This window comes from Acinetobacter sp. BY419, assembly GCF_019038395.1.
GTDB lineage: Bacteria > Pseudomonadota > Gammaproteobacteria > Pseudomonadales > Moraxellaceae > Acinetobacter.
In genome coordinates, this window is sequence record NZ_JAGFXZ010000001.1 from 1 (window position 1) to 172,237 (window position 172,237).

Annotated in this window: 151 protein-coding genes, 7 tRNA genes, 2 rRNA genes, 4 pseudogenes and 1 riboswitch; of the genes and pseudogenes, 68 read left to right on the forward strand and 96 right to left on the reverse strand. The window is 44.6% G+C overall.

Annotated elements, in window-relative coordinates:
- The 3 genes and pseudogenes from KUG37_RS00005 to KUG37_RS00015 all read left to right on the forward strand — a co-directional run.
- Positions 1 to 111: pseudogene (locus KUG37_RS00005) on the forward strand (IS982 family transposase); the annotation flags it as partial.
- 12 nt (positions 112 to 123) lie between these two features.
- Positions 124 to 324 (forward strand): annotated as a pseudogene (locus tag KUG37_RS00010) (hypothetical protein); the annotation flags it as partial.
- 120 nt (positions 325 to 444) lie between these two features.
- On the forward strand, positions 445 to 747 hold the full coding sequence (locus KUG37_RS00015) for a DUF3817 domain-containing protein (protein ID WP_216937206.1): 303 nt from the start codon (positions 445 to 447) through the stop codon (positions 745 to 747).
- A 172-nt stretch (positions 748 to 919) separates the two neighbouring features.
- Here KUG37_RS00015 and KUG37_RS00020 read toward each other — a convergent pair whose 3' ends face one another.
- The 4 genes from KUG37_RS00020 to KUG37_RS00035 all read right to left on the reverse strand — a co-directional run bounded on the left by KUG37_RS00020 (position 920) and on the right by KUG37_RS00035 (position 5,732).
- The gene (locus tag KUG37_RS00020; RefSeq protein ID WP_216937210.1) at positions 920 to 2,149 is read right to left on the reverse strand and encodes an MFS transporter; all 1,230 of its coding nucleotides are present in this window, start codon (positions 2,147 to 2,149) and stop codon (positions 920 to 922) included.
- A gap of 93 nt (positions 2,150 to 2,242) precedes the next feature.
- Positions 2,243 to 3,724, reverse strand: coding sequence for an AbiH family protein (locus KUG37_RS00025; protein WP_216940051.1), 1,482 nt, complete (start codon positions 3,722 to 3,724; stop codon positions 2,243 to 2,245).
- Positions 3,725 to 3,804: 80 nt separating this feature from the next.
- Positions 3,805 to 4,182 carry a hypothetical protein gene (locus tag KUG37_RS00030; protein WP_216937203.1) on the reverse strand — a complete coding sequence of 126 codons (378 nt, stop codon included), beginning with the start codon at positions 4,180 to 4,182 and terminating at the stop codon, positions 3,805 to 3,807.
- Between the two features lie 140 nt (positions 4,183 to 4,322).
- A complete protein-coding gene (locus tag KUG37_RS00035; RefSeq protein ID WP_216940053.1) occupies positions 4,323 to 5,732 on the reverse strand; it encodes an FAD-binding oxidoreductase in 1,410 nt (469 codons plus the stop codon).
- Between the two features lie 354 nt (positions 5,733 to 6,086).
- Between KUG37_RS00035 and serA the strand changes: the two genes are divergently transcribed.
- A complete protein-coding gene (serA, locus tag KUG37_RS00040; protein ID WP_216937199.1) occupies positions 6,087 to 7,319 on the forward strand; it encodes a phosphoglycerate dehydrogenase in 1,233 nt (410 codons plus the stop codon).
- Between the two features lie 125 nt (positions 7,320 to 7,444).
- Positions 7,445 to 8,311, forward strand: a complete 867-nt coding sequence (locus tag KUG37_RS00045) for an EamA family transporter (protein WP_216937197.1) — start codon at positions 7,445 to 7,447, stop codon at positions 8,309 to 8,311.
- Between the two features lie 55 nt (positions 8,312 to 8,366).
- Here the strand turns inward: KUG37_RS00045 and KUG37_RS00050 are convergent, their stop codons facing one another.
- Complete coding sequence (locus KUG37_RS00050) at positions 8,367 to 9,506, reverse strand: hypothetical protein (RefSeq protein WP_216940054.1); 1,140 nt, start codon at positions 9,504 to 9,506, stop codon at positions 8,367 to 8,369.
- Between the two features lie 309 nt (positions 9,507 to 9,815).
- Here KUG37_RS00050 and KUG37_RS00055 point away from each other — a divergent pair, with 309 nt between their 5' ends.
- A complete protein-coding gene (locus KUG37_RS00055) occupies positions 9,816 to 10,694 on the forward strand; it encodes a DMT family transporter (protein WP_216940055.1) in 879 nt (292 codons plus the stop codon).
- Between the two features lie 138 nt (positions 10,695 to 10,832).
- Here KUG37_RS00055 and KUG37_RS00060 read toward each other — a convergent pair whose 3' ends face one another.
- The 3 genes from KUG37_RS00060 to truB form a co-directional block, all read right to left on the reverse strand.
- Positions 10,833 to 11,300: a hemerythrin domain-containing protein gene (locus KUG37_RS00060; RefSeq protein ID WP_216937191.1), complete on the reverse strand. Its 468-nt coding sequence runs from the start codon at positions 11,298 to 11,300 to the stop codon at positions 10,833 to 10,835.
- Between the two features lie 129 nt (positions 11,301 to 11,429).
- Positions 11,430 to 12,200 carry a TSUP family transporter gene (locus tag KUG37_RS00065; RefSeq protein WP_216937189.1) on the reverse strand — a complete coding sequence of 257 codons (771 nt, stop codon included), beginning with the start codon at positions 12,198 to 12,200 and terminating at the stop codon, positions 11,430 to 11,432.
- Between the two features lie 12 nt (positions 12,201 to 12,212).
- Positions 12,213 to 13,118, reverse strand: coding sequence for a tRNA pseudouridine(55) synthase TruB (truB, locus tag KUG37_RS00070; RefSeq protein WP_216937187.1), 906 nt, complete (start codon positions 13,116 to 13,118; stop codon positions 12,213 to 12,215).
- A 186-nt stretch (positions 13,119 to 13,304) separates the two neighbouring features.
- Here truB and KUG37_RS00075 point away from each other — a divergent pair, with 186 nt between their 5' ends.
- The 3 genes from KUG37_RS00075 (at position 13,305) to KUG37_RS00085 (ending at position 16,977) form a co-directional block, all read left to right on the forward strand.
- Positions 13,305 to 14,333, forward strand: a complete 1,029-nt coding sequence (locus KUG37_RS00075) for a lipase secretion chaperone (protein WP_216940056.1) — start codon at positions 13,305 to 13,307, stop codon at positions 14,331 to 14,333.
- A gap of 390 nt (positions 14,334 to 14,723) precedes the next feature.
- Positions 14,724 to 15,734 carry a triacylglycerol lipase gene (locus tag KUG37_RS00080; protein ID WP_216940057.1) on the forward strand — a complete coding sequence of 337 codons (1,011 nt, stop codon included), beginning with the start codon at positions 14,724 to 14,726 and terminating at the stop codon, positions 15,732 to 15,734.
- 274 nt (positions 15,735 to 16,008) lie between these two features.
- On the forward strand, positions 16,009 to 16,977 hold the full coding sequence (locus tag KUG37_RS00085) for a triacylglycerol lipase (RefSeq protein ID WP_216937180.1): 969 nt from the start codon (positions 16,009 to 16,011) through the stop codon (positions 16,975 to 16,977).
- A gap of 510 nt (positions 16,978 to 17,487) precedes the next feature.
- On the opposite strand, the gene rplS is transcribed toward KUG37_RS00085, so the two are convergent.
- The 12 genes from rplS to ispH all read right to left on the reverse strand — a co-directional run bounded on the left by rplS (position 17,488) and on the right by ispH (position 28,633).
- A complete protein-coding gene (gene rplS / locus KUG37_RS00090) occupies positions 17,488 to 17,862 on the reverse strand; it encodes a 50S ribosomal protein L19 (RefSeq protein WP_216937178.1) in 375 nt (124 codons plus the stop codon).
- A 185-nt stretch (positions 17,863 to 18,047) separates the two neighbouring features.
- On the reverse strand, positions 18,048 to 18,782 hold the full coding sequence (trmD, locus tag KUG37_RS00095) for a tRNA (guanosine(37)-N1)-methyltransferase TrmD (protein WP_216937176.1): 735 nt from the start codon (positions 18,780 to 18,782) through the stop codon (positions 18,048 to 18,050).
- Between the two features lie 28 nt (positions 18,783 to 18,810).
- Entirely contained in the window at positions 18,811 to 19,359 is a 549-nt protein-coding gene (gene rimM, locus KUG37_RS00100) for a ribosome maturation factor RimM (RefSeq protein WP_216937174.1), read from the reverse strand.
- A gap of 27 nt (positions 19,360 to 19,386) precedes the next feature.
- Entirely contained in the window at positions 19,387 to 19,644 is a 258-nt protein-coding gene (gene rpsP, locus KUG37_RS00105) for a 30S ribosomal protein S16 (RefSeq protein ID WP_034587736.1), read from the reverse strand.
- A 139-nt stretch (positions 19,645 to 19,783) separates the two neighbouring features.
- The gene (locus KUG37_RS00110; protein WP_216937172.1) at positions 19,784 to 20,272 is read right to left on the reverse strand and encodes a type IV pilin protein; all 489 of its coding nucleotides are present in this window, start codon (positions 20,270 to 20,272) and stop codon (positions 19,784 to 19,786) included.
- Positions 20,266 to 20,727, reverse strand: coding sequence for a type IV pilin protein (locus KUG37_RS00115; RefSeq protein ID WP_216937170.1), 462 nt, complete (start codon positions 20,725 to 20,727; stop codon positions 20,266 to 20,268). Before KUG37_RS00115 ends, KUG37_RS00110 begins: the two co-directional genes overlap by 7 nt.
- Positions 20,728 to 20,736: 9 nt before the next feature.
- Positions 20,737 to 24,735 carry a pilus assembly protein PilY gene (locus KUG37_RS00120; protein ID WP_216940058.1) on the reverse strand — a complete coding sequence of 1,333 codons (3,999 nt, stop codon included), beginning with the start codon at positions 24,733 to 24,735 and terminating at the stop codon, positions 20,737 to 20,739.
- A 17-nt stretch (positions 24,736 to 24,752) separates the two neighbouring features.
- On the reverse strand, positions 24,753 to 25,514 hold the full coding sequence (locus KUG37_RS00125; protein ID WP_216937144.1) for a pilus assembly protein PilX: 762 nt from the start codon (positions 25,512 to 25,514) through the stop codon (positions 24,753 to 24,755).
- Positions 25,511 to 26,524, reverse strand: a complete 1,014-nt coding sequence (locus tag KUG37_RS00130) for a PilW family protein (protein ID WP_216937143.1) — start codon at positions 26,522 to 26,524, stop codon at positions 25,511 to 25,513. The genes KUG37_RS00125 and KUG37_RS00130 overlap by 4 nt, the downstream gene beginning before the upstream one ends.
- 2 nt (positions 26,525 to 26,526) lie before the next feature.
- A complete protein-coding gene (pilV, locus tag KUG37_RS00135; RefSeq protein WP_216937142.1) occupies positions 26,527 to 27,033 on the reverse strand; it encodes a type IV pilus modification protein PilV in 507 nt (168 codons plus the stop codon).
- Positions 27,033 to 27,521, reverse strand: coding sequence for a GspH/FimT family pseudopilin (locus KUG37_RS00140; RefSeq protein ID WP_216937141.1), 489 nt, complete (start codon positions 27,519 to 27,521; stop codon positions 27,033 to 27,035). The genes pilV and KUG37_RS00140 overlap by 1 nt, the downstream gene beginning before the upstream one ends.
- 161 nt (positions 27,522 to 27,682) lie before the next feature.
- Positions 27,683 to 28,633, reverse strand: coding sequence for a 4-hydroxy-3-methylbut-2-enyl diphosphate reductase (ispH, locus tag KUG37_RS00145; protein WP_216937140.1), 951 nt, complete (start codon positions 28,631 to 28,633; stop codon positions 27,683 to 27,685).
- A 133-nt stretch (positions 28,634 to 28,766) separates the two neighbouring features.
- On the opposite strand from ispH, the gene gmk reads away from it, so the two are divergent.
- The 6 genes from gmk (at position 28,767) to bfr (ending at position 33,629) form a co-directional block, all read left to right on the forward strand.
- Complete coding sequence (gene gmk / locus KUG37_RS00150; RefSeq protein ID WP_216937139.1) at positions 28,767 to 29,390, forward strand: guanylate kinase; 624 nt, start codon at positions 28,767 to 28,769, stop codon at positions 29,388 to 29,390.
- Between the two features lie 76 nt (positions 29,391 to 29,466).
- Positions 29,467 to 29,748, forward strand: coding sequence for a DNA-directed RNA polymerase subunit omega (gene rpoZ / locus KUG37_RS00155; RefSeq protein WP_004650579.1), 282 nt, complete (start codon positions 29,467 to 29,469; stop codon positions 29,746 to 29,748).
- A 217-nt stretch (positions 29,749 to 29,965) separates the two neighbouring features.
- Complete coding sequence (locus KUG37_RS00160; RefSeq protein ID WP_216937138.1) at positions 29,966 to 32,071, forward strand: bifunctional (p)ppGpp synthetase/guanosine-3',5'-bis(diphosphate) 3'-pyrophosphohydrolase; 2,106 nt, start codon at positions 29,966 to 29,968, stop codon at positions 32,069 to 32,071.
- Between the two features lie 74 nt (positions 32,072 to 32,145).
- Positions 32,146 to 32,529, forward strand: coding sequence for a RidA family protein (locus tag KUG37_RS00165; protein WP_004281184.1), 384 nt, complete (start codon positions 32,146 to 32,148; stop codon positions 32,527 to 32,529).
- Between the two features lie 221 nt (positions 32,530 to 32,750).
- Positions 32,751 to 32,945: a bacterioferritin-associated ferredoxin gene (locus tag KUG37_RS00170; protein WP_064094586.1), complete on the forward strand. Its 195-nt coding sequence runs from the start codon at positions 32,751 to 32,753 to the stop codon at positions 32,943 to 32,945.
- A 219-nt stretch (positions 32,946 to 33,164) separates the two neighbouring features.
- Complete coding sequence (gene bfr, locus KUG37_RS00175; RefSeq protein WP_216937137.1) at positions 33,165 to 33,629, forward strand: bacterioferritin; 465 nt, start codon at positions 33,165 to 33,167, stop codon at positions 33,627 to 33,629.
- A 369-nt stretch (positions 33,630 to 33,998) separates the two neighbouring features.
- Here bfr and KUG37_RS00180 read toward each other — a convergent pair whose 3' ends face one another.
- Positions 33,999 to 35,633 carry a PglL family O-oligosaccharyltransferase gene (locus tag KUG37_RS00180; RefSeq protein WP_216937136.1) on the reverse strand — a complete coding sequence of 545 codons (1,635 nt, stop codon included), beginning with the start codon at positions 35,631 to 35,633 and terminating at the stop codon, positions 33,999 to 34,001.
- A 215-nt stretch (positions 35,634 to 35,848) separates the two neighbouring features.
- Here KUG37_RS00180 and KUG37_RS00185 point away from each other — a divergent pair, with 215 nt between their 5' ends.
- Complete coding sequence (locus KUG37_RS00185) at positions 35,849 to 36,181, forward strand: pilin (RefSeq protein ID WP_216937135.1); 333 nt, start codon at positions 35,849 to 35,851, stop codon at positions 36,179 to 36,181.
- A 452-nt stretch (positions 36,182 to 36,633) separates the two neighbouring features.
- Here KUG37_RS00185 and KUG37_RS00190 read toward each other — a convergent pair.
- The 16 genes and pseudogenes from KUG37_RS00190 to KUG37_RS00265 all read right to left on the reverse strand — a co-directional run.
- Positions 36,634 to 36,843: pseudogene (locus KUG37_RS00190) on the reverse strand (IS5/IS1182 family transposase); the annotation flags it as partial.
- 212 nt (positions 36,844 to 37,055) lie between these two features.
- The gene (locus KUG37_RS00195) at positions 37,056 to 37,667 is read right to left on the reverse strand and encodes an isoprenylcysteine carboxylmethyltransferase family protein (protein ID WP_216937134.1); all 612 of its coding nucleotides are present in this window, start codon (positions 37,665 to 37,667) and stop codon (positions 37,056 to 37,058) included.
- A gap of 55 nt (positions 37,668 to 37,722) precedes the next feature.
- Entirely contained in the window at positions 37,723 to 38,187 is a 465-nt protein-coding gene (locus KUG37_RS00200; protein WP_216937133.1) for a pilin, read from the reverse strand.
- A 210-nt stretch (positions 38,188 to 38,397) separates the two neighbouring features.
- On the reverse strand, positions 38,398 to 38,958 hold the full coding sequence (locus tag KUG37_RS00205; RefSeq protein ID WP_216937132.1) for a TPM domain-containing protein: 561 nt from the start codon (positions 38,956 to 38,958) through the stop codon (positions 38,398 to 38,400).
- A complete protein-coding gene (locus tag KUG37_RS00210) occupies positions 38,952 to 40,007 on the reverse strand; it encodes a YgcG family protein (RefSeq protein WP_216937131.1) in 1,056 nt (351 codons plus the stop codon). Before KUG37_RS00210 ends, KUG37_RS00205 begins: the two co-directional genes overlap by 7 nt.
- Before the next feature lie 30 nt (positions 40,008 to 40,037).
- Entirely contained in the window at positions 40,038 to 40,628 is a 591-nt protein-coding gene (locus tag KUG37_RS00215; RefSeq protein WP_216937130.1) for a LemA family protein, read from the reverse strand.
- 185 nt (positions 40,629 to 40,813) lie between these two features.
- Positions 40,814 to 42,235: an FAD-dependent oxidoreductase gene (locus KUG37_RS00220; RefSeq protein WP_216937129.1), complete on the reverse strand. Its 1,422-nt coding sequence runs from the start codon at positions 42,233 to 42,235 to the stop codon at positions 40,814 to 40,816.
- 75 nt (positions 42,236 to 42,310) lie between these two features.
- Positions 42,311 to 46,786, reverse strand: coding sequence for a glutamate synthase large subunit (gltB, locus tag KUG37_RS00225; protein ID WP_216940060.1), 4,476 nt, complete (start codon positions 46,784 to 46,786; stop codon positions 42,311 to 42,313).
- 448 nt (positions 46,787 to 47,234) lie between these two features.
- A complete protein-coding gene (locus tag KUG37_RS00230) occupies positions 47,235 to 48,107 on the reverse strand; it encodes a hypothetical protein (protein ID WP_216940062.1) in 873 nt (290 codons plus the stop codon).
- 9 nt (positions 48,108 to 48,116) lie between these two features.
- Positions 48,117 to 49,196: a 3-dehydroquinate synthase gene (aroB, locus tag KUG37_RS00235; RefSeq protein WP_216938117.1), complete on the reverse strand. Its 1,080-nt coding sequence runs from the start codon at positions 49,194 to 49,196 to the stop codon at positions 48,117 to 48,119.
- 28 nt (positions 49,197 to 49,224) lie between these two features.
- Positions 49,225 to 49,761 carry a shikimate kinase AroK gene (aroK, locus tag KUG37_RS00240; RefSeq protein WP_216938115.1) on the reverse strand — a complete coding sequence of 179 codons (537 nt, stop codon included), beginning with the start codon at positions 49,759 to 49,761 and terminating at the stop codon, positions 49,225 to 49,227.
- 36 nt (positions 49,762 to 49,797) lie between these two features.
- Entirely contained in the window at positions 49,798 to 51,963 is a 2,166-nt protein-coding gene (pilQ, locus tag KUG37_RS00245; RefSeq protein WP_216940064.1) for a type IV pilus secretin PilQ family protein, read from the reverse strand.
- An 18-nt stretch (positions 51,964 to 51,981) separates the two neighbouring features.
- The gene (locus tag KUG37_RS00250; RefSeq protein WP_216938111.1) at positions 51,982 to 52,509 is read right to left on the reverse strand and encodes a pilus assembly protein PilP; all 528 of its coding nucleotides are present in this window, start codon (positions 52,507 to 52,509) and stop codon (positions 51,982 to 51,984) included.
- On the reverse strand, positions 52,509 to 53,231 hold the full coding sequence (locus KUG37_RS00255) for a type 4a pilus biogenesis protein PilO (protein ID WP_216938109.1): 723 nt from the start codon (positions 53,229 to 53,231) through the stop codon (positions 52,509 to 52,511). The genes KUG37_RS00250 and KUG37_RS00255 overlap by 1 nt, the downstream gene beginning before the upstream one ends.
- Positions 53,228 to 53,866, reverse strand: a complete 639-nt coding sequence (locus KUG37_RS00260) for a PilN domain-containing protein (RefSeq protein WP_216938106.1) — start codon at positions 53,864 to 53,866, stop codon at positions 53,228 to 53,230. Before KUG37_RS00260 ends, KUG37_RS00255 begins: the two co-directional genes overlap by 4 nt.
- Positions 53,866 to 54,924 (reverse strand): pilus assembly protein PilM, encoded by a 1,059-nt coding sequence (locus KUG37_RS00265; protein WP_216940066.1) that lies wholly within the window; start codon positions 54,922 to 54,924, stop codon positions 53,866 to 53,868. The genes KUG37_RS00260 and KUG37_RS00265 overlap by 1 nt, the downstream gene beginning before the upstream one ends.
- 168 nt (positions 54,925 to 55,092) lie before the next feature.
- Between KUG37_RS00265 and ponA the strand changes: the two genes are divergently transcribed.
- Positions 55,093 to 57,618, forward strand: coding sequence for a penicillin-binding protein PBP1a (ponA, locus tag KUG37_RS00270; RefSeq protein ID WP_216940067.1), 2,526 nt, complete (start codon positions 55,093 to 55,095; stop codon positions 57,616 to 57,618).
- Between the two features lie 51 nt (positions 57,619 to 57,669).
- Here ponA and KUG37_RS00275 read toward each other — a convergent pair whose 3' ends face one another.
- The 9 genes from KUG37_RS00275 to KUG37_RS00315 all read right to left on the reverse strand — a co-directional run bounded on the left by KUG37_RS00275 (position 57,670) and on the right by KUG37_RS00315 (position 68,110).
- Positions 57,670 to 58,473, reverse strand: a complete 804-nt coding sequence (locus tag KUG37_RS00275) for a putative RNA methyltransferase (RefSeq protein WP_216936691.1) — start codon at positions 58,471 to 58,473, stop codon at positions 57,670 to 57,672.
- Between the two features lie 55 nt (positions 58,474 to 58,528).
- Positions 58,529 to 59,647: a phospho-N-acetylmuramoyl-pentapeptide-transferase gene (gene mraY, locus KUG37_RS00280; protein WP_216936690.1), complete on the reverse strand. Its 1,119-nt coding sequence runs from the start codon at positions 59,645 to 59,647 to the stop codon at positions 58,529 to 58,531.
- On the reverse strand, positions 59,648 to 61,051 hold the full coding sequence (gene murF, locus KUG37_RS00285) for a UDP-N-acetylmuramoyl-tripeptide--D-alanyl-D-alanine ligase (protein WP_216936689.1): 1,404 nt from the start codon (positions 61,049 to 61,051) through the stop codon (positions 59,648 to 59,650). It lies immediately after the preceding gene.
- A gap of 8 nt (positions 61,052 to 61,059) precedes the next feature.
- The gene (locus tag KUG37_RS00290) at positions 61,060 to 62,556 is read right to left on the reverse strand and encodes a UDP-N-acetylmuramoyl-L-alanyl-D-glutamate--2,6-diaminopimelate ligase (RefSeq protein ID WP_216936688.1); all 1,497 of its coding nucleotides are present in this window, start codon (positions 62,554 to 62,556) and stop codon (positions 61,060 to 61,062) included.
- A gap of 11 nt (positions 62,557 to 62,567) precedes the next feature.
- Positions 62,568 to 64,391, reverse strand: a complete 1,824-nt coding sequence (gene ftsI / locus KUG37_RS00295) for a penicillin-binding protein 2 (RefSeq protein WP_216936687.1) — start codon at positions 64,389 to 64,391, stop codon at positions 62,568 to 62,570.
- 15 nt (positions 64,392 to 64,406) lie between these two features.
- A complete protein-coding gene (ftsL, locus tag KUG37_RS00300; protein WP_216936686.1) occupies positions 64,407 to 64,739 on the reverse strand; it encodes a cell division protein FtsL in 333 nt (110 codons plus the stop codon).
- Between the two features lie 10 nt (positions 64,740 to 64,749).
- A complete protein-coding gene (rsmH, locus tag KUG37_RS00305; RefSeq protein ID WP_216936685.1) occupies positions 64,750 to 65,661 on the reverse strand; it encodes a 16S rRNA (cytosine(1402)-N(4))-methyltransferase RsmH in 912 nt (303 codons plus the stop codon).
- Positions 65,662 to 65,844: 183 nt separating this feature from the next.
- Entirely contained in the window at positions 65,845 to 66,864 is a 1,020-nt protein-coding gene (locus tag KUG37_RS00310) for a sulfate ABC transporter substrate-binding protein (RefSeq protein WP_216940068.1), read from the reverse strand.
- 244 nt (positions 66,865 to 67,108) lie between these two features.
- Entirely contained in the window at positions 67,109 to 68,110 is a 1,002-nt protein-coding gene (locus KUG37_RS00315) for a sulfate ABC transporter substrate-binding protein (protein ID WP_216936683.1), read from the reverse strand.
- Between the two features lie 395 nt (positions 68,111 to 68,505).
- Here KUG37_RS00315 and KUG37_RS00320 point away from each other — a divergent pair, with 395 nt between their 5' ends.
- From KUG37_RS00320 to KUG37_RS00340, 5 genes are all read left to right on the forward strand, one after another.
- Entirely contained in the window at positions 68,506 to 68,808 is a 303-nt protein-coding gene (locus KUG37_RS00320; protein WP_216936682.1) for a hypothetical protein, read from the forward strand.
- 127 nt (positions 68,809 to 68,935) lie between these two features.
- Positions 68,936 to 70,444, forward strand: a complete 1,509-nt coding sequence (gene gltX / locus KUG37_RS00325) for a glutamate--tRNA ligase (protein WP_216936681.1) — start codon at positions 68,936 to 68,938, stop codon at positions 70,442 to 70,444.
- Positions 70,445 to 70,501: 57 nt separating this feature from the next.
- Positions 70,502 to 70,577: transfer RNA gene (locus KUG37_RS00330), tRNA-Ala, on the forward strand.
- Between the two features lie 38 nt (positions 70,578 to 70,615).
- A tRNA-Glu gene (locus tag KUG37_RS00335) sits at positions 70,616 to 70,691 on the forward strand.
- A gap of 157 nt (positions 70,692 to 70,848) precedes the next feature.
- Positions 70,849 to 71,190 carry a hypothetical protein gene (locus KUG37_RS00340; RefSeq protein WP_216936680.1) on the forward strand — a complete coding sequence of 114 codons (342 nt, stop codon included), beginning with the start codon at positions 70,849 to 70,851 and terminating at the stop codon, positions 71,188 to 71,190.
- 73 nt (positions 71,191 to 71,263) lie between these two features.
- Here the strand turns inward: KUG37_RS00340 and ettA are convergent, their stop codons facing one another.
- A complete protein-coding gene (gene ettA / locus KUG37_RS00345; protein WP_216936679.1) occupies positions 71,264 to 72,925 on the reverse strand; it encodes an energy-dependent translational throttle protein EttA in 1,662 nt (553 codons plus the stop codon).
- A 309-nt stretch (positions 72,926 to 73,234) separates the two neighbouring features.
- Between ettA and KUG37_RS00350 the strand changes: the two genes are divergently transcribed.
- The 11 genes and pseudogenes from KUG37_RS00350 to KUG37_RS00400 all read left to right on the forward strand — a co-directional run bounded on the left by KUG37_RS00350 (position 73,235) and on the right by KUG37_RS00400 (position 86,251).
- Entirely contained in the window at positions 73,235 to 74,512 is a 1,278-nt protein-coding gene (locus tag KUG37_RS00350) for an O-acetylhomoserine aminocarboxypropyltransferase/cysteine synthase family protein (protein WP_216936678.1), read from the forward strand.
- Between the two features lie 295 nt (positions 74,513 to 74,807).
- Positions 74,808 to 75,695 (forward strand): SDR family NAD(P)-dependent oxidoreductase, encoded by an 888-nt coding sequence (locus tag KUG37_RS00355; protein WP_216936677.1) that lies wholly within the window; start codon positions 74,808 to 74,810, stop codon positions 75,693 to 75,695.
- 226 nt (positions 75,696 to 75,921) lie between these two features.
- A complete protein-coding gene (hisIE, locus tag KUG37_RS00360; protein WP_216936676.1) occupies positions 75,922 to 76,704 on the forward strand; it encodes a bifunctional phosphoribosyl-AMP cyclohydrolase/phosphoribosyl-ATP diphosphatase HisIE in 783 nt (260 codons plus the stop codon).
- A gap of 15 nt (positions 76,705 to 76,719) precedes the next feature.
- Positions 76,720 to 78,222 (forward strand): UvrD-helicase domain-containing protein, encoded by a 1,503-nt coding sequence (locus KUG37_RS00365; RefSeq protein ID WP_216936675.1) that lies wholly within the window; start codon positions 76,720 to 76,722, stop codon positions 78,220 to 78,222.
- A 41-nt stretch (positions 78,223 to 78,263) separates the two neighbouring features.
- A pseudogene (locus tag KUG37_RS00370) lies at positions 78,264 to 79,648 on the forward strand (ATP-binding protein).
- A gap of 382 nt (positions 79,649 to 80,030) precedes the next feature.
- Positions 80,031 to 82,868: a monovalent cation/H+ antiporter subunit A gene (locus KUG37_RS00375; RefSeq protein WP_216936673.1), complete on the forward strand. Its 2,838-nt coding sequence runs from the start codon at positions 80,031 to 80,033 to the stop codon at positions 82,866 to 82,868.
- A 4-nt stretch (positions 82,869 to 82,872) separates the two neighbouring features.
- Positions 82,873 to 83,238 carry a Na+/H+ antiporter subunit C gene (locus KUG37_RS00380; protein WP_180077616.1) on the forward strand — a complete coding sequence of 122 codons (366 nt, stop codon included), beginning with the start codon at positions 82,873 to 82,875 and terminating at the stop codon, positions 83,236 to 83,238.
- Positions 83,238 to 85,046, forward strand: coding sequence for a monovalent cation/H+ antiporter subunit D (locus KUG37_RS00385; protein ID WP_216936672.1), 1,809 nt, complete (start codon positions 83,238 to 83,240; stop codon positions 85,044 to 85,046). The genes KUG37_RS00380 and KUG37_RS00385 overlap by 1 nt, the downstream gene beginning before the upstream one ends.
- Complete coding sequence (locus KUG37_RS00390) at positions 85,046 to 85,564, forward strand: Na+/H+ antiporter subunit E (protein ID WP_216936671.1); 519 nt, start codon at positions 85,046 to 85,048, stop codon at positions 85,562 to 85,564. The genes KUG37_RS00385 and KUG37_RS00390 overlap by 1 nt, the downstream gene beginning before the upstream one ends.
- Complete coding sequence (locus KUG37_RS00395) at positions 85,561 to 85,836, forward strand: K+/H+ antiporter subunit F (RefSeq protein ID WP_216936670.1); 276 nt, start codon at positions 85,561 to 85,563, stop codon at positions 85,834 to 85,836. Before KUG37_RS00390 ends, KUG37_RS00395 begins: the two co-directional genes overlap by 4 nt.
- Positions 85,837 to 85,846: 10 nt before the next feature.
- Entirely contained in the window at positions 85,847 to 86,251 is a 405-nt protein-coding gene (locus KUG37_RS00400) for a Na+/H+ antiporter subunit G (protein WP_064094625.1), read from the forward strand.
- A 102-nt stretch (positions 86,252 to 86,353) separates the two neighbouring features.
- On the opposite strand, the gene KUG37_RS00405 is transcribed toward KUG37_RS00400, so the two are convergent.
- From KUG37_RS00405 to tpiA, 11 genes are all read right to left on the reverse strand, one after another.
- Positions 86,354 to 86,758 (reverse strand): ribosome-binding factor A, encoded by a 405-nt coding sequence (locus KUG37_RS00405; RefSeq protein ID WP_064102366.1) that lies wholly within the window; start codon positions 86,756 to 86,758, stop codon positions 86,354 to 86,356.
- On the reverse strand, positions 86,758 to 89,466 hold the full coding sequence (gene infB, locus KUG37_RS00410) for a translation initiation factor IF-2 (protein WP_216936669.1): 2,709 nt from the start codon (positions 89,464 to 89,466) through the stop codon (positions 86,758 to 86,760). The genes KUG37_RS00405 and infB overlap by 1 nt, the downstream gene beginning before the upstream one ends.
- 10 nt (positions 89,467 to 89,476) lie before the next feature.
- On the reverse strand, positions 89,477 to 90,961 hold the full coding sequence (gene nusA, locus KUG37_RS00415; protein ID WP_216936668.1) for a transcription termination factor NusA: 1,485 nt from the start codon (positions 90,959 to 90,961) through the stop codon (positions 89,477 to 89,479).
- A gap of 35 nt (positions 90,962 to 90,996) precedes the next feature.
- On the reverse strand, positions 90,997 to 91,527 hold the full coding sequence (rimP, locus tag KUG37_RS00420; protein ID WP_216936667.1) for a ribosome maturation factor RimP: 531 nt from the start codon (positions 91,525 to 91,527) through the stop codon (positions 90,997 to 90,999).
- A 224-nt stretch (positions 91,528 to 91,751) separates the two neighbouring features.
- Positions 91,752 to 91,828, reverse strand: a tRNA-Met gene (locus KUG37_RS00425).
- Between the two features lie 88 nt (positions 91,829 to 91,916).
- Positions 91,917 to 91,993: transfer RNA gene (locus KUG37_RS00430), tRNA-Met, on the reverse strand.
- Between the two features lie 66 nt (positions 91,994 to 92,059).
- A tRNA-Met gene (locus KUG37_RS00435) sits at positions 92,060 to 92,136 on the reverse strand.
- A 79-nt stretch (positions 92,137 to 92,215) separates the two neighbouring features.
- Positions 92,216 to 92,292, reverse strand: a tRNA-Met gene (locus KUG37_RS00440).
- A 54-nt stretch (positions 92,293 to 92,346) separates the two neighbouring features.
- A tRNA-Leu gene (locus KUG37_RS00445) sits at positions 92,347 to 92,431 on the reverse strand.
- A gap of 53 nt (positions 92,432 to 92,484) precedes the next feature.
- Positions 92,485 to 92,814: a preprotein translocase subunit SecG gene (gene secG, locus KUG37_RS00450; RefSeq protein WP_216936779.1), complete on the reverse strand. Its 330-nt coding sequence runs from the start codon at positions 92,812 to 92,814 to the stop codon at positions 92,485 to 92,487.
- Between the two features lie 13 nt (positions 92,815 to 92,827).
- Positions 92,828 to 93,619: a triose-phosphate isomerase gene (tpiA, locus tag KUG37_RS00455; protein WP_216936778.1), complete on the reverse strand. Its 792-nt coding sequence runs from the start codon at positions 93,617 to 93,619 to the stop codon at positions 92,828 to 92,830.
- 277 nt (positions 93,620 to 93,896) lie between these two features.
- Between tpiA and pilB the strand changes: the two genes are divergently transcribed.
- Genes pilB through coaE form a run of 4 tightly spaced genes read left to right on the forward strand, consistent with a single transcriptional unit; the run spans position 93,897 to position 98,329 of the window.
- Positions 93,897 to 95,606: a type IV-A pilus assembly ATPase PilB gene (gene pilB / locus KUG37_RS00460; RefSeq protein ID WP_216936777.1), complete on the forward strand. Its 1,710-nt coding sequence runs from the start codon at positions 93,897 to 93,899 to the stop codon at positions 95,604 to 95,606.
- A gap of 32 nt (positions 95,607 to 95,638) precedes the next feature.
- Positions 95,639 to 96,868, forward strand: a complete 1,230-nt coding sequence (locus KUG37_RS00465; protein WP_216936776.1) for a type II secretion system F family protein — start codon at positions 95,639 to 95,641, stop codon at positions 96,866 to 96,868.
- Positions 96,868 to 97,728, forward strand: a complete 861-nt coding sequence (locus KUG37_RS14800; RefSeq protein WP_216936775.1) for an A24 family peptidase — start codon at positions 96,868 to 96,870, stop codon at positions 97,726 to 97,728. Before KUG37_RS00465 ends, KUG37_RS14800 begins: the two co-directional genes overlap by 1 nt.
- Before the next feature lies 1 nt (position 97,729).
- Complete coding sequence (coaE, locus tag KUG37_RS00475; protein ID WP_216936774.1) at positions 97,730 to 98,329, forward strand: dephospho-CoA kinase; 600 nt, start codon at positions 97,730 to 97,732, stop codon at positions 98,327 to 98,329.
- A gap of 17 nt (positions 98,330 to 98,346) precedes the next feature.
- On the opposite strand, the gene KUG37_RS00480 is transcribed toward coaE, so the two are convergent.
- From KUG37_RS00480 to KUG37_RS00490, 3 genes are all read right to left on the reverse strand, one after another.
- Complete coding sequence (locus KUG37_RS00480) at positions 98,347 to 99,276, reverse strand: DMT family transporter (protein WP_216936773.1); 930 nt, start codon at positions 99,274 to 99,276, stop codon at positions 98,347 to 98,349.
- Positions 99,277 to 99,279: 3 nt separating this feature from the next.
- The gene (rlmB, locus tag KUG37_RS00485) at positions 99,280 to 100,029 is read right to left on the reverse strand and encodes a 23S rRNA (guanosine(2251)-2'-O)-methyltransferase RlmB (protein WP_216936772.1); all 750 of its coding nucleotides are present in this window, start codon (positions 100,027 to 100,029) and stop codon (positions 99,280 to 99,282) included.
- A 137-nt stretch (positions 100,030 to 100,166) separates the two neighbouring features.
- The gene (locus KUG37_RS00490; protein WP_100357769.1) at positions 100,167 to 100,490 is read right to left on the reverse strand and encodes a pyrimidine/purine nucleoside phosphorylase; all 324 of its coding nucleotides are present in this window, start codon (positions 100,488 to 100,490) and stop codon (positions 100,167 to 100,169) included.
- Between the two features lie 442 nt (positions 100,491 to 100,932).
- Between KUG37_RS00490 and recN the strand changes: the two genes are divergently transcribed.
- From recN to ruvX, 3 genes are all read left to right on the forward strand, one after another.
- Positions 100,933 to 102,594: a DNA repair protein RecN gene (gene recN, locus KUG37_RS00495; RefSeq protein WP_216940069.1), complete on the forward strand. Its 1,662-nt coding sequence runs from the start codon at positions 100,933 to 100,935 to the stop codon at positions 102,592 to 102,594.
- A gap of 114 nt (positions 102,595 to 102,708) precedes the next feature.
- Entirely contained in the window at positions 102,709 to 103,263 is a 555-nt protein-coding gene (locus tag KUG37_RS00500) for a YqgE/AlgH family protein (RefSeq protein WP_216936770.1), read from the forward strand.
- Positions 103,256 to 103,699 (forward strand): Holliday junction resolvase RuvX, encoded by a 444-nt coding sequence (ruvX, locus tag KUG37_RS00505; protein ID WP_216936769.1) that lies wholly within the window; start codon positions 103,256 to 103,258, stop codon positions 103,697 to 103,699. Before KUG37_RS00500 ends, ruvX begins: the two co-directional genes overlap by 8 nt.
- A gap of 67 nt (positions 103,700 to 103,766) precedes the next feature.
- On the opposite strand, the gene KUG37_RS00510 is transcribed toward ruvX, so the two are convergent.
- Positions 103,767 to 104,387 (reverse strand): alpha-ketoglutarate-dependent dioxygenase AlkB, encoded by a 621-nt coding sequence (locus tag KUG37_RS00510; protein ID WP_216936768.1) that lies wholly within the window; start codon positions 104,385 to 104,387, stop codon positions 103,767 to 103,769.
- 150 nt (positions 104,388 to 104,537) lie between these two features.
- On the opposite strand from KUG37_RS00510, the gene KUG37_RS00515 reads away from it, so the two are divergent.
- Positions 104,538 to 106,340 (forward strand): ABC transporter ATP-binding protein, encoded by a 1,803-nt coding sequence (locus KUG37_RS00515; RefSeq protein ID WP_216936767.1) that lies wholly within the window; start codon positions 104,538 to 104,540, stop codon positions 106,338 to 106,340.
- 60 nt (positions 106,341 to 106,400) lie between these two features.
- On the opposite strand, the gene phoU is transcribed toward KUG37_RS00515, so the two are convergent.
- Positions 106,401 to 107,120, reverse strand: a complete 720-nt coding sequence (phoU, locus tag KUG37_RS00520; protein ID WP_216936766.1) for a phosphate signaling complex protein PhoU — start codon at positions 107,118 to 107,120, stop codon at positions 106,401 to 106,403.
- A gap of 90 nt (positions 107,121 to 107,210) precedes the next feature.
- A complete protein-coding gene (locus KUG37_RS00525; RefSeq protein WP_216936765.1) occupies positions 107,211 to 108,557 on the reverse strand; it encodes a TolC family outer membrane protein in 1,347 nt (448 codons plus the stop codon).
- Between the two features lie 291 nt (positions 108,558 to 108,848).
- Between KUG37_RS00525 and KUG37_RS00530 the strand changes: the two genes are divergently transcribed.
- The 7 genes from KUG37_RS00530 to KUG37_RS00560 all read left to right on the forward strand — a co-directional run bounded on the left by KUG37_RS00530 (position 108,849) and on the right by KUG37_RS00560 (position 115,603).
- Positions 108,849 to 109,880 carry a hypothetical protein gene (locus tag KUG37_RS00530; RefSeq protein ID WP_216936764.1) on the forward strand — a complete coding sequence of 344 codons (1,032 nt, stop codon included), beginning with the start codon at positions 108,849 to 108,851 and terminating at the stop codon, positions 109,878 to 109,880.
- A gap of 107 nt (positions 109,881 to 109,987) precedes the next feature.
- Positions 109,988 to 110,120: riboswitch (TPP riboswitch) on the forward strand.
- Between the two features lie 88 nt (positions 110,121 to 110,208).
- The gene (thiC, locus tag KUG37_RS00535) at positions 110,209 to 112,104 is read left to right on the forward strand and encodes a phosphomethylpyrimidine synthase ThiC (protein WP_216936763.1); all 1,896 of its coding nucleotides are present in this window, start codon (positions 110,209 to 110,211) and stop codon (positions 112,102 to 112,104) included.
- 77 nt (positions 112,105 to 112,181) lie between these two features.
- Positions 112,182 to 112,817 (forward strand): NUDIX domain-containing protein, encoded by a 636-nt coding sequence (locus tag KUG37_RS00540; RefSeq protein WP_216940070.1) that lies wholly within the window; start codon positions 112,182 to 112,184, stop codon positions 112,815 to 112,817.
- On the forward strand, positions 112,814 to 113,626 hold the full coding sequence (locus KUG37_RS00545; RefSeq protein WP_216936761.1) for a metallophosphoesterase: 813 nt from the start codon (positions 112,814 to 112,816) through the stop codon (positions 113,624 to 113,626). Before KUG37_RS00540 ends, KUG37_RS00545 begins: the two co-directional genes overlap by 4 nt.
- Before the next feature lie 209 nt (positions 113,627 to 113,835).
- Positions 113,836 to 114,363 carry an RNA polymerase-binding protein DksA gene (gene dksA / locus KUG37_RS00550; RefSeq protein WP_216936760.1) on the forward strand — a complete coding sequence of 176 codons (528 nt, stop codon included), beginning with the start codon at positions 113,836 to 113,838 and terminating at the stop codon, positions 114,361 to 114,363.
- 2 nt (positions 114,364 to 114,365) lie between these two features.
- Positions 114,366 to 115,286, forward strand: a complete 921-nt coding sequence (gene gluQRS / locus KUG37_RS00555; protein WP_254202546.1) for a tRNA glutamyl-Q(34) synthetase GluQRS — start codon at positions 114,366 to 114,368, stop codon at positions 115,284 to 115,286.
- Positions 115,287 to 115,342: 56 nt separating this feature from the next.
- Entirely contained in the window at positions 115,343 to 115,603 is a 261-nt protein-coding gene (locus tag KUG37_RS00560; protein ID WP_216940071.1) for a zinc ribbon domain-containing protein, read from the forward strand.
- Here KUG37_RS00560 and ftsW read toward each other — a convergent pair.
- From ftsW to KUG37_RS00585, 5 genes are all read right to left on the reverse strand, one after another.
- Positions 115,592 to 116,788: a putative lipid II flippase FtsW gene (gene ftsW / locus KUG37_RS00565; RefSeq protein ID WP_216936757.1), complete on the reverse strand. Its 1,197-nt coding sequence runs from the start codon at positions 116,786 to 116,788 to the stop codon at positions 115,592 to 115,594. The two genes, KUG37_RS00560 and ftsW, sit on opposite strands and share 12 nt — an antisense overlap.
- A 20-nt stretch (positions 116,789 to 116,808) precedes the next feature.
- Complete coding sequence (gene murD / locus KUG37_RS00570; RefSeq protein WP_216940073.1) at positions 116,809 to 118,155, reverse strand: UDP-N-acetylmuramoyl-L-alanine--D-glutamate ligase; 1,347 nt, start codon at positions 118,153 to 118,155, stop codon at positions 116,809 to 116,811.
- A 161-nt stretch (positions 118,156 to 118,316) separates the two neighbouring features.
- Positions 118,317 to 118,568, reverse strand: a complete 252-nt coding sequence (locus tag KUG37_RS00575) for a DUF6587 family protein (protein WP_216936755.1) — start codon at positions 118,566 to 118,568, stop codon at positions 118,317 to 118,319.
- 56 nt (positions 118,569 to 118,624) lie between these two features.
- The gene (locus tag KUG37_RS00580) at positions 118,625 to 120,481 is read right to left on the reverse strand and encodes a ferrous iron transporter B (protein WP_216936754.1); all 1,857 of its coding nucleotides are present in this window, start codon (positions 120,479 to 120,481) and stop codon (positions 118,625 to 118,627) included.
- Entirely contained in the window at positions 120,478 to 120,738 is a 261-nt protein-coding gene (locus KUG37_RS00585; protein WP_216936753.1) for a FeoA family protein, read from the reverse strand. The genes KUG37_RS00580 and KUG37_RS00585 overlap by 4 nt, the downstream gene beginning before the upstream one ends.
- A gap of 175 nt (positions 120,739 to 120,913) precedes the next feature.
- Here KUG37_RS00585 and xerD point away from each other — a divergent pair, with 175 nt between their 5' ends.
- The 4 genes from xerD (at position 120,914) to thrC (ending at position 125,372) form a co-directional block, all read left to right on the forward strand.
- Positions 120,914 to 121,831 (forward strand): site-specific tyrosine recombinase XerD, encoded by a 918-nt coding sequence (gene xerD / locus KUG37_RS00590; RefSeq protein ID WP_216936752.1) that lies wholly within the window; start codon positions 120,914 to 120,916, stop codon positions 121,829 to 121,831.
- A 99-nt stretch (positions 121,832 to 121,930) separates the two neighbouring features.
- The gene (locus tag KUG37_RS00595) at positions 121,931 to 122,743 is read left to right on the forward strand and encodes a DsbC family protein (RefSeq protein ID WP_216936751.1); all 813 of its coding nucleotides are present in this window, start codon (positions 121,931 to 121,933) and stop codon (positions 122,741 to 122,743) included.
- Positions 122,744 to 122,870: 127 nt separating this feature from the next.
- Positions 122,871 to 124,175, forward strand: coding sequence for a homoserine dehydrogenase (locus KUG37_RS00600; RefSeq protein WP_216936750.1), 1,305 nt, complete (start codon positions 122,871 to 122,873; stop codon positions 124,173 to 124,175).
- A gap of 57 nt (positions 124,176 to 124,232) precedes the next feature.
- Positions 124,233 to 125,372: a threonine synthase gene (gene thrC / locus KUG37_RS00605; protein ID WP_216940075.1), complete on the forward strand. Its 1,140-nt coding sequence runs from the start codon at positions 124,233 to 124,235 to the stop codon at positions 125,370 to 125,372.
- A 56-nt stretch (positions 125,373 to 125,428) separates the two neighbouring features.
- On the opposite strand, the gene KUG37_RS00610 is transcribed toward thrC, so the two are convergent.
- Positions 125,429 to 126,490 carry a serine hydrolase gene (locus KUG37_RS00610; protein WP_216940078.1) on the reverse strand — a complete coding sequence of 354 codons (1,062 nt, stop codon included), beginning with the start codon at positions 126,488 to 126,490 and terminating at the stop codon, positions 125,429 to 125,431.
- A 218-nt stretch (positions 126,491 to 126,708) separates the two neighbouring features.
- Here KUG37_RS00610 and KUG37_RS00615 point away from each other — a divergent pair, with 218 nt between their 5' ends.
- From KUG37_RS00615 to KUG37_RS00625, 3 genes are read left to right on the forward strand one after another with little or no spacing between them, the layout of a single operon-like run.
- The gene (locus KUG37_RS00615) at positions 126,709 to 127,344 is read left to right on the forward strand and encodes a response regulator (RefSeq protein WP_005108454.1); all 636 of its coding nucleotides are present in this window, start codon (positions 126,709 to 126,711) and stop codon (positions 127,342 to 127,344) included.
- Positions 127,345 to 127,366: 22 nt separating this feature from the next.
- Positions 127,367 to 128,932 (forward strand): PAS domain-containing sensor histidine kinase, encoded by a 1,566-nt coding sequence (locus tag KUG37_RS00620; RefSeq protein WP_216936070.1) that lies wholly within the window; start codon positions 127,367 to 127,369, stop codon positions 128,930 to 128,932.
- A gap of 15 nt (positions 128,933 to 128,947) precedes the next feature.
- Complete coding sequence (locus KUG37_RS00625) at positions 128,948 to 130,372, forward strand: sigma-54 dependent transcriptional regulator (RefSeq protein ID WP_216936073.1); 1,425 nt, start codon at positions 128,948 to 128,950, stop codon at positions 130,370 to 130,372.
- Here the strand turns inward: KUG37_RS00625 and KUG37_RS00630 are convergent, their stop codons facing one another.
- From KUG37_RS00630 to lptF, 4 genes are all read right to left on the reverse strand, one after another.
- Entirely contained in the window at positions 130,373 to 131,545 is a 1,173-nt protein-coding gene (locus KUG37_RS00630) for a S41 family peptidase (protein ID WP_216936075.1), read from the reverse strand.
- Between the two features lie 42 nt (positions 131,546 to 131,587).
- Positions 131,588 to 133,135 (reverse strand): 2,3-bisphosphoglycerate-independent phosphoglycerate mutase, encoded by a 1,548-nt coding sequence (gpmI, locus tag KUG37_RS00635; RefSeq protein ID WP_216936077.1) that lies wholly within the window; start codon positions 133,133 to 133,135, stop codon positions 131,588 to 131,590.
- Between the two features lie 123 nt (positions 133,136 to 133,258).
- Entirely contained in the window at positions 133,259 to 134,326 is a 1,068-nt protein-coding gene (gene lptG, locus KUG37_RS00640) for an LPS export ABC transporter permease LptG (protein ID WP_216936079.1), read from the reverse strand.
- Positions 134,327 to 134,328: 2 nt separating this feature from the next.
- Entirely contained in the window at positions 134,329 to 135,429 is a 1,101-nt protein-coding gene (lptF, locus tag KUG37_RS00645) for an LPS export ABC transporter permease LptF (RefSeq protein ID WP_216936082.1), read from the reverse strand.
- Positions 135,430 to 135,586: 157 nt separating this feature from the next.
- On the opposite strand from lptF, the gene KUG37_RS00650 reads away from it, so the two are divergent.
- The 3 genes from KUG37_RS00650 to KUG37_RS00660 are packed head-to-tail and all read left to right on the forward strand — an operon-like array spanning position 135,587 to position 138,091.
- The gene (locus KUG37_RS00650; RefSeq protein WP_216940081.1) at positions 135,587 to 137,035 is read left to right on the forward strand and encodes a leucyl aminopeptidase; all 1,449 of its coding nucleotides are present in this window, start codon (positions 135,587 to 135,589) and stop codon (positions 137,033 to 137,035) included.
- The gene (locus KUG37_RS00655; RefSeq protein WP_216936086.1) at positions 137,028 to 137,435 is read left to right on the forward strand and encodes a DNA polymerase III subunit chi; all 408 of its coding nucleotides are present in this window, start codon (positions 137,028 to 137,030) and stop codon (positions 137,433 to 137,435) included. Before KUG37_RS00650 ends, KUG37_RS00655 begins: the two co-directional genes overlap by 8 nt.
- Before the next feature lie 26 nt (positions 137,436 to 137,461).
- Positions 137,462 to 138,091, forward strand: a complete 630-nt coding sequence (locus tag KUG37_RS00660) for a hypothetical protein (protein ID WP_216936088.1) — start codon at positions 137,462 to 137,464, stop codon at positions 138,089 to 138,091.
- Positions 138,092 to 138,146: 55 nt separating this feature from the next.
- On the opposite strand, the gene KUG37_RS00665 is transcribed toward KUG37_RS00660, so the two are convergent.
- From KUG37_RS00665 to glnK, 7 genes are all read right to left on the reverse strand, one after another.
- A complete protein-coding gene (locus KUG37_RS00665) occupies positions 138,147 to 138,692 on the reverse strand; it encodes a VTT domain-containing protein (protein ID WP_216936089.1) in 546 nt (181 codons plus the stop codon).
- A 109-nt stretch (positions 138,693 to 138,801) separates the two neighbouring features.
- Positions 138,802 to 139,461, reverse strand: a complete 660-nt coding sequence (locus tag KUG37_RS00670; RefSeq protein WP_216936092.1) for a riboflavin synthase — start codon at positions 139,459 to 139,461, stop codon at positions 138,802 to 138,804.
- 22 nt (positions 139,462 to 139,483) lie between these two features.
- Positions 139,484 to 140,776 (reverse strand): DNA adenine methylase, encoded by a 1,293-nt coding sequence (locus tag KUG37_RS00675; RefSeq protein WP_216936094.1) that lies wholly within the window; start codon positions 140,774 to 140,776, stop codon positions 139,484 to 139,486.
- Complete coding sequence (gene ribD / locus KUG37_RS00680; RefSeq protein WP_216936096.1) at positions 140,773 to 141,861, reverse strand: bifunctional diaminohydroxyphosphoribosylaminopyrimidine deaminase/5-amino-6-(5-phosphoribosylamino)uracil reductase RibD; 1,089 nt, start codon at positions 141,859 to 141,861, stop codon at positions 140,773 to 140,775. The genes KUG37_RS00675 and ribD overlap by 4 nt, the downstream gene beginning before the upstream one ends.
- 8 nt (positions 141,862 to 141,869) lie before the next feature.
- Positions 141,870 to 142,328 carry a transcriptional regulator NrdR gene (gene nrdR, locus KUG37_RS00685; RefSeq protein WP_216936098.1) on the reverse strand — a complete coding sequence of 153 codons (459 nt, stop codon included), beginning with the start codon at positions 142,326 to 142,328 and terminating at the stop codon, positions 141,870 to 141,872.
- Between the two features lie 139 nt (positions 142,329 to 142,467).
- On the reverse strand, positions 142,468 to 143,886 hold the full coding sequence (locus tag KUG37_RS00690; protein ID WP_216940084.1) for an ammonium transporter: 1,419 nt from the start codon (positions 143,884 to 143,886) through the stop codon (positions 142,468 to 142,470).
- Between the two features lie 59 nt (positions 143,887 to 143,945).
- Entirely contained in the window at positions 143,946 to 144,284 is a 339-nt protein-coding gene (gene glnK / locus KUG37_RS00695; protein WP_005094485.1) for a P-II family nitrogen regulator, read from the reverse strand.
- Between the two features lie 277 nt (positions 144,285 to 144,561).
- On the opposite strand from glnK, the gene KUG37_RS00700 reads away from it, so the two are divergent.
- Together KUG37_RS00700 and KUG37_RS00705 are read left to right on the forward strand one after the other, a co-directional pair.
- A complete protein-coding gene (locus KUG37_RS00700; RefSeq protein WP_216936103.1) occupies positions 144,562 to 144,789 on the forward strand; it encodes an accessory factor UbiK family protein in 228 nt (75 codons plus the stop codon).
- A 66-nt stretch (positions 144,790 to 144,855) separates the two neighbouring features.
- Positions 144,856 to 146,346 carry a YifB family Mg chelatase-like AAA ATPase gene (locus tag KUG37_RS00705; protein WP_216936105.1) on the forward strand — a complete coding sequence of 497 codons (1,491 nt, stop codon included), beginning with the start codon at positions 144,856 to 144,858 and terminating at the stop codon, positions 146,344 to 146,346.
- 45 nt (positions 146,347 to 146,391) lie between these two features.
- On the opposite strand, the gene KUG37_RS00710 is transcribed toward KUG37_RS00705, so the two are convergent.
- Positions 146,392 to 147,120 carry a TorF family putative porin gene (locus KUG37_RS00710; RefSeq protein ID WP_216936107.1) on the reverse strand — a complete coding sequence of 243 codons (729 nt, stop codon included), beginning with the start codon at positions 147,118 to 147,120 and terminating at the stop codon, positions 146,392 to 146,394.
- Between the two features lie 599 nt (positions 147,121 to 147,719).
- Here KUG37_RS00710 and KUG37_RS00715 point away from each other — a divergent pair.
- Positions 147,720 to 149,036: an OprD family outer membrane porin gene (locus tag KUG37_RS00715; protein WP_216936108.1), complete on the forward strand. Its 1,317-nt coding sequence runs from the start codon at positions 147,720 to 147,722 to the stop codon at positions 149,034 to 149,036.
- Between the two features lie 94 nt (positions 149,037 to 149,130).
- On the opposite strand, the gene ppa is transcribed toward KUG37_RS00715, so the two are convergent.
- Together ppa and KUG37_RS00725 are read right to left on the reverse strand one after the other, a co-directional pair.
- Positions 149,131 to 149,667, reverse strand: a complete 537-nt coding sequence (ppa, locus tag KUG37_RS00720; protein WP_216936110.1) for an inorganic diphosphatase — start codon at positions 149,665 to 149,667, stop codon at positions 149,131 to 149,133.
- 119 nt (positions 149,668 to 149,786) lie between these two features.
- Positions 149,787 to 150,185, reverse strand: a complete 399-nt coding sequence (locus tag KUG37_RS00725; RefSeq protein WP_216936112.1) for an MAPEG family protein — start codon at positions 150,183 to 150,185, stop codon at positions 149,787 to 149,789.
- 99 nt (positions 150,186 to 150,284) lie between these two features.
- Between KUG37_RS00725 and KUG37_RS00730 the strand changes: the two genes are divergently transcribed.
- Positions 150,285 to 150,665, forward strand: a complete 381-nt coding sequence (locus tag KUG37_RS00730) for a hypothetical protein (protein WP_216936114.1) — start codon at positions 150,285 to 150,287, stop codon at positions 150,663 to 150,665.
- A 49-nt stretch (positions 150,666 to 150,714) separates the two neighbouring features.
- On the opposite strand, the gene KUG37_RS00735 is transcribed toward KUG37_RS00730, so the two are convergent.
- From KUG37_RS00735 to KUG37_RS00760, 6 genes are all read right to left on the reverse strand, one after another.
- Positions 150,715 to 152,391: an AMP-binding protein gene (locus KUG37_RS00735; protein ID WP_216936116.1), complete on the reverse strand. Its 1,677-nt coding sequence runs from the start codon at positions 152,389 to 152,391 to the stop codon at positions 150,715 to 150,717.
- Positions 152,392 to 152,542: 151 nt separating this feature from the next.
- Entirely contained in the window at positions 152,543 to 154,762 is a 2,220-nt protein-coding gene (parC, locus tag KUG37_RS00740; protein WP_216936118.1) for a DNA topoisomerase IV subunit A, read from the reverse strand.
- A gap of 165 nt (positions 154,763 to 154,927) precedes the next feature.
- Entirely contained in the window at positions 154,928 to 156,247 is a 1,320-nt protein-coding gene (locus KUG37_RS00745) for an MFS transporter (RefSeq protein ID WP_216936120.1), read from the reverse strand.
- A gap of 129 nt (positions 156,248 to 156,376) precedes the next feature.
- Positions 156,377 to 157,021, reverse strand: coding sequence for a trimeric intracellular cation channel family protein (locus KUG37_RS00750; protein WP_216936122.1), 645 nt, complete (start codon positions 157,019 to 157,021; stop codon positions 156,377 to 156,379).
- Positions 157,022 to 157,082: 61 nt separating this feature from the next.
- A complete protein-coding gene (locus tag KUG37_RS00755; RefSeq protein ID WP_216936125.1) occupies positions 157,083 to 157,547 on the reverse strand; it encodes a YchJ family protein in 465 nt (154 codons plus the stop codon).
- Between the two features lie 73 nt (positions 157,548 to 157,620).
- The gene (locus tag KUG37_RS00760) at positions 157,621 to 159,198 is read right to left on the reverse strand and encodes a TerC family protein (RefSeq protein ID WP_216936128.1); all 1,578 of its coding nucleotides are present in this window, start codon (positions 159,196 to 159,198) and stop codon (positions 157,621 to 157,623) included.
- A gap of 334 nt (positions 159,199 to 159,532) precedes the next feature.
- Here KUG37_RS00760 and KUG37_RS00765 point away from each other — a divergent pair, with 334 nt between their 5' ends.
- Positions 159,533 to 160,153 (forward strand): TIGR00730 family Rossman fold protein, encoded by a 621-nt coding sequence (locus KUG37_RS00765; RefSeq protein ID WP_216936130.1) that lies wholly within the window; start codon positions 159,533 to 159,535, stop codon positions 160,151 to 160,153.
- Between the two features lie 62 nt (positions 160,154 to 160,215).
- Here the strand turns inward: KUG37_RS00765 and KUG37_RS00770 are convergent, their stop codons facing one another.
- Positions 160,216 to 161,190 carry a hypothetical protein gene (locus KUG37_RS00770; RefSeq protein ID WP_216936132.1) on the reverse strand — a complete coding sequence of 325 codons (975 nt, stop codon included), beginning with the start codon at positions 161,188 to 161,190 and terminating at the stop codon, positions 160,216 to 160,218.
- 336 nt (positions 161,191 to 161,526) lie between these two features.
- On the opposite strand from KUG37_RS00770, the gene mdtD reads away from it, so the two are divergent.
- The 5 genes from mdtD to KUG37_RS00795 all read left to right on the forward strand — a co-directional run bounded on the left by mdtD (position 161,527) and on the right by KUG37_RS00795 (position 166,851).
- Positions 161,527 to 162,918 carry a multidrug transporter subunit MdtD gene (gene mdtD / locus KUG37_RS00775; RefSeq protein WP_216936135.1) on the forward strand — a complete coding sequence of 464 codons (1,392 nt, stop codon included), beginning with the start codon at positions 161,527 to 161,529 and terminating at the stop codon, positions 162,916 to 162,918.
- A 63-nt stretch (positions 162,919 to 162,981) separates the two neighbouring features.
- Positions 162,982 to 163,755 carry a GH25 family lysozyme gene (locus KUG37_RS00780; RefSeq protein WP_216936137.1) on the forward strand — a complete coding sequence of 258 codons (774 nt, stop codon included), beginning with the start codon at positions 162,982 to 162,984 and terminating at the stop codon, positions 163,753 to 163,755.
- A 161-nt stretch (positions 163,756 to 163,916) separates the two neighbouring features.
- The gene (gene dinB / locus KUG37_RS00785) at positions 163,917 to 164,972 is read left to right on the forward strand and encodes a DNA polymerase IV (protein WP_216936139.1); all 1,056 of its coding nucleotides are present in this window, start codon (positions 163,917 to 163,919) and stop codon (positions 164,970 to 164,972) included.
- Between the two features lie 222 nt (positions 164,973 to 165,194).
- The gene (gene shiA / locus KUG37_RS00790; RefSeq protein ID WP_216936149.1) at positions 165,195 to 166,490 is read left to right on the forward strand and encodes a shikimate transporter; all 1,296 of its coding nucleotides are present in this window, start codon (positions 165,195 to 165,197) and stop codon (positions 166,488 to 166,490) included.
- A gap of 4 nt (positions 166,491 to 166,494) precedes the next feature.
- Positions 166,495 to 166,851 (forward strand): RidA family protein, encoded by a 357-nt coding sequence (locus KUG37_RS00795; RefSeq protein WP_216940085.1) that lies wholly within the window; start codon positions 166,495 to 166,497, stop codon positions 166,849 to 166,851.
- Between the two features lie 59 nt (positions 166,852 to 166,910).
- Here KUG37_RS00795 and KUG37_RS00800 read toward each other — a convergent pair whose 3' ends face one another.
- The 5 genes from KUG37_RS00800 to KUG37_RS00820 all read right to left on the reverse strand — a co-directional run.
- Entirely contained in the window at positions 166,911 to 167,459 is a 549-nt protein-coding gene (locus KUG37_RS00800; RefSeq protein WP_216936142.1) for a hypothetical protein, read from the reverse strand.
- A gap of 399 nt (positions 167,460 to 167,858) precedes the next feature.
- A complete protein-coding gene (locus KUG37_RS00805; protein ID WP_216940087.1) occupies positions 167,859 to 170,270 on the reverse strand; it encodes a YgiQ family radical SAM protein in 2,412 nt (803 codons plus the stop codon).
- A gap of 225 nt (positions 170,271 to 170,495) precedes the next feature.
- The gene (locus tag KUG37_RS00810) at positions 170,496 to 171,689 is read right to left on the reverse strand and encodes an MFS transporter (RefSeq protein WP_216936147.1); all 1,194 of its coding nucleotides are present in this window, start codon (positions 171,687 to 171,689) and stop codon (positions 170,496 to 170,498) included.
- Positions 171,690 to 171,831: 142 nt separating this feature from the next.
- A 5S ribosomal RNA gene (gene rrf / locus KUG37_RS00815) occupies positions 171,832 to 171,946 on the reverse strand.
- A gap of 197 nt (positions 171,947 to 172,143) precedes the next feature.
- Positions 172,144 to 172,237 (reverse strand): 23S ribosomal RNA (locus KUG37_RS00820); the annotation flags it as partial.

The following is a 172,237-nucleotide window of genomic DNA, read 5'->3' on the forward strand; positions in this document are numbered from 1 at the left end:
AAAGCACGTAGTCTTCATGGATTTCTCAGCGGAATTTATGCTTCGCTATGTGCATATCAATTAACCCATCGAAATAAGCCAAAAATTCAAATTATGAAATCATCGGCTTAAGCAGGATTCAGGTTAAGTAAGGTAATGTTGCAACAACAGCCCTTAGATGAACGAAGTATCCAGCAGAAACGGAATGAAATCCAGCGTTTAAGTACCCAGGAAAATCTGTCTGCACATCTGCTTTTGGTGTTGAAACAGATCAGTTTATTGCTGGAAACCTTACCGGAATTATTAAAATTACGACATGAATTATTAGGTGCCGAGATTAAATAACCAACTGCTTTACTTGGTTATAAGCCATTAAAAGTATTGAATATATTTAAATTTTAAAGATTCAATATTTAAATAATATTAGGTACACTCAGGATTAATTTAGCTAAATCAGTATGCATCATGAACATCAAAACTTTACGTCTGGTCGGTTTGTTTGAAGGGATTTCATTTCTGCTACTTTTATTTATCGCGATGCCAGTGAAATATATGATGGATAATCCGATTTTAGTGAAATATGTCGGTATGGGGCATGGCGTACTCTTTATATTGTTTTTAGTGGTGTTATTCGCAGTGTGTGAAAAACAGAAATGGTCACTGAGCATGTTTATCATGGGCTTGATCGCTTCAATCCTGCCATTTGGTCCGTTTATATTTGACCTGAAATTGAAAAAACTAGAGCAGCCAGTAGCTGAAGAGGCTTGATTAATCCCTCTCTCTAACTCTCTCCCCATAGGGAGAGAGGACTTTCAATATCTATCTATTCTTCATTATTAATTCTAAAACTATTAAATTTAATGAAAATTCCCTCTCCTTTTAGGAGAGGGTCAGGGAGAGCTAAAGTTTTTTTGTTAGAAAACATTCTTTAAGTAAAAAATTAAAACTCCCCTCTCGCTTTCCGCTCTGAAATAATCTGCTTTAAGCTTAGGTGCGGCAAAGTAAACCACGAAGCAATCAAGATGAAGGATGCGAGGCAATAGGCCCAAATATCATAGGCTTCATAAGCTATTCGTACTGCTTCAATTACCACAAAAAAGCTCAGCATCAGGATAATCGAAACCGTCGCAGCCACCGTGCCTTTAGACACTTCGGAAGACATCAGTGCAAAACGATACAGTACCGAGAAACTAAGCCCTTCCCCCAGACTGATACAGGTGGTGCCGATAATCAGGCAATGCACAAAATAATCCGGAATAAATAAGCCGAACATTAATAAGCCGGTACCAAATAGCATCATCGGTACGCCCAAGAGTACCGTTTTCCCTAAGGGCATTTTATCGATAATTTTAAGCAGAATCAGATTACCTGCAATCAAGCCACCCAGTACTGGAAATTGTGCCAGACCATATTGCACACTGCTAAAGCCAAACTGCTCCACCAGAATCACAGGTGACAAAGCAATCCACAGCATCAGAGGTAAACTGACCAAAGGCAATGCAATGGTCATAATCACAAAGCGTTTATTCTTTAAGACCTGTTTAAAGTCATCCAGAATATAGCTAACGGGTCTTTTTGGAATACTGATCTTGGTATTCGGCATTTTGGCGTTGAGACCAAACCAGCTTAGAAATGACAGAAATGCAATCCCGATAAAGCCCCATTGCCAAGAGATATGATCAATCATAAAAGCGCCCAATACCGGCCCGAGCAAGGGTGCCAGTAAGGAGACATTGGCCATGAGTGCCATGACTTTGATGGCATCTCGTTCTTCAAAGCTTTCCTGAATAGCCGCATAACCAACGGCGGTAATAAAGGACAAGCCAAAACCCTGCAAGAAGCGTACAAACAAGAAGCTTTCGATATTGGGTGTCAATAAAATAGCCAGACAGCAAATTGTAAAAAATGCCACGCCCCCGAGCAGAACTTTTCGACGCCCTAGACGATCAGACAATGGCCCTAAGATCGCAGCGACAAATGCTCCTCCCAACAGAAAAAAGGACATGGAAGAGGGTGCCCATGAACTGCTTACGCCAAAGTCGCGGGTAATCGCCAGCATGGCCGGCTGAATCAGGTCATTACAGATATAGACGGAAAATTCAAACAGGACCAATGCCAGCGGAAACATTAGTGTGGCACGGGTCAGTTTTTGGGTTTGGGTGTTTTGCATGGGAGTTTTTATTGTCATTCTGCCCGTTTTAACAGACTGAACTTTGTCTAAAATAGAAAGAAGGAATTTTAGCAGATTTAATTCTGAATAGTTTTAGGATACGTCCTCTAACTCTGCTCTTTCTTCAGTCTGAAACTTTATTTCAGGATTTTGTTTAAATTGAAGCCATTTGTTTTTCATCCAATGTTCTACTTTTTCTTTGCCCAAAATTGCTAAAAGATTATTAAGTAAAGAAAATTTGGCCAATCTATCAAAATAGTAGACTGTTACTCTTACATTTCGATCTATCTCATCATTTAGGCTAAATAAATCAATGATGTAATCTTTGTCTGAAACATCTAATGAATGACCCCAAATATTAAAATTTAAATCTAACTTCATTATCTTTAAAAAATGCTCTTCTCGTTCTTGTTCAATTTGATTGTTTGGATAATTATGACTTTTATGTTTTTTGTATTTTTCTAAAGTCTCTTTCAACTTTCTTTTATATCCATCTAAAAATAAATAATGAGTATCTTTAAATAATTTTTGATGATATTTGGTGAAACCGTACGCTTTTAGCTTTTTAAGCGATTCATCTTCTAACTGTGAGATCCCTAAAACTATATTTTGAAACTCTCCATGACTCCCATGTAAGTAATCAACGTCAACCGAATCATAGATACGTTGATATGTATTAGTATAGTTAAATGAATAAATTTTATCTGGATTAGTCCAGTCATTTGAGGAAATTTGAATATTGTTATTCGAATTAATTTTATTAACTATCAAGTCTAAATATAAATTAAATATTTTTATAAATTCTTCTAATTTTTTTACTAAATTACTTATTAAGATATCACTGTTGAATTTCTTATAACCCAATAAAAATTGGATATTTTCACCTTTTATATAGAATCGAAAATCTCCAATATCTGAATCATTAACCTTATGTATATTTGTATAGGTACGTCCATATTCATCATTATCTGTTTCATCAATAAAGTAGCCAGACTCTAAGATTCCTAATTTTTCTAGAATATTACAGTTTTCTCTGGTCAAAAAAATTTGCCATTCATTACTGTCTCCAGAGAAATAAACTTCAGTAGAAAAACCTGCAGCTTTTTCTATTTTTTCTTCTATATTCTCAATAAATCTTGCAACTACTCTCAATGCCTCATCAATTTTATTTTCAAAATCAATCCAAGTTCTTACTTCTTTTACATGATCTTTAAAAAACTCATACCAACAATTTAATGCCAATCTATATTGCAGCTGAATAACATCTTTTTTACTTAAATTAATATTTTCTGTTAAATAAAATTCCTTTGTTTTAGCGATAAAATCTGGATCTCTATTGCCAGCAAAAAGCTGTTCAAAGCTCATAAATTTTTTATCTGTCTCAGCTTCGACTTTTTTATCAAAAGTTTGCTCAAGTAACCGTATCCATTCTTGAATTTTCTTTTCATGTAAGTTCTTTGGTAGACCGCCCGTATCCTTGGTCTCGATTGCATTCATCACATCCATAAAATGATCATACTTTGTCGGTAAATAATGCGATAAATCAAATCCATTTCCCACAATCAAAATATTCATTATTCTTATCCCCCAAAAGCAAAAAAAGCGCATCCTCTAGATACGCTTTTAACCAAAATCTGTCTAAAGATCAAATACTATTATGGGCAGACAGCTTTCTGGAAAGTCTTGGTATTTGCTCCACGCATACAGCGATATGACTTTTCAGTCTCTTGTATTTTCCATTTCTTATCTTCTTTTTTGAAATGATAAATGGTCTGAACTGATCTAACCGAATCATCCATCAAACCTGTTTCAGTCACTTTTACCTGCCCAACGGTCGGCGACTCTACATTATTAAAAAACTGACGAATCTCAACTGTTGCCAGCTCATTACGCAAATCAGGCCTCATCTTAAGAACCTGATCCAAAGGTGTATCTGAAGAAGACTGCACTTTTGCAATCACCTGCTGGGTGGTCGTACAACCCGACATCATCATACCCAGACCTAAAACTGTAACTGCCAATATCCGTAACATATTGCTTAACCCAGATTATCTTTATTATACCGATTCATCATGCCGGGCTTTGCAGCTGAATGCTATTTAGACTCTGTAACCTCATTTACACAGCAATAAAAAAGCGCACCTTTCGATGCGCTTTTATAAATTCAACCAGATTAAAGATCGAATAATTTACCCGGGTTCATGATGCCGTTTGGATCGAACACTTTTTTCAGGGCTTTCATATACTCGATTTCTTCAGCTGAACGCGTATATTCAAGGTATGGCTTTTTGGTCATACCCACACCATGTTCTGCAGAAATTGAACCATCATATTTTTTCACGGTGTCAAATACGTACTTGTTCACCACCTGACATTTTGCGAAGAATTCATCTTTGCTTAAGTCCGCTGGTTTCAGGACGTTCAAGTGCAGGTTACCGTCACCGATATGACCAAACCAGCAGATTTCGAAGTCAGGGTAATTATCTGACACAATTGCATCAATTTCTTTAATAAATGCAGGTACATGAGTGATCAGTACCGAGATGTCATTTTTGTATGGAATAAATGGCGCGATTGACTCAGAAATATCTTCACGTAAACGCCATAAGCTTTCGACCTGATCCAGGCTCTGGCTCATTACGCCGTCCAGGACCCAACCCTGCTCCATGCAGTGCTCAAAAATTCCCATCGCCTTGTCCATAATCGGCTCAAACGGCGCTTCAAATTCAAGCAAGACATAGAATGGACATTCCGTTTCAAATGGACGCTGTACATGACCATTGGCCAATACTTTTTGCATTGCCAGTTCACCAAAGAACTCGAATGCAGTTAAATCAATTTTCGCCTGGAATGCATGCAGCACTGGCATGACTGCATCAAAATCAGTTACACCCAGTACCATCACTTGCAGGTCTTGCGGTTGACGTTCCAGCTTGATTTCAGCTTCAGTGACCAGACCCAGTGTACCCTCACCACCAATGAACAGGTGTTGAAGCGCATAACCGGTTGCATTCTTGATCATGCCCTTGTTCAGGCGCAGAACATCACCTTTACCTGTCACTACAGTCAGGCCAAGTACCCAGTTACGGGTCATGCCGTATTTGATTACTTTAATACCGCCGGCATTGGTACCGATGTTTCCGCCAATCTGACTTGAGCCTGCAGAAGCAAAGTCAACCGGATAATACATACCCTGCTGTTCTGCGTAGTTCTGAAGCTGTTCAGTCACCACACCCGCTTGAACACGCACCATACGGTCTGCCGGGAAGAATTCCAGAATCTGGTTCATCTTGTCCATGCTGACTACGATTTCGCCATTGGCTGCAACCGCACCTGCAGAAAGACCAGTACGACCGCCGGATGGCGTTACTGCAACATTGAACTGATTGGCAAGCTTCACAATCGCTTGAACCTGTTCAGTGGTGGATGGGAAAACGATGACCGATGGGCTTGGATCAAAGTGCTTAGTATGATCGCGACCCCAATTCTGGAGGCTGTCCGTATCAGTTTTAATACGGTTTTCACCCACAATTGCAGTCAATTGGGTCAATAACTCAGGGGTTAAAGCGACTGGAGCATTCATCGTTTGCAGACCTAGCATGATTTAAACAAGAGAGACTTCGCTGGTTTATTTGCATATTTTTTAGGCATAAAAACCTGTACACAAATCAGGCGAAACATGATGATTAAAGCACCAAAATTGGGAGCTTAAACAGCATGGCGCAATATTATAAGCTATTTTTAGGGGATTCCTTTAAAAAATGACAATTTTGATAATACACCTTTTAAAATGAATATTTAAATCAACCATATCTATCATTTTCACCACTATCACTTGCAAAAATAGCTGATATTGCCGTCATCAAGGAAATGTATAAGTGCGCTTTTCCTGTGCTATTATACCGCGACTAAATTTGGCCTTTGTAGCGGAGCCGTAATGAGCCAACATCTATCTCTACCTAAAGATAAAATCCGTTTTCTATTGTTAGAAGGCGTTCACCAGAACGCAATAGACACATTGAATGCAGCTGGATATACCAACATCGACTATCGTAAAACAGCGCTCGAAGGCGAAGCACTGAAAGAAGCGATTAAAGATGCGCACTTCGTCGGTATTCGTTCCCGTACTCAATTGACTGAAGAAGTATTTGAAGCTGCGAACAAACTGATTGCAGTAGGTTGTTTCTGTATCGGTACCAATCAGGTCAATCTTGATGCTGCAATGCGTCGCGGTATTCCTGTATTTAATGCACCGTATTCAAATACACGTTCGGTCGCTGAGCTGGTATTGGCAGAAACTATTCTTCTTCTGCGCCGTGTACCTGAAAAATCAACAGATACACATGCAGGTGGCTGGAACAAATCGGCTGTCGGTTCATTCGAAACACGTGGTAAAACTTTAGGTATCGTAGGTTACGGTTCAATCGGTTCACAACTTTCTGTACTGGCTGAAAGCCTAGGCATGAAAGTAACCTACTATGATGCAGTGACAAAACTACCTTTAGGTAATGCACGTCAAGTCGGCTCTATGGGCGAATTACTTGCCAATGCAGATGTGGTTACTCTACACGTTCCGGATCTGCCATCTACCCGTAATTTCTTTGGCAAAGAACAGTTTGCGCAAATGAAAGAAGGTTCAATCTTCCTGAATGCGGCACGTGGTACATGTGTCGTGATTGAAGACCTAGCAGATGCGATCAAGTCTGGTCACATTGCTGGTGCTGCGGTAGACGTATTCCCGAAAGAGCCTAAAGCCAATGGTGAAGAATTCGTTTCTCCACTGCGTAACCTTCCAAACGTGATCCTGACTCCGCACGTGGGTGGTTCGACCATGGAAGCACAAGCCAACATCGGTCTGGAAGTGGCTGAGAAATTCGTGGCTTATTCAGATAAAGGTATGACCTTATCTGCAGTGAACTTCCCGGAAATTGCATTGCCATTGACTGAAGGTAAACACCGTTTACTGCACATTCATAAAAACATGCCGGGTGTTCTTTCCAAGATCAACAACCTGTTTGCTGAACAAGGCATCAACATCTCTGGTCAATCCCTGATGACTAAAGGTGATGTTGGTTACCTGGTCATGGATGTAGACGCTGCTGCATCTCATGAAGCACTTGATATGCTGTCTAAGGTTGAAGGTACAATCCGCGCACGTGTATTGTTCTAATTCAAGATTTTAAAAAAAAACCACAGCTTTGGGCTGTGGTTTTTTGTTTTTAAGGTTTTTACTTTTAAACCTTTTCCAGCTTATGCTGCTCTTTCGCTATTCGAGACCTCGAAACCTATTTAGTCATGCTGAATTTTAAAATTGCACCCAGCGTGCAAGCACCACTGCTTCTGTTGATCGCGATGATCAGTATTCAAAGCAGTGGCTCCTTTGCCAAATATCTGTTCGGTCAGTTTCCAATTCTGACCGTTTCAGCCATGCGTCTGCTTTTAGGTGCCATCATTTTGGCGCTGATTTTTAAAATTTGGCAAATCCATTTTAGAGAGGTGAAATGGTCGGCAATTATCAGTTATGGTCTTGCCCTGGCAGGTATGAACCTGCTGTTTTATCTGTCGATTAATCGCCTGCCACTCGGCATCGCGGTCTCTTTTGAATTCATTGGTCCTTTAAGTGTGGCGCTGTTTTATGCCCGGCAAAAGTTCGACTTTGTCTGGGTCGGACTGGCCATTTTAGGACTAACCTTGCTGTTTCCCTTTGATCAGGCCGCACAGCCGCTGGATCCGGTCGGAATTCTATTTGCCTTGGGTGCGGGTGCCTGCTGGGCGCTATACATTGTCGCTGGACAAAAGCCTTCCGGGGTTTCCGGCAATTATACCGTGTGTCTGGGCATGTTTGTCGGCATGCTGGTTCTGATGCCGATTGCGCTCTTTGCAGGAATGCCAGCACATACTTTTGAGCCGATGAGTTTGCTATATTTTGTGGCTTTGGCTGTGCTGGCCAGCGCCCTGCCTTTTACCTTGGAAATGATTGCCCTGCGAAATTTAACCGCCTTGAGTTTCGGTACTTTGATGAGTCTGGAACCCGCAGTCGCAGCACTCTCGGGTTTCGTATTTCTGGGTGAAACTTTATTGTGGACACAATGGCTGGCGCTGGCCACCATTATCAGTGCCTCAATTGGCTGTACTGTGACGACACAAAGACAAAAAACTTGAATTTAAATAAAGGCGCTATAGCGCCTTTATTTAACATAGCTTTATTAACATCATTTTAACGTGGTGTTGCGTCTTTAATTGCCGTATTTAATACAGTCGCAGCTGTTACATTATAGCCATCGCATGTATAAGCAAGCTGGTCATACGCGTATTCTGTCCATTTGATCATTAAAAGACTGGCATCTTCTGCCTTTAATTTGTCCAAGGCAACTTTTCTTGATTGGGCAACATAATCGTCATGATCAATATGTTCACCATGTTCCGAGAATGCACTGTCATAAATTCCACCCTGATATTCGATCGCGCCGAAATACTTGTAATATTGCATAGCAGCATCTTTATATTCGGCCTTTTTATATTTTAAGCCAGCCATGGTGCCCTCTATAATAGCTTCTGCCATTTCCTGGACAGAGCTTTGTGCCTGCCATTCAGCCAGTGTGGTATAGCGAGTTTTTTCTCTCGGATTAAATTCAATATATTCTTCTTCAGGATGTTCCGCCAGAAGACGGAAACATTTAGATCCATTCGGGAATTTGCGCGCCTTCTGCAAATCAATAAAATTGGTTGCAAATTCATTATAATATTTGCGGTCAGCAGCTGTGGTGTTGTCACTATTAAAGAGCACGCGGGTCGCAGTATCTTCATACATTTTTACCCCGGCAATATTGGTACGTTCAGTTAATGCTTTGCCTGACAGGTCGTACCACGCTATATGCCGATGATTGCTGATGTTGTTCTCAGGTATGGTCACAGGACGGCTCTTATATTGAGTTGTCGTATTTTCCAGTACTTTTTCCATCTTATAGCCGAATGATGTACGGGTCCGATCTGCAGGAAATACCCCTTTGGTTGTAACATAATTTGGGAAAACCATGTCCGTTTCAATATCATATTCGGTATCAACGGCACTGTTATCATCTGCATATAATATGCCGTCAGTAATTTTATTTTTATGACTGGCTAATAGAAGTTTTTTCGACTCCATTTCTGATGCATCAGTATTCGGCAAGTTGAACTGATAGTTGTAGAATTCCGAAACTGTGTCTGATGCTCCATCACCCGGGGTTCCAGGATTGCTCGGATTGGTCGGAGCCGGTTGACTAGGGACTGGTGTATTATTATCAGAATTATCAGAGCCACCACATGCTGCAAGCATACAGCCCAAAATGGCGCAAGAAAGTATTCTTAATTTCATTATTATCTACCTTATTATTTTCATTGTTATTTTAATGCTGCCCCGAATTGGGATCTAAGATATTTTAATAAATATGGAAATAAGATCAAATTAAAAATTGATTAATTTGTAACCGCACCCATGTAATTTTAATTTTGAATTTAAAATTTTCAGGTGTTTTAACGAGCCAAATACTTGACTTCATTGACTCAGGCTTGAAGTTCACCTTGCTAAAATATTCCCCTGCCTTACTCAGCAAAAATGAATCAATTTGCTATAATTTCATTGCCCCTATTTCTTATTTTCACCCGCGCTGGGTAGAAGCTTTCCATGCCAAACGCCCAACTCCTTGCCGTATTCTTCATGGTCTTGTCCATGAGTTCCTACCAGATCAGTGCATCTTTTGCCAAACAGCTGTTTAGTGTACTGGATCCCATCAGCGTGACCATTTTAAGGCTCTGTTTTGCTGCAACCATTGTCTGTGTCATGTTCCGCTCCTGGAAAATTATTTCACGTTTGCCTTTTTTAAAATGGCGGGATTTACTCTGCTACAGCGCCGCTTTAGGTGTCATGAATATTTTATTCTATCTGTCCCTTGGCCGTTTACCGCAGGGAATTGCAGTCGGTCTGGAATTTATTGGTCCTTTGGGGCTAGCCCTGCTGTCGATTAAACATCGCAGTGATTATATCTGGGTATTAATGGCCATTTTGGGTATCGTGCTGATGGTGCCATGGGGACAGGCCAATAGCAGTAATTTCGACCTGTTGGGCGCAGCCTGTGCCTTAGGTGCAGGTTTATGCTGGGCATTGTATATTTTCTTTGGTCAACGTGTGGTTCAGCAGAATATCGGAATGCATGCGCTGACCATTGCCATCAGTATCTCGGCTTTGTGTCTGCTGCCGATTGGTCTCTACAACAACGCGCCCGCATTGATTGAGACGCAACATTGGGGTAAAGCCGTTGTCATTGCGGTTCTGGCCACAGCGATTCCCTACGCACTGGACTTAAAAGCCTTGCAGCACTTAAACAAGACCAGCTATGGCACCTTGTCCAGCTTGTCGCCCGCCTTGGCTGCACTGACCGGTTTTCTGTTATTGGGCGAGAAAATTAGCTTACTGCAAGCTGTTGCTCTGGTTTGTATCATGCTGGCATCTGTCGGTGTAACAGTACGTGCCGCACGTCAAGGATCGGCAGAGCGGAATGCATAAAGCCTGAATTAAAATCTGAGCAACTGCCTAAATGTTTTCGCTTTCTCCCTTAAGGAGAAATATATTGAAGAATGAAGCAGGATAAAAAAAGATGGCATTATAGCCATCTTTTTCATTTATTCGATTTGAATTTAAAGTTTAGCTTTGTACCAGCATATCTTTTTTCATCTCTTTATAACGCTGATATTCATCCTTGTACTGCACTGCTAAAGCGGTCTTTTGCTCTTCTCCCAGAATTTTACCTGCCTGCTGGAAGAAACCATGTTCCTCTTCTTTTAAGTGGTGATGCACTTTTTCGGAAAGCTTTTTGGCAATCGCAATCCAGCCCGGATTACTCAATTCGGTTGCAGTCAGCTCTTCAATCATCTCGTCCATTTCATGATGTTCGGCCAAGGCATGACGGGTAATATTCAAGCCCGAATCCGTCATCATCAAGGGAATATAGAAGTAGCGGTCTTCCGCAGCTTCATGGGCAAATAATTCATTCTTGAGTTGTTTGAACAGCTCACGGCGTTCTGCTGTGTCCCCGGAAGTCTGTAATAGTTTTTCTGCAAGGTCACGCTGAATTTCATGACTCTCTCTTAAGGCTTCAAAAATGGTGGTCATTCCGATATTTCTCCAATTGTTTTATTTCTCATATCATTGATTCTAGGAGATTTTCAGAGCCAGTTCAGACGCAGTTTATACAGTGATTTGTATAAGAAAGTTTAATATCGAGAATGGTTTACATTGGGTTTAGGCCAATATAAACATCTGGTATGCCATCCGACAAATCAGCAGACTGACCAGAATCAGGAATAAAAGCCGGATAAAACCACTACCATATTTAAATGCCAAACGGACTCCGACCAAGGAACCACAGATATTGGCCACCGCCATCATCGCCCCCACCATAAACAGCACATTGCCGCTGGGAATAAAAAAGCTTAACGCTGCCAGATTGGTCGTGAAATTGGCAATTTTCGATAAAGCCGATGCATGCAGAAAGTCGACGCTTAAATAGCGAATAAAAAAGAAAATAAAGAAACTACCGGTACCCGGCCCAAAGATACCATCATAAAAGCCTATCGCCAGACTACCCAAAGCAGCCAGAATCAGCATTTTCCGACTCAGTTTTTGTTCGGTATGTACCTGGCCGAACTGTTTTTTCATCAAGGTATAGATTGCAATCACGATCAGCATGAGCAGCACAAAAGGCTTGAGAATCTCGACCGGAATCAGGCTAACGCTGGCCGCTCCAATAAAAGAGCTCATAAAACTGCAAGCTGCAATTACACCTAGAAGCAGCCAGGGCAGTTTCACCTGACGCAGATAGGAAAATGCCGCAGATCCGGTACCGAAAATGGAAGCAAGTTTATTGGTGCCAAAGACCGTTGCAGGCTGTAAATGCGGCAGGCTGCCCATAATCGCCGGAATCTGGATCAGACCACCACCGCCTACGGCAGCATCAATTGCACCTGCAAAAAATGCAAAGACAATGAGACTGATGATGATCTCGATCTCCATATCTTATCTGTCCTAGAGATTCAACACGCGTTTTGGTACCAGACGTTTGCGATCGGTAATTTCAGCCAGCCCCAGACATTTCTCACCATCAAAGACCAGCACCTGTTCAGCTGCTTCATGTTCGATATTACTTTCCATGCCGCGACTGAAATATTCCGCACGTCCTTCAGGCACCTGCACCTGCGGGAAATGCTGTACCGGAGCATAAGCTGGCAACAACAAGGCATCACGCTCTGCTTCGCTCAGGCTTTCCAGATATTCAATGGTATAACTCGGAATCAAATCAAAATGACCGGTTTTGATACGGTGCAAATAAGTCAGATGGCCATAGGTTCCCAGTGCTTTGGCGATATCTTCACCCAAAACCCGGATATAGGTGCCTTTAGAACAGGTAATATCCAGGGTAATACTGTTTTCAGTAAAGGATAAAAGCTCAATTGCTAAAATAGTAATCGGGCGCGCTTCACGCTCAATTTCGATGCCTTTACGTGCCAGCTCGTATAAAGGACGGCCTTCTTTTTTCAGTGCCGAATACATCGGTGGTACTTGCTGGATATCACCAACAAATTGGGTTAGTGTTTCTTGAATCAAGGCTTCCGAGAGTTCTGGAACCGCTTTTCCCAGTAATACCTCGCCTTCTACATCGCCAGTGGTGGTGCTATGCCCGAGGAATACAATGGTCTGATAACGCTTGACCGAATCCAATAAATAATGCGAAAACTTGGTTGCCTCTCCCAGGCACACCGGCAATAAACCGGAGGCCAGAGGATCCAGCGCACCGGTATGGCCGGCTTTTTGTGCACGATACAACCAGCGGACTCTTTGCAATGCAGCATTGGAACTGATGCCCAGAGGTTTGTTCAAAAGGAAGACACCGCTGAGATGACGACGCTGAATTTTAGGAGATGATGCTTTCATGGCAAAAAATCAGACATTTTATAAATTGGCGCCATGGTAAAACCCTGCGAGATGATTTACAACTTTTCTATAGTATCTGATGATTTTTATGGCATATTGAGCCGGCTTGAACCTCTAAAAGCTCGATCATCTAAAAGCTTTAATATCTAAAAATAATGAAATAACGATAAAATAGGTGCATAGGATATGCAGAAATACAAAATATGGATCATTCTGGCTGTGCTGGTGCTGTGTATCATCACACTGATCTTATGGCTGTCTCCAAAAGAAAATACCCAAGCGGATACTGGCACAAAAGCCTCTTTCACTGAAAGTAATGCAGAGCAAACCGCCTTTAGGGTCAATGGTCCTGCCAATGCATCCTTCCCCAGTGCCAGCCAGCAAGATACCGAAATCAATTGTCAGATGCAGCTAGATGCCAGCAACCGTCTGATCGTGAATGAACAGACCCGCAACTGTTTTGAATATTTTATTACCCAGTTCGGTGAAAAAAATCTGCAGCAAATCCAGCAGGATTTCAAAGCCTATATTCGCCAGACTCATAAAGAACCGGCACTCACCCAAATTCTGGATTTATGGGATCGTTATATCCAGTATCGTCAAGGTCTGGGCCAGCTCACAACACCAACCGGGCTTGATCAGGAAGATCCTGCCTATTACCGGAGCATCTACACCAGTACCCAAAACTTACGCAAGCAATTCTTTTCCAGTTATGAAATTGAAGGCTTGTTTGGTACAGAAGATGCCTATCATGAATATACTCTGGACCGGATGAGCGTGCTGGCAGACAAAAGCCTGACTGAGACTGAAAAAGCCCAAAAACTCAAAGCGCTATTTCAGCAACTGCCGCAAGACTGGCAGGAAAATCTGGAGCAGCTGAATAAACTGGAAGATCTGCGCAAACTCACCGCAGATATTAAGGCCCGTGGCGGTTCTAGCGATGAAATCCGCCAGATGCGGATAAATCTGGTTGGCCCTGAAGCAACACAACGACTGGAAAAACTGGACGTACAACGTAGCGACTGGAAAAACCGGGTGACTGGCTATCTGGCCGAACGGGATCAGGTGGCACAATCCGGCATGTCTGTCACCGCCAAGCAGCAAGCCATTGCCCAGCTTCGAAGCAAGCATTTCAATACTCCGCAAGAACAGCTGCGGGTAGAAACCTTTGAACAGGTCCATGATCAGGGGGCCAAGCTCCCCTTCGCGGATTAAGCCCAAAAGCCATCACCTGTTGATGGCTTTTTTATGACTCCAAGATTCACGACTTAATAGTTGTTCTTAAAACGACTCCTTAGAGTTGTTTCCAAATATTTCTTATTTACACAAAATAACCTGCATGAGTCTTTTGTATTTCAGATAGTTGTGATTTAAATACATATGTAGATAAAACATATACTTACAATGTAAAAACCTCCTGTCCTGCATGTCCTGAAATGACATGGTCTAAATGCCTTGAAATGAAAAAAATACCCTTCTTAAAAAGAAAAATTGCTCAGCCACTGAAGGCCGAAACTGTATTTTCATCGTCTGATTTTGTGGCTTACAGCACTTTACACAAAGCAATGATTGCTTGAATAACGATAAAATTAAAAAGGGACAGTTATGCGTACTTTTAGCAAGACAGCACAGTTTATGACTGTAGCGTTAGCAACAACTCTAGGATTAAGCTTTTCTACACAGACTCAGGCAGCAGCAAGTGCAACACAAGTCATCGAAAAAACCAGGTCCGACTATGCCAAGACTCAATACCCGATCTTGATGGTGCATGGCTGGCTAGGCTGGTCACGCATTGGGACCGATAGCATCGGGCTGGATTACTGGTATCAGATTCTGCCGGATATGGCACGTAACGGCTCAACTGTCTTTGCTGCGCAATTGTCTCCGGCCAATACCACGGCGCATCGCGGTGAGCAACTGATCCAGCAGGTTGAAGATGTTCTGGCAATTACCGGCAAGTCCAAACTGAATTTGATTGGTCATTCTCATGGTGGGCCGACGGTACTGTATGTCGCAGCGACCCAACCGCAGTATATCGCCTCTATTACCGGCGTTGCAGGAACTTACCACGGTTCTAAAGTCGCAGATGATATCCAAAATAATAGTCTGACCCGTACCGCTTTCAATATTTTAGGTGATTATATTATTGGGCCATTGATTGCACTGGGTCAGTTTAAGCCTGAACTGGAAATTGATTTTGATGCTTCCATGAAATCCCTGAGCCAGACCGGTTCAAAAACTTTTAATGCCACAGTAGCACAGCAGGTGGTGAAAGATGGTGTATTGGCTTCCACAGAAAACTGCAATAAAAACTTAAAACAGAAAGATAGCAAAGGCATTCATTATTATTCCTGGACGGGTGTAGCCCAAGCCACCAACGCACTGGATATTGATACGATTCTGATGCAGCTCGGTCCTTTGTCTTATGGCAATAAAGACAATGATGGCATGGTGTCACGTTGTAGTGCTTTCATGGGCAAGGTCATTAATGACCAGTACAAACTCAATCATACGGATATGGCCAATATGATGTTTGGTCTGAAGGGTATGTTTGCCCCAGATCCGGTCGCCCTCTACCGCCAGCATGCCAACCGACTCAAATTACAGGGCTTATAACGCAAGACGCCTGTATTTCAGCTGAAATATAGGCTTTTTTTGATTCTTTTTTATTTGACCTGTCAGTGAGCTGGAAGCTGCAATAAAAACAACAATTTATCCCTTGAGCTTTTTGCTGCGAGTTGCTCTATTGGCTGGCCCTTATCTTTTTAATCATGAACCATCGTTTTTGACTACAAAAGCTTAGAAAACCGAGTTCCTGCTGCATAAGGGGACTTTGCGGAACCGGATGAGGATCTATCCGGTTAAAACAACAAAAAGTGAGGAAAATATAATGAAATTCGGAGCATTAATCACCGGTCTGCTGCTGGCAGGTACATGCCTTAGCACTCAGGCATCCACCCAAGCCAGTCAGGTTACAGCGAAAGCCAGTTCACAATATGCCAAGACCCAATATCCAATTGTATTTGCACATGGTATGGCAGGTTTTATCCGGATCGGTACCGACCAGTTTGGACTGGATTACTGGTATCAGATTTTACCGGATCTGGCGCGTAATGGCGGCAATGTCTGGGCAACACGCGTTTCGCCTTTCAACTCGTCCGAAATCCGTGGTGAACAGCTTTTACAGCAAGTGAAAGAAATTCAGGCGATTACAGGTGCAGCTAAAGTTAATCTGATTGGTCATTCACATGGCGGTCCTACCATTCGTTATGTCGCAGGAGTAGCGCCTACACTGGTCGCCTCTCTGACTTCAGTGGGCGCACCCCATAAAGGTTCTCCGGTTGCAGACCTGATTCTTCAGGCAGAAGGCACACCGATACAGGGCCCTTTAGTGGGGGGCATCAATCTGGTATCTAAAGCCATCACCTGGGCACAAGGTCTGAATCCGAACAGTTTCCCGCATGATTCTCTGGCAGGTGGTAGCAGCCTGACACTGGCGGGATCTGCTAAATTTAACCAGAAATATCCGCTGGGTATGCCGACCACCGCCTGTGGTGAAGGTAAGGCTAAAGACGGCGGTGTTCATCATTATTCATTTACCGGTGTGGGCATAGTCACCAATATTCTCGATCCTGATTCTGCCCTCAAAGTTACCAGTCTGCTGATTAATGGCGGCAAGGACAATGATGGTCTGGTCTCTCGCTGTAGTGCCAAATTCGGTAAAACCATTCGTGATAACTACAACTGGAACCATCTGGATGAAGTCAATATGGTCCTAGGCCTGAAAAATATCTTTGCGCCTGATCCGGTCGATGTTTATCGTCAGCATGCCAATCGATTGAAGCTGCAAGGCTTATAAAGCTATACAAGCCTCTATTCATCCAGAGGCTTTTTCTATCTTATTTTTCTTAAAATTTACTTGTTAATCATGCCCAAACTGTATATAAAATATACATAAAATCTAAAAAAAGAACTGTGAAATAAAATAAATGCAGATACGTTCTATAGAAATCAAAAACAAATTTAAAAGAACCTGCCCCTGCTGCAAACGAAAAGTCATTAATCCTTTTCAATTTAAAAAATATGAGCCTTATTATTGCCCCTCCTGTGATCGACATATTATCGCAAATGTATGGATCAGTATTTTACTGGCTATCACACAATGTTTTATTTGCATTCAACTTTTTAATACAGGATTCCAGTCTTGGGGATATTTTGTATTATTCCTGATGTTTATTCATAAAATTTTCTTGGATATTTTGGATGCTATGATCTTGCCTTTGCAGGAACATTTCGAATAAAGCTAAATAAAAGCAGGCACAAAAAATGCGCCCAAAGGCGCATTTTTTCACTCGTATAAAACTTAAAATTAAGCTTTAGTTTTACGAGCTGGTAATTTTTCACGAATACGTGCAGCTTTACCAGACAATTCACGTAGGTAGTAAAGTTTAGCACGACGAACGTCACCACGACGTTTCACTTCGATACCAGCAACGATTGGAGAATGAGTTTGGAATACACGCTCAACGCCAATGCCGCTAGAAATTTTACGTACTGTGAACGCAGAGTTCAGACCACGGTTTTTCTTAGCAATTACAACGCCTTCAAACGCCTGTAAACGTTCACGGTCGCCTTCTTTTACTTTAACTTGAACAATAACTGTATCACCTGGTGCAAAAGCAGGGATGTCTTGTTTCAATTGTGCGTTTTCAATTACTTGAACTAAAGGATGCTTACCGCTCATGGGGTATCTCCAATATGTGCGAGTCAGAAGAGGTCTGATCATCGCTGGGTATAGAGGCTAAAGCGCATACACCCGATTATCTTTCCCTTTAGGGTTGACCATCTCAACCATAAAGAGCCTATTAAAGAATACTTAAATAATTTTAAGTACTGGCTTGAAGACAGAAATAATTACTCATCCATGCCTTACAAATCTTTTAGCCATTTTTTCTGCTGCTTGGTCAGTTCGACTTTTTCCACCAACTCTGGGCGGCGTTCAAGTGTACGCTGATATCGCTGCAAAAACCGCCATTTTTCAATATTGGCATGATGCCCGGATTTTAAAATCTCAGGTACGTCCAATCCTTCAAAATGATCTGGCTTGGTATATTGTGGGCAATCTAGAAGACCATCCACAAATGAGTCTTGCACGTGTGACTGTTCATCAGACATGGCACCCGGAAGTCTCCGGATAATACTGTCTAATAAAACCATCGCAGGCAGTTCACCACCCGATAACACGTAATCCCCAATTGACCATTCCTGATCAACATATTGCTGGATCAAACGTTCATCGACACCTTCATAACGTCCGCACAGTACAATGATTCCATCATATTTGACAAAGTCCTGTACTGCAGTTTCATTTAAGGTCTTTCCTTGTGGTGACATATACACCACAGGAACCTGAACAGCACCTGCTTGCGTTGCAAGCTCTTTGGCATGCTGGATTGCTTTTGCCAGAGGCTCAGCCATCATCACCATACCCGGACCACCACCGAATGGACGTTCATCCACGCGTTTATAGTTGCCCGTCGCATAATCGCGAGGGTTGATGCAATGAATCTGCATCAATTCACGTTTTGCTGCGCGCCCGCTAATCCCATAGGCTGTAATCGCTTCAAACATTTCAGGAAAAAGCGTAATGACTGCAAAAAACATCGCAGACTCCCTTATTTCCGAAAAATTCTTAGTAGTCTACGCCCCAATTGACATAGATACGACCAGCTTCAAGATCAACGCGTTGCACCACATCTTTATGCCATGGAATCATGCGCTCTTCAGCATCAACGCTGTCTGGTGTTGCGTGAACCACCATCACATCGTTAGCACCTGTCTCAAACATTTCATGGATTTTACCGAGATTAACTTCTTGTTCAGCATCATCCAAACCTAACACTGTTAGACCTTTTAAATCCGACCAATAAAACTCGTCCATTCCTGCTTTCGGAATTTGCGTTTTAGAAATCCAAACATTGGTGCCAACCAAGCTATCCGCTCCAGTGCGATCAACCACACCTTTCAGCGAAACAACCAAGCCTTTACCATGTGGCTTCCAGCGTTTTACATCGACAATTTGCCATCCGTCCTTGGTCTCAATGTACCAAGGCAGATAGTCAAATATGTTGCTCATGGGTTCTGTATTGGAATAGACCCAGAGCCACCCATTTAATCCATATGCTGAACGCAACTGTCCAATCTGAATACGATCTTCGGGAACATTCTGTGTTGGTGTCATGGGCTAACTACTACCTAATTCTTAAAATTATGCAGCAGCTGCAGCTTTCTTAGCTTGAGCAGCTAAAGAAGCAACACGTTCAGAAGGTTGAGCACCTTGTGCTACCCAGTGAGCAAAACGGTCAGCATCTAAACGAAGTTTTTCTGCTTTACCTTGAGCTGTAGGGTTGAAGAAACCAATACGTTCGATGAAACGACCGTCACGCGCATTGCGGCTATCAGTTACAACAACTTGATAGAACGGACGTTTTTTAGCACCACCGCGTGCAAGACGAATTACAACCATGATAGAACCTTATAGTTTTTACGGATTATCCCTGCACCGACCACCGGCACATTTCAAACCCCTTTCATAGAGGGCAACATTTTACGCGAAGTTTACCCTGAATGAAAGATTAAAAAGTGGGTTGGCTATAATTTTGAATTTAGCGACCGTCCCAGTTGGAGGTGGCTGATGGTATACATGCTGTACCAGAATCATCTGTACCTTTAGTCCAGCAGCGTTCGCCTTTAAAATTCAAACTAATATGCCCATCACGATATTGCATTGAAGTCGAAATTGGCGTTGCGATCAAGACCCATCTTTCAGAACCTAAAGGTGTCGTATCTTTTACAATACCATCTGTGTCAATCCATTTTACAGCCACTGTATAAAGAGGAGTTTCTTGCTCAGGATAGGCTGCTTTAATCCCAAAATCATTTGCAACCGCACCTTTTACCTTAAAGTTTGCAATCTTATAACGCTGTATGTGGGAAGCGATCTGCTGCATACTTGCTTGCATCTCAGTTCTTTTTGTTTTACGCACATGTTCTTGATAGGAAGGATAGGCAATTCCAGCCAGAATACCAATAATAGCAACAACAATCATTAGCTCAATCAACGTAAAACCTGTCTGTCGATTTTTAATCACCATTCTTCACCTCCTGTGCCACAACTGCTGTATGTAATATTTGCCTTTGTTTTATTCTTACATTTCAGACCGGTGCTTGTTTGCAAAAAGGATACATTTGTTCCATCTGAATGAAGTGCTTTGATTACCCATTGCTGCCCAGCAGCCTTATACTCACTACCATTCATATCGTCTAGTTTAAGAGTAGTATCAGTTCCATCTTTGATTTCAATAGTATAATTTCTTATAGTTTGTGGCGTTAAATTAAACCCCTGATAACTGAAATTCCTAGATTTCCACTTGGACAATTCACTAGCTAATCTTTGCAACTCTTGCTGAACTTGAGATGCCTGTGCACGCCGAACATAATTCTGATAACTAGGAATAGCAATTGCAGCAAAAATTGCCACAATTACCACTACTACCATAAGTTCTATTAGGGTAAAACCTCGTTCAGCGAATTTATTCGTTTTATTCATAAACTCACCTTAATGAAATTTCTGGTACCAGCGCTGAGGAATTAAGCACATTTGCGTTTCTTCGCTTGCACCACCTGCTCCTGTAACTGTAATGGTCATACGCCCACCAGTTGAAATACAGTAATTTGAAGCACTTGTTGGGTGTTCATCACCTGAGCCCCCACCAGCTCCCCCGCCAGAACCACCACCGGTCCCACTGCCTTTTTTATTGTCATTGCCGACAGTAATGGTGTGAATACCTGCACCAATAAATGAACGTCCTAATCCTGTAGGATCAGTACTCTTACATTGACCATAAGGCAAGCAGAAAGTTGTCATCAAACTTGCACCTTTTACGCCTGCACCACAGTCACCAGATAGACCATCTTTACTTGCATCAAATGTTGAAACAAATAATTTATTATTTAAAGCAACTGGGGTTCCAAAAACTTTTTCCGTCTGCTTGGTATAATCATCGCAATCACCATGTCCTGTTAGACAGTTAGTGAATTCATAGTACCAACCCTCAGAACTAGCAGGTGCTTTAATCCTGTTATCATTCTTACGATCATCATCGGTAAGCTTAGCTAATTCTGGAACTTCAATATCTTTAGTTTTCCAGGATGTCGCACCGAATAAATTTTTGCGGGATACATCTTTATCATAAATATTATAAATTGCATCATATTCATAACTACTATTTGCAAATAATGGTTTACTACGGTTACCACTGCCTTGAGAAATTAGTCCAAAAATATTGCCATTATCACTATAGAGTGAAAAAGCTGGCATATCATAAAAACGAGGGCTTTTGCCTCCACTCGCATGACCATCAAATAGACGAACTGGGGCTTTTACAACCTTACCAATTGTAGATTGTGTATTATCAAAATCCACACGGAAAATTTGCCCACCGAGATCACCAAAATAGATATGATCTATAAGATCATCGCCATTACGATCTACACTGCGAATTTCACTCACTACACTATATTGCATTTCTGCATGGTGAGTACCAACTACACCACTGGTTGTCGTATTTGCACTCGACGTTGCATTAACACTGCCCCACCACAATAAATCTCCTGCTTTGGTCGTGCCTATATCTTCAGCTGCAAACATATATACACCCGCACCAATTTTGTTAGTTTGGTTATATGCTGGATTTTCATATTCCATATCATAACCACCACCAACAAACATTACGCGTGTACGCTTTCCAGCCCAAGTCACGAAGCCAATAGTTGGTTTGGACCAGCTTTGTCCCATACAACCCAAGGGGTTCGAATTACTACAACTTCCAGATGGATCTATATGAAACTTAAGTTTAGGATTATTGATATTCTGAAGGTTCAACGCATAGTAACTTTTGCCCCCCATACGCAAACCACCATACACATCCTGTACTCCCTTTTGACTACCTTTACCGGTTCCAACAGTTAGATTTCCTGAATCATCAATAACATACTCAGTATATGCAGTCCAAGGTCCATCTATACCATAAAACAGATTATTCATCCCACCATTAGTTGCTTCAGGTACATCAAGAGCCTTTCTTTGTTTTTCTAGCATCTCATTTGGTATAAATGTAAATACTTCTTCACCTCCACCAGCTTTACCAGACTCTCCAGCTTTCACCACATGCAACATACCTTGTGTTGTACCAAACAAGATGTAGTCTTCGCGATCTGTTGAATCCATTCTCTTGTCTGTTGTATTGAAAGCAAGTTTGCCTTTATTTGTTAACATAAGTGGATATGAATGCATCACCGCACCAGTTTGACGAAATTCTGGCTCTAAAATCAAAGCATTCAGATTGGTTGGCGGATTTGCTGCATCAATGTTATATCCTAATGATCGTATTAAATATCCTCTATACTGGTCATACTTGTACACATTATCAGTCAAATCAGTAGGCTTAACTTGTCTTAAATCACCACTAGAAATTCCAGAAAATATAGAATCTCCATCAGAGCCAGAAGAATATTTACGATCAGTAAAAACTTTACGCTTTATCGTTCCAGTACCTGGATTATTTAATGGATCTGTTCTTAGAGCCAATTTAGACCAGAATCCACCACGTAAAGCAAATTTAGTACTTCCTAGAGTGTTCTCATCCATGTCAGCATTATCTGATGTTATCGACTCAGCCCAATAATCAAAATTATCAATAATTTTTCCATCATCATCGACAATCTTACTTCCATTCTTGCCTTTTAATACCCCATTTTCATCTACTAAATATTTCTTTAAGTTACCTGCCCATAATTGGAATGTTTTATCTGGCGTTGGCTGAAATTGTTGATAATAAGCATCATCCTGTAGCACAGCCGGATTTAATGCATCCTTAGGAATGGTTGGCGAACCCGTGGTAACTGAAGGAATTTCTGTGGTTAAATCATTAATAAAGTGATTGACACTATCTACAACATCTTTCGAACTTGAACCTGAATACCAGCCACCACCTCCACGAATTCCCCATTCCGCAGCTCTTTTAGTTGCTGTATTGATAGAACCCAATGCAGCTAAATTTTGTTCACGTGTTTTATTGCGATCAAATGATTGGATATCATTAAAGGAATTACCAAAACCTACAACTGCGGTTTTAATTTGAACTGTACTTGGATTATCTGTTAATAAACGATTACTAAACTTTAAAACGCAGTCAGTTCCAGTTGCACTCTCAGTACAACTGAAATTTGAATCGTTTAGTGCATTTCGCATCGCTTTTCGTTCACTGGACTGACCACTTGGTTCACCATCCGTCAGCACATAAATCCCTTGTCCACTACACTGTTTTTCTTCGGGAGTTTGACTCAGAGATGAGGGCATCTCGTATTTAGTAGCATTACTAACTTTAGCTGAACTTATTGAGTAGTTAAAACCATTTTCAAGTGAGCTATCACGAACAATTGGTCCTGTATAGACATAACAAGTACCTGTTTTATTAGAGGTACTGCCTGTAGAACTACCTTTAACTCCTACTGTACATGAGGATGCTGTATATTTAGTTAAATCAATAGGTAAGAAGTCAAAATCTCGTGCTGCTGTATTAGTGTGACTTGTTGAAGGCCAGTAATTACATACACCATTTGTATCCCAGCTCATACATTGAGTATATTTCAGACCTCCATCATTATAAGTAAAGAAGACCTGCTTGCCAGTAGCTCCACTATACAACTCGGCATCATTAAATGTTTTAGTACCCATCATGTATGCAGCAGCTTCAGCATAAGCATTTGCTGTTGGAGTACCACCACGAGCATATAATTTGGTCGCTACAGCCTCTAGTAACCAGGCACGCTGTTTTTTTGTTATTCCATTAATTTTGACATCTTCATCTAAACGCCGTGCTGGCACCAATATATATCCATTACTACCTGTACCATTAAAAGAGTAGGCTGACAAGCCAATAATTTTATCATCTGAGATTGCCTGAATCTGATTTCCCTCATTGCCTGTTAGCAAATCAAACATAGCATCTTTGACTCGAGTAATTCGGTCTGGATATTCACGAATATACCCTTCAAAATAATAGGTATAACTACCAGATGATTCCATAAGTAGACTACTAGTCAACTCTGAAGGCTTGGAATTTAAAGTACTACCCCAAGAACAATTAGATCTGTTTTCAGCATTATTATTACATTTTTGCCATCGGTTATGAGCGCCCGATCCAGAGTTTCTCCAAGAACGATATTTATAGGTTTTTGTTTCCGCAACTGTACAGAAATATCTTGTGTAACTTGGTGTTGTATTAGAAGCTCTAGTATCAGAGCTATACACACTTGCACCTGTGGGAATATCACAAGCGCTAGCATCACCAATTAATTGCGGCGCCCCCATACTTCCGGAAATATCAAATAACATCATCAAGGTAACAGTACCTGAACGTGCCTGCTGATAAATTTCGATATCACTAGCCTGTGTCGTCGTACTTGCCACCATCATAGTAGATAGTGCAGCAATACTGGCAGTAAGTAATTTACGACGACAAGAAATCTGAGTTTTATTTTGTATCGCTTTCATCTTTTCCTACTCCCGTATTACACAAAGTCTTGAGCAATCACATATTCAGTGACTGTCGATTCAAAAGGCACATTGAGTTCAGACAAACACTGAGTCACACTTTTATCAGCACCCGTCGCTGGAGTTACACTACTTGGAATCACCACTTCATTCATATGAGATTCAAAACATTCATCAATTTTCGATTTTTCTGCTGTGGCCAAAGCAGGCATGATTGAAACTGAAAAAACTTTAACTGGCTTACTACGTTGTAATTTGACAGTACTGTCATCTGTTCCTAAAATTTGCCCATAAAATGGATCTTTTTCTGCTTCTGTTGAATATTTAACCGCAACTTGAGTCATGACAGCCTTCCGACCACTCGTGAAAAAATTTGTTCCGCTTTCATTTGTTTTGCAATAACCATCTTTACCCAAGCTCTCATTTTTAGGCTTTGTATCAGGTGCATTCCATTCAATAATGCTTGCACGAGTAATCTCAAAAAAATCTGCTTTGTCAGCACCACGAAAACAGAACACCAACTCTTTATCTTTATTCAAAGCACCATCAATATATCCAAACATTCCACTACTACTTAATGCTTGAATAATATTATTTTCTTTTTCCACATTAAAAAATGCAGCATCTCCATTCTGGAGCATTAATTGAGCGGTCTGGCTATTGGTGGCAATATTTAAAGTCACCATACTTTGACGAATTGCCAAGGTTCCGATGACCGTAATAGCAACAAGTAGAATAAGAACAACGATTAATGTTGCCCCTCGCTGACTTCTCTTCATTGTCCTCTCTCCCCAAAAGTATTACGCAGTGCAACTGTTTGAGAGACCACCTGACGGACATATTTATTGGTTGTATTGGTTGGCACTTTCACTCTTACTTTTTTATCAAGTACTTGGAATTCCTGATCATCTTTGATCATTGATTCATTTCCCACACCTTGCGCAGAACGAACCACGGCCCCTAATTGAACAGACAATATACGTGGTCGGGGAGCAGCGAGTGTCATATAGTCATCAATAGAAATATATCTAAGCTTTTCACCATTCTGAATTCCAAGCATGACGTGAAAATAATCGACCCGCTTCATAATAATTTCACCATTATTACCAAAAGATTCGATCTTATCTGGCAACGGAGTACCCGATTCACTGTACCACCCGGCATCACACGCCAAGGCCAAAGCAGTATTAGGTTCCTTGCTATCTTTATTTGAATCTTCTCTTAGAAAATAACGCTGCACAATTATGCGCAATGGAGTTTCAACTGCTCCTGTCATTACTGGAAACTTGATTTCTTCTCCTTCACAGTCAAAACCTCCAACCCAATTACTACCCACTCTTGTATATCGAGGCTTATACTGAATGACCAGCTGATCACTACTTTCACCTTGCACATTCGATAAACCTGTAGTTCCACTCGATAATAAGTTTGTTGCTACTGTTGTTCCTATTAAACTTTCAGGCAAATTACTATGGATAATGTTCGGTGTAACCGTTGTATCCTTAAAACCATTAGCACTAGAAGTGAGTACAATCCCACCATGGATTGTTCGATCATTGATTTCAGAATTTCGGCTATTCAGGTTTGCATGTCTGATATCCTGTGTGATGTATCCCAATCCAAAGTTCGCATCATCTTGAATATTTGCAAATCCTTGTTGTAATGCACTGCTTTTCTGTCCTGTCATAAACAACATAATCGCTGCAGCCATGATAATCAGTCCCAGTGCCAGTGATATCATTAACTCAATCAGGGTAAAACCCGTCTGTTTATATGGATTTGATGGCATGATTAATACACCTCCATAATCAAACAGGTTGATGACGGATCATAAACTGTCCCAGTCGTACAATTTCCTGCATCTTTTTGACCATCTGTTGCTGCTGTATTACCCCAAGCAACATAGATACATTTACGATCATCACTATTACCTTGGCACTCTAACAAGTTGACGGTCATTCCTACCGAGTTAGCATGCTGCACGACCTGTGCCACGTCATAACCTGCCATCTCTTCTGTCGAACACTCTTCTTCTGAACAATTTTTACTATATTCAGCCTGAGCCTCCGCATCTGCTATTTCATCCACATAATCATCCAAAGCACCACGATTCACCCTGATTCTTTCAGCAAAATCTCGTGATAGATTAACTGCCTGAAGTCGATAGCTCCCTTCAGAAGTCGCTTCAACTGCCCTATACTGCAAAGCAATAAATCCCAACACACCCAATGCAAGAATAAAAAGAGCTACTAAAATTTCTATCATTCCAACCCCTAATTGGTGCTTTGTATGTTGCATTAGCAATCCCCCTCGCTAATTAGTTGGAGTGTACCCATTTTTGTTATTGTTATTATTTTTGATTTATCACCACCTGCTTTATCGCAGATTACAATCGTTGTATCTGAACTTGCTCCTTTTACCTTGCCCGTCATTTCAAATGTAATTGAGGTTTCAGTTCCCGACAGTATCGACTTTCCAGCCGGCCCCCAAAGATGTAATAAACTACTATCCCTTTGCTTCTTTAATGTGCTGTCAGCTGCAATTTCCTTAGCGCGCTCAATAAATTTTTCTTTATCTTCCACAATTTCAAGTTTTACATCTTGACGCACTAAAACTGCTTGTGATCGTGCTTCTTTAATTAAGCCTGCTAAATCATGTGTACTCTTGGACAAGTTTTGCCGGCTCACAAGATCCCCAAAAGAAGGAGCAGCCATTCCAGCAATAATCGCTAGCACCGCAATCGTTACCATCAGCTCAATTAAGGTAAACCCCTGAATTTTACGCATACTCCCCTCCCCTAAGTCTAAGATTGACCCACATAAACTATTACTTATTAAAATTACAAAAACTACACACAATAGATAAAAGGTATAAAAAAACAGATAATTGCCAAAAACCAATTATCTGTCAATTCTTAAAAAATTCAGAATGTTAAGTATTTAACACTTTAGGCTTGTGTTACTGAAATACGTAACTCTTTAGGCAGACTAAATGTAATATTCTCTTCACGCCCATCCAACTCTTTAGGTGCCTGAGCACCCCAGTCTTGTAAACGCTGGATCACCTGTTTAATTAAAATTTCCGGTGCAGATGCTCCTGCTGTTACTCCAATCTGGGCATTTTCTGCAAACCATTCCTGCTTAAGCTCATCGGCATTATCAACCAGGTAAGCCGCCTTACCCATACGTTCCGCCAGCTCACGCAAACGATTTGAATTAGAGGAATTTGGTGAACCGACAACAAGCACGACATCACAACGCTCGGCTAAGTCACGTACTGCATCCTGGCGGTTCTGAGTGGCATAGCAAATATCATCTTTACGCGGTCCCTGAATCAACGGGAATTTTTGACGTAAAGCATCAATCACTTTGGCTGTGTCATCAATCGATAGGGTCGTTTGCGTGACAAAAGCCACTTTTTCAGGATGATGCACAGTTAAGGCAGCAACATCTTCTTCATCTTCAACCAGATAAATTTTACCGCCATTTTTCTTATCATATTGCCCCATGGTGCCTTCGACTTCAGGGTGACCTTCATGGCCAATCAGAATGGCTTCTACTCCTTCGCGTGCATATTTCGTCACTTCAATATGTACTTTAGTGACCAACGGGCAAGTCGCGTCAAAGACTTTTAAACCACGGCGTTCAGCTTCAATTTGCACTGCTTTAGAAACCCCATGTGCGCTAAATATCACAATATTGTCATCTGGCACTTCATCGAGTTCATCCACAAAAATTGCACCGCGCTGGCGTAGGTCATCCACCACAAATTTGTTATGCACCACTTCATGCCGTACATAAATCGGTGGGTTAAAGCATTCTAGGGCACGATTCACGATTGCAATGGCACGATCTACACCAGCACAAAAACCACGCGGGTTGGCTAAAACAATTTCCATAGAATCCTCAATACTCGCACCATTTTTAGCGGTTCAATTGAAATAAATGTAAACAATCGACTAACAACTATTTAGTTTAAAGCCGGTCTACTCTAAAATAGAGAAGATATTTTATCATATCAGGAAAAATATCATGTCGGGTCTCTTGTTTGTCGTTTCTGCAGCGTCTGGAACAGGCAAAACATCCCTTGTTAAAGCCCTACTTGAGCGTGTCAACAATCTTCACGTTTCTGTGTCACATACCACACGCGGTCAACGACCTGGCGAACTCGATGGCGTGCACTATCATTTCTCCAATAAAGACGATTTTCTAAATCTGGTCAATGAAGGTGGTTTTATTGAATATGCAGAAGTATTTGGTAATTACTACGGTACTGCACAAGCCACAGTGAAAGAACAATTGGCCAAAGGTCATGATGTACTGCTGGAGATTGACTGGCAGGGCGCGCAGCAGGTCCGTCGACTTTTTCCTGAATCCAAACAAATTTTTATCTTGCCACCAAGCCAGTTTGATCTACGTGAGCGCCTGTCAAACCGTGGTACGGATGCAGTCGATGTGATTGAACATCGTCTGAGCTGTGCAGTAGAAGATATGCAGCAATATAGCAATTTTGACTATATCATTATCAATGATGACTTTAATAAGGCGCTGCATGACCTGGAAGCAGTGATTATCGCCAATCGTCTGGTTTTGACCCAACAGGCTAACCGACATGAAAAGCTCATTCAGCAACTGATCACCCCGACTGAGCAGTGATTAAAACTTGAGTCTATAGGCAAAGCCTTTTATACTGTGCAGTCTGTTAAAATTTATTATTCAAACGAGAATTCTTATGGCACGCGTCACCGTTGAAGATTGTTTAGACCATGTGGACAACCGCTTTGAGCTTGTACTAGTGGCAAGCAAACGCGCGCGTCAATTGGCACGTCAAGGCATTGAACCAACTGTAGAATGGGACAATGACAAGCCGACTGTTGTTGCTTTACGTGAAATCGCTGCGGGTCATGTATCAAAAGATATTTTGAAACAACGTGATCAAGACTATCAAACATCGAGTCTGGACCTTGCACTTTCTGCGAACAATCTAAACTTAGACGGTTTTTCTTTCCAATAAGAGATCGTCACTCAAAAAAGCCTAGTTATAAACTAGGCTTTTTTTGTTATGTGACTTTTATATTTATGCCAGAACGGTTATAACATAAGGGTTAGCTATGCAAACTACTAGAGATTTTCTACTTTTTATAGTAAAAAATTAACCAGCTGGGTAATTTGCATTTCATTAGAGCTTTCACGGTTTTATTCGTAAGAAATTCAGTTTTTAAAGGTGTTTTATGCCAGGCCCACAGGTCAGTCAAGCCAAGCAACAGTTAAAAATCATTATCGATGCGTATTTAAGTAAAGACGATGTCGAACGTGTGCTTGCGGCCTGTGATTATGCAGATATCGCGCATGACGGTATTATTCGTAAAAGTGGCGAACCCTACATTCTGCATCCGATTGCGGTGAGTTGTATTCTGGCGCATATGCGTCTGGATACTGAAACATTAATGGCTGCCCTGCTGCATGACGTGATTGAAGACACCGAGTTCACTAAGGATGATATTAGCGAGACTTTTGGCTTTACTGTGGCGGAGCTGGTCGATGGTGTCACCAAACTGAGTCATTCCAGCGATAAAGAATATAATAAAGCGGCCTCTTTCCGAAAAATTCTGCAAGCCACCTTACAGGATCCACGTGTCATTATTGTGAAACTGGCCGACCGCTATCACAACATGACTACTTTGGAAGCGCTGCGTCCGGACAAACGTGCCCGTATCGCCCGTGAAACCTTTGAAATTTTTGTTCCGATGGCACGTATTGTCGGCATGAATGAAATGGCCGACAACCTGGAGCATTTGTGCTATCAGAATCTTGATCTGGATATGTACAACAACGTTCAGACTGCGCTACAGGAAACCAAACCGAAACGCTGTGAGTATCAGGCCAAATGGGAAAAGAACCTGACCGAACTGCTGCAGAAAAATGCCATTCAAGGCCGCATTAAAAAGAAAAATAACAATATTGAGTTACTCCGTCACTTTGTTAAAAATGACATTGATCTGCAAGAACTGACCCATAGCCATGCTTTTGAAATTATTTTACAAAGTATTGCCGATTGTGACCGTCTGGCAGAGATTCTGACCCAAAGCTTTAAGATTCAAAGCTATGAAGATCATATCCGTCGCCCATTACCCGGCGGTAACCAGTCCTTGATGATGCGCCTGAAAGGCGAAAAGACCACATTGTCTTTAACCATTCAAACCGAATTAATGCGTAAAGCAGCGCGTTTTGGCGTAGTGCTCGGTGAAAATGCCCCGCAAGCTTGCCGTTCTGCCATTCAGGCGTCGATGCAGAATCTGAACGTATTGGTCGATGGTGAATGTGCCAAAACTACATTTAGTGAATTACTGGACTATCTGCATCAGGAAAAAATCTGGGTTTATACCCCACATGGGCATCTGCATGAATTACCGCAAGGTGCGACGGCGGTTGATTTTGCTTATGCTGCGAGCCTGTTCTTAGGTAACCATGCAATTGGGGCAAAAATTAACGGTGAAAGCAAACCACTTTCAACGCCGTTATCGAGTGGTCAGGTGGTCGAAATCATTACCGATGTACTGGCAACACCGAACCCCGACTGGCTCAGTTTTATCAATACCCAGAAAGCCCGCCGTGCGATTCAGAATATCTTGCGCGACCAGGATCTGGATGAACAGCGTCTGGTAGGCCAACAGGCACTCAACCGCGCCTTAAAACTGTTTCATCGCTCGATTCGGGATCTGACCGAAGCGGACTGGAAAAATCTGCTGGAATGGCGTCACATCCCCAGTAAAGAGCAACTCTTTGAACAGATTGCAGTCGGTGATTTATTGCCGCAACTGGTGGCCAATCATTTATTTGCCCAGGACCAGCATCAGAATGTTGCCAGTTCGGGCCGTCTGATTCAGGGCACTGAAGGTGTGGATGTTAAATATGCACATTGCTGCAATCCGGTACTTGGCGATCCGATTCAAGGGCATTTGACCCGCCGCGGCCTGATTGTGCACCGTTCACGCTGTCATAACCTGCTAAATGAACAGCACCAGCATCCTGAAAATATCATGCCATTGCAATGGACTGCCGATGATCTGGAGGATATCAGCTTTACCGCCTATCTCTGCATTGACCTAGCAATGGATGATGAGCAGATCTCTGACCTGATTTATCAATGTCGTAAAGCACATTCTGGCGTAGAAATGGTTCGCTCTCAAGATAACCAGACCTATGTCAATATCGTAGTCCATAACCGCAAACAGATTGCGCAGATTATCCGTGACCTGCGCATGTATTTTGGCTTTCCCCGAATTACCCGTCTGGCACAACCCGTCATTTTGAGCGAAGCGTCTAAAGCGAGTTAATCATTTAAAACGATAATGCTTTTGTCAGCCTAAATGATCGAATATGATGTATGTTGATGATAAAGGAGAAATTAATGTCCCGCCAAGTAATCCATACTGAAAATGCCCCTGCTGCGATTGGCACCTATTCGCAAGCCATTTTAGTCGGTGATACCCTCTATCTATCTGGTCAAATTGGCTTGGATCCTTATAGTATGGAACTGGTTGAAGGCATTGAGGCACAGATTCGACGTGTATTCGACAACTTGAAAGCAGTTTGCGAAGCGGCGGGTGGTTCTTTGGCAGACATTGCCAAACTGAATATCTTCCTGACAGATTTATCGCACTTCCAGCTGGTGAATCAAATTATGGGCGAATATTTTGCCCAGCCTTATCCGGCACGTGCAGCCTTAGGTGTTGCGAGCCTGCCGAAAGGTGCTCTGGTTGAGATGGATGGCATTGTCATTATTAATCAATGATTTATATCATTAACTAAGCACCCAGATTTAAAAAAAACAGTTCTAACTTACTCACTCATCTTGCGCGGAAACCCGAGCATCACTTGGGTTTCCGCTTAATTGTTATTCTTTTATCTAAATCACCAATCATCATAAAAAATATTTCAAATGATTTTTATTGACAAATGATAACAATTATCAATAATATTACTTATCTTATTTAATCACTGTGGTTGTGTCCTATGTACGTTTGTTTATGCCGTGGCATTACAGATCAAGACATTAAAGATGCTATTGCAAATGGCGCTGAAAGTTATCGTGATGTGCGCGATATGCTGGACTTGGGTACATGCTGTGGCCGCTGTGCACCAGAAGCCCGTATGATCATCAGTGATGAAGTATCACAAATTGCAGCACGCTTGGGAGTCGCCGCCTAAACTATAAAGATAATCATAAATCAATGATCTTCGATCATTCCTCCTCCCCCGCCTCTGACTCTGGCGGGTTTTTATTGCCGTTGATCCAAGTCTGGATCGATTCGATTGCGATTTTCATTTGCTGTTCCATAAATTACTCGCCATTGTCCCCTGACTTGTTTACTATCAGGGTTAAAGTGCTTTCTTAGAAAGATAAACAGGTTTAAATGGAGTGATGTGATGAAAGGCAATCGTGATGTGATTAATCAGCTCAATCAGGTGTTGTATCACCACCTAACCGCGATTAACCAGTATTTCTTGCATTCGCGCATGTTTAATGACTGGGGCATCGAGAAACTGGGCTCGGCAGAATATAAAGAATCGATCGTTCAGATGAAGCATGCCGATAAAATTATTGAACGTATTTTATTCTTGGAAGGTCTGCCAAATTTGCAGAATCTGGGCAAACTCTATATTGGTCAGCACACCCAGGAAGTACTGCATTGTGATGTGCGTAAAGTCAAAGAAAATATCGAAGCTATCCAGAAAGCAGTGGCACTGGCTGAAACTGAAATGGATTATGTGACCCGCGGTCTGGTTCAGGAAATCCTGGAAAAAGAAGAAAATTATCTGGACTGGACCACAACGCAAATTGATCTGATTGAAAGTGTGGGTATTGAAAACTATATTCAGAGTCAGCTCTAATATTCGATTCAAAATAAAAAAGCCAGCATCTGCTGTAATTCTGATTAGTTAAAGAATTTAGAAATAGACTCTTTAACTTTTTAGTAGTTCACGACGGAGTCTTAACGGTTTAAATCAAATATTTGCAAATCATTTGTTACTTTGGTTTCGCCCAAAGTAACCAAAGGCATTTGTCATCCGCAAAACTCGTCAGCCACCATCCACTAGTAAATTTGTCGCAGAAACAATCATTTTTTAATGCAGTCCTGCCTCAAACAGTTGCGGATGACTTTTCCACCTATCAAATATAATCCTGAATTTAAAAAAGAAAATGCCAGTCAAATGCTTAACTGAATAGCATTACAGCATTTGCTGGCTTTTTCTTTATGCTTAATGTGGCATATCCTGAATCACCTCTTCATAGCTCAATTCAGTTTTCTGAATCGTATTGAGACGCTCAAGTTGATAATGTGCTTCATCTATATAGCCATTGTAAGCTAATAAGCGAATATATTTTAAAAAGTTGTATGTGGTTGGGTAACTCACCACCAATTTCTCATATTGACGGATTTCCTCTTCAGTCATCTTGCTATAAGGATTGACCCGAATCCAGGTAATACGATGATTAAATTCAGTCAGTAAAAATATGGGTTCTTCATTGGTAATTTTTTCAGGCTGCATTTCATAGCGAATACTCTGTCCGAGTTTTGGTACAACAACATCATAGTCCCGATAAATCACAACCAATAAAAGCAACCCGACAGCGAAAATGAATTTCATACCGATTGATGGCATAAGTATTATTTTAATTTTTGGATTTTGTGCCAGAACCGTACCCAGAATAAAACCGACTGGCAGCAGGAAATAGGCATAATGCTGTGGAAACTCAAACATGGCATGCGTAACAAATGCCCCGATCATCAAGATTCCGATGACAGATTCTGGCGTATTGACCCAGCGTTGTAACTGATAACCCAAATAACCAAAATACGCCAGAAATGGCAGTCCAATAATTAAGCCGTTCCAGAGCAAAAAGTCCAGAATAAAATTATGTGCACTACGAATCCAGACCGGACCTTGAACGGTATCACTAATCGAAACAAAAGCGACACTGGTCTGATACCAACCATAGCCCCACCATGGCTGCGCCTGAATCGCGGCAATCATTTGCTGCCAGATTGCGAGGCGTGACATATCGCCGGTGGCACGCGCTACTACATCCCGGCTTTGAACTACGTCCGTATCCATTGCCTGCGCAGCCAACTGACTGAGTAAAGGAAAGGCCACAACACAGGCAATAAAGAAGATGAGCCAAGCGATGCTGTAATACCATTTCAGGCGAATAATACCTTTATATTGATAGAAAGCTAAATACAACATGATCACAATTGCAGCTACCCAGGCAGTACGTGACTGGCTTAAAGCCACTCCCATAATAATCACAGCAGCGCAGGCAAATAGCCACTTGGTCTGGATTTTTTTCTTTTCATAGAGGTACAGGCAGCTCATCAATGCCATGACTAAAAAAGTTGCCATATTATTTGGCTGGGCGAAGTTGGCATAGGGCCGTTGAGTACCACTGATATTCACCATGCCTGGCAATATTGAATCCAGATTTGTCCATTGGCAAAGTGCGATCATGCCTGTGACTGTACCCGACGCCAAAAACACATAACTCAAGTTGGTAAAGATTTCTTCCCGGTTATAGTTTCCTGTTGAAAGGTGATAACCCAACACACTTGCCAGCCAAAAGCTAAAGACAAAAATGAAGCCCATCATGGCGGTGCTAAAGAAAAACACTTGTCCTGTTAGAAAATGGATCAACGGTACACCAGCAAGTAGCAATAAAGGTAAGCTAATAGCTGGGATTTTTATTTTTTCTTTTAAGCCAATTGCAGCTAATGCAAATAGCGCAAAAAAGGCATATAGCTCACCTGTATACGTCACCCAAGGGCGGTAATGGATGGGAAGGAGCCAGCCAAGGGAGATAAAAACAGCAGCCAAAAGCAATAAGAAAAATTTCATGAATAAATCAGTGAAAATAGAATGGGCATATAATAGTTAAAAATGTCTCATTAAGGTATTATTCAAATTCACACTACATGACATAAATTATCAACATTTCACAAAAAACCAATACTTTATATTATTTTTTCAATATATATCAATAATATATAGTTTTTTTATTTTTATGGAACACTTATCGCTTACATAGATAAAAATATTTTAGAATTTAATTTATGCAGAAAGGCTTTACACTCGTTGAGCTTATGATTACCGTTGCAATTATTGGTATTCTAGCTACCATTGCAATTCCTGCTTATCAGGATTATATCGCTCGTGCACAAGTTTCGGAGGCCATCACACTAGCTGGCCAATATAAAATATCTATTAGTAATACGTATAGCCAAACAGGAACATGTCCAACCCTAGCAGAAATAGGACTGACGTTGACTACGGATGGCGGCAGGAAATATGTAAATTCAATAAATACTATTACGCAAGCTGGAACAATTTGTGCTGTTGAGTTCACTTTTAAAAGTACTGAAGTTTCTTCCAGTTTACAAGGGTAAGCATTTAGTTTTCGCATTAATTAGTCAAACAGCAGATTTAGGTACTTCAAATTGGTCATGTACCTCACCTGATATTCAACAAAAATATCTACCTCAAATCTGTATAAAAATATAAATACTATTAAGCCCTTTTGAGTTAGGTTACATCCCATAACACATATCATAAAGCTGGATAATTTCTGCTAAAATATTACTATCAAAATTAATAATTTTTTTTAATATTAGTTTCTACAATGTAAGATTTAAAGAATTCAGAAATCATATTATATTTTAATGAAAAATTAATTTTTTTAACCTCTTCTGCTTAAAAAAAAATTCCCACTAATTTTGATTATTGGTTTCTTAATTTAGTGAAAAAATTCTTAGGCCCACAATATGGCACCCCCCAATAAATAGCAAAAAATAATACGAAATTTACAGATAACTCAATTGTAATTTCCTTTATTAAGCTAAATAAGGTTTCTATAACAGCGTAAGTAGGTTAAAGCTAAAAATAATTGATTCTCTGAACACAACGAATGGGGCCTTTCAGATTTTTTCTTGGCAAGTTCAGCTTGTTTTTGTTTTAACACGGATACCATTTTTAAGAACAATGGGCGAGGAATTTCAACGAGTCGTTTAAATTCCTCATCGTTAAATCGAGTTAAGCTTTCATATTTTATGAGGCTATTATAAACAATTTTTTACTTTTGCAAGATATCTAGTGTGCAGCCACCTTTTTTAGGTCATTTTTTATTTACGATTTGAGTTAAATTAAAATTTTATAGGGATTACCTACTATTATGATAAGTTTAAAAGAACCATGAAAACTCTTTTAATTTAACTTATATTCTTACTTAACCTACTACTATTATGAGAAAGCAGAACGCCTTGATCACAAAAGGAAAGGTATAATTCTATATCTAACTTTTTCTTTATAATTTTGGTAAGCCTCATTCTTAGATAAAATTTTTTCTTCATAAATTATTCTACCGAACTGTATTACATATAAAAAAAAGTATAAGAATAAATTAAATATTGAAAAGGAACTTAAAAGAAATCCTACGTGCATAATAAAATAACCTAAATAAATAGGATGTCTAACAACCCTATATGGACCATTAACTACTATTCCTCGGTAAGCAGGTAGTAAACCGAAATTTCTTCCTAAATATAATTTAGATAAAATTTGCCAAGAAATACCAATAATCATTATTATTTCTGCAGAAGTTTCACTAATAAATTTTTCGTTACCATTTAAGTTAACTAAAAAAAAATAGAAGCTAGCACTTAAAGTTAAAACAATAGATATAAGAGATAAGTCGCGTGTATTAGTAGCTTTAGAAAAAACCACTAAACCTATAGTTAATAGCTCACCCAATAAGAGTAATAATAATGTTTTTTTATTAGTAATCTCATATCCTAAGAAAATATTATAAGCAAAGTAACTTAGAGCAATTATCGTTAAAAATTTAAAACTAATTTCTAAATATATTTTATTTTTCATTTTCTTAATCCATAAAAATGGCTCAAATATGAACCATTTTTATTACTTTAATTTATTATGGTGCAGCAGCAGCAGGAGCACAAGATTTAGGTAAATATTTTTGCTCAGCTGAAGAAGTACAAGTCCAAACATTTGAACCTTTATCAGCATTCGATAAAGTTAATACCAAATTCTTACCTTGAATACCTTTTGAAACATCGGCAGATTTCATTAATGCCGTGATCGTACAACCACCTGCCGCTGTAGCCGTACCCGCCGTAGTAACAGATGCAACATATTTACCATTAATATCAGTTGCAGTAGCGATACCAGCAACACCATTAGTTGGGCACGTACCGTCTTGAGCAAATGTTTCAGCTACGGCACCTTTTACACCAGAAGCTAAAGTCATCGCTTCAGACATCTGTGCACGCGCAATATAATCTTGGTAAGCAGGAATGGCAATTGCAGCCAAAATACCAATAATTGCTACAACAATCATTAATTCAATAAGGGTAAAACCCTTTTGTACTGTATTCATAACATTCTCCACAAATGTTTTTGTTTATTTATAAGCCTAAAGAAAAAGCTCATTTAGCTTAATTTTATATTTAGCACTAAGTATGCCAAGTTTTATTATAATAAAATTGAGAGAAAAAACAGCACTTTAAAAAAATATTTTTATTTTTGTAATTTTTGTGTTTTATTTTGTGTAACTAACTGACAAATTTTGTCAGTTAGTTGACTAAAATCACCCCAATATAATTGGTTTATTCCCTAATTCATTCTCTAAATCATCTATTTTACGATCATAGTACTGATCTAAAACCTGTCCAATCTGTTTCACGCCTTCAATTACACCTTCTTTAAACTTCTGCTGGACTAAATGCTGAATAATGTTTTGACAGATTTCATCCCAGACTTGCTGGGTGGTTGCATTTTTAATTCCACGATCAATCACAATTTCAACCTTGTGCTCGCAGAGGTTCAAATACAGCAGTACCCCACTGTTATATTCGGTATCCCAAACACCAATTTCAGCAAATAACTGTCGGGCCCGACATAAGGTATCTTGGTAATAGGCAGATCGTGAAGGCAGACAGCCTTCGATCACCACCTGAATCTCCCCCACATGTCCATGCTCAGCTTCTTCCACCGCCACTGCAATCGCATGCTGATCCTGTTTGGAAAAAAAGCGCTTGGTTGCTGGCATATAAAAGAAATGCTTGAGCCAGCGTTTAAAGCTTGGCTGTGCATGTTCTTCCAGTTTGGGCTGCGTGACTATATCTGTTGTATCTGTAGTTGTTACCATGAGCCTGATGCTCCTCCCCCGCCAAAACCTCCACCGCCACCGCCGAAGCCGCCGCCGCCAAAACCACCTCGACCGCTACCGCCGCCTCGGCCGCCACCGGCTAAAAAGGCATGTAATATCAGCTGGGCTATAGAGGTGATCAATAAAAAGAAAATACCTGCACCAATCATTAAACTTGCAAGCAGCCCCATGCCATTTACCAGACCAGCAGCTGTACCTGCAACTGCGGCAGTCGCGGCGCTCAGTTTTCTGCCAAAAATCATGGATCCTACAACACCTGCGACAATAATAAACAGCACACTACTGAATGTCGCCTTACTGGCTTTTTGTGCCTGATAAGCCTGTTCCTGACGCTCTTTCAGTTCATCCGCTGCCTGTGCTGCAATTTCAGGATCCAGATTTAAAATCCGTTCAATTTCAGTCAGACCTGCAGCAATCCCTTGCGCATATTGGCCCTGCTTAAAATACGGCGTGATGGTGTCATGAATAATACGACCTGCCACGATATCCGGCAGCACACCTTCCAGACCATAACCAGTCAAGATCTGAATACGGCGATCATTGATGGCAATGGTCATCAATAAACCATTATCGCGTTTGGCCGAGCCGAGCTGCCAGGCCTCAGCCACCCGCATGGAATAATCAAAAATATCTTCCTGGCCCGTCGTTGGCACAATCACTACACCAATCTGGCCTTTTCCTTTCTCATAAAGTTTCAGAATACGCTGACTGAGTTGCTGCTTTTCAGTGGCACTGAATATATTGGCTTGGTCAATGATGGGTTGGTTCAGGCTTGGCAAGTCGCGCTGCAGCTGCCCTTCAGCCATATCATTGGCAATTTGTGGCTGTGATGCTGCTGCGGTTTCTGTTTCAGTTCCACTTTTTTGAGCTGGAACATTTTGACCCGCTTTAGGCTGCAAAATTTCACGGGCCACGATCACGTCTTCAGTATCCGTAGCCGTGGCTGTTTCTGCTGAAACAGGCGTTATTACTTCCATGCCCAGCATGAGGAGCAACCCAGCACAGTATTTCAGCAGCATCGCAGGCATCTGATTTCTCGCTTATTTACAAGTCATTAATTATTCAAAGGAAACTGTAGGTGCTTTCTGGGCACTTTGCTCTGCGCTAAAGTTCGGTTTAGGCTCCATTCCGATCACTTTGGCAGTCATGACTTGCGGGAACTGACGTGCATAAGAGTTAAAGTCCTGAACCGTGGTAATGTAACGGTTACGTGCCACAGCAATCCGGTTTTCAGTTCCTTCCAGTTGTATCTGTAAATCACGGAACTGCTGGTTGGCTTTCAGGTCCGGATAATTCTCAGTGACAGCCAAAAGACGTGACAGGGCACTGGTCATCTGCGCCTGTGCTTCCTGATAGCGCTGAAACAGTTCAGGATCTTCCAGTACTTCACGATCTACTTTCAGACCGGCAACATTGGCACGTGCTTGGGTCACTTCTGTTAAAACCTGCTCTTCATGCGAGGCATAGCCTTTCACCACATTGACCAGATTAGGTACCAGATCGGCACGGCGCTGATACTGGTTCTGGACTTCCGACCAGGCGGCAGTGACCGCTTCATCTTTGACTTGTAAGGTGTTATAGCCACAGCCACTCAGGGTCAAGGTACTGGCCAGCATCAAAGCTATGAGAGCTTGTTTTAATACACGCATGATGTTTCGTCCTCGATTCTTTATTGGTATTTATATAATTAATTTGATTTTAAACAGTATTTTCTAAAGTTTTGTTAATTTTTATAATCTTTTTAATGCTTCCTATTTTAAGCCGGGAACTCATCAAAGATTAAAAAACCCGCTGTAGCGGGTTGTTTTGAAGGATGTCCACTGATCTTTATCTGTTAGACATCGAGGTAATCCAAGATACCTTCAGCTGCCTGACGGCCTTCCCAGATGGCAGTCACCACCAGATCAGAACCACGAACCATGTCACCACCGGCAAAGATTTTTGGATTTGAAGTCTGGAATTTATATTGCTGCTGTTCAGCGGCAAGTACACGACCAGAACCATCCAGATTGATTTCCACATCGGTGAACCAGTCTGCTGGACTGGTACGGAAACCAAAAGCCAGCAGGACTGCATCTGCTGGCAAAATTTCTTCTGAACCTGGAATCGGCTCTGGACTACGGCGACCGCGGCTGTCCGGCTCACCCAATTGGGTGCTAATCACTTTGACGCCAGTAACTTTACCGTTTTCACCCACGATTTCGATCGGCTGACGGTTAAACTGGAAATTCACCCCTTCTTCACGCGCATTTTGCACTTCGCGACGTGAACCCGGCATGTTTTCTTCATCACGACGATAAGCACAGACCACTGATTCAGCACCTTGACGAATCGAAGTCCGGTTACAGTCCATGGCAGTATCACCACCGCCTAAAACGATGACTTTTTTGCCTTGTACGCTGATGTATTCAGCTGGGTCTTTTTCCCAGCCTTGGGTACGGTTTACGTTGGCAATCAGGAAGTCCAGCGCATCATAAACACCATCCAGGTCTTCACCGGCGAAACCACCTTTCATGTAGGTATAGGTTCCCATGCCCATGAATACGGCATCATAATCCGCAAGCAACTGGTCAATAGTGACATCAGTGCCAATTTCAGTATTGAGACGGAATTCAACACCCATCCCCGTAAAAATTTCACGGCGGCGTTTCATTACATCTTTTTCCATTTTGAATTCTGGAATACCAAACGTTAAAAGGCCACCAATTTCCGGACGCTTGTCAAACACGACTGGCTTTACGCCTGCACGTACCAAAATATCGGCACATCCAAGACCCGCAGGACCTGCACCAATGATTGCTACTTTTTTATTGGTCCATTTCACATTGGACATGTCTGGACGCCAGCCCAAAGCAAAGGCAGTGTCATTGATATATTTTTCAGCATTCCCAATGGTCACTGCGCCAAAGCCGTCGTTTAGGGTACACGCCCCTTCACATAAACGATCTTGTGGGCAGACGCGACCACACACTTCTGGCAAGGTATTGGTCTGGTGACACAGTTCAGCTGCCTGGAACAGACGGCCTTCAGACACCAGTTTCAACCAGTTTGGAATATAGTTATGTACCGGACATTTCCATTCACAGTAGGGGTTACCACAACCCAGGCAGCGATGCGTCTGGTTGGCAGCAATTTCTGCGGTAAATGGCTTATAAATTTCCACAAATTCTGCTTTGCGGACATCAATCTCTTTTTTCTCTGGATCTTGGCGTGCGACATCCAGAAATTGAAAGTCATTATGCAGGCGTTCAGCCATGTCTCTCTCTCCGTGGCTAGATGTAAGGGCTTCACAGTGGCCTTACATCTGCCTATATATCTGTTCGTCGTGGAATTATTGTGGATCAGCTTGAGTTGTTTTTAACAGCGTTTGCAAGTTGGCTGCTTTTGGTTTTACCAACCAGAACTTACGGCTGTAGAAGTCAAACTCATGGCGGATCTTGTACGCCCAAGCACTACCCGTTTCTTTAATATGTTCATCGAGAATACGACCCAGGAACGCTTTATGCTCTTCCATCGCTTCAGTTGAAATACGATTCAGCTCAATCAGTTCGTGGTTATAATGATCAACGAAGTCATTATCCAGATCAAGTACATAAGCAAAACCACCGGTCATACCCGCACCGAAGTTATGCCCGACTTTACCCAGTACCGTCACAATACCGCCCGTCATATATTCACAGCAGTGATCGCCAGCACCTTCAATCACGGCAAATGCACCCGAGTTACGTACTGCAAAACGTTCGCCTGCCGTACCCGCTGCATACAACTTACCGCCAGTGGCACCGTACAAGCAGGTGTTACCAATGATCGCGGTATTTTGGGTCTGGAAAGGTGAACCTTTTGGCGGGAAGATCGAGATACGACCACCGGCCATGCCTTTACCGACATAGTCATTGGCATCGCCTTCAAGGCTGATATGCAGACCACCGGCATTCCAGACACCCAGCGACTGACCTGCAGTACCGTTCAGGTTCACTTTGACAGGATGTGCTTCCATGCTCAAGTTGCCATAACGTTTCGCAATCTCACCGGATAGCCGTGCGCCAATCGAACGGTCACAGTTACCAATCGAGAAACTATATTCACCACCTGTTCCGGCTTCAATCGCAGGCAGGATTTCCGCTACCATTTTCTCTGCCAGAATACCTTTATCAAATGGCGCATTGCCCTGTACTTCGCAGTACTGTGCTTTACCTTCCGCGGCAGGGTGTGATTCCAGTAATTTACTCAAATCCAAATGCGCATGCTTGGCAGTTTCACCTGGCAAGACTTCCAACAGATCCGTACGGCCAATCAGGTCTTTTAGACTCGAAACACCAAGTGCCGCCAGCCATTCACGGGTTTCTTCAGCAATAAAGGTGAAGAAGTTGATCAGCATTTGTGGCTCGCCGATATAATGCTCTTGACGCAAATGGTCTTGCTGGGTTGCGACACCGGTTGCACAGTTATTCAGGTGGCAAATACGCAGGTATTTACAACCGAGTGCAATCATTGGGGTAGAACCAAAACCGAAGCTTTCAGCCCCCAGAATCGCAGCTTTTACGACATCTAGACCGGTTTTTAAACCGCCATCCGTTTGTACGCGAACTTTACCACGCAGATCATTCACACGAAGGGCTTGATGTGCCTCAGCAAGACCCAGTTCCCACGGTGAACCTGCATGATGAATTGAAGAAAGTGGAGAAGCCGCTGTACCACCGTCATAACCTGAAATGGTAATGAAATCGGCATATGCTTTCGCTACACCTGCCGCAATCGTACCGACACCCGGTTCAGAAACCAGCTTAACTGACACCATCGCCTGTGGGTTAACCTGTTTTAAATCAAAGATCAACTGTGATAAATCTTCAATTGAATAGATGTCGTGATGCGGAGGTGGCGAAATAAGCGTTACACCCGGTACAGAGTAACGTAAACGGGCAATCAGACCATTCACTTTACCACCCGGCAACTGACCACCTTCACCTGGTTTTGCACCTTGCGCGACTTTAATTTGAAGGACTTCTGCTGATGTTAAATAAGCAGGTGTCACACCAAAACGGCCCGATGCAATTTGTTTGATTTTCGAGTTACGGATGGTGCCGTAACGCGCTGGATCTTCACCGCCCTCGCCTGAGTTCGAGCGACCGCCAATCGTGTTCATAGCAATTGCAATCGCTTCATGTGCTTCAGGTGATAATGCCCCCAAAGACATGCCGGCAGAGTCAAAACGCGGCAGGATCTCTTCCACCGATTCCACTTCATCAAGCGCAATCGAGTTATCTGTTTTCAGTTTGAACAGGTCACGAATGGTCGTAATCGGACGGTTGTTGACCAGTTCTGCATATTCTTTGAAATCAGCATAGTTACCTGAACGCACTGCTTTATGCAGCGAGTTGATCACGTCCGGATTAAAGGCATGATATTCCTTGCCGAATACGAATTTCAGCAGACCGCCCTGATCAATGGGCTTACGGTTTTTCCAGGCAATATCTGCCAGCTGTTTTTGATCATTTTCAAGGTCAACAAAGGTTGCACCCTGAATACGGCTTGGCACACCGATGAAACACTTATCTACAACTTCATCCGATAGACCGACTGCTTCGAACAACTGACCACCACGATATGAAGCAACCGTTGAAATGCCCATTTTCGACAGAACTTTGAGCAGACCTTTCTCAATCCCCTTACGGAAATTGTTTTGTGCATAAATTGGATCACCCAATAACTCGCCTTTCGCAACCAAATCATTGATCACGTCATAAGCCAGATACGGATAAATCGCTGTTGCGCCAAAGCCTAAAAGCACTGCGAACTGATGCGGATCACGTGCAAAACCGGTTTCAATAATCAGGTTCGCATCCGTACGCAAACCACTATTGATCAGGTAATGATGCACCGCACCAGTCACCATGAATGCATTGGCTGGCAAGTAGCCTTCACGGATTTTCTTGTCCGAGAGTACCAGCAAGGTTTTACCATCACAAATTGCTTGTGCTGATTCTTCGCAAATACGTACGATTGCTGCTTGCAGACCTTCAGATTCGGCATAGTTCAGATCAATATCTGCAATTTCATAGCCCGCACGACCCAAGGTACGGATTTGATGCATTTTAGAGTTTGAAAGTACCGGACTTGATACGATCAGACGATCGGCATGTTCAGGGCCCTGTTCAAATACATTTTGTTCACGGCCAAAACAGGTTTCCAGTGACATCACAATCGATTCACGCAGTGGATCGATTGGCGGGTTGGTCACCTGTGCAAACTGTTGGCGGAAATAATCCGATACATGACGAACCTGACGTGACAATACCGCCATCGGGGTATCATCACCCATTGAACCGACAGCTTCCTGACCACTTTCGGCAATCGGACGCAATAACTGGTCACGCTCCTCAAAGGTCACCATGAACATTTTTTGTGCCGCTTTCAGGCCATCGCCTTTTAAGCCTTGATCACATAAATATTCTTCCAGCTCTGGGCTACCTTGCAAACGTACAGAATTTTCTCGTAACCATTCACGGTATGGACGCATACGTTTTAGATGATTATTGACATCTTGCGTATCCAGCACCTTGCCGGTTTGTGTATCAATGACCAGCATTTGGCCCGGGCCCACACGTCCTTTAGAAATCACATCTTCAGGTTGATAACCCCAGACACCAATTTCAGAAGCCAGCGTGATATAACCATTTTTGGTAATCACCCAACGTGCAGGACGCAGACCGTTACGATCCAGCATACAGATCGCATGACGACCATCCTGAATCACCAGACCCGCAGGGCCATCCCAGGCTTCCATGTGTTTTGAGTTAAATTCATAGAATGCACGCAAGTCCGCATCTAGAGTTTCCACGTTCTGCCAAGCAGGCGGAACCAGCATACGCAAGGCACGGAACAGATCCATACCGCCACCCACCAGAATCTCCAGCATATTGTCCAGGCTTGAAGAATCCGAACCGGTACGGTTCACAATTGGATTTAGTTCAGTTAAACCTGGCAATAACGGATTTTCAAATTTTGGCACACGTGCCATGGCCCAGTTACGGTTCGCAGTAATGGTATTGATTTCACCATTGTGCGCCAGGTAACGGAACGGCTGTGCCAAAGGCCAGCGCGGTAAAGTATTGGTCGAGAAGCGCTGATGGAACACCACGATATGGGATTCCAGACGTGGATCAGCCAGATCGGTATAAAAATCTGCGATCGCTTCCGGCATCATCAGGCCTTTATAACTGATGACTGTTGAACATAAGGTCGTGACATAGAAGGAAGTGTCATTCACCAACAATTGTTCTGCACGACGACGCGCCAGGAACAGCTTGCGGTTAAATTCAATTTCAGTTACACCCATTGGGCAGTTTACAATCACCTGTTCAAATGCTGGCATAGATTGCAGGGCTATTTCACCCAGAGCATCTACATTGGTTGGAATCACACGCCAAGCCAGAACGATTAAACCTTCAGCTTCAATCTCTTTGTTTAAAACCTGTTTGGCATGTGCAGCAATGGCAGGATCAAGATTCAGGAACACCGAACCCACAGCAAAGACTTCACTTAAGGTGGTATCACTTAAGCGTTTTGCTTCTTCACGGAAGAATTTTTTTGGCATTGCCAAAAGTAGACCACAACCATCCCCAGTCTTGCCATCCGCGGCAATACCACCACGATGGGTCATACAACTCAAACTATGAATCGCGGTCTTGACGAGATCATGGCTTGCATCACCCTGCATATGGGCAATTAAACCGAAACCACAGTTATCTTTAAACTCATCCGGTTGGTATAAACCTTGAGCGGGAGCTACATTATTAGGCGATGGCATGTGCATAGCGTACCCTTCTTTCACGAAGCCTCAATAGGCTGTTAAACAATCTAAATTCTTCTCTGCGCTGCGTCTAATGGGCTTTCGAAGACCGTCTTGGTAAAGCAAAAGCATTTATCTATATTTCTTCAGCGTAGTCCTTTTTCAGACCGAACGCATAAAAAATAAAGTTTATTTTGCTGATGAATAACATAAAAATCAGGAATAAATATGACATTCACACATTGTCATCGAATCATTTTTCGCGCTAAAACAGGGAGATTAATTCAATTCATGCACCAATAAAGCAAATTCCATGCCAATAAACAGCGCATAAATTAAAACCATACAGATGACAAAGATTTAGTGCAGATTCGCGCCAGACTGGTTATTTTTAATGTGCTTTTTTTGCACCAAAAGCGCCCATTTTTAATTCTGTAATTTTTTCAATGCGCTATTTTAGAACGGACTAGTTAAATGGATCACTAATCTCGTTATTTTGAGGGCGAGGATTACTGCCCTGCGCAGGTCGATTATTGTTCTGCGGTTGAGGTGTGCTTTCTACAGCGCTTTCAGATGTCTGTACATCAACCACATTTCCAGATGAATCACGACGCACAATCGTCGTACTGGTCGTGGCAGCATCAGAGCTACGCGGCTTGGCCTCAGTCTGGGTTTGAGGTTTGACGCGCACAGATTCATCTACTTTTGGCAAAGGCACATTTTTCAAACGAACTTCATAGAGCTTTTGATTACTGGCCAATTCCTCTGAACCCAGACTATTTACCAGACTGACATACTGCTGCATGCGTACCACTTCCGGTTTGACCGAAGCAGGCAAGCTTAAATCTAGTGTAGCGAGTGCCTGATTAGCTTGTGCCGCAGTCTTATATTGTCCATACAACAGCACATACTGTTCAGGCTGATTTTCACCCGATATTCTTAAATAAATAAAAGGCTTACGATCTGACTGTTTCTTAAGGAAACTTTTTAATATCGCTTCGTTGGTCACGCGAAACAATTCAATTGCATGCTGGTTTTTCGCTTCATTAACAAACTTGGTCCCGCGAAATTCCGGTTCATGATTGGCATTCACTATGGTACGTGTACTCAGATCCAGTGGTTTCACTTCCTCCAAAAGCGCACCAAGTTGGGTCATTGTGGCCACTTTTTCTGGTTGAATTTGCAACTGGACTTCAGTTTCAGGTTTTTTTTCAATTTCAATGATGTCATCTGAATCGGTAACTGCCCAGAAGATCAAGGCAGCATACAGGCAGCATACACCACAGACCAGCCAGAAATAATGCTGAATCTTTTGCCAAGGAGTATGTAGTGCTGCCATAAAACTAACCTATGCCTGGTTGGCTAAAATTGCCTGTTTCATTAACTCAAGATCAAAGTCCCGGGTAATCACTGCTTGGCCTAATTGCTTTAATAACACCAGACGCAATTGTCCATTTAAGACTTTTTTGTCATGGGCCATATAGGCCAGAAAATCATCCAGAGGGATTTTAGGGCAAACGACAGGAAGTTTGGCACGGAAAATGATTTTTTTTGTACGCTCGAGATCATCTGGAGAAATCCAGCCCATACGCTGCGACAGATCTGCAGCCATCACCATGCCGGTTGCCACAGCCTCACCATGTAGCCAGACCCCATAACCCAAGTAGGATTCAATCGCGTGCCCAAAGGTATGACCCAGATTCAGCAAGGCACGTTCACCCTGCTCTTTCTCGTCATTGGCCACGATCCGGGCCTTATGTGCACAGGAACGATAAACAGCTTCAGCCAGTAATTTCTCATCACGACCAACCAGAGCATCCATGTTCTCTTCAAGCCAGAGTAAAAATGACTCATCACCGAGCAGCGCATATTTAATGACTTCAGCCAGACCCGCGGAAAGTTCGCGATCCGGCAAAGTAGAAAGCTGCGACATATCGGCCAGCACAACTTGGGGTTGCTGGAAAGCACCAATCATGTTTTTACCCAGTGGATGATTAATTCCGGTTTTTCCACCGACACTTGAATCTACTTGCGATAGTAAAGTGGTTGGCACCTGGATGAAGTACACTCCGCGCTGGAAACAGGCTGAAGCAAAGCCGGCCATATCCCCAATCACACCACCACCCAGCGCAAGCACGGTACAATCCCGGTTAAACCCGGCTTCAAGCAATGCATCAAAAATCAGATTCAGGTGCTGGCTATCCTTATATTTTTCACCGTCAGGCAAAATGCAGGTCGCAACACGCTTATTCAAAGCCTCAATCGCAGTTTGATAATGCTGCAAATAAAGTGGCGCAACCGTGGTATTGCTCACAATCATCACTTGCTTGCCATGAATATAGGGTGCCAATAAGGCCTGTGGATCCAGATCGCTTCCAATAAAAATAGGGTAACGACGTTCTCCGAGTTCTACATATAAGGTTTGCATGCTTGATTAACCACTTTATTCAATGAACTTAGTTTTTGGAAGTAATGAGATTGAGAATCCGCTGCGCCAGATCTCGTGCAGCACCCTGATTGGTCTCAATAATATGATGCGCCACTTCCCGATACAAGGGATCACGAACTGCCAATAAATCACGTAACTTCTGTTCCGGATTTTCGACTTGGAGAAGTGGACGGTTTTTATCGCGATAGGTACGCTGCAATTGAATTTCAACCGGCGTATAGAGATAAACGACGATGCCGCGCTGTTTCAGATATTCCCGGTTTAGAACCTGAGTAATGGCACCACCACCGGTGGCTAAAACCAGATGGGGACGTGAGGTAAGCTCATTAATTACAGCAGTTTCACGGTCACGAAAACCCTGCTCCCCTTCTTTCTCAAAAATCCAGGGAATGGTCGCGCCTGTTTTACGTTCAATTTCATGATCACTGTCTAGAAATTCGCGTCCTAACAATTCTGCGAGATGTCGTCCTACTGTTGTTTTACCGGCCCCCATCGGCCCTACCAAATAAATATTTGGTAGGGTTTCAAACTCTTTGCTTGGCAAGGAGTCACCTATTCGTTTTGTTAAATTCAAAATATATTAATGATTTCTTGAAACACTGTCATTAACAATTCGAGGTGTAACGAAAATCAGTAGCTCACGTTTATTATCCGACTTTAAATCTTTACGGAATAAACGCCCTACATAAGGAATATCACCCAGGAAAGGTACCTTGGTTTGTGCATTACGGGTTTCTTGCTCAAAAATACCACCCAGAACCACTGTTTCCCCATTATCAACCAAGACATTGGTATTGATCTGGTTTTTATTAATAGTGAGTTGTCCAGTCGGAGTCGGGTTGCCTGGAGAGTCGCTAGTAATATTGAGTTCCATCTGTACTTTGCCATCTGGAGTAATACTTGGCGTAACATCCAGACTTAAGGTGGCATCAATAAATTCAGTAGTGGATACAGCATTAGCACCTCCACCTTCAGCAGATTGATACGGAATTTGTGAGCCAGATGCAACTGTGGCTTTCTGTTTGTCTGCTGTGAGTACTTTTGGTGTTGAAATGACTTCACCATAGCCATCCGCTTGTAATGCGGAAAGCTCAAGATCCAGCATAAAATCAGAAAGACTGATTAAACCAAAAGCAATACGACTTGCGCCCGGACTGGTTACGCCTAAGTCCACATTCAGGTTTTGGGGACGTTGAATCTCATAGGTATATCCACCCAAATCACTTTCTTTAGGATCTCTGAGATCCCACAATGTCGTTTCACTACCACCGACCAGAAGGTTATTATTGTTGGTAATCCCTTGTGACAGAATTCCCCATTTCACCCCCATCTCTTTGGTAAAGTCAGTGGTTGCTCGGACAATACGTGCTTCGACCATCACCTGTTTAACCTGTACATCGAGCAGATCCACCATATTACGAATTTTATCAATAAAGAGCTGAGTATCATTCACAATAATGGTATTGGTTCGTGCATCAACAGACACAGAACCACGTGAACTCAATAAGCTTTCTCTATCATCATTATTTGTAGTGTTACTCGAACTACCCGAACTAGATGCCCCTTTATTCTGCGTAATCAGTTTCTCAATATCTGCCGCTTTGGCATAACTGAGCTGCATATATTCAGTCTGAATCGGTGCAAGTGCAACACTCTGCTTAATAGCCTTAGCTTCTTCCTCTTCAGCTTTAATCAGTTCTGTCACAGGTGCAATCCAGATCACATTACCATTACGGCGTTTATCCAGATTTTTGGTTTTCAGTACAATATCCAGCGCCTGATCCCACGGCACTTCTTTTAAGCGCAAAGTAATATTGCCTTGCACACTGTCCGCAGCCACCATATTGATATCGGTAAAATCTGCCAATAACTGCAGCACGCGACGCACTTCAATATCCTGGAAATCTAGCGAAATTTTCTTACCGCTATAAGCGGCGGTTTTAGGACGTAATGGACTCTTGGCTTCCGGACGTTTCAAGCTGATGGTCAGCTTATTATCTGTTTGGTAAGCCATATATTCATAGCTTTCTCCAGACTGAATCGTAATGACCCCTGAGCCATTTTGATTGACTGCATCCACACTAGATACAGGAGTCGCGAAATCATTCACATTCAGACGACGGGTCAAATGAGTCGGGATCTGAGTGCCTAAGGTTCGAACAATGATTTTGGTACCCTGCTGCTGTACATCGACCGGGGTATTGTTGCCTACCAGATCAATCACCACCTGACCTTCGCCTTGTGCACCACGCTGAAAACCAATATTGCTAACACCCTGAACCGACTGCTGCTGCACAGGTTGAACTATTGCACTTGGAGTTGCCGAGTTGATTTTAAGAATAAAGGTATTACCTTCCACGCGAGTAGTAAAGGCTCCAGCTTCGGTCAAGTTTACAGTCAGACGGGCACGTTGTGCATCTGAAGTCACATCAACTGAACTGGCTTCACGTGTTGCGACTGGAATGTTGCTTTGTTTTAAGTTTTGTTGTGCCTTGTCAAAGTCCAGAATCAAACGTGACGGTGACTCTAATTGATAGGCTTGTGGCTGAGGTGGCAAACCATTAAACATCACCCGAATTTCAGTTCCTTGACCAGGAAGCTGCATAGGTACCACATTCGTTACGGCCACTTGTGCGCTAGCTGCTTGCATCACCGCAATCGCAACAGCACCCATTGAAAACTGACGAAACACACGATTCATTGTATTAGCATCCCCAAAAATAAATTCTTTAATACTCTTATTCATTGTTATTCCTTTAAAACCTTATGGCGCCGGCCCGATGAGAACCAGACTTCGCGGACGTTCCACATATCCCTCACGGCCATCTGGAATAATTTCAATCAGATTGATCTGTGTTGGTGTAATTCCAATTACACGACCATGATTAAGTCCCATATAGCTGCCACGCTGAATCCGCTCCACCTCACCATCAGGTGTTTGGATTAAAGCCAGAATCTGTCCTGCCTGATTACGCATACTGCCTTTCATGGTCAAGGTTTCTAGCGGATAACTTTCTAGTGGTTGCAACTGACGTGACAAATTTGGATAAACCCGTTTCCCTGCCATAATTTTCAGTTCAGCAGCCAGAGAACTTGGTAGGAAAGGGCTTTTGATCTGGTGCGCCGCATAATTAAACATTTCAACTGGCATAAAATCAGGTGCAGGTTCAATCGGTAAAGGGGGTTGATTACGAATATTGGCCATTTCCTGGTTGACCGCATCAATACGTGAATCACATCCCACTAATAAAAACCCGAGCGTTAAAGCCGAAGTAATTTTAATTTTCTTCATTACTGCGCCCCCTGAGTTGTGCTGTTAGCTGTAGCTTGCGTTGCAGCACCATCCGCATTACCGACATAACGATAAGTTTTGGCTTTCACTACATAATCAATAACCGGAATTTCAGACTTTTTCTCTTTGTTTTCAGTACCGGTAATAGTGAAATCATGTAGCGTGACGATACGCGACAAGCCGGCAATACTGCTCACAAAGGAACCAAAAGCGTGATAATCGCCGGTCGCTTCAATTGAAATCGGCTGTTCAATAAAGAACTCTTGTTTAATTTCAGGTTCCAGACGGATATTTTTAAACTTCAGGCCCGAATTCACGCCGCTCAGGTTAATATCTTCAACCAGGCCCGGAATTTCAGTTTCTTTCGGCAATTGCTCTAACTGCTGGTTAAAACGGGCTTCCATTTCCTGAAGCTGGATTTGATATTGTTGCAAATTGCGTAATTTAGATTCTTTTTCACGGAATTCATTCAGCAGGTTTTGTTCCTGAGCACTGGCCTGTGAAATCGATTCAATGGTGCTTCTGATCATGACAAAGTAAATCACTGCAAATGCAAAAGCGACAATAAAAATCCAGCAGGTAATTTTGACCGACAAAGGCCAGCTGCCATAATTATTTGGATCTAGGGTATTGAATTGTTGAAAAAACTTTTCAAGATTCATTTTGTTTTTTGGTACAGCGACGACATCCTGACCGAACTCATCGTATTCGTCATTACTCATGATGATGCCCCCGTAGTTGTAGTGACTGCTTGTTGTTCTTCGTTAAGTACTGGCTGAGCGATCTGATCCAGATCTACGGTCACAGTAAAACTGCCATACGACTCTTCTACACGTGGAATGATCGAGCTTGGCGTCTTTTCTTTCGCTTCTTCAGCCACCAGGAAAGCGTTCATAAAGGCATTCCGATACCAAGATGAAGCTTCCAGATTACGTAGCAGTTCAGCTACGGTATTAGGACTCTCAGCTTTACCTTCAATGGTAAATTTGTCGCCGGTACGCTGAAATTTGGTGATGTACATATTGCTCGGGGTTACCCGCACAATTTCATCAATCAGATGTACCGCAATCGGACGCTGGGTTTGCAAGCCCTGAATTAGCTTCATCCGCTCGACAATCGCATTACGCTGTTCTTGTAAACCTTCTAGCGCTTTTAACTGCACATCCAGATTCTGGTTGGTGCTTTGAATCAGCTGATTGGCCTGTTCCTGATCCTGCAGTTTATGATCATAATAAAACCAGGTTGAACCTCCCGCCGCCAATCCTAAGAATAGCGCCCCCACGCAGATTGCCACGAATTCATTATTTCTTTTAATTCTCAGCTCATCACGCCAAGGAAGTAAGTTAATTCTTGCCATTAATCAAAACTCCTTAAGGCCAATCCGCATGCAACCATGAGTGATGACGCGTCATTTTCAATTTTTTTAATATCAATTTGAGGAGAAAAGCCCATTTGCAAAAATGGATTCGCGATCGTGACCCGGTAACCGAGTTTTTGTTGTAATAATTTTGCCAGACCTGGAATATTGGCATTCCCGCCGGCCAGTAAGATATGGTCAATTTCGTTAAACTGAGAAGATGAAAAGAAGAATTGCAATGAACGGGCTGCCTGTTGTACCACTGCATCCAGAAATGGCTCTAGTACTTCAATATCATAGTCATCCGGCAAAGCACGGTTTTTTTTAGCGCGCCCGGCTTCTTCAAAAGACAATCCATAGCGATTCTGGATTTCCTGAGTCAACTGCTTGCCACCAAACACCTGCTCACGGGTATAAATAATCTTGTTGTTCTGCATGACCGACAAGGTTGTCATACTATGACCAATGTCTAAAATACCGACCGTATTGACCCCCATCGGCAAAGTATCCGAAAATACTTTAAAGGCATTTTCCAGCGCAAAACTTTCTACATCGGCAATCTTGGGCGTGAGTCCGGCAATTTCCAAAACCTCAGAACGTGCTTCGACATTTTCGATGCGTGTCGCCACCAGAAGTACATTTACCCGGTTCGGATTGGCAAGACGGTCTGGCAGAACTTCAAAGTCCAGGCTAGCTTCATCGAGTGGGAAAGGAATGTATTGTTCTGCATCTTCACGAATCTGAACTTCACGTTCATCATCCGACATGTCTGCATCCATCTCAATGATTTTGGTGATGACCATTGAAGTTGGAATGGCAAAAGCAGCCTGAGTCGACTGGGTATTGCCCAAATTAATTGCGCGCCCAAGGGCATCTGCGACTGCTTCTGGGTTTAAGATGTTTTTTTCAACAACACTGTTTTCCGATAATGGGACCAAAGCATAGCTCTCTACCCAATAACGGCCACTTTTTACAGAAAGTTCCAAAACTTTAACAGAAGTCGAACTAATATCGACTCCTATTAACCCCTTATTTGGTTTACGATATAACCTACGCACAATAATACACTTCCTATTATTTTTTTGTCCCCAATTCAATCTAACTTACCAATTGGTCCAGTCTATAATTTTATATAGATACAATAACTGATCTAACAATATGGATATCGACAGGATATACTGACCGGTAATTAGTTCGCCATTAGCTCTTATTAAAACTTACTTGTTATGAAAAAGCTATCTTGTTCAGGCCTTGTTCGTCCATTTTTTTTGATCATTATCATTATATTGATCTCAATTCCGATGGGTTTCTATGGCATGTATCTCTATATTGCCCCATCTTTGCCTGAAATGTCCACGCTTCAAAAGGCACCTTTATTGAAGCCTTTACAAGTATTTAGTTCAGACAATGAATTAATTGCCGAATATGGAGGCAAACTTTCAGTTCCCGTGAAATATGAACAAATTCCGCCCGAGTTTATTCACGCTTTCCTGGCGGCTGAAGATTCCAGCTTTTTTGAGCATAGCGGAATCAGCTTTAAAAGCTTGGGACGCGCGCTCAGTGAGACAGTCACCGGTTCCGATGTCCAGACCGGCGGTTCGACCATTACCATGCAAGTGGCAAAAAACTATTACCTCAGTCCTGAACGGACGTTGAAGCGTAAACTGACTGAAATTTTTCTGGCCCGTAAAATTGAGCAAAACTTAAGTAAAGAAGAAATTCTGACCTTGTATGTCAATAAAATCTTTCTCGGGAAAAATGCCTATGGCATCGCGGCAGCAGCTAAAATTTATTACAACAAGAGTCTAGAAGAACTTTCGACTGCACAAATGGCCATGATCGCTGGCCTGCCTAAAGCCCCTTCCCGATACAATCCGGTCGCCAATCCCAAACGTGCTTTGGAACGTCGTAACTGGATTTTAGGTCGTATGCTACAACTGGGCTATTTAAACCAGAGCCAGTATCAGCAAGCCATTGCTGAGCCGGTTAATCTGGACATGCCCGATCGTAGCACCCGTAATAAATTCCCGTATGTCGGTGAAATGGTACGTTCTGAACTGGTGCAAAACTTTGGTGAACAAGCAGTAGATTCGGGTTATAAAGTCTATACCACTATCAGTAGTGAACGTCAGACCTATGCGGAGCAAGCGGTACAGGAAGGCTTAGAGGCTTATGATCGTCGACATGGCTGGCGTGGTGCTGAAGCACATGATCAACCACTGGACAAGTTCCGTGCCTATGCCAATACCTATCCTGCTCAAGTGACGAAAGTAGGCAGTTCCAGCTTTGAAGCACTCATGCAGGATGGAAGTAGCGTGACTGTCCCCTGGTCAGGTATGTCTTGGGCGCGTCGCTTTCGTAGTGTCAACAGTGTAGGCGGTGCACCGAGCAAAGCCTCCGAGATTGTCAAAGTCAAAGACATTGTTCGTTTAAGACCCAATGAAAATAAAACGTCTTGGTCACTGGTACAGATTCCAAATGTGCAAGGACAGTTGATTGCCATCAACCCTAATAATGGTGCGATTGAGGCCATTGTTGGAGGATATAATTTTTATCAATCGAAATTTAACCGTGCGACCCAAGGCTGGCGCCAACCTGGCTCTACAATTAAACCGTTTGTTTATGCACTGGCTTTAGAGCGTGGTATGACTCCACATAGCATGGTCAATGATGCTCCCATTACCATTGGCAAATGGACGCCGCGTAACTCGGATGGACGCTATCTTGGCATGATCCCCTTACGTCGCGCACTTTATCTATCGCGTAATACGGTTTCAGTACGCTTATTACAGACCGTTGGAATTGAACGTACCCGTCAGTTATTTATGGATTTTGGTTTGCAGGACAGTCAGATTCCACGTAACTATACGATTGCCTTAGGCACTCCGCAGGTACTCCCGATTCAGATGGCCACCGGCTATGCCACTTTTGCCAATGGCGGTTACCGAATCCAGCCGCATTTTATCACCCGTATTGAAGATGCTTATGGCAATACTATCTTTGAAGCTAAGCCTGAATATGCCTGTATTTCATGTATCAATGAAAAAGAAGAATCAACGCCAGTCACCGAGCCCATTACTGCAGATGACGAAGCAATCGCAATTAACAATACAAGCCTAGAGCAGAAACAGGCTGCACCCAAAGTCTCTGCCGAAGACAGTAATTATCGTCAGGCACAGCGGATTTTAAAATCCAGCTCTGCCTATGATATGGCTAATATCCTGCGTGATGTGATTCAGCATGGTACCGGTCGTGCTGCCTTAAGAATTGGTCGAAGTGATATCGGCGGGAAAACCGGTACCACCAATGATGCCAAGGATGCCTGGTTTGCTGGCTTCAATGGCAAGTTAGTCACCGTGACCTGGGTCGGCTTTGACCAGCCGAAAACTTTAGGTCGCCGTGAATATGGCGGTGTCGCAGCTTTACCGATCTGGACCGATTTTATGGGCAAGGCATTAAAAGACCAGCCCGAAGCATGGGTACGGTTTGACCGTAATGCCAAGGCACCGGTGAATCGCACCAAAGTGGTTCAGGCTGACGAAGCACAGAATGATCCATCTTCTCCGCCTCTGGCAACAGCACTATACCGCCCTGCACCTGTGGTCGTTCCGAAACGGACAGAAACTGACTTTGAAGACTTGCCAGATCAGCCCATTCGCCTACCACAAGAGGAAGGATCTACATCGCAAGAACAGCCTCTTCAGCCGAACCGGGTAGATTCTCTGGAAAATCTGATCGAAGAAGTCCAGTAATCTGCAGCTATAAAAAAGCCCTCGATTGAGGGCTTTTTTATGCTCAATTTTTTATTTTTTCTGGAAGAGGTAAATCTGATATTGCGCCAGCAATTCAAACTGATCCTGCTGTTCAAGTGCTAAACGGCGTTCAGGTTTGGCCTTATAGGCATATGGTGTCATGGCAATCAGGTTTTTCAAATCTGTCTGCGGCAAAATCATCGGTGCATCAATTACCTGCTCACTGATCAGATCAAATTCATCTTGCAGTTGCTCAACAAACTTCTGTGGCTCGTGTGGTTTCACTTCTTCAAATAAAGCCTCACGCATGGCATATAAATGTTGGGGTGCCGGTGTCACCACCAGCAAATAAGACTTCGGCTTTAAGACGCGCAGGATTTCCTGTTTGGGAATCGGACTGAATAAACTGGTACAGAGATCAATCGACTCATCCAGCACGGGTAGAGTCGCGCCGGTTCCCACAACCCAAGTCATCTCTTTATTCAGTTTGGCCGCGACCTGAACTGCGTTCTTGGCAATATCAACTCCGACGCATTGTAGTACTTCAGCCTGCATAGCATCCGTATAGTAGCCTTCGCCACAGCCAATATCCAAAAGGTTTTCAATTCGCAACTCACGAATCTTTTCCACGACGGCCTGCTGCAACGGCGCATAATAACCCGCACTGAGAAATGCGCGACGTGCCTGCACAGATTCAGGGGTATCTCCCGGATTTTTGCTGTGCTTGTGCTGAACCACATGCAGGTTCACATAGCCTTGTTTGGCCACGTCGTAGCTATGATGATTCTCACATCGCCATGTTCTTTCATTTAAGCTCAACTGCTGGCGACAGACTGGGCACATGAGTAAATTCATCATTTTCTCCAAAAACAAAAAAGCCGGCATGCGCCGACTTTTTCCAATGCATTTCTTAGCGCAATTTTAAGGTCATTAGACCCAAAACTACCAGCATAATCGTAATAATCCAGAAACGGATTACCACCTGGGTTTCACGCCAGCCTTTCTTCTCATAGTGATGATGTAGCGGCGCCATCAGGAAGACACGTTTATTGCGCATTCTCAATGAACCAATCTGCAAGAACACCGAAACCGCTTCTACTACAAACACACCCGCCATAATCGCAAATACGATTTCCTGACGCACCATGACTGCGATGGTTCCCAACATTGCGCCCAGTGACAAAGCACCGACATCCCCCATAAACACCTGGGCTGGATGGGCATTGAACCAAAGGAAAGCCAGACCCGCGCCAATCATGGCCGCACAAACCACCACCAGTTCAGAAGAATATTTCACATAGGGAATATGCAGATAATTGGCAAAACGCACATCTCCTGCCAGATAGGCAAATACGCCCAGACCTGTAGCAACCAATACGATTGGCATGATCGCCAGACCATCCAGACCATCGGTCAGGTTCACGGCATTGGAGGCACCGTTGATGACGAAATAGGTAAAGATAATAAAACCAATGCCCAATGGAATAACCGACAGTGGAATGCTTAAATCCTTAAAGAACGGAATCAGCAGATCCAGCATATTCGCGGTATGCACCGGATTGGTCTGTTGCTGCGCAATCACATACAGGGCAATACCGGCACCCAAAGAACCGACTGAAGTCCAGAAGAATTTTTTCTTCGCAGGCAGACCGGCATTGTCTTTATAGCGGATTTTAATCCAGTCATCGGCCCAACCCACTGCTCCGAAAATCACCATTACACCCAGCACGATCCATACATAAGGATTGGAAAGATCCGCCCAGAGTAAAGTTGAGATACCAATCGAAAGCAGGATCAGCACCCCGCCCATGGTTGGCGTTCCCATTTTCTTGGCATGGTTTTCAGGAGCATACGAGCTGACGGCCTGACCGTATTTGAGTGCCTGAAGCTTGCGAATCATCACAGGACCCAGCACCAGACCAATGGTGAGCGCCGTCAGGACGCTAAGTAAAGCACGTAAAGTTAAATAACGAACCACCTGAAACGTGCTGTCAAAGCCCGCCAAATGTTCAAAGAGCCATAACAGCATTTAGAGTTTCTCCATCAATGCAGCCATCAATGTTTCCATATGGGTATAACGCGACCCTTTAAACAGAAATGACATCGGCTGAGGTTGATGTGTTTCAATCAAATGAATTAAAAATGGCAATGCCTGCTCCTGATTCAGGAAAGCCTGCATTTTTTTACCATATTGCGTACTACGTGCACCTTCTTGTGCAGCCGGGGCAAATTCGCCCACAGCCACTATAAAGTTGATGCCTTTCACCGAGACCAGATCCCGACCGAGTTTATAATGTTCCATCGCAGCAGATGAGCCGAGTTCACCAATATCGCCGGTCACCATGACCCGGATACCCTGCTGCTGCGCCAACACTTCAGCCGCTGCACGCATCGAACCCGGATTGGCATTGTAGGTGTCGTCAATAAATAAATATTCTTTGTGCGGAATAAAGTTCAGACGACCTTTCGCGCCCACAGCCTGTTCCAGACCTGCCACGATATCATCCAGACCAACACCAATCGCCAAGGCAAAAGCTGCTGCTGCAGTCGCATTTTCAACATTATGTTCACCGGCAAAAGGCAGCTGTACAAATTTGGAGCCTTGCGCCGTATTTAGCCTAAAGGTTGAAGACTGAGCGTCGAGTACCACATCGCTAGCATAAACCTCACCGCCGGCACCAAAGCTCAAGCTTTTTTCAGTTTTTACTGCGGCACGAATCGTATCAGCAAAATCATCTGCGGCAGGAATAATTGAAGTCTCAGCGACATGTGCATAAATTTCGGATTTCGCCCGGCAAATGCCATCACGACCGCCAAACTCGCCCAAATGTGCGGTACCGATATTGATGATCCCGGCCACATGCGGCTGCACCATTTTCGAGGTGTAATCAATTTCACCCTGATGACTCGCACCGAGCTCCATCACTGCATATTGATGTTCAGGTCGCAACTCAAGCAACATCACCGGCACGCCGAGGTCATTATTCAAATTACCACGCGTCACCAAGGTCGGGGCCAGACGTGACAGAATGCTTCCCAGCATTTCCTTGGTGGTGGTCTTGCCACTGCTGCCGGTCAAGGCAATGACTTTGAGCTGCGGATTTTGCTGCCGGCGATAAGCGCCTAAATGACCTAGTGCCAAACGGGTATCTTCGACCACCAGCTGGCAAATATCTGCATCTACCGGATGGCTCACAATGGCGATTTCACAGCCTTTAGTAGCCACTTGCGCAATAAAGTCATGCGCGTCAAAACGCTCACCTTTCAACGCCAGGAAAGCATCACCTGCTTCTGCATCACGTGAATCAGTCAGAATCCGCTTGATTTGGCCCGCAGGCTTTTTATCGTTCAGCCAATAGCCTTGAGTGGCCTGCTGCAGTTGTTCTATGCTCCACGGCTCCAGCGCCGCAGTACTTGTTGTTGAGGTATGCATATTAAATCCTAATGCGCTGAATAGGCTGAATCTGTACTGCAATGCTGTGCATCAAGCGCAGCCTGCACTTCGATCACGTCATCAAACCAGTGACGTATACCATCAATTTCCTGATAATTTTCGTGCCCCTTCCCTGCAATCACGACAATATCACCAGCCTGTGCGTATTTAACGGCGAACTTGATCGCTTCACGACGGTCATGAATTTCATGATAGGTTTTGCCTGAAAAATCGATGCCATTTTTCATATCAGCAAAAATTTGTGCCGGATCTTCGGTCCGCGGGTTATCAGAAGTCAATACCGCAATATCCGAGCCTTCTAATGCGGCTTGAGTCATCAGTGGACGTTTACCGCGATCACGATCGCCACCACAGCCGAAGACTGCCCATAACTGATTTGACACATGGCGCTTCAAGGTGACTAAAACCTGAGTCAATGCATCAGGCGTATGTGCATAATCTACGACGAATAGGCGCTCGCCATCACGCAGCACCTGCATCCGGCCTGGTGCACCTTTGAGCTGGGGTACAATCGCAATCAAACGGCTCAGGTCAAAGCCGGCCTGTTCCGCCATGATCAGACTGGCAACCAGATTTTCAATATTGAAATGTCCCAGCAGCGGGCTGCGGACGGCATAGCGGCCCTGTGATGTTATGAGCTGAAATTGGGCACCTGAAATGCTGTATTGAATATCCTGAACCTGATAATCCGCTTTTTGTGTGGTGGAATAAGTCAAAATTCTGGGTTGTGCCGGATTATTTTTCGCAGCTTCCAGCATGATCTGTGCATGTTTATCATCAATATTGATAACAGCCACTTTTAAAGATTCAAACTGAAATAAGCGTGATTTTGCTTCCGCATAGGCTTGCAGCGTCCCGTGATAATCCAGATGGTCACGGCTCAAATTACTATAGCCCGCAATCTCGATATCACAACCATTCAAGCGGCCCTGCTCCAGACCATGCGAGCTGGCTTCAATCGAGGTAAATTCCGCACCGGCCTTTGCATAGCCATGCAAGGCATTTTGCAGTTGCAAGGCATCCAGGGTGGTATGCGAAGAAGCTTCCAGATTTGGCAAAATCCCGTTACCTGTGGTACCCATCACCGCACAGGCTTTACCTTGCAGCATGATTAACTCAGCCACCAAGCGAGAAATCGTGGTTTTACCATTGGTGCCGGTAACTGCCAAAATTCGAGCAGCTTGAATAGGTTGAGTAGCTTGCAAATACTGCTTTTGCCACTGTCCCATCAGATGACGTACATCTGTCACCACCAAACTTGGAGATACATCCAGCTCAGTTTCTGAAATCACAGCCAATGCACCCTGCTCTAGAGCTTTCTGGGCAAATTGAGCAGTTTTTTCCGGTTGAGACAGGCTGGTCAGGGCAATAAAAATTTGTCCCGGTTTGACTTTACGACTATCCAGCTCGAAGCCCTGAAAGGATTGTGTCATCCAGTTAGCGACATCGTGAGGGGTGTAGAGATCTTGAAATGTAATAGACATTGATCACCTATTTACTGGACTTTGGGAGGTTCTAAAGGTTTGTCCAGAGGGACATTCAGCAGACGCAGAGATTCCTGCATCACGCGGGCAAAGACCGGTGCGGATACCGTACCGCCATAGTAGGTGCCTTGTGGATTTTCCACCACCACCACCATGGCAATCCGTGGATCACTGACCGGTGCCACACCGGCAAATAAAGCCCGGTATTCATTGGTCGAATAACCTTTACGGTCGGCACGCAATTTATGTGCAGTACCGGTTTTACCTGCCACGCGATAGCCTGGAATAGTGGCGCGTGTCGCTGTACCGCCCGGCAAGGTTGCGGTTTCCATCATCAGCAAGACTTGATCTGCGATATTGGCGTCGACCACCTGTTCACCCTTAGGCTGCTCTTCCAGCTTGTACAGGCTCAGCGGCATTTTCACGCCTTTATTGGCTAGCATGGCATAGGCATCAGCCAGCTGAAGTACTGTTGCGTTCAGACCATAACCATAGGACATGGTCGCCACTTCTGACACATTCCATTTACTTGGCGGCAGAATCAGACCGGCACTTTCCCCGGGGAACTTCACCGCTGAACGCTGACCAAAACCGAGGCGTTTGTAGAACGTTGGCAAGGTTTCATAAGGCAGCGACAAGGCCAGTTTCGCCACACCGACGTTAGAAGATTTCTGTAGAATGCCGCCGAGTGTTAACTGGCCATAGTTATGCGTATCACGAATGGTATGATTGCCGACCCGCATACTGCCCGGCGTGGTATTCACGACTGAATTCGCCGTATATTTGCCACTTTCCAAAGCCATCGCTACAGTGAGCGGCTTCATGGTAGAACCTGGCTCGAAAGAATCGACTGCACCGCGGTTACGCATCGCATCCTTGTTCAGCAAGCTATTTTTATCATTGGGGTTATACGATGGCCATGAAGACAGCGCCAGAATTTCGCCTGTTTTGACATCTACGGCAATTGCAGTAGCTGAACGGGCATTATTGGCAACACCGGCCGCAGTCAGCTCACGGTACATAATATATTGCAGACGAGAATCGATACTCAGGGTAATATTTTCGCCTGGTTCAACCTCTTTAATTACTTCCGGCTCTTTGACCCGGTTACCTTTTTTATCGCGAATGATCTGCTGCTCGCCATCCTCTCCGGAAAGACGGCTATTCAGCTGCATTTCCAGACCTTCAATCCCGATACCTTCACTATTGGTCAGGCCAATAATCTGAGAATTCGGCTGTGGCTGCGGATAATACCGTTTATAGTTTTTCTCGGCATACACCCCCTGAAAATTACGCTTCATGATCAGTTCAGCCTGTTGTGGCGGAACTTCTTTTTTCAGGATCAGATAACGCGAACGCGGGCGTTCTTGCATTTTTTTACGCAGTTCTGCCCGATCCATACCGACTGCATCGGCCAGCTCATCCAGATCCAGGTTTTTATCCGGCAGTTGACGTTTGAGTTTACGGCTATCCGGTTCTTTTTCCAGCGCCAGCATGGTCTCGTCATAGAGTTTTTTATTGTCAAAATAATCGCGTGGATCAATCACGATTTTCATGATCGGGGTACTGATCGCCAGTGGCACACCATTACGATCATAAATCACACCACGCATCGCCCTGATGGTATTGGTTCTTAAAATATTGGCATTGGCTTTATTTTGTAAAAAGTCTTTATTGATAATCTGCACATAAAAGGCACGGCCAATCAGTGTAATAAAACACAAGAGCACCACCGCCCACATGATATAAAAACGATTGATATAAACATTCGATGCATTTTTGTCGGTGACTGCTTGTTTTTTACGTACCGGTTGCTTCTTTCTTTTGTCTATCATGTCCGAGCGCTGGCCTTATTTTTTCTCATCTGAAGTTTGTGGTAAGGAAATCACGACACTCTGTGAAACCGGTGGTGAATACATCCGCAGCTGGGTCACAGCACGCGTGCCAATCTGTGCAGTTGCGCCAAAGGTTTGCTGTTCAATCAGCAAACGACCCCACTCTGCATTCAGATCATCACGCTCACGCAAATAGCTACTCAGCTGTCTGGTGTCCTGACGATATTCAAAGACCTGAAATACCACAAATACTGCACTGATAAAGACCATCAGTATCAATACGAGATAGATGGTGGCTTTTTTAAGCCACAACTTTTCTAATTTTTTATCAACCACTTCAGTTTTCATGATGTGCCTATCAAGCTAAACGTTCTGCTACCCGGAGCCATGCACTACGTGAACGAGGATTGGCTTTGATTTCTTCGTCACTGGCTTTTACGCGGGATACCTTCTTTAAACGTCGTGTATCTTTTTGCTGCCCCGGCATTCCCCAGCCAAAATCTTCATCTAATGTGGATTCTTTTTGAATAAACTGTTTAATCAAACGGTCTTCCAGAGAGTGGAAACTAATGACCGCCAAACGTGCCCCAGGTTTCAAGATTTCAACGGCCTGAGGCAAGAAGATTTCAATATCTTCTAATTCTTTATTAATAGCAATACGAATAGCTTGAAAAGTACGAGTGGCGGCATGCTTATTTTTTTCCCATTTTGGATGCGCGACTTTAACAATTTCCGCAAGTTGAGCTGTAGTATCAATCTGTCCGGCCGCCTTGATGGCTTTGGCAATCCGGCGACTATAACGTTCTTCGCCGTATTTAAAAATGATATTTGCCAGTGCTTCTTCTTCAATTTTAAGCAGCCATTCTGCTGCAGTTGGACCTTGTGAATTGTCCATGCGCATATCCAGCGGGCCATCTTTCATAAAACTGAAACCACGTTCAGCCTGGTCCAGCTGCGGTGAAGATACACCCAGATCTGCCATCACTCCATCGACCTGTTCAATGCCCAGCTCAGCCAAGGCATCTTTCAGGTCAGCAAAGCTGGCATGAATAATTTTAAACCGTGAATCTTCTTGTTCTAGTTCGGCCGCCACTGCCAGTGCCTGTGGATCTTTATCAAAGGCATAGACACGTGCATGTTCATTTAATTTAGACAGCAATAAACGCGTATGTCCACCACGACCAAAGGTACCATCAACATAAGTTCCCGTATTGCGACCCGCCAACAAGGCATCAATCGTTTCGTGAAGTAATACAGAAATATGTGACATAAAAACTCAATCAATAGGGCGAAAAATTTAACTGCACATTATCACCCTGTTTAGGCAAAGCTCCAAACGACTTTTTGTAGATAAATATTACTTTCTATAGAGAAAACCGTTTCAGCATTTTTGACCACAAAAAAGCCTCCCGTTTTGGAGGCTTTTTTCAATCCAGATGACTTCGCAGATCAATTAACGTTTGCTGTTATAAATCTGGTCGAAAATTGCACCATTTGCAAAATGGGTTTTCTGTGCATTGGCCCAGCCACCAAAGACTTCATCAATGGTAAAGGTTTTGATTTTCGGAAACTGTGCCGAATACTTGGCCAATACTTTTTCATTACGTGGACGATAGAAGTGTTTAGCCGCCATCTCCTGACCCAATGGTGAATACAGGTAATTGATATAACCCGTTGCTAACCACTTATTACCATTTTTTTCTACGGTACGATCCACAATCGCCACTGACGGTTCAGTCAAAATCGTGATCGATGGATAAACGATATCAAACTTGTTTTTACCCAAGGTCTTTTGCGTAACTAAGGCTTCATTTTCCCAGGTCAATAATACATCGCCAATCCCACGTTCGGCAAAGGTGGTCATTGAAGCACGTGCAGCAGAATCCATCACCTTCACGTTCTTATAGAGTTTGCCGACAAATTCCTGCGCTTTGGCTTTATTACCGCCTGGCTGTTTCTCGGCATAACCCCATGCAGACAGATACACCCAACGCGGCAAACCACCGGTTTTCGGGTTAGGGGTAATAATCTGCACACCAGGTTTGGTTAAATCACTCCAGTCCTTGATGCCTTTCGGGTTGCCCTTGCGGACCATGAATACGATAGTTGAGGTATAAGGTGCCGAGTTATGCGGAAATTCTTTTTGCCAACCTGGCTGAATCTGGCCAGATTTCACAATTTCTTCGATGTCATTGGCCAGCGCCAAAGTCACCACATCGCCTTTCAGGCCATCAACCACTGAACGTGCCTGCTTGCCCGACCCCCCATGTGACTGCTTAAAATTCACATCCAGACCTGTGCGGTTTTTCCAGTAAGTTCCAAATGATTTGTTAAATTCATCATAGAACTCGCGCGTGGCATCATAGGATACATTCAGAAATTGACGGTCTGCTGCTTGTGAAGCAGTAGCTGTCATACCTAAACCAGTCGCCAATAAGGCAGCACTAAAGAACAATTTTAATTGAGTTTTCATGGCAACACAGAGTTTATCTTCATTAAATATAACTATATGAAATAAAATCATTTATCGCAATTCAGCATTGCGCATCAAAACACGATAAAATAAAAGGTTTTCTTTATTAATATGATGTTTTTAAAAGAAAAATGTTATTTATTATTCTACTTATCTCTAATATATAGAATTTTATGCATTAGATATAAAGAAAATGGATAATCACTTCGCCATTTTCTTTATCTCCTTATAAACCACTGCTTACTTATCTTTTTTCATTATAAATTTGATCATAGATCGCCCCATTTACAAAATGCGCTTTTTGCGCTTTGGCCCAGCCTCCAAAGACTTTATCAATAGTGAAGGTCTGGATTTTCGGGAATTGGGCTGAATATTTGGCAGCCACTTTGGCATCGCGTGGACGGAAGAAATATTTTGCAGCAAGCTCCTGCCCTTTCGGTGAATATAAATAGTTCAAATACCCTTTGGCCAGATGGATCGTGTCATTTTTATTGACGTTTTTATCGACAATCGCCACCGATGGCTCAGCCAGAATTGAAATCGATGGATAGACGATATCGTACTTGTCTTTGCCCAGACCCTGCGTTGCCAGCAAGGCTTCATTTTCCCAGGATAAAAGCACATCACCAATACCGCGCTCGGCAAAAGTCGTCAGTGAACCCCGGGCACCGGAGTCGAGTACTTTGACATTTTGATAAAGTTTTTTCACCAGCTCTCTGGCTTTGACCTCATTGCCACCGGGTTGCTTCAGCGCATAGCCCCACGCAGACAGATAGATCCAACGCGGTGCGCCACCAGTTTTCGGGTTCGGGGTAATAATTTCCACACCCGGTTTGGTCAGATCATTCCAGTCTTTGACTTGCTTTGGATTCCCTTTGCGTACCAAAAATACGATCGTAGAAGTATAAGGCGCCGAATTGCTCGGAAAATCTTTTTGCCAGCCTTTCTCGATTAAACCTGCATTGACGATTTCTTCGATATCATTGGCCAAGGCCAAGGTCACCACATCGGCCTGCAAACCATCGACAACTGAACGCGCCTGCTTGCCTGAACCGCCATGCGACTGCTTAAAATTAACCGTCTGTCCGGTTTTCTGCTTCCAGAACTTGCCAAATTCTTCGTTATATTCCTGATAAAATTCACGGGTCGGGTCATAAGACACATTCAGGAAATCTTTGGCGATGGAATTTTGTACTGCTGTTCCAGCTAAAATTGTCAAGATTGTTGATGCTATTATTCTTTTCATCTTATGTAACTCAATTGTTTATATAGCAGCACTATACAAATCAAAAATTAACATAACAATCATATGCTTATAACAAAATACACAATCTATTTCTGATTTTCAGATATCTGGTAACAATTAAATCCAGATACATATTCTGCTAGAAAAGTAATATTCTGCTACAATATAAGACAGTTCTTCACGTTGTCTTCACAGTTTTCTGTTAAAAATAGGCCACTAAAACAGGAAATTACGTTTTTTTAGTAATTTTCCACAGAGTTATATAATTTCTTTTGTAAAAAATGTGACTTGGTTCTACTTCTTTATGACCAACTGTGATTAAATTGTAGACAGAGTATTAAAAAAAACATTTTTAACAAAATAAAACCAACCAGAAGTAAGGAGGAAGTTTGGATATGAAATTTAAATTATTCACAGCCAGCATCCTAAGCCTGATTATGTTGTTTTCGATTCAGCTCGGTCATGCCGTGGTTGTGAAGACAGATTTGCCGAAGACTGTAGTAAGCACCGCTGAAAGCAAGGCATCGCCGATTGAAAAAGCGATTCAGCAACAAAAAAGTGAAAAAACACTCCATACAGAAGATAATTTAAAAGTCTTAACTGCCCTTAAAGTTGCACCTTCGCAAAATTTCTTGGCAGCACAGAATTATCGTTTTACCCGTTTTGTACAAAGTATTTTTTTGAGCGATCCTTCTTAATCAGCGCCAAAAGAGCTGAATACGTCCAGATTTAAAAGCCACATTACTCAATGTTGAATAAAGCATTAAGTGAAGTGGCTTTTTCGCTATAATAGTTACAATTTTATATTCAAGATTAGATCCGGCTATGACTATTCGTACTCGTATTGCACCTTCTCCTACTGGTTTTCCGCATGTAGGTACTGCCTATATCGCCCTGTTTAACTTATGTTTTGCCAAACAGCACGGTGGTGAATTCATTCTTCGGATCGAAGATACCGACCAACTGCGCTCAACGCCTGAATCTGAAAAAATGATTCTGGATTCATTGCGCTGGCTTGGTCTGAACTGGTCTGAAGGTCCTGATGTGGGTGGCCCGCATGCACCGTACCGTCAGTCAGAACGCATGGATATCTATAAAAATTATGCATTGGAACTGGTCGAGAAAGGCCATGCTTTCTACTGTTTCGCTACCCTAGAAGAACTGGATCAAATGCGTGCAGAACAGCAGGCACGCGGTGAGTCTCCACGTTATGACGGTCGCGGTCTGAATCTTACTCAGGAAGAAGTTGAACGTCGCTTGGCTGCTGGCGAAGCACATGTGATTCGCATGAAAGTACCGACTGAAGGTGTATGTAAGTTTAATGACATGCTGCGGGGTGAAGTCGAGATTCCATGGGCACAAGTGGACATGCAGATCCTGCTGAAAACCGATGGGCTGCCAACCTACCACCTGGCTAACGTCGTGGATGACCACTTAATGCAAATCACCCACGTGATTCGTGGTGAAGAATGGATTCCATCTGCACCGAAACATCAGCTACTTTACCAGTATTTCGGTTGGGAAATGCCGGTACTGTGCCACATGCCACTGCTACGCAACCCGGATAAATCCAAGCTGTCTAAACGTAAGAATCCAACCTCAATCAACTACTACAAAGACATCGGCGTACTGCCTGAAGCCTTGTTGAACTACTTGGGTCGTATGGGCTGGTCAATGCCAGATGAAAGTGAAAAATTCACTTTGGCAGAAATGATCGAAGATTTTGATATCAAACGTGTATCACTGGGTGGTCCGATCTTTGATGTCGAAAAACTCAACTGGCTGAACGGTCAATGGATCAAGGCCTTGAGTCCGGCTGAACTGCTCGACACCTTGCTGGCATGGAAAGCGGATCGTGCCAAATTAGAAGAAATTGCAGCTGCGATTCAACCCCGTATTAACCTGTTGTCTGAAGCGGTGAACTGGTCTGCACATTACTTTAACCACTTCCCGACCCTGACCAAAGAACAGTTTGTAAGCAAAAAACTGTCAGATGAACAGGTACGCCAAAGTCTGCAATTTGCAATCTGGCGTTTAGAAAGCTTGTTTAGCTGGAACAACGACACGGTCAGCCAAACTTTGATGGACTTGGCGACACAGATGGAAATCAAGTTACGCGACTTTATGCCAGCGTTCTTTATTGCGATTGCCGGTTCGACTGCATCTACGCCAGTCATGCAAACGATGGTGACCATTGGTCCGGATTTAACCTTTGCACGCCTGCGTCATGCCCTGGAAATTGTTGGTGGTCCAAGTAAAAAAGAGCTAAAAGTCTGGGAAAAACTCAATGAAAGCTTAAAATTGCCGAAAAATGAAGCAGTTGATCAAGCTTAATTAATTTTTGTGTTGACGTGTGAGCGCGATATCCCTAATATAGCGCTCACACAGACTGGGGTCATAGCTCAGTTGGTAGAGCGCTACAATGGCATTGTAGAGGTCAGGAGTTCGATCCTCCTTGACTCCACCAAATCAAGTCTTGCTTTAGCTGTGTAATTTGCCTCAATTGTCCCTATCGTCTAGAGGCCTAGGACATCGCCCTTTCACGGCGGTAACCGGGGTTCGAATCCCCGTAGGGACGCCATATTCAAGATGACCATACCATATTATGGTGATCTTATAAAAAACCCAAGCATCGCGACTTGGGTTTTTTATTGCCTGTATATTTTATGTTGGGCAATATTTCGGTTTCTCCGCATCTTCCGATAAAATAATCAGTAATTCAAAATTTTGGAGTTGTAATGCAATATCGTTGCCCTAAGTGTCAAAGCCCGAAAATCATGCCAGTGGCCCAGCCAGGTCAAGCAGCTCCACGTCCAGTGGTTCCTAAAAGCTTAATGTTTCTGGTGCCCGCCCTGTTCCTTTTACTATTGCTGGTCATCATTAGTATCGCGATGTGGGCTTTTGGCGATGGTGCAGGTACTACTTTACAGACTGCGACTGTGATCGTCTTTATTCTTTCTTTGATTGCAGGCTTTATGTTCTATAAGGACTTACCTGATTTTAAAATTTCAATGCAGGCATTCATGCAAACACAAAAGAAATGGAAATGCCGTGAATGCAGTCATGAGTGGGACATCTAATTTCCCATTCAGTATGCAATACGCATAAAAAAAACCAGCCCGCAGGCTGGTTTTTTTACATTAAAATCAGGGATTAACCACCGATTTTCTTGTATTTGGTACGTTTTTGTGCCGCATCTTCACCTAAACGCGACTGGCGATATGCTTCATATTCTGCATAGTTACCTTCGTAGAATTCAGGAGTTTCATTTTCAAATGACAGGATGTGGGTTGCAATACGGTCCAGGAACCAACGGTCATGCGATACCACCATTACAGTACCCGGGAATACCAGAATGGCATCCTCAAGTGCACGCAAGGTTTCGATATCCAAGTCGTTTGACGGTTCATCCAGCAGGATCACGTTTGCGCCCATTTGCAGGATTTTGGCAAGTTGCAAACGGTTACGCTCACCACCTGACAATTCACCAACACGTTTTTGCTGATCTTGGCCCTTGAAGTTAAAACGACCGATATAAGCACGTGAAGCAATTTCATAATCGCCAATACGCAAGATATCCAGACCGCCAGACACTTCTTCCCAGACGGTTTTGTTGTTGTCTAGCGTGTCACGGATCTGACCTACATAAGCCACTTTAACCGATTCACCCAGTGTTACCGTACCGGTATCTGGTTGTTGCTCGCCGGTCATCATACGGAACAGTGTAGTTTTACCCGCACCGTTCGGACCCACGATACCGACAATCGCAGTTGGTGGAACTGTAAAAGTTAAGTCTTTATATAGTAAACGACCATCAAACGATTTGCTGATACCTTCAACTTCTACAACCTTGTTACCCAGACGTGGACCAGGTGGAATGTAGATTTCAGAAGTTTCGTTACGTTGCTGGAATTCTTTAGAGTTAAGCTCTTCAAAACGCTCCATACGCGCTTTGTTTTTCTTTTGCTGACCTTTAGCATTTGAACGAACCCATTCAAGTTCTTTTTTCAATGCCTTAGCAAAAGATTCTTCCTGCTTGTTCTCTTGCTCTAAGCGGGCATTTTTCTGCTCCAGCCAAGAAGAGTAGTTACCTTGATATGGAATACCCATACCACGGTCAAGCTCCAGAATCCATTCCGCCACGTTATCCAGGAAATAACGGTCATGCGTAATCGCCACGATGGTGCCCTGGAAGTCTTTCAAGAAACGTTCCAGCCAAGATACAGACTCTGCATCCAAATGGTTGGTCGGTTCATCCAGAAGCAACATGTCAGGTTTAGACAGAAGCAGACGACACAGTGCAACACGACGGCGTTCACCACCTGAAAGCAACTTCACATCTGCATCCCATGCAGGAAGATTCAGGGCTGCAGCCGCCTGATCCATCTGGTTGCTAAGGTTATGCGCATCCCAAGTCTGGATAATCGCTTCCAGCTTTTCCTGCTCTTTTGCCAGTGCATCAAAGTCAGCATCTTCAGCTGCATATTCAGCAAATACTTCGTCAAGACGAGCCAAAGCATCTAACGGTTCACGTAAACCATCTTCAACGTTACCACGAACATCTTTGTTTGGATCTAGCGGTGGCTCTTGCTCAAGATAACCGATTTTGATACCTGGTTGTGCACGTGCTTCACCAGAGAAATCTTTATCTACGCCCGCCATAATACGAAGCAAGGTAGACTTACCTGCACCGTTTAGACCAAGCACACCAATTTTTGCGCCTGGGAAAAATGATAAGGAGATATCTTTCAGGATTTCGCGCTTAGGCGGAACCATCTTAGATACTCGGTTCATCGTATAAATATATTGGGCCACGTAGGACTCCTCAACTGAAAAACCAAATGGGGTTATAACAACGACCCCAGCTCAAAAAAGAGCGAAAAAATAATCGGCTATTATACGCAGAATGTGCTGAAAACATAAGCCATAGATACGAACTTAAGCCTATTGTAACAAGTTTTATTTTGATTACTTTTTAAACAACACTTTAGCCGGATTAACGCGTATGCTTTTTAAGGCAATATATGAATAAAGCAGATATGCATTTGAATAAATATACGCTTTTACTCATATGCTTTTATGCTAATCTTTTCAAAAATCAAAAACACCAGAAGACTAAATCTCATGAGTTATAAAGCTGAAACTTTAGCGATTCACGCGGGCTATACCCCAGAAGCAACCACCAAGGCAGTGGCTGTGCCGATTTATCAAACCACATCTTATGCCTTTGACAATACTCAACATGGGGCCGATTTGTTTGATTTAAAGGTGCAGGGGAATATCTATACCCGGATTATGAACCCGACCACTGCAGTACTTGAACAACGTGTAGCAGCACTGGAAGGCGGGATTGGGGCACTCGCTTTAGCCTCTGGTATGGCTGCCATTACCTATGCGGTTCAAACCATTGCTGAAGCAGGAGATAATATTGCTTCAGTATCAACGCTTTATGGTGGCACCTACAACCTGTTTGCGCACACCCTGCCCAAACAAGGCATTGAAGTCCGTTTCTTTGATTATGAAAAACCGGAAAGTCTGCGTGACCTGATTGATGAAAAAACCAAACTGGTCTTTGTCGAATCCATTGGTAACCCGCTCGGCAATATTATTGATTTAGAAGAAATTGCAAAAATTGCGCACGAATATGGTGTACCTGTGGTTGTGGACAATACCGTTGCCACCCCGATATTACAGAAATCTTTCGATTTTGGTGCTGATATTGTAGTGCATTCCCTGACCAAGTATATCGGCGGTCATGGCAATTCAATTGGTGGCATCATTGTCGACAGCGGCAAATTCCCGTGGGGGAAATATCCTGAACGCTTCCCTGCCCTCAATACACCAGATCCAAGCTATCACGGCGTAAACTATGTCGAAGTGCTGGGCGAGGCGGCTTATATTGCCCGTGCCCGTGTAGTGCCTTTACGCAATACCGGTGCTGCGATTAGTCCGCAGAATGTGTTTCTAATTCTGCAAGGTTTGGAAACCTTAAGCCTGCGGATGGAACGTCATACCGAAAACGCACTAAAAGTGGCAGAATATCTGCAAAAACATCCTAAAGTGAAATGGGTCAATTACGCCGGTTTAAAAGATCATCCGCAACATGCCCTGGCGCAAAAATATGTGAAAGGTAAACCGTCTGCCATTCTGACTTTTGGGGTCCAGCATGGTCTTGAAGGTGGCACCCGTTTTATTGATGCCCTGCAACTGTTTACACGTCTGGTCAATATCGGTGATGCCAAAAGTCTGGCCTGTCACCCCGCTACCACCACACATCGTCAGCTCAATACTGAAGAACTGAAATCTGCCGGTGTCAGTGAAGATATGGTACGACTCTCCATTGGAATTGAGCATATTGACGACCTGATTGCCGATCTGGAACAGGCATTGGCAACCGTTTAAAGCAGTACTCAAACTGACTCGAAACCTCATCATTTCTGATGAGGTTTTTTATTTATTTTCTAAAACAGCCACTTGCTTTGCTTTTTATTTTCATGGTAAAAGTTAAATGAAATAACGAACATAAATAGAGCAATTACTCTAATTTTTATTTTAATTTCAATAGTTTATTGTATAGATTTTCCTGAAGAATTGTTTATCATATCTGTACTCACCTTCGCTCTCATTTTCTGTTAGAGCGCCATAGACCTTTAATAAAAATAATTTGAACGCTGACTTCAAATTAGGGATAACAAACGTGAAAACTAGACTACACAAACAACTGGAAAAATGTGTTGCAGGTAAAACTGTCCTGATTACTGGTGCATCCAGCGGTATTGGCTTAACGACAGCACATCAACTGGCCGATGCAGGTGCCCATGTTTTACTGGTAGCCCGTACTCAAGAAACCCTAGAACAAGTAAAATCAGAAATTGAAGCAAAAGGCGGTAAAGCCTCGATATTTCCGTGTGATTTAAACAATATGGAAGCGATTGACGAAGTATCTAAGCAGATCATTGCTTCAGTCGACCATATTGATATTCTGATTAATAATGCGGGTCGTTCGATTCGCCGTGCCGTGCATGAATCGGTAGATCGTTTCCATGATTTTGAACGTACCATGCAGCTAAATTATTTTGGTGCGGTGCGTCTGGTGATGAATATCCTGCCACAAATGATGATGCGCCGCGCGGGTCATATCATCAATATCAGTTCGATTGGCGTGCTGGCCAATGCAACCCGTTTTTCGGCCTATGTGGCTTCAAAAGCTGCGCTGGATGCCTTTAGCCGCTGCCTGTCTGCTGAAGTGCATGCGCATAAAATCGCAATCACGTCGGTCTATATGCCTTTAGTGCGCACCCCGATGATTGCACCAACCAAAATCTATAAATATGTCCCGACGCTTTCTCCAGAACAGGCGGCCGACCTGATTGCCTATGCAATTATGAAGCGGCCGAAGAAAGTCGCGACCGGTTTGGGCCGTCTGGCATCCATTACCTATTCAATTGCTCCAGATATCAACAATGTCTTGATGTCCATTGGTTTTAACCTGTTTCCAAGTTCAAGTGCATCTGTGGGCCAATCACAAAAATTAAACTTGGTGCAAAAAGCATATGCGCGTCTGTTCCCGGGCGAACACTGGTAATTTTTGATACGGATAGTTGAATGGAAATGCGAGCCGCCGACCGGGCGGCTTTTCTCTGTCTCAGTTTTGCAAGATCTGGAATAAAGTGGACTGATTTAAAAAACCACGACACAGCCTGTCCTGATCAACACAGATTTTTGCCGCAAATGCTGCGAGATCACGTACACTATCAGCGGATATTTCCTATCCGTATTTTTATATTTTGATTGAAATGATGGAAACCCTTATGAACAACGCGCAATGGCTCGATGAAGTAAAATTTAACGAACAAGGATTAGTCCCTGCCATTGCCCAGCATCATCAAACTGGACGTGTGTTGATGGTGGCCTGGATGAACCGTGAAGCATTGGCTTTAACTGCCGAAAAAAATCAGGCAGTGTATTTCTCCCGTTCACGCAACAAGTTGTGGCATAAGGGCGAAGAATCAGGACATTTTCAGACCGTACATGAAATCCGTCTGGACTGCGATGCCGACGTGATTGTACTGCAAATTGAACAGCATGGCGGCATTGCCTGTCATACCGGCCGTGAATCATGCTTCTATCGCAAGCTTACGCCAAATGGCTGGGAAATTGTCGATGCACAGCTGAAAGATCCGTCTGCGATTTATGGCGAAAAATCCACGAATCCGCATACGCTTGCCATGAATGCGTCAACAGCCCAGTCTGAACAGGTTGAAGTGTTGTCTTATCTGGGCCAAATGATGGCAGAACGCAAACAGGCCGATCCGGATTCCTCTTATGTGGCCAAGCTCTACCATAAAGGTTTGAACAAGATTCTGGAAAAAGTGGGTGAAGAAAGCTTTGAAACTGTGCTGGCAGCGAAAGATTTTGATCAGGATGCTTCTGCAGACCATAAAAATGATTTGATCTATGAAGTCGCAGATCTTTGGTTCCATACCATTGTAATGCTCGGCTATTTCGATCTGGATGTACAATTGGTGTTAAATGAACTGGCACGTCGCCAAGGCTTATCCGGTCTGGTTGAAAAAGCCAATCGTCAGCATTAAGCCTTGAATTCATCTGTGTCTGATCTTCAAAAACCGACCGCGACCTATGAGCAGGCCACTGCCATTGATAACGCACGTCTGGGTAAATCCTTTAAGGTGATTGCCTATGCGGGCACAGGTAAAACCACCACCTTGCAAATGATCAGTGATGCCATGCCTGAACGGCGTGGTATGTATCTGGCTTTCAACAAAGCCATTGCCAGTGAAGCGCAATCCAAGTTTCATCGGGGGGTGGATTGCCGGACCTTTCACTCCCTGGCCTTTCGCAGTGTTCCACGTGGAATCACCGACAAGCTGCGCCTGCCACGCTTGAGTCCAAGTTTTATTGCCAAAGAATACCGCCTAGAACCGATGACCATGCGCCGTATGATGGGCGGGCGTTACGAGAAATATGTGCTGATGCCTTCGCGTCTGGCCAGTCTGGTGGCGAATGCGGTTGGCTATTTCTGTTCGACCAGTTCGCAGTACCCTGCTCCGCGGCATATTCAGGCACCGAGCTGGTTGCATCCGGATGATATCGAGACTTTGCAGAAGAAACTTTATCCAGCCGTAGAACGACGCTGGCTAGAGTCAATTGATCCGAATCATCAGGCCGGTATCGGACACGATATTTACCTGAAACTCTGGGCGCTGTCCGAACCCAATATTCCAGCCGATTATGTGCTGTTCGATGAAGCACAGGATGCCGATCCCCTAATGCTGGGGATTCTGCTGAAACAGCGCAGCACCCAGGTGATTTATGTCGGGGATGCACATCAGCAGATCTATGCCTGGCGTGGTGCGGTGAATGCCATGCAGCGACTGCCTTTACCTGAATCGCGCCTGACCACATCCTTCCGTTTTGGCCCTGAAATTGCCCTGAATGCCAATGCTATTTTAGGTGCACTCAATGAAACGGTGCCTTTACTCGGCAATCCTCTTTTAGATTCCAAAGTGGTCAATAAACCACATACTAAAATGCGCGATGCGATTCTGTGCCGGACCAATGCCCGTGCCATGGAACTGTTACTGGCCGGACTGGTACGCGGTGATAAAGTCAGCCTGCAAGCCGATCATGTCAAGCTGAATCGTTTTGTCGATGCGGCTGCGATGCTGAAACAGGGCAAACGGGTCGTTGATGTCCCGGAACTGGCCTGGTTTAACTCCTGGCATGATGTACATGAATACTGTGAAACCAATGAAGGCAGTGATATCAAGCCTCTGGTCAAACTGGTGGATGAGCATGGTACCGATCCACTAAAAAAAGCCCTGGCCAAAATCACGCCGATTGCTCAGGCCGACTATATTATTTCCACTGCACACAAGGCCAAAGGCCTGGAGTGGGATCGGGTCCATATTGAAGATGACTATCAATTCAAGCTGAATGAAAAAGATCATAAAATTAGTGATGAGGAATTAAGATTACTTTACGTGGCCTGTACACGTGCTAAAGTGAGTTTAAATATTCATCACATTTATGACCTGATTCAACAACTGAAGATCAAGATGCCACAGTCGCTTCGGCAGGCAGTCGGTTAAGGTGCATGGCATGGATGTAAACATCATGGCACAGGTGATCTATGCACATCGAAGCACTTCAACTGAAACACACCCTGCATTTTTCCAATATTCAACTACAGTTTAATTATCCGCAATGCCCGGTCACCTTGATTCTGGGCAATCAGGCTTCTGGGAAAACTACGCTTTTACGTTTTAGCTATCAGGCCCTGACCTGGTTTGCAGCCCGTTATCGCGATAGCCGTGCCGCAGGTCTGGTGATGGCAGATCAAGACATCATGCAAAACCGGCTGCAATCCAAAATTGATATCCGGATCGGTTTTCCTGAGGAAATGGGCAGCTTGCCAGAATCGAATCAGGCCGAACCTGCCCACCTACAAAGCTGTTCCTGGCAGATCTACAAGACCTTAAACAGTCACGGCTTGGGCTTTGGCAAAGCAGAAACTTCACAGCTTGAAAGTATGCTCAGCCTTTATCAGAAAGCCCGGCTACAGGATTCCCTGCTCGGCTTGCCATTGATAGCCTATTATCCTGCTGAACGTTTTAGCAATGAAGTCAATTTGCTCAGCAAAAATAATCCAGCCATTTTCCAGCCCGCATATGCTTACGAAATTGCTGCGATTCCTTTCACCACTTTTGCCCGTTTTTTTGAATGGTTTCGTGAAATCAGTGATATTGAAAATGCGCAAAGTGCCAAGATCATGGACCAGATTTTAGCGCGTGCCTTGCAGCAACCAGAAGATATTCGCGGAGAGGAACTGGCCCGGCAGATCGAGAAAGCGCAGGCCCATCTGCATGCGCCGAACCTCACAGCTTTAAAAGAGGCCCTGTCGCTGATCCTCTGCCCGAAGTCAGCCAGATTTATTTAAAATACCAGCCCAAGCTGCAACTGATGGTGACCTATCAGCAGCAGACTTTTAGCTTCCAGCAGCTGCCCAACAGTATCCGCAACTGGATTGCACTGGTGGGTGATATTGTACGGCGTCTTTGCCTGTTGAATCCCCACAGTCTATTTCCCTGTCAGGAAGGCACGGGCGTTTTATTGATTGATGCCATTGATCATCAGCTGGATCAGGAGACAGCAGCAGTGATTCTGTCCCGCCTGCATCAGGCATTTCCTCACTTGCAAATTATTGCCACCGGCAACCGGCCTGAATTGCTGGAGCAGGCGCAAGCCTTTCAATGTCTAAAACTGGAAAATAAACAGCTGCAACCGATTCATCTTGAAAGCATGAAAACCCAGTTTGATCAGATCTATGCAGAACTGGAACTGCAGTGCAATAAAGACCTATTACCCGAAGATAGCTTATTGGAAGCTGCTGCCGAACCAGTCACACCGCTTGCAATATTGCAAATGATCCGGGAACAGCTCAATCCCGAACAGCAACAGGAACTGCTGGCTTTACTTGCCCAGGATTCTCAACCGACACTACCTCAGTCGCTCTAGGCAAATTTATAAAATAAAAGCCACTGTTTTGATTTACATTTACAATCAATGCCTGAGATTTAATCTTAATTTTCGGTCACTTCTGGATGATCTGTTTAAGCAGGCATCAGCGCTTAAAAGCGGGCTCACGTATAATTTAGAAGTTGGACATAAAAACGTTGATGTTGTTGTTATCCTGTAATATGATCGGTTTTATTTGCGAATTTCATTGTAAAATCGGAATTTGCTATCGTTTATAAGTTGCGCAATACAACTGCTTTATATTCTTTTTGAATATTCTTTTTGGCTTTCAAGATTGAGAAGTTTGGGTCGCTCCTTGTGGTCCTGTAGTCCTTGGAAGATAAAGATTCACCCTAGGTTGGTCATAACCTAAATCACGACAATGGATACGAGTGTGCTGCCGATTATTATATTGTTACCGTTAGTATTAGGCACAACCCTTGTCTCGTGGCTGAAGCAATTTTCGCGCGGGGTAACGGCTTTAGGGGCAATTGGTGTCAGCCTCAGCAGTTTCTTATTATTATTGAGTCAGGCGCCTGCCATATTTGACGGCGCAGTGATTACCCAGACCTGGTCCTGGCTGCCCCAGCTGGGCATCGATTTCAGTTTCCGTCTGGACTCTCTGGGACTGCTGTTTGCCTTGCTGATCAGCGGGATTGGTACGCTGATTTATATTTATGCCTATTATTATCTGAATCCAAAAAACTCACTGAGCAAGCTGTATCTTCTGCTAATGCTGTTTATGGCGGCCATGCTCGGGATTTCATTGTCGAATAACCTGATTATTTTATTGGTTTTCTGGGAGCTGACCAGTATTTCATCCTTCTTGCTGGTGGGTTACTGGAGCAATTACGAAGCTGCACAACGCGGCGCACGTATGGCGCTCACCATTACCGGATTGGGTGGTTTGGCCATGCTGGGTGGTTTTATCCTGCTCGGTCAAATCACGGGTACCTATCAGATTGATCAAATCCTGAAGATGACCGATCAAATTCAGTCTCATACTTTATTTGTACCAACGCTCTTGCTGATTTTAATCGGTGCTTTTACCAAAAGTGCGCAGTTCCCGTTCCATTTCTGGTTACCGAATGCCATGGCCGCGCCGACACCCGTCTCTGCCTATTTGCATTCGGCCACCATGGTCAAAGCCGGTTTATTCCTGGTTGCACGTTTGCTCCCGATCTTCGCCGGCGCTGCACTGTTTCATAATATTGTGACCTTTGTCGGTCTGTTTACCCTGTGCATGGCTGCCTTCTTTGCCATTTTCAAGGAAGATCTGAAAGGCCTGCTGGCCTATTCCACCATCAGCCATCTGGGTCTGATCATGTGTCTGCTCGGGATTGGTTCACCACTGGCCGTTGCAGCAGCGATTTTCCATATTATTAACCATGCCACCTTTAAAGCGGCCCTGTTCATGATTGCCGGAATTATCGACCATGAATCGGGCACGCGTGACTTGCGCAAGCTGTCAGGCTTATGGCAACTGCTGCCATATACCGCCACCCTGACCATGATCACGGCGGCGGCTATGGCGGGTGTTCCCCTAACCAACGGTTTTCTCTCCAAGGAAATGTTTTTTACCGAACTGGTCGCGAACTTGAGTGGTCCAGTCATGGTCGGTTCAGCCATCGTCGCAACATTGGCCGGGATTTTTGCAGTCGCCTATTCTACTCGGCTGGTACATGGGGTATTTTTCGATGGCCCGCTGGGCAAAGAGGTTCCGAATAAAAATGCGCATGAACCTCCGTTTGGCATGCGTGCACCAGCAACCTTATTGGCAATTTTATGTATCTTGGTGGGGATATTACCCGCGCTTCTGGTTGAAAAAATTGTCAACAGCTCAACCCGGGCATCGACCCAGAATTTTGCCTTTGAAGGTACCCATCTGGCACTCTGGCATGGTTTTAATCTGCCGCTGTTGATGAGTGCAATTGCCCTGATCGGCGGAGTCATCTTCTACTTTTCTCTCGCCAAAGGCGGTACCTTACGTGAAATCGACTTAGATCCAAAACTGGGCCGCTTGCAGGGCCGGGTACTGTTCGATCTGTTTTTGAAAAATCTGCTGCTGAATTCCCGCCGTTTCCGTCGTGCCACTGAAAATGGAAAATTACAAAGCTATTTATTGTGGATTGTAATCCTTACAGTGGGACTGGTGGGTTTCCCATTAGTGACGAATGCTGTCGGTGGCGGTACACGTGAACTCACCCATGCCCCTGCCCTGGCCATTGTTTTGTGGATGTTACTGTTCTCTGCCTGCTGGATGCTGTTATGGTTCCATCATGAGCGGATTAAAGCGGTACTGATCAGTGGTGCAGTCGGCCTGGTGGTGACCATGGTCTTTATTGGCTTCTCGGCACCAGATTTGGCACTCACCCAGATTACGGTCGATGTAGTCACCACAGTATTGTTATTGATGAGCTTATCTCTGCTACCGCAGTTAACGCCTTATGAGTCCAGTCCTACCCGTCGCTGGCGTGATGCGATCATTGCTCTAGGGGGCGGTCTCGGTATTGCGGCAATCGCCTGGCTGATCATGACCCGTGACCATAATTCCATTTCATGGTTCTTCCTGCAACAGTCGATTCCGCTGGGCGGTGGCACCAATGTGGTGAATGTAATTCTGGTCGACTTCCGTGGTTTCGATACCTTCGGTGAGATTACCGTACTCGGGATTGCCGCCATTGGTGTCCTGAGCCTGATGGATGGGATGCGTGCCCATGGTACCATCATGACCCAGGGTCTGACCTATCGTTTTAACCCTTCCCCATTGATGTTACGTATTACTGCATCATGGATCTTGCCTGTGGCACTGGTGGTCAGCCTGTATATCTTTATGCGTGGCCACAACCTGCCAGGCGGTGGATTTATTGCCGGATTGGTAACATCACTGGCGCTCATTATTCAATATATCGCAGTGGGGCAGGACAAAACCGAACAGTTGCTTGGTGCAAAATCTGGTCGTCTGTATGAAATCTGGATTGGCGTCGGTTTAATTATTGCCGGTTCGACCGGAGTCGCGGCCTGGTTCTGGTCACGCCCATTCCTGACCAGCGCCCATATTTATGTTTCTCCGCCTATCCTTGGAGACATGCATCTGGCTTCGGCTGCTCTGTTTGATGTGGGTGTATATGTCACTGTGGTCGGTGCGACCATGCTGATGATTTCTGTCCTGGGCGACTCACGTCACTCCAGTATGACTGGTCCAGTACCAAGAGGATAATAGAATGATGAGTTTAGAATTTTTATTAGCCTCTGCCATCGGTCTGCTGACTGCCACCGGAATTTATCTGATCCTGCGTGCCCGTACTTTCCCGGTGGTGCTGGGCTTGGCCATGATTGGTTATGCGGTCAACCTGTTTTTATTTGCCATGGGCCGAATTCAGATGAATTCACCTGCGGTATTAACCGAAGCCTCCAGAGTAACCGATCCACTTCCTCAGGCGCTGGTACTGACCGCCATCGTGATTGGCTTTGCCACCACTGCCTTTATTGTCCAGCTAGCATTACGTAGCCGCTATGAATCAGGAACAGACCACGTTGATTCAAAAGAAGAAACACCTCAGATTGACCCACGTGAGGATGAGCCTTAATGACTGATCTTCTCAACTTCTGGACCCAGCATACTCCTATTTTCAGTATTCTTTTACCTGCCTTTACCGCTTTTGTCCTGGTACTTTTAGGCAATCCGGGTGCAGGCTCTCTGGTCACGGACTGGCGTCAGCCTTGGCGTCGGGGTATCAGTCATCTTTCGAGCATCTTGGGCCTCATTATTGCCGTCAGTTATTTGATAGACAGCAGTCAGGGCCAGATCAGCGTTTATACGCTGGGCGAATGGGCCGCACCTTTTGGAATTGTACTGGTTCTAGATCAACTCTCTGCGATGATGCTAGTTTTAACCTATGCCCTGGCAGTACCTGTGGTCTGGTATGCCAGTAAAGAATGGGATACGCGTGGCCGTTATTTCCATGCCATGGTACATTTCCTGCTGATGGGCCTGACCGGTGCCTTCTTGACCGGTGACTTGTTCAACCTGTTCGTGTTCTTTGAAATTCTGTTAATGGCATCTTATGTGCTGCTCTTACATGGACAGGGCAAGGCGCGTTTCCAGCTGGGAATCCATTACGTCACCATTAACCTGTTAGCTTCTGCCATGTTCCTGATTGGACTCGGGATGATTTATGGCAGTGTCGGCAGTCTGAATATGGCCGATGTTGCCCGCTTAATGCCAACCCTCGCAGATGATCAGCACAAACTGGCCGTTGCCGGCGGATTGATGCTGTTTGTCGTTTTCGGAATTAAAGCGGCGATGCTGCCGGTTGGCTTCTGGTTACCCAAAACCTATGCCGTGGCCACCACACCTGTTGCAGCCCTCTTCACTATCATGACCAAAGTCGGGGTCTATGCGATTTTGCGGATTAACGGGACTGTTTTTGATGATGAATACAGCCACCAAATTCTGATGAACTGCCTACTGGTGATTGGTCTGATTACCTCAGTTTATGGCGTTATTTGTGCAATTGGCACAGAACGTCTGCGCCGTTTTATCGGCTTTATGGTGCTGTCTTCAGTCGGAACCATTCTGGTCGCGATTGGCATGAATACAACTGGGGCCTGGGCCGGTGCACTGTATTATATGGTGCACAGCACCCTGGTTGCTGCAGCATTTTATATTCTGTCAGGCTGGATTACTTCACAGCGCGGTGAGTTTAAAGATCATTTTAAAATCGCCCCGATGATGAAACAGAATAAGCTGGTTTCTATTGTCTATTTCATTATTGCCTTGATGATGGCCGGCCTGCCACCCTTTAGTGGTTTCTTTGGCAAAGTCTTTATTTTGCAGGCTTCTGCCAATTCAGACTATCAGATGGTTATTATCCTGACCATTCTGTTGGTGAGCTTCCTCAGCATTCTGGCCTTTACCCGGGTCGGTTTTATGCTGTTCTGGCGCTCGACCAGGCCTGAGGATGATCTTAATTCTGAAGATTTCCACAAATATGAAGCCTTACCCAGCAAGGCTCCTGCACGTAATGATCGCGCGATTTATCTATTGCTTGCCGGTTTAACCGCCTATGTTGTATTTGCCGGACCGATCTATCAATATAATTATCAGACTGCAGAACAGATCAAAAATAATCCGGTCTATGAAGCGGCTCTATTGAAACGTGATTCAGAAGGTCAGTTTATTAGTGTGCAACCTTTTGATCCGAGCTATTTACCAGAAACCAAATATGGTGGTGAGATAGTCGATCCGAATGCGCATCTGATTCCTTATGTGATTTCGGAAGCTACCCTGGAAGGTGAAAATATTTCCGAATTCAAGCAACGCCAGATTGACCAGCAGTATGTTGAACAGATCAAATATGATGATAATCAACTTAAACCAGTGGAGGGACCTTAATGGCTGAATCATTCCTGCAACGTTGGTTCCCGCATCCACTGGTTTCTGTGATCGTGGGACTAAGCTGGACTTTACTGGAACACAATCTGGAGGTCGGAACATTATTTGTAGCTCTGGTTCTGGCGATTGTGATTCCAAAAATGGTCGCACCTTTTATTGACTATACCCCGAACATCCAGTGGGCTCCTGCACTGCGCCTGTTCTTTGTCGTGGTTTGGGACATTGTAGTGGCCAATCTTAAAGTCGCAAAACTGGTCTTGGGGCCAACCAAAAATCTGCATCCGAAATGGTTCCGTGTGCCTTTGGAAACCGCACATGAGGAAGTCAATACCTTGCTGGCGATGATTATTACCACAACGCCGGGGACAGTATCTGCAGGTATTGACCAGGATCGTGGCGATATTCTGGTTCATGCCTTAAGCACGGATGACGAAGCAGCCGAAATCGAGACCATCAAACAGCGCTATGAACAGCCTCTGATTGAAATTTTCAGCGCACAGACAGGAGAAAAAGCATGACGATTCTTCCTTATGCATTAATGATTTGTCTGGGTGCTATCACTGTCTCGATGTTACTCTGCCTGATCCGGCTGATCATTGGTCCTTCTATCGTGGACCGGCTGTTGGCACTGGATACTCTGTTCCTGAATGCAACCTGTCTGATTGTCATTTTGGGAATTTACTGGAGCAGCACCTTCCTGTTCGAAGAGGCCTTACTGGTTGCAATGCTGGGCTTTGTTTCGACTGCAGCCTTGGCACGTTATTTTACCACTGGCCATGTGATCGACTAGGAGTTTTTAAATGTCTTTAATTTTAGAAATACTGGTGTCGATTTTTTTATTGATTGGTGCTTTCTTTATGTTGGTCGGTGGGATCGGTATGGTTCGCCTGCCCGACCTGTTCATGCGTCTGCATGCTCCGACCAAATCCAGCACTTTGGGCTTGGGCAGCTTTTTGATGGCCTCAATTCTGTTCTCTGCCATATATGGCCGTTTCGGTTTTGCTGAAGTGCTCATCACCCTGTTTGCATTCATTACCGCACCGGTGTCCGCCAATCTGATGGCACAGGCCGCACTGCATTTGCGTTTACGCTCTTTGAGTGGTGAAGTTCCGGAAACTCTGGAACGACCGCTGCCTTGGCAACGCTCACGTCGCCGTGCTTTTTATGAGAAAAAAATGAATCATAAAGATGATGATCTAACTTAATTTAGACTATTTTTATATTGATCTTTTAGTATCTAAATTTTTGATAGAACAAGATATAAAAAAAAGCCACCCCAAGGTGGCTTTTTTTTATTGTCCTAAGACTTATTCATCGTCTTTTTTTGCTTCAGCTTCAGGTAAGTCCTTCACAGCTTCAGCGATCAGACCAAACATATAGTTACCATATGCATTGGTCTTATCGTAATGGAAACGTAGACGAGGCGTAATACGGGTTTTAATACGACGACTCAGCTCGTGGCGCAGGAAACCAGATGCTTTGTTTAACACATCCAAAGTTTCTTTATTTGCCGCTTCGCTCTGCTCATCGCCAAGTTCACGTCCCATCACAGTGACATAAACTTCCGCATATCCCAGGTCTGGGCTCACCTTCACCGCAGAGATGGTCACCAGACCACCTAAGCGTGGATCTTTCAGCTCCTGACGGATCAGTTCTGACAACTCGCGTTGTACTGTATCCGCCATACGCTTCAGACGTTGACTACCCGCCATTAAAGACTCCGTTTAATTAATTTAACATCATACACTTCGATCTTGTCGAGAGGTTTGATGTCTTTATAGCCTTTCACCGCAAGACCACATTCCATACCGGCACGAACTTCTTCAACCACTTCTTTGTAGCGACGAAGAGATTCAAGCTCGCCCTGGAACACAACCACGTCATCACGTAATACGCGAATCGGTTTGTTACGATGCAATACGCCTTCAAGTACCATACAGCCTGCAGCCGCACCGAATTTACTTGAGTGGAATACTTCACGTACTTGAGCAACACCCAGAATTGTTTCACGATGTTCAGGCTCAAGCTTACCGCTCATTGCCGCTTTAACATCATCAATCAATTGGTAAATTACTGAGTAGTAACGAATGTCGATACTGTCTGCATCGGCTTTTTGGCGCGCTGCGGTATCCGCACGTACGTTAAAGCCAAGAAGAACTGCTTCTGAAGATTCAGCCAGTGTTACGTCAGACTCGGTAATTGCACCAACACCTGAACCGATAATACGTACTTTCACTTCATCTGTTGCAAGTTCAGCAAGTGCTACATGCAAGGCTTCCAGTGTACCGCGTACGTCAGTTTTCAGTACCACGTTGACGATAGGCACATCTTTCTTGCCCATAGACGCCATGATATTTTCAAGACGCATTGCAGATTGACGCTCAAGACGTTTTTGACGTTCCCGATCCATACGCGCATCGGCAACTTCACGTGCTTTTTTCTCGTCGCTCACAACCAGAACTTCGTCACCCGCCATTGGCGCTTCTGGAAGACCTAAGATTTCAACTGGAATCGAAGGACCTGCAGATTGAATGCGTTTACCATTTTCATCTGTCATCGCACGTACGCGACCATAAGACGAGCCAGCAAGTACCAGGTCACCCACTTTCAGAGTACCGTTTTGAACCAGAATAGACGTTACCGCACCGCGGTTGCTGTCTACACGTGCTTCAATGACTACACCTTGCGCAGCACCTTCTTCAGATGCTTTCAACTCTAGCATTTCTGATTGAATTAGAATCAGGTCCAGAAGCTCATCAATACCTTGACCCGTGTGAGCTGAAACCATGGCAACCGGTACATCACCGCCCCATTGTTCAGGCACGATCTGTTTAGCAGTCAATTCATTCAGAACGCGGTCTGGATCAGCAGACTCTTTATCCATCTTGTTGATCGCAACAATGATTGGTGTACCTGCAGCACGCGCATGATCAATTGCTTCTGCAGTTTGTGGCATCACACCATCATCTGCAGCAACAACCAAGACCACGATATCTGTTGCTTTCGCACCACGTGCACGCATAGCGGTAAACGCGGCATGTCCCGGAGTATCGAGGAAGGTAATGATGCCTTTGTCGGTCTTCACATGGTAAGCACCGATATGCTGGGTAATACCACCGGCTTCACCTTGAGCCACTTTGGCACGGCGAATATGGTCAAGAAGCGATGTTTTACCATGGTCAACGTGACCCATGATGGTAACAACAGGTGCACGAGTCGTTTGCGCACCACGTGCTTCTTCAGCTTGTTCAAGTAAGTTATCTTCTACATCAGTTTCAGATACCAGTACCGGGTGATGACCCATTTCTTCAACAATCAGCGCAGCGATTTCTTGATCAATCGGTTGGTTCTGAGTCACTAGCTCACCCATTTTCATGAGTGATTTAATGACTTCACGAACCTTAACGGCCATTTTCGCAGCCAAGTCAGCAACAACAATCGTTTCACCGATTTCAACATCGTAAACCTGTTTTTTCACAGGTTTTTCGAAGCCGTGTTTGTTTGAAGAACTCGTTTTCAAACCGCGTTTAGGCTGTTTGCTGAAACTTTGCTCTTCCTGACCACGACGGCCACCTTTTTTCGGTGCACGTGCAGTTGGCGTATTGGTACCACGTTTAATTTCGCGGTCTTCTTTCGCAAACGAGTCTTCATAGGCTTGACCTACAAGGCCCGCAGCAAGTGGAGAATCATCCACAACGCGGATGGTTGCAGTGGTATCTTCAGCTGAGTACTTGGTCGCCATTTGACGCATTTGTTCAAGCGTACGTTGCTGCGCTTCTTCAGCTGATTTACGACGTGCTGCTTCTTCCACTGCTTTTAATTTTGCAGTTTCTGCTTCACGTAGTTTTTTCTGTTCAGCCGTTTCAACCTGCTTCACCGTTTGTTTTACAACCGGTTTGTTGTTTGACTTACGCGTCACCACAACAGCAGCTTTAGACACTTCTTGCTTATCGCTGGTTTGCTTCGCAGCAGCGCGCATCGCTTCTAGAGCTTTATTGGCATTATTTACGCCAGCTTTTGGAGCTTCAGCAGCAGCGGCTTGCGCTGTATTCTGCTCAGGCGCAGCTTTGGCCTGTTGCTCAGCCTTGGCTTTCGCCAATGCTTCTGCTTTGATCTGTTCTGGATCCGGCTTAACAAATGTATGCTTCTTGCGAACTTCTACATTAATTGTTTTTGCCTTACCTGAAGTACTGGCTACTTTAGCCGTACTGGTCGTTTTACGTTTCAACGTGATTTGCCCTGCTTGGCTCTCTGAACCTTGTGATTTTTTCACATGGCTCATCAAGCTGTCTTGTTGTTCGGTGGTAATAATATCGTCAGCTTTACGCTGTGGTAAACCTGCCTCACGAACCTGCTCTAGGAGCTTCTCAACTGGACGACCCACGCTGAGGGCTAACTCTTTAATTGACTTGTCCGTCATATACTACCTCCTAGTTAAACCATGATTCGCGCGCTTTCATAATGAGTTGACCCGCTTTTTCAGCACCCAAACCTTCAATATCTTCGATATCGTCAGTTGCCTGATCTGCTAAATCGTCCACGGTTACCACACCACGAGCTGCTAGAGCTTGCGCGATCTCTGCTGTCATGCCTTCCATTGCAACAAGTTCTTCACTTGGCGCTTGTATATTCTCTTGCTGTTGTAATGCATCAGCAAGTGCAATTTCTTTCGCACGGCTTTGCAATAATTCAACCAGTTCAGCATCAAGTTCGATTTCATCAAACGTTTCTGCCGGGACATAAGCAATTTCTTCAAGCGAGGTGAAGCCCATTTCTACCAACGCCATCGCCAAATCTTCCGCGATATCCAGACGTTGTACAAACATGTCCAGATATTGTTGCGCTTCGTTTTGTTGACGGGCGTAGTATTCTTCTTCCAGCATCATGTCCAGCTTGTAGCCAGTCAATTCTGATGCCAGACGAACGTTCTGACCTTGTGAACCAATCGCACGTGCCAACTGATCGCTGGCAGCGAAGATAATATCCGCAGTACGTGCATCTTCATCGATGACAATACTCGATACATCTGCTGGTTCCAATGCACTTGCGATATATTGCGCAGGATCATCCGACCAAACCACAACATCAATACGCTCACCATTGAGCTCTTGCTGTACAGCCTGGATTCGGGTACCACGCATACCAATACAAGCACCCACCGGGTCAATACGGTGGTCATTGGTTTTCACTGCAATTTTAGCACGCACGCCAGGTTGACGAGCCGCAGCCTTAATTTCAATGGTTTCTTCAGAAATCTCAGGGATTTCTTTCTTCATCAATGCGATCAGCATTTCAGGCTTTGCACGCGACAATAACAATTGCGCGCCGCGACCTTCACGGTTCACATTATAAAGAATTGCACTCACGCGTTGCTTTGGACGAAGAATCTCTTTCGGAATCATTTCTTCCCGAGCAAGATAAGCTTCGGCATTGTCACCTAAGTCGATAATAAAGCCATCTTTGGTTTGTTTTTTCACTTCACCATAGATCAGCTCGCCGACTTTAGATTCATAAGCATCTGCCACAAGTGCGCGTTCTGCTTCACGGATTTTCTGTACGATCACTTGCTTGGCAATTTGTGCCGCAATACGACCGAAATCAATCGATTCAACTTCTAGTTCACGAATATCACCAATTGACCATTTTTCAGGGTCAACATCAGAAATCGCATCCTGACAAGCTGGCATTTCATGATCTTCATCTGCAACCACTTCCCACTGACGGAAAGTACGATAGTCACCTGTCTTACGATCGATTTCCACACGCAAACGTGCTTCTTCCGAATTTGTACCCTCGTAGAATTTTTTCTTTGTCGCTGCAACTAAAGCTTGCTCAAGCGCTTCAAAGATCGCTTCACGAGGTACACCTTTTTCGTTACTAACCGTTTCAACGACGGTCAGAATTTCACGTGCCATACGTCACCTATGCGTTCAAATTCTTATTTATTAAATTAATCTTGGAAGACCAAATTTGCTTTATCAATATTGTGACTGTCGATCTCCAATACCTGCTGCTTTTCCACTTCAACTTGAATGATTTCATTGTCTAGGTCGACAGCAACCAGTTTTGCCTGGAATTTACGGCGGTTATCTACCGCGCTAATCAAACGCAATGCTACGGAATGACCGATATAACCTGACATCTGTTCAAGTTGGAAGAATGGACGATCCCAGCCTGGCGAAGATACCTCAAGTGAATATTCACCCGAAATTGGATCATGAACATCAAGCATTGCGCCTACTTGCTGCGTTACACGCACACAATCCTGAACGCCAATACCACGCCCCTGTTCGTCTTCGTCTTCACCATCTTCGTTTACTGCTGGTGCAGCGCTCTCATCGACCGGTTTGTCGATATAGATACGTAATAACGAACGTTTACCTTGTGGCAGGAACTCAATCCCCCAAAGGTTTACATTACAGGCTTCAACTGCCGGCGCAATCAAGTCCTGAAGTGCTTGAATTTTATTTGATAGCTTCATTTACTCTCGTCATCTGGTGCGATTTTATGATCTATTTGACCACTACAAACCAATACAAACTATAGTAGTAGTGAAACATGAAAATTTGATCAAATAATGTCGACACTACACGATAGCCAATAAAAAAGGGCGTAAATCGCCCCAATTACTGCACAATTTAGGACTTTTTTCAAATCCCACTGTGCAAAAAGGCCCACCATGTTGTGAGCCTCTTTTTAGAAACTTGGTAGCGGGAGCTGGATTTGAACCAACGACCTTCGGGTTATGAGCCCGACGAGCTACCAGACTGCTCCATCCCGCATCAACGTGCAAAAATTATATACAAAAAATGAGAGCTTTTCAATCAAAACCGCATCATTCTGCATATTTGTGATCTGTCGCTGAAAAAATGGTAGCGGGAGCTGGATTTGAACCAACGACCTTCGGGTTATGAGCCCGACGAGCTACCAGACTGCTCCATCCCGCATCAGCGTACAAAAAACTTTCAGCTTAAAATTCCAAGCTGCTTTTAAAGTTTGCATCTTTAAAAGATTGGTAGCGGGAGCTGGATTTGAACCAACGACCTTCGGGTTATGAGCCCGACGAGCTACCAGACTGCTCCATCCCGCATCAACATGCAATTATATTTCTCAACCTAATCTTCGATTAAGCTGCCTCTTGAAAGTTTGCGTCTTTTAAAAGGATTGATTGGTAGCGGGAGCTGGATTTGAACCAACGACCTTCGGGTTATGAGCCCGACGAGCTACCAGACTGCTCCATCCCGCATCAACAGAAGTTTTTTCAGCTGCATACACCAACTTAAATTTCTGGATTATAAGTTGGTGCGGAAGGGGGGACTTGAACCCCCACGCCCGAAAGCACTACCACCTCAAGGTAGCGTGTCTACCAATTCCACCACCACCGCAGCTGTGACGCATTCTAGTCGCATCACTGAGAAAAAGAAAGGACTAATTAAAACTATTCGGCCGTCTCTGGTGCAGTTGGTGAAGTTTCATTCGATTGTACCGGCGCAGTCGGTGCAGACTGAATCGAGTTCAAACTGTAAGCATCGGTCGTTTGCTTCTTGGCCAAAACCGCCAGAGTCAGACTGGTCACGAAAAACAGCGCAGTGAAAATCGCAGTCAAACGGGTCATGAAATTACCCGAACCTGATGCTCCAAATACTGTTGCTGCACCACCGCCACCGAAAGAGGCACCAGCATCTGCACCTTTACCATGCTGAACCAAAATCAAGACAATCATCAAAACAGCTAAGATAATATGCACTACCAGCACAAAAGTTTGCATGCTGAACTCCTAATTATTGTGTATTTGCAAATGCGTGAGCAATTTTATGGAACGACTCAGCATTGAGTGATGCACCACCGACCAATGCCCCATTGATATCTGGGCAGGCTGCTAACTCTACTGCATTTTCCGGCTTGACACTACCACCATATAAAATTGCCATCGTCGCGCCATAACCAGTAATCTGGCTTAAACCTTGACGGATTTGTGCATGCATGGCTTGAGCATCTTCAGGAGAAGCCGTTTTACCGGTTCCAATCGCCCAGATCGGCTCATAGGCAATCACAATATTTTTCCATTGGTCGGCTTCAACCACAGCAGCAATATCACAAATTTGTTGCAACACTACAGCTTCTGCCTGCCCAGCTTCACGCTGTTCCAGACTTTCACCCACACAGTAAATCACGGTCAAACCGGCACTCAAGGCATTCTTGATTTTAGCATTTAAAATATCAGTATTTTCTGCAAATATTTCACGGCGCTCGGAATGACCCACCAGTACATACTGGATTTGGCTATCTGCTAGTAACTCAGCACTGACTTCACCGGTATAGGCACCCGTTCCTGAAATACGTGAAACATCTTGTGCTACGGTATAAATAGAACGAGAAGCGGATGATAGCTCTGCCTGAATCTGGCTTAAGGCAATGGCAATCGGAGCCACACCCAAATGACATTGATCTTCGGTGATCGGTGCAGTTTCCAGCAAATTCTTAATACCATGCACCAAGCTCAATGCTTCTGCACGCACCGGATTCATTTTCCAGTTACCTATCACCCAAGGGGTAATCGTCGAAACCGACATAATTAACCTATTTCATTTACATATTTTGAATTGGGCACATTCTACACGGAATTGCAAAATTAAAAGAATAGTTTTCTTATCACTCATTCTGGGTTTAGACTATCCTAAATGGTTATTTTTTGTTATCACTTAAAAAAATAGGGACTTTTTCTAACCAGTTCATGCTTTTACTGGATATGAGGAAGGTCGCAGCACTCTTAGCTATGGTATTTTTACGTAACAAACGTATAATTTTAATATAGTAATTAAAAGAATTTAATGAGTAGGCATTTATAGCATGACAGCATTACAGGGGTCGCCGAGATTTACCGGATTTATTCGTCGTTTGGTCGAGGAAGGCGTCATCTCGGCTGAAGATATGCGCAGTGCTTTGGCACATGCCAAGCAAGAAAAAATAGATATTGTGGCGGAGCTGATTAATCAGCAAAAGCTTTCTCCAACCGTCATCGCTGAAACGATTTCAGTCGAATTCGGGGAACCGCTGTTTGATATCAGTGTGTATGACCCTGCTCAAATCCTGCGGGATATCATTGACGAGAAGCTGATTACCAAGCATCGCATCCTGCCAATTTTTAAAAATTCCAGTATTTTATATATTGCCATCAGTAACCCGACCAATATTGAAGCGATTGATGCGGTCCGTTTTTCCACCAAACTCAACATTGAAACTATTATTGTTGAACATAATAAACTTGAAAAACTGATCGAGCAGAATTTTACCGAAGAAAGCACCTTTGAATTCGATGAAGACTTTGATCTGGATGTTGATGTCGAATCTGCTGATCCGAATAAAGAAGATGATGAAGGCAATAAAAGTGAAGAAGCACCTATTGTCAAATACATCAATAAGCTACTCATCGATGCGATTCGTATGGGTGCTTCGGATCTACACTTTGAACCTTATGAAAAAATCTATCGGGTACGTTATCGAGTCGATGGGGTGCTACGCCAGATTGCAACACCACCACTACAGTTGGCAAATCGTTTGTCTTCACGTTTGAAAGTCATGTCGCAAATGGACATTTCTGAAAAACGGGTACCTCAAGATGGTCGTATTAAGTTAAAACTTTCTAAAAATAAAGCCATTGATTTCCGTGTCAACTCATTGCCAACTTTATTTGGTGAGAAACTAGTATTGCGTATTCTAGACCCATCCAGCGCGATGCTGGGGATTGATGCACTGGGTTATGAACTGGAACAAAAAGAACTGTTTATGCAGGCGCTGGATAAACCGCAAGGCATGCTCCTGATCACCGGTCCGACGGGTTCGGGTAAAACCGTATCGCTTTATACTGGCTTGAATATTCTCAACCGTGAAGACATCAATATTTCCACAGCGGAAGATCCGGTCGAAATTAACTTGCAAGGGATCAATCAGGTCAATGTCAACAATAAGGTCGGCCTGACCTTCTCTGCCGCCCTAAAGTCATTCCTGCGTCAAGATCCGGATATTGTGATGGTCGGTGAGATTCGGGATCTGGAAACTGCCGAGATTGCCATTAAAGCGGCACAAACCGGTCATATGGTGATGTCGACCCTGCATACCAACAGTGCACCTGAGACCCTGACCCGTCTACGCAACATGGGTGTACCTTCGTTCAACATCGCTACTTCGGTAAACCTGGTCATTGCACAACGGCTGGCACGTCGCCTGTGTTCGCAATGTAAAAAACCTGCCGATATTCCGCAGCAGAGTTTATTGGAAATGGGCTTTACTGAAGCAGATTTACAGCAATCAGAGCTCCAAATCTACGAGCCGGTGGGTTGCAATGAATGCCGCGAAGGCTATAAGGGTCGTGTAGGTATTTACGAAGTCATGAAAGTGACACCTGAAATTTCCAGAATTATTATGGAGGACGGCAATGCACTTAAAATTGCCGATGCTTCCGCACGTGCAGGGTTTAACAATTTACGCCGATCGGGTTTAATCAAGGTGATGCAGGGGGTGACTTCTTTACAGGAAGTCAATCGTGTCACCAGCGAATGATCGTGCACTGATCTAAAAATAAGGATAAAAGTATGGCAGCAGTAAAGAAAGGCCAGATGATGCCGATCTTCAGCTATGAAGGAATTGATCGTAAAGGGGCAAAGATCAAGGGGGAATTGCCAGCAAAAAACATGGCGTTAGCCAAGGTGAACCTCAGAAAACAGGGCATCAGCATCAAGACCATTCGGGAAAAGAAAAAAAATATTCTCGAAGGCTTAATGAAAAAACGTGTTAGCACCTTGGACATCACCATTTTTACCCGACAGTTGGCGACCATGATGAAAGCCGGTGTGCCACTGGTACAGGGCTTTGAAATTGTTGCAGAAGGATTGGAAAATCCCTCTATGCGTGAAGTCGTACTGGGGATTAAAGGTGAAGTGGAAGGCGGCAACACCTTTGCCGGTGCCCTGCGTAAATATCCACAGTATTTCGACAAACTGTTCTGTTCGCTGGTCGAATCTGGTGAACAATCCGGTGCGCTAGAAACCATGCTGGATCGAGTTGCGATCTATAAAGAAAAAAGCGAACTGCTCAAGCAAAAAATCAAGAAAGCCATGAAGTACCCGGCTGCGGTGGTCGTGGTTGCGTTGATCGTTACCATTATTCTAATGGTGAAAGTGGTCCCTGTTTTCCAGGATTTATTCTCTTCATTTGGCGCAGACCTGCCAGCTTTTACCAAAATGGTGGTGAATATGTCGGAATGGATGCAAAAATATTGGTTCCTGCTGATTATTGCCATTGGGGCCATCATTACCGCTTTTCTTGAGGCCAAAAAACGTAGTAAAAAATTCCGCGATTTTCTGGACAAAGCAGCACTCAAAGCCCCGATTTTCGGTGATCTGGTGTATAAAGCAATTATTGCCCGTTATAGCCGCACTTTGGCCACCACTTTTGCAGCCGGTGTACCCTTGATTGATGCACTAGAATCCACTGCCGGTGCGACCAACAACGTAGTCTATGAAGACGCCGTGATGAAAATCCGTGAAGATGTCGCGACCGGTCAGCAATTACAATTTGCCATGCGCGTGACCAACAAGTTTCCTTCCATGGCCATACAAATGGTGGCGATTGGTGAAGAATCAGGTGCGCTAGATGCCATGCTGGATAAAGTTGCCACGCATTATGAAAACGAAGTCGACAATGCGGTAGACGGCTTAACCTCGATGATGGAACCCTTGATCATGGCTGTTTTAGGCGTGCTCGTCGGTGGTCTGGTAATTGCCATGTACCTTCCAATTTTCCAAATGGGTTCTGTGGTTTAATGCAAGATCTTATTCAATATTTCATTCAAAACCCAACGGCGCTGTATATCGCGGTTGGGCTTTTTAGTTTATGTATCGGTAGCTTTCTCAATGTAGTGATTTACCGCACTCCAAAGATGATGGAACAGGAATGGCGTACCGATTGCCAAATGTTCTTGCATCCGGAACAGCCAATTATTGATGAAACTAAATTAAGTTTAAGTAAACCCGCTTCGACTTGTCCCAAATGTCATCAACCGATCCGCTGGTACCAGAATATTCCCGTCATCAGCTGGCTGGTCCTGCGCGGCAAGTGCGGCAACTGCCAGAATCCCATCAGTATACGCTACCCATTCGTTGAAATTCTGACAGCTGTCTGTGCATTAATGGTTGTCGCAGTATTTGGCCCGACACTGCAAATGCTGTTTGGCCTGATCCTGACCTATGTGCTCATTGCGCTAACCTTTATAGATTTTGACACCCAGTTATTGCCTGACCGTTACACCCTGCCCCTAGCCGCGCTGGGTCTGGGCGTAAATAGTTATGCACTTTATACCTCACCGAGTTCTGCCATCTGGGGCTATATCATTGGCTTCCTGTGTCTGTGGGTAGTGTATTATGTATTTAAAATCGTCACCGGTAAGGAAGGCATGGGCTATGGAGATTTTAAACTGCTTGCCGCCTTGGGTGCCTGGATGGGACCTTTGCTATTACCCTTAATTGTGCTCCTTTCTTCTTTAGTGGGTGCGATTATCGGGATTATCCTGCTGAAAGTCCGTAAAGAAAATCAGCCTTTTGCCTTTGGTCCCTATATTGCGATTGCAGGCTGGATTGCTTTTCTGTGGGGTGAACAAATTATGAAAGTGTATTTAGGTCAGTAAATTGAAATTTGTACTCGGGTTAACCGGTGGCATTGGCAGTGGCAAGTCTGCTGCCAGTCAATGGTTCGAGGCACAAGGCATCACGGTAGTCGATGCCGATGTCGTGGCACGTGAAGTGGTCGAGATTGGACAACCTGTACTCGCCCAGATTCAGCAGGCTTTTGGTGATTGGGTACTGCTTGAAGATGGTTCACTGAATCGGCGTGGCTTGCGTGAATATATTTTTCAGTCTCCTGAAGCACGCAAGACCCTGGAAAGTATTACTCATCCAGCGATTCGCACTTCGATTATTCAGCAATTACATGCTGCGCAAAGTCCCTATGCCATTCTGGTTTCACCACTGCTATTTGAAACCAATCAACATGAACTCACTCAGCATACCTTGCTGATTGATGCCACGATCGAACTGCAAATTGAGCGTGCCTCGCAACGTGATGGCCAGAATATTGAGCAGATCCGGAACATCATTGCCGCACAAATGTCACGTGAACAGAAGCAGGCCATGGCTGATGATATTGTCCTGAATGATGGCCATCTGGATCATCTTTATGCCCATCTGCGCCCATTGCATGAAAAATATTTAAACATGGCAGCTGCCTGAAGCATAAAAAAGCAGTCTTAGTGAGACTGCTTTTTTTGTTCTGCCAGTTTCTGGGTCAGACTGTCCTGATGCTGTATCCAGCGCCACGGCTGTAAGGCCCCAATCGCCATTCCCATCAGGCCACAGACCATGGCCAGACTTAAAGTTTCATTTAACAAAGGCACAGCCAGAATTGCTGCAATAAATGGCGCCAGATTGGTAATACTGCCCGCCTTAAATGCACCGAGACGCTTGATGGCTTCTACATAGCTTAAAGTGGCAATAATCACCACAAATATGCCATGGAAAATGGTCTGAAAGAGTAAATGCTGTGGTTCAGGCACACTTAAATTTTTGGGTAAAAACAGCAGATAAACCGGCACATAAACCACTGCTGACCAGATCGCGACACCGCTCATGGCCTGCCATGCAGACAACTGATATTTACGCAATAAGACCGTGAAAATTGCCCAGAGTATCGCACTGATAAAAAACAGCACATCCCCTGCCCCGAATGCCACTCCAGTTTCCTGATACATCAGCATACTCATGATACAGAGCACCGCACTCATAATGATCAGGCTGGCCCAAGTATGCTTATCAAAAGCCTGTCCCATCAGGAAAAAAGCCATGATTGCGGTACAAATCGGAATACAGCCATTCAAGAAAATCGCGGCATGCGCTGTGGGTGCATAGTGAAAGGCACTATAGGCAAACAGACAGTAAATCACCCCGCCAATCATCGCCAAAATAAAAGGCTCTTTTTTCAGTAAAAAAGCCGCCTCTTTTCGATAAAGCAAGATCGGCATCAGAATCAGAAATGCCAGAGAAAAACGCAGAGCCACGATATCCCAGGCACTGATCTGCCAGAGCGCATTCAGACGGGCAGTTAAAGTAAAACCGCCCCAGATACACATGGTGATCAGTAAAAAAACATAACCTTGCGTTCGATCAGACCATGCCATCATCAATTAAAGGTTACGCTGACGGCAAGCTTCATACAGCGCCATCCCGGTCGCAACACTGACATTCAGACTTTGCAGATTACCCGCCATCGGGATATAAACCGTCTGATCACATTGGTTTTGCGTAATCGGGCGTAAACCGGTATCTTCCGCACCCATCACGATACAGACGCCAGTACCGGTGAAATCAAAATCCTGAATCGGCATGGCTTTTTCGTCCAGCATGGTTCCCACCACCTGAACATTAAATTCATCTTTGATTTGACCCAAGGTACGGGCCAAATTGGTCACTTGAATGAACTTGACTTTTTCTGCACCGCCGGCAGCCACTTTACGTGCTGTTGGCGTCAAACTGGCAGAACGGTCACGTGGCACAATCACGGCTTCCACGCCCATCGCAGCCGCTGTACGGATACAGGCACCGAGATTATGCGGATCGGTCACTTGATCCAGCGCCAATAACAGCGCTTTAGGATTTGCATTGAGCAAGTCTTCCAGATCTTGTTCGTTCAAGACTGGATGCGCACGTACCGCCGCCACCACACCTTGATGAAAAGGCTGTCCAGCAAGCTTTTCCAGTTTATCGCGGCTGGCTTGCTGCACACTGATGCCAAACGGTTCAGCCAGTTCCAGTACACGTTTTAAACGCTGATCATCGCGTCCTTTGAGAGTGAATAATGTCAAGACACGTTCAGGCTCAAGCTCTAACAATGACTCCACTGAATGTACGCCATAAAAATATTCAGGTTTTGCCATGAACGACCTCTAAATTAAATTTATATATAAAAGAAAAATCCCGTAAAGCTGACTTCACAGGATTTCTATAGAATGATTAGTTTAACCGATTCGCACTGAAATTTCTTGCCCGGTTTGCACTGATCTTGAATCTGGACTTAACCTTCAAAATGGCAGACATAGTCCAGCACATCATCGGTTTCAATTTTGAAACGACTATTACCAGGCACATAGAAGGACTGGCCTGCACGGAACAGCTCACTTTCTTCACTCTCCCCGATCTGAACACGACATTCACCTGACACAATTTCCATGCGTTCAGGAACATGCGTTTCAAAGGTCAAGGCATTTTCTGATGGCAAGATCACACCCAAGGTTTTTTTGGTGCCATCCTCAAATTGTACAATGTGGCTAATACACAACCCGCCGAAATATACATTAGATTTTTTAAGTACAGATACATGATCAAACTGAGCTGACATGCGATTTCTCCAGATAAAGCATATTGTAATATTTTGATTGCTGTAGTTTAAATGTGCACCCTCAACTAATCAATCGAAGTTTGTCGGCGTCGATAAAATATTCTGTATCGCCTGAATCCCTGCGATACAAAGCCTGTTCTGGCCTGTATTTTGCTGGTATATAGGCTTAAAGTTTCTATTTGCACATACTGTTGTGAATCAGGCTTAATCGGGTCATTAATTTAGAGATTGCGGATGTCAAAAATATGAAAATCGGCAGTGAATGAATCTACTCCCAGGTCAGCTTCTTGCGAAAATACAGTGAAATAAGCATATATGAATCGCTAAAATTTAAGATAGAATGAAATTGATTCGTCCTGATTTATAATAATCACAGCCATGTTGTGACCCCAATCCAACATCCGGCTATTTCAATCAAACTTTTCGCAGCCCGGATGCGTTTATGCTGACACATTTAACTCTGATCAATTTTGCTTTAGCTGAGCATCTTGCTATTGATATTGATAAAGGTTTTAACGTTTTAACCGGCGAAACCGGTGCAGGTAAATCCCTCTTACTGGATGCCTTGTCTGCCTGTCTGGGTGAGCGAACCGATACCAATTATGTGCGTTATGGCACAGAAAAAGCTGATGTCACCGCCAGTTTCAGCTATCAGGAACATAGTCCTGAAGCAGCCTGGTTAAAAGAACATGAGCTGGATGATGAATCCGGAGAAATCCATTTACGCCGGGTGATTTTTGCCACCGGTCGCAGCAAGGCCTGGATCAATGGACGTCCGAGCAGCCTGTCTGAACTCAAAGAAATTGGCCGTTTACTGGTACAACTCTATAGCCAACATAGTCAGCAACAATTATTAGAACCGCCTTATCCGAAGCACTGGCTGGACCGTTATTATCATTTTTATGCTCCGGCGCAAGCAGTACGTGATGCCTATAGCTCCTGGCAAAAAAATATCCGCCAGCATCAGGCAGCACTGGATGCTCAAGCAACGCGCAAGCAGCGCCTGGAAACGCTTGAGCTGCAACTGGAAGAACTGGAAGAGATTGTTCAGACCGATTATCCTGAAATTGAACAGGAATTTGACCGGCTTTCGCATCATGAAGCCATTATGCAGGACTGTGTTTATAGCCTGAATGTACTAGACGAAGCTGAACAGAATATTACTCAGGAACTGGCATCAATTATGCGTCGGGTCGAATCACATGCCGGACGTAGTGAGCAGCTCTCCGGGATTTATACTTCCCTGCTGAATGCACAAAGCGAACTTGAAGATGCTGCATCGAATTTACGTCAGTTTATGGATCGTCAGAGTTTTGACCCGGAACGCATAGAAGTGCTGAATTCAACGCTGGAAATCTTCCATCGTCTGGCACGAAAATATCGTACCCAACCGGAATTACTCAAAGAAGAGTATGAGGCTTGGCAAACCGAATTAGAACAGCTTCATCAACTGGAAGATCCGGAAACGCTAGCCGAACAGGTGGCTGTCTCCTATCAGGAATTTCTGGATAAAGCCCAACATCTGGATCAGATTCGCCGTGAAGCTGCAGTACCTTTGGCCAAGCAGCTGACCGAACAGGTCAAACAACTGGCCCTGCCTGAAGCCCATTTTGAGTTTAAGTTTGAACCTTTGGAACAGCCATCGAGTGAAGGCCTGAGTTTTATTCAGTTATTGTTTACTGCCAATAAAGGTATTCCGGCACAACCACTGGCTCGGGTGGCATCAGGTGGGGAACTGTCCCGTATTGCACTGGTCATGCAGGTGATGAATGCGGAAAAAACCGAAGCCGAAGTGCTGGTCTTTGACGAAATTGATGTCGGAATCAGTGGCGGTACCGCAGAAATTGTCGGGCGTTTACTGGCCGATCTGGCCCAACATGTACAGATTCTGTGTATTACCCATCAGGCACAGGTAGCAGCACAGTCCGATCAGCATCTGCTGGTGAAAAAACAGCAGACTGATCCTGCCAGCAGCACGATTATCAACCTCAAAGAAAACGAAATTATTCAAGAACTAGCCAGAATGACAGGTGGTGTGGAGATTAGTGAAACGACTTTGCAGCATGCCCGCCAGTTACGCCAGCTTAAATTTCAGCAGACTTGAATATTTACAATCTGGACAAATAAAATTTGGTGAATCCGAGAAGCTCTAGTAACGTAGCAATCAGGATCATAGGATTTCTCTGCGAAGAAATTAATTTTAAGGAGAACTGCTCAGGTGACCAAACAGTTTCTGACACATCGTTGTCTGATTGCACCACCGCATGCGCATGATGATTTTTTTGCCCAGACGGTCATTTATCTCGCGCGGCATGATGAAGATGGGGCGCAAGGCATCATTATCAATCGACCTACCGGCATTCAAATTAAAGAATTGCTGAATGATCTTGATATTGAAGCAGACAATGTCAATCCGCATGAAGTATTGCAAGGTGGTCCATTACGCCCTGAGGCCGGCTTTGTCCTGCATACCGGTCAGCCGACCTGGCATTCGTCTATTGCCGTAGGCGAGAATGTCTGTATTACCACATCGAAAGATATTCTGGATGCCATTGCGCATAATGAAGGCGTTGGTCGCTATCAGATTGCACTGGGCTATGCCAGCTGGGGCAAACACCAGCTGGAAGAGGAAATTGCCCGCGGTGACTGGCTGATTTGTGATTCTGATATGGATCTGATTTTTAATTTACCTTATGACGACCGTTGGGATGCTGCCTATAAAAAGATGGGTGTAGACCGCAACTGGTTATCTTCCGAGATTGGACATGCCTGATGTAAACACGCCACAAACCATTATGGCGTTTGATTTTGGTACACAAAAAATGGGAATATCGGTCGGACAATCCCTGATTGCAAGTGCCAGTCCCCTGCCTTTATTTCCAATGAAAGATGGCATTCCCAACTGGAATGAACTGCTTAAAATAGTGAAAAACCATCAACCGAATTTATTTCTGGTCGGTTTGCCGCTAAATATGGATGACAGTGAATCGGAGCTTTCGACACGCGCACGTAAATTTGCACGCCGTTTACGTCACCAGACCAATATTGAAACCTTGATGGTGGATGAGCGTCTGACTACCCGTGAAGCACGAGATGAACTGGATCGTTACCAGGCTCAAGGTCGTGGTAAAAAGTTGTCTGCGGATAGTATTGCGGCTGCCCTATTGATCGAAAGCTGGTATCGTCATCCTGCCGGAATTACGCCTTAATCTGCTTGTAAAATTTTAGAATCAGCATCCTTTTGGGTGCTTTTTTTTATGGGGGGATAAATGTTTTTTAAGGATAAAAATAACGAAAGGTCAGGTTGATTCTTGGTGTCAATACTTTGCTGGTTTTACCGATATTGTGCTTCCAGTGCTGCTGGGTCTGGCCGCGCATCACAATCAGTTGCCCACTCTGTAACAGTAAATCGACTTTATCATTGTGAATTTTATGCTTAAAACTCATTTTACGGGTCGCGCCCAGACTGAGAGAAGCAATGACATTTTCCCGAGAGGTTCCTGTATATAAAGCAGGCTCATCATCACTATGCCAGCCCAGACCTTGCGAACCATCTTCATATAAATTGGCCAGACAGGAATTAAATGGGTGCCCCACCAGAATTTCAATATGTTGCTTTAAACGAAATAATCCGGGGGTCCACACCTGAGCTTGCTTGAGCGTCCCAGAATAACGATACTGATAATGCTCATCGCCATACCAGACCACCTTGCGTGCGGTGACATAGTGCTTGCCAAACAACCGCACTTCATCATGTTGCCAAGCCAACTGGCTAAGAAAATATTGCAGATACTGTTGGCTTTGCGCCTGATCCAGAATCAGGCCATAGTCCTCCACCACCCCATCGAAAGGTAATACATTCGCATCAGGTTGTGGCTTAAATAAATCTAAAGTCATCTCAATTAGACCCGGTATCTTACTAAAAATACTGACATTCACTCCGGATAATTACAACCGGATTTCACAAATGACTACAACGTTTGCTCTTGTAGCTTGCACTATTCCTACCTAAACTGAATTTAACTTTCACAATAAAAATAATACTTTATGAACTTATGGCAGCTGTTTCAGAAACTTCGCCCTTTTGTTCAGCCTTATCGGGTGCTGGTCATTGCCACGCTGATTTTGACCCTGATCGGCTCCTTTACCGCACAGGTCAATGCCCTTACCTTGCAATACGCTGTCGATAGCATCAATTCCCTGCTAGAAAAAGGTCAGGGACTGGAGCAAGGCTGGCATATTCTGATGACGATTTCAGTGATCTTGCTGGGTAAGGAAATTATTAACGCCTTTGTTCAGTTCGGGCAAAAGTTCTACGGAGAAAAGCTACGGATTTTTGTCTCTCAGGATTTGGCTCAAGGGATTATTGAAAAGTTCTTAAAGTATCGTCTGGAATTTTTTAATCAGGAAAACAATCAGGCCGGAAAATTACAGACCCGTATAGATCGTGGCATCGGTTCGCTCACCCGTCTGGTACAAATCTTCTTTATTGATATTTTACCGTTATTTACCAGCGCGATTGTAGCCCTTGGACTGATGTACTATGCCAATATTTATGTCGGTCTGGTGGCCACTGCCATTGTTCCAATCTATTTCTGGCTGACCTACAAACAGGCACAAAAACTGGGAGGCTGGCGCCGTAGTCTAAGAGATGGCCGCGAGAAAAAGAGTCAGGGCATTCTCAGCATTATTAATTCGATTACCGTGATCAAGTCCTTTAACCGGGAATCGATTGAATCGGAAAAGCAATTAGGATTGCAACGCGAACTGACTGATAACCAGATGAAAACCCGTCAGACCAGTTTCCTGTTTGATGGTCTGAAAACTTTCGTGGAACAGATCGGGGTGGTGCTGATCATTATTTTGACTTCCTACTTTGTGCTGGATGGCCAGATGAGTATCGGCATGATCATGTTTCATGTACTGCTATTTAATAATGTCTCCGCTCCGATTCGCTCCCTGCACCGGATTTATGATGAAGTAAATGATGCCATGATCTACTCGGAAAGCTTCTTTCAAATTCTGGAAGCCGATGATGAAATTGAACAAAGCGGGCAGCAAAAACCGCCGGTTCAAGGTAAATTTGAACTTAAGGGCGTGAATTTTTATTATCCGAATGGCCATCATGCCTTGAAAGATATTGATATGGAAATTCGCCCCAACAAGATTACAGCGCTGGTGGGCTTATCGGGTGCAGGAAAATCCACCCTGATCAGCCTGCTGGATAAATTTTATGAACCACAGCAAGGCCAGATCAAACTGGATGGCATTGATCTGAAAGACTATGATACCCAGTATCTGCGTGATCATATTGGGCTGGTCTTGCAGAAAAATCATATTTTTCAGGGTACGATCTTTGACAATATCCGCTATGGTAAAACCACAGCTTCGATGGAAGATGTAATTGAAGCGGCACAAAAAGCCTCGATTCATGAGCAGATTTTACAGTTACCGGATGGCTATGATAGCGATGCATTAATGCTGTCTGGTGGCCAGCAGCAACGTATCGCCTTGGCACGAATGTTCCTGAAAAACCCGCCAATTATTTTTCTGGATGAACCGACGGCGAGCCTGGATGCGATTGCTACCGAGCAGATCAAACAGAGTCTGGACCAGATCAAGCAAGGCCGTACCGTAATCATCATTTCACATAGCCTGTCACAGATTATTGATGCGGATTATACCTATGTGATGAAAGAAGGAATGATTGCCGAACATGGTGAGCACGATCAGCTTTATCATCAGCAAGGTGTGTATAAAGAAATCTTTGATGCAATGGCCAAAAGTCTGAATATTGAAAAAATTGCCAAAACTTTTGAAGATGATGCTGAAGAAGAAACCCATAGTTAGGTTTCTTCTGTCAAATAAAAAACCTCCGAGCCGGAGGTTTTTTATTTGAATTCAGCTCACTTAACGCTGAACTCTTTGTTCAATTTCTTCGACGCTGGTATGACGCACATCAAAACCCTTGACGATATAGATCACCTGTTCTGAAATATTCCGGGCATGATCGCCAATTCGTTCTAGCGAACGCAATACCCACAAGACATTGATGACACGGCTAATATGCCGCGGATCTTCAATCATATAGGTCATGAGGGTACGTGTTGCTGACTGGTATTCACGGTCGATATCCGCATCGGCCAGCATCACCTTCAAGGCCTGATCTACATCCAGACGCGCAAAAGCATCCAGCGCATCATGAATCATCACTCGAACCTGATTGCCGATATGCCGTGTTTCCATATAACCGCGCGGCGAGCTACCTTCTTCACACAGGCTTTGTGCAATCCGGCCTATTTTAGAAGCTTCATCACCAATACGTTCAAGATCCGTATTGGCCTTGGACATGGCGATCACCATCCGTAAATCAATCGCAGCAGGATGACGGCGCGCCAGAATCAGGGTCAGCGCTTCATCAATTTCTCGCTCCATCTGATTGACGACATTGTCCTGAAACTGTACATCTATCGCCATTGAGACATCTGTGTCCAATAAGGCATGAATGGCCTTGGCCACCTGCTGCTCCACCAGTCCGCCCATCGTCATGAATTTGGTATTGACGTCCTGCAATTCTTCATTAAATTGTGAAGAAATGTGATGACTTAATACATGATTATTTGGACACAAGGAAAGCTACTCCTGAACAATATGGGCAATGATCATTAATAAATCATATTAAAGCATATCTATGATGAAAGTTTGATGACAATAGCCGCATCATAGAGGCTGAGACGAATCATATTCAATCAGCCAGGCATTCAGTTCTGCCAGTTCCTTTTCAGTCAACTGTCCGACCGAGGCCTGCAATTGCAGTACATGCAGCAGATAGTCATATTTGGCATTCAGATAATCGGTCTTGGCAGAAAAGGCATTACGCTGGGCCAGCAACACATCGACCATGGTCTTTAAGCCTTCCTGATATTGTGCTCTGGACGCTTGCGAGACAACTTCCGAAGACTCCATCGCAGCTTTACGCGCATTCAGTTTAGCCTGATCGGTTTCTACCTGCATAAAGGACTGCTTTACATCAGTACTGGCTTTACGGATCGCGGCATCCAGCTGAGCTTCACTTCTTTTTACATTCACGCCAGCCTGACGAATACTTTTTTGGGTGCGGCCACCTGTATATAAATTCCAGTTCACTTCAACGCCGATCTGGTCAAAATCGCCATTGCTGGACATAATCGTTTCCGGTGTCTGTTTGAGATAGCCATAGGTGCCCACGGCTTCGACCTGAGGATAGAGCGCGGCCTGCTCAACCCGTTTGGCATCTTCAGAATATCGCTTTTGCAGACGTGCCTGCAGAATTTCCAGATTCTGGTTTTGTGCCAGATCTAGCCAGGACTGCATATCGTTCGGAATCGGCTTCTGGAACTTAAAGTCATCGCGGAGTACTGCCAGATTTTCCCGATAAGGCCCAATCAGCTGAGCCAGCTGTTCCTGGGCTAGAACCAGCTGAACCTGGGTTGAAATCCGGTTGGCCTGAGCACTTTGATACTGGGCATTGGCCTCACTCACATCACTGCGTGCGACCAGACCTTCTTTCAGTTTGGCATTCATCATTCGTAGCTGCTCGGATAAAGCCTGTTCTTCCTGCAAATAGGCTGTAGTCAAAGACTGCTGACGCAAGACATTAAAGTAGGCTTCAGCCACCTGCAAAATATGCTGCTGTTTTTGCAGCTGTAAATTTAATTCACTCAGTTCGACCGAGGTTTTGACCTGTTTATAGCCTTGCCAGGCATCCCAGCGGAATAAAGGCTGGCGTGCTGTTAGAGCCAGCTGACGAGTGGTGGTACTGGAGGTCACCAAGCTGGAAAATTGTGGATCGGCAGGTGTATCAGTAGACTGGTTTTTACGGGTCACATTTCCTGACAGTGTAATCGTAGGCAGTAAATTCCCGCTGGCAATTCCCAGATTGAGCTGATCTGCCTCATACTGCAACACATTCGCCTGCCAGTTCGGATCATTCTGCTGGGCACGTGCATAGGCTTCTTGCAAATCCAGGGCAAAAATAGCCGGACTGCTCGCCAATAAACAGAGCATGACACTGAATTTTAGTTTCATTTTATAGTGTTTACCCCTAACAGCTATTCAGATCAAAAAATTACTGGCGCTTTAAGCTAAGCCATACTAAAGATATCTCTTGAATTTTTACGTATGATTTTTATTAATTTTTTAATATAAAAATCAATTTTTATCCATCATTCCTTTAATTTTCTAGCTCCCCTGCCGGCAATGTAACAAAGCAATTCACAATACTAAACATAGTATTTTAATTTGATCTATACAATATCCTCCAGCAAGGCCGTTATTTTCTGAATTCACCTATATACAGAGTCCTGAAGCATAGTGTTAATGCCATTCCCGTCGATATTCAAAGCCTGTTTGGTTGCTGGTAGCATGCTGTTTCTAGGGGGCTGCCAACCGCCCTCTGAACCACAGATCCAGATCGAACCGACTGAGGCGAATCAAAAGCAAAGTCCAGCCAATGACTTTAGCCTCATGTGCCAGAATATTGAAAAAAACATGTCCCAGATTAATGACCAGCGCACGACTTTTGCGCTGGAACAGGTTAATCAGGATCTTAAAGTCTGCCTGCCGCTGATGGAGATGGCGGAGCAGAAGCACCTGATGCTGCGTTCTACCGACATGTATCAACGCTTTTTAACGGTGGATCGTACCGAGTTCCAGCAACGTGCCTTTGAGCAGTATGCACTGGAGATGGCACAGCATCCGACCATTCAGCATGCTCATTTTCAACAGCTCACCTCACGTGACCAGTATCTGTTAAAGCACAAAGGCCAAGCTTATGTAGAGCTTCTGGATCTGGGGGAACAGGCACTGCATTATCGCCGCAGTCCAGACTATCTGGCTCGTATTTTTGCGCCTTACTTACCGCCTGCAGAACAAACCTTTATTATCAGTTTGGCTCAGCAAAATATGGAGCCGGTGCTGATTGAGCAACGTTTGCAGATTGATGCAGCAGAAATTGCAGCACGTAGTCTGCTTTGGGAAGACTATCTCAAGACCTATCCGAATAGTAGCTACAAGCGTGATGCCCAATACCTGCTGAAGCAATATACCTACTTCCTGTTTAGAGGTACCAAGCAATCGCCAGTGTCTGAAGATTATCGTGACCGTTATGCCGTCAATACCAGTCATCTGGAAACCATTATCGGTCTGTCGAGCGGTCAGAAATCAACGCTGTCTACACAGGCACGCCTGTTTCTGGAATTTCTGGACATGGACCCGCAGCAGCGCCAGCAAGCCTTGCCTGCCGATTATAGAAGCCGTTCCGAAGCAGAACAGATTCTGTTCTATGCCCAGATCAGTCCGCCCTCACAAAAATATGATAAAGACTGCTTTAAGGATGCGATCTGTATCTAATCCAGCGCCATTTTGCTCGCAATTCATAAGAGCATGCCTAAGTCGCTCCTGACTTAATGTGAGAGATTTAGATCTGTTTATTCTGCCTAAACTGAGCTAAGCTTTAGCCTCGCTTGACGGAGCGCGAGTAATCCCTCGCTGAGATCATGTGATTCCTTTTATCTTTATCTGGAATTGAGCATGAGTACCGTTGAACCTGATCAGGTTAATACCTGCGTAGGAATCAAGCCAGCTAAAAACCCAGCCCCTACTTTATCTGCTCAGGATAAATCTGCCTACGTTTTTGGTCGTGCTTGATTCGTTGATGTCATTCATAAGGATCATAGCCATGAACCAGTTAACGAATCTTTCTTCTGAGACTTCTCTCTCCGCTCATGAACAGGAAGCACGCGATTTAACGCGAATTCTGCCCGCTTCACGTAAAGTCTATCTGCAAGGCTCCCGCCCTGATATTCAGGTGCCGATGCGGGAAATTTCTTTGAGTGAAACCCCAACAGGTTTAGGTGGTAAGTATAATCCGCCCTTGATGGTTTATGACACTTCCGGTGTTTATACTGATCCCAATGTAGCAATTGACCTGAATAAAGGCCTGCCGAATATTCGTGAAAGCTGGATTGAACAGCGCAATGATAGCGAAATTCTGGATCAGCTCAGTTCTGAATTTGGCCGCCAGCGTTTACGCGATATCCGTACTGCAGCAATCCGTTTTGCGCATATTCAAAAACCACGCAAAGCCAAACGCGGCCACAATATCACCCAGATGCATTATGCCAAGCAAGGCATTATTACCCCGGAAATGGAATACATCGCCATTCGTGAAAACCTGCATCAACTTGATGGTGTCGATATGCGCCAACATCCGGGACAGAATTTTGGCGCCCAGAATTTACGAGAAATTACCCCTGAATTTGTGCGTCAGGAAGTCGCTGCAGGCCGCGCGATTATTCCGGCCAATATCAATCATCCGGAACTGGAACCGATGATCATCGGGCGTAATTTCCTGGTCAAAATCAATGCCAATATTGGCAACTCTGCACTCAGTTCCTCGATTGAAGAAGAAGTCTCGAAAATGACCTGGGCGACGCGTTGGGGTGCAGACACGATTATGGATCTGTCCACCGGGCAGAATATTCATGAAACCCGTGAATGGATTATCCGAAACTCACCTGTTCCAATTGGAACCGTACCGATCTACCAGGCTTTGGAAAAAGTCAACGGTGTGGCCGAAGAGCTGAGCTGGGAAATTTTTAAAGATACTCTGATTGAACAGGCTGAACAGGGAGTGGACTACTTCACCATTCATGCCGGGGTACTTTTAAGATATGTACCGCTCACAGCCAACCGTTTAACCGGCATTGTCTCGCGGGGTGGTTCGATCATGGCGCAGTGGTGTCTGGCCCATCATCAGGAAAACTTCCTGTATACCCATTTCGATGACATCTGCGAGATCATGAAAGCCTATGATGTGTCTTTCAGCCTTGGCGATGGCCTGCGTCCGGGCTGTGTACAGGATGCCAATGACGAAGCGCAATTTGCCGAACTTCGAACCTTGGGGGAACTGACCCATCGCGCCTGGGAACATGATGTTCAGGTAATGATTGAAGGTCCGGGCCATGTACCGATGCATATGATCAAGGAAAATATGCATCTGCAACTCGAAGTCTGTAAAGAAGCGCCTTTTTATACGCTAGGGCCTTTAACTACGGATATTGCACCAGGTTATGACCATATTACCTCGGCGATTGGTGCCGCGATGATTGGCTGGTATGGCACGGCAATGCTGTGTTATGTCACCCCTAAAGAACATCTCGGCCTGCCGAATAAAAAAGACGTCAAAGACGGCATTATTACCTACAAGATTGCTGCACATGCGGCGGATCTGGCCAAAGGTCATCCGGGGGCACAGGCCCGGGATAATGCTTTGTCCAAAGCCCGTTTTGAGTTCCGCTGGGAAGACCAGTTCAACTTGAGTCTGGATCCGGATACAGCACGTAGCATGCATGATGAAACCATGCCCAAAGCTGCGCATAAATCGGCACACTTCTGTTCCATGTGCGGACCGAAGTTCTGTTCGATGAAGATTAGCCAGAATGTTCGGGATTATGCCAATCAACAGGCCAGGCCTGATCAGCCGGCAACATCTCAGGCGGAAATTGAAGCGGGCATGGATCAGATGAAAGCCAGCTTCCATAATTCTGGTCAGAATTTATACCAAAAACTGTAAAACTTTAAAAAAAACAGTTGTCTTGAAAAAAAACTCAGATAGGATGAAAATAAATCAACTCACTTCTATCTGAGCATATGAATATTATTAAACAGGCCTCTTATAATAAAAAAGACTTTAGCATAGAGGCACGTGAGTTCTTGTACCGCGGATTTATTCAGGTGGAAAAAGTCAGTCTGAAACACCGTCTATTCCAGCAGGAAAGCTCAACGCCTATTTTGCAACGTGAGCTGATTCACCGGCCAGAAGCAGCTGGTGTCTTGATGTATAACCATCAACAGCAGAAATTCGGCCTGATTGAACAGTTTCGGGTTGGCGGACTGGACGATGCCGATTCTCCGTGGCAGCTCGAAGTGATTGCTGGCGTACTCGATGGCGATGAAGCTCCTGAACAGTGTCTCCGCCGTGAAGCACTCGAAGAATCAGGCTGCACACTAAACGAATTACAGCATATTTTCAGCTTCTATCCTTCCGCTGGTGCCTGTTCCGAGCTGTTCCATTTATATGTAGCCCAGACTGAATTGCCTGAACAGGGCGGTATTTTTGGTATCCCGGATGAAGGTGAAAATATCCAGCTGCATATTCTGGATTATGCAGATATTCCCACCTTGCTCACCAATGGTCGCTTAAAAAATGCACCCGTCATTATGGCCTTACAATGGTTGCAACAACATATTCATACTGTAGGGATATGTCTAAGGGGAAAGACATGAGTTTTCCGCAGTCAAGTACAACCGCACAGCCAGACTGGACCATTATCCAGATTTCTGATACCCATTTGATGGATCGGGAAGAACTGGAATTTGCCCGGATGAATCCAGAGCAGAGTTTTCATGAAGTGATGCAGCATATGCAGCAGCGTTTTCCCAAAATGGATGCACTGATTCATACCGGTGATCTGGCTCAGGTGCCGGTGGAACAGACTTATCGGCGCTATTTAGATTTTATCCAGTCCTTAGGCGTGCCGCATTACCAGATTCCGGGTAATCATGATGACACTCGGGTATTTCCATTTCATCAGAACACCAATCAGGTTCATGCGATTCATTTTGGTACCTGGACCATGATGCTATTAAATAGTGCCGTTTCGGGCAAGGTCGATGGCTGGGTGGAACAAGCTCAACTCGATCAATTGGATCAATTATTGCTTGAGTTTAAGCATCAGCATGTCATTATTGCTTGTCATCATCACCCTTTTGCGATGAAATCGCACTGGATTGACCAGCACCGGCTTAAAAATGCCGAAGATTTAAAAGCTGTACTGGCACGGCACCAGAATATAAAGTTGGTCTTGTTTGGTCATGTGCATCAGGATTCCTGTAAGGAATGGCAGGGTATCTATTTTTTATCCACGCCATCGACCAGTGTGCAGTTCAAACCTAAAAGCGAAGATTTCGCGCTAGACCAGGCTGCGCCAGGTTATCGTGTATTACATTTGCAACAAAATGGTGAGTTTGATACCTATATTGAACGGGTGGCATTGAGTCAGCAAAATATTAATACTGAAATTTCAGGTTATTAACTTTTCAATTTGTTTTTTTTGCATTACTTTATTGCAACCCAAGGAAATGTGATATGCAAGTCCAGACATCAAAGACTATCAATAAGCATAAAAAGTCTATATGATGACGGCCCCCGCAGGAGGATAATCCTTCTACAGCGTGGATAAAGATTGCATATCACCATATTTTTTGCGTAGCAATCATACGCATATGATGAGGAATGCCCTAAATGGCGAATGACAACCAAAATCAAGTCTTAGACAATCAAACTGAAGTTGTAGAAGAGAAAGCTGCAAAGCGCGTACGCAAATCTAAGCCTAAAACGACTGACGGCGGTTCTACTGCTAGCTTATTTGGTATTGAACCTTATCAACCTAAAAAAAATGAAGAATACATGTCTGAAGGTCAGCTTCAGCATTTCCGCCAAATCTTGCTGGCCTGGAAAGCCGAGTTGATGTCAGAAGTGGATCGCACCCTGAATACGATGCAAGACGAAAATACTGCTCTTCCAGATGTCAACGACCGTGCAACCCAGGAAGAAGAGTTTGCGATTGAGCTACGTACCCGTGACCGTGAACGTAAACTGATTCGTAAAATCGAACAGTCGATCGAAGCGATCCAGAATGATGACTATGGTTTCTGTGAAACCTGTGGTATCGAAATTGGTCTGCGTCGTTTAGAAGCACGTCCAACTGCAACCTTATGTATTGACTGCAAAACACTGGCAGAAATTAAAGAGAAGCAAAATAACGGTTAATTATGTCATTGAGTAATCCCTCCCTGACCCTCCCTTTAATAAAGGGAGGGAAAGCTGAAGTGAATTACGTGGGTCGGTTTGCGCCATCGCCAACCGGCCCTTTGCATTTTGGCTCCCTCATTACCGCAGTCGCCAGTTACTGCGATGCCAAAGCCAATCACGGCACATGGTTGGTTCGGGTGGAAGATACCGACATTCCCCGCATTTATCCCGGCAGTGAAGACCATATTCTGCGCTCCATGGACGCCTTCCAGCTTGAGCCTGATGCCGAAATCATTTTCCAGAAAGACCGTTTAGACATTTATGAAGATGTGATTCAGCAATTACATCAGCAAGGTCTGGTCTATGCCTGTCAATGTACCCGTAAAATGCTGGGCTCCAATCACATCTATCAGGATACCTGTCGTGGCTTGGGTCTGGCTTTTGAGCATCAGGCCATTCGCTTAAAAGTCGAGGATGTCGAAATCTGTTTTGAAGACCGGCTGCAGGGTCGGCACTGTTCAGAACTGAAGAAAGATCTGGGAGACTTTGTCTTAAAACGTCGTGACGGGATTATTAATTATCAGCTGGCCGTAGTGGTCGATGACTATCTGCAAGGTATGACCCATGTGGTTCGTGGAGCTGACCTGCTGGATAATACCGAACGGCAAATTTATTTAGGGCAGTTGCTCGGTTATCCGCGTCTGAATTATATGCATCTGCCACTGGCAATGAATGAGCAGGGCCAAAAGCTGTCGAAACAGAATCTGGCCCAAGCACTGGATTTAAGTCAGGCTCCACACTTATTAAAACAGGCGCTCAGCGCTTTGCATCAGGCTGAAGTTGATCTGGACACTCCCCAACACATGCTGCAACAGGCTGTAGCACAGTGGGATATCGAGCGGATTCCGCATACAACAGCGCTACAAGGTCACTATTTATAAAAACAGGTTTTCACTTAAGCTAAAAGCAATAACCAAGGCGAGAGAGGATGATAAAAATGTTTTTTATTTTTGGAATAGGGCCTAAAACCAAAACGATTGAGAAAAGCCAGTTTCTGTGTCCGGTCTGCCGTACCCGTTCAGGCTATGAGCTGAAACAGCAGCGTAATTATTTTTCTTTGTTTTTTATTCCCTTGATTCCACTTTCCAAGCCTAAAACTGCTTTTGTGGCCTGTTCCAATTGCGGAACTGTAATGCCGAGCACAGTACTGAACCATACTCAGCCTGAAGCGGGACGAAATTCCAATCTAGAAGCTTGATTCTTCCCGGCTTGGATTGACCTGCCGCGTGGTCGAGTCAATTTTCAGAATCAGGCTGATCATGACGGCACAAACAATCAGGGATGAACCGCCATAACTGATAAATGGCAGGGTCAAACCCTTGGTCGGCAACATACCCATATTCATGCCGGCATTCACCAGAATCTGTAACAGGAAAATGATACTGATGCCATAAGCCAGATAACCGGCACGCAGGTATTGATGCTGCAAGGCACGATGGCCAATGCGGATACAGCAGATCATCATGGTAAAGGACAGGATCAGGATGGTCGCAATGCCCAAAAAGCCAAATTCCTCACCTAAAATCGCCAGCATAAAGTCAGTATGCGCTTCGGGCAGATAAGACATTTTCTGGATACTGTGTCCCAGACCGACCCCTGCCCATTCGCCACGACCAAAGGCCATCAAGGCATTGGATAGCTGATAACCGGTGCCGAGTGGATCTTCCCAAGGATTCGAGAAAGACAGCAGACGTTGCAGACGATAGGGTTCCAATAGAATCGCTGCAGCAAATGCACCAACCAGGGTCATAAAGGCCACACCGAACTGAATCCAGGGTGCGCCTGCGAGGAAGAATACGCCCAGCATGGTCAGGGTAATTACCACAGTTGCACCCAGGTCAGGCTCGAGAATAATTAACCCGACTGTAACACCCATAATGGCACTTAAGCGTACCAGACCCTTGATATTATTCCGCACTTCTTCTGCACGGCGTACCACATAGTCTGCAGTAAAAATTGCCATCATCACTTTGGCAACTTCAGAAGCCTGCAAGGTGAAGCCAGCGACCCTGATCCAGCGTTTGGAACCATTGACTTCTGTCCCGACAACCAGCACCGCCACCAGCAGCACAATGGTAATAATCCACAAAAAGAAGGTATTGTTAAACCAGACTTTTAAAGGGATTTTATACGCCAGCAAAGCCGCCACGGCAGCGACAAAAATCGAAATTCCGTGCCGGCTAATATAATGAAACGGATTTTCATGCATACGTTCTGCATAGGGCATCGAAGCTGATGCCACCATGATCGAACCAATACAGAGCAAAGCCAATACACAGAAAATCAATACATTTCGTGGATTCAGCTCAGCAGGGAGTCGAGGTACCCACTGCGTATAAAATTGATTTAATTTATTGATCGTAGTCTGAGCAAACCCAGCCATATCACGAATCCTTGTTATTCTTAATTGAGTTCATTCACATACGCAACAAACTTGCGGCCACGCTCAGGATAACCCGAGAACATATCAAAACTTGCGCATGCAGGAGACAATAGCACGACATCATGTGCCTGGGTGTGCTTCTGGCAGATTTCTACCGCCTGCTGCAAGCTCTCTGCATGAACCAGTTCAGTGGTACCAGCAATTGCCGCTTCAATAATCGGACGATCTTCACCGATCAATACCGCAACTTTGGCATATTTACTTAATGAGTCACGCAAGGCTTTAAAGTCCTGTCCCTTGCCTTGCCCCCCAAGAATAATCGCAACTTTACCGCCTTGTGCTTCAATGGCCATTCCCAAACCATCCAGCGCTGCCAAGGTTGCCCCGATGTTAGTTCCTTTAGAATCATTATAATAACGTACGCCCTGCACTTCCTTGACGAATTCACAGCGATGTTCCAGACCTTTAAAAGTCTTTAAGGTATTCAGCATACTTTCCAGGGGCAGACCAATCGCCTCACCCAGTGCCAGACAGGCCAAGGCATTGGCAACATTATGCGTGCCCTGCATATACATTTCGGTACTTTTTAGCAGACGTTCGCGACCACGGGCCAGCCAGATACTGCCATCCGTATCCTTGAGAATACCGTACTGGTTCATATCCGGCGCATTCAGACCGAAACTTTGCATCGGTGTCACGTCTGGCACCAAAGGACGGGTCAGAGAGTCATCACGGTTATACACCACTTTTTTCACACCCTGAAAAATCCGGTGTTTGGCAGTGTGATAGCCCATCATATCGCCATGACGATCCAGATGATCTTCACTCATGTTCAACACCACCGCGACTTCAGCTGCCAGATTGGAGGTGGTTTCCAGCTGAAAACTGGACAGCTCTAGAATATACAGTTCAGGATCATCTTTGGTCAGATCCAGCGCAGGACGTCCCAGGTTGCCACCGACAGCGACTTTTTTTCCTGAATCCGCTGCCATCAAGCCAATCAAGGTGGTAACAGTGCTTTTGGCATTAGAACCGGTAATTGCGACGATTGGCTTATACGTAGCACGGCGTAAAATCTGGATTTCACTGACCACCGGAATGCCCTTTTTGATGGCTGCCTGAATTTCAGGAAGTTTAGGATCAAGTCCCGGGCTGATCACGATTTCTTCTGCAGACAGCAACAGCTCTGCATCAAACTCGCCAAAACTGGTCTGGACTTCGGCCGGAATCTGGTCATGTCCCGGCGGGGTGGCTCTAGAATCCGTTACTGCAACGCGGTAGCCCTGGTTATGTAAGAAATTGACTGCTGCAACACCTGATATTCCGAGTCCTGCAACGACTTTTAACCCACCACGTTGTATTAACATTTTCGCCCCATATTTTGGTCTATGTTGAAACTGACGAAATGGTAGCACTTTGCTGTTTTGAATGCCTTTTCTGATTGGCCTTTCTGTACATTTTTTTGTGTCCGTGCGTAAAAAAACCGTCATGATCATGACGGTTTTTAAAATTCCAGCAGAAAATGAAGTTATTTCCACTTGACTGCTTGCTGGGCCGACTTTTCCTCTGAACTTTTTTCTGAAACTGGACAGGCACAGTTACCGCCACAGCCGGCAGCCATACCAGGTTGCAGCCATTTGGCCAAACGCTGCCAGCCCTTGGCTGCGCAGGCATCAGACAGCTTCTGGAAGACTGAGTTAGATGTGTTCGGAAACACCTTTTTAAATACGACCAGCGTGCTCCAGAGCACCAGTGCGGTCACAATTAGAATTTCAATCATCTCAATCTCCCATGCATATGATCAGGAAAGCTCAACTGGCCGAGGCCAACCCGAGATTAGCCCAAATAATATGACGCAATTTGATAAGTCAGGAATGACATGAAATATGCCAGACCGAACAGGTAAATCGTCATGATACTGACGGTTTTCCAGGAACCGGTTTCACGTTTAACCGTTGCCAGAGTCGCCAGACAATGCGGTGCATAAATAAACCACACCAGTAAAGACAGACCTGTTGCAACCGACCAGCCCAGATCACCTCCGCCGCTGATCAGTGATGCCAGACCTTCAGACATCGCATCTTCATCGACTGCCGACATTGCATATACAGTGCCCAGTGCTGCCACCACAACTTCACGTGCTGCCATCGCTGGAATCAGGGCAATACAGATCTGCCAGTTGAAACCGAGTGGTGCAAAGATCGGCTGCAGAAGATGACCCAGCATGCCCGCCAGTGAATAATCAATGGCCGGCAAGGTTGCGCCTTCTGGTGGCTGCGGGAAGGTACACAGGAACCACAGCACAATCGACAAGGCGAAAATGATGCCACCCACCCGTTTCAGGAAGATTTTGCCGCGATCCAGCAAACCGATCCAGACGTTCTTCAGGTCCGGAAAACGGTAGCTCGGCAATTCCATTAACAACATGTGCTGTGATTTATCTTTGTGGAAGAATTTCAACACAAACGACACCAGCAAGGCACTGACGATACCCGCCATATACAGGCCAAATAACACCAGACCTTGCAGGTTCATAAAGCCCCAGACGGTTTGCTGGGGAATGAATGCTGCAATTAACAAGGCATATACCGGCAAGCGTGCGGAGCAGGTCATCAAGGGTGCCACAAAAATCGTGGTCAGACGATCTCGCGGATCACTGATGGTACGTGAGGCCATGATGCCCGGAATGGCGCAGGCAAAGCTGGACAATAACGGAATAAAGGCTCGACCAGACAGGCCGGCTTTAAACATCAGCTTGTCTAAGAGGAAAGCCGCACGCGGTAAATAACCCGATTCTTCCAAGACCAAAATAAAGAAAAATAGAATCAGAATCTGTGGCAGGAATACCACCACACCACCGGCACCGGCAATAATCCCGTCCACCACCAGACTGTTCAGTAAAGGATGCGAAATATATTCACCCAGGAATTCACCCAGCCAGCCGAAGAAGGTTTCGATGCCATCCATAAACGGCGCAGCCCAGGCAAATACGGCCTGGAAAATTACGAACATCATCACGGCCAGACTGATCAAACCCAGTACCGGATGCAGAAAAATCCTGTCGAGGAAATCGGTACGTTTATCTTCCTGATCGACGAAATTGACCACGTCATTCAGAATATTTTCCACGCGCTGATGACTGTCACCTTTCAAGCCGCTGAGTTCTGTGTGTGGTATCGCATACTTGCCTTGATCCAGGGCATTTTTCAGGTTTTCAATCCCGGAACTGCGCACGGCGACGGTTTCTACCACAGGTACACCCAGACGCTCAGACAGCTTCTGGGTATTGATCTGCATGCCACGGCGGCGTGCTTCATCCATCATGTTCAGTACGACCAGTACCGGACGACCCAATGCAATCATTTCCAGCACCAGACCTAAATGCAGTTTCAGGTTAGTGGCATCCACCACACACAGAAATGCATCTTGATCCTGTTCTTCTGCAATTTTACCTTGCACCACATTGCGGGTGATTTCTTCATCCGGACTGGTCGCGTCCAGACTATAAGTCCCGGGCAAGTCCAGTACCCGCACCGCTTGGCCTGAAGCAAGCTGGAAAGTACCGACTTTACGTTCAACCGTGACCCCCGCATAGTTACCGACTTTTTGGCGTGTTCCGGTTAAATGGTTGAATAATGAAGTTTTACCGCAGTTAGGGTTACCGACAAGGGCAATACGTAATGTATCACTCATGCCGACACCGGCTGTTCGATTTCAATTTTGGCTGCTTCTGATTTACGTAAAGCAAAACGTGTAAATCCAACTTGAATCAAAATGGGATCTCCACCAAAAATACCTTTAGTAATCACCTGCACCTTCGTACCGGGCACAAAGCCTAGAGTTTCCAGGCGACTCGCTACAACATCGTTGAGAGCACCTTCAGCATCAGCCGTTCGACTTACTTTTCGGATGATGGCTGTTTGTTTTGCTTTTAAATCAGACAAACGCACCGTGAAAATTCCTGAACTATTTTGTACAGTATACAAACAAATGAGAATAATTAACAAATAAGATTGATTACATGCTGAATTAGTTTTATATCACATCGACAGTCAGGTGAAATTAAACTACAGTGGAGAATACCTATTAAATTCATCGCTTTTTCAGATCAGACCCTTGCACTCTATGCTGAATAAAAAACCCCGTATTCCTGCCCCTGTCCAGATTCCTGATTCATTGAGTTATTTACAGGGTTTTCGTGATTATCTAATTGCGCAAACGGTCAGTCCACATACCCGCAATGCCTATCTGTCTGATCTGCTGCAATGTGCAGAATGCTTGAGCAAACCTCTGCCGGAATGGACCCATGATGATATTTCTGATGTACTGATTGCACTGACCAAACAGCAAAAAAGTCCCCGTTCGATTGCCCGCTGCCTCTCTGCGCTGCGTTCATTTTATAAATTTCTGCGTGAGCAGAAACTGCGTAGTGACAATCCGGTGGCCGCGCATAAAACCCCGAAACTGGGTCGGGCCTTACCCAAAGATTTATCCGAAGCCGATGTCGAGGCCTTGATTCATGCTCCTGATATCAACACTGCCCTAGGCCTGCGTGATCGTGCCATGTTTGAGGTGCTGTATGCCTGTGGTTTACGGGTCACGGAACTGATTAATTTACGTCTGGAACTGATTAATTTAAAACAGGGCTATTTACGGATTGTGGGTAAAGGCAATAAAGAACGTCTGGTACCAATGGGTCAAATGGCCTGTGAATGGGTGGAGAAATATTTAACCGAAGCCCGTCCACAATTATATAAAACGTCGACGGACTATCTGTTTCTAACCCAGCATGGCGGCATCATGAGCCGGCAGAATTTCTGGTATGCCATCAAGCGCTATGCCTTACAGGCCGGGATTCAATCCGAGCTTTCTCCGCACACCTTGCGCCATGCCTTTGCTACGCATCTCCTCAATCATGGGGCAGATTTACGCGTGGTACAGATGCTGCTTGGACATAGTGATCTTTCTACTACCCAGATTTACACCCATGTGGCGCAAGTACGGATGCAACAGCTGCATGCAACGCATCATCCACGGGCTTAAGCCCTGTTTAGATGGAATAAACTGAGAAGTTTGACGTGTTTGTATTTTTTTTTGTTATGCTAATGCTCTGTTTTTAGTCCAAGAAGAAAAGGGTTATTTATGACATTTGCCCGCTCAAAAATTTTTATGGCTTGCACACTTGCTGCTGGTTTGGGTCTTGCCGCATGTTCCAACTCCAATAACGAAGCGAAAAAGCAAGATACACTGACTGCAAGCGCACCGGCCACGGGCGAAGCGTCTACCCTGACCGAACGTAATGCACAACAGCGTTTGATCTCTACCCTGGAAAAGCATTTTAAAACTGCCGGTATCAATGCCAAGATTACCGATATTAAAACGACCGAAGTGCCAAACCTGTACTGGGTCAGCCTGGAAGGGATGTCTGCGGTCTATGTGACCAGTGATGGCAAATATCTGATTCAGGGTGACGTTATCCGTCTTGGAGACAAACAGCTGCATAATGTCAGTGAAAGTCTGCAGGCAGGTATTAACAATAAACTCTTTTCTGAACTCAAGCCAGCCGACCTGCTGATCTATCCGGCCAAAGGCAAAGCCAAGCATGTGGTCTATGTATTTACCGATGTCAGCTGTCCGTATTGCCATAAATTCCATGAACAAATGGATGATATGAATGCAAAAGGCATTGAAGTGCGTTATATCGCCTGGCCACGTGGTGAACAGCATATGCCGGCTATGGAAGCGATCTGGTGCAGCGCCGACCGTCGCAGTGCTTTTGATCAAGCGATTGCGGGTGCACAGATCAGTGCAGCCAAATGTAAAAATCCTGTTCAAGATCAATATCAGATGGGCCTGAATATGGGTGTGAATGGCACCCCGGCAATTTATAATTCAGAAGGGGTTTATCTGGGCGGTTATCTGTCTACCTCAGAATTATTGAATCAGCTTAAATAACTCATTTTAATAAGTTATTTAACTTTATTTTATAGATAAAGATATTCTGAAATGACCCTAGAGTCAGGCGGGTTTTTTAGCTATGATCTAGGTTCTTGTAAAAAACTGTTTATATTTGGAGTGTGACGTGAAACCAGTTCGTCTGGCAATCCTCGGTCTTGGTACTGTAGGTGGTGGTGCCTTGAAACTATTAAAAGAAAATGCTGCTGAGATTAAACGTCGCACCGGTCGTGAAATTCAAATTACCCATGTAGGCACCCGTCGTCCACGTCCTGATCTGGATCTCCCTGAATCAGTTAAGCAAAGCGCAGACCTGATGGATATCGTACGTCAACCTGATGTAGATGTCGTGGTAGAAGTCATGGGCGGGATTCATCCTGCTTTTGAAATTATTATGGAAGCCATGAAACATGGCAAACATATTGTCACTGCCAACAAAGCACTCCTGGCTGAACACGGCAATGAACTGTTTAAAGCAGCTGAAGACAATGCCGTGCAAATTGCCTATGAAGCGGCAGTGGCTGGCGGTATTCCGATTATTAAAGTGATTCGTGAAGGTCTGGCTGCCAACAAGATTGACTGGTTGGCTGGCATCATCAATGGTACGGGTAACTTCATTCTGAGTGAAATGCGTGAAAAAGGCCGTGCTTTTGAAGATGTACTGAAAGAAGCGCAAGAGCTCGGTTATGCCGAAGCCGATCCAACCTTTGATGTTGAAGGCATTGATGCTGCACACAAACTCACCATTCTGGCGTCATGTGCCTTTGGTATTCCACTACAGTTTGACAAAGTCTTTACTGAAGGAATTGGCAAAGTCACTGCACAAGATGTCAAATATGCAGAAGACTTGGGCTTCCGTATCAAACACTTGGGGATTGCACGCCGTACTGATGCCGGGGTAGAACTACGGGTACACCCGACCCTGATTCCAGATGACCAGCTGATTGCCAATGTTAACGGGGTGAAAAATGCCGTACTGGTACAAGCCAATGCGGTCGGTCCAACCCTGTACTACGGCGCTGGCGCAGGTGCAGGTCCAACAGCTTCTGCTGTGGTCGCGGATGTCGTGGATATTGTCCGTGATATTATTTACACCGAAGACGGTGCGGGAACCATTCCGCAACTGGCTTTTGAAGCCCTGACTGATTTACCGATCTTAAGTCGTGAACAAATGACGACCGGCTATTACATTCGTATTAATGCCGAAGATCAAATGGGCGTACTTGCCGACGTCACTACGATTTTAAGCCGTGCCGGGATCAGTATCGATGCCATCATGCAGCAACCTCGCTTAAAAGACCTTATTCCGATCGTGATTCTGACCGATCCTATCGTCGAATCAAAAATGGATGCAGCGCTTTCGCAAATTCAAGTATTGCCCTTCATTCATGGCGAAATTGTACGAATTCGTTTAGAATCGCTTGATAATTAATCGGGTTAAGGGGAGTATTTCCCCTTGCCAAGCTCTACACACAATTGGAACATCATCATGTCGAATGCCAATCGTTATACTGGTTTAGTTGACCGCTATCGCGACCGTTTACCAGTGTCTGCAACTACTCGTGCGATCTCTTTGGGTGAAGGTAATACTCCACTGATCAAGCTTGAGAATATTCCACGCATTATTGGTAAAGACGTTGAAATCTATGTGAAGTACGAAGGCTTAAACCCGACTGGTTCATTTAAAGACCGTGGTATGACCATGGCAGTAACCAAGGCGGTTGAAGATGGCTCTAAAGCCATTATCTGTGCCTCTACTGGTAATACCTCAGCTGCCGCTGCTGCTTATGCAGCACGTGCAGGCATCAAGGCGTTCGTTTTAATCCCGGAAGGCAAAATTGCCATGGGTAAAATGGCACAAGCCATGATGTATGGTGCCATTACCATGCAAATTCGTGGCAACTTTGATGACGGTATGCGTCTGGTAAAAGAAGTCGCCGATCAAGCGCCGGTAACGATTGTAAACTCAATCAACCCTTACCGTCTGCAAGGTCAAAAAACCATTGCTTACGAGATTGTTGAAGCTTTAGGTCGTGCTCCGGACTACCACTGCTTGCCAGTCGGTAACGCAGGTAACATCACTGCACACTGGATGGGCTATACCGAAGCTGTTGCGAATCAGTCGAAAGAAGAATTTGAGCAAGTGATTTACGATGCTGAAACAGATACTTTCACTGGTCCTAAACCGGCAGGTTTGCCAATCATGGCAGGGTACCAAGCGTCTGGTGCTGCACCATTCCTTCGTGGCGGTCCAGTCGAAAATCCGGAAACGATTGCAACTGCAATTCGTATCGGTAATCCGCAAAGCTTCAATCATGCTAAAGCTGTCGTTCGTGATTCAAACGGCTGGTTTGATGAACTGACTGATGCGGAGATTCTTGAAGCTCAACGTCTGCTTTCTATGTATGAAGGAGTGTTCGTAGAACCTGCATCTGCTGCGTCTGTCGGCGGTGCAATCCGTGATATTAAAGCGGGTAAAATTGCGGAAGGCTCAGTAATTGTATGTACCGTAACAGGTAATGGTCTGAAAGATCCAGATACAGCCATCAAGCAATGTGCTGATGCCGTGATGTTATCAATCGATGCAACCATGACTCAAGTGAAAGATTCGATTCTGTCTAATATGTAATACCAGTCAGAATAAAAAAACCCTGCATCAGCAGGGTTTTTTTATATAAGGGTAATTTAAATACGTTTTGGTTGCTGAGCCACCCAGGTCATTAAACGGGTTGCATCATTGGTTCGTGCCTGCGAACTGTTAGCCCCTAAGAGCACTACTGCCACCGGACGGTTATTTAAAGTAGTATGCATCACCACACAACGTCCTGCTTCATTAATAAAACCGGTTTTGGAAATATTGATATTCCAGCCACCATTACGCACCAGCGCATTGGTATTATTGGATTTCAGTACACGGTAACCTAAGTTAAAGTCATAGCTTGGGGTAGTCGAGAACTGGCGAATCAGACCATATTGAGAAGCAGTATTGACTAAAATCCCCAAGTCACGCGCGGATGCCACATTTCCAGGATGTAAGCCTGTTGATTCCATAAAGCGGGAAGAGTTCATGCCTAAGGCTTTGGCTTTGCTGTTCATCGCTGCAATAAATGCACTTCGACCACCCGGATAGGTTCGCGCCAAAGCTGCCGCTGCAGGGTTTTCAGACTTCATCAGGGCAAACAATAAAGCTTCAGCACGGTTCATGCTGTCCCCTGCTCTTAAAGTCGAGCTTGAGCTTTTGCAGCCTGCACAGGAAAAATCAGCCTGTTGCAGTGTGATTCTTTCTGACATGTTCAGACGTGCATCCGAAATCACGACTGCTGTCATCAGCTTGGTAATGGATGCAATTGGCAATGCGGTATTGGTATTTTTACTAAACAGCACTTCGCCAGTTTGCGCATCCATGACCAGTGCAGCCCGAGCATTAACAGAAGGCTGATTACTAAAATGATTCGTATCAATAATCTGCGGTGCAGTATAAGCAGGTTTAACTGCTGCTGGCGCTGCTGTGCCGGCCTGACGCAAAGTGGTCATCACTGTGGCTGAACCAGGTGGAGAAGGCTCATTGGCAGACGTATTAAAATCATCGCTCATTAACTGGTTAACTTCTTCAGAAGACCAGCTGATGCTGGATCCGCTCTCTGCTGTGCCAGAATTCATAATGATCTCAGCAAAACTTGTCGTGCTCATGCTGATTAACACGGACAGGCCGAGTAGATGCCTTAAAGACTTGTTTATTTTCTTCATTATTCCTTCACTCAACTAACAGAGGTAAGATTGATTTGCGTATTACCTCTAATATGCCTTACATTTAAACACAATGCTGAACATTTTTTGTTCTTGACACTGTGTGATAGGTTTCAGATTTAATCTTGCGAATAGGATTGCTAATTTTGTACTTTCATTGCAAGCTTATTTTGCTTTATGTAACAAAAAAATGATTTTTTAACAGAGGGAGAGTGTAGGTGATCACAGTTTTAGTTGTGGACGACCATGAATTAGTACGTACTGGAATTTGTAGAATGCTAGAAGACCATGCGGAGGTTCAGGTAATTGGCCAGGCTGAATCTGGTGAAGAAGCAATCTCTCTGGTTCGTCAACACCATCCGAATGTGGTGTTGCTAGATGTCAATATGCCGGGTATTGGCGGCGTAGAAACCACGCGCCGTCTACTTCAGAGTGCGCCGGAGACCAAGGTGCTGGCGGTCAGTGGTCTGGCAGAAGAACCTTATCCTTCCCTGTTATTGAAAGCTGGCGCCAAAGGTTATATCACCAAGGGTGCACCGATTTCGGAAATGGTTCGTGCCATTAATAAAGTCATGCAAGGCGGTAAATATTTCAGCGCCGACATTGCGGAACAGTTAGCGAGTTCTTACCTTTCTGATACACAACAGTCGCCTTTTGATGCACTTTCAGAACGTGAAATGCAAGTGGCGATGATGGTGGTGAACTGTATCAGCGCCCAGGAAATTGCTGACAAGCTCTTTGTCAGTGTTAAAACCGTCAATACCTATCGTTACCGTATTTTTGAAAAGCTGAATATCGATAGTGATGTCAAACTGACTCATCTGGCCATGCGCTATGGGCTGATTAAACCTTAGCCCTTGCTGAGTCGCAGTGCATATGGCACAAAAATCTAATTATTCTGAGCTAAATCAATACCACCTCGGTATATGGTATAGCGCTTATCGCCTGCTGATCAGTACCGGTCTGCTGCTGATCTTTCTGCTGACCTACCCCGAACTGACCAGCGATTATCAATATCCGCAGCTGTATTATTATGCGCTAGGAATCGGGGTTGCAATCAATGCTGTACAGCTGTTTGCACTGAAATGGATACGACGACTGATCCAGCCACAGCTGATTATGATTTTCTTTAGCGATGTCTGCATTTTAAGTTTGCTGACCCTGGCGAGTGATGGTCCTAATCTGCAGATCGGGCTGCTGTTTGTGATTACCATCTTTTCTGCATCTTTATTGTTAGATGCAAAAAAAGCCTTAGTCATCACACTCATTGCTGTGATCAGCGTTATTTATCAGCATTTTGTCGGCAGTATTTTTGCATTTTCTTCACTCAGTAATATCAGTAATAGCGCTCTGCTGGCTTTTTTGTTCTTTGTGGTTTATGGCACCGGACAAATTGCCGTGCGCCGTTTTCAGATTTTGGAAAACCTGAACTTCTCTCAGTCTCTAGAATTATATCGTTTACAGAATATTAACCGCTATATTCTGGAACAGATTGAAACCGGTTATCTGGTACTGGATGAAAATTATCATGTGGTACTCAGTAATCCTGCCGCCTGCAATCTTCTGGGAATTGCATCCAAGTATGGCCATGAGAAATTCACCTTATACCAGTCACAGCCGGATTTATTTGAACTGATCCACTTTGAAACACTGGAAAATGGCGAGCGCTTTCAGTTTGACTCCCAACAGAGTCGTTATAACATTCATGTGCAGGTACAAAAGCTGATTGTACCGCATCAAACTCTAACGCTACTGGTGTTACAGGATGCTAAAAAACTGAATCAGCAGGTGCAACAACTCAAACTTGCTGCTCTGGGCCAACTCTCGGCCAGTATTGCGCATGAAATCCGTAATCCTCTGGCAGCCATTGTGCAGGCCAATGACTTATATCTGGACTCTGACACTGAACAACAACAAGTACTCAACCAGATGATTGGTCGGCAGGCGACCCGGATTGACCGTATTATTCAGGACACGCTGAATATGGTCAAAAATAAAGAAACCTATCCGGTGCCGATTCATCTTAATGAATTTATCCCATTATTTATCCAGGAAGATCTGGCCGATATTAGCGATCAGATTCAATTTAATATTGATATCCCGCTGGTGATTCAGTTTGATGAAGCACAGTTTCGGCAGCTCCTGATTAATCTGATTCGAAATGCCATCCGTCATAATGCTGCTGATGCTGCCTATATCCAGCTAAATGTGCATCCCTATGAACATCGGGTCTGGATTGACGTACGCGATTTTGGCTCAGGTGTGGCTGTACATGACCAGGCCTTACTGTTTAAACCCTTTTTTAGCACTTCGATTAGCGGTACCGGATTAGGATTGTATTTATCACATAGTTTTTGTGAAGCAAATCAGGCACAATTAAACTATATACAACAAGAACAGGGCGCATGCTTTCGCATCAGCTGTCAACGTATCACGGTATAAAGGGGGTCAAGGAAGATGAGTGTGGAACAACAACCACTGGTGCTATTGGTGGATGATGAGGAAGATTTATGTACGCTCATGCAAATGTCATTGCTGCGCATGGGCATTCGCACCCACATTGCCCATCGGCTGGAAGACGCTAAAAAATGCCTTGCCAATCACCCATATGATGCCTGTCTAACTGACCTGAACCTTCCCGATGGCAATGGTCTGGAGTTACTGGACTGGATTGGTAATCTATATCCGGCACTTCCGGTCGCGGTTCTGACCGCCTATGGCAACATGGAAATTGCCATTGCTGCACTCAAAGCCGGTGCCTTTGATTTTGTCAGCAAACCGATCAACCAGAAACATCTAGAACAGCTGCTCCAAAAAGCCCTGAATAAACCGGTAGATTATTCGCATAATAATCCGAATGATGCACTCGAACATAAAATGCTGATTGGACAATCTATGCCGATTCAGCAATTACGTATTACCTTGCAAAAAATTGCCCGCTCACAAGCACCGGTTTTTATCACCGGTGAATCGGGAACCGGCAAGGAAGTGGTGGCCAATCTGGTACATCGCCTGAGTAACCGTAACGAAGGCCCTTTTATTGCAATCAACTGTGGCGCGATTCCGACTGAACTGATGGAAAGTGAGCTGTTTGGGCATAAAAAAGGCAGCTTTACCGGTGCCGCCCAAGACAAACAGGGGCTGATTCAATCTGCTCATGGAGGCAGCCTGTTTCTGGATGAAATTGCAGAATTACCCCTCGCCATGCAGGTCAAACTATTACGTGCCGTACAGGAAAAACGTATTCGTCCACTCGGTTCAGATACCGAAACTGATGTCGATTTCCGTGTAATCAGTGCCACCCATCAGGATCTGGAAGCCTTGGTGCAACAAGGTAAATTCCGTCAGGATTTATATTTCCGTATTCATGTGATGGATCTGACTTTACCGCCGCTACGTGAACGAGATCAGGATATTCTGTTACTGGCTGAACATTTTATTCAGAAAATCTGCCAGGAATGGGGTATTCCCAATAAAAAGCTGACCGAACGCAGCAAAGAGTTTTTGTTGGGACAATATTACCCAGGCAATGTGCGTGAATTGCGTAATATTATGGAACGCGCAATCACTTTAAGTGATGAAGAACGGATTGATATTCAGCATCTGCAAAGTGCCCCGCTACGCCAGGCCCTCAACAGCCCTCAGGATCTAAATACACTAACGAGCGAGATCATTGCGACCGAGACCCTGATTGCGCCTAAAAAGCTTCCAGAAGAAGGCTTGGAGCTTTATTTAGAAAAGGTCGAGAAAGAAATTTTACTCAGTGCACTGAACCTTACCCACTGGAACAGGACACTGGCCGCAAAAAAACTCGGTATGTCGTTCCGTTCCCTACGCTATCGTTTAAAAAAGTTTGGACTAGATACCGAAGAAGACGAATAATTATTTTTGCAGGAGCAGTAAGTCTGTAACATGTTCCAGATAGTTCTCCTCACGCATCTCCTGCTTAAACGGATAGTTAAAATGCGGCTGTACCCCCCGCCCTTCAATCATCTGGCCACTTGGGCTAAAGTATTGTGATACTGTCATCTGTAAAGCCGAACCATTGCTTAAAGGAAAGAGTTTCTGTACCACGCCTTTTCCATAGCTTTTTTCGCCTACTACCCAGGCACGGTTATGTTCTTTCAGGGCTGCGGTAAAAACTTCAGCTGCCGAAGCTGAACGGTTGTTAATCAAGATTCCAACTTTCAGATTCTGAAATTCAAAACTGGGCAAGGCCTGAAACTGCTGGTTGCCTTCAGACCGGCTTTTGGTCGACACAATCACGCCCTGATTCAAAAATAAATCGGCAGATTCCACTGCGGCAGACAGTAAGCCTCCAGGATTATTACGCAGGTCAAATAGTACTGCTTTTAAGCGTTTATCCGAGTAACTTTCAATCAGACGTTTGATTTCATTGGCGGTATCTTGCTGAAAAACCTTGACCTGCAACACCAGTACCTGATTACTGTGCAAGCTAGATTTAATTTCGGTATCCAGTTTGGTATTACGTACCAGACGAACGACGGGACTTTGCGGGGAAAGCTGGATCGTGAGAGTAGAGCCGACTGCTCCACTCAATAACTGCCGGACTTGCTCCTGGTTCAGACTGCTTAATACCTGATCATCAATTTTATAAACTGTGACGCCATTACGCAGCCCCTGTTTGGCTGAATCTGCATCGTCACTCAACCCTTGAATCAACCATTGTTTCATCCGCGAGTCAAATTTTAGATCGAAATCAATACTGGCTAGATCCCCTTCGGTATATTCACGCAGCTGCTTATAATCTTCAGGGGACAGATAACGGGAATAGTGGTCTAAGCCACTCACCAAACCCTGAATGGCCTGCTGGAATAGGACATCGTCATTTTTATCCTGAATATAATTATCTTTGACAATGCCGTAAATTTGTACAAATTCTTGAATGGATGCCACAGGAATTTCAGAATAGACCTGCCCATCCATTTCCATATCATCGAATGCCGGCTCATTTGAGCCCGCACCCCAGGCTGAGTGACTCAAACACATCAGTAAGCATGGTATTACAACAGACTTCCAATGTGTTCTTGCCATTCTTTGACCTTTTTAGAATTTTATTTAGAAGCTGATCGAAAATTATGCATCAAGCTGAATCAGGTTACGGCCTTGCATTTCAGCAGGTACCGGAACTTGCATCAGGCTTAATAAAGTCGGTGCGACATCAGCCAACACACCGCCTTCCACGATCGTGGCCTGAGTTGGACCGACATAAATAAATGGAACCAGTTCAGTGGTATGTTGAGTATGTACCTGACCACTATGATAATCCTGCATCTGCTCTACATTACCATGGTCGGCAGTCACAATCATATGACCTTTTTGCGCCATCACTGCATCGTAAACCCGGCCCAGACAGGTATCGACCGCTTCGACCGCTTTCACTGCTGCATCGAATACGCCAGTATGACCAACCATATCACCATTGGCAAAGTTTACGACCAGCAGGTCAAATTCACCTGAATTGATCGCAGCTACAAGCTCATCAGTCACTTCATAGGCACTCATTTCCGGTTTAAGGTCATAAGTTGCCACGTTTGGAGATGGAATCAGGATACGTTTCTCACCCGGATATTCATCTTCACGGCCGCCACTAAAGAAAAAAGTCACATGGGCATATTTTTCTGTTTCAGCAATACGTAACTGGGTTTTACCCAAGTTTGACAAGTATTCACCAATGGAGTTCACCAATGCTTCCGGCATGTATGCCACAGAAGCATCAATGGTCGCTTGATAACGCGTCAGCATGACAAACTTCGCCAAATTCGGCACGACTTTACGCTCGAAACCAGTAAAGTCTTTTTCTACAAATGCGCGAGTCAATTCACGGGCACGATCGGCACGGAAGTTCATGAATACGACGCTGTCACCATCCTGGATTTTTGCCAGCTCGCCAATACGGGTGGCTTTAACAAATTCATCAGACTCATCTGCAGCATAGGCTTGTTCCAGCCCTTCAACTGCAGTGGCAGCCGTACGAAACGCTTCCCCCTCAGTCAACAAGCGATACGCCTGTTCCACGCGATCCCAGCGGTTGTCACGATCCATGGCGAAATAACGGCCGATCATGGTCGCAATACGACCTTGACCTGGATATTGGGCGAATAGGGCATCGAGTTTTTCTAAAGAAGGTTGTGCGCTTTTAGGCGGCGTATCACGACCATCTAAAAATGCATGTAAATAGACTTGCGCACCACGTTTCAGGGCCAGTTCAGCCATGGCCACAATATGATCTTCATGCGAATGTACACCGCCTGCAGACAACAGGCCAAGTAAATGTACTGCACCACCTGAAGCCTTGGCTTTTTCTACGGCATCTACTAACACTTCATGTTCAAAGAAGTCACCGGTACGAATGTCTTTCGTAATCCGGGTAAAATCCTGATAGAGCACACGACCTGCACCGAGGTTCATATGTCCGACTTCTGAATTACCCATCTGGCCATCCGGCAAGCCGACATCTTCACCTGAACCGGAGATCAAACCATGCGGATGCTTGTCCTGCATTGCAGTTAAATTTGGTCGTTTAGCTGCTAAAAACGCATTGTCTTCGACCGCTTCGCGATGACCCACACCATCCATAATCACCAAAACGTGAGGGATTTTGCCAGCAGTTGCATCCGTCATAATGAAATACTCTGTTCGTCTACGAATTAATCGCTCTATTTTAGCGAAATTTACAAAAAGAGGCCATGACCCGGATATGGTTTAAGCCTCTCATCATGATTGATTTGTTCTATTTTCTGTGTCTTAGCGGGCTCGGTACAGCAAATAGCCACCAATACCGAACATGATCAGAATAGGTACAAACACGAACCATGCCGGAGATGGTGCATATACCAGACTGGCATAGCCGAGGAAATCCTGCAGGTAGAAAAAGCCCAGACCGGCAAACAAGGCAATTACCAGACGAAAACCCATGGATTGCTGACGCAGCGGCCCGAAGATAAATGAACAGGCAATCACCACCAGTGCAATCAGGGCAAATGGAGAGCCCAGTTTTTGCCAGAAGGCCAGCTGATAGGTTTTTGGCACCTGACTATATTCATGCATATAACTTGTAAAACTGACCAGCTGGCTCGGTGACAAATCCTCAGGATCAATCGTCACCATATGCACATATTTTGGCTGTAACGCCAGCGCTAAAGGCTGCTGTGGATGCTTGACCAGCGTGGCATTACCATTTTGGAGAATATCGAACTGCTCGGTGTTGTTCAGCATCCAGGAACCATCTTTGACGAATTCTCCCTGATCTGCATGCAAGGTGCCGCGTAAACGATAGCTATTATCAAAATCCAGCATCTGTACATTTTTCAGCTGACCTTTCGAATTGGCATAATCGATATAAATAAAGCGCTGGCCTTCTCTGGTCCAGTAACCGCGAACTTCGCCCAGCTGCGCCTTATTGCTGCTCTTTACGCTCTTGGCCTGTTCATTGGTATAGGGAATGACCCACTCACTCAGGGCGAATGACAACACTACCAGTAGCAGCGCCGAGCGAATCACCCAGCCGACAATCCGCCACAGACTGATCCCGACCGAACGCATCACAATCAGTTCACTATTTGAGGCCAAGGTCCCCAAACCTAAAACAGCACCGATCAGGGCCGAGATCGGCAGGATTTCATATAAATAATTCGGTGCGCCCCAAAGCACATATTTCAAGGCATCCCAGGCACCATAACCTTCTTTTAGCGAGCCAAGCTCACCCAGATATGTGAACAACACCTGTAAACCCGCCAATACCGCGGTTGCACCCAGCATGGCCAGCGCAGTAGTTTGGGTCACATGTTTTGCAACTATACGACGTGCCAACATTGTTAAGACCTCACTCGCTGAATCTGTTTCTTGATTTTCGGACCCAATTTCTGTTTACGTGAAAATAAGGCACCCGCAATTGCATAGGCAATCAGGATCAATGGATAGGCCCATATTCCCATTTCTTGTTTACTGATCCGGGTTTTAACGGCCATCAAGGCCACAATCAGACTGGCAAAAATCATGAGAGCAGGAAATAACTTGAGATAACGGCCCTGTCGTGGACTCACTTCAGACAATGCCACCGCCAGAATCAGGGCAATCAGAATGGCAAAAGGGACAAACACCCGCCAGCCCAATTCACTGGCCACCACAGGATCCTGACGGTTCTGCCACAATTGCGAAGTTGGCAAGGCTTCAACCTCAGTACTGGCAAATTGTGCTTCTGCATCATTTTCTAAGCGCAGACGATAGCTTTCAAATTCAGCTTGAGTATATTGCGGTGTGCCCGGATAGATCTCATAACGGCGACCCTGGACCAGATCAACCACATTGGCGGCATCATTCGGCACCTCGATTCGGGTGGCTTCCTGCGCCAGAATCATCACATCCGGCTTACCTTCTTTTTGCGCGCGCTGATAGAAGAAAATATCTTTTAAATTTTTACGGTCTTCAGACAGGTCACCGGCATAAATGGTATAGGGTCCGGAGGAGATAAATTCTTTGGGTCGCACCAGATCAAAACCGGTACGTACCGCCTGACTGGTGGTCAGGGCTTCAAACTGGCGAATACCCCAAGGCGCAGCCCAGAGCATGAGTCCGGCCTGGGCAATCAAAAACACCAAGGTCATTGGTACCAGGAGACGTGCCAATTGATGCCGGCTCACCCCACTGCCATTCAGCACGGCCATTTCATGATCGACATATAAACGGCCAAACACCAGCATCAGCCCAATAAAGAAACCGAGTGGAAGAATCAGGGTCAAGAATTCAGGCAAACGGTAGCCAATGATGCTAAATAAAATACCTGCATCCAGACGGCCTTGTGCCGCGACCCCAAAATACTTGATCAGCCGACCACCCATCATGATCAAGGTCAATAAGGCAATCACCACCAAGGATGTCGAGACAACTTGCTTGACCAGATAACGCCGAATAATCAAATTAATTCTTCCAAAATAAGGTCTATAAAACGAGTGCTAGTTTACCCGAATAGTAAAAATATAAAACCTAGGCCACCCTGCCCATTGAAAATCTATTCGGATAAATGTTTCAATGACTGAATGATTTACTCAATCTAGACAGGCGTGAAAACAGAATATGAAACTTACAATTAATACGTCATTCCCAGAGAATGGATCAAGTCAATCTTTGTTGATTTTAGTTGACTCAGAGCAACTTAAGAATACAACCGCAACCTATCAAATCAATAATTTAGATACATTAATTGAAGCATCTCAATTCAAGGCAACTTTGGCCGAAAGCCTGAGCCTGATTGGTCAGGTGAGCCAGTCTAGCCATGCAGCGCTGATTGGTTTAGGTAAGGTCGCTGAATTGCAACCGGCAAAAATTGCAAAAATTGCCCAAACTATTATTCAGGCCACTCAAAAAAAATTCAAACAGATTTCTGTAGATCTGACACAACTTCCACAAGAGTTCCACTACCTGTTTGCCCTCTTCCTGACTCAGGCCAGCTATGGTTATGATGAATATAAATCCAAGAAGAATGAATTTGTGCTCGAGCTGATCGACCTGATTGCCACACATAGCGTCTTAACCACCGAACAGTTGCAACTGGTACAAGCAGTGCAGAGCGGACAAAACCTGGCACGTGATCTGGGCAACCGTCCGGGCAATATCTGTTTTCCTGAATATCTTGCAGAACAGGCTGTGGCATTGGCTGCCGAATATCCAGACCTGCTTAAAGTCACTGTACTCGATGAACAGCAGATGGCTGATTTAGGTATGGGTGCCTTCCTTGCAGTCAGCCAAGGTTCGGACCGTCCAGGTCGTATCATTAGCATAGAATATCAGTCAGAGCGCAGTGAAGCGCCTGTGGTACTGGTGGGCAAAGGTATTACCTTTGATAGCGGTGGTATTTCACTGAAACCTGGCGCGGGCATGGATGAAATGAAATACGACATGTGCGGCGCAGCCTCTGTACTGGGTACCATGCGTGCACTTTGTGAAGCACGTTTACCCCTGCATGTCGTGGGAACTATTGCCGCAGCAGAAAACATGCCTTCAGGCAAAGCCACTCGTCCTGGTGATATTGTTACGACCATGAGTGGCCAGACGGTTGAAATCCTGAATACCGATGCCGAAGGCCGTCTGGTGTTATGTGATACCCTCACCTATGTGAAACGTTTCAACCCTGCTTTGGTAATTGATATTGCAACCTTGACCGGTGCCTGTGTAGTGGCGTTGGGTTCAGTGCTTACAGGTCTGTTCACACCAGATGATAAACTGGCAGCAGAACTGGAAACTGCCGGCCAGCATTCATTTGACCGGGTATGGCGTATGCCGGTACTGGAAGACTATCAGGAACAGCTCGATTCACCATTTGCAGATATTGGCAATATTGGGGGTCCAAAAGCCGGTTCTGTGACTGCTGCCTGCTTCTTGCAACGTTTTACCCGCGAATATCGCTGGGCACATCTGGATGTTGCTGGTACGGCATGGAACTCAGGTACCAATAAAGGTGCAACTGGCCGTCCAGTTCCATTATTGATGCAATTCCTGGCCAATCGCGTTCAGACCAATGGCTAAGGTCAGCTTTTATTTATTTGAAAAAAGCCCTGAACGACAAGTGGATAGCACTTGTCGTTTATGCCGCAAGATTCTGCGCCAGCCGGCGCGGATCTGGTTACTTTGTGCAGATCCAGAGTTGCAGCAACAGCTGGATGAGCGCCTGTGGAGCTTTGATCCCAGTAGTTTTATTCCGCATGGAATTGACCAGCCTGAGGCCACGGTGTGTATTTCAGCGACGCTGCCTGAACAGTCCGACTGGATTATTTTCAATTTTAATCCGGAAGCACTTGAACCTTATGCAAAATTTAGTCACATTATTGAGATCATTGAAAATCATGAAACGGCTAAACAGCAGGGTCGTGAAAAATTCAAACAATATCGTCGTTTAGGCATTGAGCCAAACACCCATAAGCTTTAACCGATATCATCTATAAGGAGAGGCACGTGGCATTAAATGTAGGTCCCGATTTTAAACAGCGCTGGTTAAATGTGCCGGAAGCTGTACGTCAGACCTTTATCGATGACCTCTCTCGTATCTGCGATATTTTAAAACCAGAAACGTCTTTGGAAGAATGGCAGATTCGTGACCAGCGCTTGCAGCAGGAATCTGAACGCAGGATTGAAGCAGCCTATGCGCAGCGCAAGGCCGAATTGATTGAAGAAGCCCGTATTCGCAGACAGCTTGCATTGGAAAAAGCTCTGGCCGAAAAACGTGCCGAAGAACAGGCCTATATTGAACAGCTACGTCAAGATGAACAGCAGAAGCTTGCCGAACAAAACCTAGCACTTGCTGAAATGAATATTCATCTAGAAACCGAAGTGCAGCACTATGTTGCCCGTTATCAGAAAAACCCTGAGCATACTTTTGATTTTGCCAAAGGCCGTCTCCAGATTGAGGACAGCACCATTTTATCCGAATTAGAAAATGTACGTTTACGTCTGGAACTTGAAGCAGAGACAGTGATTGAACAGACCGTCAATGCGCTCAGAGAGAAAATGCGTGCTGCAGCCAAAGAAGAGATTGAATATATGCTTAAAAATTCTGAATTTTCTAATCAGCCAAACCAGGTTTAAAGCATTTATTGCAAATTTAAAAAGTCCGCATTGCCGGGCTTTTTTTAGTTCTATCCTAGAAAAAATCAGCCAGCATAAAGGCGGCATTCCCGAGCAGATAGCCAGTACCTAATAAAGTACTAATCCAGAGGATCCCACCGGCAATATTATAAAAGCTAAATGTAGCAAAACTCATATGTCCTGAACCAGCCGCAAAAGGGCCAAATGAACGAACAAAAGGGATGAAGCGTGCAATCAGAATGGTTTTACCGCCATGTTTAATAAAATACTGGTTGGTTTTCACCATATATTCCGGCTTGAAATAGCGAGAATGTTGATTAAAAAATTTTAAGCCCAGCACTTTTCCGGTGTAATAATTGACGGTATAGCCGAGTACCGATGCAGTAAATAACAGTAATCCCATCGAATGCAGAGTTACCATATCACTGTTGGCACACAACGCTCCTACAGCCAGCAACAAACTGTCACCGGGCAGGAAAAAGCAAAAAACTGAGCCAGTTTCTGCAAAAATCACCAGAAACAGGATTGCATAGATCCATACCCCATATTGATCGAGCAATAGCGGTAGTGACTGTTCCAAGTTGAGTAAAAAATCGAGCATTCGACCCGTCCACCAAGGCAATATTTGCAAGTTGAATTGCTGATTATCCCGAAAAATAAAAAAACAGTCTAATTTTTCAATCAGACTGTTTAATATTTAAACATTTTTCTTATTTTAAGAAACCATTTTCAGCCAGAAAATCCATGCTGATTTTCGATTGTTCAGTGGTATCAGCTGCTTTATCACCGAGCAGTAACCGCTCGATATAACGTGCCAGTACATCCACTTCCAGATTGACCTTGCTGCCGACTTTCCAGGTTCCGATATTGGTCCGTTCAGCCGTATGCGGAATCAAGTTCAGACTAATCACACTGCCACGCAAATGATTAATGGTCAGGCTAATGCCATCGACTGTGACCGAGCCTTTCTCTGCCAGATATTTGGCAATTTCAGCCGGTGCGGTGACTTCATAATAAATCGAGCGCGCATCTGCACGAACCAGCGTGATCTCGCCGACTGCATCGACATGCCCTGAAACAATATGACCGCCAAAACGCGTGGTCGGCAACATGGCTTTTTCAACATTGACAGGTTGACCCGCTTTCCAGGTACCGAGCGTGGTCCGGTTCAGACTTTCACGGGAAACATCAGCTGCATACCAGTTCTCGCCCCAGTCGATGACGGTCAGGCAGATGCCATTCGTGGCAATAGAATCACCCAGATGCACATCGGACATGTCCAGGTCGGTCTGGATGCGTAAACGCACATCACCGCCAACGCTTTGCAGACTTTCAACTTTGCCGAGGCTTTCGATAATACCTGTAAACATTTTTATTTCCTTTTCTATTCTTTTACCAGAGTGCCAGCTGGGTACTGACACCGGTCGTATCCACACCGCCCAATTCTGCATAATGATGCAACTGGCTGAGTAATTGACGGATCGATGGACCTGACTTGGCATGGGTATCGGTAATCACAATAAATTCCAGTACGCGTGCACGTTCCGACTGACGCTGTTTGCTGACACGATAACGCGGCACATCTTGGGTCAGCAAGGTCACTCGGCCACGTTTCAGGTTGGCCTGTAATAAATCGGTGGCACTGATATTACCATCTGTTGAATAACTGGTCAGAAGGAAACGCGCATTGATGGTTGCCAACAAGTTCTCATAGGCTTCTTTGGCATATTTAGAGGAATTGTACTGGCTCGGACGCTCTTTGCGCCATGCCCGGTCAATCCCGCTCTTATAGCCCTTGGTATCCGGAGTCGGTAAATCGGCCTGATCCCACAAGGTCAAGGCATTCAGGACATGGTAATTACTGCTGTACGCATGCTGATTATAAGGTGGATCCAGATAGGCCACATCCACTTCAAAACCGCTCATCTGATTGGCCAGATGCTGGGCATCGACACACCACATTTCAGCGGCCATCCCCTTCTTCTGATCCGATTCACAAAAACGGCTTGGCGTCAGCCAGAGTAAAGATTCAATACGTTCCAGCGCAGTTTGAGTCTTCCCGCCCCAACCGTGGTGGAAACTTTTGAAAACACCTGAGGTATTACTGACAAAACTGGCTGAATACAGCAAAGGCGCCAGCAAGGCACTCATTTCAACGTCATCAATTGCACCTTGTGCCTGCCAGGCTGCAATCTGCTGGCGAATGGCATCAATGCGCATGCCGTTACGGCGTTTAAAAAACAGACGGTCACGTGCAGGATCGTAAATTTCATCATTACGTGGACACAGGTTATGCGTGACCCAGCCTTTAACTTCCGGCAGACGGTTCAGATAATCAATCGCTTTCTGATAACCACCCAGCTCTTTAAAAGCCGGTGCTTCAGTACAGGCCAGAACGGCATGATTCAGCGCATGGCTATACGGTTCCCAATCATTGGCAATCACGCGATAACCATTCTGACGTGCCAAACGTGAAACCACACCTGAACCGGCAAAAAAATCAGCAAAGATCGGAGCACGGCCATCGGTACGTTTCAGGGTTCCTGTACTCTCCAGAGCTTCCAGAATTAAATGCAGTAAACGGCGCTTATTACCCAGATAAGGAACCAGTTGATGGAAAAGATATTCATCGGTGGTACGCGCCGCATGGCGACGTTTATGATAAACCGTAGACTCTGAACTCATAGTGTCTCTTGAAAAGAAATTAACCTGAAGCGCACGTCATCACCGAAGCGAGTCACATCGCGCAGCTTAAATCGGAGTTGTTCGGCCATACGGCTGAATTCTGCATTGAACATAGTACGTGCTGACTGCCCCAATAGGGTCGGCGCAACATAACTGATCAGTTCATCAACCAATTGTTCTTGTAAAAATGCGGTAGATAAGGTCGCCCCTGCTTCCACCAGCACGTCATAAATCTGATGCTGTTGAACCAACAGCATCAATAATTCTTGTAAGGATTGTACAGGCAATTGTAGCACACCCAGATCAGCCAGTTCTTGACGAAAGGGCCCCATCACCATCACGCTGTCAGGCTGTGCTAGAATTTTTGCCGTCAATGGCAAACGCCCCTGACGATCCAGAATAATCCGCTTAGGCTGTACAATGCTGCTCATATCTTCAACCCCATTCAGTTGCCGCACATTGAGCTGACAATCATCGGCCAGAACAGTTTCAATCCCGGTGATCACCCCACCTGAGATAGCGCGCCAATGCTGTACATCCTGACGGGCTTCTACTCCGGTAATCCATTTGGATTCACCGGATGCCATGGCAGTACGGCCATCCAGGCTTGAGGCAATTTTTAAACGCACATAGGGCAGGCCTGTCGCCATGGCTTTCAGAAAACCTTCATTCAGCTGATGAGCTTCATCTTCACAGATGCCTACCTCTACATCGATTCCGGCATCTTGCAGGATCTCTACGCCCTTTCCCGCCACTAACGGATTAGGATCAGGACAGGCCACGACAACTTTAGCCACACTTGCTTCAACCAGACCCTTGGCACAAGGCGGGGTACGACCATAATGCGCACACGGCTCTAAAGTCACATAAGCCGTTGCACCATGTGCCTGTTCCCCGGCCTGACCCAGCGCAAAAACTTCCGCATGCGGCTGTCCTGCCCGAGGATGAAAACCCTCACCAACCAGCACATCGTTCCTGACAATGACACACCCGACATTCGGGTTTGGCTTGGTCGAGTATTGGCCTCGCTGGGCAAGCTGAATCGCACGGCGCATCCAGACTTGATCTTGATTTTGTTCAGACATACTTATTCTTATGATTCTCGCTGCTGCATCTGTTCAATTTGATGACGAAAAGCTTCAACATCCTGGAAGTCCTGATAGACCGAAGCGAAACGTACATAGGCCACGTGATCGAGTGCGAATAAAGACTGCATGACAATTTCACCGATGGTACGCGATTTCACATCACGTTCACCCAGACGGCGAATCTGCAGCTGGATATCGCTGAGTACGGTTTCAATCTGTTCCTGAGTGACCGGACGTTTTTGTAGGGCATGCATCAGGGAACGACGTAATTTAGCTTCATCGAAGGGTTCATTCTTGCCATCAGATTTAATGACGCGCGGCATCACCACTTCATAGCTTTCAAAAGTCGTAAAACGTTCATTACAACTGACACATTCACGGCGACGACGAATCTGACAGCCTTCAGCGGCCAAGCGCGAATCAATTACTTTACTGTCTGAAGTATTGCAAAATGGGCAATGCATAGCGGTTTAATTGAACAAATCCAGATGGGTTCTGAGTGTAGCAAAAATTCTAAACTTTGTAGAGTTTTACGCAACATATAGAAGAAAAACAGCCCATATGGGCTGTTTTACACTATATATTGATTATTGCATGTTGTTATTATTCTATACGTTCGCCATGTTGACTTAAATCCAGTCCCATACGCTCATCATCAGATGTAACACGGATTCCAATGATCAAATCGATGACTTTCAGGATAATGAAGGTCATGATCGCAGAGTAAGCGATAGTGGCCAGAACCCCTTCAACTTGAACCCAAAGTTGGCTCATCATATTTGAAGGTGCAGCATCACCCATGATGAATTCGCTGGCAAAGAAAGCCGTCAGAATCGCACCGACAATACCACCCACACCATGTAAACCAAAAGCATCCAAAGAGTCATCCGCTTTCAGGGCACGTTTCAGCGCAGTAATACCCCAGAAACATACCACACCACCGATCAGACCCATCGCCAGTGCACCGCCGACAGTTACAAAACCTGCAGCTGGAGTAATAACCACCAGACCAGCTACTCCACCCGATACGCCGCCCAGTACAGAAGCTTTACCACGTACCAGTTTTTCAGTAATAAGCCAAGAGATTGCTGCTGCCGCTGCTGCAACCTGAGTCACAACCAAAGCATAACCTGCAGAACCGTTCGCACCTAGAGCAGAACCACCATTGAAACCGAACCAGCCGACCCAAAGTAAAGATGCACCCATTACTGTCAGGGTCAAGTTATGTGGTGCCATCGATTCCCGGCCCAGCCCCATACGTTTGCCCAGCATATATGCTGCAACCAGACCAGCAACACCCGAGTTGATATGCACGACTGTACCACCGGCAAAATCAAGCGCACCATCGTTACCTAACCAGCCACCACCCCATACCCAATGAGTAATTGGTGCATAGACAATCACCACCCAAAGCGCAATGAAAGCAACGAAAGCACTAAATTTCATACGCTCTGCAATCGAACCGCTAATAATGGCAACCGTAATGATGGCAAACGTCATCTGAAAAATTACAAACAGGATTTCAGGGATCGTACCTGACAGTGCTTCTGTGGTGATACCAGCCAACATGAATTTATCCAGGCCACCTATAAAGGCATTGCCCTCACCGAAAGCCAGGGTATAACCAATGATGACCCAGGCAATACTGACCACCGCAGCAGCAACAAAACTATGCGCCATAGTCGCCAGAACGTTTTTCTTACGTACCATACCGCCATAAAATAACGCTAAACCCGGAATGGTCATCAGTAAAACTAGAGCAGTAGAGGTTAACACCCAGGCGGTGTCGCCGGTATCCAGAGTTGGTTCTTCTTCTACTTCTACAGGCACTGCGACTTCAACCAGTGCTGCTTCAGCAATTGCTGCTGGAGTCTCTGTTGTATTTGGTGTTGTATCGCCTGCTTCTTCAACAAGCACAATTTCTTCTGTGGGTGTTGTTGCTGTTGCAGCTTCTTCAGCCCATGCAACAGAACCACCAAAAAGAGCGCCGGCCATGCCGAGCGCGAGTAGCATTTTTTTCATTCGTATCCCCCAACCAAGTTTTTGTGAGTTATAAGGTACTCAGCAAACTTCGTGCCAAGTTAGACAGCGTCTGCACCTGTTTCACCTGTACGAATACGGATGACTTGTTCCAAGTTAGTCACGAAAATTTTTCCGTCACCGATTTTTCCAGTGCTAGCCACACGGGTAATAGATTCAATTACTGAGTCCACCATGTCATCGCTGATTGCGATTTCAATTTTGACTTTCGGTAGGAAATCTACAACGTATTCAGCACCACGATAGAGTTCAGTATGGCCTTTTTGACGACCAAAGCCTTTCACTTCAGTTACAGTGATGCCTTGAACACCAATTTCAGACAATGCTTCGCGAACATCGTCTAATTTGAAAGGTTTTACAATTGCAGTTACGAGCTTCATGTTTGTTTTCCTTCGGCTTATTTCACCAGTAAGGTTTTACGTTCAAATTTCATGCCAAGATCCCTAAGGTCGGGGGAAATTAGAAAGCCCGGCATGTGGTTTATTTATACCTTATTTTATACTTATAAAGCCTTTGAATCTTCAAAAAGAAGACATTTTTTATGTGGATTTTTACAATATCTCTAATCTAATAAATCTATATTTTGTCTGAAATACTATAGTCTGCATTCGAGCAATGCTAAACTGTCGGCTCCTTTCTATGGCAATGGATCAGACAATGATTGAAACCTTATTACAAGCAATTTTGCAGCAAGTCGAACAACCGAAGAAAGATTTGGAACATAATATTCGCGCCCTTTTGAATGAAGCTGTGACCAAAATGGATTTGGTGTCTAAAGAAGAAATTGAACGTCAACGCACTGCCCTGAATAATGCCAATCATCGCTTAAATGATTTGCTGAAACAGGTGGAGGCATTAGAAGAGAAAATTTCGAACAAAAAATAAGCACAAGTACAGTGCACAAAAGATCCCAGACCTATAAAAATAATGCACCAAATTGGAACAATAATAATGTCTTTTGCCAAAATTTATACGCGAGGCTTGCTTGGCCTGCATGCGCCTTTAATTGAAGTCGAGGTTCATGTCAGTTCGGGTATGCCTTCCCTCACCATAGTGGGGCTTCCCGAAGCTGCGGTACGGGAAAGTAAAGACCGGGTCCGTTCTGCCATTTTGAATAGCGGTTTTCAGTTTCCGACCAAACGTCTGACGATTAATCTTGCCCCTGCAGATCTGCCGAAAGATGGTTCGCGTCTGGACTTGCCGATTGCCTTGGGTATCTTAATGGCCTCCGGGCAACTTCCGGAAAACTGCACCGATCATCTTGAGTTTATTGGAGAATTGGCCCTCGATGGTCAATTACGCCCTGTCACTGGCACACTCAGTATTGCGATTGCCTGCCAGCAGTCACAGCATGAACTGATTCTACCTGGGGAAAATGCTCAGGAAGCCTGTCAGCTCCCAGACTTTAAAGTCTTTGCTGCCAATCATTTAAAAGAAGTGTGTGAACATCTTTCCCAAACGCAGCGCTTGCCGCAAATAGAAGCCAGTCCACTTGATACAGACCATTTTTATAAATTCGATCTTGCCGATGTAAAAGGTCAATTACGGCCACGGCGAGCATTAGAAATTGCAGCAGCGGGCGGTCATTCCCTGCTGTTTCGAGGCCCACCTGGAACAGGAAAGACTTTGCTGGCTTCTCGATTGGCCAGTATTCTGCCGCCCTTAAAAACTCAGGAAAACTTAGAAGTCGCCAGTATTTATTCAGTGGCAAATGCCAATCATCCTTTTGGGCAACGACCATTTCGGGCACCGCATCATACCGCTTCCGCTGTAGCACTGGTCGGCGGTGGCTCACACCCCAAGCCAGGAGAAATCACCCTGGCACATTTAGGTGTGTTATTTCTGGATGAGCTGCCTGAATTCGACCGTAAAGTATTAGAAGTTTTACGCCAGCCTTTAGAAGCCAAAGAAATTGTGATTTCCCGGGCATCACGCCAGATCACCTTTCCGGCCAATTTTCAGCTGGTGGCTGCCATGAATCCCTGCCCATGCGGCTATGCCTTTAATCAGGATATTCGCTGCCAGTGTTCGCCTGACAGTATTAAGCGCTATCAGAACCGGATTTCAGGCCCCCTGCTGGATCGGATTGATTTGCATATTGATGTCCCGCCCTTACAGGCGCATGAGCTACAGGACAATCGACCTACAGAAAATTCTGAAACGGTCAGACACCGCGTAATAGCGGCTTATGAGATTCAAATGCAACGACAAAATGTCTTGAATATGAGTCTGAGCCCAAAGCAGTTAGAGCAATATGCTGCATTAGATCAGTCTGCTCAGAATATGCTTGAACTGGCACAGCAAAAACTCAATTTATCAGCACGCGGCTATCATCGGGTTTTGCGTGTCGCACGCACCATTGCCGATTTAAATCAAAGTCCCGATATTCAGAGCCAGCATCTGTCAGAAGCCCTGTCTTATCGCGGGCAGCAGCAGATTTAGGACATAAAAAAAGCGACCTCAGGTCGCTTTTTTTAAACCAAAAAATTAGAAGCTATAGCCTAGACCAAACACCACTTTATTCTTTTGTTTATCTTCAAAACGGTTATAACCACCAAAAATATAGTTCATGCTCGCGGTGATACCTGTATCAGCAAGTGGCTTGCTTAGACCGATATCAAAGTGACGAAAACCGAAACTGTTTTCTGTACCTTTTATGTCCCCATCTTTTGCATAAATATATAAGCCAAGAGCAGTATCTAGGCTAAAATCTTTTGGCAATGCATAGCTATAGGTTCCTTTTAGATAAGTATCCCCTGCATTACCCCAATCAAGATCTTCAAGTAATGTTTGAGCAGTAAGACCAAAATCTTGGTAAGTCAGACCCAGCATGGTTTCAAAACCATTTGAACCTGTATTGCCAATATCATAATAGTAATAATAAGTTAAACCAGCGGTATAACCCCAGTCCTCATTAATGGAACCGTTATAACCCGCATAGAAGTCATTTTCAAAGGCATTTGGCAAATCATCGCCATAGTCTAATGTCGAACCCCACCAGCCAGCATAGAAACCAGATGCATGATTGTAATCCAGACCACCTTGTAACGTAGCATTTTTATTTTCTGGAGTATTGGTAATACCACGTAGGTTATAGCTTGAAAGTACGCTGATATTTCCAGATACTGTATGTTCAGCAGCAGGTTCCTCAGCAAAAGTAAAAGAAGATGCGGCGCCCAATAAAGCAAGAGATAAGACTTTTAATGTTAATTTCATTGTGTAACTCCCCCAGATCGTCTGAGACGTTTTTTATGGTCATTGATTAAACTCAAGCTCAAAATTTGCAAGAGCTATGCCAATCTGGATAAAAGGAAGAAAAATAATAAATCCAAAAAGATAGTTAAAAGATAAGATATTGTTTTTAAATTAAAATATAGATTATTGAAAAAAGAGTTGTATAGACTTTTTCTGGGCTAAATACATTTGAGCGCATTGCCCCAGTTTTTTTATGCTTATACATAGTTATTTACAACTTGCCCCATTTTGATCCTGTTTTTAGAATGACTAAAATTTGTGCCAAAAAACAGTGCGTAATTTTTGACCATAGTTTTTACATGTTACAAAATAGAAAATTTGATCATCCTTATTTCACCATCTCACCAAAAGGACTTTTCATCTTCCAATAGACTTTTGTTTATATTATTTTTTTACCAAAAGGTTATAAATCAACTCGCTCAAATCCTTGCTATTTGTAAATTTGAGTTAAAAAAAACCTAACTTTAATAAAATATCCCCCATAAAAAATGACATTTTTTTTAGCAATTCTTATACAATTCTTAAAAATTCCCTCTTAATTTGTATAAGGCTATCTCCCCATGCAAAATATAAAAAAATTAACATTGGTAGTTTTGATTCAAGCTGCTTTGGTGTCATCTGTTTATGCCAATGAACAAGCTGAAGCTAAAGGTTTGGTCGAAGGTGCTGAAGGTACGGTTTTATTCCGCACCGGTTTTCTAAGCCGTGACAAAAAGAATGCTGTAGCTGATACACGCTCATCTGCACAAACGGCGATAGTAAAACTAGACTCTGGCTTTACTAAAGGTGTTGTCGGGTTTGGTGCAGGTATTATCGGTGATGCATCTTTCAAGATAGGCAAAAATGCACACGCGGGTAATAACATGATTCCATTGCATAATAATGGTGCCAAAGATGCTCAAGGTCGTGTGGATCCTTATAGTACCTGGGCACGAGGTGGTGCGTATGTGAAAGCACGTGTCTCGAATACTACAGCTACTTATGGAACCCAGGTTCTTGATATTCCTGTACTTGCAAGTAATACTGCACGCCTGGTGCCCGAGTATTTTACCGGTGTCTTGGTCACAAGTAACGAAATAGACAAGCTGAAGCTTACAGCGGGTAAATTCACGAAAGACCAATATTCAGATCAACTTAGCACTGATGGCCGTCATCTGAAAAGTGCAGTGGTTTGGGGTGCAAAATACGATTTTAATGATCATCTCAATTCTTCTTATTATGGGGTGGATGTTGAAGACAAACTGGAACGTCATTATGCGAGTGTCAACTCTACCCATGACTTGAAAGACGATGCATCTTTAACCCTGGACTTGAGTGGATATCATACCAAATTTGACAAGGATGCTGATACCTACTCTCAGACAACAACTGATCTGGCAGACCGTCATAATACGATTTGGGCAGTTTCAAGCGCCTATCATAAAGATGTGCATAACATCATGCTGGCTTACCAACAAAACTCCGGCAATGTTGGCTATGATTATGGTGAAAATGCTGATGGAGGTCAGAGTATGTATCTACCAAACTCTTACCTTTCCGACTTTATTGGCAATAAGGAAAAATCTGCTCAGCTGCAGTACAGCTATAACTTTAAAAATCATGGCATTCCAGGTCTAAACTGGACAACTGCTTTTGTCTATGGCTGGGATATCCATGTTGCGAACCCGAATAACCGCTCTGAACTAATCACCAGTGATGCTCAGGAACACGAGTTCTTTAACCAGGTTAAATATACAGTTCAATCCGGTCATCTGAAAGATGCAAGCTTACGTTTACGTCACTCTTACTACCGTGCGAGTGATGACTACCAATCTAGCTATATTGGTGATACCAACGAATGGCGTATTTGGCTAGACATTCCTGTGAAATTATTCTAATTCACTCGAACTTTAAGTCATAAAAAACCTGCACAATGTGCAGGTTTTTTATTCCAGGCTTTTAAATTTTTAAAGCCTAAACGGCACAAAGCAATTATTGATTTGCTTCTGCATAAGCTTCGATTGAGCTCATCACTTCTTGTTTCGCAACATCCGCACCTTCCCAGCCACTGAGCTTGACCCATTTGCCTGGTTCAAGATCTTTGTAGTGCTGGAAGAAATGTTCGATCTGGCTGATCAATAATGGAGGAAGATCAGTATATTCCTGAACATCTTTGTAGATTGGAGTCAGTTTGTCGTGTGGAACTGCAACCAGTTTCGCATCAACACCGCCGTCATCTTCCATGTTCAATTTACCGACAGGACGGCAACGAATCACAGAACCTGGCTCTACTGGATGTGGAGTTACCACCAGTACGTCTAATGGATCACCATCAAGCGAAAGTGTATTTGGTACATAACCGTAGTTTGCTGGGTAGAACATTGCTGTACCCATGAAACGGTCTACAAATAACGCATCAGAATCTTTATCGATTTCGTATTTGATTGGTGCTGCATTTGCAGGAATTTCGATGATCACATAGATATCGTTTGGCGCATCTTTACCCGCTGGGATATTGCTGTAGCTCATAGCATCACTCTTTAACAAGTTATATCTTTAAAAACCGCGACAATTATAACGGTTTTTAAAGATATTTTTTGGTTTTAAAATATTAGACCGTAAATATGTCCACTTACTGTTCTTGTCACCTAAATAATCTTGATAATCAGCAGCAACAAAGCCACAGGACACAATAATGAAAGCAGCCATACGATCGAACGTAAAGTCGCCCAGTTGGCCAGATAGCAGATTCCGTATAACACACGAAAAACCAGATAAGCAATACCAAAAGTCATGACCAGACCTTGTGGCACCACCATGTATTCTGCCATCAAGATCGCAGCAATAAATAAGGGTAAACTTTCAAAACTATTTTGCTGAACCGCATTGGCACGGCTCGAGAGCCCTGTCGATTTTGCCAGAAACTCTCGTGGATTCTGATTGTCTTTTACGCTAAAGCCTGCGGTTTTTTTCGCAATCAATGTAAACACATAAGGCAAAAGACAAGCGGCTAAAATGAGATAGATAATCCCACTAATGCTGTGCATCTGTTTTTTCTCATGAAAATTTTATCTCTATCATAGCATGGCATTTCGTGAATAAATTTTGTTAAATAGAGTGCTTTTTATTACTTTTAAGGATTCACTATGGTCGCGCCTGATCAAAATGAAATGTTCGATGTCCTCGAGAAACAACGCCAGCATCAACGTCAAGTGGATCGCGTATTAAAAATTGTGCTGCCGATTGTGGCATTTTTGATGGCCGTCATTTGTGCCAATATGAATATCTGGTCGCCGATCTTCACCTTTGCTCTTTTATGGATTGCCTTTTATGCTGTAGGCATCAAGCGCCTGCCTATATGGCATTGGGTTGTAGCCATTTTGGCCTATTGTCTGGTCGACAATATTCTAAGTTATGGCAGTTTTAATCAAACCGGATTTACCCGCCAGTTTGGCACCATGTTTATTTTCTTGGGAGTAGTCGGGGTAGGCCGTCCTTATTTTGACCGCTGGTTAATGAAAAAATAAGAAGCAATCAAAAAAAGCGCCTGACGGCGCTTTTTTTTTCTTACAAGATTCAGGCTGATTTACGTAAATCTTTACGCAGGATTTTACCTACGTTCGATTTTGGCAATTCATCTATAAATTCGACATAACGTGGACGTTTATAACCTGTCAGGTTTTCTTTAGCGAATGCCAAAACTTCTTCTGTGGTTAAAGACGGATCTTTTTTCACCACAAACAGTTTTGGTACTTCACCTGATTTTTCATCTGGCACACCAATCGCAGCCACTTCCAGCACTTTTGGATGCGTTGCTAAAACTTCTTCAATCTCAGAAGGATAGACATTAAAACCAGACACTAGAATCATATCTTTCTTACGGTCTACAATTTTCACATAACCACGTGAATCCATGACACCGATATCACCGGTACGGAAGAAGCCATTGACCATCACTTTTTCAGTTTCATCTGAACGGTTCCAGTAGCCTTTCATGACCTGAGGACCACGAATTGAAATTTCACCCTGCTCACCCAGTGCAACTTCATTACCTTCATCATCTAGAATAGCGACTTCAGTTGATGGCAACGGAATACCAATGGTGCCACTAAATTCTTCAGATGCAGGCGGATTTGCCGTAGCGACTGGAGACGTTTCAGACAAGCCATAACCTTCAATAATGTTGGTTCCGGTGACTTTCTTCCATGCTGCTGCAGTAGAAGGAAGTACCGCCATACCGCCACCCATAGCCATTTTCAACTTGCTATGATCTAGTTGCTTGAACTCTTCATTGTTCACCAGCGCATTGAATAGTGTATTCACTGCCGGGAAGAAAGTCGGTTGGTATTTACGTAGTTCTTTCATCACCGCAGGTAGATCACGCGGGTTCGGAATCAATACGTTAGCCTGGCCTTTATACATACCATACAGTGCACAAACCATGAAGGCAAAGATATGATAAAGCGGCAAAGCACAGAAAATACGGTCATCTGGCTGGCCATCTTGTGCACCAAATTTACTTTGGAAAATACCATCACACTGCAACAGGTTCGCCACCAAGTTACGGTGCGTCAGTTCAGCACCTTTAGAAACACCTGTGGTACCACCCGTATATTGCAGTACGGCCGTATCGCTCAGGCTCAGTTCAGGACGCTTGTAATTGCTCGGGCTAACTTTATTTAAAGCGGTATTGAATTTGACATGGCCTGGAATATCCCATGCTGGAATTTGCTTGCGCACAGAACGCAGTACAAAGTTGACCAGTGTTCCTTTCAAGGCACCCAGCATGTCACCGACAGAAGCCACAACTACATGCTTCACCGGCGTTTTACCCATAATCGCTTGGTAAACAGATGCAAAGTTCTCGATAATTACTAGTACTTCAGCGCCTGAGTCATTCAGTTGATGCTCAAGTTCACGTGATGTATACAGTGGATTCACGTTGACCAGCACCAAACCTGCGCGGAACACCCCAAGTGCCACGACCGGATACTGAAGAACGTTTGGCATCATCACTGCAACACGTGAACCTTTCGCCAACCCTAAGCTTTGTAAATAAGTTGCAAACTTACGGCTCGCCTCTTCCAACTCATTGAACGTCATGGCCTTATCCATAAAGATAAAGGCATCACGCGAGCCAAATTTTTGAAAATTACGTTCAAAAATATCGACTAGAGAAGTATTCTCTGCCGGTAATTCTACTGTTTCTGGAATCCCTGTTTTTTGGTATTCAGCAAACCAAATTTTTTCCATAATGACCATCTCTCCAATCATAATCCTTAGTATTTCAACTGTTTTTTTTCAATATCACACGCCTTTTTTAGACTTGTATATGTGCAATATTGCATCCATCTTGTTGAATCGTTGTTCATATATAACGTATTTTGCAGGATGGATGCTAGTCTTATCTTTGAATCAACAGTTTATTTGCTTTTTGATATCCACGTGGTAAAAGCTGTCCTTTTGCACCGCGCTTACCGATATATTTGTGCAAATCATCCCCTTTTAATTTTAACTGCTGTTGTCCTGCAAGCACTTGAATTACTTCATCAAGCTTCAATAGTGTCATGGACAAAATCTGATCACTACCCTCAAGTTGTATCAATTTATTTCCTTTACCTTTGTTGAGTACCGGCAATTCTGCTAAATCGACAATCAACAGGCGCCCTGCTGAACTGAGCAGTGCGACATGAGTGGCATCCTCAAGTGGCTGCAAGTTCATGACCTGAGCGCCTTCAGATAAATTCAGGAAGGCTTTACCGGCTTTGGCATTGGTATCCAGCTGTTTGGCCTGGGTTTTAAAGCCATAACCCTTATTACTGATTGCCAGAATTTCAGCTTCGTCATCAGCCACCAGAACCTGTTTAAAACCCACTCCACTTGCAGGAGAAAGTTTCGAGCTGAGTGGCTCACCGAGACCACGCGCAGATGGCAGCGTGTTGATGGCCAAGGCATAGCTACGGCCAGTCTCATCCAGCACATAAACCCGTTGATTGGATTTGCCCTGAGCATGACTTAAATACTGATCACCCGCACGGAAATTCAGGTTTTCCGCATCTACTTCATGGCCTTTGGCACAGCGAATCCAGCCGGCTTCTGACAACACGACTGTCACCGGATCGGCAGGCAACATTTCAGCTTCATTAATCGCAGCAGCTTCGGCACGCTGTACGATCGGAGAACGGCGATCATCACCAAAACGCTTGGCATCATCTTTCAGTTCAGCAATGATCAGGCTTTTTAAAGATTCCGGATTGGCCAGCTGTTCACGAATCACTGCCGCTTTCGCTTCCAGCTCTTCCTGCTCACGGCGCATTTCCATTTCTTCAAGCTTGGCTAAATGACGTAATTTCAGTTCCAGAATCGCTTCGGCCTGAATCTCGTCAAGATTAAAACGCTGCATCAGTACCGGTTTAGGCTGGTCTTCCTCACGAATAATCTGAATCACTTCATCAATATTCAGATAAGCAATGATCAGACCACCGAGAATATGCAGGCGTTTTTCGATCTTGTTCAGATGATATTGTAAACGACGAGTAACAGTCGTTTTACGGATTTCAATCCATTCCAGCAAAATACGACGAATCGATTTCACCTGTGGACGGCCATCTGCACCAATCATGTTCATGTTGACACGATAGCTGGATTCCAGATCTGTCGTGGCAAACAAGTGACTCATCACTGATTCGGCATCAATGCGGTTGGAACGCAGGACAATGACCAAACGGGTTGGATTGACATGATCCGATTCATCCCGTACATCGCTGACCAAAGGCAGTTTCTTGGCCTGCATCTGGTCGGCAATCTGGGTAATGAGTTTGGAGCCTGATACCTGATATGGCAATTCAGTAATAATAATTTCGTTTTTATCTATGGTATATACCGCACGCATGCGATAGCTTCCACGCCCTGTGGTCTGAATTTTCAAGAGTTCAGCAGGTGGCGTGATAATTTCGGCTTTGGTCGGCAAATCCGGTGCAGGAATATATTCTGTAATTTTTTCATCGGTCAGATTCGGGTTACGAATCAGGGCAATGGTACCTTTGACTACTTCACGCAGGTTATGTGGTGGAATGTCAGTAGCCATCCCGACTGCGATGCCGGTGGTACCATTCAGCAGGATATTCGGTACACGTGCCGGCAAGTTCACCGGTTCTTTCATGGAGCCGTCAAAGTTGTCCTGCCATTCACAGGTGCCCTGTCCCAGTTCAGACAGCAACAGTTCGCTGTATTGAGACAGTTTGGCTTCGGTATAACGCATTGCTGCAAAAGACTTCGGATCATCCGGTGAACCCCAGTTGCCCTGTCCTTCAATAAATGGATAGCGATAACTGAATGGCTGTGCCATCAGCACCATGGCTTCATAGCAGGCCGAGTCACCATGCGGATGATATTTACCGAGTACGTCACCCACAGTACGTGCAGATTTCTTTGGTTTACTGGTCCATTTCAGACCCAGCTCACTCATGGCAAAGACAATACGGCGTTGTACCGGTTTCAGGCCATCACTGATATGAGGTAATGCCCGATCCATAATCACGTACATGGCGTAATTGAGGTAGGCTTGTTCGGTAAATTCTGCTACGGAGCGGTTTTCTGTCGCATGATGCGCAAGGCTTGTCATAACAACCTATAGTCCTAAATAATTCGTTTTTGTATCAATGTTTCTTATGCTATGTCGCGGCTGTGGATGACACAAGGGCATCAAATACCTCAGCGCGACAATTTGTGTCTTATGGCCTAAAAATATCCACTTTATAGGCCCTAAGCAACTAAAAATTCATTAACTTTATAAGCCCATCGATTCAAGGGTCTTGCCTTTGGTTTCTTCACCTAAAATCAGGATGACAATTGCTACGGCAATCAGAACCACAGTAAACATGGTGAAGACATAGCTGAAACCGTTTGGCATGCCCATCAGATGGGTCACCGCAAAAGGGGCTGCGATGCCCCCAATCCGGCCAACAGCACCGGCCCAGCCTGAACCGAAGGCACGGATATTGGTTGGATATTGTTCTGGCGTGTAAGTATAGAGCACACCCCAGGCACCCAGATTAAAGAAGGACATCAGACAGCCCCAAATCACAATTTCAGTGACACTGCCCGACTGGCCAAAGAAATACGCCGAGATGGCACACATGCCGATGAAACCTGCCAAAGTAGGCTTACGACCCAGCTTTTCGACCAGCCATGCTGCCACCAGATAGCCAGGCAACTGTGCCAGAATCATAATCAGCACATATTCAAATGACTGTACGATGGTATAGCCTTCTTTGACCAGTAAACTTGGTAACCAGGTAAAGATGCCATAATACGAGAAAACAATCCCGAACCAGATCAGCCACAGCATTAAAGTACGGCGTGCAAATACACCAGACCACAACTGGGTAAATGAAATATGCTGCTTCTCTGCGACCGGCTTCACCTCAAAGATTTCATAAACTTCAACGCCACATTGACGCTCAATCTTTTTCACCAGTGCCGAGGCTTCTTCTACGCGGCCACGGTTAATCAGAAATGGAATAGATTCCGGTACCATCTTCCAGATTACAATCGCATATAGCGCCGGCAGACCACCGATCAGAAAGGCGGCTTGCCAGCCAAAATCAGGAATCACAAAACGTGAAACCAGAGCCGCAACTAACCAGCCCAAGCCCCAGAAACTTTCCAGCAACACAATAAAACGGCCACGCACATGCGCAGGAATATATTCACTGACCAGCGTCACAGCCACCGGCAACTGCCCACCCAGACCTAAACCCACGATAAAACGAAATATCAGCAACCAGGTCAGATTCGGTGCAAAAGCGCAGGCCGCTGTAGCCAAACTATAAATAACCAGCGTCACAGCAAATACTGTTTTACGGCCAAAACGGTCTGCCAGTCCCCCTGAACAAATCGCACCCACCGCCATACCAACAAAACCAATCGACACCACCCAGCTTTTTTGATCCGCGGTCATCTGCCAGTCTTCGGCCATTTTTGCAAGGATAAAGGAAATCAATCCGGTATCCATCGCATCAAACATCCAGCCCAGTCCAATCACCACCAGCAAGGTGTAGTGAAACCTACCAATCGGTAAGCGTTGTATGCGAGAAACTAGATCCATAACAAAAATCTCTGATCAGGTGGAACGGGAGACGCTGCTTTCTCAACAGGGGGCTGCTTTATATTTTTTATACTACGATTTAAGCTGAATGCGACTACTTTTTATCGCCGCACTCAACACGCTTAAACATCAAGATTCGTCTTTGGATGATGCCGAGTGTTCATCATCTTCTTTATAAATGAATTTTGGCATTTCCAGACCAAAGTAAATCGCAATCAGACGTAAGCTGAAACCAAAGATCAGGGTGGAAATAATGGTCACATCCTGTGACAAGCCGTAGTGGTTACATAACCAGTAAAAGATGACAGAGACAAAGGCAATACTGGCATACAGTTCACGGCGGAAGACCAGAGGCACGTCATTACATAAAATGTCACGCAAAATCCCGCCAGAAACACCGGTCAAAACCCCCGCTACTGCACTTACGACAAAACCTTGTCCCATTTCCAGCGCAATCTGACAGCCAATAATGGTAAAGCCAATGAGGCCTAAGGCATCCAGCACCAGGAAGATATTACGTAAATGCCGCATCCATTTGGCAATCAGGATGGTCACGAAAGCTGCACAACAGGTCAGTACCAGATATTCAGGATGCTTCACCCAGGTCAAAGGATAATGCCCAAGCAGGACATCGCGGACCGAACCACCACCGAGTGCCGTGACACAGGCAATGATCATGACGCCAAACCAGTCCATACTGCGCCGGCCAGCAGACAGTGCCCCGGTCATGGCTTCAGCGGTAATTGCAACAATATAGATGACAGTCAGTAACATCGCCCTGCTTCCACCTGATGCTTTGAGATGGCGGCTATTCTAAGCTAAATCTATGTGAAAGTTATAAAAATCCAGCACAACATTGCTTAAATTTTTTTCTGGAGCCACAAATGCAGGCCTGTTTCATGCCGAGTTTCTGATCTGTGGTCGGATCCAGGAAATACCAGCGACCTTCAAACTTCACAAAATGCGAAGCTTCATGATGGACTTGCAGCTGCTTGCCATCATGATAATGCGCCTTAAACTCGACCAAAGCATGATTTTTATCCAGTTTTTCATTGGCCTGAACAATCTCAAGCTTTAACCACTGATTGGCTTTGCTCCAATCGCTAATTGCTTGCAGATCCAGTGCCTGTTGTTGCCCCAGTGCGGTAGTGGTTTTGATGTAATCAATTTCATGCCTGGCGAAGGCACTATAACGGGAACGCATGAGTTGCTGCGCAGTCTCTGCGATCTGCTGACCTGCATGCAGGGGCTGACAACAGCTATGATATTCGCCTTGTCCACATGGACATGCTTCTGACATTTCAGTTCCATAAAAATAGCCCGACAATGCGGGCTATTTTAGCAAACTTTACCGACCCAACGCTGGTTACAGTCTAGTCCTGTGCAGGAAGCTGTGGAATGATATGTACCTTATCGATCTTGTGACCGTCCATGGTTACAACCTCAAAGATATGCCCGTCTGCTTCAAACTTTTCACCGCTATGCGGTAAGCGTGCCATATGGAATAACACATAGCCAGACAAGGTTGAATATTCCTCAGTTTCATTGACCAAATCACGATCCAGCAGCAACGAAACATGACGAATATCGGTGGAACCATCCAGAATCAGGCTGCCATCTTCCAGGCTTTCTGCGGCAGCTTGCAACTCATCTTCATCCGGAAATTCACCGGCAATCGCTTCAAGGATATCAATTGGCGTAGCAATCCCTTCAATCGAACCATATTCATTGAGGACAATTGCCAGTTGCAGCGGGGCTTGACGCAATTGTTCCATTACCATCAAGACCTGGGCATTTTCATGCACGATGACTGGGTCACGTAAATGCTTTTCAAAATCCAGCACTCCGGTTTCAATATATTCGTTCAGGACCTTATGGGTCAGTACCACACCGGCAATATTGTCCAGTTCCCCACGTGCGATGATCAGACGTGAATGGCTCATCTGCAATAACTGTTCTTTGATACTGTCAGCATCATTGTCCAGATCAATCCATTCCAGTTCAGGACGTGGCGTCATCACTGACTTGACCGGGCGTTCAGACAGACCCAACACCCCTTGCACCATGACACTATGGTAGATGCCGTTGTCATCATTAAAGACTTCATCAGCAAAGGCACGGGTTGCCAGAACATCTTCCGGCTCAGAAGAATCATTGTCCTGAGCAGGTTTACCACCGAGCATCCGCATCACAGCTGAAGCAGTACGGTAGCGCATATCCGTGGTGGTCACCATTTTTTCCTGATTGCGTTTCATGGTCTGGTTAATAAATTCGACGATGACCGAGAAACCAATCGCAGCATAGAGATAGCCTTTCGGAATATGGAAACCGAAGCCTTCTACCACCAGCGAGAAACCGATCATCATCAGGAAGCCCAGACACAGAATCACCACGGTCGGATGCCTATTGACGAAATCCATCAAGGCCTTGGATGCCCAGAGCATAATCCCGATGGCAATAATCACGGCAATCATCATGACTGACAGGTCTTTGACCATGCCGACCGCAGTAATCACGCTGTCCAATGAGAATACGGCATCCAGCACCACGATCTGGACAATGACCATCCAGAATACCGCATGGACCGGATTTTCTTCCTTGATGACAGGTTTGGCTTCCAGACGCTCATGCAGTTCCATGGTGCCCTTGAACAGCAGGAATACCCCACCAAACACTAGAATCAGATCCCGGCCCGAGAAAGCATGATCGAAGATGTGGAACAATGGATCGGTGAGGGTCACCACCCAGGCGATCGAAGCCAGCAAGATCAAACGCATCACCAGGGCCAGCATTAAGCCCACGATCCGTGCAGCATTACGTTGTTCTGGTGGGAGTTTTTCCGCCAGAATGGCAATAAAAACCAGATTGTCGATCCCGAGTACAATCTCAAGAACAATTAATGTGAGTAAACCGACCCAGGCTGCAGGGTCCGACATCCATTCAAAAATCATACGCTTGGCTCCTGAGACTCAGGACTGCTGCACTGAATGAACTGAGGCTGCAATGAAACAGCATAATATTTTCGATATTTTGAATAATATCAATTATTTGATGGCGATTTATAGCGTTACACGGCCAACTACCACTACCCATTTTCGTTCTATTGTTGTGAAACCAATTTTCAGTATATCAAGATCAAATCGAAATTCACCTGTTTTCATGGCTGTTTGTCGATGAATTTTGCTTGGCTATAATGCAGTGAAAATGCAGCTACTCACAGAATTGTCATATTTATTAATTAAGCTAGAGTCACGAGAAAGAAAAATGATAAGGTGAAGAAAATAAATGCAAAGCGTAATTCAAATGACAGATTATTTTAAAGACAACTCCCCAAAAACAACACGGCCTTTAGTGGCTCTCTATTGTGGTTCACGTGCAGGCAACAAACCGGTTTATTTGGAAAAAGCCATTCAACTCTCGCAAGGACTGGCAGAACAAGGCTTTGGGCTGGTCTACGGGGGCGCCAGTATTGGCCTGATGGGACAGGTCGCGGATGCCATGATCCAGCATGGTGGTGAAGTTGTTGGGGTAATTCCCGAATTTATGCTGGACTATGAAATTGCCCATAATCAGCTAACCGAGTTACATGTGGTCACCAGCATGCATCAACGCAAGGCCATGATGGCTGAACGGGCCTGTGCCTTTGTCGCCTTGCCAGGTGGTCTGGGTACCTTTGAGGAAATTCTGGAAATTGCCACCTGGGGCCAGCTGAACCAGCACCAGAAACCGATGATGCTGTATAACGTGAATGGTTTCTATAATGCCTTGATTGCCCAGCTGGACCGTGCTGTTGAAGATGGGTTTTTACCGCCGCAGCACCGTGCCAAACTGATTATTTCTGCACATGAAGAAGAAATTTATACGGCCCTCGCCAATTTAGGCCATCCGCAAAGATTTGTGGTCTAAAGCTTTACAATAAATAAAAAAGCGAGCACCTGGCTCGCTTTTTTATGGACTCTCAATTTTACTTATTGACCATAATGAGTCACAAAGTCATAGAACATCGGCAAAGTCGTCGCCAAAATCACCGACAAGGCCAAACCAAACATCAGTTTCATGGCATCTGCGCTGACATTGCGAGAAGTACGGTGTTTATTGACTTCATCCAGGATCATCGACATGGCAAATTCACGACCTGCGAGTAAGCCCAGGAACACCCAGGTAGTACTCATTGGGATATTGCTCCATTCTTTAAAGATCAACAGGATAATGGCATATAGGAAGTCGATAATCGTCGCAGCACGAATGTCGGTCACACCAGTTTTGGTATCGACAATTTTCTGGATTGCCCCACCACGTTGATACAGAATGACGCCCAGCAAGACCACAAATACCGTAATGGCAAACAGCAGGAATTCAAACGGAACCTGACGCGGCACATACACGAAGATGTTAGCCAGATCCTGAATCAGCCATTGGCTCCACAGAAAACCGGTAGATACCCACTGCAGGCCCATCCAGACATTTGAATGCGGCTCATGACGCGTCTTGGCGAAATGTCGTGCCAGCTGCTTGACCACAAACCGATAGATGACAATCGCCACCACAAAGGCCACCGCATAGCCCATCATCGATTTGACCATCATCGAGCCTAGACTAGCAGGAGAGAAAATCGTAAGGACCAGGAAGGTGGTACTGACTGGAATCCCGTATCTGGTCAGCATTAACAGGAGAACAGGCGGCACAATGTACAGCCAGGTAATGCCGCCCTCAGGGAAAGGAATCGTTTCTAAACGGCCGTATGAGGCATCACCCACCCCGGATGCATACCAACCATAGACCAATACGACAATTAAAATTGAGCTGATATAAATCCACAACACCCACCATGGACGATGTGAATTCGAAGAAATAAAGGTCCCTAAGGTTTGAGGCACATCATTTCCGACAATAGAATAAGCGGCTAAACAGAAGCCGATTACCATCAAAATCTCGATTGTCATAAAAACAAACCTATACGCGAGGAGATTTCAGCACTGCTGAAAAGTTAGCCCAAGATTATGACGGTTTTATTTCATTTTAATGACAAGACTGTCATATATGCGGCCATCTTTCAAAAAAGAGCACCGAAGTGTCCTGAATCTAAGCATTTTTGATTTAGCTTAGCGTTAATTGATACCAATGACTTTATGACCAACTTTATAACCAGAGCATGGCAACCCCATAACAGATGGCTTGCAGCTCCTTGACACACTAGGCTATAAAAGTTGACACGCTTTATATACGACAGACTCGGCTGATTCCTTTAAACTATTAAAAATTTTCAGCTTTCCAGAATTATGAATGCCACGCCTACGCATCAAGCCCTAGATCCTGAATTCAGACTGCTGGTCTTGTTGGTATCGATCGGCTTTTTTATGCAGGGGCTGGACAGTACCATTATCAATACGGCCCTGCCAGCGATTGCCCATAATTTGCAGGAAGATCCGCTGCGGATGCACGGTGTGGTCGTGGCTTATGTCCTGTCAGTGGCGGCCTGTATTCCCTTGAGTGGCTGGCTGGCAGACCGTTTTGGGGTCAGAAACATCTATTTTGCTGCCATTATCATTTTTTCTCTGGCATCGTTAGGCTGCGCCTGGGCTGAAAGTCTGAATGAATTACTGGTCTATCGGGTATTTCAGGGTATAGGGGGCGCCTTTTTGCTACCGGTTGGTCGACTGGCGATGCTGAAGATTATTCCGCGAACGCAGTTCTTGGCTGCCATGAGCCTAATGAGCCTAGCCGGACTGATCGGTCCGCTGATTGGACCGACCTTAGGCGGATGGATGGTCGAATATATCTCCGTGCGCTGGATTTTCCTGATTAATTTACCGATTGGCATCCTGGGTGCCCTGATTACCCTTAAAGCCATGCCCAATGTGCTTGAACCTACGGTAGCGCGTTTTGATTTTAGCGGTTTTATACTGCTCATCATCGCTATGGTATCGCTATGTCTTGGTATTGAAAATTTTGCCAGTCCACAACATCCGCTCTGGTGGAGTCTGGCCCTGATTCTGGCTGGATTGGTAGCTTCGCTTATCTATGCCTATCATTCTCACACTCATCAGAATGCATTATTCCGTAGTAAACTGTTTAAGAATAAAATTTATTCGATCGGAATTCTGGGTAATTTTTTTGCGCGTCTGGGCGGTAACTCGATTCCATTTTTATTGCCTTTAATGTTGCAGGTGGCATTTGGTTTTGAACCCTTTGTGACCGGCTTGCTGATGATTCCAACTGTGCTCGGCTCCCTGGCCTCCAAACCGATTATCCGTAGTATTGTTCAGCGCTTCGGATATCGTCGTGTCTTGTTGGTCAATACCCTGTTGGTTGGTCTGTGTATCGCCAGTTTTTCCCTGACGACAGCAGATACCCCGCTCTGGTTAAGAACCATGCATTTCTTTATTTTCGGGGTTCTGAATTCACTGCAATTCGTTTCCATGAACACCCTGACTTTAAAGGATTTAAGCCAGCAGGATGCCAGTAGCGGCAACAGCTTCCTGTCGATGATCATGATGCTATCGATGAGTATCGGAGTGGCACTGGCCAGTACACTGGTCAATATGCTGAGTGCCTATTACGGCGCTGACAATCTGGTGGCTGCTTTTCATATGGCACTGATCTGTTTGGGCTGCATCAATATTATTGCGGCCTATATTTTCTGGCATATTCCGAAAAACACCCCCGTCTGATGCGATAATGAACTTCGGACTGTGTGGCTTTTAAGCTAAATCAAATGAAGATCAGGATTAAACATGCAAAAAAATCAGGCTCCGAGCGGATATAGCAAGCCACTCTTGATTGGGCTTGGCGTTCTGATCACCCTGATCATTACTGCCATGATCTATCTATGCCTGATTAAAGTACCCTCTGCCCAGGCAGCCGATTATCCGGTTCAGGGCTTCGATGTATCGCATCATCAAAAAGAGATTCAGTGGCAGCAGATTTCACCTGAAAAATACCGTTTTGTTTATCTGAAAGCCACTGAAGGTGGTGATTTTAAAGATACCCGTTTTCAGCAAAACTGGCTCAAGGCTCGGGAACGCGGCTTTCTGGTTGGTGCCTATCATTTCTACCGGCTCTGTCGCGATGGTAGCATTCAGGCGCAGAACTTTATTGATTCCGTACCCAATAAAGCTGATGCCCTACCCCCGGTGATTGATCTGGAATATGACAGCAATTGCATTAATACTTACTCTAAAGAGCAGCTCTTAAACGAAATTCAGATCATGCACGATACCCTGAAAAAACATTATGGCAAGCAGCCGATTTTCTATATTTCTAAAGCTTTCTATAATATTGTACTGGCTGGACATTTCCCCGAAACACCGCTCTGGGTACGTGAATACAAGGGTCTGCCTGATTTAAAAGATCAGCCAGAATGGCTGTTCTGGCAACATACCAGTCAGGGAAAAATTCCCGGAATTACAACACCTGTAGACTTGAATGTATTTTATGGCTCAGAACGGCAGTGGCTGGATTTTCTCCAGAAGAATGCGATTGCGGTACCTCAGGATCAGGTCAAATAAGGTTCATTGCCTGAAAACACGCACTATGTAAAAGCAAAAATAGCAGGGGGGGAAGATTAAAATAATAAAAAAGTAGCCAGACTCAGCGGAACAGCTGCCCTGTTTACTCAATGTAGCTGTGTTTCTTTTCAATCCGGTTAAAGCCCTTTAAGATACTGGCTATGCGCAAAATTATTCATATCGATATGGATGCCTTTTATGCCTCGGTCGAGCTGCTTGAACGTCCAGAACTGAAACACCTGCCTGTGGTGATTGCCTCGCATCATCCTCGGGCAGTGGTGGCGGCTGCCTCCTATCCGGCACGGGAATATGGCCTGCATTCTGCGATGTCGATGGGACAGGTGCGCAAACTCTGTCCTCAGGTCATCGTGATTGAACCGGACTTTAGCAAATACCGGCAGGTATCGGTACAGATTCATCAAATCTTCCAGCAATATACCTCCCTGATTGAGCCACTTTCTCTAGATGAAGCCTTTCTGGATGTCACAGAAAATTTACAGCAGATTCCGAGTGCCACCGAGGTAGCCATGCGGATTCGGGAGGATATTTTTCAAGCGACCAGACTGACTGCATCTGCGGGTGTGGCACCCAACAAGTTTCTTGCCAAAATTGCCTCGGACTGGCACAAACCAAATGGTATTTGTGTCATTAAACCTTCGCAAGTACAGCGTTTTATTCAGGACCTACCACTAAAAAAAATTCCTGGGGTCGGTAAAGTCACTCAGGAAAAACTGAGAAGTCTGAATCTGGATACCTTGGGTGATTTACAGCAAATTGATGAAGCCTTACTCATTCAGCATTTTGGCAAATATGGCCGACGTCTGTTTTTATATGCCCAGGGTATTGATGAACGACCGGTCGAAGTGGAACGGGAACGCCAGCAAATTTCCAAGGAAACGACCTTTGATGATGACCTTTATTTAAATCAGTGTCGTCCTTATTGGGAACCTTTAGTGGCACAGTTGTGGCAAAGCTTGCAAAAGAAACAGATTTCGGCTCGCGGCGTTACGGTCAAATTAAAACTCAAAAATTTTCATGTGATGCAACACAGTAAAAGTTTTAAGCAGCTACTGCGCAGTCCGCAGGAATTAGTCCAAGCTTTAGACTTATTGCTTAATGATCTGCATATTGCCCCACAGATGCAATTTCGGCTGATCGGTGTCGGCGTGTACCAACTCAGTGCCCCCGAGACTGAAACCCAATTATTACTGCTCTAAACTGTTTTTGTTCATATTTTGAGCATCAGTTTAAAAATACGGCAACTTTGTTTTTACATTTTGATTTTTTAGAGTACTCTATCTGCGCAATGCATTATCCATGTATGTGCTGAGATGCTGAAAATCACCTTTACTTTCAGCGTACTGTCCTGTGATTGGCGTGACGATCAAATCCGAATATTACAGGGCAACTCTGATGTAACTCATGGAATTCCCTCCTGCATGTCCGCTGTAAATTCTTCTGTTGTTCAAGAACAACGCGCACGTAAAGCTGCGCTGTCTAGTTTTGTTGGTGCTGTTGTCGACTGGTATGATTTTCTCCTTTACGGCATTGTTGCGGCCTTAATTTTTAAAGATCAGTTTTTCCCCAGTATTGGCGAGAATATGGGCACCCTGGCGGCACTGGCCACTTTTGGTGTCGGCTTTCTATTTCGTCCGCTAGGTGGTGTGGTCTTTGGTCACTTTGGTGACAAGCTCGGCCGCAAGAAAATGCTGGTTCTGACTGTGATTCTGATGGGAATTTCCACTGTCGGGATTGGTCTGCTGCCAACCTTTGAAGCGATTGGCTGGTGGGCCCCGGTACTGCTGGTTTTCTGCCGTGCCTTGCAAGGCTTTGCAGTGGGTGGTGAATGGGGCGGCGCTGCCCTGATGGCAGTTGAAAATGCGCCCCAAGGTAAAAAAGCCTTTTATAGCAGTGGCGTTCAAGTCGGCTATGGTGTCGGCCTGGTGTTAGCCACCGGCGCAGTTTCAATTATTATCGCGACATTGGGCGAACAGGCTTTTGCTGACTGGGCCTGGCGTATTCCCTTTCTGGCCAGCATCATACTCTTGGCTGTAGCGATGTGGATTCGCCGTGATCAGGATGAATCCCAAGAGTTTGTGGAAAAAGTAGTGAAAGCAGATCATCAGCTGCAGAAGCTGCCAATCTTGCAGGCGATCAGCAAACATCCCAAAGCTTTCTTTTATATCATTGCCTTACGCCTGACTGAGTTGCTAACCATGTATCTGGTTACCAACTTTGCGCTGAGCTATTCCACCCGTCATCTCGGCATGGACAAACAGTTCTTCCTGAATATCACCCTGATGGTCGGTGCGATCAGCTGTGTCAGTATCCCGTTTTTTGCCTGGCTGGCGGATAAATTCAATCATAAAACGATGTGTGTCTGGGGTGGTTTGATTGGTGCGATTTCGGCCTTTCCATTTTTTATGGCGCTCGATGCACAAAACACCTGGATGATCATTGTCGGCGCAATTTTATTGGCAAATGTCGCACACGACATGGTGGTCAGTGTCCATCAACCCATTTTTACCTCTCTGTTTGGCACAGAATACCGCTACAGTGGTGCCGGAGTGGGTTATCAGGTCGCCAGCATTATTGGGGGTGGATTTACTCCATTTATTGCAGCTGCACTGGTGATTTGGGCAGACGGTTCATGGCATTATGTAGCTATCTATCTGGCGGCGGGTTGTCTGCTGACTGCATTGGTCGCAGCCATGATGCCTAAAACTCAGGATTAATATCATGACAGTTCAACATTTGCATGTCTCGAAGCGCTTTTCAGAAATTGCCATTTCAGGCAATCTGGTTCATCTTGCCGGGCAACTGGCCACAGATGTTGAGCTGGATATCAAAGGTCAAACCCAACAAACTTTAGATATTATTGACCAGTTTCTGGCAGATGCCGGTACAGACAAAAGTCACATCATGTCGGTGACCATCTATTTGAAAGATATTGAAAAAGATTATGCGGCATTTAATGAAGTCTGGGATGCATGGGTGGCTGATATCGAAGCCTTACCTCGTACCTGTGTCGAGGCAAAACTTTATGACCCTCGTGTTTTGGTCGAACTGACAGTGGTTGCAGTCAAGCCTGAATAATGGCCCTAAATCGAGTTTTATAAAAAAAAGCATGCCTTGGGCATGCTTTTTTTGGAGATTTAACCCGCTACTTTGATTTTACTGCGTTCTAAATCCGCATATAAATAATACTTTTTCAGATCATCACTGACCGTATGTTTGGGCACTTTACCAGTTTGTGTCTGTTCATGCAGGAAGTCCTGTCGCAGCTGATAGTACTCCGGCACATCATCGTAACGAATCACCCGATAACCTGCCATAGTCAATAATGCATCCTGAAAACCAGTCTGCTGTGGACGTTTTAAGATTAAAGGATCATCCACAGCCACAATAGCCATAATCTGGTGCTGTTGATCCAGAATCACAAAATCTGCAGTCAGGTTTCGATACTTGTGACGGGTCCGGTTAAATTTGGTCGTCATTAAAGCATCATAAGAAACATGAGCCAAAATAATGTATTCAGGTAATACTTCCCTCAGGCGAGTGAAGGTCAGTTGCTCATTCAGGTTAAAAATAGCACGCTGTTTTAAAGCGCTGTCCTGTGGTTTGGAATTATTTCCGAGCCTTTTCCATGCCATGAGCACGACACAGAAGAGCAGGAAACTCCCAATCATAATATAGGTGGTCATGCCTAGAATCCTTGCATTCTTATAATCATTTTTGTTTTATTGTGGTGCAGTATAAACCCGCGCTTTATTTTAATTAGGTCAAACAACCAATCTGCTTAGATATCCATACAACTGGTATCAAAATCCGATTTTGCGTTACCTAAAATGACATCTTTCCCGATGCCAATGAAAGTGGATTTAAAATCCTGATAATATACTCTAAAACATCCATGGAATTGGTCGCAATACAAATCTGCCCAACTGCAGAACAATTCCGACAAAGTGTTATTTTTATATCACTTTTTAGCAATACTTAATGAAAATAATACATCCTTTTACATTTTTTAATTATAGTCTTCAGCTACGTTACTTTACCCCAGCACTAAAAAAAGACACCGAAGTGTCTTTTTATTAACTTAATTATGCACGTGATTTTGACTTAACTTTAGGCTTCTGCCCACCCAATGGTTTTTTGGTATCGCCCGTTTCACGTGGTGGTAAACCGGTGTGCTGGGTCAGAATTTGACCTCGCTCAGGACGCTTCTTGGTATTTGAAGGACGGGACTGAGCTGCTGCAGCCTTGCTACGATTCCCCTGCTCACCGGTACGTTTTTGCGAATCACCCGCAACCGTTGAATTCTTTTTACGTGCCGACTGATACTGGCCTTCCGTACTAGACGCAGGCTGATAGGTCGGAATCAAATGCTGTTTTGAATTACCAATCAGGTCTGAACGTCCCATTTCTTTCAATGCTTCGCGTAACAACGGCCAGTTATTGGCATCATGGTAGCGCAAGAAAGCTTTATGCAGACGACGACGTTTATCACCCTTCACAACATCTACAGTTTCAGTATAACGCGCTACTTTTGCCAGCGGGTTCTTACCGGTGTGATACATCGTGGTAGCAGTTGCCATCGGTGATGGATAGAAGGTCTGTACCTGATCGGCACGGAAACCATTTTTCTTCAGCCAGATCGCCAGATTCATCATGTCGTAATCGGTGGTACCCGGATGCGCCGCGATGAAATAAGGAATCAGATACTGCTCCTTGCCTGCTTCCTTACTATAACGGTCAAACATCTGTTTGAAACGATCATAGGTTCCGATTCCTGGTTTCATCATCTTGGACAATGGACCTTTCTCGGTATGTTCCGGTGCAATTTTTAAGTAACCGCCAACATGATGCGTCACCAGTTCTTTAACATATTCAGGGTTTAAAACCGCTAAGTCATAACGAAGACCTGAACCAATCAGAATCTTCTTAATACCAGGTAGAGAACGCGCTTTACGGTACAACTGGGTAAGTGGTGCATGATCGGTATGCAGGTTCTGACAAACACCCGGAAATACACACGACGGCTTACGACAGTTTTTCTCAATCTCAGGGTCTTTACAGGCCAAACGGTACATGTTCGCTGTCGGGCCACCCAAATCCGAAATAATCCCGGTAAAGCCTGGCGCCGTATCACGGATTTTTTCGACTTCACGCAGAATCGACTCTTCAGAACGGTTCTGGATAATACGGCCTTCATGTTCAGTAATCGAACAGAAAGTACAGCCACCAAAACAGCCACGCATGATGTTGACCGAGAACTTGATCATGTCAAACGCTGGAAAACGTGCATTGCCATAAGCAGGATGCGGCAGACGTGCATAAGGCAGGTCAAATACATAGTCCATTTCTTCCGTAGTCAACGGAATTGGCGGTGCATTCAGCCAGACATCACGTTCACCATGCTTTTGTACCATGGCACGGGCATTCCCCGGGTTGGTTTCCAGATGCAAAATTCGGTTGGCATGAGCATATAAAACTGGATCTTCAGCTACTTCTTCAAATGCAGGCAAGCGAATTACGGCCAGTTCACGTGGTGGCAATTTATGTTTAATTGCTTTTGAAGCGGGTTGCAGTTGCACAATTTGCGTATCAGGATCTAGCTCATCGCCGGCACGCACAATCGGATTGGCTACAGCTTCTTTTTGAAAACCTTGATATTGAGTCAGGCTATCTTTGCCCTTTTCAATTTCACAGCCTTCCAGATCTTCAGTCATCACATAAGGGTTAATGATTGGATCAACACGACCTATTGCATCGACATCATTTGAGGCAATTTCAACAAACTTGGCTTTAGAGGCACGGTTATGTTTATTAACAATAAATGCAGTACCGCGAACATCGGTAATCTCATGGATTTTTTCACCACGCGCCAGACGATGCATAATTTCGGTGATTGAGCGTTCGCCATTGCCGTACATCAAAAGATCGGCTTTTGAATCCATCAAGACTGAACGACGGACTTTATCTGACCAGTAGTCATAATGTGCGATACGACGCAAAGAAGCTTCAATACCACCTAATAGCACCGGCACATCCGGATACGCTTCACGGACACGCTGGCAATACACGGTTGCCGCACGGTCAGGACGTTTGTTTGGCTGGTTGTCTGGTGAATAGGCATCATCGGAACGGATTTTACGGTCCGCGGTATAGCGGTTAATCATGGAATCCATGTTGCCCGCGGTTACACCCCAGGCAATATTCGGTTTGCCCAAAACGCGGAACGCATCCACGCTGGTCCAGTCTGGCTGCGCAATAATACCGACACGAAAGCCTTGGGCTTCTAATACACGGCCAATAATGCCTGAACAGAAAGACGGGTGATCAATATAGGCATCGCCACAGATCAAAATAAAGTCACAGCTGTCCCAACCGAGTTGATCCATTTCCTCGCGTGACATCGGCAAAAAAGGCGCAGGGTCAAAACAAGACGCCCAATATTTGTCGTAATCAAACAACGCTTTTGGCGCAGTCTGCATGGTATAAGCAGTAGACATGGCTAGCAATTCTCGGCTGGCAGATGATAGGAGATCTAAAAATAAGATCAAAGATGAAAGCCGATTATTTTACCATGAATTAGGCTCAGCTTGCTTGATTATAATTTATACAAAATCAGAGACTAAGCCGACCAAAATCTATGCATCAGCAGAAGTGAGATCGCAAATAGGCCGTAAGATAAATGGATAGGCTTTATTTCATAGGAAAAATCTAAACACGATTTGCTAATTTGAGCGGAGTCTGAAACTGAATGCCAGACCACTGAGCAAGAGTAAAGCAATAAATGCAGTTAATCCGATCCAGCCATAATTTTCCCAGACCAGTCCACTCGAGCTGCCCAACACACTGGAACCGAGGTAATAGCAGCATAAATATAGCGAAGAACCGACTGCCCGATACTGTAGCGACTGAATCGACACCCAGCTACTTGCTGTAGAATGCGCGGCAAAAAAAGAAAAAGTGAAAATCAGTAATCCGATAAAGACGAGGGCCAGCTGATTGATCAGCATGAGCGTTAATCCAACAAGCATCATCAGAATCATTACTGCCAATGTCCTGAATTTACCGTAATGCCTCCCCCAATGCGCCGCTCGGGGGGAGCTATAAATACCGGCCAAATATGTCACCGAGATTAAACCGATCCAGGCCTGTGATAATTCAAAAGGTGCCTGAAGCAAACGATAGCTGAGATAATTAAATATCGAGACAAAGCAGCCCATCAAGATAAAACCTTGCAGAAATAAAATCTGAAGTTTCGGATCGGCCAGGTTTTGCCTAAATGAGTTTTTAAAACGGTTAAGCTTGATCGGATAGGCTTTAAAATGTTGTGATGCTGGCAGCAGATAATAAAATAATACTGCAATACAGACATTTAAAATACCAATAATCAGAGTAGCAGATTGCCAGGAGATAAAATCCACCAAAACTCCGGCAATGAAACGCCCTCCCATACCGCCAATGGCTGTGCCAGAAATATATAAGCCCATGGCGAAACCGATATCTTTTTCAGCTATTTCTTCCCCGATATAGGTCATGGCGACTGCAGCCACCCCACTGACACAAAGGCCAATCAAGATCCGAATCCATAAAAATACCGACCAGATGGGCAGTATAGAACTGAGCATTAACAAAATTGCAATCAATGCCAGGGACCAGACCATAACCGGCTTACGTCCAAAACGATCCGAGATCAGTCCGGTAAATAGCAAACCAATGGCTAAGGCAATGGTAGACAAGGATAATGGGAAACTGCTTTGCGTCGGACTGACCTGAAAATAATCTGCCAAGATGGGCATCATCGGCTGTATGCAATACAAAGACGAGAAAATGGCAAAGCCGGCAAGAAACAAGGAAAAAATTACTGCTTTAAATGCGGTAGTACCATATTCAATATGACTAGAAGATGATTTTGAGGACATATCCGCTCCTTAGATGGATCCAGTATACGCCTTTCGCTCATTTTTTATGTGAGGATCCAATCTGAACCATGGACCACAGAGCTTTTCTACACGCATAAAAAAAACACCCCCTGTCTTTAGACAGGGGGTGTTTCGAATAATGAGCTGGCGATGACTTACTCTCACATGGGTAACCCCACACTACCATCAGCGCAAAGAGGTTTCACTTCTGAGTTCGGGAAGGGATCAGGTGGTTCACTCTTGCTATTGTCGCCAGCACAACTGTTTATGGACTTGTTCGGGTCTTATTGACATCATTTGATGTAGGCCTTACTTGGTACCAAATAGAATACATTAACCGCTATATCTGAGTTGAATATTGTCTTACTAACGGGCTTCTGAATCAAGTTTTTCGCTGACCTTTCGATCAGTGATGAATCAATCGAGCTTCATACAACAACTGTTTGGGTGTTGTATAGTCAAGCCTCACGAGCAATTAGTATTGGTCAGCTTCATGCATCGCTGCACTTCCACATCCAACCTATCAACGTCGTAGTCTTCAACGGCTC

What these genes read in the sequence shown, in the direction of transcription:
- KUG37_RS00020 (WP_216937210.1), bottom strand. Translation starts at nt 2,149, where the DNA reads ATGCAAAACACCCAAACCCAAAAACTGACCCGTGCCACACTAATGTTT.
- ribD (WP_216936096.1), bottom strand. Translation starts at nt 141,861, where the DNA reads ATGTCTGAACAAAATCAAGATCAAGTCTGGATGCGCCGTGCGATTCAG.
- trmD (WP_216937176.1), bottom strand. Translation starts at nt 18,782, where the DNA reads ATGTTTTTTGCAGTCATTACGCTTTTTCCTGAAATGTTTGAAGCGATT.
- KUG37_RS00140 (WP_216937141.1), bottom strand. Translation starts at nt 27,521, where the DNA reads ATGCGTAAAATTCAGGGGTTTACCTTAATTGAGCTGATGGTAACGATT.
- KUG37_RS00185 (WP_216937135.1), top strand. Translation starts at nt 35,849, where the DNA reads ATGCAGAAAGGCTTTACACTCGTTGAGCTTATGATTACCGTTGCAATT.
- KUG37_RS00700 (WP_216936103.1), top strand. Translation starts at nt 144,562, where the DNA reads ATGATTGAAACCTTATTACAAGCAATTTTGCAGCAAGTCGAACAACCG.
- lptG (WP_216936079.1), bottom strand. Translation starts at nt 134,326, where the DNA reads ATGTTGGCACGTCGTATAGTTGCAAAACATGTGACCCAAACTACTGCG.
- rlmB (WP_216936772.1), bottom strand. Translation starts at nt 100,029, where the DNA reads ATGGCAAAACCTGAATATTTTTATGGCGTACATTCAGTGGAGTCATTG.
- KUG37_RS00130 (WP_216937143.1), bottom strand. Translation starts at nt 26,524, where the DNA reads ATGCCATCAAATCCATATAAACAGACGGGTTTTACCCTGATTGAGTTA.
- nusA (WP_216936668.1), bottom strand. Translation starts at nt 90,961, where the DNA reads ATGGCACGTGAAATTCTGACCGTCGTTGAAACGGTTAGTAACGAAAAA.
- nrdR (WP_216936098.1), bottom strand. Translation starts at nt 142,328, where the DNA reads ATGCATTGCCCATTTTGCAATACTTCAGACAGTAAAGTAATTGATTCG.
- KUG37_RS00075 (WP_216940056.1), top strand. Translation starts at nt 13,305, where the DNA reads ATGCAGAAATACAAAATATGGATCATTCTGGCTGTGCTGGTGCTGTGT.
- KUG37_RS00625 (WP_216936073.1), top strand. Translation starts at nt 128,948, where the DNA reads ATGAGTGTGGAACAACAACCACTGGTGCTATTGGTGGATGATGAGGAA.
- pilV (WP_216937142.1), bottom strand. Translation starts at nt 27,033, where the DNA reads ATGCAACATACAAAGCACCAATTAGGGGTTGGAATGATAGAAATTTTA.
- infB (WP_216936669.1), bottom strand. Translation starts at nt 89,466, where the DNA reads ATGACGGACAAGTCAATTAAAGAGTTAGCCCTCAGCGTGGGTCGTCCA.
- gpmI (WP_216936077.1), bottom strand. Translation starts at nt 133,135, where the DNA reads ATGACGGATGCAACTGCTGGCAAAATCCCTCACGTTTTGGTGATTATG.
- aroB (WP_216938117.1), bottom strand. Translation starts at nt 49,196, where the DNA reads ATGCAAACCTTATATGTAGAACTCGGAGAACGTCGTTACCCTATTTTT.
- KUG37_RS00210 (WP_216937131.1), bottom strand. Translation starts at nt 40,007, where the DNA reads ATGCCTGCGATGCTGCTGAAATACTGTGCTGGGTTGCTCCTCATGCTG.
- KUG37_RS00110 (WP_216937172.1), bottom strand. Translation starts at nt 20,272, where the DNA reads ATGGTGATTAAAAATCGACAGACAGGTTTTACGTTGATTGAGCTAATG.
- KUG37_RS00560 (WP_216940071.1), top strand. Translation starts at nt 115,343, where the DNA reads ATGTTTTTTATTTTTGGAATAGGGCCTAAAACCAAAACGATTGAGAAA.
- KUG37_RS00545 (WP_216936761.1), top strand. Translation starts at nt 112,814, where the DNA reads ATGAGTTTTCCGCAGTCAAGTACAACCGCACAGCCAGACTGGACCATT.
- KUG37_RS00595 (WP_216936751.1), top strand. Translation starts at nt 121,931, where the DNA reads ATGACATTTGCCCGCTCAAAAATTTTTATGGCTTGCACACTTGCTGCT.
- rsmH (WP_216936685.1), bottom strand. Translation starts at nt 65,661, where the DNA reads ATGTCACATATTTCTGTATTACTTCACGAAACGATTGATGCCTTGTTG.
- KUG37_RS00215 (WP_216937130.1), bottom strand. Translation starts at nt 40,628, where the DNA reads ATGCGTGTATTAAAACAAGCTCTCATAGCTTTGATGCTGGCCAGTACC.
- murD (WP_216940073.1), bottom strand. Translation starts at nt 118,155, where the DNA reads ATGTTAATACAACGTGGTGGGTTAAAAGTCGTTGCAGGACTCGGAATA.
- pilQ (WP_216940064.1), bottom strand. Translation starts at nt 51,963, where the DNA reads ATGAATAAGAGTATTAAAGAATTTATTTTTGGGGATGCTAATACAATG.
- KUG37_RS00465 (WP_216936776.1), top strand. Translation starts at nt 95,639, where the DNA reads ATGGCAGCAGTAAAGAAAGGCCAGATGATGCCGATCTTCAGCTATGAA.
- hisIE (WP_216936676.1), top strand. Translation starts at nt 75,922, where the DNA reads ATGAACAACGCGCAATGGCTCGATGAAGTAAAATTTAACGAACAAGGA.
- KUG37_RS00575 (WP_216936755.1), bottom strand. Translation starts at nt 118,568, where the DNA reads ATGATTGAAATTCTAATTGTGACCGCACTGGTGCTCTGGAGCACGCTG.
- murF (WP_216936689.1), bottom strand. Translation starts at nt 61,051, where the DNA reads ATGCATACCTCAACAACAAGTACTGCGGCGCTGGAGCCGTGGAGCATA.
- KUG37_RS00180 (WP_216937136.1), bottom strand. Translation starts at nt 35,633, where the DNA reads ATGAAATTTTTCTTATTGCTTTTGGCTGCTGTTTTTATCTCCCTTGGC.
- KUG37_RS00665 (WP_216936089.1), bottom strand. Translation starts at nt 138,692, where the DNA reads ATGCTCGATTTTTTACTCAACTTGGAACAGTCACTACCGCTATTGCTC.
- KUG37_RS00230 (WP_216940062.1), bottom strand. Translation starts at nt 48,107, where the DNA reads ATGGCAGCACTACATACTCCTTGGCAAAAGATTCAGCATTATTTCTGG.
- KUG37_RS00530 (WP_216936764.1), top strand. Translation starts at nt 108,849, where the DNA reads ATGCCATTCCCGTCGATATTCAAAGCCTGTTTGGTTGCTGGTAGCATG.
- KUG37_RS00745 (WP_216936120.1), bottom strand. Translation starts at nt 156,247, where the DNA reads ATGGATCTAGTTTCTCGCATACAACGCTTACCGATTGGTAGGTTTCAC.
- xerD (WP_216936752.1), top strand. Translation starts at nt 120,914, where the DNA reads ATGCTGAATAAAAAACCCCGTATTCCTGCCCCTGTCCAGATTCCTGAT.
- mraY (WP_216936690.1), bottom strand. Translation starts at nt 59,647, where the DNA reads ATGCTGTTATGGCTCTTTGAACATTTGGCGGGCTTTGACAGCACGTTT.
- rpoZ (WP_004650579.1), top strand. Translation starts at nt 29,467, where the DNA reads ATGGCACGCGTCACCGTTGAAGATTGTTTAGACCATGTGGACAACCGC.
- parC (WP_216936118.1), bottom strand. Translation starts at nt 154,762, where the DNA reads ATGACAAGCCTTGCGCATCATGCGACAGAAAACCGCTCCGTAGCAGAA.
- KUG37_RS00795 (WP_216940085.1), top strand. Translation starts at nt 166,495, where the DNA reads ATGACAGTTCAACATTTGCATGTCTCGAAGCGCTTTTCAGAAATTGCC.
- KUG37_RS00670 (WP_216936092.1), bottom strand. Translation starts at nt 139,461, where the DNA reads ATGTTTACAGGTATTATCGAAAGCCTCGGCAAAGTTGAAAGTCTGCAA.
- KUG37_RS00200 (WP_216937133.1), bottom strand. Translation starts at nt 38,187, where the DNA reads ATGAATACAGTACAAAAGGGTTTTACCCTTATTGAATTAATGATTGTT.
- glnK (WP_005094485.1), bottom strand. Translation starts at nt 144,284, where the DNA reads ATGAAGCTCGTAACTGCAATTGTAAAACCTTTCAAATTAGACGATGTT.
- pilB (WP_216936777.1), top strand. Translation starts at nt 93,897, where the DNA reads ATGACAGCATTACAGGGGTCGCCGAGATTTACCGGATTTATTCGTCGT.
- rpsP (WP_034587736.1), bottom strand. Translation starts at nt 19,644, where the DNA reads ATGGTTGTAATTCGTCTTGCACGCGGTGGTGCTAAAAAACGTCCGTTC.
- KUG37_RS00255 (WP_216938109.1), bottom strand. Translation starts at nt 53,231, where the DNA reads ATGAGTAATGACGAATACGATGAGTTCGGTCAGGATGTCGTCGCTGTA.
- ppa (WP_216936110.1), bottom strand. Translation starts at nt 149,667, where the DNA reads ATGAGCTACAGCAATATCCCAGCGGGTAAAGATGCGCCAAACGATATC.
- KUG37_RS00750 (WP_216936122.1), bottom strand. Translation starts at nt 157,021, where the DNA reads ATGTTACTGACTGTCATCTATATTGTTGCAATTACCGCTGAAGCCATG.
- KUG37_RS00055 (WP_216940055.1), top strand. Translation starts at nt 9,816, where the DNA reads ATGCCAAACGCCCAACTCCTTGCCGTATTCTTCATGGTCTTGTCCATG.
- ftsW (WP_216936757.1), bottom strand. Translation starts at nt 116,788, where the DNA reads ATGGCTGGGTTTGCTCAGACTACGATCAATAAATTAAATCAATTTTAT.
- secG (WP_216936779.1), bottom strand. Translation starts at nt 92,814, where the DNA reads ATGCAAACTTTTGTGCTGGTAGTGCATATTATCTTAGCTGTTTTGATG.
- KUG37_RS00765 (WP_216936130.1), top strand. Translation starts at nt 159,533, where the DNA reads ATGCAAAGCGTAATTCAAATGACAGATTATTTTAAAGACAACTCCCCA.
- KUG37_RS00035 (WP_216940053.1), bottom strand. Translation starts at nt 5,732, where the DNA reads ATGAATGCTCCAGTCGCTTTAACCCCTGAGTTATTGACCCAATTGACT.
- KUG37_RS00220 (WP_216937129.1), bottom strand. Translation starts at nt 42,235, where the DNA reads ATGGCTGAACGCCTGCATAATGACTTTCAATTTCTGGATGTCGCACGC.
- KUG37_RS00125 (WP_216937144.1), bottom strand. Translation starts at nt 25,514, where the DNA reads ATGAAGAGAAGTCAGCGAGGGGCAACATTAATCGTTGTTCTTATTCTA.
- KUG37_RS00620 (WP_216936070.1), top strand. Translation starts at nt 127,367, where the DNA reads ATGGCACAAAAATCTAATTATTCTGAGCTAAATCAATACCACCTCGGT.
- KUG37_RS00525 (WP_216936765.1), bottom strand. Translation starts at nt 108,557, where the DNA reads ATGAAACTAAAATTCAGTGTCATGCTCTGTTTATTGGCGAGCAGTCCG.
- KUG37_RS00405 (WP_064102366.1), bottom strand. Translation starts at nt 86,758, where the DNA reads ATGGCGGGTAGTCAACGTCTGAAGCGTATGGCGGATACAGTACAACGC.
- KUG37_RS00205 (WP_216937132.1), bottom strand. Translation starts at nt 38,958, where the DNA reads ATGGTAACAACTACAGATACAACAGATATAGTCACGCAGCCCAAACTG.
- KUG37_RS00260 (WP_216938106.1), bottom strand. Translation starts at nt 53,866, where the DNA reads ATGGCAAGAATTAACTTACTTCCTTGGCGTGATGAGCTGAGAATTAAA.
- dinB (WP_216936139.1), top strand. Translation starts at nt 163,917, where the DNA reads ATGCGCAAAATTATTCATATCGATATGGATGCCTTTTATGCCTCGGTC.
- KUG37_RS00060 (WP_216937191.1), bottom strand. Translation starts at nt 11,300, where the DNA reads ATGACCACCATTTTTGAAGCCTTAAGAGAGAGTCATGAAATTCAGCGT.
- KUG37_RS00030 (WP_216937203.1), bottom strand. Translation starts at nt 4,182, where the DNA reads ATGTTACGGATATTGGCAGTTACAGTTTTAGGTCTGGGTATGATGATG.
- gluQRS (WP_254202546.1), top strand. Translation starts at nt 114,366, where the DNA reads ATGTCATTGAGTAATCCCTCCCTGACCCTCCCTTTAATAAAGGGAGGG.
- KUG37_RS00810 (WP_216936147.1), bottom strand. Translation starts at nt 171,689, where the DNA reads ATGTCCTCAAAATCATCTTCTAGTCATATTGAATATGGTACTACCGCA.
- KUG37_RS00170 (WP_064094586.1), top strand. Translation starts at nt 32,751, where the DNA reads ATGTACGTTTGTTTATGCCGTGGCATTACAGATCAAGACATTAAAGAT.
- KUG37_RS00805 (WP_216940087.1), bottom strand. Translation starts at nt 170,270, where the DNA reads ATGTCTACTGCTTATACCATGCAGACTGCGCCAAAAGCGTTGTTTGAT.
- KUG37_RS00120 (WP_216940058.1), bottom strand. Translation starts at nt 24,735, where the DNA reads ATGAAAGCGATACAAAATAAAACTCAGATTTCTTGTCGTCGTAAATTA.
- KUG37_RS00045 (WP_216937197.1), top strand. Translation starts at nt 7,445, where the DNA reads ATGCTGAATTTTAAAATTGCACCCAGCGTGCAAGCACCACTGCTTCTG.
- KUG37_RS00515 (WP_216936767.1), top strand. Translation starts at nt 104,538, where the DNA reads ATGAACTTATGGCAGCTGTTTCAGAAACTTCGCCCTTTTGTTCAGCCT.
- KUG37_RS00800 (WP_216936142.1), bottom strand. Translation starts at nt 167,459, where the DNA reads ATGACCACCTATATTATGATTGGGAGTTTCCTGCTCTTCTGTGTCGTG.
- KUG37_RS00540 (WP_216940070.1), top strand. Translation starts at nt 112,182, where the DNA reads ATGAATATTATTAAACAGGCCTCTTATAATAAAAAAGACTTTAGCATA.
- KUG37_RS00080 (WP_216940057.1), top strand. Translation starts at nt 14,724, where the DNA reads ATGCGTACTTTTAGCAAGACAGCACAGTTTATGACTGTAGCGTTAGCA.
- tpiA (WP_216936778.1), bottom strand. Translation starts at nt 93,619, where the DNA reads ATGTCGGTTTCGACGATTACCCCTTGGGTGATAGGTAACTGGAAAATG.
- KUG37_RS00165 (WP_004281184.1), top strand. Translation starts at nt 32,146, where the DNA reads ATGTCCCGCCAAGTAATCCATACTGAAAATGCCCCTGCTGCGATTGGC.
- recN (WP_216940069.1), top strand. Translation starts at nt 100,933, where the DNA reads ATGCTGACACATTTAACTCTGATCAATTTTGCTTTAGCTGAGCATCTT.
- ispH (WP_216937140.1), bottom strand. Translation starts at nt 28,633, where the DNA reads ATGGAAATTGTTTTAGCCAACCCGCGTGGTTTTTGTGCTGGTGTAGAT.
- KUG37_RS00675 (WP_216936094.1), bottom strand. Translation starts at nt 140,776, where the DNA reads ATGAGTTCAGAGTCTACGGTTTATCATAAACGTCGCCATGCGGCGCGT.
- KUG37_RS00395 (WP_216936670.1), top strand. Translation starts at nt 85,561, where the DNA reads ATGACGATTCTTCCTTATGCATTAATGATTTGTCTGGGTGCTATCACT.
- rimM (WP_216937174.1), bottom strand. Translation starts at nt 19,359, where the DNA reads ATGACACCAACACAGAATGTTCCCGAAGATCGTATTCAGATTGGACAG.
- KUG37_RS00610 (WP_216940078.1), bottom strand. Translation starts at nt 126,490, where the DNA reads ATGAAGAAAATAAACAAGTCTTTAAGGCATCTACTCGGCCTGTCCGTG.
- KUG37_RS00350 (WP_216936678.1), top strand. Translation starts at nt 73,235, where the DNA reads ATGAGTTATAAAGCTGAAACTTTAGCGATTCACGCGGGCTATACCCCA.
- mdtD (WP_216936135.1), top strand. Translation starts at nt 161,527, where the DNA reads ATGAATGCCACGCCTACGCATCAAGCCCTAGATCCTGAATTCAGACTG.
- KUG37_RS00650 (WP_216940081.1), top strand. Translation starts at nt 135,587, where the DNA reads ATGAAACTTACAATTAATACGTCATTCCCAGAGAATGGATCAAGTCAA.
- KUG37_RS00715 (WP_216936108.1), top strand. Translation starts at nt 147,720, where the DNA reads ATGCAAAATATAAAAAAATTAACATTGGTAGTTTTGATTCAAGCTGCT.
- KUG37_RS00655 (WP_216936086.1), top strand. Translation starts at nt 137,028, where the DNA reads ATGGCTAAGGTCAGCTTTTATTTATTTGAAAAAAGCCCTGAACGACAA.
- KUG37_RS00725 (WP_216936112.1), bottom strand. Translation starts at nt 150,185, where the DNA reads ATGCACAGCATTAGTGGGATTATCTATCTCATTTTAGCCGCTTGTCTT.
- serA (WP_216937199.1), top strand. Translation starts at nt 6,087, where the DNA reads ATGAGCCAACATCTATCTCTACCTAAAGATAAAATCCGTTTTCTATTG.
- KUG37_RS00160 (WP_216937138.1), top strand. Translation starts at nt 29,966, where the DNA reads ATGCCAGGCCCACAGGTCAGTCAAGCCAAGCAACAGTTAAAAATCATT.
- KUG37_RS00760 (WP_216936128.1), bottom strand. Translation starts at nt 159,198, where the DNA reads ATGATTTTTGAATGGATGTCGGACCCTGCAGCCTGGGTCGGTTTACTC.
- KUG37_RS14800 (WP_216936775.1), top strand. Translation starts at nt 96,868, where the DNA reads ATGCAAGATCTTATTCAATATTTCATTCAAAACCCAACGGCGCTGTAT.
- KUG37_RS00315 (WP_216936683.1), bottom strand. Translation starts at nt 68,110, where the DNA reads ATGAAAAGAATAATAGCATCAACAATCTTGACAATTTTAGCTGGAACA.
- ftsI (WP_216936687.1), bottom strand. Translation starts at nt 64,391, where the DNA reads ATGATAGACAAAAGAAAGAAGCAACCGGTACGTAAAAAACAAGCAGTC.
- ftsL (WP_216936686.1), bottom strand. Translation starts at nt 64,739, where the DNA reads ATGAAAACTGAAGTGGTTGATAAAAAATTAGAAAAGTTGTGGCTTAAA.
- KUG37_RS00085 (WP_216937180.1), top strand. Translation starts at nt 16,009, where the DNA reads ATGAAATTCGGAGCATTAATCACCGGTCTGCTGCTGGCAGGTACATGC.
- bfr (WP_216937137.1), top strand. Translation starts at nt 33,165, where the DNA reads ATGAAAGGCAATCGTGATGTGATTAATCAGCTCAATCAGGTGTTGTAT.
- KUG37_RS00705 (WP_216936105.1), top strand. Translation starts at nt 144,856, where the DNA reads ATGTCTTTTGCCAAAATTTATACGCGAGGCTTGCTTGGCCTGCATGCG.
- KUG37_RS00375 (WP_216936673.1), top strand. Translation starts at nt 80,031, where the DNA reads ATGGATACGAGTGTGCTGCCGATTATTATATTGTTACCGTTAGTATTA.
- KUG37_RS00275 (WP_216936691.1), bottom strand. Translation starts at nt 58,473, where the DNA reads ATGAATTTACTCATGTGCCCAGTCTGTCGCCAGCAGTTGAGCTTAAAT.
- ponA (WP_216940067.1), top strand. Translation starts at nt 55,093, where the DNA reads ATGAAAAAGCTATCTTGTTCAGGCCTTGTTCGTCCATTTTTTTTGATC.
- KUG37_RS00400 (WP_064094625.1), top strand. Translation starts at nt 85,847, where the DNA reads ATGTCTTTAATTTTAGAAATACTGGTGTCGATTTTTTTATTGATTGGT.
- KUG37_RS00380 (WP_180077616.1), top strand. Translation starts at nt 82,873, where the DNA reads ATGATGAGTTTAGAATTTTTATTAGCCTCTGCCATCGGTCTGCTGACT.
- gltB (WP_216940060.1), bottom strand. Translation starts at nt 46,786, where the DNA reads ATGCCATCGCCTAATAATGTAGCTCCCGCTCAAGGTTTATACCAACCG.
- KUG37_RS00710 (WP_216936107.1), bottom strand. Translation starts at nt 147,120, where the DNA reads ATGAAATTAACATTAAAAGTCTTATCTCTTGCTTTATTGGGCGCCGCA.
- KUG37_RS00770 (WP_216936132.1), bottom strand. Translation starts at nt 161,190, where the DNA reads ATGACAATCGAGATTTTGATGGTAATCGGCTTCTGTTTAGCCGCTTAT.
- KUG37_RS00630 (WP_216936075.1), bottom strand. Translation starts at nt 131,545, where the DNA reads ATGGCAAGAACACATTGGAAGTCTGTTGTAATACCATGCTTACTGATG.
- KUG37_RS00385 (WP_216936672.1), top strand. Translation starts at nt 83,238, where the DNA reads ATGACTGATCTTCTCAACTTCTGGACCCAGCATACTCCTATTTTCAGT.
- KUG37_RS00730 (WP_216936114.1), top strand. Translation starts at nt 150,285, where the DNA reads ATGGTCGCGCCTGATCAAAATGAAATGTTCGATGTCCTCGAGAAACAA.
- KUG37_RS00340 (WP_216936680.1), top strand. Translation starts at nt 70,849, where the DNA reads ATGCAATATCGTTGCCCTAAGTGTCAAAGCCCGAAAATCATGCCAGTG.
- rimP (WP_216936667.1), bottom strand. Translation starts at nt 91,527, where the DNA reads ATGAAGCTATCAAATAAAATTCAAGCACTTCAGGACTTGATTGCGCCG.
- KUG37_RS00290 (WP_216936688.1), bottom strand. Translation starts at nt 62,556, where the DNA reads ATGTCTATTACATTTCAAGATCTCTACACCCCTCACGATGTCGCTAAC.
- KUG37_RS00115 (WP_216937170.1), bottom strand. Translation starts at nt 20,727, where the DNA reads ATGAATAAAACGAATAAATTCGCTGAACGAGGTTTTACCCTAATAGAA.
- KUG37_RS00310 (WP_216940068.1), bottom strand. Translation starts at nt 66,864, where the DNA reads ATGAAAACTCAATTAAAATTGTTCTTTAGTGCTGCCTTATTGGCGACT.
- shiA (WP_216936149.1), top strand. Translation starts at nt 165,195, where the DNA reads ATGTCCGCTGTAAATTCTTCTGTTGTTCAAGAACAACGCGCACGTAAA.
- KUG37_RS00780 (WP_216936137.1), top strand. Translation starts at nt 162,982, where the DNA reads ATGCAAAAAAATCAGGCTCCGAGCGGATATAGCAAGCCACTCTTGATT.
- KUG37_RS00250 (WP_216938111.1), bottom strand. Translation starts at nt 52,509, where the DNA reads ATGAAGAAAATTAAAATTACTTCGGCTTTAACGCTCGGGTTTTTATTA.
- KUG37_RS00050 (WP_216940054.1), bottom strand. Translation starts at nt 9,506, where the DNA reads ATGAAATTAAGAATACTTTCTTGCGCCATTTTGGGCTGTATGCTTGCA.
- KUG37_RS00490 (WP_100357769.1), bottom strand. Translation starts at nt 100,490, where the DNA reads ATGTCAGCTCAGTTTGATCATGTATCTGTACTTAAAAAATCTAATGTA.
- KUG37_RS00735 (WP_216936116.1), bottom strand. Translation starts at nt 152,391, where the DNA reads ATGGAAAAAATTTGGTTTGCTGAATACCAAAAAACAGGGATTCCAGAA.
- gltX (WP_216936681.1), top strand. Translation starts at nt 68,936, where the DNA reads ATGACTATTCGTACTCGTATTGCACCTTCTCCTACTGGTTTTCCGCAT.
- KUG37_RS00480 (WP_216936773.1), bottom strand. Translation starts at nt 99,276, where the DNA reads ATGATGGCATGGTCTGATCGAACGCAAGGTTATGTTTTTTTACTGATC.
- truB (WP_216937187.1), bottom strand. Translation starts at nt 13,118, where the DNA reads ATGAAAGCATCATCTCCTAAAATTCAGCGTCGTCATCTCAGCGGTGTC.
- KUG37_RS00390 (WP_216936671.1), top strand. Translation starts at nt 85,046, where the DNA reads ATGGCTGAATCATTCCTGCAACGTTGGTTCCCGCATCCACTGGTTTCT.
- dksA (WP_216936760.1), top strand. Translation starts at nt 113,836, where the DNA reads ATGGCGAATGACAACCAAAATCAAGTCTTAGACAATCAAACTGAAGTT.
- gmk (WP_216937139.1), top strand. Translation starts at nt 28,767, where the DNA reads ATGTCGGGTCTCTTGTTTGTCGTTTCTGCAGCGTCTGGAACAGGCAAA.
- KUG37_RS00065 (WP_216937189.1), bottom strand. Translation starts at nt 12,200, where the DNA reads ATGGAGATCGAGATCATCATCAGTCTCATTGTCTTTGCATTTTTTGCA.
- KUG37_RS00025 (WP_216940051.1), bottom strand. Translation starts at nt 3,724, where the DNA reads ATGAATATTTTGATTGTGGGAAATGGATTTGATTTATCGCATTATTTA.
- thrC (WP_216940075.1), top strand. Translation starts at nt 124,233, where the DNA reads ATGTCGAATGCCAATCGTTATACTGGTTTAGTTGACCGCTATCGCGAC.
- ruvX (WP_216936769.1), top strand. Translation starts at nt 103,256, where the DNA reads ATGCCTGATGTAAACACGCCACAAACCATTATGGCGTTTGATTTTGGT.
- KUG37_RS00690 (WP_216940084.1), bottom strand. Translation starts at nt 143,886, where the DNA reads ATGAAAAAAATGCTACTCGCGCTCGGCATGGCCGGCGCTCTTTTTGGT.
- KUG37_RS00320 (WP_216936682.1), top strand. Translation starts at nt 68,506, where the DNA reads ATGAAATTTAAATTATTCACAGCCAGCATCCTAAGCCTGATTATGTTG.
- KUG37_RS00755 (WP_216936125.1), bottom strand. Translation starts at nt 157,547, where the DNA reads ATGTCAGAAGCATGTCCATGTGGACAAGGCGAATATCATAGCTGTTGT.
- KUG37_RS00195 (WP_216937134.1), bottom strand. Translation starts at nt 37,667, where the DNA reads ATGAAAAATAAAATATATTTAGAAATTAGTTTTAAATTTTTAACGATA.
- thiC (WP_216936763.1), top strand. Translation starts at nt 110,209, where the DNA reads ATGAACCAGTTAACGAATCTTTCTTCTGAGACTTCTCTCTCCGCTCAT.
- KUG37_RS00015 (WP_216937206.1), top strand. Translation starts at nt 445, where the DNA reads ATGAACATCAAAACTTTACGTCTGGTCGGTTTGTTTGAAGGGATTTCA.
- KUG37_RS00580 (WP_216936754.1), bottom strand. Translation starts at nt 120,481, where the DNA reads ATGAGTGATACATTACGTATTGCCCTTGTCGGTAACCCTAACTGCGGT.
- KUG37_RS00510 (WP_216936768.1), bottom strand. Translation starts at nt 104,387, where the DNA reads ATGACTTTAGATTTATTTAAGCCACAACCTGATGCGAATGTATTACCT.
- rplS (WP_216937178.1), bottom strand. Translation starts at nt 17,862, where the DNA reads ATGAGCGGTAAGCATCCTTTAGTTCAAGTAATTGAAAACGCACAATTG.